Origin of the sequence: Salinicola sp. CPA57 (assembly GCF_003206035.1) — a bacterium.
GTDB classification, from domain to species: Bacteria; Pseudomonadota; Gammaproteobacteria; order Pseudomonadales; family Halomonadaceae; genus Salinicola; species Salinicola socius.
On the sequence record NZ_PZJR01000007.1, the window covers coordinates 6001 to 235210 of the forward strand.

The following is a 229210-nucleotide window of genomic DNA, read 5'->3' on the forward strand; positions in this document are numbered from 1 at the left end:
GGCGGCAGGCTTCACTTTGCTGGGGTGCTTGGCGTGCGCCCCGTATTTTTGCGGCTTCGTCGGTTCGCTCACCGTCTCCAGCTCGCCGCCTTTGCGTCGGCGGAACACGCCGGCCTTTTGGGTTGCCATTCGGCGTCCCTCCTGGTGGGTTAAATGGTTACTGCTCTGTCGCTCGACCGATACCAGGTATTGATCGACCAGAACTCGATCCAGAACGTGTAAGGTCCGACGATCTTGTCGACCTTGCCGCTCTGGTACGCCATGGCGTCGCCCGAGACTTCCGGCTGCCAACCGAACAGCGCATCGCGCAGCGCCTTGCGGTGGGTTCGGTAGTCGTCTCCCAGCTTGGCCACCAGCCACACGCCGTAGACTTGGCCGATCATCTGCCGTCGGCCACCGATAGCTGGCTCGCCAGCGGCGCCGTCTTCGGCGAGATAGACCTGGGCACACGGGACGTCTTCGTTAAAGTCGTCGATGGCCTCTGTCATCATCGCCTCGCTGACGCTAACCAGCCCGGGGCACTGCTCGCGCAGTCGAGCGATGATCGCCGTTGTCAGGTCGACCTCGTCGGGGGATTGGCTCATTTCTGGCTCAGTAGGTAGTCGAGCCGGTCGCTAAATTGACGCGGCAACTCACGACGCACCATTTCCTGCGCGTCGTTCATCAACTGCGGGTGGGCGACCATGCCCGGAATGGATGGGCCGAACTGCATGAACGGTTCGGAGCGGTTGTCTTTGGCACTGGCACGACGCAGCACATGGCCCTTGGCGTACCAGCCGCCAGACTGCCGACCCGCACGCCCCACCAGCTGCCGGCCCGTGTCCTTCCTCACCCGCACCGTCGCGCCCTTGCGTCGCGTCTGGTAGACGCGGCCGCTGACGCTGGTCGCGTTGACGCGAACCACCTTGGGCTTGGGAGCGAATCGCGCGAGCGGCAGACGCCGGCCGGTGTAGATCAACGCCCGGTAGGCGTCCCGCCGGGCTCGCTTGATCTGCAGGGAACGCTTCACGTCGGCGATCTTGATCGTGTAGACCTTGCGAATCTCCCGCGAGAACATCGCCGCCGCCTTGCTCTGCGCGGCATCCAGCGACCACTTCATCGCCTTCTCGACTTTCGCGCCTTGCTCGCCGAGATCCCGCCGCAGCTTCTGCTGACGCTGGATGTCGTACTTGAAGCGCATCGTCATCACATCACCTCAAAGCGGCGAAAATCCCCATCGTCAGAAATCGCGCTGAGGTATTCCCAGCGCCGTTCCGGCGTGATGACGACATCACCCGGCCCGCTTTTGGGCACCTGCGCGACCGGCACTTCGATCGTGTTGGCAAGGCGCCCGATGCCGCTTTCCGGGTCGTCGTAAACGACCGTTTCCAGATCCAGCGTGTACGGCACGCTCTCGATCGTCTTGCCGTTCGCGCGCCGGTACGTGGCCAGGCCGTCGGATAGATGCTGGTTCGCGGCGGCATTGAGCCGCCGCGAAAGGTCTGCAAAGCCCATACCTAGACCGCCTTAGCTAGCGCCGACTTTCAGCTTCATGACTGCCTTGGGCCGGGTGCAGAGATGCGCCGGGTTGGACTGCGCCTCAAGAGAAACACCCTTGTTATGGGGTAGCGGCTCAGAACTGGCGTAGAACGGCAGCCCCAGCGTGTTGACGGTCTCCATGTAGTCGGCCGGCGCGAATCGGGTGATGAAGAGATCCATCACCCCGGTCGGCTCGGTGTAAGCCTCATCATCGGCAATCTTGACCTTGCCGCCCCCACGGTAGCGGTTCCAGTAGATCCCGCCGAAGTAGAACGGCGCACGCGGGTCGGCGCGCAGCTGGGCTCCCTGCTCAAAGCGCTCGTAGGCCTCTCTGACCTTCGGGTGGGTGATAAGAGTGCGCCAGAAGGTCTTGCCGCAAAGCACGTTCAGTCCGTCGAATGAAAGCCCCCCCAGAGCTTCCTCGGTCGCTTCGAGAATATCGAGGCAGACCTTCTGCACGTCGGTGGATTCGGTCGCCAGCTTCATGGCAATGACCTTCTGCTTCACCCCGAACTGCTGATACAGGTCGTGAATGACCGTCGAGCCATCGGAGTCCAGCACCTTGCCCTGGATGGCACCGAGGCGGTGATACTCGTGGGTCATGTCGAGACGCCGCGCCATGTTCGCCAAGCGCTGATTGACGACGGTCTGAACGGCTTCCGTGGTGTCTTCGGTACCAAACGCCCGGATATTCTGAACCTCGTCCGCCAGCACGGTGGCCGTCGTCGGCAGGTGCGCGGTCTGGAACGAAATACCGGTTCGCTTGTTCGCACCCACCACGGTGCCACCGGCGCCGCGCGGCTTGTTCTCGACCAAAGAAAGGCTGTCGCCGTGCTTCTCGATCACGACGTTAGTCGTGGTCACGCCGCTGGCATCGAAGAGCCCCATCGCACCGATCTGATTGGGCAGGTACTCGACCTCGTTGATCGCGGCCGTCAGCGCCGCGAGCGTGAAGATATCGGAGTCAAAAATATTCATCGGTCATCCTTCTGGATATTCGGGGTTGTACCGGCTCGAAGCCGGCGGCCAGGCAATCAGTCGCGAACGATGACGCCGCGCGCTTCCATGGCTTCGAGCGCTGTCGCTTCCTGCGCATCCGTGATGGCATCCGGCCAGGTCAGCGCCTCGCCATGGACCTCGCAGTCGCGAGAGTGGACGACGCACTTGGCGGCACCATCCCGGGAGTCTGTAGCGCCATACAGCACGCCGTAGGCCGTCGCGGCGGCGGTCGGCTCCGGCGGCTCGGCGCCGTCCGTGGCCGTGGGGTCAAACGGCACGAACTCGTCATCGAGCTTGGCCACCACGGTACCGGCCGGCAGGTTATGGCCGGCGGCCAGGAATCCGGTCTCTCTGGATCGGGCGCCGTTGGCTTCCGAAACGACGTGCTCGCCGGTATGCCGGCCTTCGGTGAAGGTCGTCATGGTTGTGTCTCCTATCTGGATCTAACGGGTGAGCGCTAGGCGCTCGAGGATGGGCGAGCCGTCTGGCTCGGTGCTACTAGGCAGGCTTCCGGTATCGTGCGTAAGCCTTGTTGTAATCGATCCCCTTGGCGCGGTGGCCGCCTTCGGGCGAGTGACTGCCGTTGATGTTCTGGCTGGTGCTGCCGGCGGCGGCAACGTCGTAGACGTACTCCGACGCCTGTGTCTCGTCCCAGCCGTTATCCACCAGCTTGTCCACCAACTGCGTCTGCCCCGCTGTGTTGCACAGTTTCATGATCGACGTGACGCGTGCGCGCTCACTGGCGACAGCCGACTGGATGGCTTCGGTACCGGTCGCACTCGCCTCGATCTGTTTCACCAGGTCAGGGTGGGATTCACGCAGTGCGGCCACGGTGAACTCGAAGCCCTCGACCTGGCCGGCGGCCGACTGACGCAGCGCCATGATCTGATCGCCGAGATCCGCCGCCTGCGTTTCCGCTTCTTCCGGGGTGATGTCGAACGCCAACGCCAGCGCGTCGGCCGCCGTCATCGTCTGGTTGCCGCCCAGCTTCGCCTGCAGTTCGCGAATCTTGCCTTCCTGCTGAATCTGTTTTTTGAACAACTGCGGATCAGCGCAGGCCACGGCCTGTAGCTTGGCGTCCTTGTCGGTCGCAAAGCCCCATTCGATGGCCTCATCGGCTCCCATGTAGGTGTCGCCCTGGTCGAGCAGCGCCGCGACCTCTTCCGCCGTCTTGCCCGTCGTCATGGCGTACACGTTGACGATCTCGTTATCGATCGTCTTAACGTTCTTGGCGTGCGCTTCCATCTCTGCGGCGGTGAAATAGCCGATCATCAGCGACGCGGCGCGGTGGGTCATGAGCGTCGAGCCGACGGCCATGACGCGGGTATCGCCAGCCATCATGATGACGGTGGCGATACTCGCCGCCATGCCCGTCACACGGACGTTAACGGTGGCCTTGTGATTGCGCAGATAGTTGAAGATCCGGATACCCGAGGCAACGTCGCCGCCCGGCGAATTGATCTCGAGATCGATGATGTCGAGATCGCCTAGCGCTTCCACCGCTTGGATGAACTCCTTGGCGGGCTGCTCACCCATAAAGTCGTTGATCCAATCCGGCGCCCAATCGGAGCCGATCGGCTGATCGATGACGATATGGGCGCGGTTCGACTCACCCGGCACCGCTTCTGCTTTGAACCATTTCATCAGTCGTCTTCCTCTTCTTCGGTGGCCAGCGCCTCGGCGGCTGCCTGCAATGCGCCGTTTTTGCTGGTGATACGTGGGTCGGAGTCGAGAATCAGGCCATAGCGATCGGCGCTCTTGTTGCCCTTGTCGATCTCGGCGTCCAGCTGCTCGAGCGACCAGCCGCGTTCGCCGGCTTTCTCGGAGCGCGGGGCCAGGCCGCCGCGAACTTCCAACAGATCGGCGGTCACTTCCTTGAGCGGATCGACCCACGACCATTTCGGCGCTATCCAGTCGATCGCCAGCAGGCGGTCGCGGTGCTGCCAGTAGTTGGCGATCCGCAACGCGCCGCTGGTCACGGCAACGTCCAGCCACTTGGCGGCAATGCGCCGGCACCATTGGTGAACGATCAGATGCGCCTGCAGCGCTTCGGCGCGGCGTCGGAACTCCAGCAGGCCGGCGCGAATCGAGGAGTAGTTGACGCCAGACAGATCGCCGGTCAGCTGCTCGTAAGTGATGCCTGCGCCCTTGGCCACCGCCAGCAGCTCGGAACGTAGCCACGCCGTGTACTGGGACTGAATGTCAGGCGGTGTCGAGAACGACACCTCCTCGTCATCGTCGAGGTAATGGATGCCGCCCGGCGTGAATTCCGAGATCGGCTCTCGCTCGTCTTCAGGGTCTCGCTGTTCCTTGCCGAATACCGGATCGCCATCGTCAGGGTCGGCCGTGGTCTTGCGTTTGACGAAGGTGCCGAACATCTGGGCCAGCTTCTGCCGCGCCAGCGTAGCGTCCTGCATCTCGTCGATTTCATAGAGCCGGATGATGACCGATGTCAGCTCCGGCACCCCGCGCAGCTGACCGGGACGCGTTCGGCGGTACATATGCACCACCGAGTCGGCCGGCACCGCTACGCGGGTATTCAGCTCGCCGGTCAGCTTTTCGTGGGGGTGATAGCGCCACAGGTGGAAAGCCGTTCGCTCTCCGATTGGGCTGAATTCGATACCCATCTTGATCAGTCGACGGCCAGGCATGCTCACGCTGTTGTAGCTCGGGTCCAGATGTTCCGACTCAATCAACTGGATCTGCAGCGGCACGCTAAGCCCGTCGCTCTTGCGCCGGTAACGGAACCGCCCCAGCGCCTCGCCGGCCTCGAACTGCGCCCCGGTCGCCAGCGATTGCAGTCCGTAGAAGTCGTCGATGCCATCGGCGTCGCACTCCTTCACCCAGCGGTCCCACAACGCCTGGATTACCGGATCGCCCCACTGGGGCTTGATACCCGTTCCCACCAGGTTGGAGACGTAGGTCTCTTTCGCGCCAGCGGCGTACGGGTTATTGCGAATCGCGTTATGGCTGCGCGACTGCAGCATCGGCAACGAACGTGCGATCGGTAGATTCGGGCCGGTGACCGAGACGCCCTTGCCAGCCATTCGGCGGCTGGTCGAGCCGCCTTCGTAGCCCTGAGCTTTGACCGACAACACTTGGCCATTGCGTACCCGAACGCGCGGCTTTGCGGTATTGGCGTTCATCCGAGCCCCTTCGATGTGGTCGTCATACGCGTTCGGCTGCGACGGCGGCGCTTGGGATCGGCGAAGGCGACATCGGTGGCCATCTCACGCTCTAGCTCCCGTAGTTCATTCAGATCGGCGGCGGAATACTGCACGGTGCGCCCGTTTTTGGTGACGCTGGCAACGCGCTCGCCTCGGGCGAAGTCGACGATGGCCTGCTTCACGCTGGCCAGTTCCTCGGCGGTGTAACGGGCCATGGGCACTCCTGATTACAGTTTGGGTTTAATGACGCGGGCCGGGCGGCGCTTCTTCCGAGCGGGCGCCGGCGCTGGTGTTTCCGCCGGTTGCGTCGCCCCTTCGGGGTGGATGATGAGCATGTTGCGATCCCACTCGTCGGCCCAGGCCAGCGGCGACTCCCAGTCGATCCGTTCCGCTTTCAGCAGGATGAACACCACCAGGTTGTACACGCACAGGTCGAACGCTTCGTTCGCCCGCTTGCCCGGCTTTTCCCACTTGCCAGTAGCCGGGTCGCGAACCTCATAGGTCAGCTCGCCGAACCAGTCCTGCCCCAGCCAGCTGGGCATGTGCATGTAGCCAGCGCCCGGATTGTCGCGGTCCATCATCGCGGCGACGGTGTCTTTCAGCAGGTTGGTACCGAGCAGGTACAGCGGAACGTCGCCTTTGGCGTTGGACTTCCGCGACTTGCGCGAGGTGTTATCCGGCATCGTTCGGCGCACGCGGCTCGCCGTCTTGCCGCTGGCACCCTTGACCAGGAACACCCGGCTTTGCAGTCCATCCTTGGCGAGACGCCGATACCACTCGTACGCCTGGGACGTGACCGACTCGTCACCCTCGCCCTCGCCACCGGTATCGACGGCCATCGCCGCGACCGGCATGCGGCGCTGACTGCCATCGTCTAGCTGGTAGCTACGGCGCATGACGTCACGGGTCAACAGATCCCAGTCTTCCGGCTGGGTCGCCGGATTGATCGAGCGCGGCGGCTGGTCGTTGTTCGGCCCCTTGTCCTCTCGGATGTTGAAGCGGTCCACCACCCACATTTCCCGGTTTGGTCCCCAGCCGTGGATCTGCACCACGAAGCGGCGATTCTTGCCACCCTGGACGTCGACGGCGGCGGTCAGGAAGCGCACGCCGTGCGGCACGCGACGCTTTACCGTCTGCTCGGCACGATCAATCAACGTCTGGCTGCTGCGCTTCTTCGCGGCCACCCGATTGATATAGGGCCGGCCCCAGTCGACGTTGGTACGCGCCTGCAGGTCTTCCTGACTGCCGGTCTGCTCGAATGTCTCTTCGGCGGCTTTCATGTTGCTGACGAGCGACGCCCACGCCTGAAACGCGGCCGCCGGGCCTTCCATCCAGAACGATGCGATGCGGGTCTCGCGACGCGTGCCGCTCAGCTCGCCCTCGAGCGTCAGCGTGCATCCCTCCGGCACCCAACGGTGGTTAGCGTTGAGTTCGCGCTTGGCACGCGGGTCGATCTCTTCGGAGCAGTGCGGGCAAAAAACACGACCGCTGAGCATGTTGAAATGCTCCTTGATCGGCTGGAACCAACTTCTGCATTTCCTGCCGGGGCACTGCCAGTAAAGCCGCCGACGGTCGCCCTGGTTATAGAGATCCAGACTGCCCGTCGTCGGTGGCGCGCGGTGCGGCTCGTCAGCGGGCTGTTGCCAGTCGGGTTCCCTCACCGGGCGGCCTGGCGACGACTCGACCATCGTCATGCCGGTAGAGCCGAATGTCTGCGTTCGCTTGCTGGCCAGTACCCAGCCGGAGCCCTCGCCGCCGATGTTCTCGTCCATGCGGTCGTAGTCGGTCAGCAGCACGAACTGATAATCCGACGACGCGAATACGTTCTTCGACGGCCACTTGATCGCCAGCATGTTGCCGGCGCGGAACGTGATGTCGTGGACGTTGTTGTCGTGGCCCTGCGCGCTCAATCGCTTGAGCATGTCCGGCGAGGCTTTGAACTCGCGCAGCAGTCGCTTCTTGCTGAACTCCCGCGACTTCTCTTCGGATATCTGGACGACTAGGCCATCACCCGGATCGTTGATGACCTTGTAGAAAATGAACCCATCGATCAGCGCAATGGTCTTGCCGGTACGCGCGGGGCCAACGAACACCACCGCATCGTACAGCCGCGAACTGAGACAGTTCATCGGCTCGATCATGTAGGGCGCGGTATCCGGGTCCCACTTGGATTTGGTGCCATTGCCGGAAACGACATTCATCGACTCGGCGGCCGACTCGCTGACCTTGACCCGGCGCGGCGGGCGCAGCAGTGTCGCGATGTCACGGCGAATCGAGGCAGCGTTAGCCGTGCTAACCATCCGCGCCCTCCTCGTCGTCCATATCCGGCGCGTCTGAGACGACTGCCTCGTAAAGCTGTTCGCGCAGCTGGTCGATGACTTTCTGGACCTTATCGATCGCTTCCGGCTCCAGGCCGGCATCGCGCTCGAGCATGTCCGGCAGTTGATCCAGCCCCGCCGCCGTTGCCTTGGCGAACGTGGCCAGTTCCCGCGCGAACTCGTCGGCAGGGATCAGCGTTCGGATGGCCGATTCGAATTTCAGCCGCTCGTTTTCCGACTGGTACCAGGCTTTACGGGCGTCGGGAAAATCATCCAGATTGACACCACCAGCGATGCGGGTCGGCTCTCCGAATAGCGCGGGACCGATCGCCGACAGCGCATAGACCGCGCTACCCCGCCGCTTTCCAGCAGGCGCGACGCCAGCTTCTTGCAGCCGCTTGGAGACCGTCCGGCGGTCCATTCCGAACGCCGTTGCAATCTTGTTGATCGACCAGCTGTAGGCATCCTGACTGTTGATCACCTCACCCATGGATGCCTACCTCATGCTCAACGTTCCACCCCCAACGGGCCGAGATTCACGCCCCTAAAAATCGCCGGGACGATGTACAGGTTGTACAAGTCACCAGCCGCTCAACCGCGCGGGATCATCACCACTTGGGGTGGAGCATCCTGGTAGCCAGAAAATTTTCCAAATTCCGCGATGCTCTGCCCCCGTGGTCTGAGCATCCAACCTGGGGAAGGACCCACGATTTTTTGCACCAATTCGGTGCGCGTCGAGAATCGCGTGACCTGCTCCCAATGGAGGGTTACAGAATGCTTACCTTTCGATCACGATGGAGACTTACCCTCAAAAGAGGAGCTAGCCCATGGCTACGAACCCACCCTCAGGGGATGGCCACCGCAATGGTGCTGTAAAGGATCGCTCTCAGTTCAAAGGCCCGAACGGCAACTGGACTAAGCGCGATGACTCGACTGGTCGCTTCATGGATCAGAAGACAAGCGATGACAAGCCCTTTAAGGGCGTCAGGAAGGTGAAGTGACAACAGGGCGGCTATCGTGCCGCCCTTTTCCAATGCTCAATCAATAGACCTCGTCAGGCTCCATGCGGGGTCTACTCCGTAGGTCAGCACCTTGGGATGATTAAGAATGTAGCTCCATGCCTCTTCATCCGACTCGAAGGCTGAAAACCCGTAGATTCTATCCAGATCTTTGACCATGGATTCCAGGAACAAAGGGGTGGAGTACTTCTGTATCTTATCACTGGACTCGAATCGTTCTCGCTGGATGAGAGTGAGCATCCAAAACAGCGGCCGCCACCAAGAGTACGAGAAGTCGCAACGACGAATTACCTCATCTGAATTGCTTTGCCCGGACAAGAGGGTGAAGAAATTGAGAAGCTCATCCAGCTTGTAACGATATCGCTGCTCTTCTTTTTTAAACTCTTCCAGGCTCTCGCAATAGGAGGCATTCGAAACCTTATTCCAACATCCTTCCGGAAAGGGTAGCTGTTCAGCAACGAAGAACCGGCTGACCACAAACTCACAATATCCTCTGCAAGCCACGGCGGGGATGAGTACGCTCATCGACGAGTCTTTAACCGTCTGGAAGTAGTCACTGCAGTAGACTTGGAAAAGATCTAATACCGACTTCTCATTCGCGTGGGCAGCCATCTTCAGGTTTGCAATAGCCATATCGTGATTTGCTGTGGCGGTCTTCGCGAGTTCTTCGCGAGTATCCTGAAGCTCCTTGAGCTGAAGGTAGATCGTCAAAATCACACCGCCGAATGCACAACCTGCGAAAAGCGCATTCACGCTGTTAAATACATCTGAGAGCGGTTGCTCAGTAATCTCCTTCATAGAAGGCTGAACCCCAAAATACCAAGCACCGAGCCACACACCAAAGATCAAGGCGAAGACAATCATGATCAGATTGAGAATTGTCTTTCTGCCATCACCTGAATTTGAATTCATGGATCATTCCCCTATGTTTTATCCCTAAGGAATGATGCCACGTGGGAGCTGATTCATCTGTAGGCGATCTCGCACAAGCACAATGCTTTAGCGTGTATCGATCTCACTCGCCAGGCGACCCGATCGCGCTTGCTCCTTAGCCACCTGCCCCTGCTGCCAGGTGGCGAGGCCACGCTCTGCCGTCTGGCCTGCGATGTACCCGCCGACGCCGAGCGTCATGAGGTCCCACAACGATTGAGGCAGCGGCAGCGTCAGGCCAACGCCAAACATGGCGCCGAGGTAGGGAGCGAGCAGGTAGTTGTTGCCGACGATAGCCACGATCACCAGCATGAGCAGCGGTCGCCAATTGCGCTGCAGCCAGCTCTCGCCGTTGGCCTCGGCGAGCACGACCTGCATGCGTGCGTCGAGACTCTTAGAGCGTTCGGTGATCAGCTCCCTGGTGATGACGGCCTTGATCCGGGCAGCCTCGTCCTTGTCGGTCACCGCCTTGTCGACGATGTCGAGGATCGGCGAGACAACAGCGCCGAGCGCCTTGTCGATTATGTTCATCGCTTTCGCTCCGTTCTCAGTTGCAGCTGCCCAGTCCAGCCCTCTGCGGTGGTCATGTTCGTGGTCTCCTGGCACGCAGTTAGCCGGGCATCCGCTACGCCGATTCGATATTGCAAATCGCTGAGCTTCTCGCGTGCGATGTTACGTTGAGCCTCGAACCCGCCGGCCTTGTCCTGCTCCTCGACCAGCGCGTACCACAGGCCATATCCCACGGCCTGCTGATAGTCCTGCGCGGCATCCAAGCGCTTGCCCGCGTCGCTCGCCTGCATCTGCGAGAGCACCGCCCAGGCAAAGCACGCCGCGGCGACCAATAGGTGTGAGCGGCTATCCGTGCTCAGCTTCCCGATCCATCGGATCATTTCCGCCTCAGTGCCGACGTGACGTCGGCGATGTTGTCCAGCAGACGATCGACACGCTTCTCGAATCCATGCACGCCGATATAGCCAAGGAACGCGGCAAAGAAGCGGCCGGTCTCGGCTTCGTATCCCCAATGTTGAATGAATGGGAGCGAGGTCCAGGCAAGGAAGCCGACCATCAGCGTCTCGATCCAGCGCTTCGGCTTGCCCAGCCCGCCAGATGTCAGCACTCGCAGGGAGGACATGAAGACAGCGCAGAGGGCCGCAGACTGGGCAGGCTCCTGGGCGAACGTGGAAACGGTCAGCCAGAGCTCGGTGATTTGGTCCGGCATCTCGATCCCCGGTTAGGTCGCTCGGCTACCCTCGTTTGTGCGAAGCCCGGTGAATCAGTATCCAAGCGGGGATCATCGATAGATTGAGCAACAGCCGGATAATGGCCGTCCGGTCGCTCGGTGCGATCTCCACCGTCACGTCAGCGCCAAGGAAAGTCAGCAGCCCCGCAGCGGTCGCGATGACTAGTTGGATGGCAAAGCGGGTCCAGCCGTCATCGACGCGATTGAGCGCAATCAGGCATTGAATGATGAGGCCGGCGGCGATCAGGAAGTTCGCCGCGGCGAGTAGCGTGCCAATCATGCGGCGAGCTCCTCTTGCCAGACATCACGTGAATTCGTCGCCCGCTGGCCCTCGATGAGCATTGCCTGCACTCGCTGGGCGGCTTCGTCCTTCGTGATGTGGCCGTCGGTGTTGGCATCGAGACCGGCGTTCTGCCGATACGCCGTGGTGCCATCGGTGAACAACACCGAGCCACCCGGGCGGCTGACGTAAGACGGCATCAGGATCGCCAGATACATGTCCGGCAACGTGTTGATGCGCAGCTTGTAGGGCTCGAAGTAGCTTTCGACATAATCGAGCTGCTCGACCGCCGTCATCGCCGCCAGCGCCTCGGTCGTCGTGCCCAAGCCGATAGCGGTGCGCGGCATGAACTGGATCAAACCGGTGGCGCCGGAACCCGCCAGATTGAGCTGAGCCGGGCTGAACGTCCGGCCGGTCTCGAATGCAATGCAGGCCAGTAGCCAGTTGACGTGATCCAGCGTCCAGCCGAACCGAGCCGCCAGATCGAACAGCCGATCGACGAAGGCATCGGACACATGAGCCCCCCACGCCAGACGAACGCGCAGCGGGTATCTGCCGCCGCCGATCAGTGCGACGTCGCGAAGAAACTGCATGGGGAACTCCAGGCAAAGAAAAGCCGCCAGCGAGGGCGGCAAGATCGCGCAGTAACCAGGTGGCGCGAAGAAGTTGCCACCCATGCCCGGGGAATGCGTGGGGAGCACGCGGGAGCGGGCACAGGCGGCGAACAGGGTGCGGAAACGACAGCGCCCCGAGCGGGAAGACCGATCAGGGCGCAGAAATCACAAGCTTAGCTGAATAGTACCTTCAACCGGTCACGGTTACAACGCATCATTCTCAAGCCACAATTGACAGCCTATCCGCCTTTATCTTTAGTGCTATCTGAAGCGTCGATTTTCAGAATATTAGCAGGCATAGATGCCGGCATCTTAAAGCCGTCCATTCCTATGCCGTCGGCGACCTGATTAATCAGTGGCACAAGACTATTATATACTTGGACAATAGCCAATGCTGGCTCAGAACCTTCCTTAACTTCATAGGGTTCTATACCTTCCAGAAAAACAAAAACACCTTTCCCAACGACATCCATTATCTTTTCTTTACTGCTTTCGTTATTAAAATTAAACCCCAAGCTAAGATAGACCTCGAACTTACCCTCAGAGTGCAGCTTATCCGAAAAGGTAACCTCAATATCGATTTTAAGGTCGCCAGGATCAGGAGCCTCTTGAAAACCAACAGCTTCAATTTTTTCTAGAAGATATTTATCAAGTATAAAATTTAGAGAATTCATTACATTACAACCTTTATATCATTACCGGAATTCCTCAAATTCATCGGCAAAGTAAAAGACTTTCTATAACTCTCTGATTTATCGGGAACAATGTATTCGTGAAAGTGCTTGTGAATGTATGAAAAGTTATCATCTGAGCCTTCAAGGTATTTTCTGAGAACTTCACCGACTTTCTCATTCATCGAGACACCGCATCTCATAGCTGCCTGAGCCACACCCTTATGAACCTCCGGCTTAACCCTGACATTGAACACACCGTTGAAAGGTTTGTCTGGGGATACACCTTCTTCTGCACAAGTGGACAAGTAATCGTCAACCGCTGCCTCAAATTCTGCTTTCAAGCCCAATATAGTTTCAGACTCGTATGTAACGAGATCATTGATAAACTGTATTTTACCATACAGAGTACCATCATCTATCGAAAACTCGACTGTACCAGCATAACCATTGTACTCTAGCACGCGCTGTGTCATATCTTTCCGTGCGCCTCCAGGGTTTCAAGAACTTCTTTCATCACGTAATCTTTAAGAATGTTCTTTGGATGTGGCTTATGCAGTAAGATTTTATTGTTTGTTTCATCAATAAATTTCCTGCGTGACCCACTACCAGTCTTTTCTCTGTACCCAAGCCAAACAAGCAATGCTTTGAGCTCATCGTACGTATAGTCTTTAGGCCGACCTCTGAGCCTCTCAATTCGGTCGCCTTTCATTCTGCTCTCCAAGACCTATCGGCGCGAGGAGAGCGCAACTGTAATCTAGTTGCACCATTATGTATAGATGCTCTCACTCGCATCATCCACCCCTATTTCTTCATCGTCGCGCCAACACTAGCCGAAAAGGTAACGCTTTGAAACAGGGCGATAGTTGACTCATGAGACGGTAACCAAACCCGATCCGCATGCCGTAGGGCTGGATACACCCCCAACGTATCACGCGACCAACCGCGCCTGCTCACCGACCACCTCCACCAAAACCTTCCTAGCATTTTTCGCCGATCCACGCACGGCCTCTAAAGTCCCAAAGATCGTCTGTCCGGCACCCATCGGATATCCCAATCGCGTCAGAATGATCCGCTGAGCGCCGCACACCTCCGCTAGCGTCAGCCCCCTGCTACCTTGCTTGATCGCCTCAACAAGCGCCCGATCGCCGCCGGCATTCTGTGCCCAGCGTTGCTCGGGGATTGCATAGCCGGTCAGCAGCAGCGCCATCCGCTGCCTCTCGTTGACGTGTCCCAGCAACGCTTTAGCCATGTTCCGCCAGCGGCAGGCGTAGCGGAAACGCTCTGCCGCCTCCATCACGTGGTCTACCCTGCCAGTCACGCCACCACCACCCACACCCGGCGCGATGGTGCTGACGTTGTGATGGCCCAGGTTCAGGTGTCGGTAATCGATCTGCCATTCGATCTCGACCTCGATCAGCTCATCGAGGCACCGGCGTAATGCCCGCTCTCGTAGTGCGCTCTCTGCCGGCTCACGACGAATCACCGCAAGCAGTTGATTGATCCCCATCAGCTCCAGTTGCCGCATCATCCCCTCCAGTTGCTCCCCAGCGTCATCTCGTTGCGTGCGGGCGTGATCGTCACCTCCCACGACGCGTATTCCCTCAGTACCGCTTTCGCTTCCTCCAGCCCCCGGCAAAGCACCGCGCAATAGCCTCGGTGATCGGCTTTCTCCAGCCACTCCCGCTGGCTGGCGGCAGTGGCCGCATGCTTTGGCGGCGTCGCCTTGAACTCGAGGTACAGCCCCAGCCAGCCGCCGCGGCCTTCCATCACCACAAGGTCCGAGACGCCCGACTTCACGCCCTGGCGCTTGAGATCCGCCGCGGTCTTCTTGTTGCGCTGGCCACCGTTGGGCACGTGGTAGATCACTTCATAGAAAGCGCCTACTGCCTGGCCCCGCTGCTGCTCGCCGTAGAGCCATCGAATCAGCGCCATCTGCTCGATGCCCTCGTGATCGATGCGCGGAGCGCGAGGTTTGCGGCTTCGAATTGCAACCGGTTGCATCACTGCCCCCTCGCCTGTCGTCGTTCCCATGCCGAGTAGTCCGCCACGATCCGGCGCAGGATGGACTCGGCATGAATGTCTCGATCGATGTCGGCTCGGCTTTCAACGCCGCAGGCCTGACGGATGAAATCGGCCGCGTCCTGCTCGTCGTGCGTGCCGTCCGGCAATTGCTCGAGCGTGAGGCCATGGCGATGGCGCTTGCGTGCGTCGAGATAGAGCTGGAAGCGGGGATTGGCGCCCAGCATGGCCGCCCGCTGCGCTTGGCTGCTGCCGTGTCGTTTCATCGGCCTGTCTCCCGGCGGCTCTCGCACAGCGTGCAGACGCTCGATCCAGGCTCGTAGGCGAGCGCGTCACGTGCCTGGCCGCAAAGGCCACAATGGCGGCGAGCCGGGCGCCGACGGCGTGGGCGATTGGGTCGTGTCGAGCGCGTCATACGAAGTACCTCCGGCCTCGGTAGTGGCGGCGATTACGGCTCAACTGGCAATCGACGCATGACGGCAGCACCTCGCCCTGGCGTTTCATCTTCCCGGCGGTCTTGAACTCCCGGCAGGCCGGACATCGGATCTTGTGGCGAAGCGGGTTCATGCCGGCACCTCGCGATCTTCCTCGCTCTCGACTGACTCAGGCTCGCTGCCGTCGATGCGGAGGAGGCAGCGCTGATTGTGGAAGCGATCGCTACTGGAAACTTCCCAGTAGGTGCCGGCGTGCGTTGCGCTACCCACTACGCAAACGGCGGTTCCAGTGATTCCGATGTACGACGCGTCTGTCGCATCTACCACCATGACGAGGCATCCAGGCTCGATAGGCTTCACGCCGCTTCCTCCCGCAGCACTTCCGCTACGCTCTCCGGCCACTTCAGCTGCTGCACCGCCACGCCGTCGCCGTGCTTCTTGCCGGTATCCATCATCCGGCCGCCAGCAGCGCGCCCGCGCTCGGTCATGACCCAGTAGCCCTTGCCCTTCGCGTCACGCTCCTGGCGCTGGTAGCCGAGATCACGTAGCGCTCGGTTGACCGCCACCGCACTCATGTCGAACGGAGGCCCAGCTCGGTCGGCGTCATGTAGCGCTCGTTGACCGGGCTGAGGAGATGCGTTGCGCCCAGCTCACCCAGCAGGTTGACGCCGGTACGCTTCTGCACGGCCTGATTGACCGAGAGCAGACGCATGTTGTCGTCGAACCCGAACGCCCGGGCAGCGGCGTCGAGTGCACCAGCAATGGCAGAGGCGCGGGAAATGGCCGTCATGTTGTCCGACTCGACCGGTGCCGGCGCAGTAGGTGCTTCATATCGTCCGTGCTGGCGGATCGCCGGCAGCACCTCGGCAGTCACCCATTTTCGAAACGGCTTGGCGAGCGGCGAACGGCTCTTGAATGTGGCGGAATAGATGCCCGACTCGTTGACGGTCACCATCTTCTGAGGGCCGCCAGGGGTTACCACATTCTGGTAATCCTTCTCGTCGTCATCGAGCAGCCGCGCCATGGATCCGCCGTCCCGATAGCCGAGCGACTTGGCAATATCGGTGGCCACGAACCACGGCTCCCCGTCATCACCTTGCACAACCCGCACTTGGTGTTGATCGAATTCAAATGGAATCAGTTGTGACATCCTCACGCCCTCCCCGTGGCGGCTTTCAACATCGCCAGCCCCTGGCTGGCATTCATCCGATGCGGCAGGCCGGCGGCCTCCGCCTGCTGCTGGGCGGCTTCACGGCTGGCACGCTCCGCCAGCTCGGCCCGGTTCCGGGTCGCGTCTGATTCGATCAGCCCTTGGGCTTGCAGCGGCTGGCCAGACATCACCCGATTCACCAACGCGCCGTATTCCCGCTCGAACCGCTTTTCCAGCCGGGCGCGGACTGACTGAGCCGTGGTGCCGTGGATCTCCCGCCAGCCAACCGTCTGCCCTGCCATCTGCACCGCCTCGTGACTCCAGCGCCATTCGCTCGGGGCGTGGCAGTGGGCGCAGGCCTCACGCCATGCCGCGTCGACTGTCGGCAGGCCGACGTCCTCCGGTCGCGGCTCGCAAAGCCCGGCGAACGCCACCGGCTGCGGCGGCCATGCTTCGTCGCCGGACTTCGCCGCGTCACGCACCTGCTGGCGGAGACGACCTAGACCTAGCTCGATATGCCGCCAGCTCAGGTGGGCAAGCTCACGCAGCCAGGTGCCGTCGTCGTAATCGCCCCACTGCGAGCTGAACTTGCTGCCGAACAGCTGCCCCATCTCGATGTACATCTGATCGATAGCCTCAGTGCTCATTCCGCTGGAGCTGCCCTTCGTAGCACTCGCCGCTGGATTCGCCTCGGCGCTGGCGGTCACGTTCACGCGCTTCTGCTGGAGTGAGACAGCGCGAGGGAGTACGTTGGCGGCCCTTTGCATTTGCGGCACCTCCGGTCGGTTTCGTGTGGGATTGGCTCAAGTCGCGGCGGATCCAGTCGACGAGCTTCTGGGTCCAGGACATCGAGCCATGGCGGCGATTCGGGAAATCAGCGTGATGGGCGGTGAAGTTCGCCAGCTGGGCAGCGGGTGGCTGGGTATCGGATCGAAGGCCGGCCCGCAGACACGCCGCGGCGAACTGTTCGGGATCCGGTTGCCAGTCGAGCGTCATCGGGAACTGGCGAGCACCACCGGTCAGCGGTTGGCCGTCGTCGGCCAGTTGCGAGTAATCGAACAACGCATCCGGGCCCGCGGTGTGTGTGTTGGGGTTATGATCATTGGTACCCTGATTCGTCGGAGATTTTTCCGACCCTGGCTCGGAGATTTTTCCGACCCCGCTCGGAGATTCTTCCGAGGTCGGATATTTTTCCGACCCTTTCGAATCGCCCACATGATCAGGGTTCGGATATTTTTCCGACCCTGCGCCCCGGTTCCAAGTCTTGCCCTTGGCCGTGAGCCGGATATAGGTCCGGTTGTCACAGCTGGTGATCTCAATCACGCCGAAGCCCGCCAGCTGCTTCATCAGCCGATAGGCGGTATCCGCCTTGTCGGTCAGCAACGGGAGCTCAGCGACGATCTTCGTCTTGGCGACGTTGTAGAACGTCTGGCCACCGATCTGGCGAGCGTCCGCCCACGTTGGCACCTGGTGGAGAAACGCGAACAGCATCGCCTGCTGCGCGTTGAGGCCCCACTCCAGCGCCTTGGTCTGATTGATAGCGACGAGATACTGCATCAGTGCACCTGGCCCTTGTCGCCCACCGGCATGACTTTGGTGCTGGGCAAGCGCATAGCGTCAGCGATGGCTTCACCGAGCTCAGCGACGAGATCAGCAGCCATGGCTTCGTGTGATCGCCCCTGCTTCTCCCAGCTCATCTTTCTCATGGCGCCGATCTGCTCCTGCAGCAGGTCCACCGCTTCGCTCGCGGAAGCCACGAGCACGGTTTCACCACACCGGGAACAGCGATCACCATCGCGCTCACCTTCGTCACATGGCCAGCACACCGGGCAGTAGATCAGCGGGCGATAATCGTGATTGCTCATGCCCTCACCGTCCCCATGGCGCCCGCGTCATGTCGTTGGATGAACTCGGTACCGAGCGCGATCGCGTAGTAGCGGTCACGCTCTCGGCGGTTCCAATCCTTGGCTTTCTCAACGCGCGCGGCGGCGGCCTTATCGAACGGTTCGGTCAGCTCCAGCAACGCCAGATAGGCCGCGTGATGACGAGCGCCTGCCGTCGCGATCTTGATACGTCGGGCGTTGACGTCACCGGGCTCACCCGATAATCGCGCTTGAATCGATGCCTGCTTGCGGGTCTCGTCGAGCAGATCGTCCCGCGTCCAGCTCGAGTAATCCGGAATGTGTACTGTCATGTCGTGCGCTCCCCCCCCTACCCCTGTATGAAAAACCACCCCGGTCATGCGGAAGTGGCAGGCTCATCATTCGCGGTACGCTTCTCAGTAGATCGAGGAGCGAAAACGCTCGGCAACAACTCGGCAGCGGTTACCTGCCCACAGGTGGCCTCCTCGATCAGGACGGCATAACGTGGCGGCAACGGCCGCTTACCGGTGCTGACCTGGGAAAGGAACTGGGGGGACATGCCGACCGCTTTGCATAACGCAGAACGAGAGTCGCCAAAATAAGCAATGGCCTTGCTGATCATCTCGATTACCTAAAGCATGGCTTTATGTTAGTAAAGCATAGCTTGCTTTACCTTGCATGCCTACCCCCTCGAAAATTAAAGCAACGCTTAACGAGGGAAACCGAGTGCAGAACGTAGAGGCCTTCAAGGCGAGAATCAGGGAAGCGCTCAAGGCTGCGAAGGCGAAGGGTGTCACTCAGGCGTCTATCGCGGAGAAAGCCGGGGTTTCCGCGCAAGCGGTCGGTCAATGGCCGCGCTCTGGGAAGATCTCCAACCAGAATCTAGCGATGCTGGCCCAGCTGAGCGGGAAAACCATCGATTGGTTTTATGAGGAGCAGGAGGATTCAGTGCCTGCAGATCTCATATCCGAGACGTCACCAGCTGATTACGGAAAATCCGCCAGCGATAACGAGCTGACCTTCACCGAGAACATGGATCCGTGGGATCGCTCCCAACCCCTCGCCGATGACGAGGTAGAGCTCCCGCTGTATCGCGAGGTCGCATTGTCTGGCGGTGGTGGGCGAACCCAGGTAGTCGAGAACAACGGGGCGGCCTTGCGCTTCAAGCGCAGCACGCTTAGGAGTGCAGGAGTGTCGAGAGAGGCAGCAGCGTGTGCCTATGTCGAAGGTGAAAGCATGGAGCCCATCCTGCCGGATGGCGCTTCAGTCGGGGTAGACACCGCCGATAAACAGATCAAGAACGGCAAGATGTACGCCATCGACCATGACGGGCTGCTGAGGGTGAAGTTCCTCTACCGTTTGCCAGGTGGTGGGCTCCGCATTCGCAGCGCCAACCCCGACAAGTTTGAGCATCCTGACGAAGACCTCGACGAGAACTGGCCCGAGAAAGTCAGCATCATCGGCAAGGTGTTCTGGTACTCAGTGCTACTTCACTAAGCCTCTTGCTAGTGAACAATAATCAATCTTTGAGTAAAGGCTCTCGCTCAATGCCCTATCTCGGAAAGGTCGCCGCGGCAGAGATCGTCGGGCCCACTGTCAATGGCAACTGCAAACCACTGCGTATCAAGGATGAAGATGGTCAAATTTATGTCGTTAAAGGCATAGGAAACCCTGGAAAAGCTGCCTTAGTCTCCGAACTCATCAGTGTTCAGATAGCTGAACGCATGGGACTGCGTGTGCCTAGCTACGCTGTGATGGATGTTCCTGAGGATCTCATTCAATACTCTTTGGATCCTTTGGCTGCTAACCTATCGGGTGCACCGGCATTCGCTTCGGCATGGGTTACCGGTGCTGAAGAGCTGACATTCCATGAGGCGCAGAAGCTTCCAGATGACGTGCAGCAGCGGACCTTGCTGCTTGACGTGCTTCTTGGCAACGGCGACCGCGAGCTTGACGCCTTCGGTGGGAATGTCAACTTGCTGTGGACGGCAGAGGCGTCGCCGATTGTGTTTGACCACAACCTAGCCTTCAACATGGATTTGCCAGAGTACTGGATCGAAAATCACGTCTTTGCCGGCCAGGCGCACGCTTTTCGTGACTACGCTGTAAGAGATGAGTGGGGTAAGCTCATTGACAGTGTGCTGTGTGACTGGGATAACATCGCGTCCCTTGTACCTGCCGAATGGATGTATTGGGACGCGGACGGACGAACAAGCGCTACGAACCCTACGATAGAGGAACGTCGTGGCTGGCTGGAACGCTATCGTACCAAGCCGGAGATTTTTTGGAGAGACCTATGAGCGCTATCTGTAACTACGCAATCGTGCGCTTTCAGCCCTATACCGATACTGGGGAGTTCGCCAATATCGGCGTTGTCATGCTCTGCAGTGATGGGCAGTTTCTCTATCGTCTTGAAAACAAGCGCGTCGGTCGTGTCACACAGTTTTTCCAGATTCAGCCCTCGCTCCTTAGCAAGGTGCGCAAGAGCTTCCAGGATGAACTGAGCAGGATCAGCAGTCTGATGGGCGAAAACGTTGGAAAATCAGATGTCCAGCGTAAAGTTTTTACTCATTTGATCCGTCCCAGCGAGACTATCCTGCGATTCAGCCGGCCGGGAACCGTCAAGGCGGAGAAACCTTCGGAGGCTCTCGACAAGATCTTCAAAGCCTACGTTCATCATGACTTCGGCACACAGCAAGACAAAGAAGCCGTACTAGCCCGTCGGGTGAGTGAATGGCTCAAGCATCTCAAGGATCGAAGCTATGTCGAGCGCACCTTGGGTAATGAGCTATCCCACGTTAAGTTTTCTTTTGTGTGGGAGAAAGCAGGAAAGACCCTTCAGGTAGTCAAACCGATCAGCTTCGACCTTGAAGATGCCAGTAAGATCACAGAAAAAGGTGATCGATGGGAAGCTCGAATGCGCCGTCTCAAAGAGAGCGATGATGCACCTCTCGATACCGTATTTATCTGCCGCCCGCCCGAAGCAGAAGAAGGCTCAACGCGATCTCGAGCCTATGAGGAAGTGCAAAAAGAGCTAGTTGGACGTGGCTTGGTACGTCTCGTACCCGAGGCCATGGGATCAAAGCAGATCATGAAAGCAATCACTGATTCTCCTGAGCTTCACTGACTTCTTACGACCGAGTATGCGACCCGCCCACCGAGGCGGGTTTTTCTTGCACTAAAGAAAAATATAAAGCTACGCTTGACTCATAAAGAAAGCGTTGCTTTACTTTAGCCCACGACAACACTACATCGTGGGTAACGACATGAAACAGGTCACGCAGGACCACCCGACAATCGAGGCATTCGGCTACCGTTGCCGAGTCGGCCGCCAGGCTGAAGGCTTCCCGACCATCAAGCAGGCGCACGTGATCGCCGGCATCGCCGCCGGGATGACGCAGAAGGAAATCGCCAAGGCGCTGGGTATCGCTCCCTCAACGGTTAAGAGCACCGCCGAGACGTTGTACTTCTGGCTGCACGCCATCCGCGCTACTGACGCCGTTGCGAAGGCGATGCGCCTGACGTGGATCGCCCCGCTGCTGCTGGCCCTCACCGTCAGCGCCATTTCTCCCGACGTCCACCTGCAGCGCCCTCGCTCCGGCGGCACGCGCTACAGCATCAGCCTGACCAAACTGTCGCGCCGGCAAGAGTCGTCTGACATCGCGGGAATCGCAGCATGATCGGCGCCACGACCTTTTGCTACCCGGCCCACCAAGTCAGTGCCGCCTACGACGAGCACATCTGCACCGATGGTGTGCCGGACATCGAAACCAAGTACCTCGCCCGGCCACGGGAGAACGGCACGCCGAGCACCGGATATCGTCCAGCGTTCTACGTGCCCAGCAAGAACCGACTGATCGTGATCATGGATCGTTGCTACGGCCGCGAGGGCACCGCCACAGCATGGATGGCCGACCAGATCCGCATGACCGCTATCACACGCAAGCGCCAACAGGAGAACGCCCCATGCGCCAACTGATCACCAGCCCGCTGGCGGGCGTCGTCGGGCTGGCCGCGACCGCTGCGGTACTCGTCGCCGCCTCTACCGATCTGCTCGGCCCGAGCGCCTACGAGGTGCAGCTGATGCAGCAAGCGCAGTACTGCGAAAGCGTCGCCACCTGGAACGCGGAAGCGGCCCGCGGCGTGGCACCCAGCCGCCGTTATGGGCATCCGGATTACGACGGCATCGCCGCCGAGGCCTGCGCCCCGGTGCTCTCACCGGTCGACGGCAGCGCCTACGCCAGCAACTGAACGACGCAGCTGCCAGCGGATGGCGGCCTGTATCCGAGAGCGCCTACCGGGCGCTGCCTGATGCAGTAGCTCTTTAACAACTCGGGCCCCACGCAGTGCCAGCGGTGCGTAATCCGCTGGCCTTCGGAGAGGACTCTAGCTCTCCGCGTCTATGCACTCGACGCGGTGCAAGAATTCTGCTCAATGAAACTCAACTGAAACTTTTATCGCTCGCGGTTTGGCACAGCGATAAATAGTTGTTAGCTGCCTCATATGCGTAACCGGTTATATAACTCTCTAGCAGAAAATGCTGTTTCTCGATGGAAAATGCTGATAGATGCCTAAGGATCGAGGCAAACGTATCAATGTGAATAGCAGGATCATGAGGGTGGAATTTAACTATAAATTCCTCAGCATCAACGCCTGCTTTTCTAGGCTTGACAAGCCTGCCATAACGATGGCTGTAGAATAAAGACCTGTCTGCTTCTCTCCAGGTTAGCAACAGATCAATCACATCTCTTTCGTTACTAATACCTCCTTTAGAATCTTTAGCGAAAAACTCTTTTTCACACTGACCTTTTATCATTTCCAAATACGAGGACGCTTGGTAGTAGCTTCCGCCAAAATAGGATACGTTCTCAGGAGTATTGTCTGGAAAAATGAGTTTATACAGCTGGTCCCTTTGGTGGAACTCAACCTTGTAGGAATTTTCAAGCCTATCGAGCAACTTATTAAACTCACTGACGTGTTGGAAATAGTTGGAAATATTGTCTTGACGAAGCTGCCGTGATAATTGCGCCTCTACTTTTAACAACTGATCTCTTGTCAATTTCGCCTGTTCGCTTGCGATATATATTTGGTTGGCCGCTTGCTCCGACCTATGGCTTGCTGCAACCAGCGCTACGAGCGGAAACACTAAAGCTAGCAACCCCAAAGGGATTTTATAAGCCACCAAAAAAAAATTGAACGCCTCATATCCGGCTTCGTAACGAAGATTTGATGTGTAAAAGACATAAATAGCCGCAACCGCAGATATTAGAAGCGGCACTATCAACGCCCACCAGAACCGTTTTAGCTGAAACAACGATTTATTGTTTTCCATCTTTTCTCCAAACAGACCATAACTATCGTTCAAATACTATATCAGCACAACGGCGAGCGCCTCACCAACAAGCGCTGGCCGTTGTGCTGCACGCTATCCGGAGGCAGCCATGCAGGTCTATCTACCCGTTCGACGGCATTGCCGCTGCCGGATCTGCGGTGCCCGCCAGACGAAGCCCAGAGTGGGCGGACTCGAAACCTTGGCGCCGCGATACCTGCCGCTGCGACGGCTACCACTTCCCGCATCGGCGCGGCTCGCTCTGGTGCTACCACAACCCAGCTTAACCGGTAGACGAAGACCGGCGGCTGTTTGCCTGAGGAGGCCGCATGCCCAAATCACCCGAGATTCAATCGATGTCGGTCTGGCTCGACAGCAAGGCTGTGAGGCAGGCGTTCACAACGATCACTGCACCGATCCTTCAAGCCAGTGCCGGCGCAAAGGCCGGCGGCCACGATCCGACGAGGACGATAGATGGCGAGGATCATCCCGTCGCCGGGGAAGTGGTCATCGGACGTATCGGGCACCTAACCGTACGAGTCGTGGTCGAGCCCGAGGGCGGCTACAGCGGCGAGTGCCTGTATCACGACGAACTCAACGCTATCGGCATCGATTCGATGGTTGTCGACGGCGAGAAGATCAACAACGGGAGGGCCATCTGATGTGGTTCAAACACCTTCACCTCTACCGCGTCCACGACGCAGTGTCTCTCGGGCTCGATGATTTGGAGTTCGCCCTTGAGCAGTTTGCTTTCCGCCCCGTATCGCCACGGGAGATGCGCCGCGTCGGCTGGACCACTCCTGCCGGCAAACGCAGCACGGTCCACGCCCACGAAATCCAAGGCCACCGCCTCATTGCCATGCTGCGTCAGGAGCGATTGCTCCCCGCCGACGTGGTCAACGAGGAAGTGGCCGAGCGCGCCGAGGCCCGAGAGATCGCCGAAGGCCAGCCACTCTCCCGCCGGGAGCGCCAGCTACTTAAGGAGCAGGTGCTCGAGGAGCTGCTACCCCAGGCGCTCACCCGTTCACAGTGTGTCGAGCTCTGGTGGGACACCACCCGCAACCTGATCGGCATCAACGCCTCCAGCCGCAAGCGCGCCGAGGAAGTGCTCGACCTGCTCCGCCAGACGCTGGGCTCGCTCAAGGTCACACCGCTGGCCACCAAGACGCCGCCCGGGCGTGGCATGACGGCCTGGCTGTCCGATCCCGGCCAACGCCCCGCCAGCCTGCTGCTGGGTGATCGCGTCGAGCTACGCGCCGCCGAGGATGACGGCGTGATCGGCGCCCGCTCTGTCGACCTCGACAGCGAAGAGATGCAGAGCCTGCTCGAAGGTGGCCGCCAGGTCTCCCGCTTGAGCCTCGGCAGCGAGGGCCAACTCCGCGCCGTGCTGCATGACGATCTCGCGCTCAAGTCCCTGCAGTTTGACGACGCCCTGCTCGACGAAGCCAGCCAGACCGATGACGGCGACGACCCGGTGGTGAGCCTTGAAACGGACTTCGCCCTCATGACCGCCGCCCTCGGCACCTTCACCGACCAGCTGATCGCGTGGCTCAGAGGAGAAGTTGAACCAATGAATGACTCAGTCCCCAATGCCAAGAGCCAATGAGACACCGCCTAAAACAAACTTCCCTAATTTGTATATTTTCCCCGCAGCGTCATAAGTCTTAGAGATTGCATCTATGGCTTTCAGATAATTATCAATTTTCTCTGCGCTCGGCTTACACTCTTGAAGCTCGTTCAAGAGAAATGCCAAGTTATCGTTTAACTCAACGTTACCCACGTCATTAGCCTCAGTCTTCAGCTCTTTTATAGCAGCTAAAATCTGTGTTTGATGATTTTGATCCACTCCAGCCATGGCACCTGACCCGATCGCGATAGATCCTTTTCCAGCTCGGGCACCGTGTCCAATAGCCATAGGATTAGTGAGGATAACATTCCCTCGTTCGTCAGTAGCCCCAATAACTACCGAGCGGTCACCAACTTGGAGGTCTTCGGATACTTTCCCCATAACAACTGAGTCATTACCAACTTTAGGTTTCTTGCCAGACATAAATCCACCTTTGACTAGTTAATAAAAACAACCATACCAAATTGGCCTAGGTCATCGAACAGCCGATACACAAAAATGTCCCAGGAGAAAAGATGCAAATACTCTGGCCCCTAATTGCTGGGCTTACAAGTCGCCGACGCATCGCCGACTGGCTGATCAAGCGCAGCCAGCGAACGCCCTACTTCGACATCGTGAAGGACGGCGAGACCTACATGCGCCGGTGGTGGCTGTTCAATCCTTACGGCTACGAGAGCCGCCAGCCTCGGCATCGCTGGTGCCCGATCTCGATTCGCTTGCATCACATCGTGAAGCCGGACGAAGACCGCCACCTGCACGACCACCCATGGAACGCTCGCACGATCATCCTGCGCGGCAGCTACCTGGAGGAGACGCCGCCGGTGAAGGGATCGCACCCGGCCGGCGGATTCCGCCCTGGGCAGCGCGTCGGTCAATTCCGCCAGCAGGGTGACACGGCTCGCATCGGCTTCGGCCAGTTTCACCGCATCGCCCACGTCAGCGCCGGCGGCGTCTACACGCTGTTCATCTCCGGCCCCAATCGCGGCACCTGGGGATTCCTCGTCGGCGGGCAGAAGGTGCCGTGGCGTGGGAACAGGCCTGCCGCCAGCGCTGGCGAGCCCTCGCTCTGGTCATCAAGGCCAAGCTCGAAGCGGTCGAGTCCGGTATCACCATGTTCGAGGAGGAGTTCCTCGCCCATATCGTCCTGCCCAACGGCGGCACGGTCGGCGGCTGGATGCTCCCGCAAATCAAGAAATCATACGACAGCGGCAGCATGCCGCCGCTGCTGGCGAAGCCAGGAGAGTGATCATGATTCAGCCCGAAGAGATCCAGCGGAACAGTGACGGCATGTGGACCCACTCGGCATGGGATGCATTCTGCGGCGAAAGAGAGTGGGTACCGAACGACGAGGTCGACGAGTGGCTAAAGGAACACGGCCTTGAGTTCGCCGTCATCCAGCTCGAGTCCGAGAGCGAGGACCATCCCGCTTACATCTCCTATTTCGAAAACGAAGACCCCGATCTCGAAGCCTGGGCGCCATCGCCCCCATCCGGTGATGGTTGGTTCCTGCTATCGATTCATGACACCGAAGATGGCCCGATCCAGATATGGGCGAGAGAGAAACCGCCAGCCCCCGAGGACGACGATGGCTAAGTCCAAGCCACTGCACTGGCAAGAGCCGGAGACGATCAACTGTCCTCAGTGCAACGGCTCCGGCGAGTGGCGCGGCATGTTCGGCTCGGGCCCGTGCGCGATGTGTGACGGCACCGGCCTAGTCGGTGAAGACGGCGAGGCGCTGCCACCTCACGAGATCCAACCGATACTGCGCCGACAACGTGACCGGCTCGCGCAAGAACTCGAAGGCGCCCGCCAGCATTACCGCCAGCTACTGCATACACCCGGGGTCCGAGAAGCGCTCGCCGCCGCGAACGAACGACAGCAAGAGCGGCAGCGTGAAGACGACATGGCGTTTCGAAAGCGCCTGAGAGGAGGTTGAGATGGGACAAGCACAGCGCAACGACAACCAGAGCTGGCTCGATCCGAAGTTCGTGCAGGTATCGCGAACGGAGGCTGCGCGAATCATTGGGCGCAGCCCTACCGAGTTCGATCGGCTGCGGAAAGTCGACGCGGATTGCCCGAAGGGATTCAAGGATGGAGTCGATCGAAGCGCACGGGTACGGTTTCGATTATCCGACGTTTACCGCTACAGTGGGATATTGATGGCTCGAGCCGAAGAAGCCGAAAGTCAGGGCCAGTGACGATGGGAACCGGCCGGCGAAGCGAGACAGCAGCGTCGGCCTTGTACACCAGCATGTACACCGAACCGAAAAACGCTCTCTAACCTATTGATATTGCTAAGCGGTTTGCGTCTCCCCATCCGCACCAACAAGGCTGAACCCGCATTACCCGAGCGGATCCTGCCAGTACCCTCCGACCGACCCTCCCAGTGCATCAAGTCTCGTAGTGCGCGTGGTCTCGTAGTGCGCGTGGTCTCTTAGCACCTCTTGCCCCTTAGCACCCTTGGCCCCGCAGCACACCAAGTCGCGAAACGATGCGTTTCTCCGCACGATTTCGATTCTGCCGTTCTGCAGCCCACCCTCGCGGGACATCGGTTGACCACTCGGTATTCGGGCGTTCAACCATCCAGGTGACGAATCCACTGCCGCACTCGCCATCGCTGAAGCCGATTGGCATAGCGCTTGGTATCCAGCGATACCGGCACCAGCGTGTAAGCTTCGTCGTCGTTCATGTGAAGGCGAAAGCGTCGTTCGGCACCGATCGGATGATCTTCACTGCCGTAGATGGCCACTACGCGAATATCGAGGAATTGAAAGACGGTATCGTCTTTGGGGCGATCGTGCTCGAGAGCGACCTCATGGACGTTGCACAGGCGCCGCAGAATGGCCTCGAAACTGCCCACGTGACTGAAGCTACCGGAGAGCATCGGGCCCTGGCTCGATCGCATCCCCTCTCTATCCTGTTCGTGTCGACAGTTCCCGCCCTGATCCTTGCCATGCTCCGAGCTCGAGTCCTCGGAATCGGATCTATCCTGTCGGTGGTCCGCCTCGAAGTCGATCATGTCATTCGTCAACGAGCCTTTGCTGGTGTGCAAGGTCACGATGATATGTTCCAGGAAGATCGGCTCGGAGCTCATGTTGCTGATCAGGCACAGTGACGTCAGATCATTGCCATGGCCGCGATTGATGATGATGCGAGGTCGCCGTGTCCTGGCAAAGTTCCGGTAGAGAATCTGCGCGTAAAAGAACCACACGAAAAGCGTCAATATGCTCGTGATGGCGGTTATCGCCTTGCTGTGTTCTGACAACCATTCCATGGTCGTGACCGACTCCTGCCTACGGGATTACGAAGAAGGCTAATGTAGGCGAGAACGATGACGACCGATATAACTCAGTTTGGTTACGGTGAAAGGATGTGCCGCGATGAACCGGACGACATGAGGTCGGTCTCGGAAACACGAAAGGCGGGCCTCGCGGCCCGCCTTTATAATAAACCGCCTGAACCTGGACCTCCTGTCCCGCCGTGGCGTCATCCTGACGTGGCGTGATTCGCGGTAATGCTTGAGCCTCGTCGTCGTCATCCTGATTCCGACAGGCTGGCAGTCTTCCTTGACTGCGAATCCGACTTACCTTCTATATCCTTGAACCCATCCGTGGATGCGGTAAATCAGCTAACGAAGACAAAGTTATACAAGAGTTGTCGACGAGTCAAGCTTTTCGCAAGACCCGCACGTCTGAGCATCTTAGCTGCAACCGTAATGCCTTCGACAAAGCCAGAAGAGCTGGAAGAGGTATTCATCACCGGCTGCAAGGAGAAAACCGGCGGAAGGACGCCGGTTTCCGGGACACCTACCCGCGCTGCGCCCCGGGCCCCTGCGCCAATGGCGGAAGAGGCCCAGGACACTTCTGCGGTCACGCGCCGATACTTTCCGAGCTCCTGAGTCTTGCGACCCGTTCCCTGGCCCATGCCACTAACCAACGCCTAACGTAAGTCCCTTGGTCACGTCCCTGCAGCAGCCTTCACAGAAAGAATCGGACAAATGTTAGATCAATACATGACAGCCGGTAAAGAGTGGTACAAATTACCCTCGACCTGCTCATCCAGAAACGGGGCTGCAGACCGGAGGCGTCGATAGCGCCAAACAAAAGGGCATATAAATTATTTCTCTTATTACCAAAAGTGGAAATTGCGCTATCCTACGTCTATTGACATCACCAGTTCATTTCCAGGGGGATCCGCTCTCATGTCAAAGCGATTGATTTCAACCTCATCGGTGCGACGCACCACACTGGCAGTGGCGTTGGGCCTTGCTACCTCATTGGGTGCGATGGCGGCACAGGCCGATACGCTCCGAGTCGGCATGTCGGGCGGCTACTACCCCTTCACTTATGTCGAACAGGACCAGCTCAAGGGATTCGAAGTCGATCTGATGAATGCGATCGGCGACATCACCGGTGACGATGTCGAATTCGTGACCGCCAGCTTTTCCGGGCTGGCCGGCATGCTGGATTCCGACCGAATCGATACCATCGCCAACCAGATCACGATCACACCGGAGCGGCAGTCGAAATATCTCTTCAGCCAGCCGTACGTCTACGACGGTGCCCAGGTCGTGACCCGCAAGGGCAACGACGCTATCCACGGCGTCGAGGATCTCAAGGGCAAGACCGTCGCGGTCAATCTTGGCTCCAACTACGAGCAACTGCTGAACGAGTTGCCGTATGCGGATGAGATCAACATCAAGACATACGACTCCAATATCGAGCAGGATGTCGCCCTGGGGCGCGCCGACGCTTTCGTCATGGATCGTGTCAGTGCCACTCAGGTGATCAAGGACAAGCCGCTGCCGCTGCAACTGGCAGGCCAGCCCTTCTCCAAGATCGAGAACGCCTATCCGTTCCGCGACGACGAGGCGGGCAAGGCACTGAGGGACCGGGTCAACAAAGCGCTCGCCGAGTTGCGTGACAGCGGAAAATTGGGCGACATTTCCGAGCAGTGGTTCGGGACCGATATTACCCAGCCGTGATCGACATCATGCATCAACGGCCCATGACGCTGACCGGCGCCATGGGCTTTTCCGTTATCTGAGGTCGCCAAGCGCGGAGCGCCAAGCACTATGCACGCACTCGATTTCGACTACATGCTGGGCCTGGTGCCCATTCTTCTGGGCTACCTGCCGCTGACGCTCGAGATGGCGGCGGCCGGCATGGCCTGTGCGCTGGTACTGGCCTGTCTGCTGGCGGTGATCCGCGTGACCCGGGTGCCCGGTCTCAACGCCTTCGCCCTGCTGTTCATCTCGTTCTTCCGCGGCACGCCGCTGCTCGTCCAGTTATTCCTGTTCTACTACGGGCTACCGCAGGTACTGACTTTTCTGGTGGCGATCAACGGCATCACCGCCACCATTCTCGGCCTGACGCTCCATTTTTCCGCTTACATGGCGGAATCGATCCGCGCCGCCATCGTAGGTATCGACCGCAGTCAGACCGAAGCGGCGCTCTCCATCGGCATGACACGGGCGCAGCTGATGCGGCGTATCGTGCTGCCGCAGGCGACCCGTATAGCGACGCCCACGCTGATGAACTACTTCATCGACATGATCAAATCGACGTCACTGGCCTTCACTCTGGGCGTCACCGAACTGATGGGCGCGACCCAGAAAGAAGCTGCCGGCAGCTTTCTCTACTTCGAGGCCTTTCTGGTGGTCGCGGTAATCTACTGGATCGTGGTCGAGGCACTTTCGTGGGTACAGAAATGGCTGGAACAACGACTCAACCGGGCTTATCAGCGATGATCGAACTCAAGGGCGTCCGCAAGCAATTCGGCGATCACGTCGTCTTCGACGGTATCGATCTCAGTCTCGACCGCGGAGAGATCATCGTGGTCGTCGGTCCTTCGGGAACCGGCAAGTCGACACTGCTGCGCTGCATCAACTTTCTGGAAACACCCGATGCCGGCCACCTGACCGTCGGCGATCTCGGCTTCGACGTCACAGGTGCGACTCGTGAACAGATTCTCGCGCTGAGGCGGCGAACGGCGTTCGTGTTCCAGAACTATGCGTTGTTCGCCAACAAGACCGCGCTTCAGAACGTCGCCGAGGGCATGATCGTGGTCGACGGCATGCCCAAGGCCAAGGCCTACGCCAAGGCGCGCGAGATCCTCGAGCGGATCGGCCTGGCCGACAAGGCCGACGCCTACCCCGCCTCGCTCTCCGGCGGACAGCAGCAGCGCGTGGGTATCGGCCGGGCGATGGCGGCCAACGCCGACGTCATCCTGTTCGATGAGCCGACGTCCGCGCTGGATCCGCAATGGGTGGAGGAAGTACTGGGGCTGATGAAACGGCTCGCGGCCGAGCATCAGACCATGATCGTCGTCACCCACGAGATGCAGTTTGCCCGCGAGGTCGCCGATCGGGTGGTGTTCATGGATCAGGGCCGGATCATCGAGCAGGCTCCGCCGGCGGAGCTGTTCAGCCAGCCCAAGGATGAACGAACGCAGCAGTTTCTGCGCAAGATTCTGGCGGCAAACGTCGTCTGACCGTCGCGCGCCGCCAGTCTACTCAGTCGTTGTGCCGCCGCGGTGCGCTGATGGCAAAGAAGCGCTCCACCACATCGTCCCGCACCGGCGGTGTCAGGCAGGAGACGATCACGAACAGTGGCAGGTTGATCATCAACCCCCAGAACCCGGCGTGAACCCCTAGCGGGTTGGGCCAGATCAGGGTAAACGCCAGGGTCACTCCGAACCCGCTCACGATCCCGACCAGCACGCCCCATCTGGACGCACGGGTCCACAGGAACATGCCGATGAACGCGGGCAACACCTGGGTCGCGAATCCCAGACCCACCAGCAGGATCATCACCAGATTGCTCGGCTCGCTGATCGCCACCGGCGCCACGATCAACGCCATGACCGGAATCAACAGGCGGCGAGCGAGGCGACCGGTAGTAGCGTCGTCGAGACGTAACAGCGGCTGGGCGATGTCCTTGGCATAAGCCATCGATACCGAGTGTAGAAATGGCTCGCAGGAGGACATTGCCGCGGCCAGTGTCCCCGCGCCCAGCAGCCCCACCAGCCAGCTCGGCAGATTCTGCAGCGCAAATTCGAGTGCCACGGTGTCGGCCCGGCCCAGGTTGGGCAACGCGTTGATGCCGATGAATCCCACCACCACCATCGGCAGCACGACGATGTAATAAGTCGGTAGCCAAGTGGCACTGCGCCGGATGGTCGCGGCCGAGCGCGCGCTCATCCACTGGCTCCAGACCGGCGGCATGAACGACAGCATCGACACGACGATAGACGTGGTCCAGAACGCGAAGCTCATCTTGCCATCGGCCCCCGGCAGGGTCAGAAAGTCGGGCCGTTCGTTGGCCAGCCGCTCGAAGACACCCGCGAAGCCCAGTTCGCCGGTGGCATGATGCGCCGCCCACAGCCCCACGGTCCAGGCCACGACCAGCATCAGGATGCCCTGAAAGGCATTGGTCAGCCCGATGGCGCGCTGGCCACTGACGTAGAGATAGATCGCGATGACGCCCAGAATCACGATCACGCCGACCCAGACCGGAATTCGCCCACCGCTCATCACCGACAGAATGTAGGCCGAGCCGATGGTCTGGAGAACCGCATAGGCCAGCGAGCCAATCGACATGACCAGTGCCGCCAGCCCGCCAAGCAGCGGGCTCTGATAGCGATCGGCGATCGCCGCGCCTTGGGTAACGTGACCGAAGCGCTGCCCGAAGGCCCAGACCTTGGGGCCGCAATACCACGCCACCAGCGCCAGATAGGAGAGATAGATCACCACGTAGAAGACGGCGACGCCCTTGCTGTAGGCCCAGCCGGGCGCGCCCATGAAGGTGTAGGCGCTGATGCTGCCGGCGGCGATCAGCAGATAGAGCGTCACCGGCCCCATGCTTCGCCCGGCCACCCCCCACTCCTCCAGACTGTCCATCAGACGCCCACCGCGAGCGCGTAAACCGATGAACAGCGCGATACCGATATAGCCCAGCGTCATCCACAGCGGCAATAGACTAGTCGTCATGCGATGCCACCTTGATACAGCGATTGGCGATCAGCATGACCAGCCAGCACCCCAGCACAATCACATAGGTCCATACGGCGATCGGTGGCAGCCCCAGCCATGGCTGCGCTCGATTGAACAGGCCGATCACCGGCCATATTCCTGCGGCGATCAGCACCACGAACGCCAGGGTCAGTAACCAGCCCTTACCCGACCGTGGACGGACGACGTAATGTTTCATCAATCTTCCTAGCCCTTGAAATCTAGCTGTTGAAACTCTCGGTTTCTGAATTTCGCCGTGAAGAACCAGCCATGAAGAACCAGCCGTGAAGGACAAGCCATAAAGAGCCTGGCGACGAAGAATTTAGCCACCGGACTCGAAAGCGTCGGCACCCGGCCGAGGGTCTTGAACCCCGATGGTAATGGCGTTGACTGCTCACAGCGCCGTGGAATCATACCGCATCAAGACCCGATGGCTCCCCGTCATATCGCAAAGCGTTTTTCTCTTCTAGGCTAGTAGCCGATCAATGACAGGGAACGGCATGAAAACAAAACACGTCAGCCTGCGCGAATGGCTGCAACATACGGCATCGGCGGGCTACGTCGCCAAGGGGATCATCTATCTGACGATCGGCTGGCTGGCGCTGTTGACCACGATCGGTCTCGGCGGCAGTGAAAGTGGTGCGTCGGATGTCATCCGCAAGATTGCGCTGTGGCCGTTCGGCCGCGTGCTGCTGGCGCTGATGGGCGTGGGGCTGACAGCCTACGTCTTGTGGCGTCTGGCCCAGGCAGTCTGGGATACCGAACGCAAAGGCAACGACTGGAAGGGCTGGCTGCAGCGGCTCGGGTTCGCGATCAGCGGGAGCCTCTATGCCACGCTCGCCTGGCAATGTACCACGTTGATATTTCAGAGCCTCTCCCAATCTCAGAGCGGCGGATCATCCCAAGGCACCGAACGGCTGATGGGCGTCCCCGGTGGACGCTGGCTGGTGTTGGTCGTCGGTCTCATCTTCATCGGGGTCGGCATTCATCAATTGATTCGCGCCTGGAAACGCTCCTATCGCAAGAACTGGCATCTGCAGAGCCGGCCGAACCCCCCGCTGCCTTTGCTCGAGGGTATCGCGCGCCTCGGTCTGGCCGCCCGCGGCATTACCTTCCTGCTGATCGGAGGGCTGTTGTCTCTGGCCGCGTGGCGCCTGTCGCCCAGCGATGCCCAGGGTCTTAGCGCCGCGCTGAATCTGCTAGCCCATCAACCTTTCGGTGACTGGCTGCTGGGAGCGGTGGCCGTCGGCCTTATCGCCTATGGGGGGTACTGCTTCATCAACGCTGGATACCGTCGCGTCAGGAATCCAAAGAATGGATCGTGACAACAGCGCGAAAAATGCAACAGGTCCGGATAGAAAAGAGACCGCGAAAGCGGTCTCGAATCATCGACTTGCCCGCCCAGGCAAGGTAACGGGTGTCATCAAGCTGGCGCCCTACTGAGGCGCCCCCGTATTGAGCGGCTCACTGTTGACGGAGTCCTTGCCCGCGGCACCTTCCTGATCGCTGCCACTCATGGGCGCGCTATTATCCATCGTCGGCTGAACGGCTGCTGCGCCGCCGTGCCCGGGCTTGCCTTGGATCATGGCATCGCGATTGGCACTGTCCTTGCTCGCCATGCCCATCTGGTCACTGGTGCTATTGGGCGCACTATCATCCATTGCCGCGTTGTGGGAGGAGTGATGCGCTGGCGACGGCATGCCCTTCACCATCGCATCGCGATTGGTGCTGTCCTTGCTTGCCATGCCCATCTGATCAGTGCTGCTATTGGGCGCGCTGTCGTCGATGGCATTTTGCGCCATGGCCACACCACTCAGTGTTGCCAGTGCCAGACCGGTAGCGATACACAGACGGCGAGTCGTGGAAATTTTCATGATGGAGCTCCTGCAGTTATCCATGATCGAACGTGGCGTCACGTTCCAAGGTCTTCCCTAACAAGACGACCGGGGCCGCCTTTCAGTGTTTACGCCAGCGTATCGATATCGGATGCAGCGCCCCATCATGCGACAGTCTCAGCTCAGCATCAGTGCCCCGCCGGCGGCAGCGATCGCGGCACCGATACCGCGCAGCCAACGGCTGTCCCGCTGCATCAGCCAGCTACCGGTCAAACGGCCCACCAACGTGATACCCACGCTGGCCATGACGAAACCGAGTGCGTAGAGCGCCGCCGACGCACCCGGTGCGAGCTCGCTGCCATGAGCGTGGCCGTGCAGCAGAATGAACGCGAAGACAAGCGATCCTCCCAGCGCACTGGGCAATTTGACCAGACTCGCCAGCAACACCCCCGCCAGCAGAACGCTGGAGGCGATACCGAATTCGACGCCAAGCAGCGGCACCCCGGCCCAGGCGAGCCCGGCACCGGCCACCATGCCCAGCGCGATCAGCAGCGGCATGGTACGGCGCAGCGCCGGAGCCTGACGACAGCTCCACAACCCGATCGCCAGCATCGCCAGCAGGTGATCGAGACCCGATAGCGGATGCATCAAACCGGCAAAGAAGCTGCCGCCGTGGGTATGCGGCAGCGGTCCGGGATGTGCCATGGCCGCCGAAGCGACCAGCAGCGTCAAGGGCGCAGCCAGCCAGGCCAGGCGACGAGCAACAAGAGCGGACGAGGTCATGATGGTTCTCCTTGAATGGGGCGGGTGCCAATCAGTTGGCGGTCAACAGCGCTTGATCCTGGATGGCTCGACACGCGTCGCCGCGTCGCTCCGGCAACATGCCACGGTCGAGAATGAAGCGAACGATGGTTTCGGCACCGACACCATCGTGCAGGTTGGTAAACACGAAGGGGCGTTCACCCCGCATCTTCTTGGCATCACGCTCCATGACCTCGAGCGACGCGTGAACATAGTCGGCAATGTCGATCTTGTTGATGATCAGCAGGTCCGACTTGGTGATGCCCGGCCCGCCTTTTCGAGGGATCTTGTCGCCGGCGGACACGTCGATCACGTAGAGCGTCAAATCCGACAGCTCCGGGCTGAAGGTGGCCGCCAGATTGTCACCGCCGGATTCCACCAGCACCAGTTCCAGATCCGGATGACGGGCATGAAGATCGTCGATCGCCGCCAGGTTCATCGAGGCGTCCTCGCGGATCGCGGTATGCGGGCAGCCGCCGGTCTCCACACCGATGATCCGGTCCGCCGCCAGCGCATCGTGACGCAATAGAAAGTCGGCATCCTCGCGGGTGTAGATATCGTTGGTCACCACCGCGATATCGTAGTGTTCGCGCAGCGCCAGACAGAGCTGCTTGAGTAACGCCGTCTTCCCGGACCCCACCGGGCCACCGACACCGACGCGTAAACAGTGTTTCATGGTACTCACCTCCTCCTTGCCATCCTTCAGCTGCGAAACAGCCGCGAATACTGTGTCTCATGCAGAGCACTTGCCAGCGCCAGCCCCGGCAGCACGGGGCCCAGCTCGGTATCCGACAAAGCGTTGGCCGCAGCCACTGCCCTGACCAATTCGGGACGCAGCCGCTCGATCAGCCGCTGTGCCGCCGTCTGCCCCAGCGGCAGCGCCTTGCAGGCGGCCGCGAGCTGATTCTCGAGCCACGCCCAGGCAAAGCCGAGCTGGGCGTCGGCGACGGCAATACCCCGCTGGCGGGCCAGCCACGCAAACAGCGTGACGTAGGCAGGTCGCTGCGGTAACCAGCCGGAAGCCGGCAACAGCTCGAGATCGCCCAGCAGACGGGCCAGCGCCTGGCCCAGCCGCAGGTCTTCTTCCGCCAGCTCGGCAGTTTCGCGATTGGCCTGGAGCCAGTCGTTCCAGTGCTGTAGCGCGTCCCGATCCTCTCTCACCCAGCCCGCATGAAGCCTGCCCAGGACCGGCAATTCACAAACCGTCAGGCCATCCGCCAGAACGCCGGACAGCCAAGCTTGCAGAGTCTCCTCGTCGGTCACCCACTCCAGTTCGAAGGCGCTCTCCAGTCCCTGAGACCAGGCGAAAGCGCCGATCGGCAATGCCGGGCTGACCAGTTGCATCAACCCCATCAGCGCCAGCGGATCCTGTGTCGGCACGGCTAGCACGTGTCAATGCTCATGCTTGTGGCCATGACGATGGGACAGGTGACGCTGGAAATCGTAAACCTGGGCGTGACTCTCCGCTGGGCCGTGATCGTGACCATGACCATGACCATGGCCGTGACCCAGCCCCTCGGCGTAGGCGCCGGGCTCGGGATCGAACGGTGCCCGGTGGCGTTCGAGCGTCGCGCCCAGCCTCGCCGCCAGCGCTTCGAGCACATGATCCGGCGGAAACCGTACCCAGCCACCCTCGTCGTCGTGACCGATCGCCAGCTGGACGTGACGGTTGCCCAGGTGGTAGCAGAGCCTGGCCAGCGCCAGACCGGACGAGATCGATGCCGTCACGACCGGTTCGTCAGCCGCACGGACCGCGACGATCTCGCCCGTCTCGGCCCGTAAAAGCGCTCCGTCGCGCAGCACTGGGCCTCGGTCCAGAAACAGGCCGATCTCGCGGCCGCCATCGCTCGTCGTCTTCAGTCGCCCACGCATGCGCAGTTCGAACGGCAACGTCACGCTGTCGACGGCATCGGCGTCGGACGTTGCCTCCAGTCTTTCAGTCAGTTCCCACATATCTGTCTGCCTCGTGATGGCCGACACCGGACATTCTGGATGACCCCATAGATAACCGAAAAAGTGCCCGGCCGGCGGATGAATGGTCGAATCAAAAAAGGTGATAACGCTGGGCCAGCGGTAACTCTGTCGCCGGTTCACAGGTCAGTAGTTCCCCGTCGGCATGAACTTCATACGTCTGCGGATCGACGGTCAGATGCGGACAGGCATCGTTGAGCTTCATATCTTTCTTGCGCACACCGCGCACCTGTCTGACGGCGACGAGTTCACTTTCCAGCCCCAGTCGGGCCTTGATGCCGGCATCCAGCGCCGCCTGGCTGACGAAACTGAAGCGCGTGGCACTGGCGGCCTTGCCGAATGCACCGAACATCGGCCGATAATGGACCGGTTGCGGCGTCGGGATCGAGGCATTGGCGTCACCCATCGGCGCGGCCGCAATCATCCCGCCCTTGATGATCAGCGCCGGTTTGACCCCGAAGAAAGCGGGATTCCACAGCACCAGATCCGCCAGTTTGCCCACCTCGACGGAGCCCACCTCATGACCGATGCCGTGGGTCAGCGCCGGATTGATGGTGTACTTGGCAATATAACGTCGAGCGCGGAAGTTGTCCGCGCCCATCGCTTCGTCTTCCGGCAACAGGCCGCGCTGGACTTTCATCTTGTGCGCCGTTTGCCAGGTGCGACAGACCACCTCGCCGACCCGGCCCATCGCCTGGGAGTCGGACGAAATCATCGAGATCACGCCCATGTCGTGGAGGATATCCTCGGCGGCAATGGTCTCGCGCCGAATGCGCGAGTCGGCGAAAGCCACGTCTTCCGGAATGTTCGGATCGAGATGGTGACACACCATCAGCATATCGAGGTGCTCGTCGACGGTATTGACGGTGTAAGGGCGGGTCGGGTTGGTCGACGACGGCAGCACGTAGTCTTTCGAGCAGGCGGTAATGATGTCCGGTGCGTGGCCCCCCCCTGCCCCCTCGGTATGATAAGTGTGAATGCCACGCTCCTTGAATGCCGCCAGCGTATCTTCGACGAAGCCGGATTCGTTGAGCGTATCGGTGTGGATCGCGACCTGGACATCGTATCTTTCTGCCACGCTCAGGCAGTTGTCGATGGATGCCGGGGTCGTGCCCCAGTCCTCGTGCAGTTTGAGTCCGATCGCGCCGGCGACGATCTGCGCTTCCAGCGCTTCAGGCAGACTGGCGTTGCCCTTGCCGAGCAAGCCGATGTTCATCGGCAGCGTGTCGATCGCCTGCAGCATCTTGCCGAGATGCCACTCGCCCGGCGTGCAGGTCGTGGCGTTGGTGCCGGTGGCGGGGCCGGTGCCACCGCCGAGCATCGTCGTCACGCCGCTCATCAACGCCTCTTCGACCTGCTGCGGGCAGATGAAATGGATATGCGCATCGATCCCCCCGGCGGTCAGTATCTTGCCTTCGCCGGCGATGATCTCGGTGCCCGGACCGATGACGATGTCGACGCCGGGCTGCACGTCCGGATTGCCCGCCTTGCCGATCGCCGCGATCCGCCCTTTCTGCAGACCCACGTCCGCCTTGATCACGCCCCACCAGTCGAGAATCAGCGCATTGGTGATCACCGTGTCCATGACACTGTCATCCACGCGCTGACTCTGACCCATGCCGTCACGGATCACCTTGCCACCGCCGAACTTGACCTCGTCGCCGTAGACCGTGGCATCGCGCTCGACCTCGATCCACAGTTCGGTATCGGCGAGGCGCACTCGATCGCCGACGGTCGGGCCGTACATGTCCGCATACGCCTGCCGGGTGATCTTGACCATCAGTTCGTTTCCCCTTCGTCGCCATTATCATCGCGCACTCTTCGCGCGGCTGCGGGCGCGTTAGTTAGTATGCGCGGCTGCGGGCGCGTTAGTATGCGCGGCTGAGGGCGCGTTAGTTTGCGCGGCTGCGGGCGCGGGCGCATTAGAAAGCGACGCACTGGATAGCAGCGGCCCCATGACCTCACCGCGGAAGCCATAGACACGACGCTCGCCGAGGTAGGGCACCAGCGTCACCTCACGGGTCTGGCCCGGTTCGAAGCGAATTGCCGAGCCCGCCGGCACGTCGAGTCGATATCCCCGAGCCGCATCCCGATCGAAGGTCAGCGCCGGGTTGGTCTCGGCGAAGTGATAGTGGGAGCCAACCTGAATCGGCCGGTCACCGGTATTGGCGACATCCAGCGTGATCGTCTCGAGACCGGCATTGAGCTCGATCTCGCCGTCCTGAATCTGCATTTCACCGGGAATCATCAGCAAACCTCAAACGATAGGACCATGCACGGTGACCAGTTTGGTACCGTCGGGAAAGGTGGCCTCGACCTGCACTTCCTGAATCATCTCGGCGACACCGTCCATGACATCTTCACGAGTCAGGATTTCACGCCCGAAGCTCATCAGGTCCGCCACGCTGCGCCCATCGCGGGCACCCTCCAGAATCTCGAAGCTGATCAGCGCCATCGCTTCCGGGTAGTTAAGCTTCAGCCCGCGCGCACGGCGCCGTTCGGCCAGCTGCGCGGCACTGAACAGCAGCAGTTTGTCTTTGTCTCGGGGTGTCAGTTCCATATCGATATCCTGATTGTATCCCCGCTCCCGCTTTGGTGGATCACGCAAAGCGGCTTCGGGGAACGATAAAAAAGACGTGTTGTCCCGCTCCGTCATGACGCGCCCGGTCCCCGTCTCGGTTCACGTTCGCCAGATCCGGGGCTCGCAAGCGTCGCGAGCGATCATCAGCGGCCGGATCGCTTGCCACGCAGCGCGACACAGCGCCCACGCCTCGTTGCGCGAATCGCCCAGATAGCGCAGCAGCAGGACGCCGTGACGCTGGGTGACAGCCCAGTTTCCGGCAGCGGGTATTGCATCGCGCAGGTTGTCCACGGCTTGCCGCAGGTCGTTCAGCCCGGCCGCCCACAGCGTCGCCTGCACCGTCGCGCCCCCCTGCCCCCAACGACCCGTAAAACGCGGATGCATCGGATCCAGCGGTTGCCGCTCGATCCACAGCGGTCGTCCGTCGTGGGTTAACTGAAAGCGCTGTTCGATGCGGCCGCTCTCGAACGGCAGATGGCTGGCCGGGCGTCCCAGCGCCATGATTTCCCACCCCAGGCAGCGGGCGCTTCCGTGCAAATCGATATCGGTGCGTTGCTCGCCTCGCGAACCGTCGAAGGCGATCGTCTCCTGCGGCAGCCACTCCAGCACTCCGCCATCCTCCACCTCCAACCGGTTGGTCTGCGACCAGACCACGCCGCGACTGTCCGCGCGATAGAGCTTGGTTGCCGCCGGCGTGGTCAAGACGGCATGCGCCATCGGCGCGACGGTCGCGTCGATCTTCAAGGCGTCGCCGCTGACCAGCCCGCCCGGCGGGTGGAGCAGGTAGACGTGACAGGGATCGGCCTGGCCGGCCAGGCGCGGCTCCGGATAGAACGGCCGCTGCACCCGCAGCGGTCCGTGATGACGCGCGCGGGTCAGCCGGGTACGCATCCTCGAGTCCGCGTCCGTGGCGCGCGCGGCGAACTCCAGCGACAGCGATGCGTCCCATCGCCGGGTCGCGTCGAATCGATGGCCCGAATCCACCGGAGCGGCTTGCCAATGGCGTGCAGTCTCCGCCGTCATACTGTCAGATGTCGCTTGATCAAATCGTCACTCAGTTCGCCAATGTCGCCTTCGGCCGCCGTCTGCCCGCGATCCATGATCATGAAACCGTCGGCATACTTGCGGGCAAAGGGAAGCTTCTGTTCGACCAGCAACACGGTCAGGCCATCCTCGCGATTGAGACGCCGGATCACTTCGCCGATCTGGGCGACGATATTGGGCTGAATGCCCTCGCCCGGTTCGTCCAGAATCAACAGCCTCGGGTCGAGCACCAGCGCCCGGCCGATGGCCAGCTGCTGCTGCTGACCGCCGGAAAGGTCACCGCCTCGACGATAGCGCATCTCCCTGAGCACCGGAAACAGCTGGTAGATGCGCTCGGGAATCCTGCCACGCCGTTTCTCCGGACCGTGAACGCGCCGCGACGGCAGGCCGATGCGCAGGTTCTCTTCGACCGAGAGCGTGGCAAAAATCTGACGGCCCTGCGGCACGTAGCCGATTCCCAGCCCGGCGCGCGCCTCGGGTCGCCGCTCGAGCAGGTCTTCGCCATCGTAGTGAATGGCGCCATCACGGGCGGCGACCTCACCCATGATGGTCTTGAGCAGCGTCGTCTTGCCGACGCCGTTACGTCCCATGACGCAGGTGCAGCGACCCGCTGGGACCTCGAGCGACAGGTCGCGGAGAATGTGGCTCTCTCCGTAGTACTGATTGAGCTTGTCGACACGCAGCATCAGGCCGCCTCCTCGTCGCCACCACCGAGATAGACCTCGATCACCCGCGGGTCGCTGGCGACCTCGTCCATCGTGCCTTCCGCCAGCACGCTACCCTGATGCAGCACCGTGACCCGCCGGGCGATCGCGCGCACGAAGCCCATGTCGTGTTCGACCACGACCACCGATTGCTGTCCGGCGAGGCGTGTCAGCAGGTCGGCGGTGCGATGCATCTCCGGTTCGGTCATGCCGGCAACGGGCTCGTCGACCAGCAGCAGTCGTGGCCGCTGCATCAGCAACATGCCGATCTCGAGCCACTGTTTCTGACCGTGCGACAACACCCCGGCCAGGCGGTATCGCGCCGCGGTCAGGCCGATCGTCTCGAGCACTTCGTCGATGCGGGCCTGACCTTCCCGATCGAGCCTCGCCAGCAAGGTCTTCCAGACTCGCCGGTCACCGGCCATCGCCAGTTCCAGATTCTCGGTCACGTCGAGCGCTTCGAACACCGTCGGTTTCTGAAACTTGCGGCCGACCCCCAGGTTGGCGATCTGCGGTTCGTCCAGCGTCAGCAGATTGTGGCGGCTGCCGAACCAGACCTGACCGTGATCCGGCCGGGTCTTGCCGGTGATGATGTCCATCATCGTCGTCTTGCCGGCCCCGTTGGGGCCGATGATGCAGCGCAGTTCGCCGTCGTCGATGGTCAGATCGAGCTGATTGATGGCCCGGAAGCCGTCGAAGCTGACGCTGACGTCCTCCAGGTAGAGAATCGGCCCGTGACGAACATCCACCGGTGACTGCGCCGGGGCCATGAAATCGAACACCCGATCCGGTCGCGCGAGTTCCCGCAACCTGTCGACGCGCGTGCTATCGATGAGGCTCATGCACTCACCTCCTGTCGTGCTGGCACTTCGCCACTCCCGCGCCCCTTTCCACCCCCTCTTCGATGCCCCTCTCCCCGCCACTTCGAGATCACCCCGGCGATGCCCTGCGGCAGCAGCATCGTCACCAGCACGAACAGGCCGCCAAGGATGAATAGCCAGGCATCCGGCATCGCCCCGGTCAGCACCGTTTTCAGGTAATTGACCGCCAGCGCGCCCAGCAAGGCGCCGTAGAGCGTGGCCCGCCCGCCGAGCGCCACCCACACCACCACCTCGATCGAGAACAGCGGCGCGAAGGTACTGGGATTGATGATGCCGACCTGCGGCACGTAAAGCGCACCCGCGACGCCGGCGATCATCGCCGACACCACGAACAGTGCCAGTTTGACGTGATCGACCCGATAGCCGATGAAACGGACCCGGGCTTCGGCATCGCGCGTCGCCATGCTGACCCGCCCGAGCCGCGAGACGGTGATCGCCCGGCACAGCCAGAACGCCAGCAGTACGGCGATGCCGGATGCCAGGAATAGCGCCACGGTCATGCCCTCGCTCGCCAGCGAAAAGCCCAGCAGCTCGTAGAAGCGAGTCAGCCCGGTGCTGCCGCCCATGCCCATCTCGTTGCGATTGAACGCCAGCATCAGCGCGAAGGTCAGCGCCTGGGTAATGATCGAGAAATAGACCCCGGTCACCCGCGAGCGAAATGTCAGCCAGCCGAACACCAGCGCCAGCAATCCCGGTGCCAGCAGGACCGCCAGCGCCGCCACCGGAAAATGACTCATGAGCGATTGCCAGCCGGCCAACGGCGACGTCTGGGCATTGAGATAAAGCCCCATGGCGTAGCCGCCCAGGGCAAAGAAGGCACCGTGCCCGAGACTCAGAATGCCGAGATAGCCCCAGATCAGATCCACCGCCAGGGCCAGCAGCATGTAGGTGAAATACTTGCCGAGCAGCGAGACGGTCGCCCCGCTGACGTGCAGCGCGCTCGAAGCCGGCAGCGCGTTCAATATCAGCACCACCAGCATGGCGCCGATCAACGCCGCGCTGGTGAACAGTGTCGAGCGGGAGAGAAACGCCTGACGCGACCGATCGCGCCGCTCCAGGTTGTCGGTCATCGTCATGAGGTCCGCCCCTTGGGTGGGAAGATGCCCTGTGGACGCTTCTGAATGAACAGGATCACGCCGACCAGCACGATGATCTTGGCCAGCACCGCGCCCACCCAAGGCTGCAATACCTGATTGATGACGCCGAGCGACATGCCGGCGACCAGCGTCCCCCATAGATTGCCCACGCCACCGAAGACCACGACCAGGAAGGAGTCGACGATATAGCCTTGTCCCAGATTGGGACCGACGTTGGTGAGCTGGGATAGGGCGACGCCGGCAAGGCCGGCGACCCCCGCCCCCAGACCGAATGTCAGCATATCGACGCGAGTGGCGCGCACGCCCATGGCGCGCGCCATCGCCCGATTCTGGGTCACCGCACGCACTTCCAGTCCAAGCCGGGTATGGCGCATCAGCGCCCAGAGCCCGGCGAAGACCACCAGGCAGAAGAGCAGCACCGCCAGACGGTTGAGCGTCAGCGACAGCGCCTCGTTGATCTGCCATGCCCCTTGCAGCCAGTCCGGCGATGTCACGCGGCGGTTGAGCGGCGAGAACACGCTGCGTACCAGCTGCTGCAGAATGAGACTGAGGCCGAAGGTGGCCAGCAGTGTCTCCAACGGGCGCCCCTTGAGAAAGCGGATCACCGTGCGCTCGATCGCCACCCCGAACGCGCCGGCGACCAGAAAGCCGCCGGGAATCGCCAGCGCCAGCGCTAGACCCGGCTGACCCGGCAAGGCCTGCTGAATCATCCAGGTGGTATAGGCGCCGATCATGATCAGCTCGCCGTGGGCCATGTTGATCACGCCCATGACACCGAACGTGATCGCCAGGCCGATCGCCGCCAGTACCAGAATCGAACCGGCGCTGAGGCCGAAGAACAGCGTCTGCGCGCGGTCGTACCAGGCGCGTTTGCTCTCGATGCCACCGAGGACCGCCTGGGCCTCGGCAGCGAGTGCCGAATCGCCGGCGGCGATCGGCGCCAGCGTATTGCGCACCCGGGTATCGAGATTGCCGCGTAGCGTGTCGAGCGCCTTGGCGTCGCCCTGCTGCACCTCGAAGAGCGCCAGACCGATATCGAGCTGATCGCGAACCGAGGGACTTTTCTCGTCGTCGCGCATCTTGCGCACGCTGGCGGCGTTTTCCGCCGAGATCTCGCCGATCAGCCGCTTGGCCGCTGAAAGCCGGGACGCTTCGTCGCCGGCACTCAGGGAAAGCGAAGCCAGCAGCCCTCGAATCCGGGTCCGCAGGTCATTGTTGATCCTGAAGACATCGACCGTGCGCCGGGTGCCGCTACCGGCATCCTCGAACGTGATGGCGTCGATGATCGGCCACTCGCGGCCACTGTCGTCGGTAATGATGTAGAAGCGCTCACCACGACGCTCCTTGCCCAGGCGCCCATCGAGCAGCGCCTGCAGCCAGCGCGTTTTCTGCTCGGCATCGCTGTCCGCGATGGCCTGAGCAGCGTCACCCTTGGCCCGAAAATTGCCCGTATCGAGCGCTTCGAGCAGCGCCTGCGGTTCGGCCTTCGACAGCGCTTCCGTCTGTGGCTCGCCGAGGGCGGCCGCAGCCGTCTGACTGAGGCACGAGCCCCATGCCATCAACAGGCACAGCAGCAGGGAGTGCGCCAGCAGGCGCGTTGGCGAACGGCCTGCCGAGTGTTCAATCTTGATCATGTTCGTTCCTCGACACCGCCTTCCGATGCGGCGCCAGACCCAGGTTCTGCCCACTGCCGCCGACGCCCGTCCGAATGCCGGCGGCCTGGCGTTATTCGGCCCCCGGGCCGTCTTCGCAGGTCATCGATTCGACGTCGAGCTTGCCGCAGCGTAGCGGGGCTCTCCAGTCGCTGATCAGGTTCCTGGAATCCGGCAGATAGTCCGACCAGGCGTCGCCGGCGACGGTCGTCGGCGTGCGCCAGACCACGCTGAACTGACCGTCGTCCTGGATCTCGCCGATCATCACCGGTTTGGTGATGTGGTGGTTGGGCATCATCGTCGAGGCACCGCCGGACAGATTGGGCACGGTCACACCGATGATCGAATCCTTGACCGCGTCGACGTCGGTGGTCCCGGCTTTCTCGACCGCCTGCACCCACATGTTGAAGCCGATGTAGTGCGCTTCCATCGGATCGTTGGTCACCGCTTCGTCATTGCCGGTATAAGCGACCCAGTCATCGATGAAGTCATAGTTGGCATCGCTGTCGACGCTCATGAAGTAGTTCCACGCCGCCATGTGTCCGACCAGCGGTGCAGTGTCGATACCGGTCAACTCCTGCTCACCCACCGAGAACGCCACGACGGGAATGTCGCCTGCCGAAATGCCCTGATTGGCGAGCTCGTTGTAGAACGGCACGTTGGCATCGCCGTTGATGGTCGATACCACCGCGGTCTTCTTGCCCTGACTGCCGAAATCCTTGACCTGCGAGACGATCGACTGCCAGTCGCTGAAACCGAACGGTGTGTAGTTGATCATGATGTCGTCATCCGCGACGCCATTCGCCTTGAGATAGGCTTCCAGAATCTTGTTGGTCGTGCGTGGGTAGACGTAGTCGGTACCCAGCAGCGCCCAGCGTTCGACACCCTGGCTCATCAGGTAATCGACCGCCGGAATCGCCTGCTGATTGGGCGCGGCACCGGTGTAGAAGATATTCTCGGAGGACTCTTCGCCTTCGTACTGGACCGGATAGAACAGCAGCCCGTCGAGCTCTTCGACGACCGGCAAGACGGCCTTGCGGGATGCGGAAGTCCAGTTGCCGAAGATCACGTCGACATGATCGTCGCCGGTCAACATGTCGCGCGCCTGTTCGGCATAGAGCGACCAGTCCGAGGCCGGATCCATCACCACCGGCTCCAATTGGCGACCCAGCAGGCCTCCCGCCGCGTTCTGCTTGTCGATCAGCATCAGCATTTCGTCCTTGAGCGTCGACTCGCTGATCGCCATGGTGCCCGACAGCGAGTGCAGTATGCCGACCCGGATCGGGCCTTCATCCTGCGCCGCATCCTGGGCAAGGACGGTACTACCGAAACCGGCCAGCCCCAGCGCGATGCTGGAACCGGCAATCAACTTGCGAAGGGATATTGTTGTCATTGGATTCTCCTGGTCCTGGTCATGACCTTTGGTAATCGGCCTGACGATCGTGGACACCCGCGCCTCAGGCGCGGAACTTGATCGGATAAACCCAATGCATTTTCCGTGCCTTGATTGGTGACTGCGGCAATCCTGTATACAAAAACCGGGAAACCGTAAGGAAATATGGGTTAAACGGCCTTTATTGGTGCAAATAGACGTCGGCTGCCGCCCGCCGATTTTCTTTCGTGGTGCAGGCCCTTCACCTATCGCTGACCCGATGCACCGTCATGGACATAAAAAAGCGCCCGCTGTCAGCGGGCGCTCCATAAGAGTGCAGAAACCGTTCCATCGAGCCGATCGTTGTCGATGCCCCCGGAAGTTTCAGAAGTGCGATGCCTCCAGTGCCATCAATCCTGATGGACCGGCAGCGATTTGACGTTCCAACGACTCGGCCTGCGGCAGCTGGCGCGTCAGAAAATGTTGCCCCACGATCAACTTGGTCCGATAGAAATCTTCACCGGCAGCTCCCTGCCGAGCCAGACCGCGCTGCGCTGCGCGAGCCGCTTTCCACCACATCCAGCTGTAAACCGTATAGCCCAGCAACTGCAGGTAATCATGAGCCGCGGCGCCCGCGGCGGCCGGATCCGCCTTGGCAGCCTCGATCAGCGCTTCGCTGACGCGCTCGAATCGTGCCAGCTCGCGCTCGACGGCTTCTCTGAAAGATCGCAAGGCCGAAGCGTCGATCTCGTGCCCGTCATCGCTGTCGTCGAGATCGGCGCATATCTGCTCGGCCAGACGCTCCACGTAGGCGCCCTGGTTGCGTACCAGCTTGCGCCCGACCAGATCCATCGCCTGAATGCCGTTGGTGCCCTCGTAGATCATCGCGATTCGGGCATCACGCACGAACTGTTCGGCGCCCCACTCGACACAGTATCCACTGCCACCATAGATCTGCTGCGATTCCACCGTCGCCGCGAAGCCGCGATCGGTCAGGAAAGCCTTGGCCACCGGCGTCAGCAGCGCCACCATATCCGCCGCCACTTCCCGCATCCCGGCATCGGGATGATGCTTGGCACGATCGAGCTCACGTGCCACGAAAGCCGCGAACAGCCGCCCTCCTTCATTCCAGGCGCGAACATTGAGCGCCATGCGTCGCACATCGGGATGCACCAGAATCGGATCCGCGGCCTGGTCAGGTTCGACGGCACCGCCGGGGGCGCGGCTCTGACGACGCTCGCGGGCGAAAGCCATCGCGCTCTGGTAGGCGACGTCGCCCAATCCCAGGCCCTGTATGCCGATCGAGAGTCGCTCGTAGTTCATCATGGTGAACATGGTGGCCAGCCCTTGATGGGGCTCGCCGATCAAGATCCCCTCGGCGGCTTCGAAATGCATCACGCAGGTGGCGCTGCCCTTGATGCCCATCTTGTGCTCGAGCCCGCCGCAGACCACGCCGTTTGCTCCCCCCAGCGAGCCGTTCTCGAGCACTTGCCGCTTGGGTACCAGAAACAGCGAGATACCCTTGGCGCCCGCCGGTGCATCCGGTAGTTTGGCCAGCACCAGATGGGCGACATTCTCGGTCAGATCATGTTCACCGCCGGTGATCCAGATCTTGCTCCCTGTGATGGCGTACCGACCGTTCTCCTCGGGCACGGCGCGCGTTCTGATCAGTCCCAGGTCGGTGCCGCAATGCGGCTCGGTCAGACACATGGTGCCCAGCCACTCCCCGGCGTAAAGGCGCGGCAAATAGAGCGCCTTGGTCGTTTCGTCGGCGTAGGCATCGAGCAATAGCCCCGCGCCGTTGTTGAGCGACAGGTAGAGGGCGAAGCCGGCGTTGCTGGCATAGAGCATCTCGTCGAAGGCTTGGGTCAGCAATTTCGGCAAGCCTTGCCCCCCATGCTCGGGATTGCCCCCCAGACCACACCATCCGCCACCGGCCAGCTCCTGGAATGCCGCGCGAAACCCGGTCGGTGTCGTCACCTCGCCGCCCTCGAAACGACACCCCTCGGCGTCCCCGCTCTGGTTGAGCGGGAACAGTTCCGCCTCGACGAGACGCCCTGCCTCTTCCAGCACGGCATCGGCGAGTTCTGCGTTCAACTCGGCGGTCGCTGGCATCTCTTGCCACTCCCGCTCGGCGTTGAACACCTCATCGCGAATGAAGCGCATGTCGTTGAGCGGTGCACGATAGTCGGCCATTCGAACTCTCCCGATGCCTTTCAAACATTCGTTTCAATACTGGTTGCGACTATAGGCGAGAACGGCGCTCCACTTCACTCTGACCTTGGTCTAGGCCCTGTCTGAAAACTGCCTGCGCTCGCCCATGCGGCGTTAAAAATCGACTCACTGAACAATGTTCAGAACGTTCGAAGGGCGAGCAGAGCGGGTAACATGCTCATTGACACCGCGTAAACCCCGCTCTTTGATCGGTTTTTGCCTTAGCTAAGCACCCCGGTCTTGCCTTCGCTCGTCGACTTTGCAGACAGCACCTAGCAGATCAGTCGTTACCGTCACCGATTCGAGCGGTAACAGTCGACGTCGACACCACCTTTTGCCAGATAAATCTGCGAAAACCCGGAGTTTCTCCCCCAGACGGTTGGAAGGCCCGACTTGATTCAGGATAATTGGGAAACTTGCGTGTTCCCGCGGATACGCCAGACTAAGTGCTCTCCCTGGCAGGCCGAGCGCTATCTGGCACGACGCTCGAATGACGCAAGGGAGCGCAAGGGAATCGTCGTCGTTCGCTAAGCGAGTGCGGCTCTGAATATAGAGACATATCAAAGAATGGAGACGGCTAGTGGCTCAAGACGCCAATAAAGAGCCGGATGCGCCGCAGGAAGGCATACCGGCACCAGAAGGTCCCGCCAATCTCATCGATACCGATTATGTGATTGGCCAGGACAATATCCAGACCAATAAGTTTGGTCTCAATGTCGATCTGCATGGAAAGGTCTTTTCGGTCTCCTCCCTGCTGATTCTGTTCTTCGTCATCATCACGCTGGCGTTGCCGGATCAGATGGGGCCGATCTTCAATGGGGCGAAAAGCTTCCTGACCGATAACTTGAGCTGGCTGTTCCTGTTTGCCGCCAATATCTTCGTGTTGCTTTCCGTGGTACTGATCTTCACCCCGCTGGGCAAGGTGAGAATCGGTGGCCTGCACGCCAAGCCGGATTTCAGCTATGCCGGGTGGTTTGCCATGTTGTTCGCGGCAGGCATGGGCATCGGCCTGATGTTCTACGGCGTTTCCGAGCCGATCACGCATTTCGGCACGTCCGTCACTGGCGACTCATGGGCCCCGTTGGGCGGTGCCGCGGGTGATCCCGCCGCCTCCCAGTCCCTGGCCATGGCAGCGACGATCTTCCACTGGGGCCTGCACCCTTGGGGTATCTACGCGGTCGTCGCGCTGTCGCTGGCGCTGTTCTCTTTCAACAAGGGGCTCCCGCTGACCATGCGCTCGATCTTCTACCCGATCCTGGGTGAGCGCATCTGGGGCTGGCCGGGCCATATCATCGACATTCTGGCAGTACTGGCCACGCTGTTCGGGCTGGCGACGTCGCTAGGCTTCGGCGCTTCCCAGGCTTCCGCCGGTCTCAACTTCCTGTTCGGCATTCCCAATACCGATGTGACCATGGTGCTGCTGATCATCGGCATCACGCTGGTCGCACTGATGTCGGTGATGCTGGGTGTCGACAAGGGCGTGCAGCGTCTGTCGCAGATCAACATGGGGCTCGCCTTCCTGCTGCTGCTGTTCGTGATCTTTGTCGGTCCCACGCTGCTGATCGCGACCGGTTTCGTCGAGAACATGGGGTCCTACCTGAAGAATCTCCCGGCACTGTCCAATCCGTTCGGACGTGAAGACAGCGACTTCGTGCATGGCTGGACTGCCTTCTACTGGGCCTGGTGGATCTCCTGGTCCCCGTTCGTCGGCATGTTCATCGCCCGCGTCAGCCGTGGCCGTACCGTGCGCGAATTCCTGATCGCGGTACTGCTGGTACCGACCGTCGTTTCCGTACTGTGGATGACCGCCTTCGGCGACACCGCGATCAATCAGCTGGTCAACGACGGTTTCGAGGGCGTAAAGGAAGCGGCGCTTCCGCTGCAACTGTTCACCATGCTGGGTGAACTGCCGCTGACGTCGATCACGTCCTTCGTCGGTATCGTTCTGGTCATGGTGTTCTTCATCACCTCATCCGACTCCGGTTCGCTGGTGATCGACTCGATCACCGCGGGCGGCAAGGTCGATGCGCCGACGCCCCAGCGCGTGTTCTGGGCCCTGATCGAAGGCGCCATCGCCATTGCGCTGCTGCTGGGGGGTGGCCTGGGGGCACTGCAAGCGGCCGTCATCACGACCGGTCTGCCGTTCACCATCGTGCTACTGGCGGCGTGCTACGCGATCGTTCAAGGGCTGCGGTCCGAGCCTCGCGGATAGGCGTCGTTGCAGAGGATGTATCGACAAGGCGGGCGGCTCAATGAGCCGCCCGCTTTTCGTTGGCAGATTCGATTTGCCCTGTCCTACCCCGACGCCGACGTCCTCAACGCCAAAGCGCGCTGACCGGCGTCTGCCAATCGTAGTGATGAAGAATCTGCGCTTGCAGCAGCTCCGCCGTCGCCAGTGAATCGACCAGGGCGTGGTGCCCGGTATAGGCAGGAAGATGGTAACGCTGGCGGCTCTCGTGCAAACGGATCGACGCCATCGGCCTTCCCGCCCAGCGCCGCAACCTCGCCCACAAGGACTGGCGATGGAGTCGCGCTTCCAGCGACATGGTGTCGATCATCGGCATCAGCAGCCCTTCGCCCAGCCGCTCGCGAATGGCCGCATCGAGGAAGGTTCGTTCCAGCTGGCGATAGTGCACGACGACCAGCCGCCCGGCCAGCAGGCCCAGGAGATCGTCGATGATCGTGGCGAAGTCGGGCGCATCCGCCACCTCGGCGTGGGTAATGTGATGGAAGGCGACCGATTCATCGCTTAGCTGGCGCCGCGGTGACAACACCCAGTACCTCCCGTCGGCAGGACGGATCCGCGACAGGGTGAACGGCATCACGCCGACGCTGACGATGTCATGACGGCTGCCGTCCAGCCCGGTGGTCTCGAAGTCCATCGCAACCAGCGGCGCCTCGCCGATGGGCGTCTCGGGATCCAGCGTGCCCTGGGCGAAGAAGCTCGCCAGCCGCGATTCACTCGTCCGCTGAGCGCGGGCGGCGAGATAATCCGGCCAGTTTGGCTCGACCTTCGATTTCATCGCGAATCGCGGAATCATCGACGGCCCCGGGCGTTATCACCGGCAGAGGCAGCGCCCTGCTTGGTTGGCATGATATAGCGGAAGGAGAGGAACTTCTGGGCGTTGCTGATCGCCTCGAAGGCATCCTTGAGATGATGTCGTTCTCGGCTGTCGATATTCTCCGGATCGACGCTGTTGTCGGGTTCGGCGCCCTGCTCGATCGCGTCGGCCTGATGGCGAATGCGCACGATCGACATGAATTCGAAGGCGTAGCGCAGGCGTTCGGTGACGCCGTCCGCCAGCAGTTTGGTCTCGGCGATATCGTCGAGGCGGGCGAAGGAGTTCTGGGCTTTCGAACCGCACGCCAGCGCATGTACGCGGACCAGATCGGTCAGCGGCGCGGTGCCTCGGCGCTTGAGATTGATCGATTTGCGGTGCTCGCCATCCTGATCCATGACGAACTGGCGGAAGAACCCCAGCGGGGGCGTGCGATTCTTGGCATTGCGCGCCAGCGCCGCCAGGAAGACCGGCCGCTGCGGCGCCAAGTCGGCGATCAGATCCTGCAGGACTTCGACCATGGGCGCCTCGCCATGCACCGAGGCCAGATCAAAGAAGATGGAACTGTGCAGCAGGCGCTCGCCGTTGGGTTCGTCCATCCACTCGGTGAAATACGCTTTCCAGACCTGCAACGGCTGTCGCCAGCGCGGATTGGTTGCCATGATGTCGCCCTTGCAATAGGGATAGCCACAGGCGGCGAGCCCGTCGCAGACGAACGTGGCCAAGGCTTCGAAATACTTGCCGTGCCGAGCCGGGTCATAGCTGTCATCGATGACCAGCGCGTTGTCCTGATCGGCATTGATGGTAGGTTCTTCCCGTGCCATCGAACCCAGCACCATGAAGCAGTAGGGTACCGGTGCCGGCCCCAGCTCGTGCTCCGCGAGTTCGATCAGGCGCTGCGTAAAGGCGCGGCCGATCGTCGCCAGCGCCCGGCAGACCATTTCGGAATTGGCACCGTCGGCGACCATCCGCACGAATCCCGTTCGTACCTCGGGCGACAATCGCGCGAGCTGCTCCGGGCTGTTCTGGACGAAGATATTGTTGACCAGAAACAGGCTGCTGTGGGTCTCGTGTCGCACGATATCGGAGAGATGCAGCACGCCCACCGGCTGGCGTCGATGCAGCACCGGCAGATGGTGCACCTGGTTGCGCAGCATGCTCAACATCGCTTCGTAGACCGATTCGTCGGACTGGGTCACGATGACCTTACGCGACATCACCTCGCCCACCGGCGTCTGTGACGACTTGCCTTCCGCCAGCACGCGGGTACAGAAATCACGATCGGTCAGAATGCCGTTGAGCTGCCAGTGCCGGCCATCGGGCCCCGTGAACGTATAAGCCGACTGTGTCTCGGTGACATCGATCACCAGCACGCAGGTCGCGTTGGCATCGCGCATCTGCTGGGCGGCCTGCTGCAACGAGGTAGCGGCCTCCACCATCTGCGGTTGCCGATTGATCAGCTTGCGCACCCGGGTCGTCATCAGACCGCTGTCGTCGCGCTGCTGCTCGACCGTGACCTTGAGACGCTGGCCGCCGGTTTCCACGAATTCGGCAAAGTCGTCGTCCTCTTCGCACACCGCTTCGAAGACATCGCCGGGTATGAAATAGATCAGCGTGTCCTCGATCGCGCTGATCGGATAGCGCACGCGTCGATTGCTGCGCAGTAGATCCGAGTAACCGAAGATGTCCCCTTCGCTGAGGCGGTTGAACAGCCGACCGCTGCGTTGATACATCTCCACCGCACCACTGCGGATGTACCAGAGCGATTCGATCGTTTGATCCTTGACCAGCAGCTCGCTGCCGGCTTGAAAATAGCGAATCTCGACCTCGCCGGCGATGCGATCGAGCAGCGCATCGGGGAGATTATCAAATGGCGCGAACTGCGCCAGGTGACCTCGAATATCCAGTTGCTCAACGTTCATGCGTCCCTCCCCGTGGCGAGCTCTCATTGTCGAAGGGCCAGCAGATGGCGTCAACGACGGCCCGGCTACATTCGCGCGATGGCCTTCGCAGCCGAGGCCGCTTCGAAGATGCCTTGTGTCGAGACATCCGCCACGGTTGGCGGCGTCGAGATCACCCTCGTGAGGGAGGTAGAACCAGCAGGGTTGGAGACGACGCTCAGGCGCTGTCGGCCTGGGAGAGTGGCGTCGGATGCTTGCCTTCGACCCAGCCCAGGCTGCCGCTGGCGCTCGGCTGGAACCACTCCAGGCGGCTTGCCAGCTCGACCACGCTGCCGACGACGATCAGCGTCGGCGGTCTGGGCTGATGATCGGCGAGACTGCCAGGCAACTGCGTCAACGTGCCCAGGTGCACACGCTGATTGGCAGTCGTCCCCTGCTCGATCAGCGCCAGTGGCGTGGCGGCATCCATCCCGTGTTGAACCAGACGCTCACGGATCAGGTCCAGCGCCCCCAGCCCCATGTAGAAGACCAGCGTCTGGCCGCCGCGTGTCAACGCCGGCCAGTCGAGATCGCAGCTGCCGTTCTTGAGATGGCCGGTGACGAATCGCACCGACTGGGCGTGATCGCGATGGGTCAACGGGATGCCCGCATAGGCCGCACAGCCGGCGGCCGCGGTAATGCCCGGCACCACGTCGAAGTCGACGTTGGCCGCGACCAGCGCTTCGAGCTCTTCGCCACCGCGACCGAAGATGAACGGATCACCGCCTTTGAGACGAACCACCCGGTTGCCCGCCCTGGCCCAATCGACCAGCGCCTGATTGATCCCCTCCTGGGGCACACTGTGCCGAGAACGCGCCTTGCCGACGTAGAAACGCTTCGCCTCGGGGTTGGCCAGCGCCAGGATTTCCTGGCTGACCAGCCGGTCGTGAACCACCACGTCCGCGCGTTGCAGCTGCTTGAGCGCCTTCAGTGTCAAAAGCTCCGGGTCGCCCGGGCCGGCGCCGACAAGCGAGACGTGCCCTCGCTGCCAGTGACCGCCAGCGGGTTCCGCAACATCCTGAACGGTCACTCGCGGTGGCAACCGCACGCTGCAAAGCGCCGGATGCGACGGTACGAAAACCGGCACATCGGCCTGTCGCGCAACGCTGGCGAGATGCCGATCACATTCGCCGTCGCCACTGGCGACCAGCCACAGCTGCCCCGCTGCGGGGACCGGATCGGCGTCGCGCGATTGCCACTCCCGGTCCCGGCACAAGGATGCCAGGGCAGGCATCATCGACGTCGCGTGTACGGTCACGCCCGGCATCAACCCGGCGATTCGCTGCGCCAGGGCCAGCGCCTCGCTGCCGCCACCGATCAGATGCACGTCGAGACAAGCCGGGTCGTATTGGAGGGTGAGCGAATCGGTCACGGGGAAGCTGCCAGGTTGAAAAGCGTTTCGAGCCATCGCGTCTGCGCCACTGGGTACTCGCAGCACGTCTCGACAAAGTCTAATGCCGCGGGGCCAACAGGACAAAGTAACGCTTTTTTGTAGGGTTATAACCAAACGCTCCCTCATGCCGATTGGCTATGAGGGAGCGGTCGCCGAGCTGAAGTCGATGACACCCGCCGGCGTCAGTCGACGTTCAGCCGTGTCAGGCCGCCCATGTACGGCGCCAGAGCCGCCGGCACGTCCATGCTGCCATCGGCGTTCTGGTAGTTTTCCAGCACCGCCAGCAGGCAGCGACCTACCGCCAGCCCGGAGCCGTTCAAGGTGTGGACCAGCTGCGGCTTTTTCTGCTCGGCGCTGCGAAAACGCGCCTGCATCCGTCGCGCCTGGAAGTCCTCGCAGTTGGAGACAGAAGAGATTTCCCGGTAGGTTTCCTGGCTCGGCAGCCACACTTCCAGATCGTAGGTCTTGGTGGCACCGGCACCCATGTCACCGGTGCACAGCGTCACCACCCGATACGGCAGCTCCAGCGCCTGCAGAATCGCCTCGGCGTGACCGCGCATCTCCTCGAGCACGTCGTAGCTGGTCGCCGGGTCGACCACCTGCACCATCTCGACCTTGTCGAACTGGTGCTGACGGATCATGCCGCGCGTGTCACGACCGTAGGCACCGGCCTCGCTGCGAAAGCACGGCGTGTGGGCGGTCAGTTTCAGCGGCAGTGCGGCGTGGTCGAGAATCTCGTCGCGCACGAAGTTGGTCAGCGGCACTTCGGCCGTCGGGATCAGGTAGTAGTCGCTGTCGGCGAGCTTGAACAGATCCTCGCCGAACTTTGGCAACTGGCCGGTACCGGTCAGCGTGTCGGCGTTGACCATGTAGGGCACGTAGCACTCTTCGTAACCGTGATCCCGGGTCTGGGTGTCGAGCATGAACTGGGCCAGCGCCCGGTGCAGGCGGGCGATCGGCCCGCGCATCACGGCGAAACGCGAGCCGGTCAGCTTGGTCGCCATCTCGAAGTCGAGATAGCCGAATCGAGCGCCCAGATCGACATGGTCGCGCACCGTGAAATCGAACTCACGCGGCGCTCCCCAGCGATGCAGCTCGACGTTGTCGCTTTCATCCGAACCTTCGGGCACGTCTGCATGCGGCAGATTGGGCAAGCCGGCCACCAGATCGTCCCAGGCCTGCTGCACCTCGGCCAGCTCGCGCTTGGCATTGTCGAGATCGTCGCCGAGCTGACCCACTTCCGCCAGCAGCGGCTGGATGTCTTCCCCTGCCGCCTTGGCCTTGCCGATCGATTTGGAGCGCACGTTACGCTCGTTCTGCAGCTGCTCGGTCCGCGTCTGCAGCTCACGACGCCGGGACTCGAGCGACTCGAGCCTGGCCGTGTCGAGAGTAAAGCCCCGCAGGGCCAGGCGTTGGGCGACGAACTGCGGATCGCTACGCAACAGCTTCGGATCGAGCATGACTGGGTTCCGTTGATTGAAATAGACAGTTTGAAATGGAAAACCGTGGCGACAGGAGGCCGACCACCTACAAAAGCCGGTGGACGTCCTGATGGCCATTCTTTGCAAGGGTAATATTGTAGGGAAAACCCCACCCCGGCACCATGCGCGAGCGGGGATTCGTGCCACACCGCCATCGGGCGCGCTAAACTGTTCGCCCTCGAGCGCCGAAAGCGCTGTGAACCGACAACCTGCCTGGTGAATCACACCCGGCGACGGCCGCCTGACCGGCCCGACGTGATGGCTTGATGCATGACAATGATGACACGCCTTGACCCGGCCAGCGCCGAACTGACGCTATCCGAGTGCTATCGCCGATTCCTCGCCGAGCTGGCCGCCGCCGGCTTTCGTGGCGATATCGCCGATGACGCCGCCAACCGCACCGTGCTGGCCACCGACAACTCGATCTACCAGCGCTTGCCGGCGGCCGTGCTCTATCCGCGCGATGCCGCCGATCTCGCGCTGATCGCCCGACTGATCGAACGAAAGTCCTATCGCCAGATCGTGCTCGCGCCACGTGGCGGCGGCACCGGGACCAACGGCCAGTCGCTGACCGACGGCCTGGTGGTCGATGTCTCCCGCTACATGAACCGGATTGTCCAGATCGATGTCGAGAACCGCCGCGTGCGGGTACAGGCGGGCGTGGTCAAGGATCAGCTCAATGCCGCGCTCAAGCCGCACGGCCTGTTCTTCGCGCCGGAGCTCTCGACCTCCAACCGCGCCACGATCGGCGGCATGATCTCCACCGATGCCAGCGGCCAGGGCAGCTGCGAGTACGGCAAGACGCGTGATCACGTGCTGGCACTCGATGTCGTACTGCCCGGCGGCGAGCGACTCGAGAGCGAACCGCTGGACGATGCGGCACTAACCGCCATGTGCCAGCGCGATGACCGGGTCGGCGAGATCCATCGCACGGTCAGCGATATCGCGACCACCGAGCGCGAGCGGATCGCTGCCGTCTTTCCGCCGCTCAACCGTTGCCTGACCGGTTACGACCTGGCCCACCTGAGCGACGAGCAGGGTCGCTTCGATCTCAACAGCGTCTTGTGCGGCTCCGAGGGTTCGCTGGCGCTGCTCAACGAAGCCACGCTCAACGTGCTGCCGCTGCCCAGGCATTCGACGCTGGTCAACGTGCGCTATGCGGGTTTCATGGAGGCGCTGCGCGATGCCAAGGCGCTGATGGCCGAGGGCAGTCCGACCTCGATCGAGACGATCGATGATCGCGTGCTGACGCTGGCGATGGAGGATTTCGTCTGGGACAGCGTGGCGGAGTTCTTCCCTGCCGCCGTCAATGACAATGGTGATCGAGGCGCGCCGATTCGCGGCATCAATCTGGTCGAGTTCAACGACGACGATCCGCAACGCTTGGCCGAACGCGTCAACGCTTTTACCGATCATCTGGGCTCGGATGCCAGCGTCGAGCGGCTCGGTTATACCCTGGCCGAGGGTCGCCCGCAGATCGCCCGGGTGTATGCCATGCGCAAACGCGCCGTGGGGCTGCTCGGCAACGCCAAGGTCGATGCCAAGGGCGAGAAACGTCCGATCCCGTTCGTCGAGGACACGGCGGTGCCGCCCGAAAGCCTGGCCGACTATATCGCCGAGTTCCGCCAGTTGCTGGACGTCCGCGGCCTCGAATACGGCATGTTCGGCCACGTCGACGCCGGCGTGCTTCACGTGCGCCCCGCCATCGACATGAAGGATCCGGCCCAGGCGTGCCTGATTCGCGAGATATCCGATGAGGTGGCGGCGCTGACCCAGCGCTACGGCGGCCTGCTGTGGGGCGAGCACGGCAAGGGGGTACGCTCCGAATACTCGCCGCGTTTCTTCGGCGAGCTCTACCCGGCCCTGCAGCGGGTGAAAGCCGCATTCGATCCCTACAACCAGTTCAACCCGGGCAAGATCGCGACGCCGCTTTTTATCCCGCCCGATGATGCGGGAAAGACGTCTTTTCCCAGCCCGACCGAAGCCGTGGGCAAGGCGGAAGATACCATCACGCACTCCGCAGCGCCGGGAGAGAGGTCAGGCGAGATCGGTATCGTCGACGGTCATGATCCCGGGCTGCTGGCGATCGACGGCGTGACCACCCGCGGCGAGCTGGACCGTCAGATCGACGAGCGGGTGTGGCAGGAGCACGCCAGCGCGGTCTACTGCAACGGCAACGGCGCCTGCTACAACTACGATCCTTCCGACGCCATGTGCCCCTCCTGGAAAGCGACGCGCGATCGCGTGCACTCTCCCAAGGGGCGTGCCAGCCTGATGCGCGAGTGGCTGCGCCGTCAGGGCAACGCCGGTGTCGACGTGCTCGAGGTAGCGCGGGAGCAGCGACGCGGCGGATTGGCCAGCTGGCTGCGAGCCCAACCGGGCAAACTGCAGCGTGCCGTCGCCCGACGGCGCGGCGAGGCGGACTTCTCGCATGAAGTCTACGACGCCATGGCGGGTTGCCTGGCGTGCAAGTCCTGCGCCGGTCAGTGCCCGATCAAGGTCGACGTGCCGGACTTCCGCTCGCGCTTTCTGGAGAGCTACCACAGCCGCTATGCCCGGCCGCTGCGAGACTATCTGATTGGCGGACTCGAGTTCGTCGTACCGCACCTGCAACCGGTGGCGCCACTCTACAACGCGCTGCTCGACAACCGCCTGGTCGACCGCTTCATGGCGAAACGTCTGGGTATCGTCGACAGTCCCAAACTCTCACGCGCCAGCCTCCGCAAGGTGCTCGACGCCTGGGGCGTTGCCGAAGCCACGCCGCTGACGCTGGGCAGACTGACCGACGCACAGAAGCGCCGCAGCGTGGTGCTGGTGCAGGACGCCTTCACCAGCCACTTCGAATCGCGGCTGGTCCTGGATGTGGTCGAGCTGCTGTCGCGCCTGGATATCCATGTCTTGGTGGCGCCTTTCCAGCCCAACGGCAAGCCGCTCCAGGTGCAGGGTTTTCTCGGTCGTTTCGAACGCGTGGCCGAAAAGCAGGCGCTCGGGCTCAAGGTGCTTTCCCGCTTCGGCGTTCCGCTGGTGGGCATCGATCCGGCGATGACGCTCACCTACCGCCAGGAGTACGTCAAGACGCTGGGGCCGCAGGCGGTGCCGGAGGTACTGTTGCTGCAGGAGTGGCTGCTGTCGCTGGGGCCATCGATCCTGCCACGTGGCTGGACCGCCGAGGCGATCGGGCAGCCCGACTCGGGCTATCGGTTGTTGAGCCACTGCACCGAGAAGACCAACGCTCCGGGCAGCCCCAAGGGCTGGCAGCAGCTGTTCGAGCGCTTCGGCCTGACCCTGGATCTGGTCGCGACCGGCTGCTGCGGCATGTCCGGCACCTACGGTCACGAGGCGCGCCACCGCCAGACCTCGGAGACGATCTACGATCTCTCCTGGCGCGACCCGGTGGAGGACGACGCCAACGCCGGCCGCCTGCTGGCGACGGGCTACTCGTGTCGCAGCCAGGTCAAGCGACTCTCGGCGCAGACCTTGCCTCACCCGCTGCAGGCGCTGCTAAAAAGACTCAAGATCGCCGAGGTATCCCGCCATTGAACTGACGAGGGCAGCCTGGACGATGACCGCGCTGCCCGCCGACATCATTGACGACCCTCGGTTTTCGCCAATCAGGAGCGAACCCCATGTCCGATCCGATGCACCTCGTATGCCCCCACTGCCATGCCGTCAACCGGGTCGCCAGCGCGCGCCTGAGCGAAAACCCCAACTGCGGACGCTGCCATAACGCTCTGTTCAGCGGGGCGCCGCTGGCGCTGGATTCGGCCAATTTCGATCGATTCGTGTCACGCAGCGGTCTGCCGATCCTGGTCGACTTCTGGGCCGACTGGTGTGGCCCCTGCAAGGCAATGGCGCCCGGATTCGCTCAGGCCGCCAAAACGCTGGAGCCGAACATCATCCTGGCCAAACTGGACACCGAAGCCGCCACGGACATCGCCTCGCGCTTCGGCATCCGCAGCATTCCGACGCTGATCCTGTTTCGGGATGGGCGAGAGATAGCGCGCCAGGCCGGCGCCATGGGCCAATCGGATATCGTCGACTGGACCCGGCGACAACTCGTCACACCCTGAAATCCCGGCCGCTTCCCGGATTCGACATTGCATCGCCGCGTTGCCGCGGCTAGTCTGCGCGGCTTTTGCCACGCTCCGGAGAGACCGCCATGGAAAATGCCGCCCTTGCCCTCAGTGGCATCGGCCTGCTGGCGCTGGCCTGCCAATGGCTCGCCTGGCAGCTCCGGGTGCCGGCCATTCTGCCACTGCTGATCGCCGGCATTGCCGCCGGCCCGGTCACCGGCATCCTCGACCCCGATGCCGTGCTCGGTGAACTGCTGTTTCCGCTGGTGTCTCTGGCCGTGGCGGTGATCCTGTTCGAAGGCGCATTGACGCTCGATTTCCGTGAACTCCGCGGCCACGGCCGCACGGTCAGCCGTTTGGTGACCTGGGGCGCGCTGATCACCGCACTGATCGGTATCGCCGCTGCGCATCGGGTGCTGGGGCTCTCCTGGGAGATGGCCAGCGTGCTGGGGGCGCTACTGGTGGTGACCGGCCCCACGGTGGTGCTGCCGCTGCTGCAGACGCTGCGTGCCCGCGAGCACGTCAGCCAGATACTGCGCTGGGAAGGCATCCTGATCGATCCGATCGGCGCCATCGGCGCGGTGCTGGTCTACGAGTTCGTCGCGCTCGGGCTCTCCAACGGTGCGGCAGCGCACACCCTGCTGAGTTTCGCCCAGACCGCGGTGATCGGCTTCGGCCTGGGCACGGCCGGTGGCTATCTATGGGGCAGCGTGCTGCGTCACTACTGGCTACCCCAGCGACTGCACAGCTTCGGCACCCTGATGATCATGCTGACGCTGTTCACCGTTTCGAACCTGCTGTTCCATGAGTCCGGCCTGCTGACCGTCACCGTCATGGGGGTGTGGATGGCCAACATGCGCGGCGTGCCGACACAGCCGATCCTGGAGTTCAAGGAGACGCTGTCGATCCTGCTCATCTCGGGGCTGTTCATTCTGCTGGCCGCCAGGCTGAGCCTCGCCCAGTTGAGTCTGCTGTCCTGGGAGGCGTGGGCGTTTCTGGCCATTCTGGTATGGGTGGCGCGACCGCTGGCGGTTTGGCTGTGTACCTGGGGAAGCTCGCTCAGCTGGCGGGAAAAGGCACTGCTGGCGTGGCTCTCTCCGCGTGGCATCGTCGCCGCGGCGGTGGCCTCGCTGTTCGCGATTCGCCTGGAAGCGCTGGAAGTGCCCGGCGCCGAGCTGCTGGTACCGATCACGTTCCTGGTGATCATCAGCACGGTCGTCGTCCAGAGCCTGTTTTCGCGACCGCTGGCCCGGTTTCTGAAAGTCAATGCGCCGACGGCGTCAGGCTTTCTGATCATCGGCGCCAACCCGGTCGCCCGGGCCTTCGGCGCCGCCCTGCAGGAAGCCGGCTTCGCGGTGAGGCTCTGCGATCACAACTGGGACGCGATTCAGGAAGCGCGCATGGCGAGCCTTCCGACCTACTACGGCAACCCGCTGTCGGAGCACGCCGCTCAGCATCTGGGTCTGGCCGGTATCGGCCATCTGCTGCCGCTGTCGCCCTATCGCGAACTCAACAACCTCGCCGCACTGCATTTCGAGCACATTCTGGGTCACGGCAAGGTCTTCCGGCTGGCGGTAGAGTCTTCCCGCAACGCTCGCCGCCATCATCAGCAGGCGCTGGCGCATCTGCCGCTGCTGTTCGACGGTCATACGACCTTCACTCGGCTCTCCAGTCTGATCGGCCAGGGCGCCGTGGTTCGCCATGCCAACATCAGTGACAATTTCGATATCGATGACTATCGACGCATCCATCACGACCGTCTGTTGACGCTGTTCACGCTCTCGACCAGCGGCCGGATTCGCATCGCCACGGCCGGCAAGCCGCTCAACCCGAAAGCCGGCGACACCTTGATCAGCCTCATCTTTCCGGATTCGCCGGAGTTCTGACCCGGCCTTGCCGTCACCTGCGGGTGCGACGCAGCCCGGCTGTCTGTGCGGATATCCGCTCGTGCAACGACAGACGCCGCGCCTCGAGACGATCTCGGGGCGCGGCGTCTGGCTGAATGCCGTGAACCCGTTCACGGCGACCCTGGCGGGATTATCGAAATCCGGCGCTAGAAGAACATTCGGCGTAGCGCACTGCCGGGCTCTTCCTCGCGCATGAATGCCTCGCCGACCAGGAAGGCGTTGACGTCGAACTCGCGCATGCGCTCGACGTCGTCACGGTTGTGAATCCCGGACTCGGTGACGACCGTCACTCCCCGAGGGATACGCTTGAGCAGCTCGAAGGTCGTGTCCAGCGAGGTCTCGAAGGTTCGCAGATCACGATTGTTGATGCCTACCAGCGGCAGATCCAGCGTCAATGCGCGTTCGAGCTCGAAGATGTCATGCACCTCGACCAGCACGTCCATGCCCAGGGCCGTGGCCTGTTGATGGAGATCCTTGAGCTGCTCGTCGCTGAGTGCTGCCACGATCAGCAGGATACAGTCCGCGCCGATCCCTCTGGCTTCGGCGACCTGATAGCCGTCGATGATGAAATCCTTGCGGATCACCGGCAGCTCGCACGCTTCCCGCACGGCGATCAGGTAGTCCTCGTGGCCTTGAAAATAGTCGGCGTCCGTCAATACCGAGAGACAGCTGGCGCCTGCCGCCGCGTAGTCGACCGCGATCTCGGCGGGCCGAAAGTCCTCGCGAATGACGCCCTTGGAGGGTGACGCCTTCTTGATCTCGGCAATCACCGCGGGATCGCCACCCTCGATACAGGCATTGATTGCCGCGACGAAACCGCGCGGTGCGCTCTGCGCTTTCGCCCGCTCGAGCCAGGCCTGTTCGCTGACGGCCGGGCGCCGTTCGGCGATCTCCTCACGCTTGCGCGTCAGAATCTTGGCCAGAATGGTCGGCAGTGCACTATCGGCGGCATCGGTCATCGTAGAGAATCCTGTTGGGCTTGTTCAGCGAGGAGAACTTATGGGGCAAAGACACGAGTAAAGTCGGAAAGCTCCTTGAGCTTCTCCAGCGGCAGCTTGGAAGCCTGCGCGTCCTGAGCCATCAGCACGCCCTCCTTGAGGGAATCGGCGATACCGGCCGCGAACAGTGCCGCACCGGCGTTGAGCGCGACGATATCTCCCGCGACACCCTTGCCGACCAGGGACTCCTTGACCAGCTTCAGACTGTCTTCGGCAGTCACGACCTTTAGCGGCTCGAGCGACTGTCGCTCGATGCCCAGCGACTCGGGCGTGATGGTGTACTCCCGAATCTCGCCATCGCGAAGCTCGGCAACCCGCGTCGGCGCCGCCACCGAGATTTCGTCCAGACCATCATCGGCATGAACCACCAGCACATGCTCGCTGCCCAGCTTGCGCAGCGACTCCGCCACCAGCGGTACCAGATGCGGTGCGTAGACACCCAGCAGCTGATTGGGGGCGCCGGCCGGATTGGTCAGCGGGCCGAGGATATTGAACACCGTGCGAACCCCCATGTCCCGCCGCGGGCCGATGGCATGGCGCATCGCCTGGTGGTGCCGCGGGGCGAACATGAACCCGACGCCGACCTGTTCGATGCAGCGTGCGATGGTTGCCGCGTCGAGATCGAGATAGATGCCGGCCACGTCGAACAGATCCGCACTGCCGGCAGAGGACGAGACGCCCCGATTGCCGTGCTTGGCGACATGGCCGCCGGCGGCCGCGACGACGAAACTCGACGCCGTGGAGACATTGAAAAGGTTGGCGCCATCGCCGCCGGTGCCGACGATATCGACGATGTTGTCGCAATCGATCGACACCGGATGCATCAGTTCACGCATCACCTGCGCCGCCGCCGTGATCTCGTCCGCGGTCTCCCCTTTCATCGCCAGCCCGATCAAAAAGCCGCCGATCTGGGCCTCGGTCGCCTCACCCGTCATGATCGCCTGCATCACGGCGTGAGTCTCGTCGAAACTGAGATCCTGCCGGCGCATGACCGCACCAATGGCATCCCGCATTTGCATGTTGACTCCTCGCCTGTTCAGTTAGCCGCGCCGCTTCAGGAAGTTCGCCAGCAGCTCGTGCCCCTGGCGGGACAGGATCGATTCGGGGTGAAACTGGACCCCTTCGATATCCAGCGTCTTGTGCTTCAAGCCCATGATCAAGCCCGGCGTCGGGTCGTTGTCGTCGACCCAGGCGGTGACATCGAGACAGTCCGGCAGACTGTCGGCGTCGACCACCAGCGAGTGGTAGCGCGTGACCTCGAGCGGATCCTCGAGGCCTTCGAAAACCCCTTCCCCGCGATGGCGAATGGGCGACGTCTTGCCATGCATCACCTGCGGCGCGCGGATCACCTCGCCGCCATAGACCTGGCCGATGGCCTGGTGCCCGAGACAGACCCCGAGTATCGGGATCCGGCCGGCAAAATGGCGGATCGCGTCCATCGATATGCCCGCTTCGTTGGGCGTACACGGCCCGGGCGAGACCACCAGGTGGGTCGGCTCGTAACGCTCGAGAGCGGCCAGATCCACCTCATCGTTGCGCACGGTGACGACCTCCGCCCCAAGCTCGCCCAGATACTGGACGATATTGAAGGTAAAGCTGTCGTAATTATCGATCATGAGCACTGGCATAGATATCAATCCCTGTCTCTGTTCAATTTTTCTCGTCGAATCCGACTTCGCTGTCCCGGATGTTGCTCAGGTCACGGGATCGTCCAAGTCGGTGTCCCTATCCATGCCGGCCTCACGGAGCGAAACGACCACACAAAAAATGCCGCCCCGAGGGGCGGCATTGTTTTCGAACGTCAGTCCACAGACGTCGGCGTGCCGCCCTTGATCAAAGGCGCCACCACCACTGGTGCTGTGAGTGTGATCGGTTCGTCATCATGGCGATATAGTGCCGCGACGCAACGCGGCGTGTCAACGCGTGCCTTCGGCCGCCCGGCGGGAGTGCGCCCCGTGAATGTCGATCGCCACCAGCGCGTTAACCACCCGCTCAGGCCGATACGCTGTTGATGAGATGAAGATAAAGCGGATCGAAATCGCCCTCTTCCCTCAATCGTCTTTCATCGAGAATGGCCACCTTTCCCCTCGATGCCTCGATCAGCTCGTCGGCACGCAAGGCCTGGAAGACGCGATTCATGTGTACCGGGGTAATGCCTATCGCGTCTGCCAATTCGGCCTGGGTGATTGGCAGGTGAAAAGAGTCATCCTCAGCGAACCCCACGGCTTTCAGGCGTATCAACAGTTCGCATAGCAGATGCGCCACTCGCGGGTAGGCACTGCGCTGGCCGATGTTGAGGATCCAGTCTCGATAGATCGAGGCATCTACCAGCGTTTCGCGCCATAGCGCTGCGGTAAGACGAGGATACTGCTCGCAGGCTTCACGCAGGTCGTCATGCTGGATGAATCCGACCACACTGGGGCCGATCGACGCGATGCTGATATCCATGACCTTGAGGTGCAGACTCTGCAGGTCCGGCATATCGCCGGGCACGTGAACCGCCATGATCTGCCGTTTGCCTTCGGAGGTCAGCTTGTAGACGCAGGTAAAGCCTTCCAGAAGGAGACAGCTGCGAGACGCCCGTTCGCCAATTCGGATGATGTCCTGCTCGGCCCTGAGCGATTCGACCTGCACCGGCAAATCCTGAAGCACACGTTTCTCGCCATCGGTCAGCTTGAAGATGCTTTCCAGCTTGCGAATCATCAATGTATTCGGGGAGTGACGATTGAGAGAACGAACACCCGGCATCATGTTTTCTCGCCTTGCTGTAACAGAAATGAAGATGCTGGCCCCAAGGCCGCTGCGCGTTTGGTTGAACTCTTCTTGCTTATCTCGCGCAAAAATTATGGCTCACGCATCAAGCAATGACTACTCCTCGACGACGTCGCCATCGAGATGCATCAAAAGCTCGTCGATATCTGGAAAGAATGGCTCGATGACGGACTGACCCGATCTCAGTGGTCCGAGACGAACCCACAGGAACTGCCAGAAAACCAGACCATAACGCCCCATATAGTGACCGACTCTCGACTGCCGTGGAACACTTTCGCCATTCGCGAGCTGTCGAGCCAGGAACGGGACAATGAGTTCCTGGAGTCGCTCGAAGACCTCCATATCGCTCGAGGCCTCTACCCTCAACCCCGGCAAAGCCGGCACCAACGCTTCCCAGTGCTTCCGAGACGATCCCGCCGGTCTGATTACCACATCGAAAAAGAACTCTTGCATACGGGTTCGCAACGCCTCCGGGTGGTCAGGACTCACCGCAGATTGATGGCGGCGCCCCATCGCATTTTGCGAGACGCTCGACCTAGCGATTGGAAGAAGATCCATCGATAGACAGGCTAATTCGTTTCCACAACCGCAATGCCTCGACCTGCACATGACCCAGGCGCCAGAATTCCGGCCATTCCAATGATCCGATTTGATCGAATGACGAAAAAGCCGTCAGTGCGCGGATACGAAAAAGCCGCTGGGTGCATTGCGCACCAGCGGCTTTTCGAAAAGTATTCTTGGTGGAGCCTAGCGGGATCGAACCGCTGACCTCAACACTGCCAGTGTTGCGCTCTCCCAGCTGAGCTAAGGCCCCATACCACTGCTGCCCCGAAGGACGCGAGGCACTATAAGGGCCATGCAGGTCGAGGTCAACCCCGGATCGCCGCTTCACCAAACCCGCCGCAATCCCTCGACTCGCGCAGTTGCCACGTGCAAATTTGGCCTTCGAACAGGGAGTATTTGGCCGGGGAACATGGCACACTTCATGATGGGTAGTAGTTGCACTAGCAGACTCGAGAAAGATCATCATTGATATAGATATAAGATGTCGTTATCGATGTAGGCTATTGGTATGGACGCAAGAAAATTGTTGTAGATGTATTGCAGTTGATGTGGATATCGGTGAGTTGAGCCACTGAACAGGCGCGCAGCCCAACCCATGGCGTACGGCCGATACGTAGAGCGGCCGGAGCGTTATATCGCACCCTTTTACCGGTCCATCGGTTGTCGTCGAAGTTTCAAGGGCAGCAGGAATCCAGGAGTTATCTTGATCAGGGTATTAGTAGCCGACGATCACCATCTGGTGCGCACGAGCATTGCTCGCGTATTGGCCAATGAGCCTGATATCGAGGTCGTTGCCGAAGCCGAGAGCGGAGAAATGGCGCTTCAGGGCTGCCGCGATCACGTGCCGGACATCGCGATGATCGATATCCGCATGCCGGGTATCGGGGGCCTCGAGACGATTTTCAAGCTGCTCAAGAACCAACCTGCCGTCCGAATCATCGTGCTTACGGGGCAGGTCGAGGAAGGCACCGCACAACGGCTGATCGATTCCGGCGTGACCGGGTTCATCAGCAAGGGGACCGAGCTGGATCTGATGATAGACGCGGTGCGACAGGTAGCAAGTGGCAAGCGGTTCATCAGCCCGGATATCGCGCAACGCGTCGTTCTGGCACGCAGCGAAGGCCGATGCAGTCCATTCGATCAGCTCTCGCACCGCGAGCTGCAGATCGCGACGATGATCATTCACTGCCACAAGGTGAGTCACATATCGGAACAACTCAACCTCAGCCCCAAGACAGTGAATACCTATCGTTACCGGATATTCGACAAACTGCAGGTGCAGTCCGACGTGGAGCTGACGCACCTCGGTCTGCGGCATGGTCTGCTGGACGGCTTTGAACCTCAGACATAGCCAGGACCGGCGCAAACGAAAGGGAGAATCCCCGCGGTGCCCGGGCGGGATTTTGATATACTGCGGGGATGAGCGAACCCTCGATCGATACCCCACTACGTTTCGACGCCAAGCACTTCCTGAAGTCGGTCTCGGAGTCGCCGGGCGTGTACCGCATGCTCGATGAGCACGCCAACGTTCTCTACGTCGGCAAGGCGAAACGCCTCAAGCCGCGACTGGCCAGCTACTTTCGTGGCGCGCTGAACACCAAGACCCAGGCACTGGTTGCCCGCATTCAGGATATCCAGGTCACGATCACGCGCAGCGAAACCGAGGCCCTGCTTCTCGAGCAGACCTTGATCAAGGAGCTGCGACCGCCTTACAACATCCTGCTGCGCGACGACAAATCCTATCCCTATGTCTTCGTCACCGATCGCCATTCGTATCCGGCGCTCGAGTTCAAGCGCGTTCGACAGAAGCGGCGAGATGGTCGATATCTTGGCCCCTACCCGAGCTCTACCGCGGTTCGCGAAAGCCTCTCGTTGATGCAGAAGATCTTTCGCATCCGCAACTGCGAAGACAGCGTGTTCGCGCATCGCCATCGTCCATGCCTGCAGTACCAGATCAAGCGCTGCAGCGCGCCCTGCGTCGACTACATCAGCGAAGCCGATTACCGGCAGGATATCGAGCACGCCGTGATGTGTCTGGAGGGCCGCAGCGAGCAGGTCACGCAGCAGCTCACGGCCAGCATGGAGCAGGCAAGCGATGCGCTCGACTTCGAGGAAGCCGCCCGACTGCGCGACCAGGTCCAGCAGTTGCGGCGCTTGCAGGAGAGGCAGTACGTCGACAATGCCGATGGCGATGCCGATATCTTCGCACTGGCAGAGCAGCCGGGCGGGCTCTGCATCAGCGTGCTGGCCATTCGCCAGGGTCGCATGCTGGGCGCACGGCACCATCAGCCTGACAACGGCCTGGATCTTGCCGCCGAAGAACTGCTCGGCGAGTTCGTCAGCCAGTTCTACCTCGGCCAGTCCCAGGAGATCCCGCTCGAGATCATCGCCTCGCATTCGCTGACCGACAGAGAATTGCTGCAGGAGGCGTTGAGCGAACATGCCGGCCGCCGGATCCGGGTGGCCTCTCAGGTGCGGGGGCATCGCGCTCAATGGCGCCGTCTGGCCATCACCAATGCCGAGCAGCATCTGGCCACCCAGCTCGCCAATCGCAGTCAGCTGGGCAAGCGTTTCGAATCGCTGCGAGACGCTCTGGACATGTCGGCTCCCCCTGCCCGGCTCGAGTGTTTCGACATCAGCCACAGCCACGGCGAAGCCACGGTGGCCTCCTGTGTCGTGTTCGACCACAATGGCCCGGCCAAATCCGACTATCGGCGTTTCAATATCGAGGGCGTCGCGGCGGGCGATGACTACGCGGCGATGCGCCAAGCCTTGACACGACGTTTCAAGCGACTTCAGAAAGGTGAAGGCAAACTACCTGACATTCTGATCGTCGATGGCGGCAAGGGTCAGTTGAACATGGCCCGGGAAGTCCTCGTCGAACTGGAGGTCGTCGGTGTCGCGCTTATCGGCGTCGCCAAAGGCACTACGCGCAAGGCCGGCCTGGAAACGCTGTTCATCGAGACCGTGGATCGCACCCTCAATCTCGATACCGGTTCGCCGGCGCTGCATCTGATCCAGCACATCCGCGACGAAGCCCACCGCTTCGCGATCACCGGCCACCGTCAACGGCGGGACAAACAACGTCGCACCTCCACGCTCCAGGATATTCCTGGCGTCGGACCGAAACGTCGGCGAGAACTGTTACGCTTCTTCGGTGGTCTTCAGGGCGTGCGCAAGGCAACCAGAGACGATCTATCACGCGTTCCCGGGATCAATGAACAGATGGCAGCTACCATTCATCAGGCGCTCCATGGATGAGCGCACGCGGCAGGCGTAAAATGCCCGACTTTCACTCCCCAGTAAGGACGCTAGCGGCACGATGAACATCCCCAATATGCTCACCATGGCAAGAATCGTGTTCATCCCACTCATGGTGGTGCTGTTCTACCTACCCTATTCCTGGAGCCTGCTGGTGACGGCAGCCCTGTTCGGGCTGGCCGCCATTACCGATTGGCTGGACGGCTACCTGGCCAGGCGCTGGAATCAAAGCACGCCGTTCGGCGCCTTTCTCGATCCGGTCGCGGACAAGGTCATGGTCGCCGTCGCGTTGGCACTACTGATCGAACGCTACGAGGCCTGGTGGCTGACGCTGCCCGCGCTGGTCATCATCGGTCGAGAGATCGTGATTTCCGCGCTACGAGAGTGGATGGCCGAGATCGGCCAACGCAAGCGGGTGGCGGTTTCCTGGATCGGCAAGTCCAAGACCACGCTACAGATGATTTCCCTGCTGCTGCTGCTGGGCTTTCCCCCCGACACTCTCATCGCCAATCTCGGTATCGTTCTTCTCTATGCGGCGGCCGGCTTGACGCTGTGGTCGATGATTCAGTATCTGAAGGCCGCCTGGCCGGAACTGACCCGTTCGTTGTGATCGAAAAGTGGCATAAGCGTTTGACACTTACCAACTTATCCTTATAATGCGACGGCGTGTTCAGCGGGAATAGCTCAGTGGTAGAGCATCGCCTTGCCAAGGCGAGGGTCGGGAGTTCGAATCTCCTTTCCCGCTCCAGACACACAGTGTAATGAATTGGTCACGAGGGTCGTGAGCTGGAACGCCAGCCCGGTCGATCTTCTTTCCTGCTCAGGAACACAAATTTCGATTTTACTGAATTGACGCAGATGGCACTGGCAAAACCAGGTCCAGCGGCAGTTTTGGCCAATCGATGAAAGGCTGGATGGCAGAGTGGTTATGCAGCGGACTGCAACTCCGTGTACGCCGGTTCGATTCCGACTCCAGCCTCCACTTCTTCTTTGCATCGAATCCCCGTGATTCGGTCGCTTCCCTCAGGTCAACCGGCGCCTTGTTGATCAAAAAGGTTACCGGATAGATTGACCGGATACTGTCGGCCCGGATGGCGAAATCGGTAGACGCAAGGGATTTAAAATCCCTCGACCTTTAGGTCGTGTCGGTTCAAGTCCGACTCCGGGCACCATTTCGGTCTTCAGTCGACGCAGTCATGCTTACCTTGCGACACTCCAGTGAATATCCAATCCAGCCCGATGGGCACCGTTGACGAAGGCCTGAATCCGAGATGCAGGCTCTGAAGCATTCGGTTTGAATAGGGTTGAGAATCATCGAGAAAAAGCGACCCGATCGCACACAGTGAAAGCCGCCATGTACAACGGGTCGAAGCCGTCGCGGGGAAGCGACACGAAGCGATAGAGATCCGGCTCATCGATGCCGGATACCGGCCCGGTTACTGTTGCTTGACCCGCACCGCAGACCATCTGGTGATTGCTTTATCGGCACGCTCCCGAGCGACTTGAGTTCGGGAGCGCGCCATGCAGAACCTGCAAAAATATGCGACACTCCCGCGCCCCATAATGCGCCGACGTTACTGACGTCTCCATCGCGATATTCAGCAGTGACTATCCCGATATTCAGAATCCGGCGGCCAAGCTATCCAACATGACCTCGATGCCATGACTGACCTTCTATCCAGCGCTGCCGCGCCAAAGCTTGATCGCACCTTCTCCGTTGCCCCCATGATGGAATGGACGACGAGGGACTATCGCGCGCTGGCGAGATGTCTCACGCGGCGAGCGCTGCTGTATACCGAGATGGTCACGACCGGCGCGATACTGCACGGCGCACCGCGAGAGCGCTTCCTGGGCTACAGCGGGGTCGAGCATCCACTGGCGCTGCAACTGGGCGGTAGCGACCCGGTGGAACTGGCCGAGTGCGCGGCCATCGCCGAAGCGTGGGGCTACGACGAGGTCAACCTGAACGTCGGTTGCCCCAGTGATCGGGTGCAGAACAACATGATCGGCGCCTGTCTGATGGGATATCCCGACAAGGTCGCCGAGGCCGTGACAGCGATGCGCCGCGCGGTCTCGATCCCGGTCACGGTGAAATGCCGTATCGGCATCGATGACCAGGACGAGGACGCCGATCTCGAACGCTTCGTCGAACAGGTGGCGGCGGCCGGCTGCGAGACCTTCATCGTGCATGCGCGCAAGGCCTGGCTGCAGGGGCTCTCCCCCAAGCAGAATCGCGACGTGCCGCCGCTCAACTACGAACGGGTCTACCGGCTCAAGGCCAGCCATCCGACACTGCATATCGGCATCAACGGTGGCGTAAAGACGCTGGAAGCGTGCCAGACGCATCTGGTCAAGGGAGTCGATAGCGTGATGGTCGGCCGCGAAGCCTATCAGAACCCTTGGCTACTGGCCGGTGTCGACAGCGCACTCTATGGCGAGAATTCGCCGGCCCTGACACGGCATGACGTGGCTCGCGCCTATCGACCCTACGTGATCGAACGTCTCGCCGAGGGCGCCAAGCTCAACCATGTGACGCGGCATCTGCTGGGGCTGTTTCAGGGGTGCAAGGGAGGTCGCCGTTTCCGGCGTCATCTGTCGGAGCACGCTCACCGGGACGGCGCCGGGATCAGAATCTACGATGACGCCGTGGGCCTGGTGGAAGAGCGCGAATCGATGGAAGCGATCTAGAAGTCGCATCCCGGATACTGCATTCTGGAAGCCATGTTCTGGAAACCATGTTGTGGAAACCATGTACTGGAAACCATGTGCTAGAAACCAGTAGTCTCGTAGCGGGACTGAAAGCTCTCCACGGCATTCTCGACATCGTCGATCTCCTGATAGCGAGCGACATGAAATAGCGCCTCGCCCTCGTTGACCAGCGGCAGATTGCTCATGCCGATGACGATACCGTCGGCACTCGCGACCACCGGCGCCTCGGCGTTGCCGAACGGATCGGCGACCACGCCCAGCGACTGATGCTTGGCGACCCGCGCGCCCAGTCTGACGCGTGGTCTCAGAATGCCGTCGATCGGTGCCCGCGCCCAGCTGGAACCGTTGGCGATTTCCGCCGGCGGCGGGGACCGTCTTCGGCTGTCGGCCGGCAGCATGCCGATCAGGCGCATCACGCGCCGAATTCCTCTCACCCCCGGCGCGATCGCCCATTCGTCGAACCTCAGCGCCTCGCCTGCCTCGTAGGTCAGCACCGGCACGCCGCGATTCTGGGCGTATTCGCGCAGGCTGCCTTCACGCAACTCGGCATTCAGAATTACCGGCACCCCGAACGCTTCCGCCATGGCCTGGGTTTCGAGATTCTGGCGCAGTTGAGAGCGGATCTGCGGCAGATTGGTACGATGAATCGCCCCCGTGTGCAGATCGATGATGTGCGTGGCCCGATCGACCATCTCCTCGCGCATCAGCGCGGCGATTCGCGAGCCGAGCGACCCGCCCTCGCTGCCCGGAAAGCAGCGGTTGAGATCACGCCGGTCAGGCAGGTAGCGGGACTGCTGCACGAAACCGAAGACATTGACGACAGGAACGGCGATGAGCGTTCCCCGAAGCCGCGAGAGGTTGGGCAACCTCAGCAGTCGACGGACGATCTCGACCCCGTTGAGCTCGTCCCCGTGGATCGCGCCGCAGACCAGCAGCACCGGGCCAGGCTGGCGCCCATGAACCACCTCGACCGGTATGTGCATTGGCGCGTGGGTGTAGAGTTTGGCGACCGGAACATCGACCTGGCGACGAGTGCCGGGCTCGATTCGCTCGCCGACGAGCGTGAAAGCGTCCTGCGCCATGAGTGCCCTTGATAATGAATGGATCGGTAAAGAAGATCCTGGGATCGTAAAGCCATCACGCCATCAAGGCGAGCCATCTTGCTCCAAGGCTTCCAGTTCGAAGATCAGGGTGACGTGATCGCCGACCATGCCGTTGCCGACGCCGTAATCCATTCCCCAGTCGCTGCGGTCGAGTGCCCCACGCACCGACAGACCCAAGGTGGGGCGTCCATGCCCGAACGGATAGACCTCATCCTTGTTCAGCGTGACATCCAGCGTTACCGGCTCGGTGCGCCCCAGCATGGTGAGTTCCCCGTTCAGCCTACCGGTAGTCGAGGAGGACGGTTCGAAGTCGGTTGCCACGAAATGCAGCCGTGGATGATCCTCGGCATCCAGAAAATCGCCACCGCGAACGTGGTGATCACGGGCATCGAGGTTGGTGAAGACGCTAGCGGCCTGAATCGTGACATCGGCCTCGCTCAGCGTCTGCGTCTCGCGGTCGTAAACGAAACTGCCCTCGCCTTTCAGAAACTGCCCCAGCAGATTTTCGTAACCCATATGATCCACCATGAAAGCGATGGTGAAATGGTCGGGATCGATCTCGAAGCGTTTCGGTTCGGCTTGTGCCGTCGATATCGCCCCCGACACGATCAGTGCCAGAGTGGCGGCGAATACAGGCAAGCGTACTGGTCTCATGAAGACCTCCTTGTGTTGGGCGCCAATTCGAGAACGGATCGCGGGTGGCAGAGATGTCAAAGCCGAGAAGGGTCAGAACCCGGTGTCGTCGACCGGGCGACGACGCCAGAGCCAGACGATGTCCCGCCCGAAGGAGAGCAGCAACAGCGCCGCCGCGAGCAACGCAAAACCGGTCGCCCAAGCCGATGAGACGAAGGGCAGCAGGCAGACCATCAACGTCGCGACCTGCCAGACGCACACCGTCTTGCGGAAGTAGCTCTCGGGCAGGGTTCGATTGAGCCAGGGCGAGTACATCCCTGCGATCACGAACGCATAGCGAACCAGCCCGAGAGCCAGTATCCAGGCGCCGACCTTATCCAGGGCGATCAGCGCGGTGCACAGCACGACGATGAAAAACGCATCCAGCTCCATGTCGAAGCGCGCCCCGAAAGCGCTCGCGGAGCCGGTCCGACGTGCCACCCATCCGTCGATTCCGTCCAGCGACAGCGCCAACAGCGATAGCGCAGCGATGCCCTCGGCGTGACGCTGAATGAAATCCGGATAGACCGCCACGCCGGCGACGATCGCAATCAGCGTGGCGCGCAGCAGCGTGATGCGATTGGCCCAGCCCAGGCCCTGGCGCGACGCGGGCCACGCCCAGAGCACGGCCGTGGCGATCGCCACATAGACCCCGCCAGCCGTGAAACGCAGACCCGAAGGTGCGGAAAACGCCCACTGTACCCACTCGGCCAGCAGAGCCACCAGCGCCAGCCCCGCTGCCAGTTCTGCCCAGCCGCGAATGGATCGGGATCGCCGGGAAGGCGCGGCCGGCATACGCACCGATGAATGTCGCATCGTCGAATCCTCCCACCATGGTCGTCGTCCCATTCGCCGTCCGCCTGTCGCTCGGGCTGCGATGGTCAAAGTCCATTACGCATCTCGTACAAGTCTGGATGCACGCTGGCCAGTTTGCGAGAACCGTTCACTCGTCAGCGCTCAACGTTCAGTGCCACCGATGACGACCCCCGTCACGTGGCTGGCGAGCTTCGGTCCTCTGACGTTGGACCTCGGCCAAGACCTTCGGCCTTCCCGAAGTCGTCACCGGTCCGCGGCACGTCTCGAGTTGACTGATTCCTGTTTTTCGATCTTGACCTGTACATGATCTGTACAATGCTAGATCATCATACTCTGCCATACTTCCTCTCACGGCAGCACTTCGATTCGGCGCAACCTCTCCATTCGCCGCAACAGCGAGCCGGCCATCCAGATCTGCAATCGAGGAGCGGATATCTCAATGACGACGCCTTACGCCCACGCTTTCTGGTCTCTCGGCGACGGCACCGGCGAAATTCGCCAGGCCGAGTTGAGTGTCAGCGGCGATCTCATGGTGCGAACCTGCTATTCCGCCATCAGTCGTGGCAGCGAAACTCTGGTCTTCAATGGTCAGGTACCGATCAGCGAATATCAGCGAATGCGCGCGCCGTTTCAGAGCGGCGACTTCCCGGGCCCGGTCAAGTACGGCTACTCCAACGTGGGCGTCGTCGAACAGGGCGCACATGACTGGCACGGCCGATACGTCTACTGCCTTCATCCGCATCAGACCCATTATCGCGTGACCGTCGACGACGTCGTTCCACTTCCGCCGGATGTACCACCGCAGCGCGCCGTTCTCGGGGCCAACATGGAGACGGCGCTCAACGCGCTTTGGGACGCCGCCCCCGGCATCGGCGACCGTATCAGCGTGGTCGGGGCCGGCGTGGTCGGGGCCCTGGTCGCATGGCTCTGTGCCCGGCTACCCGGCGCCCACGTTCAGCTGATCGATATCGACGAGCGCAAGCGCTTCCTCGGCGACGCGCTGGGCGTCGACTTCCATACCCCGCAGACCGCCGCAGACGAGCAGGATCTGGTCATCCACGCCAGCGCCTCGAATGATGGCCTGCAGACCGCCCTCTCGCTGGCGGGATTCGAAGCGACCGTTCTCGAGATGAGCTGGTACGGCAGTCGCGAGGTCAATCTGTCGCTCGGTGAAGCATTTCACGCGCGTCGCCTGACGTTGCGGTCGAGCCAGGTCGGTAGCGTCTCTCCCGGTCATCGCCCCCGCTGGGATCACAAGCGGCGTCTTTCTCTGGCGCTATCGCTGCTCAATCACGACTGCCTGGACGTGCTGATCAGCGGTGAAAGCCATTTCAGAGACTTGCCCGAAACGCTGAAGCGACTGAGTCAGCGCGAAGACGATACCCTGTGCCAACGCATCCACTATGGCTGATACCGCGTAAAGCCATTGAACTCGTCGCCGTAGTGCATCAGCGATTCAGTGGCTGGATCGAACGAATCATGCAACGAGGACGCACTCGTCAAGGAGCGACAACAATGTTCAGTTTGACCGTCCGCGATCACATGATGATCGCCCACAGTTTCAACAGCGAAACCTTCGGCCCGGCGCAGAAACTGCACGGTGCCACCTACGTCGTCGACGTCACTTTCAAGCGTCCCGAGCTGGACCCCGACGATCTGGTGGTCGATATCGGTCTGGCGAGCGAGGTTCTGAAACGCATTCTCGGCGAGTTCACCTTGAACAATCTCGACGAGATCGACGAGTTCAAGGGTCGCAACACCACGACCGAATTCATGGCCAAGGTCGTGTTCGACCGTCTGTCCCATGCCATCCGCGATGGCGAGCTGGGCGATGGCGCTCGCCATCTCACCGCGCTGGCCGTCACGCTGCATGAGTCGCACGTCGCCTGGGCAAGCTATGAAGGGGGCCTATGAGCGATTTCACCCTGATCGTCGCCGGCGATCCTGGTCAGTTGACCGGCGGCTACGTCTACGACGCGCGTATCGTCGAGACGCTGCGCAACGGCGGCTGGAAGATCGATGTCGTCGGAGTCGACGGCCGCTTCCCCGAGCCGGATGCCGTCGCATCGCACGCCCTGGATAGCGCCCTGACCGCGCTGCCGGATGGCAGTCAGGCGGTGATCGACGGGCTCGCGCTGGGCGGACTGCCGGCGATCGTCGAGCGTCACGCCTCGCGACTGTCGATCACGGCGCTGATACATCATCCGCTCGCCGACGAAACCGGCCTGGGTGCGCCCGAGCAGCAGCGCTTTCGGATCAGCGAAACCCGCGCTCTGGCTGCCGCCGGCAACGTCATCGTCACCAGTGTCTACACCGCCCGCCGACTGGCCGATTTCGATGTGCCGGCGGAAAAGATAGCCGTCATCGAACCGGGGGTGGAAACCGGAGAGCTGGCGAGCGGCGACGGCAGCGGAACTCCACGGCTTCTGTGTATCGCTACGGTCACGCCGCGCAAGGGCCAGGATCTGCTGGTCGAAGCGCTGGCCGGCCTGACTGCGCTGTCATGGCAGTGCGATCTGATCGGCGCGCTCGATCGTGCCGAGGCTTATGTCGACAAGGTGCGAGAGGCGATCGACGGGCATCAGTTGGGCGAGCGCATCCATCTGCTCGGCGCCCAAACCCGTGAAAGCCTGGCCGCCCATTATCGACAGGCCGATCTGTTCGTGCTGCCCTCGCATTACGAGGGTTACGGCATGGTGATTACCGAAGCCCTCGCCCACGGTCTCCCTGTCGTGACCACGTCCGGCGGCGCCCTGGCTCACACCTTGCCGGATGCTGCCGGTATCAAGGTGCCCCCGGGGGATGTGACGGCGCTTCGCGACGCCCTGAAGCGGATGCTGGAGGAACCGGAAACCCGCCAACGCTATTGCCAGGGTGCCCGAGAGATTCGCGATAGGCTCGGCAACTGGCAAACCGCCGCCGAGGCGTTCGGCGAGGCAATGAAACGTGCCAGGTCGACGGGAGCGATGCGCTGATGTCGATGCCGCCGTCCGCCGACGCCCTGTTCAGCGATCAATGGCTGACCTTGCGCGAGCCCGCCGACCATCGGGCCAGGGATGCCCAGCTCACCCATGCCGCCGATCGCTGGCTCTCGCGACGTGCCACGCCGGTCCGCGCGCTGGAGATCCAGCGCACGCTGGTGGACCTGGGATGCGGCAGCGGCTCGAATCTGCGCTATCTGGCGCCGCGGCTCCACGGCGCCCAGCATTGGCGCCTGATCGATCACGACGCTGAACTGCTGGCTCACGCGAGGCTGCGCTGCGAGCCGCTCGTCAGCGCCGACGGTCAGCCGATCCACCTCGAGACCCGGGAACTGAGTCTGGTGGATGCCTGGAAACACGGTCTTCAGGGCGCCGATCTGGTCACGGCCTCGGCACTGTTCGATCTGCTGACGACCGCGGACGCCGACGCGTTGGCCGAGACTTGCCATATCAACAATTGCGCGGTGCTGTTCGCGCTCAGCGTCGATGGCCATATTCGCTTTCATGACGCCAGCGGTGCCCCGTTGTTCAGTGATGACGACCAGTTCATGCTGGCCGCGCTGGAAGCGCATCAACGCCGCGACAAGGGCAGTGGCTCGGCCATGGGCACGCAAGCGCCACGCCATCTTCGCGAGAGTCTTCACCGCCGCGGCTATCACGTCCGTGAAGCCACTTCGCCCTGGCGTCTCGGGCCTGAATCCCTGCCGCTGGCTGAAGCCCTGCTGGCCGGCTGGCGCAGCGCGCTGGACGAACAGTTGCCGCAGCAGAGCCGTCGCATCGAGCGCTGGCATACCCAGCGTCTCGAGGGGCTGATGAGCGAACAGCTGACATTGACCGTCGGACACCGCGACCTGTTCGCCACACCGCCGGAAAGCGACGGCGTGGGAGCGCCAGCGTGAACCGCTGGCTCTTGCCCGCCCTGCGCCTGGCGTTCACGCTGGCGCTATTGGGCGTACTCGCCTGGCAGCTGGATACTCGACAGCTGCTGGATCGGCTCGGCGACCTGTCGCCGGGCTGGGTCGTCGTGGCCGTACTGATCGGCGTTCCCCAGGTCGTACTCTCGGCCTGGCGCTGGCGGATGACGGCGCATCAGGTCGGCATCGGGTTGCCGTGGCCCACCGCCATCCGCGAATACTACCTGGCGACATTCCTGAATCAGATCCTGCCGGGTGGCGTCGTGGGCGATGCCGCCCGGGCCTGGCGCCACGGCAACACGCAAACGCCGTCCGAAACCGCGACCTCATCGACGTCCGGCCCGGCGATCCGTGCCGTCATCATCGAACGCGCCTCCGGCCAGATCGCGCTGCTGCTGGTTGCAGCTGTCGCCGTCGTCCTCTCGCCGGCGCTACGCAGGGCCATCATCGACTCGTGGCAGGCGCATGGCACGACCGGGCCATGGATCCTGCTGGCGGCGCTGCTGCTGGGCGGCGGCATCCTGACAGGGCTGAAACGGCGGCCCTGGCCGGCCCTGGCCACGTTCGGCCATGACGTCAAGCGCGCCCTGCTGGCGGTTTCGGTGTGGCCGGCACAGTTGTTCAGCTCGCTGCTGGTCATCGCCACCTATGTCGCGGTCTTTCTCTGCGCCGCCCAGGCGCTGGGACTGCAACGACCGCTCCCGGAGTTGCTGCCACTGATTCCGCCGCTGCTGATGGCGATGGCGGTTCCACTGACGATCGCCGGCTGGGGACTGCGCGAAGGCGCCGCCGCCCTGATCTGGCCGCTGGCCGGCCTTCCCGCGCAAGAGGGCGTGGCGCTGTCCGTGACTTATGGCCTGCTGATCCTTGCCGCCAGCCTTCCGGGATTGGCGGTGCTTCTGCGGGAGACCCGGATCCGTCGAGGAGCGTCCGGGTCAGCGACAATGCCGACCCCGGCTCGAGAAAAAGCCGCCACGGGAGGGCATTGCGGATGAAATCACGCCTCCGTCGTGTCGCGATCGAGCAGATCCAGATCGAACAGCATGTCGTCGCCCAGTCGGAAATAGCGACAGGCCGGTCGCAGCGCGCCATCCAGCGTGTCGATCTCCGGCAGCGTCAGCGACGGCCGACCGGAACCGATCAGCATCGGCGCGACAACGCTGTGCAGGCGGTCGAGACAGCCCGCCTGCAGAAAGCGCGAAATCGTGAGCCCGCCGCCCTCGATCAGAATCCGGCGATGCCCTTGTTCGGCCAGCAGCGAGATGACCTGCACGGGATCGAACCCCTCCGGCCGCGGCCTCAGCGGATGGACGCTGACGTGATCCGCACTGCCGTGACCGGCAACGCCCTCGTTGACGAGATGCCAGGTCGGTGCCGCCGGCTGGCGGAAGACACCACGTTCTGCCGGCACCCGGCCTCGGGGATCGAGCACCACCCGCAGCGGGTTGTCGCCCTCGACATGACGCACGGTCAACTGCGGGTCGTCGGCAACGACCGTGCCGGCGCCCACCACTACCGCATCGACCAGCGCCCGCAGCCGGTGAAGATGAACCAGGCTCTGTGCTCCTGTGACGTAATGGGAAGCACCGCTGGCCGTCGCGATCCGGCCATCCAGACTCTGGCCGATCTGCGCGATGACGCGCGCGCCCTGGGTGACGTCCGCAATGCACCATGGCAGCCAGATCGACAGCAGTTGCGCAGCCTCCTCGTCGACCTCATGGCTGCAGCGCCAGTCACCTCGGGCATCGACATCGAGCCGAAATCCTGCGTCGATGAGGGTGCCGTCAAAAACCCCATGGCGGGTCATGCCGGCGACGCGGCGAATCCAGTTCCAGGCCTGCGGAGTCTTTACGGGAGGCGGACGAGCAGAGGAAGTGCGAGTAGAAGTCATGGTCATTCCTTGGCCAGACGGCAGCCTAGCGTAGCAAAAATCGGCCCTTGGGCGGAGGCAGTTCGACGATCAGCGAAGCCACCGCCGGCGACACCCAATCAAGGTTATGGATGGGCATCTCGGATGAGATCGATCATGGATGACAGGATAAGGAGAAGAGCATGCGACAGGTAGAACGCGCGATTTTCGATCTGCGACGCGGCCTCCCGGTTCTCGTACGCGCTGCCAGCGGCGACGTGATGGTTCACCCGCTGGAGGGTTGCGACGACGAGGCTCTGGCGGCGCTGCACGCTATCAGTGGCAACCCGCCTACCCTTGCGTTGACCCGCCATCGTCTTTCACGGCTCGACATCGAGTTCGAGCCGAGGGTCGGGCTGGTGCCGATCACGCCTGCCGACCGGGCGCAACAGGTCGTCGCCTGGGCCAGCGCCGAGCAGCAGCGCTTGCCGCGGGAAAGCCGGCCGCTCGCCGCCACCAGCGGCAGCGAGGCGGCGCTGGATCTGATGCGCATCGGCCTGCTCATTCCGGCCGCGATCGTCGCCGAGGTCAGCGAGATCCAGCGCGCCAGGGTAGAGGCATTGATCGCCGACGGCACCGTGCTGGCGGTTGCCGCCGGGCAGATCGGTGCCTACTCGGAAACCCGCTCGCGTTTTCTCAAACGCACCAGCGATGCGGAAATCCCGCTGTCTCACGCCGAACGCGCCAAGTTCGTGATGTTCCGGGAGGCGGACGGCATGCGCGAACACATCGCCATCGTCATCGGCGAGCCCGGCGAGTGGAACGATGCCGTCCCGGTGCGCCTGCATTCGGCCTGTCTGACCGGCGACCTCTTCGGCAGTCTGCGCTGCGACTGCGGTGAACAGCTGCGCGAGAGCGTGCGTACCATCGATGAACGCGGCGGTGGCGTACTGCTCTATCTCGCCCAGGAAGGCCGCGGTATCGGCCTGGCCAACAAGCTGCGCGCCTACACCTTGCAGGATGGCGGGCTGGACACGGTGGATGCCGATCAGGTACTCGGCTTCGGCGAGGACGAGCGCACCTACGAAGTGGCGTTGGAGATGCTCGAGCAGCTCAAGGTTACCCGCATCGAACTGCTGACCAACAACCCAGAGAAGATCGCCGCCATGGACCAGGGCGGCGTCGAAGTTGTCAACCGTCGCGGCGTCTACGGCAAGCTGACCAAGCAGAACCGGCGCTATCTGGATGCCAAGGCCAAGCGCGCCGGCCACTGGCTGGAAGAGGTGCTGAATGACGGCGAAAGCGGCCCGGCAGCCTCGCTCAGGAGACCCGTGGCACGCTGACGGACGCTAACCGGTCACCTGCTATCTTGTCGCAACAGACCCCCGGCGTCCGAAGACGCCGGTTCGTCAGATCCCGTCCGGGGTCGGGCCGCGCAACGTGGCCAGATCGAAGCGCCCCGCCTCTTCAATCACCGTCGCCAGCCGCGCGCTGAAATGCTCGACCAAACGACGTCCGATATCGGCGTTGGCCAGCGCGGCATTGCCGGTGACGCCGCTGGGATGCAGGTCCTGTGCCATCCAGGCATAGCCGGCGTCGCCTTCAGGGCCCAGCGTCGCACCCGACTGTTCGCGAAGGCTTCCCTCGGAGACGGCATCGGCCAGCTGTTCGATCCGGACCTTGGCCGGCGCAAGATGCAGCATCATCGAGGTTTCCAGGGCACCGCCGTGCAAGCCGTGCCGCAACTCCTTGGCGGGCAGCGCCTGCGGCGGCGGCGCGAAGCGAAAGTAGTTGGCCTTGACCACCAGCATGGCGTGGGCCGCACGCAGCTTGAGTGCTACCAAATCGATGACCGCCTTGTTGCCCCCGTGACTGTTGAACAGCACCAGACGCCGAATGCCGGCACGATTGACGGCCTCGCCCAGCGCTTCGATCACGCGCATTGCCGTCTCCGGCATCAAGCTCAGCGTACCCGGGAAGTCGGTGTGCTCGAGACTCGAACCCAGCGCCAGCGGCGGCAGCACGATCACGTCCTGCGTCGACCCGAGCTGCGCCATGGCCGCCTCGAGCAGCCCCAGCCCGATATCCAGATCGGTTGACAGTGGCAGATGAGACCCATGCTGCTCGATCGCCGCCAGCGGCAACACCGCCACCGTCGCGCCGCCGGCCAGTCGGGCAATCTCCGTGCTGGTCAGATCCTGCCATTGGTGGACGCTCATACTTCGCTCCCAGACGAATCGGTTCGGTTTAATGCCCTGGAATCCTTCAGCAACCGCGTCGCGATCGCACTGTCTCGAACCACCTGCCGCGCCACGGCGTCGCGCAGCATCCGCTCGTCGCCGCCTTGCGCCAGCGCCAGCGTCAGCCGCAAGCGGGCTCGGGTGATGCCAGTGTAGATCAGCTCCCGCGTGACGATGGGATTGCTCCGCGCCGGCAGCGCGAACAGTACGTGCTCGAACTCCGACCCCTGGGACTTGTGCACGGTCATGGCGAAGGCGGTCACTGCGGCATCCAGTCGCGATGGCAGCACCTGGCGCACGCCATCGCCGTGAGGGAAGCAGACGCGCAGCCGCCCGGCCTCGTCGGCCAGCGTCAGCCCCAGGTCGCCGTTGTAGAGGCCCAGTTGCGGATCGTTGTGCGTCACCATCACCGGGCGCCCGGCGAACCAGCCTTCGGTACGCGCAATCCAGCCTTGGTGCCATAACGCCTGCGCGACCCGCTCGTTCAATCCCTCGACGCCCCAAGGACCCCGACGTAGCGCGCACAGCACCTGAAAACGGCTCTGCAGCGCCAGTATCGATGACGAATCGTCGCCGGCCCGCACCGCTTCGAACAGATCCCGATAGCCCGCCACGACGGCTCGCTCGAAAGCGGCAGCATCGATATCCAGCGTCGCCAGGTCCTTGAAGCCCTCTTTCAGCACCTGGACAAAGCCGCGTCCGTCACCGCCGTTGGCCGCCCTGGCGAGGGCGCCGATACCGCTGTCCTCGTGAAAGCGAAAGCTCTTGCGCAGCATGGCGACATGATCTGCCAGCGGGTTGGTCTCGGCGGCAACGGGCAGATTCTCACCGGCCATCGACTGAAGGTATCGTCGAGTCGGCTCGGAATAGCCCGCACCGTCGGCAACATTGGCCCCGGTGCACAGATCTCCCAGCACCGAGCCCGCCTCGACCGAGGCCAGCTGATCCTTGTCACCGAGCAGAATCAGACGGGCATCCGTCGGCATCGCCTCGAGCAGCGCGGCCATCATCTCCAGATCGACCATCGAGGCTTCGTCCACCACCAGCAGATCGAGACTCAGCGGCGCGTCGGCATGGTGACGGAAATGGCGAGTATCCGGTCGCGCCCCCAGTAACCGGTGGAGCGTCTGCGCCTGCTGCGGAATCGCGTCGCGCACGACCTCCGTGACATCGAGCCGGCCGACGGCGCTGGCGATCGACTCGGAGAGTCGGGCGGCCGCCTTGCCGGTAGGTGCCGCCAACCGGATACGCAGCGCCTCGCCATCACGCGCCAGCGATTGCTGCTGCAATAGCGCCAGCAGTCGCGTCACGGTGGTGGTCTTGCCGGTACCGGGACCACCGGAGATGATCGTCAGCCGCTGGCGAAGCGCCAGCGCGCACGCCACACGCTGCCAGTCGGGCTCGTCGCCCTGGCGCGCGTTGCCAGCGAATAGCGCCTGCAACCGTTCGGCCAGGTCGTCGGCCACGGCCAGCGGTTGGCCCAGACGCCGACGCAGGTGTCCCGCGACCGCGCTCTCGGCCTGCCAGTAGCGGCGCAGGTAGAGACGTTCGCCGTCGAGCACCAGCGGTGTCGCGGACCCCGAGGCCTCCCGCGCCATGGCGACAGTGAAAGAGGCAGTCAGAGCGGCGGTCCAGCCCGCCAGCGTGATGCCGTCGAGCAGCGACTCCGGCAGCACGACCGCTTGTGCCGGCTCGCCGCCACCCTCCAGCGGCGGCAGCGACAGCGCCGAGCGCGGCGTAGCCAGCACGCGTGACAGCGACAGGCAGACATGGCCTCGGCCCAGCTGATGGCTGGCCAGAGCTGCGGCCAGCCACACCAGCGGATCGGCCTGGGGGTCGCGGTCGGCCAAAAAGATCGCGAAATGGCGATCGAGCTGGCGCAACCAGCCGAGTTCCACCCACAACGCCAACGTCTCGAACAGCGTTGCGCGGGTGAGGGCTGTCCTCGCTACGCCCTCCCGCGTCAGCGCGGGTTCGTCGGCATCGAGCGCCAACGAGAACTGATCCGCCTCCCCGGCGCTCGAATCTGGCTTCCGATCGGGCTGGTGCGACGTTGGCCGGCGGCTCATCGATCAATCTCCTTTGGCTGGCGCAACAAGGCTCTCGCCGGCTCGGGGTTACCTTCCAGCCACGCATCCAGCGCCTCGATCAGCGCACGATCCGGGCGACGATGGAACACGCCGTTCGCGGCAAAGACTTCGGGCGCCATGTAAACCCTCGGCGCAGCTTCGGGCGCCGTAAAGAGCGCCAGCTCGGAAAGCCCCCGCAGAAAGACGTAGCAGGCGCCGCCCATATGCCGCTCATAGTCGTAGTCTTCGAGGCGGGACTTGAGCAGACGGTGCAGTGCCAGCACGTAAAGCACGTACTGCAGGTCGTAACGGTGTTCCACCATCGCCGCCGCCAACCGCTCGCCCTGATAATCCGCCGGATCGTCGCCCAGATGATTGGACTTCCAGTCGAGCACGTACCAGCGTCCGTTGGCTTCGAAGACCAGATCGATATAGCCCTTGAGCATGCCATTGAGCTTGCGCGGCGCCAATCGAGGTCGCTGTCCCGGCAACGGCTCGAGCCGGGTGACGAGCCGATCCAGCGGTTCGCTCCAGGCGGCCGTCGCCGGCAGCCAGAACTCGAGCTCCGTGCGCCACGCCTCGAGCCGGTCGAGACGCACGGTGTGACCATCGACGCTCACCAGCGGCAGTCGCAGCCGCTCCAGTAGCCACGCCTGCAGCAGCGGCGCCCAATCCGCGTCGAAACCGCTCATCGCCAGGCGTCGCTCGATGTCGCGGCGCACCGTTGCCGCATAATCGGGATCCCCCAGCCGATCGAAATCGAGCATTTCGAGCAGTCCGTGCAGAAAGGTACCCGGTCGCGGGCCTCGCGGAAAATCCAGCAACGTGCGAATACTGGGGCGCGGTATCGGGTCACGCTCGCGACTGACCTCGATGTCCAGCGTCGCCGGCAGATCCTCACCGGCGGCAGCGGCATCCTCATCGCCCGTGGCGCGGCGGGCATCGGCGATCAGCGAGGTATAGGAGGCAATCCACCAGTCATCGTCGATCTGGCCGTCGAAGATTCGCGCCGGTTTGGTTGGCGGGGCGATCGCCGCCATCCGCAGCCGGTGATCCGGCATTTCGGGCAGCGGCTCGATCGCCAGCCAGCCCGCGCGCTGGCCTTCCCGCAGCCGTTCCAGCAGCGCCGCGCCGTCGTCCGCCTTGTCGCTGCCGAGCAGTCGCCCCAGCGCCGTCTCGTGCAGACAGCCGCTCTTGCCTCGCCCCCGGCCGACCTGGGCGACACCCAGTCGGCAGGCGAATGCGGCGCGAGTCAGCGCGACATAGAGCAGACGCACGTCCTCGTCGAGACGGGCCAGATCGGCTTCGCGTTTCTGGGCATCGTCAGGCGAGGCCACCAGAACACTGCCCTCGCCTTTCGGTGGCCTCAGCGCCAGCAACCCGGTCTGTCGGTCGGGCTCCGCCGGGCGGTGCGAGCAGATGAACGGCAGCAGCACGATGGGATATTCGAGCCCCTTGGACTTGTGCACCGTGATCACCCGAACCAGATCCTCGTCGCTTTCCAGGCGTTGACTGAGCGCCTGACTGTCCAGCGTCTCGACGCCCTCCTGCAGCGCCCGATGCCACCAGCGCAGCAGCGCCTGTTCGCCGTCGAGTCGCTGCTGGGCGTTCTGCGCCAGCTCGCCGAGATGGAGCAGATCGGTCAGGGCCCGCTCGCCATCGACACGCAGGGCAAGACGCTCGGCGATACGAAAGTCCCGCATCACCGTGCGCAGCATGGGCAGCACGCCGCGCCGCTGCCACTGGCGATGGTAGTCGCTGAAGCGCTCGACCTCGCGCTCCCACGCCAGCTCGTCGGCCAGCAGCGGTTCCAGTGCCTGTGGCGACTCGTTGAGCAGCTTGGTTGCCAGCGCGGCCTTGAGCCTGGCGTCCTGACGCGGCTGGGCCACGGCCTCGAACAGCTGCAGCAGCTCGAACGCCTGCGGCGTGTCGAACACGCTCGAACGTTCGCTCAGGTAGACGCTGCGAATCCCGCCCTCGGCGAGGGCGCTGCGAACCTTGAGGGCCTCGCCCCCGTGCCGAACCAGAATGGCGATATCGGCGGGCTGTACCGGCCGCTCGCCGTGCGCGCCTTCGAATCGCCATTGCCCTTCCAGCAACCGCTGCACTTCGGCCCGCGTCGTCGACGCCATCACGTTCTGGTAGTCGTTGCGGGTATGACGCTCGGTATCCGGCCACCACACGCCCAGCGCCTCGACCGGCCGCCCGTCGCGATCGACCAGCTGCGTCGACTTGGGATTCGATTCGACGGCGACGAACGGGATCTCGTCGCTGCCGAAAGGTCGCGGATGGCGTTGAAACAGCGCGTTGGTGGCCTCGACCATGGCCTGGGTCGAGCGGAAGTTGCGCATCAGCGTGAAGCGGCTCGGGGTCGCACGGCGCGCCCGAAGATAGGTATGGATATCGGCACCGCGAAAGGCATAGATCGCCTGCTTGGGATCCCCGATCATCAAAAACGCCGTCGTTGCAGGATCGCTCTCGGGCGCGCGGTAGAGGTTCGAGAAGATCCGATACTGGACCGGATCGGTGTCCTGGAACTCGTCGATCAGCGCAACCGGCAGCTCATGGCGGATGCGCGCCGCCAGCCGCAGCGGCGCACTGTCGTCTCTCTTCGCGGCCTCCCCGCCGCCCGGCGGCTGCACCAATGCCGCCGGCCGTGCCAGCGCCGCATCGAGATCGTTGAGCAGATCCGAGAACTCCCACAGCCCCTGACGCCGCTTGTCGGCGGCGAAGCTCACCGCGATCCGATCACGCGCATGCACCAGTACCTGCCTGGCGATCGCATCGAACGGCCGGCCGTGGGCCTCGAGACGGTCGAGATAGCCAAAGAAGGGATGCGCCGGCGCGGCATGCCCTTTCTGAGTGGCGGTTTTGACCACCGCGCCTTCGAGCTTCTCCTGACTCAGCCAGAAGCGACCGCTGCTGTCGGTAATCTCCTCGGTGGCATCGAACTCGCCCTGGGCCAACCAGTTCTCGAATCCGGCCAGCCGCTCCTCCAGCTCTTCCGCCTTGAACCGACTCTTGTTGAGGACGCCGTTGCGAAACGCCTCGGCCATCAGCGAGGCGACGACGTCGCGATCCCAGGTTTCGATCAGCGCCGCCTCGATGGACTCCCGTTGGTCCAATCCGCTTTCCAGCTCGGCGAACAGCGCGGTCAGCGATGGCGGCGACTCCACCGCCTCACCGGCGACCCAAAGGGGCTGCGGCTCGCCGTCCTTCAACAGCGGTCGAAGCGCGGACGCCAGCGCTTCAGGCCCGCTCCACTGCGCGCGGATCTGGCGCTGCCAGCGCTCGTCGAGCGGATAGAACTCACACCGCCAGTAATCCTCGACCGCTTGGGTCAGCAGGGTCTGGCCGTCCTGCAGCAGCTCGGCGGAGAACCGCGCGCCGGCATCGAAAGCGTGGCGGGTCAACATGCGCTGGCAGAAACCGTGGATGGTGAAAATCGCCGCCTCGTCCATCAGCCGGGCCGCCTGATCCAGGCGGCGGGCACCGCTGCGACAGGCGGTTTCCCCGGCCGTGGCCAGCGGCGCCAGCAGGTCGGCCAGCACCGGATCTTGGCGATCCGCGACGCCTGACAGCAGCCAGTCACGGGCCTGCTTGAGGCGCGCCCGGATGCGCCCGCGCAGCTCGGCGGTGGCGGCTTCGGTGAAGGTCACCACCAGAATCTCCGGCGGCGTCAGCGGACGGGGGAAGTCCACCGCTTCGCGCCCCGGCAGCGGGCCCAGCACCAGTCGGACGTACAGGGCGGCCAGGGTGAATGTCTTGCCGGTGCCGGCACTGGCTTCGATCAGGTGAGGTCCAGTCAGCGGCAGGCCGACGAGTTCGAGCGGAACGGTTTCTTCAGCCGTGTTTCCATCGGTGGCATCGTTCATCCTGCTGATCCCCCCCGAGATCGAGTCGATGTCGATGTCGATGTCGATGTCGATGATGATGGAACTGCCACCGCGCGGGAGTGAATCTGCTGGGACGCGCGCAACAAGGTCTCCAGTATCGGTTGATAGTGCGCCACGCTCTCGCCGACGCCACCCGCCGCCTCGAACGTCTCGAAATCCGGCCACAGCTGGCCGAGGCTACCCTCCCGCTGAACCAGCGATGGCGTCCCGAAGCCGCCCTCGTCGTACTCCTGCGCGAGCCGATCGCGCCAACCGGAGTCGAGCGTTTCACCCGCTGTCAGCCCTGCCAGCGCCGAGCTGTCGGCCAGGCTCCATAGCGTCCTGGCCAGCGCGCCGCTGGCCGGCAGCGGCGCGCACCAGGCCCGCCACCAGGTGCGAAGCCAGTGACCTAGACTCGCCTGCGCTTCCGCCCTCTCCAGCGCCGGAAACTCCAACCAGCGGTCTTCGAAAATCGCCGTCAAGCGGCACGGCGCGTCAGCGCTCGCGTTGGCCAGCAGCCAGCGGGCATAACCGTCAAAAAGCCGGTGCGGTTTACCCAGTTTTTTCCACGGGCCTTCGCCCGAGTTCTGACCTTCCGGCTTGAAGTGGCCGAAATGGCTGGTTTCCAGCGTTACCAGACTCAGGCTGTCGTCCGCCTCCCGGTAGAGGCCGTCGACACGCGCCTCCAGCGCCAACGCCGGGCAGTCGGGCGTTTCCTCTATCGCCAATCGGAGCATCGGCGGCGTCAGCGGTTCAGCGCTATCGATCCGACGATGCCAGCTTTCCAGCTGGGTCTGGAGGCGCTTGAGCGGCGGCTCGATCATCGCCAGACCGAACCCCGCCGCGGGCAAGCGACCGGCCAGCCTTAGCCGATCGGCAACCTGCACCAACGGCTCGTGACGGCGGCCGGCGTCAAGCAGCTCGCGCTTGAGCGTATGGTCTTCCAGCGCGTCGAGGATGAACGGCTCGCTGTCCTCGTCGGGCACCGCCGGTTCCTGAAAGCGGACGCCCAGCCGACCGAGATAGACGCTCCACGGTCGACGCAGCAACCGCTGCAGATCGACAAGGCCGAGCGCTTCTGCCGGCAGCGGCGCGGTCTCCGACGTGGTGCGCGGCAGGACCTCGGCGCCGGTCTTTCCGCCATCGACCGCGGTATCCGCTGGCGATGTCGGCGCTGGCAGATGCAGCGGCTGCCAGCTGGTATCGAAGGTGTAACGCGAATCGTCGGCCTGGAAGTAGCGCCGCGAGAACGGCTGCAAGGGATGGGCCTCGACCAGCCTCGCCACCAGCGCGGCTTCGTCGCCAAGCTCGCCCGACGTCGCGGCGGGCCGCCAGCCCTGCTCGAGCGTGTCGAGCAGCTCACCGACCAGCACCGATGGCGGTCGCGGCGTGTTGTCGCGCTGGTCGAAGCCGACCCAGGAGAGCGTCAACCGTTCGCGGGCGGAAAGCAGCGCCTCGAGCAGCAGATAGCGGTCGTCGTCGCGGCGCGAACGATCTCCGGGGCGCGGACGCTGCGCCATCAGGTCGAAATCCTGAGGCTGGCGCGTTCGCGGGTAGGCACCGTCGTTCATCCCCAGCAGGTAGACCTGCCGAAACGGAATGGCGCGCATCGGCATCAGCGTGGCGAAGTTGACCTTGCCGGCGAGGAAACGCTGGGCCAGACCGCCCTCATCGAGTTCTGCCTTGAGCGCATCGCGCACCACCGCGAGGCCGATCGGCTGGCTGAACGAGGCCAGCTCGCAGCTCTGCTGCCAGCGATTCAGCGACTCATCCACCCGCGCCAGCACGTCGTGCTCGTCCAGCGCAGTGGGCGCGAACAGCGTATCCAGCAGCACCCGCAAGCGGGTCAGCCAAGCCGCCGGCGTGCCGGCGTCGCTCAACGCCTCGCACTGGGCGGCCAGCACCTGCATCAGCTCGGCCAGTCGTCCGGCGAGATCCGCTTCCAGCCCGCCCACCTCGTCATAGGGCACGATATCGTCGAACTGCCAGGCCGCGTCACCGGTCGACGGGGCGGAGGGTCTATCCGATGCCAGCGGGCCTGTAGACCCTCCTCCCGGCGGCAGCGGGCCGGTAGAGTACCCCAGCAACATGCGCTCGAGCCCGAACGCCCAGCTGTTTTCATGCAGCGCCGGAAAGCCGAGAGATTGGCGATGTGCGCCGGAAAGCCCCCAGCGCACGCCGCTTTCCGCCAGCCATTGGCGCAGGCGCGGCAATTCCGACTCCTCGATGGCGAAGCGCGCCCGGAACGCCGGCACATCCAGCGCGTCGAGCAGCTCGCTCACGCCCAGCCGACGCTCGGGAAGTTCCAGCAACGCCAGGATCAGCACCATCATCGGATGCGCCTCACTGGCGACCTGATCGGCGATGGTAAACGGAATATGTCGGGGATCGTTCGGCGGCAGCTGACCGAAGACCGCCTCGATGTAGGGGGCGTAAACGTCGATCTCCGGCACCATGATCAGGATGTCTCGCGGGCGCAGCGGCGTGCCCTGATGGCTGGCCTCCTCGAACGCTGCCAGCAGCCGATCGTGAAGCACCTCCACCTCGCGCAGCGGCGAGTGCACGCTGTAGAGCGACAGCGAGACGTCGTCGGGGTCGATCAGCCGCTTGCCGGCCTCGCGGGTTCGCTCCCCGGGATGTCGCAGATCCAGAATGTCCTGCTGCAACTGGTTGAGCAGCGGCGCACGTTCAGGATCCGCGTCATCGGCTGGCGCCGGATCGCGAAACAGGTCGGTCTCGACGTCGAAGCCGCCGTCCTGGCTCTCGAATTCGTAGAGCCCGACGATGAAGTCCCGGCCCTGGGCACCCCACGCGGCCAGCAGCGGATTGGCCTGAAGATGCAGCGCTTCCTCGTCCAGCGTCTCGAGCCAGGGTGCCTCTGGATGGCGGGACTGCTGGCGTGCCACCGCTTCGGCGGAAAGCCGACCGGCACGCTTGATCGCCTCACGATCGGAGACGATGTCGCCCCAGTAATGCCGACAGGGGTTGGTGATCATCAAAAAGACATCGATGACGCCCGAGAGTGCGTGCAGCGCTTCCAGCGTCTGGGTAGGCAGCGCCGAAATGCCGAACACGAACAGTCGCGGCGGCAACGCCTTGGGGCAGCTCTCCAGTCGTCGGGCAGCACGGAGGAAGCGCCCGTGCAGGTTGGCGCGGTGAAACGACCGTTCGGCCGGGGCGGCATCGGCGATCAGGGCCCGCCATAGCGCCGGCTGCCAACGCTGATCGGCGGGCAGATCGTCCGGGGCGCCCTCCCCCGCTTCCCACGCCGACAGCCAGTCCGGGCGGTAGTTGAGATACTGGTCGAACAGATCCGCCAGACGCACCGCCAGCTGCCAGCGCTTGCGCTCGGCCTGATCGGCGGTACGGCGCCGCGCCACTTCCGGCGATCGCTCGTCCGTTGCGGCCTCGAGCCCGGCGCTCAGATAGTGGGCCAGCGGCGCGAAGGTGACAGGGTCACGGGTGATCTCGTCATCCAGTAGCCGCAGGATACGCCACGCCAACGGCCGTTTGTCGAATGGCGAGTGCAGCGGAATCGACTGCCGCTCGCCTGCCTCCCCAACCTGCTCGAGCACCGCACGATAAGCCCGCCAGACGAAACTCGAGGGCAGCGGGAAGTCCACCGACGCCGCAATCCCATCCGCTTCGGCCAGCGACAGACGCAGCCACTGGGCCATGCCGTTGGACTGCACCAGGAACGTTTCCGGTGTCAGCGGCGGCAATCGATGGCGTTTGATCAACGCCAATGCCAGATCGTGCAGGTCTTCGAGGTGATTGGCATGCAGGACGCTGAACATCCGCTCTCCCGGATTCATGGATCGACGACGATCGACGACACGTCGATCACGATGGTGCCATCCTACCGTGGCACGGTGCGACGATCACTTGCCGCCTGTGGCAAGATGTGACGATGTCATGACAGCCACATCGTTTCCGCCATGACAACATCCGTTGCCACAAGGATTCCCGTTGACCACGCCCGTCTTTCTCGCCGTCCTGGCCGGTGCCCTGATGCATGCCAGTTGGAATGCCCTGGTCAAGGTGGGGCTGGATCGGCTCCTCGGCATCTCGTTGATCCAGGCAGCCTGCGCGCTCATTGCTCTCGCTGGCGTGGCCTTCGTACCGCTGCCGCAACCGGCCGCCTGGCCGTGGCTGGGGGTGTCGGCGCTGCTGCACATCGGCTACAACGTGTTTCTGGCCCGCGCCTACCGGGTCGGCGATCTCGGTCAGATCTACCCGATCGCCCGCGGCTGCGCGCCGTTGCTGGTCACGTTGATCAGCGTGTTCGCGCTCAGCGAGCATCCCTCCTGGATCGGCTATCTGGGCATCGCGGTGCTGGTGCTCGGCATTCTCTGCATGGCCTTTCGCAGCGGCCGGGGGCCGCGCCTGGAGCGCGCCTCCCTGATCAATGCACTGACGACGTCTGCCTTCATCGCCGGCTACACCCTGGCCGATGGCAGCGGGGCCCGCGCCAATGGCGATGCGATCAGCTACGTGATCTGGCTGTTTCTGCTCGATGGTGTCGGAATGCTGCTGGTATTGATCGCCATGCGCGGGGTACGAGCCCTACCCGAACTGACCCGCTACTGGCGGATCGGTCTGATCGGCGGTGCGCTCTCCATCGGCGCTTACGGCATCACGATCTGGGCCATGACCCAGGCACCGATCGCGCTGGTGGCGGCGCTGCGGGAAACCAGCGTGCTGTTCGCCATTGCCATCGGCGTGATCTGGTTGAAGGAGCCGCTGCGTCGCGAACGCGTGCTGGCAGGCGGGCTGATTCTTGGCGGTGTCATCCTGACGCACTGGGGATGACTGTCATCCCGCGCAAGGACTGCTAGGATTAGGACACTGAATCATCGCTCTGCCAACGCCGTTCCATTGTCTTTTGGCCCCTGTCTGTTGGCCTAAGCTCTGTCTGAAAAATCGGCGAGCGATGGCAAGACCGGGGCGCGTAGCTAAGGCAAAAATTGANNTCAGACAGAGCGTAAGTCTGCCGGCATGCATTCGACGCTTATCCAGACCCAAGCCATCAAGGCGACAGCCATTCCGACGTCAGCTATCGGCAAGGAGCCCATTGTGTCACTCATCGCTCCACCGCACGCCACCAACGCCGACGGCCAGCCGCGCCGGGTCGGCGTCGAGCTCGAGTTCGCCGGCATCGGGCCCATTCAGGCTGCGCGTCTGGTCGAGATGACCTTCGGTGGCCACGTCGAAAAACATAGTGCGCATCGACTGCAGGTTACCGGGACCCCTTGGGGCGTCTTTCACATCGAGCTGGACAGCAAGTACGTCCACCCGGACGAGCAGCTGCTCGATCGCGCTCGTACCACTGATGGCCAGCCGCCGGGATTCGGCGAGCACCTGCGCGCCAGCGTGCACAGCCGCACCCGCGAATGGCTGGGCGACATGGTCGCGGGCCTGGTGCCGACGGAGATCGTCTGCCCGCCGCTCCCCTGGGACGAGCTGGCGCGCCTGGACGAACTGTTCACGGCACTGCGCAGCCACGGCGCGGAAGGCACCGATGCCAGCCTGCTCTACGGCTTCGGCCTGCATCTCAACCCGGAGATTCCGTCTGCCGAGGTTGAGAGCGTACTGGCCTATCTGCGGGCGTATCTGATTCTGGCCGACTGGCTACGGGACGAGATCGTGGTCGATGTGACCCGGGACATGCTGCCCCACACGCGCCCGTTTCACAGCGACTACACCTGCCGGGTATTGGCGGCGGACTATCGCCCCACGCTCCAGTCGTTGATCGACGATTATCTGCTCGCCAATCCCACCCGCAACCGGGAGCTGGATCTGCTGCCGCTGTTCGCGTGGGTGATGCCGGACCATCCCAACGCGCTGCTGCGAGAGACGCTGGTCAAGCCCCGGCCGACCTACCATTACCGCCTGCCCAACGCCGCACTGTCCGACCCGGAGTGGGGCGTGAGCGTGGAATGGAATCGCTGGGCCGAGGTAGAGCGTCTCGCCGCCGACCCGGATCGTCTGGCAGAACGCAGCGCCGCCTACCGCAATCATCTCGCCCAGCCGACCCTGAGTCGCTGGCTCGACTCGCTGCGTCACTGGATGCGTCACTGATGAAGGCGTCGAGCACAAGGACAGAGACGAACACGAAAACCGGCCCGAATCCGAACCCGGCGCGCCCGCGGATCGGAATCACCACCTCGGATCACAAGAGTCTGTTGGCCTGGTGGTGCGATTGGCTCTCGGTCTGGCGCGCGGGCGGGCGGCCGGTGCGAATCTCGCCCGCCCGTCCGCTGGAGCAGGCGGTGGAAGGTCTGATCATCGGCGGCGGCGACGATATCGGCGCCCAGCGCTACGGTGGCGAAGTGCAGCTGGACGTTCGCATCGATCCGGCCCGCGACGAACTCGAGCTCGCCTTGCTGGCCGAATACCTGCCGGCGCGCGTACCGATTCTGGGCATCTGCCGTGGCGCCCAGATGATCAACATTCATTGCGGCGGTAGTCTGATCGAAGACATCCAGACGACCTACCGTCACATCAAGAATCGGCGCATGGTCCTGCCGCGCAAGCGAATCGAGATCGCCCCGTTCAGCCAGCTGGCCGACATTCTCAACCGCCGTTACTGCAACGTGAACAGCCTGCACCATCAGGCCGTAGACCGCCCGGGGGATGGGCTCAAGGTGGTCGCGCACGATCGCGACGATTTGGTGCAGGCGATCGAGAGCGAACGCCACCCGTTTCTCATCGGCGTGCAGTGGCACCCGGAATTTCTGCTCTTCAGCCGCTCCCAGCAGCGGCTGATTCGCGCGTTGGTGGATGCCGCCCGGCGACAGCGCCCACCGCAAGATGAAGAGCGAGAGCGTCGCGGCTGAGCCCCGCCAGGACCCAGCCTCAGGAAGGCATCGCCGCCAGCCGCCGACCCGCCGGCGAGCGCAGCAGGAACAACCCGATGGCGACACCCATCACCGACAGCGCGGCGACGTAGATGGCCGGCGACATCGGGTACCAGCGCATCGTCGCGGTGACGATGATCGGCGTGAAGCCACCGAAGAGTGCATAGGCGACGTTGTAGGAGAACGAGAGTCCGCTGAACCGCACGGCTGGCGGAAAAGCCTTGACCGCAATGGCCGGGATCGCGCCGGTGATACCGACGGCAAAGCCTGCCAGCGCGTAGAGCGGCATCAACTGCTCGGGACGCTGCCCGACGACGCTCATCATCAACCAGTAGCTCGCCCCCAGCAGCACGCTCCAGCCGACCAGCGTTGCCCCGCTGCCGAATCGATCGGCACACCAGCCGGCGATCACGCAGCCTACGATCAGACACAGTATCGCCACCACGTTGGCCAGCGATGCGTCGAGCCCGGCGTACTGCGCCGCCAGCAGCGGCGGCGTCATCAGCATCACCACGACGATCGCCGCGGTCAGCATCCAGCTGACCGCCATGGCCAGCAGCACCCCGCCCAGGTGATCGCGCAGCACCGTCTTGACCGGAAGTTCGGCCGCCAGGGTCCGGCGCTCGCGCATCTCGGCGAAGACCGGCGTTTCGCTCAGCCAGCGGCGCAGATAGACCGCCACCAGCCCGAAGATACCGCCAAGCAGGAAAGGGATGCGCCACGCGCCGCCAGCCAGTTCCGCGGCAGAGAAGTGGGACTTCATCACGGCGGCGACCAGCGAACCGATCAGAATCCCGGCTGCCAGTCCGGCCGACAGCGTGCCGCAGGCGAGCCCGACATGGCGCCGCTGGACATGCTCGGTGACGAACACCCAGGCGCCTGGCACCTCGCCTCCGACGGCCGCCCCCTGCAGCATGCGCAGCAGCACCAGCGCCAGCGGCGCCAGGTAGCCGATGGCGTGGTAGGTCGGCAGACAGCCGATCGCCAATGTCGGCAGCGCCATCAGCAGGATCGACAGCGTGAACATGCGCTTGCGTCCCAGCAGATCGCCGAAGTGCGCCATCACGATGCCACCCAGCGGACGCACCAGATAGCCGGCGGCGAAGATGCCGAACGTCTGGATCTGACGCAACCATTCCGGTATGTCAGGTGGAAAGAACAGCTGACCGATGACCGTGGCAAAGTAGACGAAGATGATGAAGTCGTAGAATTCCAGCGCGCCGCCGAGAGCCGATAGCGACAGCGTCCTGACGTCGCCGCGGGAGAGCGGACGCGGCGACTCGGACAAGGTAGGGTCGTGGGACATGTCGATGTTCCAGGCGAACGGCGCCCGCGGGCGCCATCGATCATTCCGGAGCGGAGCGGCCGAGTTCCGAACCGGCCGGTCAGCGGGTTCGGGGCTCGGGACGCGGTTCAGTGCTGCATCAATGCCAGACGCTGGCCGTTCGGCGCGCGCAGCAGAAAGATGCCGATCACGACGCCGAGCCCACCCAGTGCGGCGATATAGTAGGCCGGCGCCGCGGGATGACTGACCATCAGCGTCGAAACGACGACGGGCGTGAAGCCGCCGAAGATGGCATAGGCGACATTGTAGGAGAACGAAAGGCCTGAGAAGCGCACCGCCGCCGGGAACGATTTGACGGCGATGGTGGGCACGACGCCAACGATGCCCACGCCGAATCCGGCCAGGCAGTAGAGCAGCATCAGCTGATCCGGGTGAGATGGCACGGTGTGCATCATGATCCAGTAGGTGATCCCCAGCAGCAGACTCCACAGGATGATCGTGATTCCGCTGCCGATACGGTCACAGCACCATCCCGACACCACGCAGCCGATGATCACGCAGACGATCGCCCACACGTTGGCCAGCGACGCATCGATACCGTACAGCGTCTGAAGCAGGCTCGGCGTCATCAGGACGACCACCACCACCGCCCCGGTAAGAATCCAGGTCACCGCCATCGACAGCACGACGCTGTCCATGTGTCGGCTGAGCACACGCTTGACCGGCAGCCCTTCGGAAAGCGCTTTCTTGGCGCGCATCTCGGCGAATACCGGGGTCTCTTCCAGGTAACGACGCAGATAGACCGCCAGGAATCCGAAGACGCCGCCGATCAGGAACGGTACGCGCCAACCGTAAGCGCTCATCTCTTCAGGGGTGTAGTAGGACTTCAGAAACGCCGAGATGATCGAGCCGATCAGGATGCCGGCGACCAGTCCCGAAGCCAGCGTGCCACAGGCCAGACCGACGTCCTTGCGTGAAACGTGCTCGGTGACGAAGACCCAGGCACCCGGGACTTCGCCGCCGACCGCCGCGCCCTGCAGGATGCGCATCAACACCAGCAGCAGCGGCGCTAGATAACCGATGGTCTCATAGGTCGGCAGACAGCCGATCAGTAGCGTCGGTACCGACATCAGGAAGATCGACAGCGTGAACATGCGCTTGCGGCCCAGCAGATCACCGAAATGCGCCATGATGATGCCGCCCAGCGGACGTGCCAGATACCCTGCCGCAAAAATGCCGTAAGTCTGTACCATCCGCAGCCATTCAGGCATGTCCGGCGGGAAGAACAGATGCCCGATCACCGTGGCGAAATAGACGAAGATGATGAAATCGTAGAACTCGAGCGCACCGCCCAGGGCGGATAGCGACAGGATCTTGATGTCACCGCGTGACAGCGGACGCGACGGAGCCGCATCGTATTGGGGTGCGTTAGCCATGGCCGTGTTCTTTTTCTGAGGCGTTGAAACGTGCGTGTGTCGATAGCCCACGCGCGTCGCGGGTGCCCGACAGAGGATGCCGATCGCCGCACGAGGGGCCATGACATTACCAGACTTTGAAAGTTCCGTCAGTGCAGCGCCGTCAAGAGGCGAGGCCTGCCGGGTCCGGTGTCAAGAAGACGATGCTTTTCGCGATCTGCATAAAAAAACCGGCCGCGTAGGCCGGTTCCATGATCGCCACTGCACGCTCAGCTTTCCAGCTTGGCATCCAGCGAAATCTTGGCGTTGAGCAGCTTGGAGATCGGGCAGCCCTCCTTGGCCTTCTGGGCGGCGCTGTCGAACGTCGCCTGATCGGCACCGGGGATCTTGGCCACGGTCTTGAGCTGCACTTCGGTGATGGTGAAGCCGCTATCGTCCTTTTCCATGATGACGGTAGCGTCGGTCTTGATGCTATCCGGCTCGATACCCTCTTCACCCAGCATCATGGACAGTGCCATCGAGAAGCAGCTGGCGTGAGCGGAAGCAATCAGCTCTTCCGGGTTGGTACCGGGCTCACCCTCGAAGCGGGTATTGAAGCCGTAGGGATTGTCCTTGAGCGCGCCGCTCTCGGTGGATACCACCCCCTTGCCTTTCTTCAGGCTGCCTTTCCATTCGGCGGATCCGGATTTCTTGATCGTCATCATCAACTCCTTCTGATTGGCTGCGGCGTGTCGACATCATCGACCCTCGCAGTGGATGGGACGGAATCAGTGTAGACCACATGGACGACACGTCATCCCGACCCGCACCCTGAATGGCTTACCGCGCTCGATATCCCGCCCGCGCGGGACGCTGTCAGGATTTGAGCGCCTCGATCGCCGCCTCGTAATCCGGCTCGTTCTTGATCTCGCTGACCAGCTCGGCGTGCACGATCCGGTCCTGTTCGTCGATCACGATGACCGCGCGGGCACAGAGCCCGGCCATGACGCCACTCTGCAAGGCGACCCCGTAGCTTTCACGAAATTCCGGATGGCGAAAGCACGACAGCGTGACGACCCGATCCAGCCCTTCGGCGCCGCAGAAGCGACTCTGGGCGAACGGCAGATCCGCGGACACGATCAGGACCGCGGTATTGTCGAGACCGCTGGCGTACTCGTTGAACTTGCGCGTGGACATCGCACAGGTCCTGGTATCGACGCTGGGAATGATGTTGAGCACCTTGCGCCGGCCGCTGAAGTCCGACAGCGACAGCTCCTTGAGCTCGCCATCGGTCAGGGTGAAGGCCGGCGCCGTATCGCCAACCGTGGGGAACTCGCCACCGACTTCGACGGGCACGCCGCCTCGCGTCACGCTCTGCATGATTGTCTCTCCGAAAGGAACGATTGAAGGGCGAAACGATGGAAAAGCGCATCGCGGCGTACCAGAGGACAGGGACGCCACTGATGAGCATAGCCTATCCTTTCGCTTCGCCGGTCGATTGCGCCAATAGTCGCCGCGATGCAGCCAGCGCACGGGAGTCCGGCGCTCGCAACCTCGCCATGTTGCGTTCCGGTATGGCCTCCGGATCCGGGTAGCTCGCCAGCACTCTCTCGAGCTCGGCTTCCCGCAGAATGTGCAGCATCGGATAAGGCGAACGATTGGTCGCATTGGCCGGGTCGGTTCTCTCGACGCCGTCGAACAGATAATCCGGGTGGAAGCTGGCCAGCTGATAGACGCCGACGTATTCCAGATCCTCCAGCAGTCGCTCCGCCAGCTCGAGCCAATCCAGATAATCGCCGAAATCGTCCATGCCCGCCGACACGATCAACAGCGTGGTGGCGATGTCGGGTTCCGCATCCAGGCGACGGCACTCTGCCACCAGTTCGTGGAGCAGTCCTTCCAGATCGCGGGATTCGGCCAGCGCATAACGGATGGCGCCTCGCTGCACTTCACGTCCGGCAAAGGGGCAGATGTCATGCGCCACGACGAAGGACGCGAGCCAGGCTCGAGTGAGAGTGATGGAAGACGGTTCGATGACGGAGCTCCTGAACGGTTTGCCTGACCCGGTGGACGTAGCCAGCGTATTTTCACCCAAATCGAGAAAGGTTTCACACAAAGTGAACGGAAGAGTCACATACGTCGAGCGACGTTACACGGTTGCCAAGAAAGTCATTTGCGAAACCCGCGAGCGACGACCAGCATGACAGTAACGCCTCAACGGACAGGGAGTCTTGCATGCCACGGACCTTACCGCGGATCGTGCTACCCGAGAGCCGGGAAGCACCCTCGATCACTCTCCCCGCCATTGGCCAGGGCACCTGGTACATGGGTGAGAACCTGGTGCCACGCCAGCAGGAAGTTGCAGCGCTTCGGCACGGCCTGGATCTCGGTCTCCGGCTCATCGACACTGCCGAGATGTATGGCGACGGCGGTGCCGAGGAAGTCGTCGGCGAGGCGCTACGCGGACGCCGCGACGACGCCTTCGTCGTCTCCAAGGTCTACCCCTGGAACGCCGGCCGGGACAGCGCCATCGCCGCCTGCGAACGCAGCCTCGAGCGCCTGGGGATCGATTGCCTGGATCTCTACCTGTTGCACTGGCCGGGCAATATTCCCCTCGAGGAGACGCTCGAGGCGTTCGAGCGGTTACGCGATCAGGGCAAGATCCGGCGCTTCGGCGTCTCCAATTTCGATGCCGACAATCTCAGAGCCCTGGACGCCATTCCCGCCGCCGCCGAATGCGCGACCGATCAGGTGCTCTACCATCTCGGCTCCCGCGGTATCGAAGTCGACATCATCCCGTGGATGCAGGATCACCACATCCCGGTGATGGCCTACTGCCCGCTGGCACAGGGCGGCCGGCTGCGATCCAAGCTGCTCTCGTCGAGCGTGGTCAACGAGATCGCCGCCAAGCACGCTGCCAGCGCCGCGCAGATCCTGCTGGCCTGGGTCATTCGCCCCACCGGCGTCAGTCAGGACGGGGCGCGTGGGATCATCGCGATTCCCAAGGCGTCGAGTTCCGCCCATGTCGAGGCCAATGCGAAGGCGCTCGAGATCGAACTCGACAGCGATGATCTCACCAAGCTCGATGACGCGTTTCCGGCGCCCAGGGAGCCGGTATCGCTGGATATCGTCTGAACTATCGGCGACGCCGTCGTCTAAACCCGTGTCAACGCACTTTTTCAACCAGCACTTTCTCAACCAGCACTTTCCCAACCAGCACTTTCCCAATCAGCACATTCCCACTCAGCCCCAGCAGGAGCGATGCATGCAAGCGATGTCAGCGACCCCGGCCTCTCCCTACCGCCATTGGCTACCGGCCTTGAGCCTCGCCCTTGGCACCACGCTGGCTGGCGTATCGGTGAGCGCCGAGGCCCAGGAAGCCGACGCCGCCGAGCCAGATCGCAAGACAACGCCACGCTACGGCGCCGAACTGGAAGGCTTCGACTATCCATACCCGGTAGAGCGCTTTCGCTTCACCTCCCAGCGTCAGGAGATGCAGATGGCATACCTGGACGTCCCTGCCGACGATCCCAACGGCCACACCATCGTGCTGCTCCACGGCAAGAACTTCTGTGCCGCCACCTGGGAGGATTCCATCAAGCGTCTCAACGATGCGGGCTACCGCGTGATCGCGCCGGATCAGATCGGTTTCTGCAAATCGAGCAAGCCTGAAGCGTACCAGTTCAGCTTTCACCAGCTGGCGACCAACACACATGCCCTGCTCGAAAGCCTCGATCTCGACGACGTCACGATCATGGGCCATTCCATGGGCGGCATGCTGGCGAGCCGCTACGCGCTGATGTACCCCGAGCAGACCGAGAAGCTGGTGCTGGTCAACCCGATCGGGCTCGAAGACTGGAAGGCCATGGGCGTGCCCTATCAGCCGATCGACGAGGCCTATGCCAGCGAGCAGAAGAAAGACGCCGAGGGGATACGCCGCTATCAGCAGTCGACCTACTACGTCGGCGAGTGGGAGCCGCGCTACGACCGCTGGGTCGATATGCTGGCCGGCATGTACGCGGGGCCGGGTGGCGATCTCGTCGCCTGGGATCAGACCCTCACCTCCGACATGGTCTTCACCCAGCCGGTCATCCATGAGTTCGACGAGATTCAGGTACCGACGCTGCTGCTGATCGGGGAGAAGGACAATACCGCGATCGGCAAGGGGCCCGCCTCCGACGAGGTCAAGAAAACCCTGGGCCACTACGACGTGCTGGGCGAACGCGCCGCCGAACGTATCCCTGACGCCGAGCTGGTCGAATTTCCCGAGCTGGGTCACTCGCCGCATATCCAGCAGCCCGAGCGATTTCACGAGGCGCTGTTCGACGGCCTGAAGCGCCTCGACCACTCCTGAGCTCGGCGGACGATCCTCCGAACCGAACGCTACAGCGACAGCTGCCCGCTGATCGCCACTTCCCCCCTTCGCGATGCCAGCCGATCCGCCAGCCGGGTCGGCTCCGGCAACTTGGTCTTGCCCAGGCACTGGACGACCCAGGTAACGGCGCTATCGAGGGACATTCGATGCCCCGGTGACACAAACAACGGTTTGACGCTTTCTCTGGAGCGCAGCACGGCGCCAATGGTGACGCGGCCACGTTGGTCGAGTGCGATATCGTCAGGGTCCTCCTCGCGCTTGCGATCGGTCAGCGGCGTCCACTCCCCTTTGAGCGACGGTACTTCGCCGAACTGACCGCATAGCCGGCTCTTGCCCACGCCAATGGTAGGCAGGTCGAGCCACAGCCCCAGATGCGAGGCGATCCCCAGGCGGCGCGGGTGCGCAATACCCTGGCCATCGACCATGATCAGATCCGGGCGCTGCGACAACTGCTCGAACGCCCCCAGCGCCGCCGGAATCTCGCGAAACGACAGTAGACCCGGCACATAGGGCATGCGCGTCGGCTCGCGGTGCACCACCTGCTCGACCAGCGTGAGCGACGGCCATTCGAGCAGCACCAGCGCCGCCCGCGTCGTCTCGCCGCCATTTTCGAAGCCGATATCCATCCCCGCGATCAGGCCAACTTGCCCCAGCGTATCCTCGCGTATGATGGTCGGCGCCAGCCGCTTCTGCAGCGCGATCGCCGCCTCGGGCGTCAGATTCCATTCGTGTAGCGCCATCCTGCGCCTCCCGTGGTCCAGGTTGAGGACTCCAGCCTAGCCGCGGAAAGCACCGACCTCCAATCGCGATTCGCCCCTTCAACGGGCGCGGCGTCGCGTTACACTTGGCGACGCTTTTGCCGATTCACTCTCTTCTGTCTTCACTCTCTTCTGTCGCAACAGGGCGCGCCGTGAAACTACTCCACACCGCCGACTGGCATCTGGGCCAGTCCTTCCATGGTCAGGACCGCCATGTCGAACATCGCGCCTTTCTCGACTGGCTTCTGGCGACGCTGATCGAGCGTCAACCCGATGCCTTGTTGATCGCCGGTGATATCTTCGATGTGGTCAATCCGTCGCTGCGCGCTCAGGAGCTGCTCTACGACTTCATCGTTGCCGCCCATGCCGCCCTTCCGACGCTGGAAATCGTGATGATCGCCGGCAATCACGACAGCGGTTCGCGCATCGAGCTACCCGCGCCACTGATGAAAAGTCTCAAGACCCACGCCCTGGGACGCGTGCACTGGCTCGACGATGGCCGGCTCGACAGCGATCACCTGCTGGTCCCGCTGCACGACGCCGACGGCACGCTCAAGGCGTGGTGCCTGGCGCTCCCCTTCCTGCGCCCGGCCGAGGTCACCGGTGGCGATGTCGACGACTATCGCGAGGGAATTGCCCGGGTTCATGGCGAACTGGTCGAAGCCGCCGAGGCCCGTCGCGGGCCGGGCCAGGCGCTGGTGGCGATGAGTCATGCCCATCTCCAGGGTGCCGCCGTTTCCGAGGCGAGCGAGCGCCCCATCGTCATCGGCGGCGAGGAGTCCGTCCCGGCGACGCTATTTCCCGCATCGATCGCCTATGTCGCGCTCGGCCATCTGCACCGGCCGCAGCAGGTCGGCGAAGCCCGTATTCGCTACAGCGGCTCACCCCTGCCGCTCGATTTCAGCGAAAGTCACTATCCGCATCAGGTGCTCGAATTCACGCTCGATGGCGAAGCGCTCGGCGAGATCGAGACGTTGCCGATTCCGCGTCATGTGGCGTTGAAACGGCTGGGCCCGGGCAGCGTCGAGGAGATCGAGCAAGCACTGAGCGAACTCGAGCCAGACGCCGAGTTCGCCGATGTCGACGCCGATTTTTCCCGGGATCGCTGGCCGTGGCTGGAGATCCGGGTCGATCTCGACGCGCCACGCCCCGATCTGCGCGCCCGCATCGAGGCCGCGATGGCGGGTAAGCCACTGCGTTTGCTGCGCATCCACAGCCGCTACCCCAACGCCAGCTCGCTGGAGGACGCGGGCGCCACCGTCGATCTCGATAGCCTGACACCGCAGGAGATTTTCTCCCGCACCTGGCAAAGCCGTTACGGCGAAGCACCACCGGACGAGGTCATGACGGATTTCGCCAGCCTGCTGCAGCAGGTCCAGGACAGCGAGGTCGAAGCATGAAGATCCTTGCCATTCGACTGGAAAACCTCGCCTCGCTGGCCGGCCGTCACGAAATCGATTTCACCGCCTCACCGCTGGCCGATCAGGGGCTGTTCGCCATCACCGGCCCCACCGGCGCCGGCAAGAGCACGCTGCTCGATGCGCTTTGTCTGGCGCTCTTTGGCAGCACGCCGCGTCTGCGCCAGGCACCCCGGCGGGATTCCCAGATCGCCGACGTCAACGACGACACGCTGACCACCGCAGACGCGCGCACGCTGCTGCGCCGCGGCTGTATCGGCGGATTTGCCGAAGTCGATTTCGTCGGCCGCGATGGCCGTCGCTACCGCGCTCGCTGGTCGGTGCGCCGCGCTCGCAACAGGGTCGACGGCAGCCTGCAGAAAGCCGAACAGTCGTTGACCGACCTGGATGCCAATCAACTGCTCACCGCCCAGACCCGCGAGTTCGACAAGCTGCTGCCCGAGCGTCTGGGGCTGAAGTTCGACCAGTTCACCCGCGCCGTGCTGCTGGCCCAGAGCGAGTTTGCCGCCTTCCTCAAGGCCGATGACAACGAGCGCAGCGAACTGCTCGAGCGCCTGACCGATACTCAGCACTACTCCGCGATTTCCAAAGCCGCCTATCAGCGCGTTCGAGAGGCCAGGACCCTGCTGGAGGCCATCGAAACCCGGCTCGCCGACGCGCTGCCGGTGGATGCCGATATCCGCGCGACCTATGAGCAGCAGGCCGAAGTCGAGGAACAGGCGCTGGCCGAGCTGCAGGCCGAACTGACCCGTCATCACGCTCAAGGCACCGAACTCGAACGTGAGGCTCAACTTCTCCAGGCCTGGCAGCTGGCCGACGCCGGCTGGCGCCAGGCCGACCACCAATGGCAACAAAATCGGGCGCAACGCGAGCAACTCGCGCAGCTCGACGAGCTGGCGCCGTGGCGAGAACGCGCTCAGCGGCGTCAGGCGCTCGAACACACGCTTGCCGCCCAGCGCCAGGCCCTTGCGGAACAACGTCGCCAGTCGGAGGCCTGCGATCGCGAACGCGAAACCCTGGAACCGCAGCTGAGCGCCGCGCAGCAGGCCCAGGAACAAGCCCGACACGACGAACAGGAAGCCCAGCCCCTGCTCGACGAGGCACGGCGGCTGGCGGCCGATCTCGAGCATCAACAGCAGCAGCTCGGCCGGCAGCAGCAGGAACATCGCCAGCTCGCCGAGACCGTCAAGGCCGACGATCAGCGCCGACAGCAACTGACGAGCGCGCGCCAACCCCTCGAGAGACGTCTGCGCGAACAGCGAACGACGCTCGAGCATCTGCTGCAAACCGGTGACGAAACGGATGAACGCCGCAACGCCCACGAGCTGCGCGCGGAATTCAATCACCAACGCGATCTGGCCCAACGCGATCTCCAGGCGCTGCAGAGCCTGCAGCAGGACTGGCGCGAGGGTGAACGCCTGCGCCGGGAGCAGACCGAGACGCGCCAGCAGCTCGAGGCCGAACGGCACCGGCTGCAGGATCTGGAAGCGCAGGGCAAACGAGCCGCACGGCAGCTCAAGGACGCGGAATCCGAAGAGGCGCTGATCCGCCAGCAGATCGAAGGTGCCAGGGCCGCCCGAAGCGACAGCGTTGCACAGCTGCGTCATCACCTCGGCGATAACGAACCCTGCCCGGTTTGCGGAGGGACGGACCACCCCTACCGATATGCGCCGCCGGCCCATCCCGGTGCCGCCATGATAGAAGCGATCGAACAACAGGAACGGCAACAGCTCGAAAGCCAGCGACAGCAGGTCGAAAACGCCCACCTGACTTATCACCAGTGCAGCGCCGACTATCGCGCCTGTCGCCAGGGCCTGCTGGAACGGGAGCGCCAGCTCGAGACGCTGTCACGCCAGCTCGATCACGCCAGGGCGACCCTCGATGCGCATGCGCTGACATCTGATCTGCGTCGCAGCACCGAGGCCGACGTCTGGTTCGACACTCGACGGGAACAATTGACGCAGCAGTGGCGGCAGGCCAGCGATCGCCTCTCCGCGCTCGACGAAGCGGAGCGCATCCTGCAACCGCTGGAAGCCGAATGGCAGCAGCTGTCGCTCGAACTGGGCAAGCTGGAGGAGCGCCAGTCCCTCAACCGGGAGCGCCTGCAAGCGCTCGAGACCGCGCTGCCTTCACTGCAGCGACAGCGGGACGACACCGCCAAGCAACTGGCGGACCGACTCGGCGGCCATCAATCCGTCCCGGCCTGGCAGTCCGCGCTGGCACAGCGTCGCCAAAAGGCGGAAACCACGCACGAGTCGCATCGGGCTCGTTGGCAGACACTGGCCCAGAGTCATGCCCAGTTGACGCAAAGACTCGCGGATCTCGAGCAGCGCCAGCAAGACGCCCAGGCGGAATTCGATCAACTCGACGGCGCCTGGCAAGCGTGGCGTCTCGAACGACCCGACCTCGACGACCAGACGGTCGACGCCCTGCTGGCGATCGACGAGGCGGATCATCGCCGACGGCGAGAGGCGCTGGCCCAGCAGGAGCGCGACCTTGCCGCCGCGACCGTCAAGCGCGACGAACGCCAGCAGGCGCTACGCGAGCAGCGCCGCACGCTGCTCCCGGCCGCGGACGAAGGCGACCTGCTCGACGAGTCGAGTACGCGCGAGCTGTCGGCGCGACTGACTCGCCAGCGCGAGACGCTGCAGGCGCTGGAACGTCAGCGCGACCATCGCCAGGAGAGCCGCGATGCCGCCCAGCATCAGCTACGCGAAGACGACCGCCGCCGCCAGGCACAGCGCGAAGGTGCCCGGGAACGTGAAGCGGCACAGCTCGAGGTCAATCGCTGGGAGCGGCTCAACGGCCTGATCGGCAGCGCCGACGGCAAGCGTTTCCGCAGAATCGCCCAAGCCTATAACCTGGATCATCTGCTGACCCACGCCAATCAACATCTGCGGGCACTGACGCCACGCTACCGACTGACTCGCGGCGGCAGCGAACTCGGCATTCTGGTGATCGATGGCGACATGGCCGACGAACGCCGTTCGGTCCACTCGCTCTCCGGCGGCGAGACGTTTCTGGTTTCATTGGCGCTTGCGCTGGGTCTGGCCTCGATGGCCTCTCATCAACTGGCGATCGAATCGCTGTTCATCGACGAGGGATTCGGCAGTCTCGATCCCGAGTCGCTGGCGCTGGCCATGGACGCCCTCGATGGCCTGCAGGCGCAGGGGCGTCGCGTCGGCGTGATCTCCCACGTCCAGGAGATGCACGAGCGGATTCCGCTACAGATACGCGTCGAACCCAGCGGCAACGGTGCGAGCCAGCTCGTGGTTCAGCGCCGCTGATACCCGGCGTCAGCAACGCCGACGCTCGCCGGGTCACACCTCGATCGCGGCCCTGGCCATGACCTGGGCCGCGGCGCCTCTGGCCGCGGTGAACGTGCTGTCTTCGATGATCTTGATCGGAACGGATTGGGACTGTCGCAGCAGATCGTTCTGATGCGCCTGGAAGTAGGCCAGCGCCGGTTCAATCAGGCCCCCTTTCAACCGCATCAACGACCCGCCCAGAATCAGCATCGACGGATTGAGCGTGTGGTGCAGATTGAGCATCAGCAGCCCCAGCGCTTCGCCAGCGCGTTGGATCAAGGCTTGAACGTTCGCCTCGTCGGCCCTAGCCTGCACCGCCGCACTGAGACTGGCATCCGTCTCGACGTTCAGCGCTTCGCGCAGCGCCCACCCGCTCACCAGGGTTTCCGCGCAGCCGCGATTGCCGCAATGGCAAAGCGCCCCGCCCGGCTGAATCACGGTATGTCCGATCTCCCCGACCAGGCCCTGATGCCCTCGGGGCACGACCGGAAAATGTTCGCCACTGACCACACCACAACCGATACCGCTGCCGGCGCTGATGTAGGCGATCGACTCCGGCGGCACGCCCTCGAAGAAATAGAACTCGCCGAAGGCGGCGGCATTTGCCTCGTTGTCCAGTAGCCACAGCCCGTCCGGCAGATCGGTTTCGGCTCGCAGCAACGCCAGGAAATCGACGTCGACCCACCCCAGGTTTGGCGCCAGGCTGAGGATCGGCGCGCGGGGCGAAACGGGGCCGGGCACCGCGACTCCTAGCCCGAGACAGTGACGCTCGACGATGGCTGGGGCCTGGCGCAACCGGTTCAGCAGCCCCGCCAGCCGGGCCGCTGTGGTTTGGGGATCGATCGGTGGTTCTTCCCGATGGCAGCTTGCCAGAATCTCCCCGACGAGATTGCAGGCAACCAGCCGCAGCCCCTTGACCCCGACTTCGGCGCCCAGCATGTAATGGCGGTCACCATCCAGATAAAGCGCCCGGCCCGGCCGCCCGCCGCCGCGCGCATGCAACTCTCCTTCACGCAGCCAACCCCGCTCGACGAGCGCCTGCACCACACTGCCTACCGTGGCCTTGGTCAGGCCCGTCTCGAGCGCGATATCCGCACGGGATAGGCCCGGACTGCGCCGTACCGTGCTCAGAATCGTGCTGCGATTGAGACTTTTCAGATAGTTGAGATCGCCGGACGTCTGCGGCGTGAAGGCGTTGGGCATAGCGGCGATGGCAACCTCGAGTGGCAGCGGATGTCGCGACTATACCAAAGCCCGACGCCAGCGACCGGAAAGCACCAAGATCGCGCGACCTAAGTCTTAACACCAATGACCAATAGCGGCCTGCTCAACAACCGCGCATGCTTCGCCCATTATTTAGTTAATACATTTTACTAATTATCGGGAGTCGTCATGCCACTAGCCATATACCCCAGTCTAGAGCGCAAGCGTGTCGTCGTTACCGGCGGCGGTTCCGGAATTGGCGAGGGTCTGGTTCGCGCTTTCGCCGAGCAGGGCGCGGAAGTGCATTTTCTCGACATCCTCGATGGCGCCACCGCCCTGGCCGAAGAGCTGGGGGACAGCGTGCACTTTCATCACTGCGATCTCACCGACGCCGAGGCGTTGATCGCGACGCTTGGCGCGGTCGGAGACATCGATGTGCTGGTCAACAACGCCGCGAACGACGACCGCCACCGGCTCGAGGATGTCACCCCGGCGTACTGGGAGAATCGGATGGCCGTCAATCTGCGCCATCTGGTGCTGGCCGCTCGCGAGGCCGCCCCAGCCATGCGCCGTCGAGGCGAGGGCGTGATCATCAACCTCGGGTCGATCAGCTGGCATCTCGGCCAGCCCGGCATGGTCCTGTACGAAACCGCCAAGGCGGGGATCGAGGGGCTGACCCGGGCGCTGGCGAGCGAGCTTGGCAGCGACGGGATCCGCGTCAATTGCGTGATCCCCGGGAACGTCAAGACGCCCCGCCAGTCGCGCTGGTACAGCGCCGAAGACGAGGCGCAGATCGTCGCCGAACAGAAGCTCAAGGTGCGCATTCATCCTCACCATGTGGCGGGCATGGTGCTTTTTCTTGCCTCGGACGCGGCAGCCGCCTGTACCGCTCATAACTACTGGGTCGATGCCGGCTGGCTGTGAGCCGCCCCAGGATCCTCGTCGACACGCCATCGGAGTTCAACAATGCCAATATCAAGTACTTCACAACATCCCTTCGTGGTTCTGCTCATCTGCTGCGTCGCCGCCATCGGCGGCTTTCTATTCGGCTTCGATAGCGGTGTCATCAACGGCACCGTCGACGGCCTTCAGCAGGCCTTTCAGTCGGAAAGCGTCGGCACCGGTTTCAACGTCGCTTCGATGCTGTTGGGCTGCGCGGTAGGCGCCTTCTTCGCCGGCCGGCTGGCGGACAAATTCGGTCGACGCACGCTGTTGCTGGCCGCTGCGGTGTTCTTCATCATCAGCGCCTGGGGCTCCGGCATTGCCGGCAGTTCGCTCGAATTCGTGATCTATCGCGTGCTGGGCGGCCTGGCGGTGGGCGCGGCCAGTGTCATGTCCCCGGCCTATATCAGCGAGATCGCCCCCTCTCATCTGCGCGGTCGACTGGCGACCATCCAGCAGGTAGCGATCATCGGCGGGCTATTCTTCTCGTTCCTCAACAACTACGCTCTGGCCAATGTTGCCGGTGGCTCGACGGCCCCGCTGTGGTTCGGTTTCGAAGCCTGGCGCTGCATGTTCTGGATGGAGCTGATTCCTGCCGGGATCTTTCTCGTCGCACTGATGTTCATTCCGGAAAGCCCGCGCTTTCTGGTCAGTGCCGGCCAAGATGCCAAGGCCGAGCGGGTGCTGCGTCTGGTCTATGACGAAGCCGGAACCCGCAAGCGTCTGGAGGACATTCACGCATCGCTCTCCAACCGCCACAAGCCGCGCCTCTCGGATCTGATCAACCCCGCCACCGGCAAGTTGCTGAAGCTGGTCTGGATCGGGATCGGCCTGGCCGTGTTCCAGCAGCTGGTCGGTATCAACGTGGTGTTCTACTACGGCGCCGTGCTGTGGCAGGCGGTCGGCTTCTCCGAGAACGATGCGCTGATGATCAACGTCATCAGTGGCGCGGTCAGCATCGCCGCCTGCCTGGTGACGATCGGCCTGATCGACCGCATCGGTCGCAAGCCTCTGCTGTGGGCCGGTTCGGTAGGCATGACGATTACCCTGGCGATGCTGGTCTACGCTTTCTCGACCGCTGACATCGTCGATGGCCGTCTGGCGCTTTCCTCCGCCAACGGGGTTCTCGCGCTGATCGCGGCCAACGTCTACGTCTTCTTCTTCAATGTCTCCTGGGGGCCGGTGATGTGGGTCATGCTCGGCGAAATGTTCCCCAATCAGGTCCGCGGTTCGGGGCTCGCCGTCGCCGGCCTGTTCCAGTGGGTCGCCAACTTCGCCATTACCATGACCTTCCCGATCATGCTGGCCTCGATCGGTCTTACCGGCGCCTACGGTTTCTACGCCATCTGTGCGCTGATCTCGGTCTTCTTCGTTGCCCGCTTCGTACGGGAGACCAACGGTCAGGAGCTCGAGGAGATGGTTTACGAGTAAGCGCTCAGCCAACAGGGAGCCGAACGCCACGCAGTACCGTGGTACGCAACGAACGAGGCCNNGGCCTCGTTCGTTGCCCTTACTGATCCTGGCCGATCCTGGCCGATGGGCATTGCGGCAAATCCGTTCGGTGAGATCAGCCAGCCAGTTTCGTCGCCAGTTCGGCCACGTGCCTGCCCTGAAAACGCGCGATCGCCAGTTCGTTTCCGCTTGGCGTGCGGCTACCGTCGGCATTGGCAAGCGTCGTCGCCCCGTAGGGCGTACCGCCGGTGATCTCGTTCATGTTGGAGAGCTCCGGGCAGCTGTACGGCACACCGACGATCACCATGCCGTGATGCAGCAAAGTGGTGTGGATCGAGGTCAGCGTGGTTTCCTGACCGCCGTGCTGGGTCGCCGTCGAGGCAAACGCGCTGCCGATCTTGCCGATCAGCTTGCCCTGCGCCCACGGGCCGCCGGTCATGTCCCAGAAGTTGCGCATCTGGGAGGCCATGTTGCCGAAACGGGTCGGTGTGCCGACGATGATGGCATCGTAGTTCTCCAGCGCCTCCGGCCCCTCGATCAGCGGCGCGACCTGGTCGGTCTTGTAACCGGATTTCACCGCCACCGATTCCGGCACCAGCTCCGGCACTCGGCGGATATCGACCTGCGTACCGTCGACGCCCTCGGCGCCCTCCGCGACCGCCTTGGCCATGGTCTCGATGTGACCGTAGCTCGAGTAATACAACACCAGCACTTTGCTCATGGAAATACTCCTTGGGGGAGACAGGTTTCAACACGAAACGCCTTTCAGGCTAGCCCGCCCGATGTTTCAACGCCATGGACACGACACTGCATTTTTTGAGCCGGAAGACGCGAAAGGATCGAATGCTTCCGTCCAAGCAGGCTGCAACATCCGGACACCAGCCAGGCCGGCAATTTGTTGCCACGAAGGCTTAGCCGCTATTCTGTCGGCTCACTCACCGAACAGGATCCACGCTGATGGATCGGAGCCAGTGATGACGACTTCCCGCGAGCTGCTGACCCGCCTGATCGGCTTCGACACCGTCTCCCGCCATTCCAATCTCGAGCTGATCGATTTCGTCGAGCGTTATCTGGCCTCGCACGGCGTCCCGGCCCAGCGCCTGACCAATGCCGATGGCGACAAGGCCAATCTGCTGGCTCGTATCGGCCCGGCCGTCGAAGGCGGCGTGGTGCTCTCAGGTCATACCGACGTGGTGCCGGTCGACGGCCAGCCATGGAGCAGCGATCCGTTCACCCTGACCGACAAGGGCGACGGCCGTCTGTACGGTCGTGGAAGCTGCGACATGAAGGGGTTTCTCGCCTGCGCCCTGGCGCGGGTTCCCGAGTGGCAGGCACTGGACCTCGAGCGACCGATCTACCTCGCCTTTTCGTTCGATGAGGAGATCGGCTGTCTCGGCGCGCCGTTGATGATCGAGCGGCTGATGGCCGACGAGCCACTACCCGGCGCCGTCTTTATCGGCGAACCCACCTCGATGCAGCCGGTGGTCGCGCAGAAAGGGATCACCACGATGCGCACCAAGGTGACCGGCAAGGAGTCGCACTCCAGCCAGATCCATCAAGGCGTCTCGGCGATTCACGTCGCGGCCAAACTGGTGACGCGAATCGAGGCGATCATGCAGGAGCTGGTCGACGAGGGCGCGTTGGAGCATGTCTTCAACGTGCAGCACTCGAGCCTGCACGTCGGTCTGATCGAAGGCGGTACCGCAATCAATATCATGGCGCGCCACTGCCAGTTCGACTGGGAGATTCGTCACCTGCCCAGTGACGGCTTCGATGCCGTGTTCGCGCGCTTCGAGCGCTACGCCAGGACACTCGAAGCCGAGCTGCAACGGCGGGCACCGGAGATGTGCATCGTCACCGAGCAGCTGATCGATACCGTGCCGGCGCTTGCCGATCGTGACAACGCGCCGGCTCTGGCTCTCTGTCGCGAACTGCTCGACGTCCCCGGTGTCGAGACCGGCGGTGTTGCCTACGCCACCGAGGGCGGCCAGTTCCAGCGCGTCGGCCTGCCGACCATCGTCTGCGGCCCGGGCAGCATCGAGCAGGCGCATCAGCCAGACGAGTACATCGAGATCGGCCAGCTCGAAGCCGGGGACCGCTTTATGCGACGACTGGGGGAGCGACTGGCCAGGTAACCATCGACGTTAACGCTCTCTCCATCAATGCGCTCTCCGTCAACGCCACCTCCGTCAACGCCATCTACGTCACCGGAAATCCTGAATCATGCCCATACCGGCTCTCGCCATTCACCGAACCCCGCTGGTCGCTGTCTACGGAACCTTGAAGCGTGGCCTTCGCAATCATCACTGGCTCGACGGCGCCGAATTCGTCGGCGAAGACATCCTCACCAGCGTCACGCTCTACGATCTTGGTCCCTATCCGGGAGCCCGGGCCGAAACCTCACGCGGTGTGGAAATTGAAGTGTTCCGCGTCGACGCTGACTGCCTGGAAGGTCTGGACCGGCTGGAGGATTACCGCGTGGCGCAGCCGACCGCCGGTGACTACGATCGCGCGATCTACACGACCGCTTATGGCCTTGCCTGGCTCTATCTCTACAACCGGGACGTGGCGGGCTGCCCGGTGATTCGTGAGGGCGGCTGGCCGGCGGGGGCGTGACGGACGCTGGTGCTACGCTCTGTCTGAAAAATGCCTGCGCTCGCCCATCCGGCGTTAAAAATTGACTNNTTCAGACAGAGCTTACTGGTTGCGCTTCCGGCTTCGCCACTGTCGTGGGCTTGCACCATGCCAACGTCGGAACGCTCTCGAAAACGCGCTCGCCTCGGAAAAACCCAGCAGTAGCGCCATCTCCGAAATCGACAGGTGTGGCTGACAAAGGTAGTGATCGGCCATTTCCCGGCGCACGGCGTCCAGCAATCCACTGAAGCTGACGCCCTCGCGGTTGAGACGCCGCTGCAGCGACCAGCTCGACAGGTCGAGACGGTGGGCCGTGCCTTCCAGCGTCGGTTCCCCTATCGAGAGCAACTGGCGAATCTGGTCCCGCACCCGATCGACCAGCCCCTGCGGCGTTCTCTGTCCATCGAGGCGACGAATTGCGTCGACGATCACGCCCAGCAGCAACGGATCGCTATCGGGCATCGACCGAGTCAGGTCGCGCTTGGGGATCAGCATCGAATTGAGCGGTTGATCGAAATAGACCTGGGCATCGAATGACTTGCAGTGGTCGTGCCACTGCTCCGGGCGCGGGTGTTCGAACATGACCGCCCGCGGGGCCCAGTTCGCCCCGGCAGCGTAACGGATCAGATTGAGCGCCATGCCCATGGTCAGTTCGGCATCCTGGCGCCGACACAGGATTCGACCATGGCGCACCTGGTAGTCGAGCCGCCAGCAGTCGTCGACATCCACCAAGCGGATCAAGGTGTCATGCTGATGGTAGGGAAAGGCGCTCACCCAGTTGTGCAGGGCGGATTCGAGCGTCGAGGAGCAGAGCCCGATATAGCCGATCAGTCCCAGCGCCTGCGGCTTGAACTGCTGACCGTAGTAGAGGCCGAAGTTGTCGCACCGGGAGTCCCGCGCGGCGGTCTCCATCACCCGACAGTAGTTGTCGAGGCTCAGGCTGAGCGTCGGCTGGACCAGCAACTCGGGGTCGACGCCACTGATACCGAGAATCCGGTCGGCGTCGCCACCGTGACGAGCGATGAAATCGCAGAGCCCGCTGGCCGCCGCCGACAGCACGCCACGGTTGCCGGCTCCCGCACCCACGATGGCCCCGGGCTCAAGCGAGAATCGCGATAGATCCATGAACCTTTACCTGCTGGAGCGATTGTCGTTGTTGATCAGCAAGTTTCATACCAACTGCCGGGCAGGGCCCGGCGCGCCCTGCCAACGTCGCCTTCAAGGACGGCAACGTGACGGGTTCGCTTCGGAAAGGCCGTGCCCGATCGCTCGCCCATGGGGCAGGCTGCATGCCGGCTGCACCCGTTCGGATCATTCGGCACCGACCGGCAGCTTGCCCTCCAGATAGCGCCTCACCAATCGAACCGAGTGGTCTGCCCAGTCCGGACCGAGATCCGCGGCCTGCCGGGTCTGAGCATGGGACCCCGCCCAAGCGAGCAGCTGGATGCGTCGCTGGGCGATCATCGTCGGCACGATAGCGAGGTCGGCCTGCTCGAGCGGTTCGACCTCGCGATATCCCGCGAGCCACTCCTCGACCCACCGGCCCGCACGCGGATGATGCTCCTCGAAACTCAGCGCCGCCGCGAGATCGTGCAGATACCAGCCGAAACCGCAGTCGTCGAAATCGATGATACGGGTGGCGTTGCCCTCGATGAGCAGGTTGGTCAGGCGCAGATCGGCATGAATCAGTCCATAGCGCCGGGGCGATCGGCCGTAGGCTTCCAGTTCGGCGCCGATACGCTCGATCGCCGCCGCGATCACCGGGTGATCGTCAGCCTTCAGGTTGGGCGCATCCTGCCAGCGTCCCCAGTGGCCGCGCTCGCCGACCATGGTCTGGTGATTCCAGACGATGCGCTGGAATCCCGGCGGCCGCTTCCAGTGGCGGCTGTGGCGATGCAGGTGGGCCGTGATCCCGCCGAGGCGGCGAAACGCCTGGGGATCGACGGCATTGGTGGGCATGTCTCCGGCGATCCAGCCGAACAGCACCGCATGGCGCTGGCCCTCTTCGTCACCGCTCTCCTTCTCCAGGGACAGCGTCAGCACCGTCTCGCCATCGCGGGTCGCGACCGGCTCCGGCACTTGGTAGCCGGCGTCACGCAGCGCGGCCAGCCAGGCCAGCTCGCTGACGATATCCTCGCGCCGATGATAACCGCCCCGGTGCAGGCGCATCGCATAACGCCGCCCCGCCGGCCCCTGCATCACGAAGGTGGCGTTCTCGGAGCGGCACAGCAGCCGCACCTCGCCGCGCACGTCGTCGGGATAGCGCTGGCTGGCCGCCACGGCCAGGCGCATCAGGGTGTCGTCGTCGAGGGAATCGGCCTGGGGCACGGTCGAGAGCGAAACCAAGTCAGCCATGGGAGATCTCCTGTCAGTCATCCGCCTGCGAGCGAGGCGTTGTCGATGCCCACAGCATGAGAGGCTCGGACGGATACGGCTTGACCCTGGATGGCGAACCTTTGACCCAGGAGAACAGTTAGCCACCAGACGGGCCCGGCTTGACCGTAAGACGCGGCCAGCGATGCTCCGCGGTCAAGTCCTGATCGAGCCAGCCGAGGCATCATGCGAGTCATCGAGCCAGTGCGACGCTCAAGACATCACTGCCCAGGAGAGACCGATGCTCAAGACCAACGCCTTCGACGCCAGCGCCGGCGATATCGTCGCCGCGGAGAAACTGGAGATGATCGAGCGCCGCCGGCGCCTGCTTGGCCCGGCCTACCAGCTGTTCTACAAGGACCCGCTGCATCTGGTCCGCGGCGAAGGGGTGTGGGTTTTCGACGCCGACGGTCGGCGCTATCTCGACGTCTACAACAACGTGCCCTCGGTGGGACACTGCCATCCGCACGTGCTGGCGGCACTGACCCACCAGGCGGGGCTGCTCAACACCCACACTCGCTACCTGCACGACAATGTGCTGGATTTCGCCGAGAAGCTGGTCGGTACCATGCCGGACGAACTCAGCCAGGTGATGTTCACCTGTACCGGTAGCGAGGCCAACGATCTGGCCCTGCGTATCGCCGAGGACTATACCGGCGGCACCGGCGTGATCGTCACCGAGTACAGCTATCACGGCATGACCAAGTCGATCGCCGCCCTCTCGGCGTCGATGGGCCCTTACGTCAAGCTCGATCGCGACGCCCGCGCCATCCCGGCACCGATCCACGACCCCGCCCACCCGGCAGCGGTCGGCAAGCGCTTCGCCGCCGATGTCAGGGCGGCGATCGCCGACATGCAGCGCCACGGCATCAAGCCCGCTGCCCTGCTCATCGATACTTTCTTCACCAGCGATGGCGGCTTCTTCGACCCGCCGGGCTTCCTGCAGGAGGCGGTCGAGGCGATCCGCGACGCCGACGGACTCTACATCGCCGACGAGGTACAGCCCGGCTACGGCCGCAGCGGCGAGCACATGTGGGGCTTCCAGCGCCACGGCCTGGTGCCGGATCTGGTGACACTGGGCAAACCGATGGGCAACGGCCACCCGATGGCCGCGACCGTGGTCAAGCCGCATATCCTCGAGCGCTTCGGCGGCGAATCGAGCTACTTCAACACCTTTGGCGGCAACACCGTCTCCGCCGCGGTTGGCCTGGCGGTTCTGGAAGTGATCGAGCAGGAGAACCTGCTGCCGTCGATCCGACAGGCCGGCAAGGCCATCGTCGACGGGATCGCCGCGCTCGCGATGCGCTATCCCGTTCTTGCCAACGTGCGTGGCGTGGGCCTCTACGCGAGCGTCGAGATCGTCGATGCCGAGGGCCAGCCGGATGCCGCGATGGCGCTCTCGATCGTCAACGGCCTGCGTGACGAGGGCGTGCTGATCGGCGCCATCGGGCCGCACTCGAACATCCTGAAGATTCGCCCGCCGCTAGTATTCAAGACAGAACACAGCCGGATGCTGGTGACAGGACTGGAGACGGTACTCTCGCGCCTGTGAAAGGGCCGGCTCCCCATCAAAAGTGCTTTATCAGCCACTCATGACGGAGAACGACATGTCATTGCCGACAACAACAAATATGCTGAAGCCGACACTGGGCCCGATACAACTATGGGGGATCGCCGTCGGGCTGGTGATTTCAGGCGAGTACTTCGGCTGGAGCTATGGCTGGGGCGTCGCCGGCACCCTGGGCTTTTTGGTGACAACGCTCATGATCGCCACCATGTATAGCTGCTTCATCTTCAGCTACACCGAGCTGACCACCGCCATTCCCCACGCCGGCGGCCCCTTTGCGTTCAGCCGCCGCGCCTTCGGGGAGTTCGGCGGCATGATCGCCGGGATGGCCACGCTGATCGAATTCGTGTTCGCCCCGCCGGCCATCGCGCTCGCCATCGGCGCCTATCTCAATGTCCAGTATCCGGCGCTGGACCCGCAACTGGCGGCCATCGGCGCCTACGTCATCTTCATGACGCTCAATATCCTGGGCGTGAAGCTGGCGGCGATGTTCGAGCTGCTGGTCACCTCGCTGGCGGTGATCGAACTGCTCGTGTTCATGGGGGTGGTCGCGCCGGGGTTCAGTCTGGCGAACTTCGTCGCCAATGGCTGGGCGGGAAGCGACGCGTTCAGCGCGACGGCCATCTCCGGCATCTTCGCCGCGATCCCGTTCGCGATCTGGTTCTTCCTCGCCATCGAGGGCGCGGCGATGGCCGCCGAAGAGACCCGTGACCCTCGCCGCACCATTCCCAAGGCCTACGTCAGCGGCATCATCACCCTGGTGATACTCGCCTTCGGCGTGATGGTGATGGCCGGAGGCGTCGGCGACTGGCGCACGCTTTCCGACATCAACGACCCGCTGCCGCAGGCGATGAAGATGGTGGTGGGCGAGGACTCCCGCTGGATGCACATGCTGGTCTGGATCGGCCTGTTCGGCCTCATCGCCAGCTTCCACGGCATCATCCTCGGCTATTCGCGCCAGTTCTTCGCCCTGGCCCGCGCCGGCTACCTGCCGCGCGGCCTGACCAGGCTCTCCCGCTTCCGGACGCCCCACCGGGCGATTCTCGCCGGCGGTGTCATCGGCGTCGCCGCGATTCTCAGCGACGGGCGCTTCGACCTGCAGGGCATGAGTCTGACCGCCGCGATGATCACCATGGCGGTGTTCGGGGCCATCGTGATGTATGTCATGAGCATGCTAAGCCTGTTCCGGCTGCGCCGCATCGAGCCGGAACTCGAGCGCTGGTATCGCGCGCCCGGCTACCCGGTCGTGCCGCTCGTCGCGCTAATCATGGCGCTGGTCTGTCTCGTCGCCATGCTCTGGTTCAACCCGACGATCGCGCTGCTCTTCGTCGGCCTGATGCTGCTGGGCGGGCTCTATTTCGCGCTGACCAGGACACAGCGCCGGGAAGCGGAAGACGCCCTCGATCCGATATCCTGAACGACGCGGGATCCCCATCGCGACGCCGGCGAGGCGCTCCGGGGCGCTCCGGGGCGCCTGGCTGGCATCTGTCGTTCTGCGCTTCACGCGTCGAAGAACACTCTCAGGACGTGATCCATGTGCACTTCCATCGCCTTTCTGGCCGCGTCGGGGTCCCGACTCTCGATAGCCGCCAGGATGCGTTGATGGTCGTTCTGTGACTGGCGCGGCATGTCGGTTTCCATGAACAACTCCTGAAGACGACGAAACATCTTGCCGTACTGGTGGCCGAGCAGATGCTTGATGGTCATGGCATAGGCGGCATTGCCCGACGCCTCGGCAATCCGAATGTGCAGCAGTCGATCGCCGGCCTGATTGCGGCCCCCTTGGCGGTTGTCCTCGACGTTGCGCGCGTAGGCAGCGCGCATCGCGGCGAGATCCTCATCGCTCGCGTTGATTGCGGCCAGCGCCGCCGTCTCGGGTTCCAGGTAGCGCCTTGCCTGGAGCAACGAAAACGGCGGAATCTCCTGGTCCAGGTCGAGTTCGATCTCGCTGGCGAACTCGGGGTCCAGCGCCCATCCTTCCTGACGCCGCGCCGCACTCATGACCGAGCTTCCCACCTCTTCGTCTCGTTCCAGTACCAGCACGCCGTGGCCGACCCGGACCTCGACCTGACCGACCACCTCCAACGCGATCAAGGCTTCTCGCACTGAGGCTCGGCTCACCCCCAACTGCTGCGCCAAATCCCGTTCCGGCGGAAGCAGGCTGCCGGGGGGGAATTCTCCCTGCTGGATGAGCACCAGCAGTTGATCCGCGATCTGGCGATAGAGCCGCTGCGCGCGAATGGTCTGGATCGGCATCCATCGATCTCCGGTTTCAGGTACATGACGTATTAGACATTGGTCGCAAATTCAAACGTTTTCACCGGCCTGGCCGCGGCTATTAGACGTTTGGCGATTTGCGGGCCGTTTCCACAAAGGATAATACTCGGACCAAAGGTCAGGCCTTTAGACATTAGAACCAACCCTGCCTTGAGAAGCAAAAAACCAGAATCACAATCGCCTTCAGGAGCCACCGGTCATGCGACTCGTCAATAAAACTGCCTTGATTACCGCCGCCGGTCAGGGCATTGGCCGCGCCACCGTCGAGCGCTTTCTGGCCGAAGGCGCCCGCGTGATTGCCACCGACATCGACGCGACCAAACTGGAAGGACTGGACGGTGCCGAATGCCATCCGCTCGACGTCACCGATAGGCAAGCCGTGCAAACGCTGATCGAGTCGTTGCCGCCGCTGGACGTGCTGTTCAACTGCGCGGGAACGGTGCCTAGCGGCTCGATTCTCGAATGCGACGATGCCCAGTGGTCGTTCGCCCTGCGACTCAACGTCGACTCGATGTTCTACACCATTCGCGCCGCGCTGCCAGCGATGCTCGAGAACGGCGGCGGCAGCATCATCAACATGTCCTCGCTCGCCTCCAGTGCCAAGGGCGTGGTCAATCGCTTCGCCTACGGCACCACCAAGGCGGCCGTGGTCGGACTGACCAAATCCGTCGCCGCCGACTACATGACTCGCGGCATTCGCTGCAACGCGATCTGCCCGGGCACGGTCGACTCCCCTTCGCTGCGCGAGCGCGTCGCCGAGCAGGCTCGCCAGCAGGGCCGCACGACCGACGAGGTCTTCGCCGAATTCATCGCCCGCCAACCCATGGGCCGCCTGGGCAAGGTCGAAGAGATCGCCGCGCTGGCGACGCATCTGGCCAGCGACGAAGCCTCGTTCATAACCGGCACGGTGCAGATGATCGATGGCGGCTGGTCCAATTGATCGCCCTACCGGGTTCTCGTAGCTCGAAACTGGACTCACTTTGCTAATAGATACAGAAAAGGAAATCGCATGAAATTGCTACGCCACGGCCCCAAGGGCCAGGAAAAGCCCGGCATCGTCGATGCCAATGGGGTCGTTCGTGATCTCTCCGGCCAGATCGATGACATTGCCGGCGAGACGCTATCCGATGCCGGCCTCGCCGCGCTGGCGAAGATCGATATCGCCAGCCTGCCGCAAGTCCCGGCCGATACGCGGCTTGGCCCCTGCGTCGGCCGCGTCGGCAAGTTCATCTGCATCGGGCTCAATTATTCCGATCATGCCGCCGAAACCGGTGCCGAAGTGCCCGCCGAGCCGGTGATCTTCAACAAGTGGACCAGTGCCATCTGTGGCCCCAACGACGATGTGGAGATTCCCCGCGGTTCCAAGAAGACCGACTGGGAGGTGGAACTGGGTGTGATCATCGGCAAGGGCGGCCGCTACATCGACGAAGCCGATGCCATGAGTCACGTCGCCGGCTTCTGCGTGGTCAACGACGTCTCCGAGCGCGAGTACCAGCTCGAGCGCTCCGGCACCTGGGACAAGGGCAAGGGCTGCGACACCTTCGGTCCGCTCGGCCCGTGGCTGGTCACTCGCGACGAAATCGCCGACCCTCAGAACCTGGACATGTGGCTCGAGGTCGATGGCAAGCGCTATCAGGACGGCTCGACCCGGACCATGGTTTTTCAGGTCCCTCACCTGGTCGCTTATCTCAGCCAGTTCATGAGCCTGCGGCCGGGCGACGTGATCTCCACCGGCACACCGCCGGGCGTCGGCATGGGTCAAAACCCGAAAGTCTTCCTCAAGCCGGGCCAGGTCATGCGTCTGGGGATCGACGGTCTTGGGGAACAGCAGCAGCGCTGTATCGAGAGCTGACGGACAGCACACCACCCGCTGCCGACCGTGTCGGACGGGGGTGGTGCGACAGGATTGGCCTGACCATTGGGCCTGTAGATCCACTTTCGATATCGCCATTCACTGGAGCGTATACATGCAAGTCGTCGTCTGTTCGAAACCGAACGAGATGTCCGTCACTGAGCGCCAGGCGCCCGATTGCGCGCCTGGCGAGGCGCTGGTTGCGATTCGTCGCATCGGTATCTGCGGGACCGACATCCACGCCTTCGGTGGCAATCAGCCCTACTTCGTCTATCCCCGCGTGCTCGGCCATGAGCTCAGTGGCGAGGTGGTCGCCGCAGCCGACGATGTCGAAGCCACTCTCGTCGGCCAGGCGGTCTACGTCATTCCCTACCTGCACTGCGGCGAGTGTCGGGCGTGCCGTCAGGGTCGTACCAACTGCTGCCAGAAGCTCGAGGTGATCGGCGTACACCGCGATGGCGGGATGGCGGAGCTGCTCAACGTGCCGGCTTCGCATCTCGTGCCGGTGCCCGATCTCTCGGCGGAAGCGCTGGCGCTGGTCGAGTGTCAGGCCATCGGCGCGCACGCTGTCCGGCGCGGCCAGGTCGAGAGAGACGAGCTGGTCGTCGTGGTCGGTGCCGGGCCGATCGGTATCGGTGTGCTGCAGGTGGCCAGGAGCCGCGGCGCGCGGGTGGCCATGGTCGATACCAATCGCGACCGGCTGGCGCTTTGCCGCGACGAACTCGGCGCAGAAGCTGTCTGGCACGCCATCGACGACGACATCATCGCCGAGATCGAAGCGATCAACGACGGTGCGCTGGCCGATGTGGTGTTCGATGCCACCGGCAACCCCCAGGCGATGAATCGCGGCTTCGACTTCGCCGGGCATGGCGGGCGCTACGTGTTGGTGAGCGTGGTCAAGGCCGACATCACCTTCAGCGATCCGGATTTCCACAAGAAGGAACTGACGCTGATGGGCAGCCGCAACGCCACGCGGGAAGATTTCGAGACCGTCACCCGGCTGATGGCCAGTGGCGACATCCTGACCGAGCCGCTGATTACCCACCGGGGCCGGCTCGAGGAGCTACCGACGTTGATGCCCCAGTGGTGCGCGCCCGGCAGTGGCGTGATCAAGGCGATGGTCACGCTGGATGGCGAATCCGGGGAGGTCGAATCATGAGTGATACACGCCTCGAGACCATCGGTACCGACAGCCCGGCTCGCATCACGCTGCGAATCCATCCGCGCGACAATGTGGCGGTGGCATTGACCGACCTGCCGGCCGGCCGCCGAGTCGCGATCGACGACCGCGATATCGCCCTTGCCGACAATGTTCGCCACAAGCACAAGTTCACGCTCGAGGCGCTGTCGCCCGGCGATATCGTCAACATGTACGGCGTCACCGTGGGCAAGGCGACGCAAGCCATTCCCGCGGGCGGCGTCATTACCGTGGACAATGTCGCCCATGCCACGGAGAGCGATGACGTCCAGCCCGGCAGCAAACCGTGGACGCCGCCGGATGTGACGCGCTTCCGGGGTACGACCTTCGACGGCTTCCATCGTCCGGATGGCAGCGTTGGTACCGCCAATCTCTGGCTGGTGATTCCGCTGGTGTTCTGCGAGAACCGCAATATCGAGGTGCTGCGTCAGTGCGTCGCCGATGCGCTGGGCGACGACCCCTATCGCGACTACAAGCGCATGGCCCGGCAGATGCTGGCCGGCGTCGGGGATACTGACCAGCGCGACGCGAGCGATCCGCTCGCCGCCGCCGCGCCAACACGCTTCCCCAATGTCGACGGCGTGCGCTTTCTGACCCATACCCTGGGCTGCGGCGGCACCGACGACGATGCCGAGGCACTGTGCCAGCTGCTCGCCGGCTACATCTGCCACCCCAACGTGGCCGGCGCGACGGTGCTGAGCCTCGGTTGCCAGAAGGCGCAGATCCAGATGCTCAAGGCGGCGGTGGCCGCGCGCGACCCGCAGCAGCGGCGCACGGTGGACTACTTCGACCAGCAGTCTTCACCCAGCGAGGAGGCCCTGATCCGCAATGCGCTGCAGTCGATCTTCGACGGCCTGGCGGCCGCCGATCGCATTCAGCGCCAGCCGGCGCCGCTGGCCAAGCTCACCCTCGGCGTCGAGTGCGGCGGCTCCGACGGTTTCTCCGGCATCTCCGCCAATCCGCTGGTGGGCGGCGTGGTCGATCGCCTGGTCGCCCTCGGCGGCAGCGGCATTCTCGCCGAGTTCCCGGAGCTGTGCGGGGTCGAGCACGAGCTGGTCGCCCGCTGCACCGACGCGGACGTCGCCGGACGCTTCCGCGATCTGATGCAGGCCTATCAGCGCCACGCCGCCGCGGTGGGGGCCGATTTCTCCATGAACCCTTCGCCGGGCAATATCCGCGACGGCCTGATCACCGACGCGATGAAATCCGCCGGCGCGGCCAAGAAAGGCGGCGATGGCCCGGTGGTCGACGTGCTCGACTACACCGAGCCTCATCGTCGCCCCGGCCTGAGCCTGCTCTGCACCCCGGGCAACGATGTGGAATCGACCACCGCCCTGGCCGGATCCGGCGCCAACCTGATCGTGTTCACCACCGGGCTCGGCACGCCCACCGGCAACCCGGTGACGCCGGTGCTCAAGATCGCCAGCAACAGCGAACTGGCCACGCGCATGCGCGACATCATCGATTTCGATGCCGGTCCCATCGTGCGCGGCGAGCGCAGCATCGACGAGCTGGCCGAGGAACTGCTGGCGCTGTGCATCGAGGTCGCCTCAGGACGTCATCGGTCACACGCCCAGCGCCTCTCCCAGCACGACTTCATTCCGTGGAAGCGCGGGGTGTCGTTATGAGTTTCTCGAAGCCCACGAACGACTTCCGCGATGCCGGGATCGTCCAGTTCGGCACCGGACGTTTTCTGCTCGCCCATGTCGACGCGCTGGTGTCCGAATCGCTGGCAAATGGCGACAGCGACGAGCGCATTCTGGTGGTCCAGAGTTCGACTCGCGAAGAGGGCAAGCGCAAGGCGCGGCTGCTGGCCGAGCAGCGCCGCTACCCCGTGCGGATTTGCGGCCGGCGCGACGGCCAGACGATCGATCGCGAGCAGACCGTCGACAGCATCGCCGGCTGCCTGATCGCCGCCGAACAGTGGGAGGCACTCAAGCGCCACGTGGTCGAGCACGCCCGCATCATCGTTTCCAATACCGCCGACAACGGCTACGAGATTGGCGACGACTCGAGTCTCGCGGCGGTGCCGGCGAGCTTTCCCGGCAAATTGACGCAACTGCTGCGCGCGCGCTTCGAGGCCGGCAACGAGGGTCTGACGATCCTGCCCTGCGAGCTGATCGAGCAGAACGCCCGACAGCTTAAATCGCTGGTGACCACGATGGCCCGTCGCGACGGTGAGGCGATGGCCGATAACGCGGGGTTTCTCGATTGGCTGGCCAACCGCTGCGTCTGGGCCGACACGCTGGTCGACCGCATCGTCTCGGCCCCGATCGAGCCACTCGGTGCCATCGCCGAACCCTATGCGCTGTGGGCGATTGCCCGCCAGCCGGGCATGGCGATCCCCTGCGTCCACCCGGATGTCGAGATCGTCGATGACCTGGGCCCGCAGGCGATGTGCAAATTGCACATTCTCAACCTGGCCCACACCTATCTGGTCGATCGATGGCAGTGCGAGGGCCAGCCGGTCGAGTTCGTGCGTGAGGCGATGGAGACCGCCGCGCTGATCGATCCGCTACGTACGGTACTCGAGGAAGAAGTCCTGCCGACACTGTCCGCCGAGCTGCCGATGGCCCGATTGCAGAACTATCTGGGGGTGACGCTGGAGCGCTTCGCCAACCCTTTTCTCGATCATCGCCTCAGCGATATTGCCCAGAATCACACCGCCAAGCGACAGCGACGCCTGCAACCGGTGGTGGATAAAGCACGCCTCCAGGGGCGCGCCACGCCCAGGCTCGACGAGGCGTTGAGCTGATGGCGACAACACGAAGCATCCAAGACGACAACATCCGGAGCACGCCAATGATCACCCAACGATTCTTCCGCTTGACCGCCTCGCTTACCCTGGCGGGTCTGAGCACCCTTGCGCTGACGGGCATGGCCCAGGCCGCCACCGAGATTCGCGTCGCCTATGGCAACCAGCCGGGGGAGCCGGTCGATGTCGCGGTCAAGGCGTGGGCGAAAAGCGTCGAGAAAGCCAGCGACGGCGAGCTGACGCTCAAGGCATTTCCCGCCAGCCAGCTCGGCGGCGAGACCGAGGTGATGGAGCAGGCCCGTTTCGGCTCGCCGCTGATCACCATCACTGCCTACTCCAACTTCATGAGCTCGGTGCCGGATCTGGCGGTGCTGGATGCACCCTACCTGGCCGACGATTTCGACAGCAAGCTCAAGGTCTTCGATTCCGACTGGTTCGCCGACCAGGAGACAAAGGTAGAGTCCGCCGGCTATCACATCGTGATTCCCAACAGCGTCTACGGCGTCCGCCACCTGCTCTCGCGGGAAGCGGTCTCGACGCCGGAAGATCTGGCCGGGGTCAAGATCCGGGTGCAGAACTCGCCGATGTACGTCGCCGCCATCAAGGCGATGGGTGCGGTGCCGACCCCGATGTCGTTGGGCGACGTCTATCCGGCGCTGGCCCAGGGGCTGGTGGACGGTGTCGAGAACCCGCTGCCGGTGCTGTATGGCGGCAAGTTCTATGAAGTGGTGAAGAATCTGAACCTGACCGCGCACATGCATACCGTCGCGCCGTTCGTCACCGGTGAAGCGTTCTGGCAGCAACTGAGTCCGGAAGATCAGCAGATCCTCACCGAGACCGGCCAGGAGATGGCCAAGAACCTGCGCGGGCTGGTCGAGAAAGAGACCGAGAAGTCACTGCAGCAGTTGAAGGATGCCGGCGTCCAGGTCCACGAGGTCGACACCGCCCCGTTCCGCGAACGTGCCCAGAAGGAGATCCCGGCGGAGTTCCCGCAGTGGAGCGAGGGGCTTTATCAAGAGGTCAGCGACATCATCAACGGCTGATCGAGCCTCCAACCTCGCATGACAGCGCCCCCGCTCCACGCCGAGCGGGGGCGCCATGGAGTTGACCATGCAAACGCTTTTCAAGGCGATCGACCGCGTGATGCGGCTCGATGAGGTCATTGCCAGCCTGGCACTGTTCGGGCTGTTCGTGGTGGCCATCGCCAATGTCTTCATGCGTTATCTGTTCTCGTCGCCGCTGGCCTGGAGCGAGGAGATCCTGCAACTGCTGATGGTGTGGGCGACGTTTCTCGGCGCCAGCGCGCTGGTGAGACGCAACGAGCACGTGCTGATCGGCCTGCTCAACGACAAGCTTCCCCCGTCACTGGTGCGCTGGAACATTCGTATCTTCAATGTCGGCATCGTCATGCTCTGCGCCCTGGCCATGCTGTTCTGGGGGCTGGAACTGCTGCCGTTCTCGAGCTTTCGCAGCACGCCGATGCTGAGAATTCCCTACTACTGGATTCACGTCGCCATCCCGATCAGTGCCGCCATGATGCTCTACCACAGCCTGGTACGCCTGATCACCAATGATCGGCTGGTTACCAGTGACCAAAACATGGCGTCGCCGGCAGCGATTCCCGAGGTCGCCGCCACCAAGGAGTGATATCAATGGCCGTTGGAATCGCGCTCGTCGCGCTCTTCGTTCTGTTCTGCCTGGGTACGCCGGTGGCCTTTGCGCTGTTCGCGTCCAGCCTGGCCTATTTCCTGGTCGGCGCCGACCAGCCCATGGTGACGCTGATCCAGCGCCTCGCCGGCGGGCTCGAATCGATCTCGCTGCTGGCCATCCCGTTCTTCATCATGGCCGGGGTGTTCATGAACCACTCCGGTATCACCGAGCGCCTGCTGACGCTGGCCGAGCTGCTGACCCGTCGCATGCACGGCGGACTGGCTCAGGCCAACGTGCTGTTGAGCACGTTCATGGGCGGGCTGTCCGGTTCCAACATCGCCGATGCGGCCATGAACGCCAAGCTGCTGGTGCCGAGCATGACGGCCGCCGGCTATCCCAAGGCGTTTTCGAGTGCGATCACGGCGTCATCGTCGCTGATCACCTCGACCATTCCGCCGGGCATCGCGCTGATCGTCTACGGCTACGTCAACAATGTCTCCATCGGCCGGCTGTTTCTGGCCGGCGTCGTGCCAGGGGTACTGATGGCGGTCGCCATGATGGTGCTGGTATCGATCCAGTGCCGCCGGCTGGGTTATCAGAAACCGCGGCGGGAGCGGGTGTCCCGGCACGAATGGATCAGCGTCACGCGAGCCGGGATCATCGCCCTGCTGCTGCCGGTGGTGGTGATCGGCGGCATCCGCGTCGGCGTCTTCACCCCGACCGAAGCGGGTGCCATGGCCGTGCTCTATGCCCTGATCGTCGGGCTGTTCGTATATCGCCAGATGGGCCTCGGAAGTGTTGCCCTGGCAACCCGGGAATCGCTGATGGCCTCGGTCAACGTGCTGTTCATCATCGCGGTCGCCTCGGGCTTTGCGCGCGTGTTGACCTGGGAGCAGATCCCCCAGCAGATTGCGCTGATGCTCTCGTCGGAGGTCGGCAGCGCAGTAGGATTTTTGTTGATCGCCAACGCGCTGCTGCTGATTCTCGGCATGTTTCTGGAGGGCAATGCGATCCTGATCGTGCTCTCGCCGCTGCTGGCACCCGTGGCGGCGCAGTTCGGCATCGACCCGGTGCATTTCGGCATCGTGTTCATTCTCAACGCGTCGATCGGCACGATCACGCCCCCGCTGGGAACGGTGATGTTCACCACCTGCAGCATTACCGGTGTTTCGATAGGCGCCTTCATTCGCGCTATCGTGCCCTACTGGCTGCTGCTGGTCGCCCTGCTGCTGGTCGTGACCTTCATTCCGGCGATCTCGTTGACGCTGCCCAGCTGGGTGTTTTGAGCTTGCAACACCGTTTTGGTGTGAACGCTTGCGGATACGACCATGGGCGTATGTCGACCTTTGCCGGTCGCAACCCGTGCGACGGGACAGGTAAGATGAAGTTGAACGAGCCAATGTTGACCATACGGCTCAACCGACTTCGACTGCCGAGAACCGATCTTCGTGAAGGATGCGCCGACAACCCGCTCCCCCCAGCGCCTCAGCGTCGCTGAAGCGCTGGCCAAGGAGATCTTCGCCGGGCATTACCAGCCCGGTGACTTCGTGCCCAAGGAGATCGATCTGTGCGAACAGTTCGCGCTCAACCGCTCGGCGGTGCGCAGCGATCTGCGTCGGCTGGTGGATGCCGGCATCATCGAGCGCATCTCCGGCTACGGTTCCCGTGTTCGGACCTATTCCGAATGGAACATACTCGATCCCCGGGTCACCGAGTGGATGGTGCGTTTCGCGACGCCCAACCCCGGCATTCAGCGCGAGATCCTGACCTTTCGACTCGATGTCGAACCCTATGTGGCGATGACGGCGGCCAAGCGCGCCACGGCGCGGGACCTGGTGGCGATCGAAGAGGCTTTCGAAGGCATGGGCCACGATTTCCACAATCCGGCGTCGGCCAACCGGGGACGCCTGCAAAGCGACCACGACGTCGCGTTTCATGTCGCCATCTTCAAGGCGACGCACAACATCGTCTGGACCCAGCTGTCGCACATTCTGAAACCCTCGATCCATCTACTGGTCGAGACGTCCAACGTCAGTGCCAGCGATCCCGAGCAGAGCCTGGAACGTCATCGGCTGCTGATGGAATGCATTCGGACCCGGCGCCCCCGAGACGCCTTTTTCGCCTCGGTGGCGGTCCTGCAGGGGACGGCCGACGCGCTGGGGATGGAGATGCCGGAAATCCTGCTGGGAGAGGTGCCGGCAGCCCTCGAGACCTGAGCGGCGTTGCCGTTTATCGACACGGAACGATTCGTCAAATCGAGCATCACCTCTGCGATGCCCCCCCGTTTCCACAAGAGGACAAGTGTATGGATTTCGGTATTCGCGGCCGCTGGGCCGTCGTCTGTGCTGCCAGTCAGGGCCTGGGCAAGGGTTGCGCCATCGCCCTGGCCAGGGAAGGCGTCAATCTGGTCATCAACTCTCGCCGGCAGGAAACGCTGGACGCGGTCGCACGGGAGCTACGCGCACTCGATCCGGCGATCGAAGTGCGGTCGGTTGCCGGTGATATCGGCGACCCCGCCATACGGGAAGCCGTGCTCTCCGCCTGCCCCCAGGTCGATATCCTGATCAACAACAACGGCGGGCCGCCGCCGGGCGATTTTCGCGACTGGAACCGGGATGATTGGATGGCGGCACTGGATGCCAACATGCTGGCACCCATCGCACTGATTCAGGCCTGTGTCGATGGCATGGCAGAGCGCAGCTTCGGCCGAATCGTCAATATCACCTCTTCGGCGGTGAAAGCGCCGATCGATGTGCTGGGGCTGTCCAACGGCGCCCGCAGCGGGTTGACCGGGTTCGTCGCCGGGACCGCGCGCCAATCGAGCCTGGCCAGCCGCAATGTGACCCTCAACAATCTGCTGCCCGGCGCCTTCGATACCCAGCGGCTGAGAGGCGGCATCGACAAGGCCGCCACCAACAGCGGTCGCTCCCACGAGGAGATGGCCCAAGCGCGCATGGAGGCCATTCCCGCCGGGCGCTTCGGCACTCCCGAGGAATTCGGCCAGGTCTGCGCCTTTCTCTGCAGCCAGCAGGCCGCCTACCTGACCGGGCAGAACGTACTGCTGGACGGCGGCGCCTATCCCGGTACTTTTTAATCTCCAGCACGCAATACGTTGAATCAAAAACGCCGGGCGACTCGCCCGGCGTCTGGTTTGCAGCTGTCTGATATCAACCGCGTCAGTGATTGTCTCGCGGCAGGTCCCAGGCGATGGCCCGGTACTTGGTCGCCGGTGCCAGCGTCATGCCGCGGTCGAGCGGTTCGACCATCGAGCGCTGGATCTCCTGCCATGGGGTCTGATGATCGCGATAGGGATAACCGCCGCTGGCCTCGAGCCTGGCGCGGCGTGCCGCCAGCTCGTCGACGCTGATCAGCAGATTGGCCTCGCCCCGCTTGAGGTCGATACGAATCCGGTCGCCACTCTCCAGCAATGCCAGACCACCGCCCGTTGCCGCTTCCGGCGAGGCGTTGAGAATCGAGGGTGAACCGGAAGTCCCCGACTGGCGCCCGTCGCCCAGACATGGCAGCGATTCGATGCCCCGCTTGATCAGTGCTTCCGGCGGTTGCATGTTGACCACCTCGGCCCCCCCGGGATGCCCCACCGGACCGGCACCGCGCATCACCAGAATGGTGTGTTCGTCGATCTCGAGTGCCGGGTCGTCGATGCGCGCATGATAATCCTCGGAGCCGTCGAAGACGGCGACCTTGCCCTCGAATGCGTCGAGATCGCCAGGGTTGGAAAGAAACCGGCGGCGAAAATCTTCCGAGATCACGCTCGTCTTCATCAGTGCCGAGTCGAACAGATTGCCTTTCAAGTTGAGAAAGCCCGCCGACTCCACCAGCGGGTGGTCGTAGCGCAGGATGACGTCCTCATCCTGGGTCTCCTGGCCGAAGCAGTTGGCTTGCAACGTCTGGCCGTTGACGGTCAGCGCATCGCCGTGGAGCCGCCCCGCCGTCAGCAACTCATGCACCACGGCCGGAACGCCACCCGCCCGGAAGAACTCCTCGCCCAGATAGGCGCCCGCCGGCATCACGTTGGCCAGCAGCGGGATATCGTGGCCGAGTCGCTGCCAGTCATCGTTGGTCAGCTCGATTCCGGCATGACGGGCGATAGCGTTGATATGGACGGGGGCATTGCTCGAGCCCCCCAGCGCCGAGCAGACGACGATGGCGTTCTCGAACGCCTCACGCGTCAGGATGTCGCTCGGACGCAGATCCTCCCACACCATCTCGACGATGCGCGCGCCGGTGGCGTAGGCGACCATTGGCCGCTCCTTGTAGGGTGCGGGGATCATCGCCGAACCCGGCAGACTCATGCCCAGCGCCTCGGCCATCGAGTTCATGGTCGATGCCGTGCCCATGGTGTTGCAGTGGCCGACCGAGGGCGCGGAATCGGCGATCCGGGCCAGGAATTCGGGGTAGTCGATCTCGCCGGTGGCGAGGCGCTTGCGCAGCTCCCACACGATGGTGCCGGAGCCGACACGATCCTTGCCGCGCCAGCCGTTGAGCATCGGCCCGCCGGACAACACGATCGCCGGAATATCGGCGGTGGCGGCGGCCATCAGACAGGCCGGCGTGGTCTTGTCGCAGCCGGTGGTCAACAGCACGCCATCGAGCGGATAGCCGTGGAGCACTTCGACCAGCCCCAGATAGGCCAGATTGCGATCCAGCGCGGCGGTGGGCCGGCGCACGTTCTCGTGAATCGGATGCAGCGGAAATTCGAACGGCACGCCGCCCGCCGCTCGAATACCGGCCTTGACCCGCTCCACCAGTTGGATGTGATGACGGTTGCACGGCGTCAGGTCGGAACCGGACTGGGCGATACCGATGATCGGCTTGCCGGAAGAGAGCTCTTCCAGGGTGATGCCGTAGTTCATGTAACGCTCGAGACACAGCGCCGTGGTGCCAGCGTGGTCGGGATTGTCGAACCACCAGCGCGACCGCAGCTGGTCGGAGGTTCGGCGGGGACGTTGGGGCATGTTCGGAACTCTCGCAAGCAAATTGAGGGGGCGTGCAGCTGCAGAGTCGCCGCCTGGCCCGCTGTACGTGAATGCAACGGTGGAAGCTGCCAGCCAGGGGCGACGATCGGTTGGGGGTTACAGCGCTTTCGCCGCTGAATAGCCGAAGTCCGCTTCGCCACCCAGGGGGTTGCGCAAGGGCCTGCCCAGCGCCGGCAGATCGATCTCGTAGCGATCACCCGGCTCGACCACGATCTTGTCGGCAAAGCTCAACGTGGCAGTGCCGAAGAAGTGGACGTGAACGTCACCTGGACGACGGAAGTTCCGGTACTTGAAGTGGTGATGTTCGAGGTTGGCCAGGCTGTGGGCCATGTTGCCTTCGCCGGTCAGGAACGGCTTTTCCCATAGTGTGCGGCCGTCGCGCACGATGCGACTGGTGCCTTCCAGATTATCCGGCAGTTCACCGATGAAGAGCTCCGGGCCGAAGCTGCAGGCACGCAACTTGGAATGCGCCAGCCACAGGTAGTTGAAACGCTCGGTGACGTGATCGGAAAACTCGTTGCCGATGGCGTAGCCGACTCGCCAGGGTTGACCATCCTTGCCCACCACGTAGAGACCGGCCAGCTCAGGCTCCTCTCCGGCGTCCTGCGCGAACGCCGGGGACGGGATTTCGGTTTCCGGCGCCACCACGCAGTCGCCGTCTCCCTTGTAGAACCACTCCGGCTGCGGCCCGACCGCGCCCGCCTCGGGCTTGCCGGCTTCCACGCCCATGCGGAACATGCGCATGGAATCGGTGAGTTCACTCTCATCGACCTTGTCGGCCGAATGCATCGCCGAGCGAGTGTCGGCACTGCCGAGATGCGTCAGCCCCGTCCCGGTGACCAGGCAATGCGCGGGATCGGGGTGCGTCAGTGGCGGCAGCAGGCGACGCTCGGCGACGATCTGTGCGTAATCGAGACGTGTCTCGGTCAGCGCCGACTCGACTACCGAGGCCAGCGACCTGCCCTCGTCGATGGCGCGCCTGGCCAGACCGTAGACGCCCTCGTCAGTCTCGATGACCTGGACCTCCCGATCATTGATGACCATCGCCACGGTCAGTCGGTCGTCGTTCAGGCACTGTATCAAGCGCATCGTGTTCTCCTTCCATCGATAATCGGTCATTGCCAGTCACGACGCCTCGACCACCATGGCGGGACGCCTCGAAAACTTATTGCTGCTGCGCCGCTCGTATCACGTTGCTCAAGATCCACCTCATCCGCCGCACCCGAGCGACGCGCTGGCAGAGCGTTGAGCTCGGCGCTCGGTGAAACCAGATAGACTGGCGGCGCAGCGACCACCCTTTGCCACTCCACGCCTATGTTGAACATATAGAAAATAAGTACAACATAGACTTTCGGAGCAAATACGCCCGTCGCGAACCGGCGTAATCTAGGTAGAGCAGTCGTCCGACACTGTCAGGATCGATCGAGATTTCAGCGCAATGATCTTGATAAACCTCAGTAAAATAAAACTCATCCCTGCGCCGTTAAGCACTGTTTTTCGATAGCCGTTCGTGATCCAGGTTCGGCAGTTATACCAATGTCTAGCCAATACGCTTATTGCACTCAATGGTCATAAATCATAGCTTCATTGGGCGAAATGCTTGTCCATAACCACATAAAATGACTCCCGCCGAGGAAACACGCCATGAAGACATCAATAACCCGAAGCCATCTCGCAGGATTGCTGGGATTGTCGTTGTTGTTGCCGCTGCCGGCGCTGGCCGACTATCCCGAAAAGCCGATCACGTTGATCGTGCCCTGGGCTGCCGGCGGGGGCACCGATGCAACCGCCCGAACCATCGCTGCCGCACTGGAAGAAGAGCTCGGTCAGACGGTCAACGTGGTCAATCGAACCGGCGGAAGTGGCGTGGTCGGACACACCGCCATGGCCATGGCCAAACCGGATGGCTACACGCTTGGCCTGATCACCGGCGAGATCAACATGATGCACTGGCAGGGACTGACGCAGCTCACCTACCAGGACTACACCCCCATCGCCCAGATCAACTACGACTACGCCGGCATTCAGGTGGCCGCGGACGGGCCGTTCGACTCGGTTCAATCGCTGGTCGACCAGATCAAGAGCGAGCCCGCGCGAACCTATACCGCGTCCGGTACCGGTCAGGGCGGCGTCTGGCACCTGGCATTCGCCGGGTTCCTGCTGGACCAGGGGATGGAAGCCGATCGCGTATCGTGGATTCCCAGCCAGGGTGCGGCACCGGCCATGACCGAGATGGCCGCGGGCAGTATCGATATCGTTCCCAGCTCGGTCCCCGAAGGGCGCTCGATGGTCGAAGCCGGCAAGGCGCGGAGTCTGGCGATCATGGCGCCGGAGCGGCTGGACAGCTTCCCGGATGTGCCGACCTTGAAAGAAGCGATCGGCAGTGACTACGCCATCGGTGAGTGGCGCGGCATCGCCGGCCCGAAAGGGATGGACCCGGCCATCGTCGACAAGCTCGAGACAGCGATCGAAACGGCCTACCAAAGCGACACCTACCAGAACTTCATGTCGAAGCAGGGGTTTGGCACCGAGTGGCGCGGTGCGGACGATTTCGGCAAGTTCATGGCCGAGCAGGATGAGCGCTTCGGCAAGATCGTCGAACAGGTAGGACTGGCCAAGTGATTCAACGACCCGACCGGGAGATGAATTCATGAGAGATTTCCTGCTCGGACTGGCGTTTCTGATCGGCGGCGGTGTGGTCATCGCCGTCGCCCAGACCTACCCGACCATGCCCTCGCTGCAGTTCGGGCCGTCACTGTTCCCTTCGCTGATCGGCGGGGGAATGGTGATCGGTGGCCTGGTACTGGCGCTGACCCGGGTGGGTCAGCTCAGAAGCGCGCTCGCCGGTCCCCGCTCCCAAGCGGCAAGCTACGACTATCGCGGTCTGCTGATCTCGCTGCTGCCCTGCGCGCTGATCGTGTTCTACATCCTGACCAGCGAGTTTCTGGGCGCATTGCCGTGCATGGCATTGGGCATGCTGATCCTGATGCTGATCCGTGGCGCCAAGCCTTGGCTGGCCGTGATGGTTTCGATCATCGTTGCTGCGGCGATCTATCTGCTGTTTTCACGCTATCTGCTGATCCCGCTGCCGGAAGGCATTCTGCTTCCTCAAAATCTCTTCGCCTGGTGACTGCCCATGGACGCTTTTCTGCAAGGCCTGGCAATGGTGTTCAACGTGCAGACGATGCTGGTCATCGTTGCGGCATCGGTGTTCGGGCTCTTCGTCGGTGCCATACCCGGCCTGACCGCCACCATGGCAGTGGCGCTTCTGGTGCCGATCACGTTCTACATGGACGCAACCCCAGCCATTGCCGCGATCGTGGCCACCTCGGCGATGGCGATCTTCGCCGGTGACATACCCGGTACCTACCTCAACATTCCGGGCACGCCGGCCTCGGCGGCCTATGTCGGGGAATCCTATCGGCTCGCCCAGAAGGGTCGGGCTCGCGAGACCCTTGGCACCAACCTGCTGTGCTCGGTCTTCGGGGGGCTGTTCGGCACGCTGGTGCTGGTATTCGTGTCACCCTCGCTGGCCGAGATGGCGCTCAACTTCAGCTCTTTCGAATACTTCTGGCTCGCCCTGCTGGGCCTGAGCAGCTCGATCTTCATCGCCATCGGGTCCCGGGTGAAAGCCTTCCTGTCATTGACGGTGGGTCTGCTGCTGTCGACCGTCGGGCTGGACATGATGAGCGGCGCGCCACGCTTCACTTTCGGGGTTCCCGATCTGATGGCCGGGGTCAATTTCATCCCGGTGATGATTGGCATGTTCGCGCTCAACGAAATCATGATGTTCTATGGCTCTCGCGCCGAAGCACGTCAGGTCCCGATAGCCTCGACGGACAGCGTGTTCCGCAAGGCGCCGGGGCATCTCAAGACCTACTGGCGCAACATGCTCCGAGGCAGCTCGCTCGGCACCCTGATCGGCGCGCTTCCCGGTGCCGGCGCGGACATCGCCGCCTGGATCGCCTATGCCCTCGGCAAGAGCCGCTCCAAGGAGAAGGAAAAATATGGCACCGGCCATATCGAGGGTATCGTCGACGCCAGCTCTGCCAACAATTCAGGCATCAGCGGCGCCTGGGTCCCGGCCCTGGTATTCGGCATTCCCGGCGACACCATCACCGCCATCGTGATCGGCGTGCTCTACATGAAAGGCATGAATCCGGGACCGACGATATTCATGAACGGTGGCGGTCAGGTCTACGCCCTGTTCACCGTGTTCTTCGTCGCCAACCTGATCATGCTGCCCATCGGCTACCTCGCCATTCGCGCCTCGAAGGTGTTCATTCTGACCCCGCGCAAGATGCTGATGCCGGTGATCCTGAGCTTCTGCATCGTCGGCGCCTTCGCCATCAACAACTCGATTACCGATATCTGGATCATGCTAGTCATCGGGATGGTGGCGTTCGTGCTCGCTCGCAACGACTTCCCGATGGCGCCCGCGATCCTCGGGCTGGTACTCGGCAGCACGCTGGAGAATAGCTTCATGAGCTCGATGCTGAAGTCCAACGGCGATCTGCTGGCCTTCTTCGAACGCCCGATCAGCGCCGGACTGGGCGCACTGGTCATTCTGATCTGGCTGCTGCCTTCACTGATCCGTCTGTTCCGTCGCAGGCGCAGCGCGCCACAACCCAGTCACAAGACGAGGTCCTCATGACCCGATACGATGCCGCCAGTCTGCGTTCGACGCTGACCACGCTGTTTGCAGAAAACGGGGCAAGTCCGGAGGTGGCCGAAACCACCGCCCGCATTCTGGTCGAAGGAGATCTCCTCGGCCATCACACCCACGGGGTGAAACTGGCCAACGGCTATCTCAAGGATCTCAAGGCCGGCCATGCCTGCGGCGACCACGAGCGACTCGAGATCCATCAAAACAGCCCTGTCGCGGCACTGTTCGACGGCCACTACCTGCTAGGCCCTTATCTGGTCCAGCGCGCCCTGGACCACAGTCGCGAGGCGGCAGGCGCGTTCGGCATCGGGATGGTCAGCCTCAAGCGCTCGCATCACATCGCTTGCCTGGCCGCGTATCTGCAGCCGCTGGTCGAGGCCAACCTGATTCCGCTGATTCTGACCTCGGACCCCGCGGTCGCTTCGGTCGCGCCGTTCGGGGGCCTGGATCGTGTCTACACGCCAAATCCCCTGGCGATCGGCATTCCGGGTCGAGAGCAGCCGCTGCTGATCGATGTCAGCATGTCGACCATTACCAACGGCACCGTCGGCAAGACCCGCACCGCTGGCGAAAAGCTGGATCACCCGGCGATTCTTACCGGCCACGGCGAAGTCAGCGATGACCCGGAGGACTATTTTGCCGAACCCCCGGGCAGCATTCTGCCGCTGGGAGAGTTGGCCTTCGGTCACAAGGGCTTCGCCCTGGGGTTGATGGTCGAAGCCCTGACCTCCGCTCTTTCGGGCTTTGGCCGCAAGGATTCCCCCGAGGGCTGGGGCGCTTCGGTCATGGTCATGGTGATCGATCCGGCCCGTTTCGGTGGCACGGAATCCTTCCTCGACGAAACGGACCACGTGGCCAAACGCTGCCTCGCCAGCCGGCCGCGCGACCCCGAAAAGCCGGTTCGGTTGCCCGGCCAATCCGGCTTGGCCCGGCGACGAGACTATCTCGAGAACGGCATCCCACTGCCGAAGGATGTGGTCGATGCCATGCGCGAAGCCGTGGCAGACTCATCCTTGGCAGGAACGACCCCGTTCGGTTGAATACACAGCCTCAAAACCTTCTATTTCCCCGAGGAGTTCGCTTTTCCATGGCCCCAACCTACCAAGATCACTGTCTCCCCGACGATGCCGAGCGCGCACTGTTGGCCGGCAGGGCATGGCTCGCTGACAATGCGGGCCGTGAAGGCCCGGCGCTGGTAGCGCTGCGCGGAGAGGTACTGGTCGATCTGTCGGCCCATGTCTCGACCATGGCCGACCTGCTGGAGCGCGACGATGCCGCCTGGGTCGTTCGCGAAGCGCCAGCCGATGCCATCGGCACGCTGACCGAAGTGCTCGCCAATAGCCATGCGGATACACCGCAGGCGCCCTATCTGCTGGCCCCCTGCGACGTACAGGCGATCAAGGCGTGCGGCGTGACCTTTGCGGTCAGCCTGCTGGAGCGAGTCATCGAGGAGCAGGCCGGCGGGGATCTCAAGCGCGCCGCGGAGCTGCGCCAGGAGATCCAGTCGTTGATTGGCGGCGATCTGTCACGGATCAAGCCGGGTTCGAACGAGGCGATGGCACTCAAGACAGAACTGCAGGCGCGCGGCGGCTGGTCGCAGTACATGGAAGTGGGGATCGGTCCCGACGCCGAGGTGTTCTCCAAGGCGCAGCCGCTGTCGGCCGTCGGTCACGGCGCACGTGTCGGATTGCACCCTGCCTCGGAGTGGAACAATCCGGAACCGGAGATCGTGCTGGCGGTGGATGCCGAGGGGCGTGTGCGGGGCGCAACGCTCGGCAACGACGTCAATCTGCGCGACGTCGAGGGCCGCAGCGCGCTGCTGCTAGGCAAGGCCAAGGACAACAACGCTTCCTGCTCGATCGGTCCGTTCATACGCCTGTTCGACGACCATTTCGGTATCGACGACGTGCGCAGTGCCCAGGTATCGCTACGCATCGAAGGGAACGATGACGACTTCGTGCTGGAAGGACGGAGCGACATGCGCGAGATCAGTCGCGACCCGCTGGATCTGGTGGCGCAGACCTACGGCGCCCATCACCAGTATCCCGACGGTTTCATGCTGTTTCTCGGCACCATGTTCTCGCCGATTCAGGATCGTGACGGCGAAGGCCAAGGCTTCACTCACCATATCGGTGACCGGGTCACCATCTCGACACCCAAGCTGGGTGCGCTGAGCAATGTCGTCGACCGCAGCGACCGGCTGCCGCCGTGGACCTTCGGTATTCGCGCGTTGATGGCCCACCTCAACTCGCGTTGAGATCGGTCCACGACGACGTTCGAACCCACCGGTCATCCGTTGCCGTCGTCAGCCCGTCAAGGGCCGCTGGCGACGGTAGTCGCGCTCAGAGAGCATCGCGCATCAGCAAGGTATCGATGAACTCGGCGACCACGTCGGAAATCTCCTCGCCCTTGCGCGTCAATACGCCGTAATAGCCCAGCGGCTCGCCGATCACCAGCGGCAACGCCGTGAACTGGCCGGCAGACACGGCCGTCTTGAGTATCGACGTCGGCAGCAAGGCGATGGCATCCGATGCGCTGACCAACTGCAGTGTGGTCTGTGTCGATGTCGTCTCCACCACATTGCGCGGCGTCGAGACACCTGCCTCCGCCAATGCCACCTCGAACAGCCCTCGCATCGGGCTGCTCATGGGGTGCAGCACCCAGGGCCAGCGCACGACCTCGCCAAGGCTGGGTGGACGCTCGCAGAGCGGATGGCCCGCTCTCACCACGATCGAGACCGGCTCCGCCTGCAGCGGAAGGAAGTCGAACAGATGGTGCTGAGCATGCTCGGTGACACGACCGATCATCACATCCAGACGCTTGTACTCCAGTTCGGCCAGCAACCGGTCGCTGGAGTTCTCGAACAGAGTGACCGCCAACTGCGGGCGCCGTGACTTGATCGTATTGATCGCCTTGGGCAACAGCAGCGGCGCGGCGCCCGGCACCGAGCCGATGACCAGCTTGCCGTATCCGCCCTCGCGCAGCGATACAAGGTCATCGATCAGTCGGTCGGTGTCATTGAGGATACTGCGGGCATAGCGCACCAGGAGACGGCCGGCATCGGTGATCTCCATCGTCCGGGGCTGTCGGTAGAACAGCGTCATGCCGAAGAACGTCTCGATATCCTTGAGCATCTTGCTCGCCGCCGGCTGACTCATGTTCATGTGACGCGCCGTGGCATGGAGATTGCGACTGTCGTCCAACGTGACAAGTAGCGCAAGGTGCTTGATACGCAACCAGCCCTTGACGTGAATACGACTATCGTCGGACATCGTGGTCATCCGAATAAGCCTTTGGTCTATAACAATAACCCCCGGTTATCGGGGTAACATAAAAAAAGATTAGCCACCGGACTATACCGCCAATTACGCTATCGAAACATCGAAAAAGAGGCGCCGATGACTAACGATAAATCGACGTATCGACGCTAGAAAACCAGAAAGTCATTCATAAATAGGAGGCGTAATTTCATTACCACGGCATCCAACACGCCCTCCTGCTTTTCAACGATTCAATAGCGATTTTTCAAGGAATTATCTCAACATGCCCAAGATCCAGCGGGTCGAGGTTCAAGACATCCGTTTTCCGACTTCTCGCGAGCTGGATGGCTCGGACGCCATGAACGCGGCACCGGACTATTCGGCCACCTACGTCATCCTGCATACCGATGCCGACGATGGCCTCACCGGCCACGGTCTGACTTTCACCATCGGCCGCGGCAACGAGGTCTGCGTGGCCGCTGTCGAATCGCTGGCCTCTCGCCTGGAAGGACGATCGCTTTCGGATATCACGGCCGACATGGGCGCCTACTGGCGCGAGCTGACCAGCGGCGATAGCCAACTGCGCTGGCTGGGGCCGGAAAAAGGCGTCATCCATCTGGCCAGCGCCGCGATGATCAATGCCATCTGGGATCTGTGGGCCAAACGCGAAGGCAAGCCGGTCTGGAAGCTTCTGGCCGACATGACGCCTGAAGCGCTGGTCCGCTGCCTCGATTTCCGCTTCGTCACCGATGCGTTGACGCCGGAAGAGGCAATCGGCCTGCTCAAGCGCCGTGAAGCGGGCAAGGCCGAACGCGAGGCCGCCATGCGCGAGCATGGCTACCCCGCCTACACCACATCCGCCGGCTGGCTGGGTTATTCCGAGGACAAGATGCGCGCGCTCTGTCGCGAGGCCATCGCCGACGGTTGGGAGCACTTCAAGCAGAAGGTCGGTGGCGACATCGAGGAAGATCGGCGACGTGCCCGCATTCTGCGCGAGGAGATCGGCGAGGAACGCCTGCTGATGATGGATGCCAACCAGATGTGGGATGTCGACGAGGCGATCGTCAACATGCGAAGGCTGGCCGAGTTCCGCCCCCACTGGATCGAGGAGCCGACCAGCCCCGACGACGTGCTGGGTCATGCCGAGATTCGTCATCGCCTGGCACCGATCGGTGTCGCGACCGGCGAACACTGCCATAACCGGGTGATGTTCAAGCAGCTGTTTCAGGCCGATGCGATCGACTTCTGCCAGCTCGATGCCGCTCGCCTGGGCGGGCTCAACGAGGTGATCGTGGTACTGCTCCTCGCTGCCAAATACGACATTCCGGTTTGCCCGCACGGCGGGGGCGTGGGTCTGTGCGAATACACCCAGCATATCTCGATGTTCGATTACATCGCGGTGTCCGGCTCGCTGGAAGGCCGACTGCTCGAATACGTCGACCATCTTCACGAGCATTTCGTCGATCCGGTACAGATGCGTCGGGGACATTATCTCGTACCGGAAGCGCCCGGCTACAGCGTCACCATGAAGGCGGACTCGCTGAGCGCACACCAGTTTCCCGGCGGCAGTGCCTGGCAATAGTGGTTCAGGAACCGCTGACACGGGCACCTGAAGATCAACCCATGGCGTCGCTCATGCCGCCACCCCGAGCATTCGGGCACCGCCGACACCCGGCGGCGCCGTTTCGCAGGCCACACAGGCTTTTCACGCCATTCACGCTATTCACTTCACTAACGTTCTGGAGTTGAAAATGACAACAATCACACCTTCCCATCGCACGACTCATCCAAACACGCGCCCCGCCCGCACACGTTCCTCGCTGACAACGCTGATGGCAGCCGCGCTGCTGAGCTTGACCAGCCTGTCGGCGGTGGCTGCCACCGAAATGCCTCCTTTGCCGGACGTCACCGGTGATGTCGTCAAGGGCGATGGCAACGACTACAACCTCAAGTTCAACATCGGGCTGACTCAGTCCAGCGCGCAGTATCGTGGCCTGGAGTATTTCAAGAAGATCGTCGAGCAGCGCAGCGACGATCATATCAAGGTGCAGACGTTCCATAGTGCCCAGCTCGGCGACGATCTCCAGTCGGTCAGCGCCCTCCAGGCCGGCACGCTGGACATGACGGCGCCTTCCACTTCACCCATGGTCAGCATGTTCCCGCAGTTCGCGGTGTTCGACCTTCCTTTCCTGTTTCCGACACCCGAGATCGCCGACAAGGTGCTCGACGGCGATATCGGACAGCAGATGCTCAAGGACGCCTCGACCAAAGGACTGGTGGCTATCGGCTGGTCCGAGAATGGCTATCGTCAGCTGACCAACAGCGAACATGCCGTGACCTCTCCCGCCGATCTCGATGGCCTGAAAGTCCGCACCATGCAGAACCCGATCCATCTGGATATCTGGCGAACGCTCGGCGCCAACCCCACCCCGATGTCGTTCGCCGAGCTGTTCACGGCGCTCGAGCAGGGCGTGGTCGACGGCCAGGAAAACCCGTGGATCACCATCGAGTCCTCCAAGTTCAACGAGGTGCAGCCATACGCCACCGAGACAAACCACGTCTACACGCCGTTCATCACGCTGGTCTCCGAGCGCACCTGGAACCGGCTGCCGGAAAGCTATCAGCAGCTGCTGCGTGATGCCGCCAAGCAGATGGGCGACTACGAACGCCACGTCAGCCGTGTCATGAACGATCAGATCAAACAGGAACTGAAGGACGATGGCATGAAGATCACCGAGCTGACGCCGGAACAGGTCGCCGTCTTCCAGCAAGACCTGGCCCCGGTCTACGACGACTGGCGTGACAAGATCGGCGGCGACTTGATCGACCGCATCCGCGCCGAGTCGAAGGTCGACTCGAAGTAAGTGTCGCTTCGCCGTCGGCGCATGGGCGCGGGCGGCGAACCTTGAAGGATTACGGAGATCATGATGAGTGCCGACACCCCTGCTACCCGGGGTCTCCTGGGCTGGCTGCGTCAAACGCTGGAAATCGCTGCCGGGCTGCTCGTGCTGGGCGTCGTTTTCTGCGTCACGGCCAACGTCTTTGGCCGCTTCGTTCTCAACTATTCCTATACCTGGGCCGAGGAACTGTCCCGGGTATTGTTCATCTGGCTGGTGCTGCTGGGTGCCGGCGTCGGCAGTCTCGGCAACGAGCACGTGGCGGTCACCTTCTTCCGCGACAAGGCCCCTGCCGGGCTGCGCAAGGCTGCGGCGTTGCTGAGCATCGCCATCGTCTACGTCGTCTGCATCTGCATCCTGCTCGGGTTCAACGAAGTCATCTCGGGCTACACCAGCGCCACCCCGATGCTGGGCATTCCGCAGACCTTTCTCTATAGCGCCATGCCGGTAATGGCGATCCTCACCATAATCGCCAACACCATCGCCCTGGTTGGCCTGTTTCGGAGCAAGACGCCATGATCCTGTGGAGCATCCTGATAGGGCTGGCGGTCTGTATCGTCATTGGCATGCCGATCTCGTTCGGTCTGGCGGCCATCAGCCTGTTTATTTTCTTCGAATCCGGCTACTCGCTGTCGCCGATCGTCTCCCAGGCGGTCAACGGGCTGGACTCCTTCCCGCTGTTGGCGATACCGCTGTTCATCCTGGTCGGGGAAGTGATGAGCGCCGGGGGGATCGCGACACGTCTGGTTCGCCTCGCCAGTGCGCTGGTGGGCTTCGTCGCCGGCGGTCTGGGTCAGGTCGCAGTGTTGACCTCGATGTTCTTCGGCGGCATCAGCGGCTCCGCCGTCGCCGATGCCTCCGCCGTGGGCAGCATGATGATCGAACCCATGAAGCAGCATCGCTACAGCGCGCCGCTGGCGACCGCGATCGTGGTGGCGGCATCGGTCGTCGGCATCATCATCCCGCCATCGATACCGATGATTCTGTTCGGCGTTGTCACCAATACCTCGATCTCGCAGCTGTTCATGGCGGGAATCGTGCCCGGCATCCTGATCACGCTGGGGCTGGCGGTCACGACTTACGTACAGTCTCGCAAGAACGGCCGCGGCCAGCCGTTTTCCGTGCCTGAGCTGTTCGCGGCGCTGAAGGAATCGCTGCTGGCCCTGCTGCTGCCAGTCATCATCGTCGGCGGCATCCTGTCGGGCGTGTTCACACCGACCGAAAGCGCGGCGATCGCGCTGGTCTATGCCTTCGCGGTATCGTTTTTCATCTACCGTAGCCTGACGCTGAAACGCTTCTTCGAACTGTGTATCGCCACTGGAAAACTCACCGGCGTCGTGATGTTGCTGCTCGCTTTTGCCAGCGTCCTGGCCTGGCTGCTGACGGCCAACATGATTCCACAGCAACTGGTGGTCACTCTCTCGACCATCACCGAGAACCAGTTCCTGTTGCTGCTGATACTGACGGGCTTCCTGCTGGTGGTCGGCTTTTTCATGGACCTCACGCCGGCGATGGTCATCCTGGCACCGCTGATGACCCCGGTCGTGGTCAAACTGGGCGTCGATCCGGTCTATTTCGGCGTGCTGATGTCGTTCGTTCTGGGGATCGGCTTGATCACCCCGCCAGTGGGAACGGTGCTCTATGTCGGCTGCGGCGTGGGCAAGGTCGGCATGGAGAGTCTGGTCAAGAGCCTGCTGCCGTTCTATTTCACGCTGGTCGCCCTGCTGGCACTGTTCCTGATCTTCCCTCAAATCGTGCTGTGGTATCGCTGACGTGAGGGGTTCCGATGAGATCGAGTGTTTCGACGAAGCGGTTTTTGACGATGTTTCGAGAGGTGACCCATGACCACGCGTGAAGCGCTATTCGACGACCTGTCGGCGCTGCTGGGCAAGCGCGGGCTGCTGACCGATGGCGGCGACATGGAGCGCTATCGTGTCGACTGGCCGGGCTATCGCGGCGCCGCGCCGCTGGCCGTCGCCCGTCCCTCGACGACGCGCCAGGTAGCAGACGTGGTCAGCTACTGCCATCGTCATGATATCCCGCTGGTGCCGCAGGGCGGTCACAGCGGGCTGGTTGGCGGCGCGCTGCCTGATGCGGATTATCCCGAGCTGGTCCTCAGTCTCGAGCGGATGACCGCGATCCGCCATGTCGACCCCATCAATTTCACCATGAGTGTCGACGGCGGCTGCGTGCTGCAGTCGATCAAGGATGCCGCCGCCGCCGCCGACTGTGATTTTCCCCTCTCGTTGGGGGCTCAGGGAAGCTGTCAGATAGGCGGCAACGTCTCGACCAACGCCGGCGGGCTCAACGTGCTGCGCTACGGCATGATGCGTCAGCTGGTTCTGGGGCTGGAGGTAGTGCTGCCGGACGGGCGTATCTACAACGGCATGAAGGCGCTGCACAAGAACAACACCGGCTACGACCTGAAGCAGCTGTTCATCGGCGCGGAAGGCACGCTCGGCATCGTCACCGGCGCAGTGCTCAAGCTTTTCCCCCGCCCCCAGGTCAGCCGGACAGCGCTGCTGGCTTGCCCGGATATCGACGCGGTGCTCAAACTCTATGCGCTAGCACGCCGTAGCTGTTGCGATCTGTTGACCGCTTTCGAACTGGTCCCGCGCACCTGTCTCGAGCTCGCCATGGAGGCGTCACCCGAGTTGCGCGATCCACTGGAGACGCCGTCGCCGGTCTACGTACTGATGGAAGCGGCGGCGAGCGGGCCGGCAGATCTCGACGCGATGATCGAGAACCTGTTCGAGCGCGGTTTCGAAGCCGGCGCGCTCACCGATGGTGTACTCGCCAGCAGCGAAACGCAGGCCCGCAACCTGTGGCACATTCGCGAAGCGATGCTCGAAGGTCAGCGCAATCGCGGCGAGCACCTACGTACGGATATTTCGATACCGATTTCCTCGCTGAGCGCGTTTCATGAACGCGCCTCCCACGAGATTCAGGATCTGTACCCCCAGGCGACGGTCATCGCCTATGGCCACATCGGCGATGGCAATCTTCATTTCAACATTCTGCCGCCGCCCGGCCTCGAAGCCGACGAACGCGCTGCACTGCTGCATGAGCTGGAGGAACGACTGTTCGGTATCGTCGACGACTTCGACGGCAGCATCAGCGCCGAGCACGGTATCGGTCGCTTCAAGCAGAGCGCTTTCCTGGAGACGCTGTCGGAGCCGGAGTACGACATCATGCGAGGCCTCAAGCATCTGCTGGATCCGAGGTGCCTGATGTCGCCAGGTCGCATTCTCCCCCGCCCCATCGATTGATGCGCCCGGGTTCGCCCGGCGCGCTCGATTTTGCTCAGGAAGCCTCGCCATGCACGACCCTAACGCGGTTCAGGACAGCCAGATCGTTGGTTTCATCGGCACCGGCATCATGGGGGCGCCCATGGCCGGTCGCCTGGCCGCGGCCAGGCATCGCGTTCGCGCCTGGAATCGCACGCTCGACAAGCTGACCCCCTTACAGCAAGCCGGTGTCGAAACGGCCAGTTCGCCCGAGGCCGCTGCACGCGGCGCCGATGTGGTCATCGTCATGCTGAGCGCGGGGCCCGTCTGCGACGAGATCCTGCTGGGAGACGACGGCGTCATTGCCACGATGTCACCCGGCAGCATTCTGATCGTGATGAGCTCGATCCCCGTGGAGACGGCTCGCCATCAGGCCGACATCGCCAATCGCCACGACGTCGGCTACCTGGATGCGCCGGTCTCGGGGGGCGAACGCGGCGCCATCGACGGCACACTGGCGATCATGGCCGGTGGCGAGGTAGAGGTCTTCGATCGTTGCCGGGCCTTGCTGGGGGTTCTTGGCCGCCCGACGCATGTCGGGCCCGCGGGAAGCGGTCAGTTGGCCAAGCTCGCCAACCAGATGATCGTGGCGAATACCATCGCCACCGTGGCGGAAGCCTTGCTGCTGGTGGAACGCGGCGGTGCCGATCCCGCGCAGGTGCGGATGGCGTTGATGGGCGGGTTCGCGGACTCGACGATCCTCAAGATGCACGGTCAGCGCATGCTCGAGGAGGACTTCGCCCCGGGCGGCGCGGCCAAGTGGCAGTACAAGGATACCCAGACGGCAATGGCCCAGATGTCGCAGCTGGCGCTGGATCTGCCCATGAGCCGTCAGGCCGATGCGCTGTTTGGCGACATGCTGAGCCATGGCGATGGCGAGCTGGACCACAGCGCGCTGATCCGGGAGTTGCGCCGGCGCAACGGCATGCCGATCGACTGAGCTCACGACACGACGGGCAGCCGGCGATCTGCCCGGTTAGCGCTGGCTCAACCAGCGCAGATATCCCGGCGCCCGTAGTTCGCCGGCGTGCCTGAAATTGGCCAACCGCTCCTGAACCAGTGACTCCGACGTTTGAAGATGCCGATACAGCGCCGCGCTGGCCGACGCCGGACGACGCGCCAGCATGTCTTCGAAGACCTGCCGATGCGCGGCGAAGAATGGATCGCCGGGCGGCAATTCGATCTCCTCACCCAGCAGATGTTTACTGATCAACAGGATCGGTCGCGTCCGTTGGAGCATGATCAGGATCTCGGAATTGCCACCATGCTCCAGCGCTTCATGATGCAGATCGTTTTCCAGCGCATCGAGCTGGCTGGCCTGAACCCGGGGATAACGAGCCTGGGCGCGATCCAGTCTATCCAGATAGCGCTGGATGGCAGCATCGGAGATCCGCTCGCAGGCGCGCGCGATCATGAACGGCTCCAACTGGCGGCGGGCATCATACAGCTGATGCAATCGCTCGTTATCCAGCGGCACCACATTCCAGCTGCTGTACTTGATCTTCTCGACGACACCGAGCGACTGCAGCTGCAACAGGATACGGTAGGTCGTGGCACGACTGACGTCCAGCGACTTGGCCAGTTGCAGCTCATTGAGCTCGAGACGACCCTTCATCGAGCAGAGCACGATGTCGTGCTCGACCTTTTCCGCCAAGGCGCGCCAGGAATCCGTGCGTTTGACCGAAGCCCTGCCGCCCGCCGCGCGAAAATCCGCGGCGGTCAGCGAACGACGTACGACCGCGCGAGGCTCGCGCCCCACCAGAAACCCCCGCCCCTCGAAGCGACTGATGGCGCCTTCCTCGTGCAGCCGACCCAGGGTCTGGCGTACCGGCGAGCGACTCATGCCGAAAATGTCGGCGATGTTTCCCTCGAGCAGTACCAGCCCGGGCTCCAGATGACCGCTGGCCATGCTGCGCAGCAGCGCTTCGTATAACTGATCCTTGAGCGTCTTGGCCATCGACCTCGTTTCCGCCACGTATCGGGAGCAAGTGTATCGGGAGCGCGTGAACCGGCACGTGCCACGATTCAGCGATAACGAGTATTGCATACAAAGATCGTCACTGACTGTCCGACCTAGGGACTAGGCGCTGTCTGAAAAGTCGACGAGCGACGGCAAGACCGGGGCGCGTAGCCAAGGCAAGAATCGATGAAGACGGAGCGGGCTGGCGTACCCGTTTACGCGGTGTCAATGAGCATCTTGACCGGGCTGGCGCACCAGCCGATTTTTAACGCCGCATGGCCGAGCGCAGGCAGTTTTCAGACAGCGCCTAGCACCTGATACGCGGGGTGATCACAAGAAAAGCGCCGCCCACATCAGTGGGCGGCGCTTTGACGATAGCAGGCATCGCTATCGGATATCACTCGTTTGCGTCGGTCCAACTCGGGTCAGACCCGCTCGGTTTCAGGCGCGAGAGCGACGAACCGGGGCATCGCCATCGGTGCGGCGACGCGGCGCGCGTTCGGGCGCACCGTCATCCTCGGAGATTTCCAACGGCCGCCCACCAACACGAGCACGAGCCATCTTGGTCAGAATCGAGGCGGGCAGACCGCTCGGCAGCTCGACCACGGAGAAGGCGTTGCGAATATCGATACGACCGATTCGACCGCCTTCGATACCGCCTTCATTGGCCAGCGCGCCGACCAGTTGGCCCGGCTTGACGCCGTCCTTGTGGCCTACCGAGACGCGATAACGCGTCATGCCTTCACGCGGCGTGCTTTCGCGACGACGCGGTGCGCGCTCGCGGCTGCTGTCACGACCACCACTCTCGCGTCCCGTCTCGCGGCGAGCCGGCGAGTTGGTGATGCGACCGATCGGGGCTTCGCCACCACGTGCCAACGTCGCCAGCGCCGCTGCCAGATCGATCGGGTCATGACCCTCCTCGACCAGCTTCTCGATCAGTCCACGCTGATGATCCGCGCCAGCTTCGAGCATTTCGCGCAGACGCGCACTGAAGCGATCATCCCGGTGCGCGCGAATGGCCGCGTCGTCGGGTAGCGGCATCTCGGTCATGGACTGGCCGGTCGCCTGCTCGACCCAACGCACTTTGCGGGACTCGCGGCCACCGGCGAAGGTAATGGCGATGCCGTCTCGGCCCGCACGGCCGGTACGACCGATACGGTGAATGTAGGCTTCGGAATCCTGCGGCAGGTCATAGTTGACCACGTGCGTGATCCGCGGCACATCGAGGCCACGAGCCGCGACATCGGTTGCCACCAGCACGTCGACCTTGCCACGCTTGAGACGCGTCACGGTACGCTCGCGCAGGCTCTGATCGAGATCGCCCGACAGCCCGGCTGCGTTGACGCCGCGCGCGGTAAGCTGCTCGACCAACGTGGTACAGGCAGCACGAGTACGGACGAACACGATGGCCGCGTCGACCGCTTCGATTTCCAGGATACGGGCCAGCGCCTCCAGCTTGCTGGGGCCTTCGACACGAACTACCCGCTGCTTGATGTTCTCGCCGGTGCTGATCTTGGAATCGATCGCGACCTTGACCGGATCGACCAGATAACGATTGACGATACGCTCGATCTCGCTCGGCAACGTGGCCGAGAAGAAAACCCGCTGGGCGTCTTTCGGCGTGTCTGCCACGACGCGCTTGACGTCATCGATGAAGCCCATGCGCAGCATCTCGTCGGCTTCGTCGAGCACCAGGGCTGACAGACCGTCGAGCTTGAGGCTTTTGCGATCCAGGTGATCGATGATGCGACCGGGCGTGCCGACGACGACCTGAGCGCCACGCTTCAGCGCCGACAGCTGCTCGCGATAATCCTGGCCGCCACAGAGAGTCGCGATTTCCAGGCCTTTCAGATTCTGACCGTACTTCGAGAACGAAACGGCAACCTGCTGCGCCAGTTCCCGAGTCGGCGCCAGCACCAATACTTGCGGTTCACGCCGGCCGAGATCGAGACGGCTCAGCAGCGGCAGCGCGAACGCTGCGGTCTTGCCGGTACCGGTCTGCGCCTGGCCCAGCATGTCACGCCCTTCCAGCAGCGCAGGGATGGTCTGCGTCTGGATCGGCGAAGGAGTTTCATAGCCCAGGGTTTCGAGGGCAGTCAGTACTTCCGGCAATAGAGCCAGATCGCCAAAGCTAGGCGAAGCAGTAACAGTCGAGGTCATTTCACACCTTGGAGTTGCCGGTAGGCACCGGCGAAAATGTCATGGCATTAATGGCGTGATCACCACTGAATGCCGGTCGCACCAGGCATTGCGCTTATCACTCCGTGATTCACGAAAGCGATAGCGTATGTGGCGACCTTGATGCGCCCGGTTGCTTGAAACATCAACCGATCTAGGCGCTCCATCGTTGCATCCGGACGCGAAAACGGCAGAGCCGTGCGTCATGTACGAGATACGTCCGGTGCTGGGCATCGACTCACAGGTCGATGGCGTCGATTACAGACATATCGGCAGGATGGTGGGGTCAACACATGCGAGGAGGCGCTACTATACCATCGATGTAGGCGCTTCACCACCGGAACGTAAAAATCCTACCCGCGGGACGCTGGGCGGCCCGTTCAGAGAGGCACGTCTGAACGAGCTCCAGGCACCCTTCCGCCGGCCTACCCGGCACGGGATGATACTCACCGCCGAACCCCGTAGACTGCGGGTTTTCCTCGCTTCTCCCGTTTTTTGCAAAGCGGTTGCCGGCAATCCGGTTTCTTTTAACCGGATCTCTTCTAACCGCACCCCTTTTGATCCGATTCCTTGCCACCTTACTTCTTTTCTCTGGACGCCGAGCCCCTTCGCCATGCCGATACCCAAACCCACGCTGTGGATCGACGCCGACGCCTGCCCTCGCGTCGCTCGCGACATCATCATCCGCGCCGCCGAGCGCACCCGCACCCAGGCCTGGATGGTCGCCAATCATGCGCTGTCGCTGCCGCCGTCGGCGTGGGTCAAGTCACGCATGGTGGCGCAGGGATTCGACGCCGCGGACAACGCCATCGTCGAGGCGGCTACCGCTGGCGATCTCGTCATCACCAGCGACCTGCCGTTGGCGCAGGAAGTCATCGAACGAGGAGCCGAGGTCATGACCACCCGCGGTGAAAGCCTGACGCTCGACAACATCAAGGCGCGGGTGCAGATGCGTGACTTCATGGAGACCCTGCGCGCCAGCGGTGAACATACCCGGGGGCCCAACGCCTATACCGACGGCGATCGACGAGAGTTCGCCAATGCGCTGGATCGCTGGTTGCAGCGCCATGTTCGCGCCTGACGCAGCTAATCCCGGCACGAGCCATACCCGCGCCGGGAACAGCGTGGACTGTCAGTCGGCGCCGCGAATCCCCTGCCCCGGCAACCGCTCGCGATCATGGGGCGCATCCAGCGCCAGAGAAGGGCCCACCGGAACGATCCGGGTCGGATTGATCGTCGGATGGCTGTAATAGTAATGGCGCTTGATGTGATCGAAGTCGACCGTCTCCGTCATGCCCGGCCACTGATAGAGTTCCCGCAGGTAATTCGAGAGGTTCGGGAAATCCGCAATGGGCTGCCGGTTGCACTTGAAGTGGCCGTAATAGACGGCATCGAAACGCACCAGCGTGGTGAATAGACGGATATCGGCTTCCGTCAGCCATGCACCTGCGAGGTAGCGCTGGCCATCGAGGCGCGCCTCCATACGATCGAGACACGCGAACAACGCCTCGAAATGCTTTTCGTAGACCGCCTGCTCGGTCGCGAAGCCGGTCTTGTAGACTCCATTATTGATGTTGTCGTAGACATCCGCATTGACCGCATCGATGACATCGCGCAGATCGGCAGGATAGAAATCCAGACGATTGCCGGTCAACTCATCGAAGGCCGAATTCAGCATGCGCAGAATCTCTGCCGATTCGTTGTTGACGATACGCCGCTGGTGTCGGTCCCACAGCGCCGGCACCGTCACTCGGCCCGTGTAGCGAGGATCGCTCAGGGTGTAGAGCTGGCGATGATAATCGACGTGATTGAGGTCATCGCCACTCGATCCCTCATCGATCCGATAGGACCATCCCTGATCGAGCATCAGCGGGCTGGTATGAGAAACGCCGATCAATCCTTCCAGGCCCTTGAGCTTGCGCATGATCAGCGTGCGGTGGGCCCAAGGACAAGCCAGCGATACGTATAGATGGTAGCGACCGGGTTCTGCCGCTAACCCAGGCTGGCCATCCGGCCCCGCTGCGCCGGCTGGGGTGATCCAGTCGCGCAGCTTGGCGGATTCGCGTACGAATTCGCCGCCATGGCTCTTGGTGTCGTACCACTGATCTCGCCATTCTCCCTCGACAAGCAATCCCATGACGCTCTCCTGTTCATTCGACGGTTCATGCCGTTCGACGATGGTTGTCGCGCAGCCAAATGCACGCCACTGCAGACGACGCCCGATTCCCGGTCGTCATCGGCGAGCCACCAACAGCGGAAGCTGTATCGAAGACAGCATAGGCATAGTTGCCGAGAGGTCGAGCGCAATGACTCGACTCATTCGTTCGGCTGCCTCGACGGGTCCCGTTCCTGAGGCAGCGCCTCTCGGGGGCAGGTTGTCACTACGCTCGCCATCAGCGTTCGGGCCAGCGCCAGCGTTGCCGGGCCGGCACCATCGACGTCCCGGTAGACGACCTGGAGCGAAACCCGGCGCACGCCACCGGCACGCAGCGGCAGCGCCTTCAACCGCCCCTGATCCAGCGCCGTACGAATGCGAGTTTCCGGCACCCACGCAAAGCCCAGACCCCGTTCCAGCATATCGATCGAGGTCGACAGATGGCCAAGCGTCCAGCGTTGTTCGGCCTTCAGCCAGCCGGCATCGAGCCGATGGCGAATCGCGGAATCGCGCACGACCAGTTGCCGATACCGCTCCAGGTCCCGCAGATCGAGCTCGCGTTGCAATTGATGCAGAGGATGTCGGGGATGCGCAACGGCGATAAAGGGAACGTCCACGATGGGTTGCCCCAAAAATCCCTGCGCGCTGACACCGGAGATGATCAGATCGGCGCGCCCCTCGTACAACATCTCGACAGCACCGTTGAGTACCGTCTCGTGCAATTGGATACGCACGTGCGGAAAGGCGTCGGAAAACTGTGTCAGTGCCTCGGCCAACGCATCGGCGGGAAAGACCTGATCCACCGCCAGCGTCACTTCCGCTTCGAGCCCGCCGGCAAGACGCTCGGCCACATCTTCCAGTGACGCCGCATTTTCGATCAACTGGCGTGCGCGACGCAGCAGCAGAGCTCCCGCCTCGGTCAGCACGACCTGACGTCCTTTAGGTTCGAAGAGCGTCACGCCCAGCTGTTCCTCGATCTTGTGAATCGCATGATTGAGCGTCGACGGACTCCGATGAATCACTTCGGCGGCCTTGGCAAATCCACCGTTATCCGCCACCGCCGCCAACATTTGCCACTGCAGCAATGTCACTTTCGGCACATCTCTCTCCTGTTAGCGCGAAACCGGATCTGCAGAAGAAGGGGTAAAAATCCCGATGTCTTTTCTTTTGACATTCTACCCACAGATCGAGCACTACCGTTCCGATTGTGAATGACTCATTGTCACGGTGCCGACAGAATCGTCCAGAATGACGCAATCTCGATACGCAATAAAAGTTCTACAGAACTTTTACGGGAATGGTTCGAACCCGAAAACAGCCATTTGTTTAGCACCATATCAGTGCAACATCGTGCACTACTGCGTTACATCCTCTTACCCCGGCCCTTCAAACTCAGCCCCTGAAAGCATTCCTCACGACTGCGTCATCGCCCGAATGACGCGGGCACAGATACTGTATTTAAATACAGACTAGGCAATTAACACCCGCTTGGGGTATGGTTCTCCGGCCTTTATTTAAATTTGTCATCCTTTTTATCCGGGCCTTCAACTTCATGTTGCGAATATTTCATTCGCTACCCCGCACGCATAAAGTGTTATTGCTACCGGTTGCCACCATGGTCACCGTGCTGGGTACGCAGAAAATTATCGGCGTTTTCGGGGACACCGAAAGCGCACAAAATCAGATTCCCGTTGCGACGACGACCACCATTTCTCAGTCGATCGTCAATTCGGCCGCGTCAGATGAGCCGGCCTCTACCACATTTTCTTTCGGCGATTTGGCGAAAGATATCCCGCTGGCGCAACTCAAGCCGTTGGAAGTGATGCGCCTCGACCTCATCCCTGAAGCGCAGGCCGATGAAGGCTCTTCGGCATCGATGCCGAATCAGGCCGTCTCTCCCATCGTCAAGCCGGCAATCACGCCCGGCGTCAAACAATTGGCGAGACAGCTGCCTGCAGAAGACATCCAGTCTGCGACCGATGAAGACGATGACAGCATCGGTGGTACGTCTTATGAAGATTGGTCTTTCGACAACTCGCTGGACCCTTCCGGCGATACGGAGTTGGGCGACGAGATCGCTTCTCGCGAAACCTATGTACCGGAGTGGCAAAGTTACACCATTCAGAACGGTGATTCTTTCGCGCTGACCGCCGAGAGAACGTTGGGTCTGGCTTACAGCGATGTGATGCAGATTCTCAACACCGTACCCGACAAGAAAGTGCTGACTCGCTGGCGCGTCGGTCACAGCTTCGACTATAAACTCGATGAGCATGGTCAGCTTCTCGCCCTGCGTTTGATGAAGGATCCCCGCGAGGGCTACCTGATTCAGCGCGACGACGAAACCGCCGATTTTGCCTATTCACCGATCGAGAAGACCGGTGAATCATCTCAGCGCATGTTCAGCGGCACCGTCAATGGCTCGTTCGCGCTGTCAGCTCAGTCGACCGGCCTTTCCAATGCGGAAGTCTCCGAACTGACCAGCGTGCTGTCGAAGAAACTCGATTTTCGCCGCGATGCACGCGCCGGCGATCAGTTTCGAGTCCTGGTGGAGTCCGACATGATCGACGGACACTCCATGGATTCCAAGGTTCTGGCCGCCGAGTACGAGGGCCAGCGCATGAATCTGACGGTACTGCGTAACGACGCCGACGATCACTTCTATACCCCGGACGGCAATAGCCTCGATCCCGCTTTCGACCGCTACCCGTTCCAGGGCCACTACCGCATCAGCTCACCGTTCAACCTGCGCCGCCACCACCCGGTCACCGGACGTATCAGCCCGCACAAAGGTACCGACTTCGCGATGCGCAGCGGCACCCCCATCGATGCCCCGGCGGATGGCGTGGTCGAACGGGTGGTCAATCACCCGATCGCCGGGCGCTACGTCGTCATTCGGCACAACAACGGCTACGTGACGCGCTACCTCCACTTGAGCAAGGCCCTGGTCAAGCCGGGCGAACACGTCAAGATGGGCGAGGAGATCGCACTATCGGGCAGCACCGGACGCGTTACCGGCCCGCACCTGCACTACGAGGTAATGGTCAACAATCATCAGGTCGACGCCATGCGCGTCAAGCTGCCGGAGTCCCAGCGCCTCAGAGGCGATGCCTTGGCCGCGTTCAAGCGCCAATCGGAAAATCTGCTGGCCAAGCTGGATCAGAATGGCGACAACGAACCGGCCATCGCGCAGGTCAACGTCAAGAAGAGCAGCGATACCGACGACAACACCTGAGCCGCCTCGTCCGCCGGTTTTCGAGCCCTGCCATGGCAGGGCTTTTTCATGCCTGCCGGTCTTGTCCTCGCCGGCCAGTCGTAACAAACCGTTGATCAGATGCCCGCGCTTGTTATCAATGTGCAAGAGGGGGTAGCACTTTCGCGCGTATCGGATCATTCTGGTACTGACTTCATCCGTCAGCGAGGTAACGCCGACACAGTCTTTACGTTCCCACGACAGTGGCACTGACGGAGTGAATCGCGCGACATCGAGCTGTCACCGCACTCTGTCAGGGTCGAGAAGCCTTGAACTCACAGGAGTGCTTTTGCCGATGGTACGAATCGACAAGAAAGCTAACAGGCTCTACGTACTGGACACCAATGTCCTGATCCACGACCCAGCAGCCCTCTACCACTTCGAAGAGCATGACGTCGTCATCCCGATGACCGTGCTCGAGGAGCTCGATAAACACAAGAATGGTATGCGCGAGATCGCGCGAACGGCACGCCAGATCAGCCGTACCCTCTCCGACCTCACTGCCCACGTTACCCCGCAAGAAATACAGCAAGGCATTCCCATTCCCCGCGTCACCGGTGACCCGGCCGGGCGGCTGCGCTTTCTCTGTTATCCGGACCTGGCCCCACTGGAGTCTTTGGAAAACTCCCCAGATAATCGCATTCTCGCCGAAACCTGCCGGCTTCGCGATGAACGCCCGGACGCCTCGGTCACGCTGGTAACCAAAGACATCAACCTGCGAGTCAAGGCGGCGGCGCTCAACGTGCCGGTCGAAGACTATCTCAACGACAAGGCGTTCGATGATCTCGACGCCATGATCGAGGGGGCGAAAGTCTACGCCGATGCCGGTCGTGACGGTCGCAGTCTGTGGGAATCGCTGGACGTCGAGGTGATGGTCGAACGGACCGATGGCCACACGTTCTATCATCTGGAGGGACGTATTCCCGAGGACTGGCACGTGGGAATGCTCGTGTCCGATAGCGACAACGGTGCGGAATTCGAAGCGATCGTACGCAGTCATGGGCCCAGCAGAGCCACCCTGCAACTGCTGGTCAACTATCGCCATCATGGCGGGGTCTGGGGCGTACATGCGCATGACAGCCGTCAGAACTTCGCCCTCAACCTGTTGATGGATCCCACCATCGACTTTCTTACCCTCGCCGGCAGCGCCGGTACCGGCAAGACCTTCATGACCCTGGCAGCGGCGCTGCAGCAGACGCTGGACGGCAAGCGGTTCGAACGTATCGTCTTCACCCGGGCGCCGATCCCGATGGGAGAGGATATCGGCTTTCTGCCGGGCACCGAGGAGGAGAAGATGTCGCCGTGGATGGGCGCGTTCCACGACAACATGGATAACCTGCTACGCGACGAGCGTGAAGGCTCGTCGAGCTGGAACGATGGCGCCACCCGACAGCTGATTGGTTCTCGCGTGCAGATCCGCTCACCCACCTTCATGCGCGGACGCACGCTCAACGATACTTTCCTGATCATCGACGAGGCACAGAACTTCACGCCCAAGCAGCTCAAGTCGCTGGTGACGCGGGCCGGGCGTAACACCAAGATCGTCTGTCTGGGAAACGTGGGGCAGATCGACACCCCCTATCTCACGGCCAACACCTGCGGCATGGCAGCGGTCGTGGAACGTTTCCGTGACTGGCCGCATGCCGGTCACATCACGCTGAAAAGCGTCGAGCGTTCAAGACTCGCGCTTGCCGCAGAAGAGCTGCTGTAGCTTTCTCCACGACCTGCCACCGGACGCAAAACGCCCTGGCCAAGCCAGGGCGTTTTCGTCGGGCCACGGGCTCCTGCTATCGATCGTCATCCTCGGACGACTTCTTGTTGTTCATGACGTCTTCGATCAACTGCTCGGATTCGCTGCGAGGCGTCTCGGCCATGATCCGTTCGGCCTCTTCCCACGCGCAGACTTCCGTGTTGCAGGATGTGCAATAGACGTGATCGTCCGGTGATTTGGCCTGAGAGACTTTCATCATGTGATTGCCGCAGTTGGGGCAACCCTTGGGCATACGAAACTCTTCGGAAAAGTCTGACACGGTATCGCTCCTTGTTGACCATTGAACGCGGCCCCTTGAATGCGGACCGTCGAACGTCTGCGTTGAGTGTAGTCGAGTTGTGGATCGCTGCGGCGTCAGTGATGTATCGCTGCGGCGTCAGTCGCGAATCGCCGCGACGCCCTCTCGTGGACGACTCTTGCTCCAGGAGGTGTTCAGCGCCGCCAGACCACGCACAGGTTGTTGGCCGGTAACTCGTGAATCGCCTCGCAGGCGAACCCGTTGTCGTTGGCCAGCGCCAAGACCGCTTCGAGATCGCGTATTCCCCAGCGAGCGTCGCGCGAGCGAAGATCCGCATCGAACGCCTCGTTACTGGGCGCGGTATGCTCGCCATGACGTCGAAAAGGACCATAGACGATCAGCAAGCCGCCAGCGGGTAGCTGCCGCCCCGCCTCGGCCAACAGCGCCTCGCTCGCGCCCCAGGGCGAGATATGCAGCAGATTGATGCAGACGATGGCTGCCAGATCGGGCAATGACGGCCACTGCCCGGTGACATCCAGGCGCACCGGCGCGGCAAGATTTTCGAGCATTTCAGTATCGCGCCAGGCATCGATCGATGCCAACGCGCGCTCGCTCGGGTCCGTCGGCTGCCAGCAGAGCGGAGCCAGGTGCCGAGCGAAATAGACCGCGTGCTCACCACTGCCGCTGGCGATTTCCAGCACCCGCCCCGTCTGCGGCAACACCGATTGCAACACCTCCAGAATCGGCCGCCGGTTACGCTGCGCGGCCGGACTGGAAAGACGACGATCCGAGCGCCCGCCCTCGAGGTTATCCATGCTGTTCATGGCAGGCTCCGTTCAAACGAGCGTCGCGGTCAGCCACGCGGCGATATCCTGCGCCTGTTCCGGACACAGGCTATGCCCCATCTCATAGGTGCGATAATTGACCGGATAGCCAAGCGACTCGACGCGCTCGGCTCCTTCGCGGCCAAGCGTTTCAGGGACCACCGGATCGGCCGAGCCATGATGAACCTCGATGGGCAGACGGCGGTTGGCGTCGGCCAGGTCGATGCTATCCGCGGTCGCGAAATAGGTCGAGAGCGCCAGCAGCCCGGCCAGGGGATGCGCACAGGAGAGCGCCGCTTCATAGGCTACCGCGCCGCCCTGGGAGAAGCCGGCGATCACGATACGACGGCTATCGATGCCGGCAGCGATCTGATCATCGATCAATGAATGGATGCGCTCGGCGGAGGCGCGCAACTGATCGACATCGACCCGACGCCCAAGATTCATCTCCAGAATGTCGTACCATGCCGACATCGTCATGCCACCGTTGACGGTCACCGGTAGCTGCGGCGCATGGGGTAGCACGAAGCGCACGGCCAACGAGTCCGGCAGCCCCAGCGCCGGTACCAGCGGCTCGAAATCGTGGCCGTCGGCGCCCAGTCCGTGAAGCAGAATGACACAGGCATCGGCTGTTCGCCCATCCGTCGGTTCAATGATCAGTTCTTGCACGGATGCCATCTTGGATTGCCCTCTTCACCGGTCAGCCCGGTGTGCGTTCGAAATTTTCGTCGCCCAGTTTAACGTGTCATCCGAAAGCTTGCCTGCTGCGTAGCTAGAACCCATTAGCTGGATCAACGGCTCGACGCTTCTCATGGGACGATCTGGAACCGGTGCTATGCTGACCTCGAATCGCCCGATACGACTCAAGGACGAGCCATGATGTTCTCTCTCAACCAGGCACCTCGCGGGTACCTGGTACTGGCCCTGCTGTCACTCGACATCCTGTTGCTGACGCCGGAGCTGCCGTGGGCCGGGTTCCCGCCAAGACACTGGGTCGCGCTCGAAGCGCCGCTAATCATCGGCTTACTGGCGCTGTTGCCGCCCGCGCCCTGGCGACGCTGGCTATCGGGCCTGGTAGCGCTTTTCGCGCTGACGATCGTCTTTGGCGCGGCCGGAGACGCCTTGATGCAGACCATGCAGGGTCGCTCCCTGAACCTCTATGTCGACATCAAACTGGTTCCGATCCTGATCGAGCTGATCGTTGCCAATCTCGGCCTGCCGCTGGCGATCGGCGGATTATTGATCGTCGGCCTTGCCCTGTTCGCCCTGGGCCTCGTACTGACCGGTCTGCTACAAGGGTTCCATGCTCGCAATACGCCGCGCGGGCTCGCGCTGCTGTTGATCGTGGTGGGCGGTGTCGGCCTCGCTCGCATCGACACCCTGCAGGACGACGACGCCTCGGGATGGATGGCCAAGATCGGCCATCCTGCCGTCAGCTTCATCACGTTCGAGTGGCAGCGCGCCCTGCAGACACGCGAAGCCATGGCGACGTTCGGGCGCCGGCTTTATCAGGATGATCACGCGTATGCGAAACCCGGCGGCCAGTCGCTACCGGGACTGGCGAATACCGATGTGATTCTCGGCTTCATCGAATCCTACGGCGTAGCGGCCATCGAGCGCGCGCCGTTCAAGACCGAGATCCAGCCACGCCTCGAGGTGATACAGAACCAGCTCGCCGCTGCCGGCCTATCGGTTGTCACCGGACGCGTCACCGCTGCCACCTTGGGCGGACAGTCGTGGCTCAACCATGCCACTTTCGCCAGCGGCCTGCCCATTACGTCGCAGCTGCGCTTCGAGCTGATGATCAACAGCCCGCATTCGACCCTGATCGACGACTTCAAGGCCTCCGGTCACGATACGATCGCCATCATGCCGGGCATTACCCGGGACTGGCCGGAAGGCAGTCTCTACGGTTACGACGAAATTCATACTGCCGACAGCATGGGCTACCGGGGCCCTTCGATGGGTTGGGCCAGCATGCCGGACCAGTTCACCTGGCAACGGGTCGAGGACTACGTACGCGCGCGCCATGACGGCCCCACCTTCACCGAGCTGGCCACGCTATCGAGTCACGCCCCGTGGTCGCCGGTCATCGACATGGTCGACGACTGGTCGACGATCGCCGATGGTGAAATCTTCGATCATTGGCAAGGTGCGGGCAAAGATTACGCCTCGCTGTGGCATGACACCGAAGCGATGCGTCGAAACTACGGACCCGCCATCGACTATTCGCTACAGGCCGCCTTCGGCTTCGCCGAACGCTACCTGGGCAACCATGAGCTGGGCAACGAGGGGTTTGGCAAGGAGAGGCTTGGCGACGATGGATCAGGCGAAGACCGAACGACCGAACATACCTTGATGATGATCCTCGGCGATCACCAGGCCGCGCCGGCGATCATCGGCGCCAGCCCGGGCAAGGATGTTCCGCTGCATATCATCAGCGACGACCCGCAACTGCTGACAGGGTTCCTCGATCACGGTTTCCGGCCCGGCATGTTTCCACCCGGACCGGATGCGGCAATTCCCATGCAGGCGATGCGCGGCCTGCTGCATCAGATTTACGCCGACGTCACTCCTGGTGAGAAGGTGACGACTTCAGGTTCCGGCTCTTGATTAGGCTGGCAACGGTGGTGATGACCAGCGTTCCCAGGATGATCGTCATCGACAGCCAGATCGGGATTTCCGGCACCAGATGCAGTGGCTGACCGTCATTGATGAACGGCAGGCTGTTGGTATGCATCGCCTCGATGATCAGTTTGACGCCGATGAAGGCCAGGATGAACGACAGCCCCAGACTGAGGTAGACCAGGCGCGTCAGCAAGCCGCCGAGCAGGAAGTAGAGCTGCAGCAAACCCAGCAACGCGAAGGCGTTGGTGGTGAACACGATGTAGGGCTCTTTGGTCAGCCCATAGATCGCAGGGATCGAGTCCAGCGCGAACAGCACGTCGGTCATACCCAGCGCCACCACCACCATGAACAGCGGTGTCACCAGACGCTTGCCGTTCTGGACCGTCAGCAGGCGATCGCTGTCGAATTCGTCGGTTGCCGGCAGCCGTTTCTGAATCCAGCGCACGATGGCATTGGGCTCGTACTCTTCGTTTTCGTCATGACCGCCCGCCCCCTCACGCACCAGTTGGAACGCGGTATAGAGCAGGAACAACCCGAACAGGTAGAACACCCAACTGAATTGCGCGATGGCCGCCGCACCGACGGCGATGAAGAGTCCGCGCAGGATCAGCGCGATCACGATCCCGATCAGCAGCGCTTTCTGTTGATAAGCGCGCGGCACCGCAAACTTCGACATGATGATCAGGAAGACGAACAGGTTGTCGACCGAGAGGCTCTTCTCGGTGATGAAACCTGCAAAATACTCGGCGCCATGCTGTGCACCCCAAACCCACCACAGCCCGCCACCGAAAATGGCGGCCAGGGCAATGAAGAAGACCGACCACCAGGCCGCTTCCTTGAACGTGGGATCATGGGGTTTACGCACATGGGCGTAGAAATCGAAAATGAACAGCGCGGCAATGCCAGCGACAGTCGCCAGCCACACCCAGACGGGTACGTGCATAGAGAAACCTCCGGTAGACGGTGAACGTCACCGAAAGTCTCTCCCACCGCTCTGATTGCCCATGTCTCAATTCAAGACATGACTGACAGAGCAGCCGATAGTGCCGGGGCATATGGCCCGTGCTGACGACGCTATCGTCGGGGAGGATCGATCGATCCTGCCCGTGGGATACTCCCCTTCCGTGCTGGTCGCATTGTGTCTTGAAGCCCTGATGTAAGCAAGCGCGGAAGCCAGTCTCAAAGAGGGTCTGGCGTGCGTCGGTCAGCCCGCCAGCACCACGGTACGCCTGCCATGCAGGAATACCCGCTTTTCCTGATGGAAGCGAACGGCTCGGGACAGGGTCAGACACTCGATATCGCGCCCCCGCGCCACCAGGTCCTCCGGGTAATGACTGTGATCCACCGACTCGACCCCCTGAGCGATGATCGGCCCTTCGTCGAGATCGTCATTGATGTAGTGCGCGGTCGCACCGACCAGCTTGACACCCTTGTCGTAGGCCTGGTGATAGGGTTTCGCCCCCTTGAAACCGGGCAGCAGCGAATGGTGGATATTGATCGCACGCCCGGCGAAGTGGCGACATAGCTCGGGAGACAACACCTGCATGTAGCGTGCCAGGATCACCAGCTCGGCGCCGCTCTCCTCGATCACCCGGCGCACCTGTGCTTCCTGCTGCGGTTTGGTCTCGGCCGTGATCGGCAGGTGGTGGTAAGGCAGATCATGCCATCGGGCCAAAGGCTCCAGGTCCGGATGATTGGAGACCACCGCGCGCACGTCGATCGAGAGTTGCCCGGTGCGATAGCGATACAGCAGGTCGTTCAGGCAGTGATCCGCCTTCGAGACCATGATCACCACCGGCAGCCGATAATCCGGCGCCATCAGCTCGAACGACATGCCGAACTCGGTCGCACGCGTCTCGAAGCGATCCCGAAAGCTCGCCTCGGAGAACCCGGCGAGTTCCGGGCGAAACGCCGCGCGGATGAAGAACTGCCCGCCCTGATAATCGTCGAAGGAGTGCAACTCGGTGATGTAGCAGCTTTGCTCCTTCAGGAATCGGGTGACGACATCCACCGTCCCCAGCCGGCTGGGACACTTGGCCGCCAGCACCCATACGTCACGGGCGCCGCTCACGACATCGTCTCCGTGTCGACTACCGCGGCCCCGGATATCGTCGCCCCCAGCTCGGCGGGACGATAGTCGATGCCATACTCCTCGCCGGCATCCAGCAACCAGCGCAAACAGTAGTCGGCAAAACTACGTCGTATCACCAGCTCCCAGCGCTGCTCGTCGACACGTCGAATCACCGCCGTCGCCTTGGCGAAGACGCTCGTGACACCTCTGCCTACCGGGAAAGCCCGGGGATCGACGTCGTAGGCGGTGGACTTCATCAGGACATCGACGGCGCAGGCACCATCGAGCTCGAGCAGCGTCTGACCGCCGCTGACATCGACGATGCTGAAATGGGCACTGCCGAGGGCTTCGCGCAGTTCACGCTGCACCCGGAAACCCTCGCCAGCGGCGACGATCAGCAACCACTCATCAGGTGATAGCCACTGCAGGGATCCTGCCTCACCCATGACCAACCGCTGCGGCTCGGTGGGCAACGCCAGGCCGAGCACGGCCTGGACCGACGCGATCAGCACCTCGGACTCGCCGCGCAGGATCAGATGATCGAGAAATGCATTCTCGCGTAGCACGACGGAGGATTCACCGCCCGAGGCCGTGGCTGCGAACTGATGCAACGGCGACTGCGTGGTGACCGCCCGTGCGGGATGCGGGTCGAAATAGGCGAACCTGGGCATTGGCGTTTTCCTCAAATATTCTGACGTTGCCCTTTCGGGTCATAGAAGATCGAGCTGACCACTTCGGCCACGTGGGTCACGCCATCCGGCATCGGCAGATAGACCTTCTCGCCCAATCGCTTGTGCCCGCCCTTGACCACGGCCAGCGCGAAGCCGTGCTCCAGCGTCGGGCTGTAGTAGCTGGAGGTCACGTGGCCCACCATGCGCATCGGTATGGCCTGCCTGGGATCGAGCACGATCTGGGCGCCCTCCTCCAGCACCACGCCGGCATCCAGCGGCTTGAGGCCGACCAGCTGCTTGCGATCTTCCCGCCGAGTGTCGGACCGTGTCAGCGCCCGCTTGCCGATCCATGGGTACGGCTTGTTGTAGCCGACGCACCAGTGCATGCCGAGATCCTCCGGCGTCATCGAACCGTCGGTGTCCTGGCCCACGATGATGAAGCCCTTTTCCGCCCGCAGCACATGCATGGTCTCGGTGCCGTAGGGGGTCAGACCGTACTTCTCACCATGGGCGAACAGCGACTCCCATACCTGCATGGCGTAGTTGGCCTGCACGTTGACCTCGAACGACAACTCGCCGGTGAACGAGATTCGATAGACCCGTGCCGGCACGCCAGCCACCGCGCCCTCTCGCCACTCCATGAACTTGAAGCTGTCGCGGTCGAGGTCGATATCGGTCAGCTCGGCGAGCAAATTGCGGGCCTCCGGGCCGGTCAACGTCATCGTCGCCCAGTGATCGGTCACGGAGGTGAAGTAGACCTCCAGCTCCGGCCATTCGGTCTGATGCCAGATTTCCAGCCATTCGAGAATGGCCGCGGCACCGCCGGTGGTGGTGGTCATCAGAAAATGGTTGTCGGCGAGACAGGTGGTGACCCCGTCGTCCATCACCATGCCGTCGTCCTTGCACATCAGGCCATAGCGCGCCTTGCCGACAGCCAGCTTCTCCCAGCCGTTGGTGTAGATACGCCCCAGGAACTCACGCGCATCCGGTCCCTGAATGTCGATCTTGCCCAGCGTCGAGGCGTCGAGTACGCCGACCTTCTCGCGCACCGCCCGGCACTCGCGGACCACCGCCTCGTGCATCGATTCGAACTCGCCATTGGCGCTGTCGCGGCGTTTTTGTGGATAGTACCAGGGTCGCTTCCACTGGCCGACGTCCTCGAACATCGCCCCATGCTCGACGTGCCAGTGATGCATGGCGGTGTAACGCTCGGGATCGAACAGCGCCTGGCAATGGCGGCCGACGATGGCGCCGAAGTTGACCGGCGTATAGTTGGGCCGGAACACGGTGGTGCCGGTCTGCGGAATCGTCTGGCCCAGACAGCGCGCCGCGATCGCCATGCCGTTGATGTTGCCCAACTTGCCCTGATCGGTGCCGAAGCCCATCGCGGTGTAGCGCTTGACGTGCTCGATCGATTCGAACCCCTCCCGGGTCGCCAGCTCGATGGCCGCCGCCGTGACGTCGTTCTGCAGGTCGACGAACTGCTTGGGCGCGCGCATGGTCGGCCTGTCGTGGGGTATCTGATACAGCGCGACGGCCGCGCCTTCGCGCAGGGTATCGATATCGGGAATCTTTACGCTCTCGGCGTCGATGCCGTCACTCGCCAACGCGCGAGTGACTTGCGCCACGGCGTCCTCGAGCAGCGCGCTAACCGGGTAGAGACCGGCAGCCGCCCCCACCACGCTGAAACCCTCGACCCTCGATGCCGTCTGACCCGGCACGAAGCCCAGAATGTCATCACGCCAGACCGGTCGGACGCCGGTATGCGCGGCAAGGTGCACCACCGGACTGTAGCCGCCGGACGTGGCGACGGTGTCGCAGCTCAGCGTCTCCACTTCGCCGCTGACGCGGAAGCCTTCGATATCGATAGCGCCAATTCGGGCGCCGTTGACCCGATGCCCCTTGCGATCGCCAGTCGCCTCGATCACCGCACTGCCGGCCATGATCCGGATCCCGGCCGCCTTCGCCCGCTCGACGAGCTCGCCATCCGGGTTGGCACGAGCGTCGGCGATCGCGATCACTTCGCCACCCGCCTCGTGCCAGTCCAGTGCGGCCCGATAGGCATGATCGTTGGTCGTGGAGAGCACCAGCCGCCGGCCGGGCCGCACGGCATAACGCCGGATATAGTTCGACAGCGCTCCGGCAACCAGATTGCCCGGCATGTCGTTGCCGGCGTAGACCAGCGGCCGCTCGTGGGCGCCGCTCGCCAACACGACATGCCGCGCCCGCACCCGGTGCAGACGCGAGCGCGGCTGGCGACGTCCGTCGACTCTGGGCGCCGTGTCACCGAGATGTTCGGTGCGTCGCTCGTGCAGCGTCACGAAGTTGTGATCGAAATAACCGTTGGCCGTGGTGCGTGGCAGCAGCGTGACGTTATCCATCGCCGCCAGACGCTCGACGGCGTTCCTGGCCCACTCCGAGGCGGCCATGCCGTCGATCGTCTCGCCGCTATCCAGCAGCGAACCACCAAAGGTCGGCTGTTCGTCGCAGAGAATCACCCTGACGCCACTGCCGGCCGCAACCAGCGCCGACATCAGCCCGGCGGGGCCAGACCCGATCACCAGCACCTCGCAGTGCCGGTTGATGTGATCGTAGATATCCGGGTCGCTCTCGGTCGGTGCCCGGCCCAGTCCGGCCGCCTTGCGGATATATTTCTCGTAGGTCCGCCACATCGACGCCGGCGCCTTGAAGGTCTTGTAGTAGAACCCGACCGGCATGAACGGTCCGCCCAGCTTGCCGACCAGCCCCATCATGTCGCGCTGGGCGTCCGGCCAGCCGTTGGTACTGCGAGCCGTCAGACCGTCGTAGAGCGACTGCTGCGTTGCCCGCACGTTCGGCACCTGAGCGGCTTCGCTCGCGCCCAGTTGGACGATGGCGTTGGGTTCCTCCGCGCCGGCGGCGACGACACCGCGGGGGCGCGAGTACTTGAAGCTGCGATTGACGACATCGACGCCATTGGCGAGCAGCGCCGAGGCCAGGGTGTCACCGGCAAAGCCCTGGTACGTTTGGCCGTTGAACGTGAACTGCAGCGGCTTGTCACGATCGATCTGGCTGCCGACGCCGCTATTCGATGCCAGACGGCAGGGTTGGGAAGCACTCATGACGGCACTCCCTGCATCGTCGCGGTGTCGGAGGTTTTGCCCTCGCTGTCTCGCTCGGCAAGAGTCACGGACTCCGCCGTCACACCGGGCTGCTCGCTCATGCGGTAGGTCTCCAGAATCGCGTAGCTGCGAGTATCGCGGGTGATATTGAAGAATTTGCGGCAGCCCACCGCATGCACCCACAGTTCGTGGTGCACGCCGCGCGGATTGTCGCGAAAGAACAGATAGTCGCCCCAGGCATCATCGGAGCTCGCGGTCGGATCCGCCGGCCTCGCGATGTGCGCCTGCCCCTTGGGATGAAACTCCTCCTCCTCGCGATACTCGGCGCAGTAAGGGCAGTAAATATGAAACATCGCCAATCTCCTTCTTCATCCGGAATCACTAGAGCCGGATCGATATCACCAAGATGTTCTGCGCCAACGAGCCGCGTCAGGGCGAGGCGTCCGCTGATTGAGGAGCCGGAATGTACGAGTTTGTACATGAGGACTCCGAAGAAGCGGACAACGACGCCATTGCGTGGCGCAGTCCGCAGAACTCAGTGTGCTACGCCTGCGGCACCATGTTCGTCGATCAGCGCCCCGGTTCGGAACCGATCGATCGAGAACGGTGCGGCGATCGGATGTGCCTGCCCGTGCGCCAGCGTCCAGGCGAAGACATTGCCGGACCCCGGCGTCGCCTTGAAGCCACCGGTGCCCCAGCCGCAGTTGAAAAAGAGCCCCTGCACCGGCGTCTTGGAAATAATCGGGCAGGCGTCCGGCGTGGTATCGACGATCCCGCCCCACTGACGATTCATGCGCACCCGGGAGAACATCGGGAACATCTCGATGATCGCCTGCAGGGTGTGCTCGACCACCGAGAAGCTGCCACGCTGACCGTAGCCGAGGTAACCGTCGATCCCCGCGCCAATCACCAGATCGCCCTTGTCGGACTGGCTGATGTAGCCGTGAACGTGATTCGACATGGTGACGGTATTGAGCACCGGCTTGAGCGGCTCGGACACCAGCGCCTGCAACGGGTGTGATTCCACCGGCAGCTGGAAACCGGCCATCTTCGCCAGCACGCCCGAATTGCCCGCGGTGACGCAGCCTACCGTTCTGGCGCCAATGTCGCCCCGGTTGGTATGCACGCCCACGACCTTGCCGTCGACGATCTTGAAGCCCGTGACCTCGGTCTGCTGGAGCAGGTCGACGCCGCGCGCATCGGCGCCTCGGGCAAATCCCCAGGCCACCGCATCGTGCCGGGCCACCCCGCCGCGCGGCTGCCAGGAAGCACCGAGAATCGGATAGCGCGCTCGCTTGGAGGTATCGAGCGCCGGCTCGATCTCCTTGATCTGCTCCGGCGTGACCACCTCGCCATCGATGCCGTTGAGGCGATTGGCGTGAACGCGGCGCTGGATATCCCGCATGTCCTGCAGAGTGTGACCAAGATTGAGCACACCCCGCTGCGAGAACATCACGTTGTAGTTGAGATCCTGGGAAAGCCCCTCCCACAACTTCATCGAATGTTCGTAGAGTGCGGCCGATTCATCCCACAGATAGTTCGAGCGCACGATGGTGGTGTTGCGTGCCGTGTTGCCGCCGCCAAGCCAGCCTTTCTCGATCACCGCCACGTTGGTGATTCCGTGCTGCTTGGCCAGGTAATAGGCAGTTGCCAGTCCATGGCCGCCACCGCCGACGATGATCACGTCGTACTCTTTCTTCGGGGTCGGATTGCGCCAATGACGCTGCCAGTTCTCGTGATGACTTAGCGCGTGTTTGACCAGACTGAAACCGGAATAGCGTTGCATGAGCCCCTCTCTACGCCACGGCGGACGGCGGCATCGATCAACGATCGATGATTTTCCGCGATGGTATCGTCCACCCCGGGGGGCATGATGTTCTGCGACGTCACGCTCAAGCGTGTTTGCGACATGACGATGCGATTTGCGACAGAGGCGATCAGTGCAGAGATTCATGGTGACAACGAAAAACGCCGCTCAGGTCGAGCGGCGTCAGTGATTTCTCAACTCGATGATCACCCCATCGCTGCCACCGGCTTGCGGCGATGACACGTTTCGGCGTGGTCGTTGATCATGCCGACGGCTTCCATCCAGGCGTAGACGATGACCGGGCCGACGAACTTGAAGCCGCGCTTCTTGAGTGCCTTGGAAATTTCCAGGGATAGCGGGGTCTGGGTGGGGACCGGCCCATCGCGCTCGACGTCTCGCTGGATCGGCCGGCCGCCGACCATGCCCCACAGGAATTCGGAGAAATCTTCGCCGTTGTCTCGCATGGCGAGGTATGCCTGGGCGTTGCCGATGGTCGCCTCGATCTTGGATCGCGAGCGGATGATGCCGGCATTGCCCATCAAACGCTCGATGTCGTGCTCGTCGTACCGGGCGATCCGCTGGGGATCGAACTCCTCGAAGGCGTCGCGGAAGGCGTCGCGCTTCTTGAGAATGGTGAGCCAGGAAAGCCCTGCCTGAAAGCCATCCAGGATCAGCTTTTCCCACAGCGCGCGGCTATCGTATTCCGGAACGCCCCACTCCTCGTCGTGATACTCGGCATTCAGCGGGTGGGTCTGAGCCCAGGCACAGCGCGGCAGGTCAGATATCGGGTCACTCATCATCGGCTCTCGTGGACTTGTTTTCGCAGGGTCATGGTGGGGCCGATTCTGCCGCCTATCGCTGGCGCAGCCAAACGAAAAAGCGCCGGCGGTGCCCCAGGGCGTCGCCGGCGCTTTTTACAGCGCCCCGAAACTGGCGCTAGTTGTGGCTCGTGGCTACTTGAGCGTCCCGTGCGGGTCGATGACGAATTTCTTGGCCGCGCCGCCGTCGAAGTCGGCGTAACCCTGCGGCGCCTCGTCGAGCGAGATGGTCTGCACGTTCACGGCCTTGCCGATCTGTACCCTGTCGTGAAGGATCGCCTGCATCAACTGGCGCTGATAACGCATGGCCGGCGTCTGGCCGGTGTGGAACGACATCGCCTTGGCCCAGCCGAGACCGAACTTCATCGAGAGATTGCCATGTTTGGCATCTTCGCTATCCGCGCCGGGGTCTTCGGTGACGTAAAGCCCGGGAATGCCGACCCGCCCGCCCGCCTGGGTGATTTCCATGACGGCATTGAGCACGGTAGCCGGCTGCTCATGCGCGTGGTTGTGGCCATGGCAGTTGGCCTCGAAACCCACCGCATCGACCGCGGCATCGACCTCCGGCACGCCCAGCACCGACTCGATCAGCTCCGACATGCTGGCATCCTGCTTGAGATCGAGACCTTCACAGCCAAAGCTGCGAGCCTGGTCGAGGCGCTTGTCGTTCATGTCGCCGACGATCACGCAGGCCGCGCCCAGCAGCTGTGCGGAAACTGCCGCCGCCAGCCCTACCGGACCCGCGCCGGCGATATAGACCGTCGAACCCGGCTGGACACCGGCAGTCACACAGCCGTGGAAGCCGGTGGGGAAGATATCCGAGAGCATGGTGAGGTCGAGAATCTTCTCCATCGCCTGCGCCTTGTCGGGGAAAACGAGCAACTGGAAGTCGGCATAGGGCACCATCACGTATTCGGCCTGACCGCCGACCCAGCCACCCATGTCGACATAGCCGTAGGCACCACCGGCGCGGTCACCGTTGACGTGCAGGCAGATATGGGTATCGCCGCGCTTGCAGTTGCGGCAACGGCCGCAGGCAACGTTGAACGGCACCGAGACGATATCGCCGATCTTGATGAACTCGACATCGCGGCCACATTCGATCACTTCGCCGGTGATCTCGTGGCCGAGCACGAGCCCTTCCGGTGCCGTGGTTCGGCCACGCACCATGTGCTGGTCGCTGCCGCAGATATTGGTGGTCAGAATCTTGAGGATGACGCCGTGATGGCACTGACGGCTGCCGAGCGCCAGTTCGGGAAAGGGAATGCTTTCGACGGCGACCTTGCCGGCACCGCGAAAGACGACGCCTCGGTTGGCGGGTGAAGACATGGCGTGAACTCCTGGGTCTGATCTCGGAATGCCTTGTGTCGTGCCGCTGTGGCGACGACATCGAATGAAGGCGCGAAACCAGACTAGGAGTTACCTCGACGGTGGACCGGTCTCGTCACGCCATCGAATGACGCTGCGACGACAGCCGCCAGGTCCAAAGGTCTAAGATTCGTGGCTCACTTTCCACAGCGCCCCGCAGCCGGCGCTAGGTGCTGTCTGAAAGTGTCGAGCGAAGGCCAGGCAAGGCAAAAATCGGCGAAAACGGACCGGGCTGGCGTCCCAGCCGATTTTTAACACCGCATGGGCGAGCGCAGTACTTTTCAGACAGTGCCTAGAAGTCGATGACGACTTTACCCCGCGGCTTCGAACAGCATGACAGGATGAAACCTTCGGCTTCGTCCTCTTCGGTGATGCCGCCGTTGTGCTCCATCTCGACCTCGCCTTCCAGCTTCATCACCCGGCAGGTGCCGCAGATCCCCATCCCGCAGGCCTTGGGAATATGCAGGCCGAGCTTGGCGGCGGCCGAATGGATGGTGTCGTTCTCGCTGACGCGGATACTCTTGCCGCTCCCGGTGAACTCGACCGGCACCAGATCGGCGGTATCCACTTCCTCGGCGTCGGCCTCGGCCTGTTCGGCCAGCTCCAGCACGTCCTCCTGGATACTCAACGGCGTCGCGCCGAAGGACTCCTGATGGTAGCGGGACATGTCGAAACCGTCTTCCTGCAGCACCTGGCGGATCGCCTTCATGAAAGGTGCCGGGCCACAGCAGAACACTTCCCGCTCGAGATAGTCCGGTGCCATCAGCATCAGCATCTGACGTGTCAGGTAACCGCGAAAACCGGACCAGGCCTGGCTGAGTTCATCGCTGCGCTCGCAGACGATATGCAGCCGGAACTCCGGCAGCCGCGAGAACATGTGCACCAGTTCGCGGTGGTAGATGATGTCGTTGGGCGCCTGGGCGCAATGAATGAACTCGAGATCGACGGCCGCGTTGGTATCGAAGAACCAGCGTGTCATCGACATCAACGGCGTGATACCGACGCCGCCCGAGAGCATCAGCACTTTTTCTGCCGGATGATCGATGACGTTGAAGTCGCCCACCGGCCCATGCACGACCATCGGCTCGCCGACCTTGAGATTGTCGTGGAGCCAGTTGGAGACCTGACCGCCGGGCAGGCGTTTGACGGTGATCGAGAAGCTGTAGGGAATCGAGGGCGAGCTCGAGATCGTATAGGAGCGCATGACCGGCTGTCCGGCGATCTCCAGTTCCAGCGTGACGAACTGCCCTGGCTTGAAGAAGAACATCAGCGGCTGGTCGGCCATGAAGCAGAACGTCCGCACGTTCCAGGTTTCCTGAATGACCTTGACGCACCTTACCTGGTGCCGCCCGTTGGTCCAGGTTTGGGTATTGACCGGATTGAAGAATTGCATCGTCACCGCGCTCTATCGGGGGGAAGATAGCGCTGGCGAGACAACGTCGACCCGCACCGCCGCTTCCGGAGAATGACCTTCATGAGCGGATTCTGGGCACCGCGGCGCCGGCCGACTTGCCCGTCAGCGACACGGGCATGCCAACCACCCCCAGCCGCCGCCAAAACTGCGACGCCGCAACGCAAACTTACCTGACGTGACGCCCGTGCAGCGTCATCGGTCCTTGGGTATCGACCGGTGACTGCCCGGTGAGCATTTGTGCCTGCCGGTCGTCCTGAACTCGACGAATGTCGCGGGTGGACAATTTCATTACCGGCGCCTGGGCGACACTCGCCGAAAGTTGGACCGACAGCACGACATCGCTGCCATCCTGAGCCATTCACTCGGTCGATCCCACGGACGTGTTCGGGAAAGGCCCACACCTGATATTGATGAGGATGCGACCATGCCACCACTTCCACGCGATAGCCTGGAGGACTCACTTGCCTTGACCCGCGTCGCCGTAGCGGAAATGCTGGACCAGCGCGACCCGACCTTCTCGCTGCCACAGCCGTTTTACAACGATTCGCGCCTGTTCGCGCTGGACATGCAGGAAGTGTTCGAAAAGCAGTGGCTGTTCGCCGGCATGAGCTGCGAGATTCCCGCCAAGGGAAATTTCTTCAAGCTGGAGATCGGCAGCAACTCGATCATCGTGGTGCGCGGCGCCGAGAACCGCATCCAGGCTTTCCATAACGTCTGCCGTCACCGCGGTTCGCGGTTGTGTCTCAAGGACAAGGGCAAGGTCGCCAAGCTGGTCTGTCCCTATCACCAGTGGACTTACGAACTGGATGGCCGATTACTGTTCGCCGGCAGCGATATGGGTACCGACTTCGACATGAGTGCCTACGGTCTCAAGCCCGTGGCGGTGAAGAGCGCGGGCGGTTTCGTGTTCATCAACCTGAGCGACGACCCGGAGCCGATCGACGACTTCCTCGTCTCGCTCGAGCACTATCTTTCGCCCTATGAGATGGATAACGTCAAGGTCGCGGTGGAGTCGAACATCGTCGAACGCGCCAACTGGAAGCTGGTCGTCGAGAACAATCGCGAATGCTACCACTGCAATGGTGCTCATCCCGAGCTGCTGAACTCGCTGATCGAATTCGACGATACCGACGATCCCCGTTCCACCGGAGAATATCGCGACCTGGTCGCTCGCAAGCAGGCCGACTGGACCGCCTGCGAAGTGCCGTGGCAACTGGCCCGATTCGGCAAGCGCAACCGACTGACCCGGACACCGCTGATCGACGGCATCGTCTCGATGACCATGGACGGCAAGCCGGGTTGCAACAAGCTGATGGGCCATATTCCGAATCCCGACATGGGCTCGCTGCGCATCCTGCATCTGCCCAACTCCTGGAACCATTTCATGGGCGACCATGCCGTGGTCTTTCGGGTGCTGCCGTTAGGTCCGCAGGAGACGCTGGTCACCACCAAATGGCTGGTGCACAAGGATGCCGTCGAAGGCGTCGACTACGACCCCGAACGGCTGCGCCAGGTCTGGGATGCCACCAACGATCAGGATCGGCGCCTGGCCGAAGAAAACCAGTTGGGCATCAATTCGCGCGCCTACCAGCCCGGCCCCTACTCGAAGACCTACGAGTTCGGCGTCATCGACTTCGTCAACTGGTACAGCGAGACGTTGAGGGCCAACCTCGGCGTTGACGCACCGAGCCACCTGCAGATTGCTTCTCAATAGCCCTATCTCGTCCAGCCCAGGATCCACCGACAGACTCACCAACGAAAAAGGCGCCTTCCTGGGAAGGCGCCTTTTGGTGGCTGGCTGATCACTTGCGCATTAAAACTCGACCGTCGCCGACAGCTTGAAGGTACGCGGCTCGCCCTGGATCAGATAGCCGGCAAAGGCCGTAGAAGCACCGGCCCAGTAATCCTCGTCGGTGACGTTGTCGATACCGGCACGCCATACCCAGTCTGCGCCACCGATCGGCAGGGTGTAGCGCATGCCAAGATCGAGTCGCGTCCACGGGTCCAATTCGAGATTGTTGGCGGTATCGGCATACTGCGAACCGGTATGAATGACGCGACCGGTCGCAGTGAGGCGATCGACATGCGGGATATCCCACTCGCTGCCCAGCACGAAGCGATACTCGGGCACGCCTGTCGCATCATTACCCTCGGTGCCGTCCTGGGTTTTGGTCAGTTCGGCATCGATCCAGGTCGCGCTGCTGAACAGATGCAGACCATCGAGGGGTTCGCCGTAAAGGCTGAGCTCGAGGCCGCGATTGCGCTGCTCGTTATCCAGGCTGCCGACACCATTAACGACGGCTGCCGTCGGCAGCTCGATCTGGAACAGACTGATACCGCCGCCGATGTTGCCATAGTCGAACTTGGTACCTACCTCATACTGTTCGGCGTGGGCGATTCCCAGGTACTGGCCATAGTTCGATGCCGTGGTATCGGTGACAGTGCCACCATCCTGCAGCGCTTCGACATAGTTGGCGTAGAGCGAGATATTGGGATTCGCCTTGAAGACAACGCCCACCGCCGGAGTCACTCGGCGGTCGGCATAACGACTATTACCGCCATCGTTGGGACGCTCGTCGACTTCCAGCTCCTGATAGCGAGCACCCAGGGTCAGCAACAGCCGGTCATTCAGGAAGCCGAGCGTATCACTCAGGGTGACACCCTGAGACCGGGTTCGCGTCACGCTGCCACCCACAAAAGGGTCGCCTTCTGGTCGCGACAGGTCCTGGGGGTCGTAGATGTTGGTGGTGCCCGCCGCCAAAAAGCTCCAGTCTGAATCGAACTTGCGGTAAGCGCTGGAGTAACCAAGCGTCACGTCGTGGCTCACCGGCCCGGTGACGACATAACCGCGGATCCCAGCCTGACTGGCAAAGTTATCGATGTGGTTGTCGGTCTCGAAATCGTTGACGGTCGCGTTACCGTTGTCATCGGTCAGTCTCGGGTTCGCCGAGACGATATTCTCGATCGTCCGGTTACCGCCAACCGCGGCAAAAGCGGTCCATTCGTTGTTCAGGTCGTACTCCCCCCGCACCATACCGAAATTGGTCTCGAGCTCGGAGCCCCCGAAGGAGGGCGTATAGTTCGAGGAGGCGTCCGGCACGGAGGGCACTTCCGTCGCCGCCCCCGTGTAGATACTCGAGCGGCCACCCTCCAGCGTCGATTTCTGATGACCGAAATCGAACAGCACGCGTCCACGCTCGCCACGATAATCGAGACCGACGACGACCGATGTGTCGCGCTGGCTCTCGTCGTCGATGGCGGTATCGCCGCGACCACGGACGGCACTGACGCGCGCGCCCCACTGCTGCTGGTCACCGAAGCGCCGGCTGGTGTCGACACCCACCTCACCGTAGCTGTCGGAACGATAGCCGCTGGAGAGTTTGAGCATCGGCTCGTTACCGGCGTGCTTGGGCTCGATATTGACGGTGCCGCCGATGCCGCCATTGCCACCGATGGGGATACCGGAGGTGAAGGCGCTGGCACCCTTGAACACCTCTATCCGCTCTGCAATGTCGCTGTTGATGAGCTGGCGTGGCAGCACGCCGTAGAGGCCACCGTAGGCCACGTCGTCCCCGGTCAGGTTGAAGCCGCGAATCTTGAAGGCTTCACCGTAGATGCCGTACCCCTGGCCGACGCTAACAGAGGCATCGTTTTGCAGCGTATCGCCCAGGGTCTGAGACTGCTGGTTCTCGATCAATTCGCTGGTGTAGCTGGTCACGCTGAAGGGGATGTCCATCGCATCCTTCTCCCCCAGCAGGCCGACACGCCCACCCGCGGCGATCTGGCCACCGGCAAAAGCCGGCGGGGGCGTATCGCCGTAGGTCGGCGCAGTACTAGTCACCGTTACCGTATTCAACGCCTGCGCGTCGCCATTGCTCTGCGCCCATGCCGACGAAGCCAGCGGCGCGGCACCGATGGCCACGAAGGTCAGCAGACAGCGTGCCTGTCGGCGATTGTCCGAAGAAGAGTTCCCTGATGTCATGTTGTTGAACCTGTTTTTGGCCTGACGACGGAATCGGTGGACCGAAAGTCGGCGGAATACGCTCCGGCCCAATGGAGAGGGGGTATTCCGCGGCATTCTATAGGGACATTGGCAAAATGAAAATGAGAACACTTCTTATATGTATGAAAATCTCGAATCGACGGACTTGCCGTTTTATTGATAACGATTGTCATTCGATCTACCATCACCGCCCATAGTCGCATCCGGTGCCGTTTTTCTGCCCGGATGAGCGTCGAGCCACTCTCTTCCGTCGCCAGGGAACCGTCACTTTGTCGCGTGTTCGCTCTTTTCCAGCTCTCCTCGCACTTGCGGTTGCCGTGCTGCTGGGGATGAGCACCGCGCTTGCGGACGCCCCGGCCGACGCCGACTCGAAGCCATTGCGGATCGCCGCGGCCAACTGGACGGTTGCCGAGACACTGCTTGCACTTGGCATTCAACCCTACGCGGTAGCCGATATTCCCAACTACAGCACCTGGGTCGAGAAGCCGTCGATGCCCGCTTCGACGCTGGATATGGGCCTGCGCAACGAGCCCAACCTTGAGTTGCTGGCCCAGGATCCCCCCGACCTGCTGATGTCCAGCGCGCTGTTCTCCCGCGACAATGCGCGTCTCGAACGCCTGATGCCGGTCAAGATGATCGACAATTTCTACACCGATCGGTCATTTTACGAAGCGACGCTGTCGATGACTCGCGAAATCGCCCGGTTGACCGATCGTGAACTGCAGGCAGAGGCGCTGATCGAACAGACCGAACGAACACTCGAGCGCGCGGCGCGGGCACTGAAAGACGTCGAGACGCCGCTTTATGTCGTCCAGTTCAGCGACGCCCAGCATGTCCGTGTCTTTGGTCACGGCAATATGGTGGGTACGCTCTTTTCCCGCACCGGTCTGAACAATGCCTGGACCGGCCCCACCAACGCCTGGGGTTATGCCAGCATCTCGACCGATCGACTGGCTGAGCAGCCCGACGCGCGCATCGTCGTTATCAAGCCGTATCCCCGGGGCGTCGGCGAAGCGTTGAAGGACAATCAGATCTGGCAGCATCTGCCGGCGGTACGCGAAGGGCGTGTAAGCTATATCGATCCACTCTGGCCTTACGGTGGGCTGATCTCGCTGCAACGACTGGCCCGATCGCTGGTCGATGTCAGCATCCGGCCTCCCACCACTGATTCGGCGACTGCCACGTCCGCCGAGGAGCATACGCCATGACCTCGGCACGTTCGCCCGCCTGGTTTGCCATCGGGCTGACCTTGCTGGCGCTGGGTCTCGGCTATGCCACGCTGGACATTCAGTTCGCCGATCTTTCGGGGCATTGGTGGCAAGCCATTACCACGCCCGATGATGATCAGATCCGCCAGATCGTGATGCACTACACCTTCGTGCCGAGACTGCTGGTGGCGATGCTCGGCGGTGCGGCATTGGCGCTGGCGGGCTGCTTGATGCAACAGGTACTGCGCAATCCGCTCGCCTCTCCGGCGACGCTCGGCGTCACCAGCGGCGCGCAGCTGGCGCTGGTCGTCGCCACGCTGTGGGCACCGAGCTGGATGCTGGCCGGCAAGGAATGGATCGCGCTGGCGGGCGGTATCGTGGCGACACTGCTGGTTTTCGCGCTCTCGTGGAAACGTCGCCTGGCGCCGATGGTAGTGGTGCTATCCGGCATGGTGGTCAGCCTGTACTTCAGCGCCATCAACAGTGCCCTGCTGCTGTTCCATCAGGAGAGTCTGTCGGGGCTGTTCATCTGGGGATCCGGTGCGCTGGCGCAGGACAACTGGCACGACACGCAGTTTCTGCTGCTTCGTCTGGGTATCGTGATGGTGCTGGCACTGCTGCTGTTGCGCCCGCTGTCTCTCCTCGATCTCGAGGAGGACGGCGCCAAGAGTCTGGGCATCTCTCTGCGCAAGCTGCGTTTCGCCGGTCTGGGCCTCGGCGTTTTCATGACCGCCTGCGTGGTCAGCGCCATCGGACTGATCGGTTTCATCGGTCTAGCCGCTCCTGCCATCGCCCGCCTGTCCGGGGCCCGCACCCTGGCCCAGCGGCTCGTCTGGTCGATGATCCTGGGCGCCCTTCTGCTCCTCGTCACCGATCTGGCCGTACAGCAACTCGCGCCGTTCACCGCGTCGCTGCTGCCGACAGGTGCCATGACAGCGGCGCTTGGCGCCCCGCTGCTGCTATGGCTGCTGCCACGACTGAAAATCGGCGGCTCGCGGCCGACGCCCAGCACGGGTCTGACCATGCCACGCCAGTCAGCCCCCAATCGACGCTTGTGGATGCTGGGAGGGCTGACGGTCGTCGCCTGCGCCGTGGCACTCGTCGTCGGTTTCATGCTCGACAGTCATGCCCGGTATCCGAGCCTGGCCGGCATCGACGACCTGGGGCTGATCGTGGACTGGCGGCTGCCACGCGTGGCGACTGCGGCAGCGGCAGGGTTGATGCTGGCCATTGCCGGTACGCTGCTGCAGCGGATGACCGGGAACCCCATGGCCAGCCCGGAAGTGCTGGGAATCAGCGCCGGCGTGGCGATCGGTGTGATCGCCCTGATGCTGTTGCCGCTGGGCATCGCCCCGCTCAGCGGCTCGGTCATGGGATTCAGCGGTGCGGTCGTCGCCCTGCTGGTGCTGATCATCTGCAACCGACGCAGCGGCTTCGCGCCGGAGCGGCTGCTGCTGACCGGCATTGCCATCTCTTCGTTGCTGGATGCCATGCGCGCCATCGTGCTGGCGAGCGAGGATCCTCGCGCACAGCAGTTGCTCTCCTGGCTGGGCGGTTCGACCTACTACGCCAGCTTGACCTCCAGCACCTGGATCGTGGTCATCGCTATCGTGCTGGCGGCGATGGCATTGCCGCTGCAGCGCTGGTTGACCCTGCTGCCGCTGGGAGCGCCCACCGCCAAGGCGCTGGGGGTCGACGTGGATCGCAGCCGTTTGCTGCTGCTCGCGCTGGTCGCCCTGTTGACCGTCGCCGCGACGCTGGTGATCGGGCCGCTCTCGTTCATCGGGCTGATGGCCCCCCACATGGCTCGTCTGATGGGATTTCATGGGGCCCGGCACCAACTGATCGGAGCCGGGCTGCTGGGGATGCTGGTCATGGTGAGCGCCGACTGGCTGGGCAGAAACCTGTTCTTTCCCTACCAGCTACCGGCGGGTTTGATCGCCGCGCTGATCGGCGGCATCTACTTCATGTGGGGATTGCGGCGGCTTTGACGCGACGCGTTGACCTGGGCCGGAGATCGGCGAGGTACACCCGTAGGCACGTCGCTGTCTCTCGCTGACGCCACCCGGCATTTCCCGTCGTTCAGACAGCGCTGAACACGGGCAGCAGATGGCGCTCTATCGCCTCCCGGACCGAGGGCAACATCACATCGGTATGCTGCATCAGCTCACGGATGGCGGACTCCAGGCCTTCGACACCCTTGGCGCGGTGGCAACCGGCCGCCAGTCTGGCGCAGGTTTCGGGACACGCCTCTTCTGGAATACGCACGCCCAGCGAGATCAATCGCTGGCGAAAATCCTCGCCATCGATGAGATCGACGATCATCATGCTCTACCTCCCGTTCGACGTTATTGGCGTTCACCACGCATCACACCGCTAAAATACATCTCGCAACGCCAATCTTTATCTCAACCGGTGGGCCGTCGTCGATACGCGAATCGTCGATCTGTCGGTTTCGAGATATTCAACGTCACTCATGGAGTGCCATGTTTTCGAACTGTCTTTCTCATCGGGTTCAGCGCCAGCTCGTTCGCATCGTCGTGCTGGCGGCGATCGGACTGCATGCCGTGGCATCGCACGCAGCGAGCTTTGTCTACTGGGATGATCCAACGGCGACGGCCATCTCGCTCACGCGCACGCAGTTCGTGGAAGCAGCGCGAGGCTATCGAGGCGAGGCGAGGCTCGCCTTCGTCAACCGCGTGGTCAATAACGCCGCCCGCCAGCAGTTCGAGAAGATCGACACCTGGAAAGGTTTCGACCGGTTGGTTCGGGATCAATATGGCGATTGCGAGGATTTCGCCATTGCCAAATATCAGATTCTGATCGATGCCGGCACATCAGCGAATCGGCTCGATTTCCTCGCCGCCGATGACAAGCTGACACCGACTTATCATGCCGTGCTGCGTTATCGACGGGACGACGGCAGCCATCTGATTCTGGACAACCTGACCCCGATGATGCTGCCGCAATCGCGCCGTACCGATCTGGCGCCGATCGTGACTTTCGACAGCGGGAAAGCCCAAATCTACCGCGACGGCGCGTTTCACCCCGTCGATCCGGCCCGCATCGTGCTCGGCGGGCAGCCGCTGTCGCAACGGCTACCGAAGCTGATGGATTACTGATCGCCCGGAGCGAGCACCTTCTCGGCACGTAGATACGCGATCAGCTTGTCGGCCGCCTCCTCCGACGTGAGATCGGTCAACACCTGCCCATTCGATGCCGACGACTTGGCCGCGGCGGCACGGAAGCGGTCGCGGGCATTGGTCGACTTCACCACCTTGAGACGCTTGGGCCGCGCCCGTGCCGGCTCCCATTGCCAATCGCGCCTGGCGGCATCGACCCGCGCCTCGCTCGCCAATGCGAGATCGGTGACGAGCTCGATCCTGCCGCGCCGCGCCGGGCCGAAGGCGCTCTGCCGCGGGGCATCGGCGACGGAGTCCACGGCGATCAGACACGGCAGACGAATCTCGAGTCGCCGACGCTGGCCCTGCGGTAGCGCCTGCAGCACGGTCACGCTGTGATCATCGCAGTGCTCGATGGCGGCGACGCCGGTGGCGATCGACCAGCCCAGCCGCTCGGCCAGGAGATACCCGACCATGCCCGAACCTTCGCCGCACTCGGCGCGCTGGCCGGTGAGGGCCAACCGCACACCGCTCTGCTCGAGCCAGGCCGCAAGACGTGGCACGGCGTCATCCTCGGCGCTCATGGCCAGCAGCGACAGCCTTCCGCCGCGATCGTCGTCGAGCCCGTGGAACATCCCCAGGTATTCTTTCAGGCACGCTTGCAGCGAGGCATCCTGAGGATCGCCGGCGTGTCCCAGCGCGAGTTCGGCGCCGACCAGCGCCAGCCCCATCTCGACGGCGCGGGCGTCTTCGCGCGCGCGGCCGGCGCGCCCGGAGACCGGGTGACGGCCACTCGAAACCAGCGCCACCGTCTTCGGCGAAACGGTCGATTCACGCGGCGACATGTCGGGACTCCTCAGCGTGCCATTGATCCGCCGGTGCGGACGCGATCCTCGGCTGGCCAAGGCGTTCGCAAACGGCCGCCAGCAGCGCGTCGCCATCGGCGATGATCGCCAGGTCGGCGCGTTTGACCATGTCGCAGCTGGGATCGCTGTTGATCGCGATCACTCGCTGGCATCGAGCAATGCCCTGGAGGTGCTGAACCGCACCGGAGATTCCCACCGCGATATAGCAGCTCGCGGACACGAAGGTGCCGGTGGCACCGACTTGCCGCGCCCGTGGCATGTTGCCGTCGTCGACGGCGACACGAGAAGCGCCTTCGCTGGCCCCCAGCACCCGGGCGGCGTGATGGTAGCCCTCCCAGTCCGAGATACCACGCCCGGCAGAGAGAATGAACGGTGCCTGGGCCAACGGAATCTGCTGCGGGTCCACCGTCACCCGGCCTCGATCGATCACGCCGGATGGCCGGTTTTCGTCGCCCGTTTCCTCGCTCGTTCGAGCTACGGGCTCCAACACGATGGCCCTCGCCTCGTGACGCGTCTCGCTGACCGGCTCGGCGCACTCGGGCAACGCCAGCAGCACGCGTGGCACGTCGCGCAGGATATCCAGACGATCCCCCGCCCGAGAACGCGTCTTGCCATCGGCGAACTGCCACACCCTCGTGGCCGGGGGCGGGTCTTCCGCGCCCCGACTCTCGCCCCGACTCGAGAGACGCGCCGACAGACGCGCCGACAGACGTCGCCCCAGGTCTCCGCCGTCGGGCAGCGAATCGGCGAAGATCCAGTGCCGCGGTGCGAGCATGTCCTCCACTTCAACTAGCGCCGCCAGCCGCGATTCCGGGTCGTAGCGCCCCTCGATGTCCTCGGATAAATCCATGATGCGATCGGCCCCGGCCTCCTCGAATCCGTCGACGTCGCTCCGGAACGTGACCGCCGTCACCGCCAGATCGGTTCCGTCGGCGAGCTGACGGGCGAGGCCGAACAGGTCGCGGTCGTGATCGCCAAGCCGCCCCTCGGGCAGTTCCGGCACGACGAGGATGTAGCCTGCAGGGTCGTCGATCGTGATCCGGCGGCGTACGGGTTCGGCGCTGGTCTGCGGCCCCCCGGCGGCACTTGTCTCTACCGAGGCACCGCTGCGGTCGATTCGCTTGATGCCGTTGGGGCCGATCGCGCCCAGGGCGTGGGGATTGATCCGGGTCACGCCGTCGACGCTGGTCCAGCGCCACGCCGGACGAGCGAATTCGAGATGACGGGCGTGCAGCCGATTGCGTCGGGCGCGTTCGGCGTGGGGGTCGAGTCGTCTGACACTCATGCCGGTTCCTCCTCGCGACTCGGGCTGGAAGTGCTCGTCTCAGGCACGGCCGGAGCCGGTTCCACCAGCGCCTCGGCAACCAGTTCGGCGAGATCCAGAATCCGCGGTCGCGGTTCGACCACGCCTTCGAGCATTGCAGTGCACTGCGGGCAGGCGACGGCAACGGTGGTCGCGCCGGTAGTACGCACGTCCTCCATGCGCATGTCGGGAATTCGCGCGCGGCCGGGTACGTCGGAGAGCGCAGCCCCGCCACCGCCACCGCAACAGCGCGAGCGATAGCCGGAGCGCTCCATCTCGACAACGTCGACGCCGAGTGCGGCGAGCACCTGCCGGGGGGCAGCGAATTCACCGTTGTAACGGCCCAGATAGCAGGGATCGTGATAGGTGACGGTCTCGGCCTGCGCCGGGGCTGCCACGCTGAGGCGGCCGCCGTCGAAGAGCTCGGCGATGAAGGTCGAATGGTGCCTGACGACGTAATCCCCGCCAAAGGCACCGTATTCGCGTCCCAGCACATGGAAGCTGTGCGGGTCGGCAGTGACGATGCGGGCAAAGCGATAGCGTGAGAGTGTGGCGATATTGCGCTCGGCGAGCCGCTGGAACGTCGCTTCATCCCCCAGCCGTCGGGCCACGTCGCCGCTGTCGCGTTCTTCCTCGCCGAGCACGGCGAAATCGACGCCGCCGGCACGCAGGATCTTCACCAGCGAGCGCAGCGTACGCTGGTTGCGCATATCGAAGGCGCCGTCTCCCAGCCACAGCAGCACGTCGACCCCCTCGGGGCGATCCTGAATACGCGGAATCTCCAGATCCGCCGCCCAGTCGAGCCGCGAGGCGTTGTCGAGCCCGCCGGGGTTATCGGTGGCAATCAGGTTGTCGATCGCCGCGGCGCCCTTCTCCGGGGTCTCGCCCCGCTCCAGGGTGATGAAGCGGCGCATGTCGACGATGGCATCGACGTGTTCGATCATCATCGGACACTCCTCGACGCAGGCGCGGCAGGTGGTGCACGCCCACAGGGTCTGCGCCTCCACCAGTTGCGGCACAATGGCATCGGAGGGGCCGCCCCTGTGGTGTCCAAAACCGGGCTTGCCGACATCGATGCCGCCCGCTTGTTGTGGATGCCCGGAGCCGGCGTAGCGGGCATCGCTGCCGCCGGCCATGCCCACGACCATGTCCTGGATCAGCTTCTTGGGGTTGAGCGGCTGGCCGGCGGCATAGGCCGGGCAGACGCTCTGGCAGCGGCCGCACTGGACGCAGGCATCGAATCCCAGCAGCTGCTCCCATTGGAAATCGGCGGGCTTCTCAACGCCCAGCGTCTTCGCCGTGAGGTCCAGCGGGAAGAGCGCGGTGGAGCGGCTGCCGCGATGGACGTCATGTGTCTTTTTCGGGGACGCGTCCGGATGATGATCATCGAACCGCTCGGGGCGCCGGTGGAAGGCCAGATGGAAGGAACCGGCGAAGGCGTGCTTCATCGGCCCGCCCCAGCCCATGCCGACCAACATCTCCAGCAGCCCCCAGACCAGCACGGCGGCGAGCACGATCGCCAGCACGCCGCCGCCGAGGACGTTCGGCGCGACGCCGACCAGATTCTCTGGGGTGAAACCGACGATCGGCAGGCTCACCAGGAACATGCCCACCGAGTAGGCGATCAGGCTCTTGGAAAGTCGCTGCCACGGGCCTCTTGACAGCTTCCTGGGGAAGGGCCGGGTGGGCGAATTCAGGCGCCGGCGATTGACCGCCAGCGCGCCAACGAACATGACCGCGCTCGCCGCCAGCAGCAGCCCGCCGAGAATCGGATTGCGCCAGCCGAAGCCATGCACCACCAGCGCCAGCGCCATGGCGGCGGCGAAGCCCCCGGCGGTCGCCACGTGGGTGTGCGCCATCGCCTTGTCGCGAGCGACGATGTGGTGCAGATCGTTGAGATAGCGTCTGGGCATCAGCAACAGCCGGCGCCATACCATCGGCGTGCGCTGGCCCTGGCGCCACAGCCGAATACGACGTACCGCGCCCGCCGCACCCAGCGCCAGCGCCGCAAAGATCAGAATGGGGAGTAGCGTCTGCAACATGGTGCTTCTCCGAAAAAGCCGCTGGTGCCGGTCATATCGACGCTTGCAGCCAGCTATGTCCTGCCGCCCACCTTCGCCATGGGACGGCTACGAGCGATGCCACGACCGGGGCGCGTAGCCCAGGCGAATTGTGAGCAGCCAGCGGAGTGGACGTATCTGTCCATGAGCATGGCGACGAGCCATTCACCGCCGACTCGTCGAGGGCAGTCCGTTCCCCTCACAAATCCTTGCAGAGGCGGAGCGCATCATAGATCGCCGCGTGCGTATTCCGCTGCGCCACGCAGTCACCGATCCGGAACAGCGCGAAATCGCCGCTCCCGGCCAGTGTCGGCTGCGCCGTCGCCGCGTAGAGCGCCTCGAGATCGATCTGCCCCTTGTTGCGCGAACGCTCCTTGAGCGCATAGTAGAGCGACTCGTCCGGACGCACGCCGTTCTCGATCACCACCTGATCGACCACCCGCTCCTCGTGCTCGCCGGTGTACTCGTTCTCGAACAGCGCCACCAGCTTGTCGCCTTCGCGATAGACCTTGTGCAACCCCAGATCGCCGGTCATCACCACCGACTGCTGATAGAGGCTGCGGTAGTAGGTCGGGAAGGTGGTGCCGCCAATCGCCACGCCGGGCTTGGTGTCGTCGGTGACGATCTCCACCGTCGAGCCCTTGCTGGCACAGTAGTCGGCGGTCGACATGCCGCTGAATTCGCACATGGTGTCGTAGACCAGCACGTTGCTGGCGGGCTCGACCTTGCCCGACAGGATGTCCCAGCTGCTGACCACCAGGCTCTCGTCAGGATTGTCCGAGTAGCCCCACTCCGGCACCTGTTCGAGGAAGGGATGGCCGCCGTTGGCCAGCACGACCACGTCAGGCTGCAGATCGCGGATCATCGAATCGTCGGCGCGGGTCTCGAGCTGGACATCGACGCCAAGGCGCGCCAGCTCCATCTCGTACCAGCGCGTGATCCCGGCAATCTGGTCGCGCTGCGGCGCCTTGGCCGCCAGCGTGATCTGCCCGCCGAGCTGCGGCTCGGCCTCGAACAGGATGACGTCGTGTCCGCGCTCCGCCGCCACGCGCGCTGCCTCCATGCCGCCGGGACCGCCGCCGACCACCACGACCTTGCGCTTGGACCCCGTCGTCTTCTCGATAATGTGCGGCAGGCCCATGTACTCCCGCGAGGTCGCCGCATTCTGGATGCAGAGCACGTCGAGCCCCTGGTACTGGCGATCGATGCAGTAGTTGGCACCGACGCACTGGCGGATCTGGTCGGTCTGCCCCGCCTTGATCTTGGCGATGATGTGCGGGTCGGCGATGTGCGCGCGGGTCATCCCCACCAGGTCGACGTAGCCGCCCTCGAGGATGCGTTCGGCCTGGGTCGGATCCTTGATGTTCTGAGCGTGGATGACCGGCACCGAGACCGCTTCCTTGATCCCGGCCGCCAGATGGAGAAACGGTTCCGGCGGATAGGACATGTTGGGAATGACGTTGGCCAGCGTGTCGTGGGTATCGCAACCGGAACCGACGACGCCGAAGAAGTCGACCATGCCGGTCGCGTCGTAATAGGTCGCGATCTGCTTCATGTCATCCTGAGAGAGCCCGTCGGGGTGAAATTCGTCACCACAGATGCGCATGCCGACGCAGAAGTCGTCACCGACCTCGGCCCGGACCGCCTTGAGCACCTCCATGCCGAAGCGCATGCGATTTTCGAAGCTGCCACCCCACTGGTCGGTACGCTTGTTGACGCGCGGGCTCCAGAACTGGTCGATCAGGTGCTGATGCACGGCGGAGAGTTCGCAGCCGTCGAGCCCACCCTCCTTGACCCGACGTGCGCCCTGGGCGAAGTCGCCGATGATGCGCCAGATCTCCTCCTCTTCAATGGTCTTGCAGGTGGCGCGATGAACCGGCTCACGAATACCCGACGGCGACAGCAGCGTCGACCAGTGGTGACCGTCCCAGCGCGAGCGCCGCCCCATGTGGGTGATCTGGATCATGATCTTGCCACCGTGCCTGTGAACGGCATCGGCGAGATTCTGGAAGTGGGGAATGATGCGGTCGGTCGAGACATTGACCGAACTCCACCACTGCTGAGGGCTGTCGATGGAGACCGGCGAGGAGCCACCGCAGATGCAGAGCCCGCAACCGCCCTTCGACTTCTCTTCGTAGTATTTGACGTAACGCTCCGTGGTCATGCCGCCGTCGGTGGCGTAGACCTCGGCATGCGCCGTGCTGACGACCCGGTTGCGAATGGTCAGCTTGCCGATCTGGATCGGCTTGAACAGGGCTTCGTGAGCCATCGCAATCACCTCTCAGGAGACGGCACGAAAACGGCTTGTCAGCGGCGCTCCGTATCGATCTCGACCATCACGAATTCAGGGTTTGTCATGTGCGAACAGATCGCTTTCAGCGTGGAGAGACCTGGAAATAGCCCACGTCACAGCCGTCTTCAGCACCGCTCTGAGTCTGCTCGGCGCGAGTGCGAACGTCGCTACCGCGCGCTTCGAGAATCTGATCCATCGCGCCGGCAAACCAGCCGGTGAACATGTACTCCTCGCGCTTGCCGGTCTTGCCGAGCTGGTAGACGAAACAGGAGTGCTCAAGGCGTACTCGAGCGGTTCCCGCGTCGAGCTCGATCGCCTCGGTGACGAACTTACCCCAGCCCCGCTGGGACAATCGGTTCATGTAGTGCTCGAACACTTCGACACCCTCGATGCCATGCAGCTCGGCTTCCTTCTCGCACCAGAACCAGGCCGACTTGTAGCCGGCGTCGTAGAGGATCCTCGCGTAAGTCTCGACGCCCAGCGCTTGCTCGACGGCCGTATGGTTGTTGATGAAGAAGTGCCGCGGCACGTAGAGCATCGGCAGTGCATCGGTCGTCCAGACACCAGTATCGCTGTCCACGTCGATCGGCAGTTCCGGGGCTATTTGGGTCATTTCGGTTACCTCAAGAATTGTTCTTTGGCACGAGCCAAACCTTCCAAGACGCTCGAGGAGCCGGCTTATTCGCCCCAGACGTCGCGTAGTGTCCGCACCCAGTTCTCTCCCATGATCTTGCGCACCACCGGCTCGGAGAGTCCGTGGTCCAGCAGCGCCTGAGTCAGGTTGGGGAACTCGCCGATGGTGCGGATGCCCTTGGGATTGATGATCTCGCCGAAGCGGGTCAGGCGGCGCGCGTAGCCCTTGTCGTGGGTCAGCCACTCGAAGAAGGCTTCGTCCTGGCCCTGGGTGAAGTCAGTACCGATGCCGATGGCGTCTTCGCCGACGATATTCATGATGTAGACGATCGCTTCGACGTAATCCTCGATCGTGGCGTTGACGCCGGCACGCAGGAACGGGGTGAACATGGTGACGCCGACGAAACCGCCGTGATCGGCGATGAACTTGAGCTCGTCGTCACGCTTGTTGCGGGGATGTTCCTTGAGTCCGGTAGGCAGGCAGTGGGAGTAGCAGACCGGTTTTTTCGACTCGAGGATGACTTCTTCCGAGGTCTTGGAGCCGACGTGAGAGAGATCGCACATCATCCCGACCCGATTCATCTCGGCGATCACTTCGCGCCCGTAGCCGGAGAGCCCACCGTCGCGCTCGTAGCAGCCGGTGCCGACCAGATTCTGGGTGTTGTAGCAGAGCTGGGTAATCCCGACACCGAGCTTCTTGAATATCTCGATGTAACCCAGTTTATCCTCGAAGGCGTAGGCATTCTGGAAACCCAGGATGATGCCGGTCTTGCCCTCCTCCTTGGCGCGAGTGATATCACGGGTGGTATGCACCGGACGCACCAGCTCGGCGTTGTCACGCATCAACTGATTGACGCCAACGATGTTGTCGACGGTGGATTCGAAGTCCTCCCATACCGAAACGGTGCAGTTGGCGGCCGTCAGCCCTCCCTTGCGCATATCCTCGAACAGGGCACGATCCCATTTGGCGATGATCAGGCCATCGATGATGATGGCGTCGTCGTGGAGCGTTGACGTCGGCATGCGGAACTCCTCCTTGGTTTGTGCGCCTTTCAGGCCGTCGCGGCGTCGGATGGTGCGACCGGAGACCAGAAGACGAGCGTTCCGCGCAGCATATCCCCGCGCTCGCCTCACCCGACGACCGAAAGCGAATCCGAGTGTTCCGATTGCGCCACCTTCAATGTCCTGTACGCGACAGCGCGAGCCGGCGGTGCCGACGATGCGAAGCGAGATTGACGCACGCGGGCGCGTTGGATAGAACGTTCAGATCCGCTGCTCACTACCGTCTCTGCCAGGGAAGACAGACCGAATGTCCGATATCGAACCATCGCGCCAGTCCAGCGGATGGCTGACAGGCGTGCGCGAGGCGATGCCCCTGCTGGGCGGCTACATCCCGGTGGCCGTCTCGTTTGGCCTGATCTCCACCCAGGCCGGCTTCAGTACCGCCGAAACCCTGGCGATCTCGGCCCTGATCTACGCCGGGGCCTCGCAGTTCCTGTTCGTCGGCATGATCGCCAGCGGCTCTCCGCTGTGGCTGACCGTGGCGATGACCCTGCTGATCAACGTGCGCCATGTCGTCTACGCCCCCAACATCGCCCCTTGGCTGCCGCAGAGCCGCTGGTGGCCGTGGCTGATGCACGGTCTGACCGATCAGGTCTTCGCCCTGGCCCACAGCCGTTTGCCCCAGTTGCCGGCATCCCGGCGTGTCGGCTGGTTCTTCGGTGCGGCCATGCTCGCCTGGCTCAGCTGGATCGCAGGCTCCCTGCTGGGCGCGGTCGCCGGGGAATGGCTGACGAGCCGCTGGCCGTTGCTCGGCGAAGTGATGCCCTTCGCGCTGCCGGCGCTGTTTCTGGTATTGATCGTGCCGCGATTCACCTCGCGGCGCTGGGCGGCCGCACTCGTTGTCACCATTGCCATCGCTCTGCTCTGCACGTTGACGGGATTGACCAATATCGGGATTCCGCTGGCAGCCGCCTGCGGCGCGCTCTGCTTCTACATGATCCGCCTGCCGGAGACGGCCGGGCCCACCCGGGGAGGACGCCCATGAGCCTCTCACTCTGGATCGCCATGATCATCGCCGCTTTGGGCACCTATCTGCTCCGGCTGCTGCCACTGCTGTGGATACAGCGGCGACTGACGCGTACCGATGACGACGGCCCTGTCGATGCACTGCCGAAGTGGCTGGTGATTCTGGGCCCGATGATGATCGCCGCGGTGCTGGGCGTGTCGCTGGTGCCACGGACTGCCGATGTCCCCGGTTGGCTGGCGACGGTCATCGGACTCGGTGTGACGCTCGCGGTGTGGCGGCGGACACGCTCGTTGGGTTGGCCGGTGGTGGCTGGCGTATTCACTTTCGGGCTGATGGTCGTTGCGACCAGAATGGTCGTCTAGGTGACGCGGGCGAAACGACATCGGGCGGCTCTGGGGCCGCCCGATCGATAGCGTTCCGATCCACCGCTTTCAGCCCAGCGCGATGCTGGCGTAGGTCGGCTCTCCCCGAGCATGGCTCAAGGCGACGGTGGCGCTGCTGGACTGCATCAGCGGTTCGCTGCCCGCCAGCGGGATTATCGCCGGCTCCAGCCTTCGAATCTTCAGCGTCTCGCCGCGATCCTCACGCGGTGGCGTACCGAAAAACTCCCGGTAGCATTTCGAGAAATGCGGCGTGGAGACGAAACCGCAGGCTGAGGCGATTTCGATGATCGGCAGCGGCGTCTGCTTGAGCAGCTGCCGCGCTCGCGTCAGTCGCAGCTTGAGATAGTAGCGCGACGGCGAACAGTGGAGATGACGCTGGAACAGGCGTTCCAGCTGGCGCCGGGAGACGTCGACGTAGTTCGCCAGTTCGTCGAGCTCGATAGGCTCCTCGATATTGGCTTCCATCAACGCCACGATTTCCAGCAGCTTGGGCTGCGTGGTGCCCAGCACATGCTTGAGCGGCACCCGCTGCTGATCTTCCTCGCCCCGCACCCGTTCGTAGATGAACATCTCGGAGATGGCCGCCGACAGCTCCCGACCGTGATCGCGCCCGATCAGATTGAGCATCATGTCCAGCGGCGCGGTCCCCCCGGAAGCGGTGAAGCGATCGCGATCAATCGAGAACAGCCGCGTGCTCCAGGCCGTGCGCGGATAGGCTTCCTGAATCGCGGCCAGACACTCCCAATGGATGCTGGCATCGTAACCATTCAGCAGGCCGGCCTGAGCCAGCGCCCAGCTACCGGTACACACCGAACCGATTCGCCGTAGCTGGCGTTGACGGCTCTGCAGCCAGGTCAGCAATGCCGGCGTAACGGAGCGCTGCGGCGCGACGCCGCCACATACTACCAGCCAGTCGAGTCTCAACGGCGCGTGAGCGCTGGCGTCCGGCGTCACCTGCATGCCGTCGCTGGCTCTCACCGGCGCCCCGTCCATCGTCATCACGTACCAGCGGTAGAGTTCGCGGCCGGCGAGCTGGTTGGCCATGCGCAACGGCTCGATCGCCGAGGCGAGCGAGATCAGGGTGAAGTCTTCCAGCAGCAGAAAACCGAGTGTCTGGGGCTCAGGCGCAGCGCCTTTTCGGGCGGCGCCTTGAGGGGGATAGATTGCCATTTCACTTCTCCTCCAAGGATATAACGGTGGTTATTGTTATTACGGTTCCCTGGCGTCTGTCGCTCTCGGTCCATGGCGATTCATCAGCGCTGGACAGCTCCTGACAGCGACCGTTATCCGACTGTCCTTGCGTCTTTTCGGTCTGATTCGACTGTAATCCCTGTGACGGTACGACGCATGCGTTTTTATCTCTGCGCGACATCGTCATCGTCATTAGGCACCTCGATGTCGTTTTTAGAACAAACTATCCCCCCACGCTGCAGCGGTGTCGCGATTCGAGCAGAACGTGAAAAATTGTTACCGGCCGGAGGTGATAACGAGTATCATTCACAGCGTTACCGTTACCCTTGTCGCCTCGTCGTTCGCAGCGACCCACCGTGGGATTTCTGCCATGTTGGTACCGTTTCTGATCATGCTGAGAGAGGGGCTGGAAGCCGCTCTCGTCGTCGGCATCATTGCCAGCTATCTACGCCAGACCGGTCGCGCCGCCTGGATGCCTGCGGTGTGGATCGGCATTTTTCTGGCGGTCTCCTTCGCCCTGTTCGTCGGCGCCGGGCTGCAGTTTGCGAGCGCGGAGTTCCCGCAGCGCCAGCAGGAGCTGTTCGAAGCGATAGTGGGCTTCTTCGCCGTCGGCGTTCTGACCTGGATGGTGCTGTGGATGCGCCGCGCCGCTCGCGGTATGCGCGACGAGCTGACACAGGCGCTCGACCAGGCGTTCCGCAGCGGTCGGCGGCACACCTACGCGCTGATCGCGATGGTATTTCTCGCCGTGGCGCGCGAAGGGCTGGAATCGATCTTCTTTCTGCTGGCGGTCTTTCAGCAGAGTCACGGCGCTCATGCACCACTGGGGGCACTCCTCGGTCTGGGCCTGGCCGCGCTCATCGGTCTGGCACTCTACCGCGGCAGCCTGCGGTTACCGCTGGGGCACTTCTTCCGGGCCACCGGTCTGTTCATTCTGCTGGTCGCCGCCGGGCTGCTTTCGGGGTCCGTCCGCGCGCTGCATGAAGCGGGACTCTGGAACCATGCTCAGCAAGTGGTTTTCGACCTGAGCGATAGCCTGCCGCTGGATACGCCGTTGGGTTCGCTGTTCTCCGGCATCTTCGGCTATCAGCCAGCGCCGACCGTCAGCGAGGTCGTGGCATACCTCGGCTATCTGCTCGTTGCGCTGTGGCTGTTACGCACGCCCTCGGCGCGAGCCTACGTAACGGCGCCGGCGTCTTCCCGGCAGGAACGAGGCTGACCCATGACCCGGACCGCTCAACTTGCCCCGCCATCACCGCGCGCCATGCGCCTGGGCCTGGTGCTTTCCCTGTTCCTGATGATCGTCGCGCTGGGCGTTTTTACGCTCTCGCTGAAGGCCGTTCAGCCCGTCGGCGACAGTGATTACATCGTCAACGTCACCGCCACCGGCTGTCAGCCCGATCAACTGGAAGTCGCCGCCGGACGACGCACCTTCACCGTGGTCAACCAGTCCGACCGCGCCATCGAATGGGAGATCATCGACGGCGTGATGGTGCTCGCGGAGCGCGAGAATATCGCGCCCGGATTGCGTCAGCCGCTGACCGCCACGCTGAAAGCCGGCGACTACGTGATGACCTGCGGCCTGCTCAGCAACCCGCAGGGTGCGCTGCATGTCAGGGCCAGCGAGTCGGACGCCGAAGCTTCGCCACTTCCGGCGACCGCCTTCATCGGGCCATTGGCGGAATATCGCGTCTATACCACCCTGCAGCTGCGAAAGCTGCAGGCCAGCGCCGGCGACCTGCGCGATGCCATCGCCACCGATGACCTCGAGGCGGCCCGCCAGGCGTTCCGCCAGGCGCGTCGTATCGATCTGCATCTGGCCATGCCGATCGGTCTTTACAGCGATCTCGATCAGCGTCTCAACGCTCATGCCGACGATTTCGAGAAACGCGGTGAGGACCCTGAATTCGTCGGCTTCCATCGGCTTGCCGAGGGCCTGTTCACCGATGAAAGCACTGCCGGGTTGAACGCGGTTGCCGACCGGCTGGTCACGGATGTGGACACGCTTGCCGCTCGACTCAAGAGTGCATCGATTCCTCCCGCGCAGCTGGCCGACGGCACCGCTCGCGTGCTCGAGACGTGGCTCGACCATCACCGTGACGGCCGCACCATCGGGGAGCGTGATCTCGACGATCTCGTGGCACTGACGGAAGGCGCCAACAAGATCGTCTCGTTGCTCTCGCCGCTGCTGGAGCGTCAGTCTCCCGATACCTTGCAGACGCTCCAGACCCAGCTGAATTCGCTGCAGCAGGAACTCCCGACCGCGTCCGGATCATCGACATCGGGGCAAGGCGACGCCGATGGCCTGCTGCGGGCGACCGATGCCGTGGCCAAGTCGCTCGCCGGCATCAACCAAGCTCTCACTCTGGAAGGTTAATCGACACCGGTCAGGTCACCGCTTATGAGCCAATCAGATCGTTCTTCACGCTGCCCTTTCACCACTCTGCAGACAGCGTGTCAGCAGACGACGTCTCAAAAGACAAAGTCTCAAAAGACAAAGCCTCAAAAGACAAAGCCTCAGCAGGCAGACGACCGGCAGGCAGGTCATCCGCCAACGGATCCCCCGTCGCCCGCCCACGCCGAGCGCCGCCGTTTTCTCAAGGGCGCCAGCTTGACTGGCCTGGGACTGGGTCTAGGGTTCACCGGTCTCGGTGGAGCCTGTCCGGCCCGGGCATTGGCCGCCACCGGACACGGCGAAGATGTCACCAGCGCGCCGCAGCAACAGGATGCCGAGCTGCGCTACCCCTTTCACGGCGAGCATCAGCAGGGCATCGTCACACCCCGCCCCGCGACCGGCATGCTGGTGGCGTTCGACGTACTGGCGCGAGATCGGGACGACCTCGAAAAACTGATGAGGGTTCTGACCGAGCGCATCGCCTTTCTGACCCAGGGCGGCAGGATACCCGAACGCGATCCGCTGTTCCCGCCGCCGGACTCCGGCACTCTGGGTCCCGTGATCGCCCCTGACGGGTTGACCGTGACCGTCGCGGTCGGCGACTCCCTGTTCGACGAACGCTACGGTCTGGCGAGTGCCCGGCCGAAACGCCTGCAGCGCATGGGAGGTTTTCCCAACGACGCCCTGGACGCCGCCCGCTGTCATGGCGACCTCGCGCTGCAGATCTGCGCCAACACGCTGGATACCGGCTATCACGCCCTGCGCGACATCATCAAGAACACGCCGGGACTGCTGATGGTGCGCTGGAAGCAGGAAGGCACCGTACCGCTGCTGCCGCCCGCGCCGGGCGATATCGATGGCAGTGCCCGCAACTTCCTCGGCTTCCGCGACGGCTCCGCCAATCCCGACGGCGACGACGAGGCGCTGATGGATGAGCTGGTGTGGGTCGGTCGGGATCATGACGAGCCGGCCTGGGCACAAGGCGGCAGTTACCTCGCGGCGCGCATCATCCGCAATTTCGTCGAACGCTGGGATCGTACCCCGTTGAATGAGCAGGAGACGATCTTCGGCCGGCGCAAGATGAGCGGCGCGCCGCTTTCCGACGGCGCCGCGGAAGGCAGGGAGCAGGACGTGCCCGATTACACGCTGGATCCGGAGGGCAAGATCACCCCGCTCGACGCGCATATCCGCCTGGCCAATCCTCGCACGCCCGCCACTGAGAAAAATCGCATCCTGCGGCGACCGTTCAATTACTCCAACGGCGTCGAGGCCAACGGACAGCTGGACATGGGCCTTTTGTTCCTCTGTTTCCAGGCCGATCTGGAAGCCGGTTTCATTACTGTCCAGCGTCGCCTGGATGGTGAACCGCTGGAGGAGTACATCAAGCCGGTGGGCGGTGGCTATTTCTTCGTCTTGCCTGGCGCAAGAGACGATAACGATTACCTGGGGCGCAGCCTGCTGGCGGCGACCGCTTGAGCCAATTCGATTTTTGGAAGACGACATCGCTCGCGAAGACGGGCCGTGGATTCACGACCGCCGACTGGCACCCGGATCATTCAATGGAGCCTCACAATGAAAATACCGAAACCCTGCAAGACATCGAAAACCTGGATCGCGGCAGGCACCCTCGGCCTGCTGTCGGTGACCGCCACCGCGCAGGCTGCCGTGGCACCGGAGGCGCTGGTCGGCCCCGTCGCCGACTACAAGCTGTATGTCCTGGACAATCTGGAGCAACTGGTCACGCATACCGAGGATTTCACCGCCGCGATCGAAGCCGGTGACTTGGCGAAGGCCAAGGCGCTCTATGCCCCCACGCGGGTGTACTACGAGCGCATCGAGCCGATCGCCGAGCTGTTCGCCGATCTCGACGTCAGCATCGATGCTCGCGAAGACGACTACGAACAAGGGGTCGAGGATCCCGATTTCACCGGTTTCCATCGTCTGGAGTACGGGCTGTTCCACGACGCCAGCACCGATGGCATGAAGACCTATGCGCAAGGCCTCATGGCCGACGTCGAGGAGTTGGACAGCCGCGTTCAGGCGCTGACTTTTCCGCCGGAAACCGTCGTTGGCGGCGCTGCCGCACTGATGGAAGAGGTCGCAGCGACCAAGATCTCCGGTGAAGAGGATCGTTACAGCCGCACCGATCTATGGGACTTTCAGGGCAACGTCGATGGCGCTCGCGAAATCTTCGAGCTGTTCAGGCCGCTGGCGGCCCAGGAAGACGCCGATTTCGTGGCGCGCGTCGAGGACAATTTCGACGACGTGGAAGAGACGCTGGCCGACTACCGCCTGGATCCCGACGATCCCGAGGCGGGGTTCGAATCCTATGACGAGGTCAGCGATGCCGACCGTCGCGCCTTGACGGGTCCGGTAACGGTCCTCGCCGAGGATCTGTCGACGCTGCGCGGCCTGCTCGGATTGAACTGAGTCATCCCGCGACAGTGTGCCGAAGCCCGCAATGGCTCTTTGACAGCCAGGGTGGGCTTTTTTAACAGGGCCGGCTGACCGCCGGCCCTGTTCGTTCGGCGTCGCCGTTCGAATGCTGTCCGCCATCGCGTCGGAACCGGTTCATGCCGTCCGCGCCGCCTTCACACGTTGACGGTCCTCTTCCAGCGTCAGCCCGATATCGAAGCGCTTGACGAGCCGTTCACGATGTTCGTCGACGAGGCGCTTGACGCGGTTGTCCCCGATCGCCCCCAGCGCACTCAGTGCCTTCTGCAGGCGAATGCCGACCTCTACCGTCGCGGCGCCGTCGCGAGCGATGGGAGTGAAGAAATCCTCGAACAGGTCTTTCGTTTGTAACGCCTCGACATACACATGCCGGACCGGCTGGTCCGACTCGTCGATACCGCCCTCGGCATGCCGTACCCACGGCGTCAGCACCCGAACGCCGCAGCCGATGATGTCGATCGCCGTACCGGGGTCGTTGATTCCCGGCGATAACGCTCTCGACGCCACCTCCGCCAGCACGATGATGCCGAATCGCGGATCCTCCTCGAAACGCCGCGACGGACTGATCGTGAAGGCCTCGGCAATCTTCTCGGCACGCGTCTCGTCCAGCGTGGGCGTCGACGCCAGCACTTTGGTCATGTCGAGGAACGTCCCCGGCAATGCCTGCACGTAGATGGCATGTCCCAGATCCTCGGCCAGCGAATCCAGTAGCGGCATGTCGATGTGCTGAAGATAACCCACCTTGCCGGCACGAACCGGCTCGAGCCCTTCCGGCACCGTGGAAGGCATCGCCTGGCCACCCAGATAGGGTTGATCCATGCGCCCTTCGAGCGCTTTCCTGGCCGCCGTTTCCACTTTGTCGATGGTGTCTCGCACCCGACCCAGCCGAGTCAGATATCCGGCCCACTTGATCAACTGGTAGACCGTCATCACGATGACGACGAGCGTCGCGGCGAACAGCAGTGTCCGGCCATCCTCGTCGTAGATGCCGGCCGCCAGTGCAATGATTCCGACCAGACTGAACAGGAACGCGCCGATGAAGGTTGCCAGCGTGTTCTGTGTCACGCGGTCCTCGATCAGCAGAAGGTTGGCTCGCGGACTGACGTTACTGGTCGCCGAACCGTAGGCCGTCACCATCGCGCCGAGCGAAAACGTGGTCACCGCCAGCATGCTCGAGGCGATGATATTGAGAATGCTGTCCACCGCGCGGGCGCCAATGCTGACCACCGACGGCACGTCCAGCCAGGGCGTCACCAGCCAGGCGACCAGTGCCGTGACCACGCCGCCCAACGAAAAGAGCGTCGCGCGGTACCACAAAGAGCGGCGCAGCTGACGCCACACCCATTGAAAGCGCCCCATTAACATACGGTTCCCATCCCTGGACTGAATCACCCTCAGTCTACGCCAAACGGGCTATCGACGAGCCTTTTGCCGAGGCTGGTCTATTCTGATCGAACCTGTTCATCATGATGACGGACAGCAACGACAATCGGTTTGGGCAAAAGGAGCTTGCCATGACCAAGACGCCCCCACGGGTGGTGACCCGCCATCGTCGCGGCAAGGGCTTCACTTACCGTACACCGGACGGGACCACGCTGAGCGATGACGCCTGGCGCGACTGGATCCGGTCGCTCGCGATTCCACCTGCCTGGCGCGATGTCGAAATCGTGCTCGACAAACGCCACCATATTCATGCCACCGGCCGCGACAGCGCCGGACGCAAGCAGTACATCTACAACGCCGAATGGCGCGAAAAGCGCGAGATTCTCAAGTTCGACCGGATCGTCGAATTCGCCCGCCGCCTGACCCCCATGCGTCGCGTCACCGGCCAGCATCTCACCCTCGAGGGAATGCCTCGAGAGAAGGTGCTCGCCTGCATGGTGAGGCTGATCGACAGCGCCTACTTTCGCCCCGGGAGCGAGCGCTACCGGGAAGAGAACGAATCCTATGGCCTGACCACCATGCGCTCCAAACACCTGACCATCGACGGCGACGAGCTGGTTTTCGATTATCAGGGCAAGAGTGGCCAGCATCAGCATCGCGTGGTCGAGGATGAGCGCCTGGCCAGGATCGTCGGCGAGCTCGATGACATCCCTGGCTACGAAATCTTCAAGTACTTCGACGAAGACGGCCGCAAGGTGAGAGTCGACAGTCACGATCTCAACGATTACATCCACGAGGTCATGGGCGAGCGTTTCAGCGCCAAGGATTTTCGTACCTGGGCCGGCACGTCGATTGCCGCGCTGGCACTGGAGGAGCTCGGCCCCGGCGACAACGACAAGGTCAGCCAGAGCAACGTGCGCCAGGCGATCGAGCGGGTCGCCAAGACGCTGGGCAACACGCCGAGCATCGCCAAGGCGAGCTACATCGATCCGCGCGTGGTGGAAAGCTATCTCGACGGCCGGACACTGGACCATTTTCGCAAGCTGGTCGAGACCGAGCTGGATACCGATGACAAGCTCACCGGGCCGGACGAACGGGCCATTCTCAGGCTGCTGCAGAGCCGTCTGAAAACGTCAGGTTGACGATCCGCAACTTCATTCGTCGATTGATCTATCGACCTATCGGCAATCGACGTCACCAAGTCGCCGGTGCTAGAAAGGAGGTTTATCCTCGATCGCTGGTCGCCCATCGACCGTCAACCGTCAACCGCCCAAGGAAAGCCCCATGAACCCAGCCGAGCCCTCGATCGATACTGTCGTCTACGTTGCCAATGCAGGGGATGGCACCATCGGCAGCTATCGCCTGGATCGCCAGACCGAGCGGTTGCTGCCGCTGGCCACGACCGAAGCGGCCGAGAACGTGATGCCGCTGGCCGTGAGTCCGGACAGGCAGACGCTCTACGCCGCCATTCGCAGCGACCCGCTGCGGGTGCTGAGCTACCGTATCGAGGCGGGCACGGGCGCCTTGACCCCGCTCGGCAGCGGCGCGCTCTACGGCAGCATGGCCTACATCACCACCGACCGCTCCGGACGTTATCTGCTGGCCGCCTCCTATGGCGGCAACTTGGTCAGCGTCAGCCCTATCGACGGCAACGGTGTCGCCGGCGACGCAACCCAGACGCTGGAAACCGGCAGCCGGGCGCATGCGATCATGGCAACGCCGGACAATCACCACGTGTTCGCCACCAACCTGGGCGACGACCGTGTGGCCCAGTTCCATTTTGCCGACGGCGCCCTCGTTCCCAATGAAACGCCCGCCGCAGACACCGCCAGTGGCACCGGCCCGCGCCACTTCGTCTTCTCGCCCAATGGTCGGTTCGTCTACGTGCTGGGGGAGTTCGACGCGACGGTAACGACCTTCGCGCTGGATGCCGACGATGGCACGTTGTCTCGAGTCGCGGTCAGCCAGGGCCTGCCGGATACGCTCGAGCTGGCGCCGGGCATGCCTCGGGAAGAGATCCCCACCGGTGACGATACGCCACGTGTGTGGGCGGCCGATCTTCATATCACCCCGGACGGTCGCCATCTTTACCTTTCCGAGCGCACCAGCAGCACCTTGAGCATATTGCGCGCCGACCCCGACTCAGGCGAGCTGCATCTCGTCGCCAATCAGCCGACCGTGAAGCAGCCGCGCGGCTTCGAGATCGATCCCACCGGCCGCTATCTGATCGCAGCCGGCGAGCTGAGCGATCATCTGGCGCTCTATCGCATCGACTCGGCGAGCGGAGCATTGACGCACCTCAGCGACACACCGGTCGGCAGCAAGACCAACTGGGTGGAAATCGTCTCTCTCGGCTAGCCGGCATGCTTCGCTGCGCGCCGCGCGAATGCGTTGGTCACGCGGCGCTGGTATACTCTGGCCGAGCGCAGGTTGTCGACAACTTGAAAGTACCGCTGCCGCGACCGATTTCCAGACCTCGCTGGTCACCGTTCTCCGATATCGGGAATCGCCAGCGAGGTGTATTGCGCCCTGTGAGCGAGCCGAAGAGAGTGGCGAGCATCAGCCGACGAAAGCCGCCCGGCGTCCCGGCGCCAACGCATCAATCCGCACGAAGTGCGACGCACATTCGAGTGTTCACCCATGCTCGATACGTCGTGCCATTGCCAAAAAGAGGTTAACGAATAGACATGTCCAATACGCCCAAGATCATCTACACCCTGACCGACGAAGCGCCCGCGCTGGCCACCTACTCGCTGCTACCGATCATCGAAGCTTTTACCGGCACCGCCGGCATCACGGTCGAGACTCGCGATATCTCGCTGGCGGCGCGCGTACTGTCCCAGTTCCCGGATCTGCTTGGCGACGACCAGCGCGTCAGCGATGATCTGGCCGAGCTCGGGCAACTGGCGACCACCCCGGAAGCCAACATCATCAAGCTGCCCAACATCAGCGCTTCAGGCCCTCAGCTCAAGGCGACCATCAAGGAGCTGCAGAGCCAGGGCTATCCCCTGCCGGACTATCCGGAAGAACCGAAGAACGACGAAGAGAAGGCGATCAAGGCCAGCTACGACAAGGCCAAGGGCAGCGCGGTCAATCCGGTGCTGCGTGAAGGCAACTCCGATCGTCGGGCGCCGAAGTCGGTCAAGAACTACGCCCGCAAGTACCCGCACCGCATGGGCGAATGGTCGAGCGAATCACAGTCTCACGTCGCTCACATGAGCGAAGGCGACTTCTACGGCAGCGAGCAGTCCGCCGTGATCGCCAAGGCGGGCAAGCTCAAGATCGAACTGCAGCAGAAAGACGGCACTCGCATCACGCTGACGGACGGTCTCGCGGTCAAGGAGAGCGAAGTCGTCGACGCCGCAAGCATGAGCAGCCGTCGTCTGCGTCACTTCATCGACAGCGAAATCAAGGACGCCAAGAAGCGCAACGTGCTGTTCTCGCTGCACTTGAAGGCGACCATGATGAAGGTCTCCGACCCGATCATGTTCGGCATCGTGGTCGAAGAGTTCTACAAGGAGGTGCTCGAGAAGCACGCCGATGCGCTCAAGCTAGCCGGCTTCAACTCCAACAGCGGCATCGGCGATCTATACAGCTCGATCGAATCGCTTCCCAGCGAACAGCAGGACGCGATCAAGAGCGATATCGAAGCGCTCTATAAAGAGCGTCCCTCGCTGGCGATGGTCAACTCCCACAAGGGCATCACCAACCTGCACGTGCCGTCCGACGTGATCATCGACGCTTCCATGCCGGCGATGATCCGCGACTCCGGCAAGATGTGGGGAACCGACGACCAGTTGCATGACGCCAAGGCGGTCATTCCGGACCGCTGCTACGCCACCATCTACCAGACGGTGATCGAAGATTGCTGCAAGAACGGCGCTTTCGATCCGACCACCATGGGCAGCGTGCCCAACGTCGGCCTGATGGCCCAGAAAGCCGAAGAGTACGGCTCTCACGACAAGACGTTCCAGATCCCGGCCGACGGTACCGTGGTCGTCACCGACGACAATGGCCAGACGCTGTTCAGCCATGACGTCGAAGCCGGCGACATCTGGCGCATGTGTCAGACCAAGGACGCGCCGATCAAGGACTGGGTCAAGCTGGCCGTCACCCGCGCCCGTGAAAGCGGCTCGCCGGCGATCTTCTGGCTCGACGCCAACCGGGCCCACGATGCCAAGTTGATCGAGAAGGTCGAAACCTATCTCAAGGATCACGACACCGACGGTCTGGACATCCGCATCCTGGCGCCGGTCGAAGCGATGAAGGTCTCGCTGGAGCGTATCCGTCAGGGCGAGGACACCATCTCCGTCACCGGCAACGTGCTGCGCGATTACCTGACCGACCTGTTCCCGATCATGGAACTCGGCACCAGCGCCAAGATGCTCTCCATCGTTCCGCTGATGAACGGTGGCGGCCTGTTCGAGACCGGTGCCGGCGGCTCCGCGCCCAAGCACGTCCAGCAGTTCCTGGAAGAGAACCACCTGCGCTGGGACTCGCTGGGTGAATTCCTGGCGCTCGCGGCCTCCCTCGAACACCTCGGCAGCACCTTCGACAATGCTCGTGCCCGAATCCTGTCGGCGACGCTGGACAAGGCCAACGGCGAATTCCTCGACAGCGACAAGTCTCCCAAGCGCAAGGTCGGTGAACTCGACAATCGTGGCAGTCATTTCTACCTGGCGCTTTACTGGGCAAAAGAGCTGGCCGCCCAGACCGAGGACAGCGAGCTGAAGTCACTGTTCGAGGAGATCGCCAGGACGCTCGGCGACAACGAGAACACCATCGTCGATGAGCTCAACGCGGTGCAAGGCAAGCCGGTGGATATCAAGGGCTACTTCCACCCCAATGGCGAGCTGGTCAGCGAGGCGATGCGCCCCAGCAGGACCTTGAACGCCGCACTGGGCAAGCTCTACCAGGCTTCCTGATCGGCGACCGGCTCGGGACACCCGAGCCGGTGCCAGCGCTGTCCGCCCTGCTTCGGCAGCGGCGGAGTCAAAAAGAAACGGGCCCGTGCCATTGGCACGGGCCCGTTTGATTGCGCTTGGGAGACTTTACCAAAAACGCGATATCGACAATAAACTCGTTGCCAGCAATCCGGTCGCCTTACCATTCTTGTAGGTCGGCACTTCCGGCTCGTCAACGGCAAAGATGCCGCCGCTCAGGCGGCGCACCCGCTTCATGAACAGGGCGATGCAGATCAGCGTGCCAATGGCGGCAACGACATAGCTGGTCTGCAACGACAGACCGAACCCGATTGGCGCGTAGGCCAGATAGGTGAAGGTCGCCATGGTCATGAAGGTCGCCGGAATCGACGTGATGAGGTGCGGCTTGCGCGCCAGTACCAGATACATGGTGGCGACCCACAGGGCGATGACCGCCGTGGTCTGGTTGGCCCAGGAAAAGTAGCGCCACAGCAGCGTGAAGTCCATGTGCGTCAGCGCGTAGGAAACCACGAACAGCGGTGCGGCGATGAATATGCGCTTGACGATGGGACGCTGGTCGATCTTCAGGTAGTCGGCAATGATCATGCGCGCGCTGCGGAAAGCCGTATCGCCCGAGGTGATCGGTAGCACGATGACACCGAGAATTGCCAGCGTTCCGCCGATGGCGCCGAGCATGGTGGTCGACACTTCACTGACCACCGCGGCAGGGCCGCCGGCCGCGAGCACGTCGGACAGTGACTGGTCGCCATGGAACAGGCTCATCGCAGCCGCCGCCCAGATCATCGCGATGACGCCTTCGGTGATCATCATGCCGTAGAAGATCTTGCGGCCATTGCCCTCGTTCTCTGTCGTCCGCGAAATGATCGGCGTCTGGGTGGCGTGAAAACCGGAGAGCGCACCACAGGAGATGGTCAGGAACAGCAGCGGGAAGATCGGAGCACCCTGTGGATGCATATTCTGGAAAGAGAGCTCGGGGATCGGCGCGCCGGTGAAGATCATGCCGAGCCCGATACCCAACGCACTGAACAGCAACAGCGCGCCGAAATAGGGATAGATGCGCCCGATCACCTTGTCGATCGGCAGCAGCGTTGCCAGCAGATAGTAGGCGAAGATCACCATCGTGATCAGCGTGATCGACAGCGGCGTCATGTTGGCCAGCAGCGCCGCCGGCGAGGTGACGAAAACGGTGCCGACCAACAGCAGCAGCAGGATGGCGAAACCGTTGACGACGTGCTTCATCACCTTGCCCAGGAACTTGCCCGCCAGCTGCGGCAGGTGAGCGCCGTGATTACGGATCGAGATCATGCCGGTGAGATAGTCATGCACCGCGCCCGCAAAGATGCAGCCGATCACGATCCAGATGAACGCCACCGGACCGTAAAGGGCGCCCAGGATCGGGCCGAAGATGGGGCCAACGCCAGCGATATTGAGAAGCTGGATCAACGAGTTACGCGTCGTATTCATTGGCACGTAGTCGATGTTGTCGCGCATGGTAAACGCGGGCGTGCGTCGCTTGCGATCGGTGACGAATACGCGTTCCACGAATTTGCCATACGTGAAGTAGCCCGCTATCAATAGCAGGATCGATCCAATGAATGTAATCATCTAGGGCCCCTGGAGCGATGAGGACGCCTTGTGGGCATCCGGCAGGTACTGTGATCCGGCAGGCGCTTTCATCCTGCAGGTACGTGGACAGGTGCGTGGCGGACCACGCGTTCGCGGTCTGATTATCCGCGCCAATTTACGAACAAGGTCAAATAATTACATTTAGACTTTAGTGGCGGATTCGGCCCCGAGGCGCTTGCCGGGTCTCGCCTTGTCCCGCATGCTGACGCCTTTCCCGTCACATCGGGTAACCGCTTCGATGATCAAGACATATGTTTCCTTACTCTCGGCGCCTCTTGTCGACTCCCTGACTTCGAGAGCCGTAACGGCTGCCATCGTGATATCGATGTCGATCTTTCCCGCGGTCGCGTCGACACCACCGCCCTCTCCCGATCTTCTGGCTCGTGCCAATGTGGTGTATCAACCCACCGCGACATCCCTCGAACAGCTCGCCCCGGACGCCGATCCCGACGTCATCGCCCTGGGTCTTGCCACCATGCAGTGCGCCCAGCGCCACGGCGTGGGCGAAGCTGCGCAGCGCCTGGCGATCATCGATTACAGCCGCTCCTCGCAGACACCACGCCTGTGGGTTTTCGACCTCGCCCGGCACAAGCTGCTATACCGTGAAGTCGTGGCCCACGGGCAAGGTTCCGGGGGCGACGTTCCCGATCGATTTTCCAATCAGGAAGGCTCGCACGCCTCGAGCCTGGGTCTGTTCGTGACGCGTCGGACCTACGAGGGCAAGAACGGCTACTCGTTGCGTATGGATGGGCTCGAGCCCGGCTTCAACGATGCCGCCATGAGCCGCGCGATCGTGATGCACGGCGCCGATTACGTCGATCCTGGCATCGCCGAGCGTCAGGGACGACTCGGACGTAGCTGGGGATGCCCCGCTCTGCGTCCCGGCGTCGCAGAGGATGTCATCGACGTGCTCAAGGAGGGCCAGTTCATCTTCTCCTACTATCCCGAACGGGAATGGCTGATGAATTCGGCGCTGGCGCAGTGCGCTCAGGCCCGCGTCGAGCAACAGGACACCGCCGAGTATTTCCTCGGCACGCGCTGATCAAGCCTCGCCTTTATCGAGTGCAGGCGGGGGCGCGCACGACGTCGATAGCGAGTACCCTGTTCATGGCAGTCACCCCATCGTTGGCGGCCGCCCCACCCACAGCAGCCATCGATCCCGGCAGTGGGGACGACGTGAATCGAGAATGCGTCGTTCCGCGGCGCGTCGGTCGAGGGAGTCAGCATGTCACGCACGGCAATTACACTGCTGCTATTGATCGTCACCCTGCTGGTGTCGCCAGCGAGCTTCGCCGTGCCCTACTGGGGCGAGAAACAGTCAAGCCCTGTCGATACGCCGATCGATCAGCTTCCTCCCGGCGCCTGGATCTGGGGTGGCGATAACAGGCATGCCGGCCCGATGGCCGTCGTCGTCAGCCTCACCGAGCAGCGCGCCTACGTCTATCGCAACGGGATCCTCATCGGCGTGACGAGCATCAGTACCGGTCGCGAGGGTTACGAGACGCCGACCGGCGTCTTTACCGTGCTCCAGAAGGACAAGGACCACTACTCCAATCTCTACGGCAATGCACCGATGCCGTATCAGCAACGCCTGACCTGGGACGGCGTGGCGCTGCATGCCGGCGGGCTGCCCGGTTACCCGGAATCCCACGGCTGCGTCCACTTGCCGACCGAATTCGCTCGTCTGTTGTTCGATGCTTCCAACCTGGGCATGACGGTGGTCGTGGCGGAGGCAGGCCAGGCGCCGATCTCCGTGGTTCACCCGGGACCATTGAGCCCCATCGATGCTCATACTGGCAGTGGTGTCGAGATTCCTCTGCTGGACAGTGGCAGCAGCTGGCGCTGGGCCATGGACCCTCCTTCCGAAGGCCCGGTCTCGATGGTTCTCAGCCGTAGCGATCGCCTGATCGTGGTCTATCGCAATGGCGTCGAGATTGGCCGTTCGCGCGTCGAGATCGGCAGCCCCGATAGGGTGACGGGTACGCGCGCCTATATCGTCGAAGGCCATTTCCATCCACCGCCGGCTCGAGAGAGCGATGAAATGCCCCTGCGTCCTCTTCCCATGCCGACCTGGATTGCGATTGGCGTACCCGGCTACGAAAGCACTGCCGGCCATCCTGTCTCGACCAGCCTCGTCAATCAGGTGGTCGTGCCCGATGGTTTCAAGCGGAAGGTGTTACCTCTGCTGGAACCCGGCACCGTGCTGGTCGCGACCGATGCCCATCTCACCGCGGAAAATAGCGGTGAGCCTATCAGGGTGATCGATAGCGTCGGCCCCCGTAGCTGGCTCGATGATGCCGTGACGCTGCCCCCATCCGCCGCCGACCGCTGACGCCGTCAGGCATCCCCGCTCGTCCTGGGGTGCGTCACACTGTGCGACATTTATCCGCTATGACATTCATCGCGGGTAGCCTATGTTGAGAGTCGAAAGGCGACTCGGCTCGCCGCAGCGACAGGCAATCAGCAACCAGGCGGTACCCGAGCGCTTCCATTCGATGCTTTCACGATTGCGAGGTGTCCATGTTCAAGTCTCTGCTGGTCCCCATCGATGGTTCCGAGGACTCCCATATCGCGCTCAACGTTGCCTGCCAGTTGGCAGCACCGGTTCAGGGCAAGCTGTATCTGCTCAACGTTCGCGACCCTTACCCACAACTGCATAAGGGCGAACTGCTCAGCGTCGAAGCAGCGATCAAGGCGGCTTCGGTGGATACCGCCGATCGCGAGGGTCACGCCATAATCGATGCCGCGCTCGATACGCTACCCTCCTTCCCCGGCTATAACGGGGAGTTCGATACGCTCGTCAAGCAGGGTTCGCCGGCACGCATGATCGTCTCCGAAGCCGAACGGCTGGGCGTCGATGCCATCGTGATGGGCAGCCGTGGCATGGGGCAGTTCAAAGGGCTGATGATCGGCAGCGTGTCGCACAAGGTGACCCATGTTGCCAACTGTCGTGTTATCTGCGTACACGAGACTCCGCATCGGCATGCAACTCAGGCACCCCACGAGTTCGTCGACTTCGACTGATCTTCGGCGACAGCCCGGCATTGCCGTCGTGGCGACCTTGCGGGACTTGCGCATCGCCACCATGCTGAATGGACTCGGAGCGCCTCAAGCGCTCTCGAAGGACGCCCATAAGGAGGCATTCCATGGCTAGCGGTTGGGCAAAGGACGGCGCGGTGCAGGAGCAGATCGACAGCACCGTCGAAGATGGCATTGAGCAGGCGCGCCAGCGGCTGCGAAACCAGGGCCCCAGTCTGACGATCTGTGAAGAGTGCGAGGCTCCGATCCCGGAGGCCCGCCGTCAGGCGGTGCCCGGCGTTCGCCTGTGCATCGACTGTCAGGCGGAAGCGGACCGCCATCAGACCCATCACGCCAACTACAATCGTCGCGGCAGCAAGGATAGCCAGTTGCGTTAGCGACCAGACTCCCATGCCAACACGATCGGCTGGCACGGTATGCCGGGCTTCGGCCAAGGGTGATGATAGAATCATCGGACCGCCGTCACAGCCTGCCGAGCGCTGAAGGAGTCCGACCTCATGCATTTCGATCTCGCGGACCTGCGCATTTTCGTTCATGTGGCGGAAGAGAGCAGCCTGACGGCCGGGGCTCAGCGCGCGCACCTTTCCACCGCCGCGGTCAGCGGTCGGATCAAGTCACTCGAAGCGCAACTGGAAAGCCGGCTGTTCTATCGCAGCAGCCAGGGCGTCGAACTGACACCGGCGGGAGAGCGCCTTTTGCAGCATGCGCGTCTCATCCTGCACCAGGTCGAACGTGTCAAAAGCGAATTCTCCGGCTATGCCAGTGATGTCATTGGCCATCTCCGGATATTTGCCAACACCACTGCGGTGATCGAGTTCATGCCCGAGGTGCTGTCCGATTTTCTCGCTTCGCGTCCCGGCATCACCGTGGATCTTCAGGAACGCCTGACCAGCGATATCATTCGCGGCGTTCTCGATGGCACGGCCGACATGGGAATTCTGGGCATCATGGTCGGCGTCGAGGTACCTTCGCGGTTGAAGACGCTGCCTTTCAGCCGGGACCGGCTGGTATTGGCGACCCCGCTCGATCATCCCCTGACCGAGCGTGACGAGATCACCTACGAAGATGCGCTGGACTACCCACATGTCACTCTGCATGAGGGCAGCACCCTCTTCCACTATCTGGAAAGAAAGGCGCTGGAGTTCGGCAAGCCGCTACCGGTCAGAATTCAGGTGTTCGGGTTCGAATCGGCATGTCGCATGATCGAAGCCGGCGTCGGCGTGGGGATTCTTCCGGAATCCTGTGCGCTACGCTATCAGGATCATATGCGACTGAGCGTCCGGCACTTGAGCGACGCCTGGGCATATCGAGAGCGCAGCGTGCTGATCCGCGAAGATCACGTCCTGCCCGGTTTCGGGCAGGAGCTGCTGGATATCATCACCCAGTATCAGTCCTCCCGATCGCTGGCGTCGACATCGGGATAGTCTGCGTTTCGTTTCGTCGCGAGAACGCGCCCGCCATGAAAAACGCCCCGCAGTGCGAGGCGTCGAATCATGCGTGAGTCGAGCCGATCAGCTCAGCCGCTGCATGTAGTCCACGTAGCCGAAGGTCTTGACCGTGCGTACCTCGCGGCTTGCCTCGTCGATCCGGCAGATCGCCGGCAGACGGATGCCATTGAAGGTGGTGGTCTTGACCATGGTGTAGTGGGCCATGTCGGTAAACACGAGACGATCGCCGATCTCAAGCGGCGCATCGAACGCATAATCGCCGATCACGTCGCCGGCCAGGCAGGTCGTTCCGCCCAGGCGATAGGTGTGCGCCTTCTCGCCAGGCTTGGCACCGCCGATGATCTCCGGACGATAGGGCATTTCCAGCACATCGGGCATGTGCGCCGTGGCCGAAGTGTCCAGGATCGCGATGAGGCCATCGTTTTCGACGATATCCAGCACGCTGCAAACGAGATAGCCGGTGTTGAGCGCAATCGCCTCCCCCGGCTCCAGGTACACCGTCAGGTGTGGATGGCGCGACTTGAACTCACGAATCACCCGCACCAGCCGCTCGACATCGTAGTCGGCCCGCGTGATGTGATGACCGCCGCCGAAATTCACCCATCGCAGATTGGCAAGATACTGGCCGAACTTCCGCTCGAAGGCACCCAGAGTCGCTTCCAGCGCGTCGCTGTTCTGCTCGCAGAGCGCGTGAAAGTGCAGCCCCTCCAGCCCCTCGATGTCTTCCGGCGCCAGATCCGCAGCCCTTGTGCCCAGCCGTGAGCCCGGCGCGCAGGGGTCGTACAGCGCCACGTCGCCGGTGGAATGCTCGGGATTCACTCGCAGCCCGCAGGAAACTTCACGCGGCGACGCTTGCACGGTCTCACGAAAGTGCCGCCACTGCCGCGGGGAATTGAAGCTCAGGTGGTCGGCGTAGCGCAGCACCACATCCATCTCCGGCGCGGTGAACGCCGGCGAATAGACATGCACCTCGCCACCGAAGGTCTCGGCACCCAGACGCGCTTCATCCTGACCGCTGGCGGTGGTCCCGACCAGATACTGGCTGACCAACGGGAAAGTATCCCACATGGCGAAACCCTTCAGCGCCAGCAGAATTCTTGCGCCGCTGTCGGCCTGCACCCGGCCCAGCAGCTCGAGGTTGCGACGCAGCAAGGCGTCGTCGACCACGTAGGCCGGCGACGGGCAGGCGCCCACGTCGAAGGGATAGGCGATGTCGTTCGTTGCCATCAGGCCAGCGGATCCTGGTCGGGATCGAGCTCGACCATCTGCCACGGCAGTCCCATCTCACCGATGCGCTCCATGAACGGGTCGGGATCGAGCTGCTCGACGTTGTAAACGCCCTCACCTTTCCAGATGCCCTGCAGCATCAGCATCGCGCCGGTCACGGCCGGTACGCCGGTGGTGTAAGAGATCGCCTGAGACTGGACTTCCTCGTAGCACTTCTCGTGATCGCAGATGTTGTAGATGTACACCTTGCGACGCTTGCCATCCTTGATGCCGTCGAGGATGACGCCAATGTTGGTCTTGCCCTTGGTGCGCGGGCCGAGTGACGCCGGGTCCGGCAGCACCTGCTTCAGGAACTGCAGCGGTGAAATCTCGACCCCGTTGACATTGATCGGCTCGATGCGGGTCATGCCCACGTTCTCGAGCACGTTGAGGTGGGTGATGTACTTCTCGGAGAAGGTCATCCAGAAACGGATTCGCTCGAGCCCCTTGATGTTCTGGGACAGCGATTCCAGCTCTTCGTGATAGAGCAGATACAGATCCTTCTCGCCGATGCCGTCGAAGTCGAACTTGCGCTTCTCGGCCAGCGGCGGTGTTTCGACCCACTCGCCCTTCTCCCAGTAGCGACCGTTCGCGGTAATTTCGCGAATATTGATCTCCGGGTTGAAGTTGGTGGCGAACGGATAGCCGTGGTCGCCGCCGTTGGCGTCCAGAATGTCGATCCGGTGAATCTCGTCGAACAGATTCTTCTGGCCGTAGGCGCAGTAGATGTTGGTCATGCCCGGGTCGAACCCGCAGCCCAAGGTGGCCATCGCGCCCGCTTTGGCGTAGCGATCCTGGAACGCCCACTGCTCCTTGTATTCGAACTTGGCCTCGTCGGGATGCTCGTAGTTGGCCGTATCCAGATACGGTACGCCGGTCTGAAGGCACGCTTCCATGATGGTCAGATCCTGATACGGCAGGGCCACATGGATGAGGATGTCCGGCTTGAAAGACTCGATCAGCGCAACTAGCGCCTCGACGCTGTCGGCATCGACCTGGGCGGTCTGGATCGCACGCGACAACTGCTCGGCGATCGCCTTGCATTTGGCTTCGTTACGGCTGGCGAGACAGATCTCGCTGAATACCTCGGGATGCTGGGCACACTTGTGAGTAACGACACCACCGACGCCGCCGGCGCCAACAATCAGGACTTTGCTCATGAATTCACTTCCAGATCGGGAAAAGTCAACAGTGATAAGGTCTTATCGATAGTGGTCAAGGGCTTGTCAAATGATTGGGCAACTCTTCAGCGCACCCCGACCCGATGCCACCCCGGTCTTGGTCCCTCTTCATATCCACCGGAATGGATCCACATCCACCGGGATTGGCGAGAGGCCGCAGATAATGACCTCGTCAGAGACTGGCCTCAAGAGTTTTTCGCGTCAAATCTAGACCGAATCCAGGACAGGTTCATGACATCGACATCAAGCCCCTCGCCATATGACGAGCGCGCGCTCCCGTGTGCCGCTCAGCCACGCGGCCCCCAAAGTATGATACCGGCACCGAGCAAGCAAATCGCCGCGCCAATGACGTCCCAGCGATCCGGCAGACGCTGCTCGACGAGCCACAGCCACAATAGCGAGGTGACGATGTAGACACCGCCATAGGCAGCATACGCCCGGCCCGCGTAGTCACTATCGACCAGCGTCAGTAGCCAGGCGAACAGGACCAGGCTGAAGACACCGGGCAGCAACCACAGCGGGGCTTTATCCAGCCGCCACCATGCCCAGAAGGCGAAACATCCGGCGATTTCCGCGAGTGCCGCGGCGAGATAGAGGACAGGTGTCAACACAATACTGGCCTGCGTGGCGTGGGAGAAAACGTCTCGCATCCCGCCCGAGATCGTCGAGGAAGCTCAAACGACGACCCCGGCCGAAAGCCGGGGTCGAAATGCATTCTTGTCGGAACCGTGAGAGATATCCTCAGCGACGGCCGAGAAGAATCCCCAGAAACACGCCGACGCCGCCAGCGATGGCAAGCGCACTGATCGGATTCTTGACCGTGGCTTCACGGACGTCGTCGATTTTCTCGCCGTAGTTGGCCTGCAGCTTACCGGCAGTCTGGCGTGCCTTGCCCTCGCCCCGCATGTCATCGTCTTCGGTGAAGCTGCCAACGGCTTCCTGAGCGCGACCCTTGAGTTCTTCGGTGCGTCCTTTCACTTGATCTTCGTACATCTCGATCTCCTTGATCTCTGTTCTGGCAGCAGACACATTCCGCTGACGCTTAAGCATAGTTGTCTTGAAGGATCTCGCCAAAAATCGGAGCGCTCGAGCCTGGCGCAGCCATGAAAGCGGTGGCCCCGAACGAGAAAGAACGCCAGCGCCGAAAACTGCCGGACAGCGATGCCTCGCCGGTTTACGCTACGCCTCGGTCATACCGCTAGGATTTGCTTGGATGTCGATAATCTCGCTGGGTCGCTTGTTACTGCTTTCCGCCCTCTGGGGTGCCAGCTTTCTGTTCATGCGTATCGCCACGCCGGCACTCGGCGCATTTCCCACGGCATTCTTTCGAGTGTTGCTGGGTGCTCTTGGGCTGGTAGTCATTCTGGCCTTGATGCGAGCGCGTTGGCGGTTCAATGGCAAACTCGGGGCCACACTGGCGATCGGAATGATCAATTCCGGGATCCCGTTCGGCATGTTCTGCATCGCGGCGCAGTACTTGCCCGCCGGTTATTCCGCCATGCTCAACGCCTCGACGCCATTGATGGGCGTGGTGATCGGCGCCCTGTTCTTTCAGGAAAGACTCACGCGGGATCGCCTGATCGGCGTGGCGCTGGGCGTACTGGGCGTCGGCGTTCTGGTCGGGACCGGCCCGGTCGCGATAGGCAATGGCCTGCTGATCGGTGCTGTCGCCTGCCTGGCTGCCGCCGCCTGCTACGGGCTGGGCGGTTTCGTGGTCAAACGCTGGATTGCCGAACGTGGCGGACTCGACTCCCGTCTCATCGCATTGGGTTCACAGTTCGGTGCGACGCTGCTGCTCGCACCCTTCATGCTTGGGCAGGTAGCACTGGCGCCACAGGCGCTGGTCTGGGATGACACCGGCGTCTGGTGGGCAATGCTGGCGCTGGGTATCGGCTGCACTTCGCTGGCCTATCTGCTGTATTTCCGCCTGGTCGAGGATCTCGGACCGATCAAGCCGCTGACGGTCACCATGCTGGTGCCGCTGTTCGGGGTGCTGTGGGGCGCGCTCTTCCTCGGTGAAAAGGTCACCTGGGCGCACGCCGCCGGCGGCTTGCTGATAGGGCTCGCGTTGTGGCTGATCCTGTTCAAGCGTCACCGCACAACCCTGACCCCACCAGGCGAAAATAGCGCCTGATCCGCCGCTCGCTGAATTCGCGTCTATACTCACTTGGCGAACTTTTCTAATGAAGGAAAAGAATATGAAAAAGCAAGGATGGCTGGGTGCCGGGATCATCGGACTGGGATTGATGCTGAGTGCGTGCTCGAGCGCACCGCCCTCGCCCTATCAGAAAGCGGCCGGCGACTATGAAGGCGTGCTTCCCTGCGCCGACTGTTCCGGTATCAACGTCGACCTGCAGATGATGAACATGGACGACACCGGTGGCGCCTATGTCCTGAACAGCCTGTATCAGGGTCGCAGCGACGAGCCGATGGTCACCAAGGGCAATTACATCGTGCTCGAAGACGCTGGCATGCAGCAGCTACCACTCGTCTACCAGTTGAAGGGCGCCCAGGGTAATACGATCTATTATCTGCGTCCGCTGGATAATGGCGATCTCGAGGTCCTGGACCCCAATATGCAACCCGTACAGTCCGGTGCCGACATGACGCTGAAGCGTCAGTGAGGTTCCACCGGAGCCAGAATGAACCGGGCCGAGGCCCGGTTCATTCGTTTCCGCCCCCGGATTTCAGGGAGCGATGCACGTAGAGGTCGTAACGGCTCGTCTTGCTCTCGATGACATGCTGCGGCGGCGGTCCCTCGATGGGAGGTGCCTTGCGCGGACGCTTGACCACCACACGATGTGTGGCAACATCCAGCGCCGCTTCCAGCAACCGAGAAGCATCCTCGTCATCCCCGGCCAGTTCGCGAAACACCCGCATCTCTTTCTTGACCAGCGCCGACTTCTCGCGATGCGGAAACATCGGATCGAGATGGACGACCTGAGGCTGATGCGGCCAGTCGCTGACCGCCGCCTCCAGAGCCGTTGCGCTATCGGCGTGTCTCAGGGAAATGCGCCGAGCGATCTGCGCCACTTCCTCGTCATTCAAAGCCGACGTCAGCGCCGCTTCCAGCAGGGCGTGAATGGCCGCCACCCGCTCGACCATCAACACCTCGGCCCCGAGCGATGCCAGCACGAAAGCGTCTCGCCCAAGACCCGCCGTCGCGTCGACGACCTGCGGCACCACACCAGTGCCGAAACCGCAGGCCCGGGCCACAAGCTGGCCTCGACCGCCCCCGTAACGGCGCCGGTGTGCCGCGGCCCCGGAAACGAAATCGGCGCTGATCGGCAACCCGTAACGCTTGATATCACCGGCGATTTCCAGGCCCCGCTCGGCACGTTGCAAGACCAGGCCGCCGCCAGGTGCCGTCAGCGACCAGGGCAGCCCGTAGCGCTCGGCCAGATCGGTCAGCGTCTCGCCGACCACGACCAGCGAGGCTGCGTCGTTCACGTCGCCCATACGAACAATGCGACGCCGAGCAGCAACCGATAGATCACGAACGGCATCATTCCAATTCTGTCCAGCGCGGCCAGAAACAGCTTGATGCAGAGCCAGGCGGCAACGAACGAGAACGCCACGCCCAGCAGAATTTCATGCCACTGGGTTGCCGTGCCGGACTGCACCAACTCGACACCTTTCAACGAACCGGCCGCCAGGATCAGCGGGATGGATAGCAAAAATGAAAAGCGGGCGGCCGCCTGACGGGTGAAACCGAGCATCAATGCCGCCGTCATGGTAATACCCGAGCGCGACGTGCCCGGGATCAACGCGATGGCTTGCGCCAGTCCGATCAGCAGCGCGGTCTTTAGCGTCATCTGTTCGATCGGCTGAATCCGACTTCCGCGCTTGTCGGCGATCCCCAGCAGCACCCCGAAAATGATCGTCGTCGTCGCAATGACCAGTACCGATCGGCCCGCACTCTCGACCCAATCCTCGATCAACAGGCCGACGATCACGGCAGGGATGGTACCGACGATGATCGCCCATCCCAGACGGCTTTCGGGCGTCTGGCCCCGCTCGCCGAACTGGGTGAACCAGGCGTGAAGAATGCGCCAGACCTCGTGACGGAACGCAAACAACACGGCTCCAAGAGAACCGATGTGGACGGCGACATCGAAGGCCAGCCCCTGATCGGACCAGCCGAACAGTTGGGAGGGTAAAATCAGATGAGCGGAAGAGGAGATAGGCAGAAATTCGGTCAAGCCTTGGATGATGGCGAGTGCGGCCAGCTGAAAAACATCCATTTTCGTTCAATATCCTTGTGCGAAGAGGTCGCCATCGTGGACCTCGATCTTGTCACGCCTTGCGCCACGCCACCTCATCACGCAGATAGACGGGTATTACCTCGTGAGGCGCGTTACCACGCGCGCCACGCTCCCATGAGGCAACGGCCAGACGTGCGATATCCTCCGCCGCCGGCAGTTCGTCGGGGAGGGTTTGAGCCAATGTAGCGTGTACATCGACAGGTATATTAGACAAAAGTTGCCAACCGCTGCCTATCCCCAACCACTCGATGCCGCGGTCGGATGGCGGCAGTCGCAGCTTCGACGGCGGCATGACACGCTCTTCGAGGGCTACGGTCAGCGCCCCCTCGAGACAGTGATAGGCACCCACGTAGATCTCGTCCATGCGGGCGTCGAGCGCGGCGATGACATGGCGGGCATGCCATTTGCGATGCGCCGCCAGCGCCAGCGCCTCCAGCGTCGAGATACCCATCAGCGGCAGATCGGCACCGTAGGCGAGCCCTTGCGCGACACCGGCCGCGATCCGCAGACCGGTGAAAGAGCCCGGCCCTTGTCCATACGCGATCGCATCGAGCTGGCCAAGCGACACGCCGGCTTGCGCCAAAACGTCGTCGATCATCGGCAGTAGTAGACGGGTATGCTCTCGCGGCGCGATCTCGAAACGCTGAACGATGAGTCGATCCTGGATCAGGGCACAGGAGCAGGCAGTAGAAGAGGCGTCCAGCGCCAGCAACGTCGGCATCGGTTTCCCGGGGAATGGCAGCAAAGAGAAGTCAGCGAGTATAGCGTATCGAGGCGTCGAAACGATCGCTCCGCCAAGTGGCGGAGCGAAAGTCGGAGCCGGGTGGGAGTCAGGCTTTCAGCGCCGCCAATACCTGTTCGCGAATCTCGTCGACACTGCCGATGCCCGCGATGCGGTGATAAGCCGGCGCAGCTTCGGCATCCTTGGCCGCCCACGCCTGATAGTACCCGACCAGAGGCTCGGTCTGATCGTGATAGACCGAAAGACGGTGGCGAACCGTTTTCTCGCTGTCGTCTTCGCGCTGGATCAGCGGCTCGCCGGTGACGTCATCCTTGCCCTCTTCCTGGGGCGGCTTGTAGTCAACGTGATAGACACGGCCCGAGTCGGGATGAACGCGACGCCCCGAGAGACGATTGACGATCTCTTCGTCGTCGACCGCGATCTCCACCACATGATCGAGCTTGATACCGGCATCCTTCATCGCATCCGCCTGCGGCAGCGTGCGCGGGAAGCCGTCGAACAGAAAACCGTTGGCACAATCGGGCTGCGCAATGCGCTCCTTGACCAGCGCTATAATCAGATCATCCGACACCAACGCGCCGCTGTTCATGGTCTCCTTGACCTTGAGCCCCAGCTCGCTGCCTTCTTTCACTGCGGCACGCAACATGTCACCGGTAGAGATCTGCGGAATATGGAAGTGCTCGCAGATGAACTGGGCTTGGGTACCCTTGCCAGCGCCGGGGGCGCCCAAGAGGATCAAACGCATTGATACGGCTCCTTGAAGAATGGTGTTGGTTTTTGGAAGGGTCGGTGACGTTGAAGATGTAACGCAGAAGACACCGTCAATGGCTCAAGACGATACCTGCCGTTCGAGGAGCGCACAAGACTCGACTGCCCTCACGCTGCACCTGTCGACAAAAACGCCAACGGCCCCCGAAGGAGCCGCTGGCGTTCGACAGACCCGCTTGCCGTATCAGACCAGCATGCGGCGAATATCGGTCAGCACCTGCGCCAGAAAGGCAGTGAAGCGTGCCGCGTCGGCGCCATTGACCGCACGGTGGTCGTAGGAGAGAGACAGCGGCAGCATCAGGCGCGGCTCGAAGTCGCTACCGTTCCAGACCGGCTTCATCGACGACTTGGAAACACCCAGAATCGCTACCTCCGGCGTGTTGACGATTGGCGTGAAGGCCGTACCACCGATCGAACCGAGGCTCGAGATGGTGAAACTGGCGCCGCTCATTTCCTCGCGGGACAGCTTCTTGTTCTGCGCCTTCTTGGCCAACTCGACCGACTCCTTGGCCAGATCGATCAAGGATTTCCTGTCGGCATCGCGGATCACCGGCACCATCAAACCATCCGGCGTATCGACCGCAACGCCGATATGCACGTAATGCTTGATGACCAGCTTGTCGCCGTCCGGATGCAGGCTCGAGTTGAACTGCGGGAACTTGCGCAGCGCATAGGCACACGCCTTGATCATGAACGGCAGCGGCGTCAGCTTGGCACCCTGAGACTCGGCTTCCGCCTTCATCGACTTGCGGAACGCTTCCAGCTCGGTGATATCGGCTTCGTCGAACTGGGTAACGTGCGGCACGTTGAGCCAACTGCGGTGCAGGTTGTTGGCGCCCGCCCGCATCAGGCGACTCATCGGCTTCTCTTCGACCTCGCCGAACTGGCTGAAATCGATCGCCGGAACCTGCGGAATACCCGCCACGCCAGTCGCCGGAGCTGCCGAGGCACCCCCGCCGCTCTTGCGCTGTTTCATCACCTGCTTGACGAAGCCGTCGACGTCGTCCTTCAGGATCCGACCCTTGGGACCGGAACCCTTGATTTCGCCGAGCTCGACACCCAGCTCGCGGGCCAGTTTACGTACCGCCGGACCGGCATGAACGTGGGCACCTTCGGATTTGTCATCGCCATGCTTGTGGCGCGCTTCCGGGCTGGGCTCACCGCTGACGTCTTTCTGCGCCTGGGCGTCGGATGACTTGTCGGCCTTGGACGTCTTTTCGGCGTCGGACTTGGCCGGTGCCGGTTTGGACTCGTCGCTTTTGTTCGAGGAAGACTTCTTCTTCGCCGGCGTCTTGGCACCCACCATCTGGACGTAACCGATCAGATCGCCTTCCGAAACGCTGTCCCCTTCCTTGACCGCGACCTCGACGATCTTACCCTTGTACGGGCTCGGCACGTCCATCGACGCCTTGTCGGATTCCAGCGTGATCAAGGTGTCTTCTTCGTTGATCTCGTCGCCTTCACTGATCGCGACTTCGATGATCTCGACGCCATCGCTACCGCCGATATCGGGTACGCGAATCTCCTTGCGACCGCCTTCGTCGCCGCCCTGATCATCATCGTCCTGATCTTGGGACGCCTGACCTTCGCCGCCATCGTCCGCTTCGGCGTCGGCGGATTCGTCTTCCGCCGTCGCGTCTTCGCCATCGTCCTCTTCGGCGCCCTCATCGGCGACTTCCATGGTACCGATCAGGTCGCCCTCGGAGACGCTGTCGCCCTCCTTGATCGAAAGCGAAACGATCTTGCCACTGTAGGGGCTGGGTACGTCCATCGAGGCCTTGTCGGACTCGAGCGTGATCAGCGTGTCTTCTTCGCTGATCTCGTCGCCCTCGCTGACGGCCACTTCGATGATCTCGACACCATCACCGCCACCGATGTCCGGCACCTTCACTTCGACGGTGCGCTTGCCACCACCGGAGGATTTCTTCTTCGGCGCGGCCTTCACGGGCTCTGCCGAGTCCTTGTCTGAAGACTTGGCGTCGTCTTTCGGCTCGTTGTCGCGGTCGGATGCGGCGTCGTTCCGCGACGTCTCGCCATCGGCATCCGACGCATCGTCACCCTGATCGTCGCCAGCCCCTTCGGCTTCGAGTTCGAGGATGTCGTCGCCTTCGGAGACGGTGTCGCCCTCCTTGACCAGAATCTTGACGACCTTGCCACCTTTCGGTGCGGGAACGTCCATGCTGGCCTTGTCGGACTCCAGCGTGATCATGGTGTCTTCGGCGGAGATGACATCGCCAACGCTCACCGCGATCTCGATGATTTCGACATCGTCGCTGCCGCCGATGTCGGGAACTTTGATGATTTCGCTACTCAAGGTCGCGCTCCTTTAATCATCTGCCAACCTGCCTCGGGGGCAGGTCGGCTAATTCAGGCAATCTGGCCGCCGCCCTTCATCGGCGACGGCACCCTGACGTGATCCGCCAGTTCAAGACACCAGAGGGCTGGGCTTGGCGGGGTCGATGCCGTACTTCTTCATGGCATCATTGACGACCTTGACGTCGATCTCGCCGCGATTGGCCAGCGCACGCAGTGCCTGAATCGTCACGTAGTAGCGGTCGACCTCGAAGAAGCGACGCAGCTGCTCACGAGTGTCCGAGCGGCCGAAGCCATCCGTGCCGAGCACGTGGAAGTCATTCGGAACCCAGGCGCGAATCTGATCGGCGTAGAGCTTCATGTAGTCGGTCGAGGCGATGACCGGCCCTTCGGTTCCGTCGAGCTGCTGCACCACCCACGGCTTCTCGCGATTTTCATCGTAGTCGAGGAACTGCTGACGGTCGTACTCGAGCGCTTCGCGACGCAGTTCGTTGAAACTGGTCACGCTCCAGACATCGGCAACCACGCCATGATCTTCTGCCAGCAGCTCCGCGGCCGCCTCGACTTCGCGCAGGATCGTGCCGCTGCCCATTAGCTGGACGCGCGGCTGCTTCTTCTTGCCGGAAACCTTGCCCTCCTGCAACCGGTACATACCGCGAACGATACCTTCCTCGCTACCTTCCGCCATTTCGGGGTGCGAGTAGTTTTCGTTCATCACGGTCAGGTAGTAGAAGCAGCTCTCCTTGTCCTGGAACATCCGCTTGAGGCCGTCCTGCAGGATCACCGCCAGCTCGTGCCCGTAGCACGGGTCATAGGCGCGGCAGCTCGGCACGGTGGACATCAGGATATGACTGTGGCCGTCCTGGTGCTGCAGGCCTTCGCCGTTGATGGTGGTTCGCCCGGCGGTCCCGCCGACCATGAAACCACGCGCCTGCAGGTCGCCAGCGGCCCACACCAGATCACCGATGCGCTGGTAGCCGAACATCGAGTAGTAGACGTAGAACGGAATCAGCGGCAGATGATGGTTGGCGTACGACGTCGCCGCCGCGATCCACGCCGACATGGAACCGGCTTCGGTGATGCCTTCCTCGAGGATCTGACCCTTCTTGTCCTCGCGGTAATACATGATCTGACCGGCATCCATCGGCTCGTACTTCTGGCCTTCGGCGGCGTAGATCCCGAGCTGACGGAACATGCCTTCCATCCCGAACGTTCGCGCTTCGTCGGGAATGATCGGCACCACGCGGGAACCCAGCTGCTTGTGCTTGACCAGACCGTTGAGCACGCGCACGAACGACATCGTGGTCGAGACTTCACGATCGCCGGAGCCTTTCAACTGAGCCGCGAACATCTTGTCGTCGAGACCGGGGATTTCCATCGCCTCGAAGTCGGGTTTCCGCGCCGGCAGGAAGCCACCGAGCTTCTCGCGCTGGAGATGCAGGTACTTCATCTCCGGGCTGTCGTCTTCGGGCTTGTAGTACGGGATATCGCCGCTTTCGATCTGCTTGTCGGAAACCGGGATGCCGAACCGATCGCGGAAGGCCTTGAGCGCGTCGACGTCCATCGACTTGATCTGGTGGGCTTCCATATCGGCTTCGCCGTGACCGCCACCCATGCCGTAACCCTTGACGGTATGCGCCAGAATCACGGTGGGACGACCATTGGCCTTGTTGACCGCTTCGTGGTACGCCGCGTAGACCTTCTGCGGATCGTGGCCGCCGCGGTTGAGACGGAAGACCTCCTCGTCGGAGTAGTCCTTGACCATCTCGGCGGTTTCGTCGTACTTGCCGAAGAAGTTGTCGCGCGTGTACTTGCCGCCCTGAGCCTTGTAGTTCTGGTACTCGCCGTCGACCGCCTCGTCCATGCGCTTTTGCAGCATGCCCTTGGTGTCCTTCTCGAACAGCGGGTCCCACAGACCGCCCCAGACCACCTTGATCACGTTCCAGCCGGCACCGCGGAAGACGCCCTCGAGCTCGTCGATGACCCGCGAGTTGCCGCGCACCGGACCGTCGAGACGCTGCAGGTTGCAATTGATGACGAAGATCAGGTTGTCGAGCTTTTCGCGGCTCGCCAGATGCAGCGCACCCAGGGATTCCGGCTCGTCGCATTCGCCGTCACCCAGGAACGCCCAGACCTTGCGGTCCTTCATGTCTTCCATCTCGCGCGAGTGCAGATACTTCATCACGTGAGCCTGGTAGATCGACTGGATAGGCCCCAGACCCATGGAAACGGTCGGGAACTGCCAGTAGTCCGGCATCAGGTACGGGTGTGGATAGGACGGCAGCGAATCGCCATCCACTTCCTGACGGAAGTTGTCCATCTGCTCCTGGGTCAGCCGGCCTTCCAGGAACGAACGTGCATAGATACCGGGGGTGACGTGCCCCTGGATATAAAGCAGATCGCCCTTGTGGTCACCGTTATCGGCGCGGAAGAAGTGATTGAAACCGACTTCGTAGAGCGTGGCGCTGGACTGGTAACTGGCGATATGGCCGCCCAACCCCTTGTGTTTCTTGTTCGCCCGCAGCACCTGCACCATGGCGTTCCAGCGAATCGCCGAGCGGATCTTGCGCTCGATGAACATGTCGCCGGGAATCTTGGCTTCACGATGCTTGGGAATGGTATTGCGGTGCGGCGTGGTACCGGAAAACGGCGGTGAAGAACCGTCGCGACGCAGACGATCCGCCAGCCGGCTCAAGATATACCGAGCGCGCTCTTCGCCCTCATGCTCGACGACCGAGGCCAGGGAATCCAACCATTCCGTGGTTTCGACCGGATCGAGATCTTCTCGTGTCTCCAGACTCATAGACAACTCTCCGAATGGGAAAAGGTTTGCCATTCGCCCGGCCATGGCGGGTAGCCGCAGCGGGGCTTGGGAATATGCGCTCTTCGGTGCCGGCGCAGCTCTTGTAGGGCCGCTTTCCGAGATTTATTGGCTGTAATTGAACTACAGCGGGCGTGCGTGACGCGAGAAATCAGGCGAAGAAGATACCGCAAACGCCCGCATCTGCCAATTCACGGACGCATCGATTGTGCTGGAGAATGCGCCGAAATACCGCAACATCAGTCGCTTAGCGAACAATCACCCAGACAGAAATGAGTCTGCGCTTCATGTCGCCAATTTACCGACGCCACGAATGTCGCAGCGATCCGGATGTATCACGCCACGCACAAGCATAGCTTTCAAACGCTCTCTGTCAGGCAGCGACGCAGGTAGGCCCAATCGAAGGCGGGGCCCGGATCCGTCTTGCGCAGCGGCGCGATGTGCGCATGACCGGTCAACCGCGACGTGGTGATCGCAGGGTAGTGCTGAATCAATGCCCGCAACACATCTGCCAGCGCACGATACTGCGCCTCCCGATAGGGGGTCTCGTCGGCCCCCTCGAGTTCGATGCCGATGGTGAAATCATTGAGACCCTGGCGCCATCGTGCCTTGCCTGCCCGATCGACATCCCGCCAGCGCGACTTGCCGGCGTGCCAGGCACGACGGTCGAACGCCACGAACTGGACACACTCGCCGTCGCGTCGAATCAGCAGATGAGCCGACACTCGCAGCGACGCGATCGTCGCGAACGCCGGATGCCAGGCGGGATCTAGGGTATTGGTGAAAAGCCGTTCGATGGCGTCACCGCCGAACTTGCCTGGCGGCAGACTGATACCGTGCAGAACGACCGCAGAGACCTCCCCCGCCGGCCTATCGTTGGCGTTGGGTGACACCACCCGTCGCGCCGAGCTCAGCCAGTGATCGTCGATTCCGGACGGGGCGTCGATCCCGGACTGGCCGTCGATTCCACGCTGTTGCGACATCACGTTTCGACTCCCCCATGGCCCAGTCGCTCATCCCGCGGACTGATGCCGAAATGATGACGATAGGCCGTGGAAAAATGCGCGCCCGACGAAAAACCGTGAGCCAGCGCGATCTCTCCCACCGCCTGATCGCTCTCTCGCAGCAACCTGCGCGCCTGCTGCAAGCGCAGATTCAAGTAGTAGCGACTGGGCACGGCCTGCAGATGTTTCTTGAACAATCGTTCCAGCTGGCGCCGGGAGATACCCAGGTGCGCCGACAGCTCATGGGTCGTCAGCGGTTCCTCGATATTGGCTTCCATCAAGGCCACCGCATCGATCAGGCTCTGCGGCGCATGCCCCAGCCGTGAGCGCAGCGGGATCTGCTGCGGCTCGTCGGCCATGCGGATCCGCTCGCAGACGAAATGCTCGGAGATCTTCTGGGCCAGTCCGGCACCTTGCTGCTGGCCGATCAGCGTCATCAACATGTCCATCGCCGCGGTGCCGCCCCCACAGGTGAGGCGGTTGCGGTCGATCTCGAACAGCTGATGCGATACGTGAATCGTCGGAAATGTCCGCGCGAACGCATCGGCACTGGCGTAGGGAATCGAGGCCCGGTAGCCGTCCAGCACGCCGGCTCTCGCCAGCCAGTGCGTGCCGCCGGCAATACCGCCCAGCATCACGCCCCGACTCGCCAGACGATGAAGCCAGTGAATCAGCGGTCCGCGCTCCTCCCCTGCGGCAACCGGCCAACCCGGCGTGGGAGCGCAGACGAACAGCATGTCGAGATGGCGCGCATCGCTGCCGGCGACGCTCTCCGGCGAAAGCGCCAGCTCCGCCACGCTTTTCACCGATCGACCATCGATACCGAAGGTGGTCGTGGTGTAGAGCCGCCGCTCCGACAGCGTGTTGGCGATGATCAGCGGCTCGATGGCACAGGCCTGCGCCAGCAGGGAAAAGCCGGGGAGCATGACGAACCCCACCTGGCGCGGGGTGTCCTGTGCGTTCATGGTTGATGTGTCATGCAGCAGAGCGCGGCGCGATCAAACCTGAACGACGTCGAATGTCACCAGCGGATCGACATCGGCGTCGTAATCCACATCATCGCGCTCGAAGCCGAACAGCTTGAGAAATTCATGCTTGTAGCCGGCGTAGTCGGTCAGCGCGAACAGGTTGTCGCTGGTCACCTGCGGCCAAAGATCCTTGCATGCCTGCTGGATATCGTCGCGGAGCTCCCAGTCATCCAGACGCACGCGTCCGGCTTCGTCCAGCTCGGGCTCGCCGTCGGCATACAGACGCTCGCCGAACAGGCGGTTGAGCTGGTCGATGGTGCCTTCGTGGACGCCCTGCTCTTTCATGACCTTGTAGACCATGGAAATGTAGAGCGGCATCACCGGTATCGCGGCACTGGCCTGGGTCACCACGGACTTGAGCACGGCCACGTTGGCGCCGCCACCGGTCGCCTTGAGGCGTTGATCGATTTCGCTCGCCGCGCGGTCGAGATCCTCTTTCGCCTTGCCCAACGCCCCATGCCAGTAGATCGGCCAGGTAATGTCGGTGCCGATGTAGCTGAACGCCACGGACCTGGCACCCGGCGCCAGCACGCCCGCCTTGTCCAGCGCGTCCATCCACAGCTCCCAGTCCTGGCCACCCATCACCTCGATGGTATCGGCCACTTCCTGCTCGGTCGCCGGCTCCACGGAGGCCTGGGTAATCGTATCCTTGTTGGTGTCGATGGCGGTCGCCGTGTAGGTCTCGCCGATCGGCTTGAGGCTGGAGCGCTTGAGCTCGCCGCTGTCCGGCAGCTTGCGCACCGGCGAGGCCAGCGAGTAGATCACCAGATCGATCTGCCCCATGTCTTCCCGGATCAGCTCGATCGCCTTGTCGCGAACCTCATGGGAAAACGCGTCGCCGTTGATCGACTTGCTGTAGAGACCTTCGGCCTTGGCGAACTTGTCGAACGCCGCCGAGTTGTACCAGCCGGCCGTGCCGGGCTTGGTCTCGGTCGCGGGCTTTTCGAAGAACACGCCCAGCGTATCGGCGCCGTAACCGAAAGCCGCCGTGATGCGAGCCGCCAGGCCATATCCGCTGGAAGCGCCGATGACCAGCACGTTGCGCGGGCCGGCCTTTTCACCGCTCAGGTTGGCGCGAGTGGTCTCGATCTGTTCGAGTACGTTGCGCTCGCAGCCGAGCGGATGCGTCGTGGTACAGATGAAACCGCGAACCTTGGGCTTGATGATCACGTCTAACCTCGTCTTCTTGAGCCGAAACGGAAGCCCCGGCGACATTCACCGGGAGCTGGCATGGATCGAATTCTATCAGGTCGAATGCTGTCCGGGCGCATTCTAACAGGGTGGCAAAACCGGGGGCGAACTCGTGACATGCGGCTGTCAGTTGATCGTCGCCGACGCCTCGTCGATCATAGTTCAATAGCGCGCCCCCGACGGTGGCGCGCATCGGGCTTGTCACGTCACCGCGCGTATTCGAAGATGACCGGCCGCAAGCCGAGCCAGCCCAGAGAGCAGAGAAAGCCCCATGCATCACGAGCAAGAGATCGAAGATCTGGTCGTCAAGCGCGGTGCGCTATGGCTGGCACTGTCACCGCTGTGGCTCGAGCGCGACCCCCGCGAGTCCGAATACGCTCGCATGATTCGGGAGGTCGACGCCAGCGAGCTGACGCTGCAACAGCTGGAGTGGGTCTATCGGCTGGAGATGTCGCCGGTCATGGCGCGCTACCAGCTATCGATGGCGGGGGAATGGCGCGCTTTCGACGAAACCGTGCTGCTGACGCGCCTGGTTCGCCACAATCGCAAGCTCGCCGGCTGGCGCAAGGCCACCTGGTCGCTGTTCTCCGGCTTGACGACGATGATGAGCCGCCCGCGCTTCAACGAACTGGCCATGCGGGTCATGGTCGCCCGCGGCGAGCATCCGCCGCGGAGATGACGCCGACTCAGGCCGAGAATGGCGTCTCCAGCGCCGCTTCGATGGCAGGGCGCAGTGCTCGCGGCACGTCTCGCGGGCCGAAGCGACGAATGATCTGGCCGTCACGACCCACCAGAAACTTGGTGAAATTCCACTTGATGGGCGTACTTCCCAGCACCCCGGGCGCCTGGCGTCGCAGATGTCTGAACAGCGGATGTGCGTCGCGGCCGTTGACCTTGACCTTCTCCATCAGCGGAAACGTCACCGCGTAGCGCTGTTCACAGAATGCCCCGAACATGGCCGAGGACTCCGGTGACTGGCGGGCAAACTGATTGCACGGGAATGCCAGCACGGTGAACCCCTGGTCGCGATATTCGCGGTAGAGTTTTTCCAGCCCTTCCATCTGCGGAGTGAAGCCGCAGCGGCTGGCGACGTTGACGACCAGCAGCACCTGACCCCGCAGCGCGCGCAGATTGAAGGCTTCGCCGGTGTGGGTCCGGCAGTCTTGCGTATAGAACGACATCGTTTCACCAGTGATCGAAATCGATGGCTTTCGACAGTGCCATTCGCGTATCCGGCGTCGCCTTTTCCAGCGCCAGCGCCTCGGGTATCGACAGCCAGCGTACGGCAGCCACCTCCTCCGGCTGCAGGCAGAGTGGCCCGCCGTAGTTCACCCAGTAGAGGCTGCCGTAGAGATTCAGCCCGGCTTCCCGGAACACGAATTCTCCCCCACTTATCAGCTCGACGCCACGAACGCCGAGCTCCTCGAACAGCTCCCGCCTTGCCGCCGGCCGAGAGGCCTCCCCTGCCGCCACCACCCCACCGGCGGCCAGATCGAACCAGCCCGGGTGCGTTTCCTTGATCGAGGTTCGCTGCTGCACGCAGATCTCCCCCTTCACGTTGCGCACGACGA

At 62.7% G+C, this 229210-nt stretch carries 209 protein-coding genes and 4 tRNA genes (1 of these 213 cut by a window edge); 91 read left to right on the top strand and 122 right to left on the bottom strand.

Annotated elements, in window-relative coordinates; all coding sequences use genetic code 11:
* Positions 1–149 precede the first annotated feature (149 nt).
* The 28 genes from DOM36_RS08245 to DOM36_RS08385 all read right to left on the bottom strand — a co-directional run bounded on the left by DOM36_RS08245 (position 150) and on the right by DOM36_RS08385 (position 18556).
* Positions 150–584, bottom strand: coding sequence for a hypothetical protein (locus DOM36_RS08245; protein WP_110642565.1), 435 nt, complete (start codon positions 582–584; stop codon positions 150–152).
* Positions 581–1186, bottom strand: coding sequence for a hypothetical protein (locus DOM36_RS08250; RefSeq protein WP_110642567.1), 606 nt, complete (start codon positions 1184–1186; stop codon positions 581–583). The genes DOM36_RS08245 and DOM36_RS08250 overlap by 4 nt, the downstream gene beginning before the upstream one ends.
* A complete protein-coding gene (locus DOM36_RS08255) occupies positions 1186–1494 on the bottom strand; it encodes a hypothetical protein (protein ID WP_110642569.1) in 309 nt (102 codons plus the stop codon). Before DOM36_RS08255 ends, DOM36_RS08250 begins: the two co-directional genes overlap by 1 nt.
* A 12-nt stretch (positions 1495–1506) precedes the next feature.
* Positions 1507–2496, bottom strand: a complete 990-nt coding sequence (locus tag DOM36_RS08260) for a major capsid protein (RefSeq protein ID WP_110642571.1) — start codon at positions 2494–2496, stop codon at positions 1507–1509.
* 56 nt (positions 2497–2552) lie between these two features.
* Entirely contained in the window at positions 2553–2939 is a 387-nt protein-coding gene (locus DOM36_RS08265) for a head decoration protein (RefSeq protein WP_110642573.1), read from the bottom strand.
* Positions 2940–3015: 76 nt separating this feature from the next.
* Entirely contained in the window at positions 3016–4161 is a 1146-nt protein-coding gene (locus DOM36_RS08270) for a head maturation protease, ClpP-related (protein WP_110642574.1), read from the bottom strand.
* Positions 4161–5663, bottom strand: a complete 1503-nt coding sequence (locus tag DOM36_RS08275; protein ID WP_110642576.1) for a phage portal protein — start codon at positions 5661–5663, stop codon at positions 4161–4163. Before DOM36_RS08275 ends, DOM36_RS08270 begins: the two co-directional genes overlap by 1 nt.
* Complete coding sequence (gpW, locus tag DOM36_RS08280; RefSeq protein WP_110642578.1) at positions 5660–5899, bottom strand: gpW family head-tail joining protein; 240 nt, start codon at positions 5897–5899, stop codon at positions 5660–5662. The genes DOM36_RS08275 and gpW overlap by 4 nt, the downstream gene beginning before the upstream one ends.
* Positions 5900–5911: 12 nt before the next feature.
* Positions 5912–7984 (bottom strand): terminase gpA endonuclease subunit, encoded by a 2073-nt coding sequence (locus DOM36_RS08285; RefSeq protein WP_110642580.1) that lies wholly within the window; start codon positions 7982–7984, stop codon positions 5912–5914.
* Complete coding sequence (locus DOM36_RS08290; protein WP_110642582.1) at positions 7977–8492, bottom strand: DUF1441 family protein; 516 nt, start codon at positions 8490–8492, stop codon at positions 7977–7979. Before DOM36_RS08290 ends, DOM36_RS08285 begins: the two co-directional genes overlap by 8 nt.
* Positions 8493–9039: 547 nt before the next feature.
* On the bottom strand, positions 9040–9933 hold the full coding sequence (locus tag DOM36_RS08295; protein WP_110642584.1) for a hypothetical protein: 894 nt from the start codon (positions 9931–9933) through the stop codon (positions 9040–9042).
* Positions 9934–10020: 87 nt separating this feature from the next.
* Positions 10021–10482: a 3TM-type holin gene (locus DOM36_RS08300; RefSeq protein WP_110642586.1), complete on the bottom strand. Its 462-nt coding sequence runs from the start codon at positions 10480–10482 to the stop codon at positions 10021–10023.
* Positions 10479–10841, bottom strand: a complete 363-nt coding sequence (locus DOM36_RS08305; RefSeq protein WP_110642588.1) for a hypothetical protein — start codon at positions 10839–10841, stop codon at positions 10479–10481. Before DOM36_RS08305 ends, DOM36_RS08300 begins: the two co-directional genes overlap by 4 nt.
* A complete protein-coding gene (locus tag DOM36_RS08310) occupies positions 10838–11170 on the bottom strand; it encodes a phage holin family protein (RefSeq protein WP_110642590.1) in 333 nt (110 codons plus the stop codon). Before DOM36_RS08310 ends, DOM36_RS08305 begins: the two co-directional genes overlap by 4 nt.
* Positions 11171–11195: 25 nt before the next feature.
* Positions 11196–11471 (bottom strand): hypothetical protein, encoded by a 276-nt coding sequence (locus tag DOM36_RS08315; protein ID WP_110642592.1) that lies wholly within the window; start codon positions 11469–11471, stop codon positions 11196–11198.
* Positions 11468–12064: a lytic transglycosylase gene (locus tag DOM36_RS08320; RefSeq protein ID WP_110642594.1), complete on the bottom strand. Its 597-nt coding sequence runs from the start codon at positions 12062–12064 to the stop codon at positions 11468–11470. The genes DOM36_RS08315 and DOM36_RS08320 overlap by 4 nt, the downstream gene beginning before the upstream one ends.
* Before the next feature lie 260 nt (positions 12065–12324).
* Positions 12325–12759, bottom strand: coding sequence for a hypothetical protein (locus DOM36_RS08325; protein ID WP_110642596.1), 435 nt, complete (start codon positions 12757–12759; stop codon positions 12325–12327).
* On the bottom strand, positions 12759–13232 hold the full coding sequence (locus tag DOM36_RS08330) for a type II toxin-antitoxin system HicB family antitoxin (protein WP_110642598.1): 474 nt from the start codon (positions 13230–13232) through the stop codon (positions 12759–12761). The genes DOM36_RS08325 and DOM36_RS08330 overlap by 1 nt, the downstream gene beginning before the upstream one ends.
* Positions 13229–13468: a type II toxin-antitoxin system HicA family toxin gene (locus tag DOM36_RS08335; protein WP_110642600.1), complete on the bottom strand. Its 240-nt coding sequence runs from the start codon at positions 13466–13468 to the stop codon at positions 13229–13231. Before DOM36_RS08335 ends, DOM36_RS08330 begins: the two co-directional genes overlap by 4 nt.
* Before the next feature lie 219 nt (positions 13469–13687).
* A complete protein-coding gene (locus tag DOM36_RS08340; protein ID WP_110642602.1) occupies positions 13688–14284 on the bottom strand; it encodes a hypothetical protein in 597 nt (198 codons plus the stop codon).
* The gene (locus DOM36_RS08345) at positions 14284–14760 is read right to left on the bottom strand and encodes a VRR-NUC domain-containing protein (RefSeq protein ID WP_110642604.1); all 477 of its coding nucleotides are present in this window, start codon (positions 14758–14760) and stop codon (positions 14284–14286) included. The genes DOM36_RS08340 and DOM36_RS08345 overlap by 1 nt, the downstream gene beginning before the upstream one ends.
* Positions 14760–15044, bottom strand: a complete 285-nt coding sequence (locus DOM36_RS08350) for a hypothetical protein (protein WP_110642606.1) — start codon at positions 15042–15044, stop codon at positions 14760–14762. Before DOM36_RS08350 ends, DOM36_RS08345 begins: the two co-directional genes overlap by 1 nt.
* A gap of 524 nt (positions 15045–15568) precedes the next feature.
* The gene (locus DOM36_RS08360) at positions 15569–15778 is read right to left on the bottom strand and encodes a hypothetical protein (RefSeq protein ID WP_232823771.1); all 210 of its coding nucleotides are present in this window, start codon (positions 15776–15778) and stop codon (positions 15569–15571) included.
* 5 nt (positions 15779–15783) lie between these two features.
* Positions 15784–16362: a Bro-N domain-containing protein gene (locus DOM36_RS08365; RefSeq protein ID WP_198651244.1), complete on the bottom strand. Its 579-nt coding sequence runs from the start codon at positions 16360–16362 to the stop codon at positions 15784–15786.
* Between the two features lie 2 nt (positions 16363–16364).
* Positions 16365–17009, bottom strand: coding sequence for a replication protein P (locus DOM36_RS08370; protein ID WP_157958602.1), 645 nt, complete (start codon positions 17007–17009; stop codon positions 16365–16367).
* On the bottom strand, positions 16999–17919 hold the full coding sequence (locus tag DOM36_RS08375; protein WP_110642616.1) for a DnaT-like ssDNA-binding domain-containing protein: 921 nt from the start codon (positions 17917–17919) through the stop codon (positions 16999–17001). Before DOM36_RS08375 ends, DOM36_RS08370 begins: the two co-directional genes overlap by 11 nt.
* On the bottom strand, positions 17919–18227 hold the full coding sequence (locus DOM36_RS08380) for a hypothetical protein (RefSeq protein ID WP_110642618.1): 309 nt from the start codon (positions 18225–18227) through the stop codon (positions 17919–17921). Before DOM36_RS08380 ends, DOM36_RS08375 begins: the two co-directional genes overlap by 1 nt.
* Positions 18224–18556: a hypothetical protein gene (locus tag DOM36_RS08385; RefSeq protein WP_110642620.1), complete on the bottom strand. Its 333-nt coding sequence runs from the start codon at positions 18554–18556 to the stop codon at positions 18224–18226. Before DOM36_RS08385 ends, DOM36_RS08380 begins: the two co-directional genes overlap by 4 nt.
* Before the next feature lie 394 nt (positions 18557–18950).
* Between DOM36_RS08385 and DOM36_RS08395 the strand changes: the two genes are divergently transcribed.
* From DOM36_RS08395 to DOM36_RS08420, 6 genes are all read left to right on the top strand, one after another.
* On the top strand, positions 18951–19721 hold the full coding sequence (locus tag DOM36_RS08395; RefSeq protein ID WP_157958603.1) for a S24 family peptidase: 771 nt from the start codon (positions 18951–18953) through the stop codon (positions 19719–19721).
* 50 nt (positions 19722–19771) lie between these two features.
* The gene (locus tag DOM36_RS08400) at positions 19772–20524 is read left to right on the top strand and encodes a HipA family kinase (protein ID WP_110642626.1); all 753 of its coding nucleotides are present in this window, start codon (positions 19772–19774) and stop codon (positions 20522–20524) included.
* A complete protein-coding gene (locus tag DOM36_RS08405) occupies positions 20521–21351 on the top strand; it encodes a DUF3037 domain-containing protein (RefSeq protein ID WP_110642628.1) in 831 nt (276 codons plus the stop codon). Before DOM36_RS08400 ends, DOM36_RS08405 begins: the two co-directional genes overlap by 4 nt.
* A 139-nt stretch (positions 21352–21490) precedes the next feature.
* The gene (locus DOM36_RS08410; RefSeq protein ID WP_110642630.1) at positions 21491–21904 is read left to right on the top strand and encodes a LuxR C-terminal-related transcriptional regulator; all 414 of its coding nucleotides are present in this window, start codon (positions 21491–21493) and stop codon (positions 21902–21904) included.
* Entirely contained in the window at positions 21901–22203 is a 303-nt protein-coding gene (locus DOM36_RS08415) for a hypothetical protein (protein ID WP_110642632.1), read from the top strand. Before DOM36_RS08410 ends, DOM36_RS08415 begins: the two co-directional genes overlap by 4 nt.
* Complete coding sequence (locus DOM36_RS08420; protein WP_110642634.1) at positions 22191–22475, top strand: hypothetical protein; 285 nt, start codon at positions 22191–22193, stop codon at positions 22473–22475. Before DOM36_RS08415 ends, DOM36_RS08420 begins: the two co-directional genes overlap by 13 nt.
* 190 nt (positions 22476–22665) lie before the next feature.
* Here DOM36_RS08420 and DOM36_RS08425 read toward each other — a convergent pair whose 3' ends face one another.
* Entirely contained in the window at positions 22666–23556 is an 891-nt protein-coding gene (locus DOM36_RS08425) for a hypothetical protein (protein WP_110642636.1), read from the bottom strand.
* A gap of 326 nt (positions 23557–23882) precedes the next feature.
* On the opposite strand from DOM36_RS08425, the gene DOM36_RS08430 reads away from it, so the two are divergent.
* Both DOM36_RS08430 and DOM36_RS08435 read left to right on the top strand, forming a co-directional pair.
* Positions 23883–24215, top strand: coding sequence for a hypothetical protein (locus DOM36_RS08430; RefSeq protein WP_110642638.1), 333 nt, complete (start codon positions 23883–23885; stop codon positions 24213–24215).
* The gene (locus DOM36_RS08435) at positions 24215–25159 is read left to right on the top strand and encodes a recombination-associated protein RdgC (protein WP_110642640.1); all 945 of its coding nucleotides are present in this window, start codon (positions 24215–24217) and stop codon (positions 25157–25159) included. Before DOM36_RS08430 ends, DOM36_RS08435 begins: the two co-directional genes overlap by 1 nt.
* On the opposite strand, the gene DOM36_RS20055 is transcribed toward DOM36_RS08435, so the two are convergent.
* Positions 25133–25603 (bottom strand): hypothetical protein, encoded by a 471-nt coding sequence (locus DOM36_RS20055; protein WP_157958604.1) that lies wholly within the window; start codon positions 25601–25603, stop codon positions 25133–25135. The genes DOM36_RS08435 and DOM36_RS20055 overlap by 27 nt on opposite strands.
* Positions 25604–26201: 598 nt before the next feature.
* Here DOM36_RS20055 and DOM36_RS08450 point away from each other — a divergent pair.
* The 3 genes from DOM36_RS08450 to DOM36_RS08460 are packed head-to-tail and all read left to right on the top strand — an operon-like array spanning position 26202 to position 27116.
* The gene (locus DOM36_RS08450; RefSeq protein WP_198651245.1) at positions 26202–26426 is read left to right on the top strand and encodes a hypothetical protein; all 225 of its coding nucleotides are present in this window, start codon (positions 26202–26204) and stop codon (positions 26424–26426) included.
* Between the two features lie 2 nt (positions 26427–26428).
* Positions 26429–26773, top strand: a complete 345-nt coding sequence (locus DOM36_RS08455) for a hypothetical protein (protein ID WP_110642644.1) — start codon at positions 26429–26431, stop codon at positions 26771–26773.
* A complete protein-coding gene (locus DOM36_RS08460; protein WP_110642646.1) occupies positions 26766–27116 on the top strand; it encodes a hypothetical protein in 351 nt (116 codons plus the stop codon). The genes DOM36_RS08455 and DOM36_RS08460 overlap by 8 nt, the downstream gene beginning before the upstream one ends.
* 639 nt (positions 27117–27755) lie before the next feature.
* Here DOM36_RS08460 and DOM36_RS08475 read toward each other — a convergent pair.
* On the bottom strand, positions 27756–28454 hold the full coding sequence (locus tag DOM36_RS08475; RefSeq protein WP_110642653.1) for a hypothetical protein: 699 nt from the start codon (positions 28452–28454) through the stop codon (positions 27756–27758).
* Positions 28455–29465: 1011 nt separating this feature from the next.
* Here DOM36_RS08475 and DOM36_RS08480 point away from each other — a divergent pair.
* The 3 genes from DOM36_RS08480 to DOM36_RS08490 all read left to right on the top strand — a co-directional run bounded on the left by DOM36_RS08480 (position 29466) and on the right by DOM36_RS08490 (position 31672).
* Complete coding sequence (locus DOM36_RS08480) at positions 29466–30164, top strand: amino acid ABC transporter substrate-binding protein (RefSeq protein ID WP_232823784.1); 699 nt, start codon at positions 29466–29468, stop codon at positions 30162–30164.
* A gap of 90 nt (positions 30165–30254) precedes the next feature.
* Complete coding sequence (locus DOM36_RS08485; RefSeq protein ID WP_075570279.1) at positions 30255–30929, top strand: amino acid ABC transporter permease; 675 nt, start codon at positions 30255–30257, stop codon at positions 30927–30929.
* A complete protein-coding gene (locus tag DOM36_RS08490) occupies positions 30926–31672 on the top strand; it encodes an amino acid ABC transporter ATP-binding protein (protein ID WP_110642655.1) in 747 nt (248 codons plus the stop codon). Before DOM36_RS08485 ends, DOM36_RS08490 begins: the two co-directional genes overlap by 4 nt.
* Positions 31673–31694: 22 nt before the next feature.
* On the opposite strand, the gene DOM36_RS08495 is transcribed toward DOM36_RS08490, so the two are convergent.
* Positions 31695–33170 carry a sodium:solute symporter family protein gene (locus DOM36_RS08495; RefSeq protein ID WP_110642657.1) on the bottom strand — a complete coding sequence of 492 codons (1476 nt, stop codon included), beginning with the start codon at positions 33168–33170 and terminating at the stop codon, positions 31695–31697.
* Positions 33160–33390, bottom strand: a complete 231-nt coding sequence (locus DOM36_RS08500) for a hypothetical protein (protein ID WP_075570282.1) — start codon at positions 33388–33390, stop codon at positions 33160–33162. Before DOM36_RS08500 ends, DOM36_RS08495 begins: the two co-directional genes overlap by 11 nt.
* Before the next feature lie 301 nt (positions 33391–33691).
* On the opposite strand from DOM36_RS08500, the gene DOM36_RS08505 reads away from it, so the two are divergent.
* Complete coding sequence (locus DOM36_RS08505) at positions 33692–34516, top strand: DUF1206 domain-containing protein (RefSeq protein WP_075570283.1); 825 nt, start codon at positions 33692–33694, stop codon at positions 34514–34516.
* A 111-nt stretch (positions 34517–34627) separates the two neighbouring features.
* Here the strand turns inward: DOM36_RS08505 and DOM36_RS08510 are convergent, their stop codons facing one another.
* From DOM36_RS08510 to DOM36_RS08580, 15 genes are all read right to left on the bottom strand, one after another.
* Positions 34628–35065 (bottom strand): hypothetical protein, encoded by a 438-nt coding sequence (locus DOM36_RS08510; RefSeq protein WP_110642659.1) that lies wholly within the window; start codon positions 35063–35065, stop codon positions 34628–34630.
* A 138-nt stretch (positions 35066–35203) separates the two neighbouring features.
* Positions 35204–35809 (bottom strand): HupE/UreJ family protein, encoded by a 606-nt coding sequence (locus tag DOM36_RS08515; protein ID WP_075570285.1) that lies wholly within the window; start codon positions 35807–35809, stop codon positions 35204–35206.
* 31 nt (positions 35810–35840) lie between these two features.
* Complete coding sequence (ureG, locus tag DOM36_RS08520; protein WP_075570286.1) at positions 35841–36503, bottom strand: urease accessory protein UreG; 663 nt, start codon at positions 36501–36503, stop codon at positions 35841–35843.
* Positions 36504–36529: 26 nt separating this feature from the next.
* Complete coding sequence (locus DOM36_RS08525) at positions 36530–37180, bottom strand: urease accessory UreF family protein (protein ID WP_110642929.1); 651 nt, start codon at positions 37178–37180, stop codon at positions 36530–36532.
* Between the two features lie 39 nt (positions 37181–37219).
* Positions 37220–37780, bottom strand: coding sequence for an urease accessory protein UreE (gene ureE / locus DOM36_RS08530; RefSeq protein WP_110642661.1), 561 nt, complete (start codon positions 37778–37780; stop codon positions 37220–37222).
* A gap of 91 nt (positions 37781–37871) precedes the next feature.
* On the bottom strand, positions 37872–39578 hold the full coding sequence (gene ureC / locus DOM36_RS08535; RefSeq protein ID WP_110642662.1) for an urease subunit alpha: 1707 nt from the start codon (positions 39576–39578) through the stop codon (positions 37872–37874).
* A 60-nt stretch (positions 39579–39638) separates the two neighbouring features.
* Positions 39639–40046: an urease subunit beta gene (locus DOM36_RS08540; RefSeq protein WP_110642664.1), complete on the bottom strand. Its 408-nt coding sequence runs from the start codon at positions 40044–40046 to the stop codon at positions 39639–39641.
* A 9-nt stretch (positions 40047–40055) separates the two neighbouring features.
* Positions 40056–40358 (bottom strand): urease subunit gamma, encoded by a 303-nt coding sequence (locus DOM36_RS08545; RefSeq protein ID WP_075570291.1) that lies wholly within the window; start codon positions 40356–40358, stop codon positions 40056–40058.
* A 120-nt stretch (positions 40359–40478) separates the two neighbouring features.
* Positions 40479–41402 carry an urease accessory protein UreD gene (locus DOM36_RS08550; protein ID WP_075570292.1) on the bottom strand — a complete coding sequence of 308 codons (924 nt, stop codon included), beginning with the start codon at positions 41400–41402 and terminating at the stop codon, positions 40479–40481.
* Positions 41399–42109 (bottom strand): urea ABC transporter ATP-binding subunit UrtE, encoded by a 711-nt coding sequence (gene urtE / locus DOM36_RS08555; RefSeq protein ID WP_110642666.1) that lies wholly within the window; start codon positions 42107–42109, stop codon positions 41399–41401. The genes DOM36_RS08550 and urtE overlap by 4 nt, the downstream gene beginning before the upstream one ends.
* Complete coding sequence (gene urtD, locus DOM36_RS08560; protein WP_075570294.1) at positions 42109–42969, bottom strand: urea ABC transporter ATP-binding protein UrtD; 861 nt, start codon at positions 42967–42969, stop codon at positions 42109–42111. The genes urtE and urtD overlap by 1 nt, the downstream gene beginning before the upstream one ends.
* Entirely contained in the window at positions 42966–44084 is a 1119-nt protein-coding gene (urtC, locus tag DOM36_RS08565; RefSeq protein WP_110642668.1) for an urea ABC transporter permease subunit UrtC, read from the bottom strand. Before urtC ends, urtD begins: the two co-directional genes overlap by 4 nt.
* The gene (urtB, locus tag DOM36_RS08570; RefSeq protein WP_075570296.1) at positions 44081–45739 is read right to left on the bottom strand and encodes an urea ABC transporter permease subunit UrtB; all 1659 of its coding nucleotides are present in this window, start codon (positions 45737–45739) and stop codon (positions 44081–44083) included. The genes urtC and urtB overlap by 4 nt, the downstream gene beginning before the upstream one ends.
* A 91-nt stretch (positions 45740–45830) precedes the next feature.
* A complete protein-coding gene (gene urtA / locus DOM36_RS08575) occupies positions 45831–47141 on the bottom strand; it encodes an urea ABC transporter substrate-binding protein (protein WP_232823785.1) in 1311 nt (436 codons plus the stop codon).
* Positions 47142–47513: 372 nt separating this feature from the next.
* On the bottom strand, positions 47514–49325 hold the full coding sequence (locus DOM36_RS08580) for an acyl-CoA dehydrogenase C-terminal domain-containing protein (protein ID WP_110642672.1): 1812 nt from the start codon (positions 49323–49325) through the stop codon (positions 47514–47516).
* Between the two features lie 598 nt (positions 49326–49923).
* Between DOM36_RS08580 and DOM36_RS08585 the strand changes: the two genes are divergently transcribed.
* A complete protein-coding gene (locus DOM36_RS08585) occupies positions 49924–51555 on the top strand; it encodes a BCCT family transporter (RefSeq protein ID WP_075570299.1) in 1632 nt (543 codons plus the stop codon).
* 103 nt (positions 51556–51658) lie between these two features.
* On the opposite strand, the gene DOM36_RS08590 is transcribed toward DOM36_RS08585, so the two are convergent.
* The 4 genes from DOM36_RS08590 to serS all read right to left on the bottom strand — a co-directional run bounded on the left by DOM36_RS08590 (position 51659) and on the right by serS (position 57195).
* Positions 51659–52366: a 3'-5' exonuclease gene (locus DOM36_RS08590; RefSeq protein WP_232823773.1), complete on the bottom strand. Its 708-nt coding sequence runs from the start codon at positions 52364–52366 to the stop codon at positions 51659–51661.
* A 14-nt stretch (positions 52367–52380) separates the two neighbouring features.
* The gene (locus DOM36_RS08595) at positions 52381–54324 is read right to left on the bottom strand and encodes a DUF294 nucleotidyltransferase-like domain-containing protein (protein WP_110642676.1); all 1944 of its coding nucleotides are present in this window, start codon (positions 54322–54324) and stop codon (positions 52381–52383) included.
* A gap of 196 nt (positions 54325–54520) precedes the next feature.
* Positions 54521–55714, bottom strand: a complete 1194-nt coding sequence (gene cobA, locus DOM36_RS08600) for a uroporphyrinogen-III C-methyltransferase (protein ID WP_348626393.1) — start codon at positions 55712–55714, stop codon at positions 54521–54523.
* Between the two features lie 203 nt (positions 55715–55917).
* Positions 55918–57195: a serine--tRNA ligase gene (gene serS / locus DOM36_RS08605; protein WP_110642678.1), complete on the bottom strand. Its 1278-nt coding sequence runs from the start codon at positions 57193–57195 to the stop codon at positions 55918–55920.
* 297 nt (positions 57196–57492) lie between these two features.
* On the opposite strand from serS, the gene DOM36_RS08610 reads away from it, so the two are divergent.
* From DOM36_RS08610 to DOM36_RS08620, 3 genes are all read left to right on the top strand, one after another.
* On the top strand, positions 57493–60756 hold the full coding sequence (locus DOM36_RS08610) for an FAD-binding and (Fe-S)-binding domain-containing protein (RefSeq protein ID WP_110642680.1): 3264 nt from the start codon (positions 57493–57495) through the stop codon (positions 60754–60756).
* A gap of 86 nt (positions 60757–60842) precedes the next feature.
* Complete coding sequence (gene trxC / locus DOM36_RS08615) at positions 60843–61286, top strand: thioredoxin TrxC (protein ID WP_110642682.1); 444 nt, start codon at positions 60843–60845, stop codon at positions 61284–61286.
* Between the two features lie 89 nt (positions 61287–61375).
* Complete coding sequence (locus DOM36_RS08620; RefSeq protein ID WP_075570305.1) at positions 61376–63175, top strand: sodium:proton antiporter; 1800 nt, start codon at positions 61376–61378, stop codon at positions 63173–63175.
* Positions 63176–63342: 167 nt separating this feature from the next.
* Here DOM36_RS08620 and trpC read toward each other — a convergent pair whose 3' ends face one another.
* The 5 genes from trpC to DOM36_RS08650 all read right to left on the bottom strand — a co-directional run bounded on the left by trpC (position 63343) and on the right by DOM36_RS08650 (position 67780).
* Entirely contained in the window at positions 63343–64155 is an 813-nt protein-coding gene (gene trpC / locus DOM36_RS08625; RefSeq protein ID WP_110642683.1) for an indole-3-glycerol phosphate synthase TrpC, read from the bottom strand.
* A gap of 38 nt (positions 64156–64193) precedes the next feature.
* Positions 64194–65213, bottom strand: coding sequence for an anthranilate phosphoribosyltransferase (gene trpD, locus DOM36_RS08630; RefSeq protein ID WP_110642685.1), 1020 nt, complete (start codon positions 65211–65213; stop codon positions 64194–64196).
* Positions 65214–65234: 21 nt separating this feature from the next.
* The gene (locus DOM36_RS08635; protein ID WP_110642687.1) at positions 65235–65822 is read right to left on the bottom strand and encodes an aminodeoxychorismate/anthranilate synthase component II; all 588 of its coding nucleotides are present in this window, start codon (positions 65820–65822) and stop codon (positions 65235–65237) included.
* 364 nt (positions 65823–66186) lie between these two features.
* Entirely contained in the window at positions 66187–66945 is a 759-nt protein-coding gene (locus tag DOM36_RS08640; RefSeq protein WP_232823774.1) for a Crp/Fnr family transcriptional regulator, read from the bottom strand.
* A 759-nt stretch (positions 66946–67704) separates the two neighbouring features.
* Positions 67705–67780 (bottom strand) — tRNA-Ala (locus DOM36_RS08650).
* Positions 67781–68125: 345 nt separating this feature from the next.
* Here DOM36_RS08650 and DOM36_RS08655 point away from each other — a divergent pair.
* The 7 genes from DOM36_RS08655 (at position 68126) to dusA (ending at position 73479) form a co-directional block, all read left to right on the top strand.
* Positions 68126–68881 carry a response regulator gene (locus DOM36_RS08655; protein WP_341864697.1) on the top strand — a complete coding sequence of 252 codons (756 nt, stop codon included), beginning with the start codon at positions 68126–68128 and terminating at the stop codon, positions 68879–68881.
* A 68-nt stretch (positions 68882–68949) separates the two neighbouring features.
* Positions 68950–70791, top strand: coding sequence for an excinuclease ABC subunit UvrC (uvrC, locus tag DOM36_RS08660; RefSeq protein WP_110642691.1), 1842 nt, complete (start codon positions 68950–68952; stop codon positions 70789–70791).
* Positions 70792–70852: 61 nt separating this feature from the next.
* Positions 70853–71401 (top strand): CDP-diacylglycerol--glycerol-3-phosphate 3-phosphatidyltransferase, encoded by a 549-nt coding sequence (gene pgsA / locus DOM36_RS08665; RefSeq protein WP_075570312.1) that lies wholly within the window; start codon positions 70853–70855, stop codon positions 71399–71401.
* Positions 71402–71464: 63 nt separating this feature from the next.
* A tRNA-Gly gene (locus DOM36_RS08670) sits at positions 71465–71539 on the top strand.
* A gap of 160 nt (positions 71540–71699) precedes the next feature.
* Positions 71700–71773, top strand: a tRNA-Cys gene (locus DOM36_RS08675).
* 103 nt (positions 71774–71876) lie between these two features.
* A tRNA-Leu gene (locus DOM36_RS08680) sits at positions 71877–71963 on the top strand.
* Positions 71964–72453: 490 nt separating this feature from the next.
* On the top strand, positions 72454–73479 hold the full coding sequence (gene dusA, locus DOM36_RS08685) for a tRNA dihydrouridine(20/20a) synthase DusA (RefSeq protein ID WP_110642693.1): 1026 nt from the start codon (positions 72454–72456) through the stop codon (positions 73477–73479).
* An 80-nt stretch (positions 73480–73559) separates the two neighbouring features.
* Here the strand turns inward: dusA and DOM36_RS08690 are convergent, their stop codons facing one another.
* The 3 genes from DOM36_RS08690 to DOM36_RS08700 all read right to left on the bottom strand — a co-directional run bounded on the left by DOM36_RS08690 (position 73560) and on the right by DOM36_RS08700 (position 76091).
* Entirely contained in the window at positions 73560–74582 is a 1023-nt protein-coding gene (locus tag DOM36_RS08690) for a succinylglutamate desuccinylase/aspartoacylase family protein (protein WP_075570314.1), read from the bottom strand.
* A 63-nt stretch (positions 74583–74645) separates the two neighbouring features.
* Positions 74646–75257 (bottom strand): YceI family protein, encoded by a 612-nt coding sequence (locus tag DOM36_RS08695; protein ID WP_110642695.1) that lies wholly within the window; start codon positions 75255–75257, stop codon positions 74646–74648.
* Between the two features lie 72 nt (positions 75258–75329).
* Positions 75330–76091, bottom strand: coding sequence for a CDP-alcohol phosphatidyltransferase family protein (locus DOM36_RS08700; protein WP_157958605.1), 762 nt, complete (start codon positions 76089–76091; stop codon positions 75330–75332).
* Positions 76092–76530: 439 nt separating this feature from the next.
* On the opposite strand from DOM36_RS08700, the gene DOM36_RS08705 reads away from it, so the two are divergent.
* From DOM36_RS08705 to DOM36_RS08725, 5 genes are all read left to right on the top strand, one after another.
* Positions 76531–77502: a zinc-binding alcohol dehydrogenase gene (locus DOM36_RS08705; RefSeq protein ID WP_110642699.1), complete on the top strand. Its 972-nt coding sequence runs from the start codon at positions 76531–76533 to the stop codon at positions 77500–77502.
* A gap of 104 nt (positions 77503–77606) precedes the next feature.
* Complete coding sequence (locus tag DOM36_RS08710) at positions 77607–78005, top strand: 6-carboxytetrahydropterin synthase (protein WP_110642701.1); 399 nt, start codon at positions 77607–77609, stop codon at positions 78003–78005.
* Complete coding sequence (locus DOM36_RS08715) at positions 78002–79066, top strand: glycosyltransferase family 4 protein (RefSeq protein WP_110642703.1); 1065 nt, start codon at positions 78002–78004, stop codon at positions 79064–79066. The genes DOM36_RS08710 and DOM36_RS08715 overlap by 4 nt, the downstream gene beginning before the upstream one ends.
* On the top strand, positions 79066–79971 hold the full coding sequence (locus tag DOM36_RS08720) for a class I SAM-dependent methyltransferase (RefSeq protein ID WP_110642705.1): 906 nt from the start codon (positions 79066–79068) through the stop codon (positions 79969–79971). The genes DOM36_RS08715 and DOM36_RS08720 overlap by 1 nt, the downstream gene beginning before the upstream one ends.
* Positions 79968–80981 (top strand): lysylphosphatidylglycerol synthase transmembrane domain-containing protein, encoded by a 1014-nt coding sequence (locus DOM36_RS08725; protein WP_157958606.1) that lies wholly within the window; start codon positions 79968–79970, stop codon positions 80979–80981. The genes DOM36_RS08720 and DOM36_RS08725 overlap by 4 nt, the downstream gene beginning before the upstream one ends.
* 2 nt (positions 80982–80983) lie before the next feature.
* On the opposite strand, the gene DOM36_RS08730 is transcribed toward DOM36_RS08725, so the two are convergent.
* Entirely contained in the window at positions 80984–81877 is an 894-nt protein-coding gene (locus tag DOM36_RS08730; RefSeq protein ID WP_232823775.1) for a RibD family protein, read from the bottom strand.
* 161 nt (positions 81878–82038) lie between these two features.
* Here DOM36_RS08730 and ribA point away from each other — a divergent pair, with 161 nt between their 5' ends.
* A complete protein-coding gene (gene ribA / locus DOM36_RS08735) occupies positions 82039–83178 on the top strand; it encodes a GTP cyclohydrolase II RibA (protein ID WP_110642711.1) in 1140 nt (379 codons plus the stop codon).
* A 66-nt stretch (positions 83179–83244) separates the two neighbouring features.
* On the opposite strand, the gene DOM36_RS08740 is transcribed toward ribA, so the two are convergent.
* Genes DOM36_RS08740 through recC form a run of 4 tightly spaced genes read right to left on the bottom strand, consistent with a single transcriptional unit; the run spans position 83245 to position 93816 of the window.
* On the bottom strand, positions 83245–84054 hold the full coding sequence (locus tag DOM36_RS08740) for a creatininase family protein (protein WP_075570322.1): 810 nt from the start codon (positions 84052–84054) through the stop codon (positions 83245–83247).
* Complete coding sequence (gene recD, locus DOM36_RS08745) at positions 84051–86144, bottom strand: exodeoxyribonuclease V subunit alpha (RefSeq protein WP_110642713.1); 2094 nt, start codon at positions 86142–86144, stop codon at positions 84051–84053. The genes DOM36_RS08740 and recD overlap by 4 nt, the downstream gene beginning before the upstream one ends.
* Complete coding sequence (gene recB / locus DOM36_RS08750) at positions 86141–90019, bottom strand: exodeoxyribonuclease V subunit beta (protein ID WP_110642715.1); 3879 nt, start codon at positions 90017–90019, stop codon at positions 86141–86143. Before recB ends, recD begins: the two co-directional genes overlap by 4 nt.
* Positions 90016–93816 carry an exodeoxyribonuclease V subunit gamma gene (gene recC / locus DOM36_RS08755; RefSeq protein WP_157958607.1) on the bottom strand — a complete coding sequence of 1267 codons (3801 nt, stop codon included), beginning with the start codon at positions 93814–93816 and terminating at the stop codon, positions 90016–90018. Before recC ends, recB begins: the two co-directional genes overlap by 4 nt.
* A gap of 172 nt (positions 93817–93988) precedes the next feature.
* On the opposite strand from recC, the gene DOM36_RS08760 reads away from it, so the two are divergent.
* The 3 genes from DOM36_RS08760 to DOM36_RS08770 all read left to right on the top strand — a co-directional run bounded on the left by DOM36_RS08760 (position 93989) and on the right by DOM36_RS08770 (position 96858).
* A complete protein-coding gene (locus DOM36_RS08760; RefSeq protein ID WP_075570325.1) occupies positions 93989–94831 on the top strand; it encodes an EamA family transporter in 843 nt (280 codons plus the stop codon).
* 264 nt (positions 94832–95095) lie between these two features.
* Complete coding sequence (locus tag DOM36_RS08765) at positions 95096–96100, top strand: amidoligase family protein (protein WP_075570478.1); 1005 nt, start codon at positions 95096–95098, stop codon at positions 96098–96100.
* Positions 96100–96858, top strand: a complete 759-nt coding sequence (locus DOM36_RS08770; RefSeq protein WP_075570326.1) for a type 1 glutamine amidotransferase — start codon at positions 96100–96102, stop codon at positions 96856–96858. Before DOM36_RS08765 ends, DOM36_RS08770 begins: the two co-directional genes overlap by 1 nt.
* Positions 96859–96877: 19 nt before the next feature.
* Here the strand turns inward: DOM36_RS08770 and DOM36_RS08775 are convergent, their stop codons facing one another.
* The 5 genes from DOM36_RS08775 to DOM36_RS08795 form a co-directional block, all read right to left on the bottom strand.
* On the bottom strand, positions 96878–98185 hold the full coding sequence (locus DOM36_RS08775; RefSeq protein ID WP_110642719.1) for an MFS transporter: 1308 nt from the start codon (positions 98183–98185) through the stop codon (positions 96878–96880).
* 107 nt (positions 98186–98292) lie between these two features.
* Entirely contained in the window at positions 98293–99600 is a 1308-nt protein-coding gene (locus DOM36_RS08780) for an MFS transporter (RefSeq protein WP_075570328.1), read from the bottom strand.
* 248 nt (positions 99601–99848) lie between these two features.
* The gene (locus DOM36_RS08785) at positions 99849–100280 is read right to left on the bottom strand and encodes an OsmC family protein (protein ID WP_075570329.1); all 432 of its coding nucleotides are present in this window, start codon (positions 100278–100280) and stop codon (positions 99849–99851) included.
* 154 nt (positions 100281–100434) lie between these two features.
* The gene (gene tpx, locus DOM36_RS08790) at positions 100435–100938 is read right to left on the bottom strand and encodes a thiol peroxidase (protein ID WP_110642721.1); all 504 of its coding nucleotides are present in this window, start codon (positions 100936–100938) and stop codon (positions 100435–100437) included.
* A gap of 94 nt (positions 100939–101032) precedes the next feature.
* Entirely contained in the window at positions 101033–101653 is a 621-nt protein-coding gene (locus DOM36_RS08795) for a DUF1415 domain-containing protein (RefSeq protein WP_348626395.1), read from the bottom strand.
* 140 nt (positions 101654–101793) lie between these two features.
* Between DOM36_RS08795 and DOM36_RS08800 the strand changes: the two genes are divergently transcribed.
* Positions 101794–102693 (top strand): aldo/keto reductase, encoded by a 900-nt coding sequence (locus DOM36_RS08800; RefSeq protein ID WP_110642723.1) that lies wholly within the window; start codon positions 101794–101796, stop codon positions 102691–102693.
* Positions 102694–102823: 130 nt separating this feature from the next.
* Positions 102824–103912 carry an alpha/beta hydrolase gene (locus DOM36_RS08805; protein ID WP_232823777.1) on the top strand — a complete coding sequence of 363 codons (1089 nt, stop codon included), beginning with the start codon at positions 102824–102826 and terminating at the stop codon, positions 103910–103912.
* A 29-nt stretch (positions 103913–103941) separates the two neighbouring features.
* Here the strand turns inward: DOM36_RS08805 and nfi are convergent, their stop codons facing one another.
* Positions 103942–104673 (bottom strand): deoxyribonuclease V, encoded by a 732-nt coding sequence (gene nfi, locus DOM36_RS08810; protein ID WP_110642725.1) that lies wholly within the window; start codon positions 104671–104673, stop codon positions 103942–103944.
* Positions 104674–104843: 170 nt separating this feature from the next.
* On the opposite strand from nfi, the gene DOM36_RS08815 reads away from it, so the two are divergent.
* Together DOM36_RS08815 and DOM36_RS08820 are read left to right on the top strand one after the other, a co-directional pair.
* On the top strand, positions 104844–106091 hold the full coding sequence (locus DOM36_RS08815; protein WP_110642727.1) for an exonuclease SbcCD subunit D C-terminal domain-containing protein: 1248 nt from the start codon (positions 104844–104846) through the stop codon (positions 106089–106091).
* A complete protein-coding gene (locus DOM36_RS08820) occupies positions 106088–109396 on the top strand; it encodes an AAA family ATPase (protein WP_110642729.1) in 3309 nt (1102 codons plus the stop codon). The genes DOM36_RS08815 and DOM36_RS08820 overlap by 4 nt, the downstream gene beginning before the upstream one ends.
* A gap of 33 nt (positions 109397–109429) precedes the next feature.
* Here DOM36_RS08820 and DOM36_RS08825 read toward each other — a convergent pair whose 3' ends face one another.
* Positions 109430–110620, bottom strand: coding sequence for an ROK family transcriptional regulator (locus DOM36_RS08825; RefSeq protein WP_110642732.1), 1191 nt, complete (start codon positions 110618–110620; stop codon positions 109430–109432).
* Positions 110621–110809: 189 nt separating this feature from the next.
* On the opposite strand from DOM36_RS08825, the gene DOM36_RS08830 reads away from it, so the two are divergent.
* On the top strand, positions 110810–111544 hold the full coding sequence (locus tag DOM36_RS08830; RefSeq protein ID WP_110642734.1) for an SDR family oxidoreductase: 735 nt from the start codon (positions 110810–110812) through the stop codon (positions 111542–111544).
* Between the two features lie 42 nt (positions 111545–111586).
* Positions 111587–112993, top strand: a complete 1407-nt coding sequence (locus tag DOM36_RS08835; RefSeq protein ID WP_198651246.1) for a sugar porter family MFS transporter — start codon at positions 111587–111589, stop codon at positions 112991–112993.
* A gap of 136 nt (positions 112994–113129) precedes the next feature.
* Here the strand turns inward: DOM36_RS08835 and wrbA are convergent, their stop codons facing one another.
* Positions 113130–113735, bottom strand: a complete 606-nt coding sequence (wrbA, locus tag DOM36_RS08840) for an NAD(P)H:quinone oxidoreductase (protein ID WP_110642736.1) — start codon at positions 113733–113735, stop codon at positions 113130–113132.
* A 253-nt stretch (positions 113736–113988) separates the two neighbouring features.
* On the opposite strand from wrbA, the gene argE reads away from it, so the two are divergent.
* Both argE and DOM36_RS08850 read left to right on the top strand, forming a co-directional pair.
* The gene (argE, locus tag DOM36_RS08845; RefSeq protein WP_075570338.1) at positions 113989–115149 is read left to right on the top strand and encodes an acetylornithine deacetylase; all 1161 of its coding nucleotides are present in this window, start codon (positions 113989–113991) and stop codon (positions 115147–115149) included.
* Between the two features lie 88 nt (positions 115150–115237).
* On the top strand, positions 115238–115630 hold the full coding sequence (locus DOM36_RS08850; RefSeq protein ID WP_110642739.1) for a gamma-glutamylcyclotransferase: 393 nt from the start codon (positions 115238–115240) through the stop codon (positions 115628–115630).
* Between the two features lie 81 nt (positions 115631–115711).
* Here the strand turns inward: DOM36_RS08850 and DOM36_RS08855 are convergent, their stop codons facing one another.
* On the bottom strand, positions 115712–116773 hold the full coding sequence (locus DOM36_RS08855) for an AraC family transcriptional regulator (RefSeq protein ID WP_110642741.1): 1062 nt from the start codon (positions 116771–116773) through the stop codon (positions 115712–115714).
* A 186-nt stretch (positions 116774–116959) separates the two neighbouring features.
* Positions 116960–118003: a phosphotransferase gene (locus DOM36_RS08860; protein ID WP_110642743.1), complete on the bottom strand. Its 1044-nt coding sequence runs from the start codon at positions 118001–118003 to the stop codon at positions 116960–116962.
* 259 nt (positions 118004–118262) lie between these two features.
* Here DOM36_RS08860 and DOM36_RS08865 point away from each other — a divergent pair, with 259 nt between their 5' ends.
* The gene (locus tag DOM36_RS08865; protein ID WP_110642745.1) at positions 118263–119573 is read left to right on the top strand and encodes an aminotransferase class III-fold pyridoxal phosphate-dependent enzyme; all 1311 of its coding nucleotides are present in this window, start codon (positions 118263–118265) and stop codon (positions 119571–119573) included.
* A 55-nt stretch (positions 119574–119628) separates the two neighbouring features.
* The gene (gene eat, locus DOM36_RS08870) at positions 119629–121005 is read left to right on the top strand and encodes an ethanolamine permease (RefSeq protein ID WP_110642747.1); all 1377 of its coding nucleotides are present in this window, start codon (positions 119629–119631) and stop codon (positions 121003–121005) included.
* Between the two features lie 83 nt (positions 121006–121088).
* Here eat and DOM36_RS08875 read toward each other — a convergent pair whose 3' ends face one another.
* Positions 121089–121844 carry a FadR/GntR family transcriptional regulator gene (locus DOM36_RS08875; protein ID WP_075570344.1) on the bottom strand — a complete coding sequence of 252 codons (756 nt, stop codon included), beginning with the start codon at positions 121842–121844 and terminating at the stop codon, positions 121089–121091.
* Between the two features lie 220 nt (positions 121845–122064).
* Here DOM36_RS08875 and DOM36_RS08880 point away from each other — a divergent pair, with 220 nt between their 5' ends.
* The 10 genes from DOM36_RS08880 (at position 122065) to DOM36_RS08925 (ending at position 132414) form a co-directional block, all read left to right on the top strand.
* On the top strand, positions 122065–122805 hold the full coding sequence (locus DOM36_RS08880) for an SDR family oxidoreductase (protein ID WP_075570345.1): 741 nt from the start codon (positions 122065–122067) through the stop codon (positions 122803–122805).
* Between the two features lie 69 nt (positions 122806–122874).
* Positions 122875–123717 (top strand): fumarylacetoacetate hydrolase family protein, encoded by an 843-nt coding sequence (locus DOM36_RS08885; protein WP_110642749.1) that lies wholly within the window; start codon positions 122875–122877, stop codon positions 123715–123717.
* 115 nt (positions 123718–123832) lie between these two features.
* Positions 123833–124876, top strand: coding sequence for a zinc-binding alcohol dehydrogenase family protein (locus DOM36_RS08890; RefSeq protein WP_075570347.1), 1044 nt, complete (start codon positions 123833–123835; stop codon positions 124874–124876).
* A complete protein-coding gene (locus DOM36_RS08895; protein ID WP_110642751.1) occupies positions 124873–126543 on the top strand; it encodes an altronate dehydratase family protein in 1671 nt (556 codons plus the stop codon). The genes DOM36_RS08890 and DOM36_RS08895 overlap by 4 nt, the downstream gene beginning before the upstream one ends.
* On the top strand, positions 126540–127670 hold the full coding sequence (locus tag DOM36_RS08900) for a mannitol dehydrogenase (RefSeq protein WP_110642753.1): 1131 nt from the start codon (positions 126540–126542) through the stop codon (positions 127668–127670). Before DOM36_RS08895 ends, DOM36_RS08900 begins: the two co-directional genes overlap by 4 nt.
* A 47-nt stretch (positions 127671–127717) precedes the next feature.
* Entirely contained in the window at positions 127718–128713 is a 996-nt protein-coding gene (locus tag DOM36_RS08905) for a C4-dicarboxylate TRAP transporter substrate-binding protein (protein ID WP_075570350.1), read from the top strand.
* A 67-nt stretch (positions 128714–128780) separates the two neighbouring features.
* Positions 128781–129317 (top strand): TRAP transporter small permease, encoded by a 537-nt coding sequence (locus tag DOM36_RS08910; protein ID WP_075570351.1) that lies wholly within the window; start codon positions 128781–128783, stop codon positions 129315–129317.
* A gap of 5 nt (positions 129318–129322) precedes the next feature.
* Positions 129323–130606 carry a TRAP transporter large permease gene (locus tag DOM36_RS08915; protein ID WP_075570352.1) on the top strand — a complete coding sequence of 428 codons (1284 nt, stop codon included), beginning with the start codon at positions 129323–129325 and terminating at the stop codon, positions 130604–130606.
* 162 nt (positions 130607–130768) lie between these two features.
* Positions 130769–131536 carry an FCD domain-containing protein gene (locus DOM36_RS08920; RefSeq protein ID WP_110642755.1) on the top strand — a complete coding sequence of 256 codons (768 nt, stop codon included), beginning with the start codon at positions 130769–130771 and terminating at the stop codon, positions 131534–131536.
* An 89-nt stretch (positions 131537–131625) separates the two neighbouring features.
* Entirely contained in the window at positions 131626–132414 is a 789-nt protein-coding gene (locus DOM36_RS08925) for an SDR family oxidoreductase (RefSeq protein WP_110642757.1), read from the top strand.
* Between the two features lie 82 nt (positions 132415–132496).
* On the opposite strand, the gene DOM36_RS08930 is transcribed toward DOM36_RS08925, so the two are convergent.
* Positions 132497–134296 (bottom strand): IlvD/Edd family dehydratase, encoded by a 1800-nt coding sequence (locus DOM36_RS08930; protein WP_110642758.1) that lies wholly within the window; start codon positions 134294–134296, stop codon positions 132497–132499.
* A 117-nt stretch (positions 134297–134413) separates the two neighbouring features.
* Positions 134414–135406, bottom strand: a complete 993-nt coding sequence (araD1, locus tag DOM36_RS08935; protein ID WP_075570356.1) for an AraD1 family protein — start codon at positions 135404–135406, stop codon at positions 134414–134416.
* A gap of 555 nt (positions 135407–135961) precedes the next feature.
* Between araD1 and DOM36_RS08940 the strand changes: the two genes are divergently transcribed.
* The 5 genes from DOM36_RS08940 to DOM36_RS08960 are packed head-to-tail and all read left to right on the top strand — an operon-like array spanning position 135962 to position 141240.
* On the top strand, positions 135962–136939 hold the full coding sequence (locus DOM36_RS08940) for a tripartite tricarboxylate transporter substrate binding protein (RefSeq protein ID WP_075570357.1): 978 nt from the start codon (positions 135962–135964) through the stop codon (positions 136937–136939).
* 28 nt (positions 136940–136967) lie between these two features.
* Complete coding sequence (locus tag DOM36_RS08945; RefSeq protein WP_110642760.1) at positions 136968–137447, top strand: tripartite tricarboxylate transporter TctB family protein; 480 nt, start codon at positions 136968–136970, stop codon at positions 137445–137447.
* 6 nt (positions 137448–137453) lie between these two features.
* Entirely contained in the window at positions 137454–138971 is a 1518-nt protein-coding gene (locus tag DOM36_RS08950; protein WP_110642762.1) for a tripartite tricarboxylate transporter permease, read from the top strand.
* Positions 138968–140023 (top strand): Ldh family oxidoreductase, encoded by a 1056-nt coding sequence (locus DOM36_RS08955; protein ID WP_110642764.1) that lies wholly within the window; start codon positions 138968–138970, stop codon positions 140021–140023. Before DOM36_RS08950 ends, DOM36_RS08955 begins: the two co-directional genes overlap by 4 nt.
* 47 nt (positions 140024–140070) lie before the next feature.
* Positions 140071–141240, top strand: coding sequence for a fumarylacetoacetate hydrolase family protein (locus DOM36_RS08960; RefSeq protein WP_110642766.1), 1170 nt, complete (start codon positions 140071–140073; stop codon positions 141238–141240).
* 85 nt (positions 141241–141325) lie between these two features.
* On the opposite strand, the gene DOM36_RS08965 is transcribed toward DOM36_RS08960, so the two are convergent.
* Positions 141326–142255 carry a LysR substrate-binding domain-containing protein gene (locus DOM36_RS08965; RefSeq protein WP_075570482.1) on the bottom strand — a complete coding sequence of 310 codons (930 nt, stop codon included), beginning with the start codon at positions 142253–142255 and terminating at the stop codon, positions 141326–141328.
* A gap of 271 nt (positions 142256–142526) precedes the next feature.
* Between DOM36_RS08965 and DOM36_RS08970 the strand changes: the two genes are divergently transcribed.
* The 6 genes from DOM36_RS08970 to DOM36_RS08995 all read left to right on the top strand — a co-directional run bounded on the left by DOM36_RS08970 (position 142527) and on the right by DOM36_RS08995 (position 149367).
* The gene (locus tag DOM36_RS08970; protein WP_075570362.1) at positions 142527–143825 is read left to right on the top strand and encodes an L-fuconate dehydratase; all 1299 of its coding nucleotides are present in this window, start codon (positions 142527–142529) and stop codon (positions 143823–143825) included.
* 169 nt (positions 143826–143994) lie between these two features.
* Positions 143995–145107: a TRAP transporter substrate-binding protein gene (locus tag DOM36_RS08975; protein WP_083941800.1), complete on the top strand. Its 1113-nt coding sequence runs from the start codon at positions 143995–143997 to the stop codon at positions 145105–145107.
* A 63-nt stretch (positions 145108–145170) separates the two neighbouring features.
* Positions 145171–145659: a TRAP transporter small permease gene (locus DOM36_RS08980; protein WP_075570483.1), complete on the top strand. Its 489-nt coding sequence runs from the start codon at positions 145171–145173 to the stop codon at positions 145657–145659.
* A complete protein-coding gene (locus DOM36_RS08985) occupies positions 145656–146912 on the top strand; it encodes a TRAP transporter large permease (protein WP_110642771.1) in 1257 nt (418 codons plus the stop codon). Before DOM36_RS08980 ends, DOM36_RS08985 begins: the two co-directional genes overlap by 4 nt.
* 69 nt (positions 146913–146981) lie before the next feature.
* A complete protein-coding gene (locus tag DOM36_RS08990; RefSeq protein WP_110642773.1) occupies positions 146982–148409 on the top strand; it encodes an FAD-binding oxidoreductase in 1428 nt (475 codons plus the stop codon).
* A 49-nt stretch (positions 148410–148458) separates the two neighbouring features.
* A complete protein-coding gene (locus DOM36_RS08995) occupies positions 148459–149367 on the top strand; it encodes an NAD(P)-dependent oxidoreductase (protein ID WP_110642775.1) in 909 nt (302 codons plus the stop codon).
* Between the two features lie 36 nt (positions 149368–149403).
* Here the strand turns inward: DOM36_RS08995 and DOM36_RS09000 are convergent, their stop codons facing one another.
* Both DOM36_RS09000 and DOM36_RS09005 read right to left on the bottom strand, forming a co-directional pair.
* Entirely contained in the window at positions 149404–150384 is a 981-nt protein-coding gene (locus tag DOM36_RS09000) for a GntR family transcriptional regulator (protein WP_110642777.1), read from the bottom strand.
* 444 nt (positions 150385–150828) lie between these two features.
* Positions 150829–152547, bottom strand: coding sequence for a DEAD/DEAH box helicase (locus DOM36_RS09005; RefSeq protein WP_075570367.1), 1719 nt, complete (start codon positions 152545–152547; stop codon positions 150829–150831).
* Positions 152548–153178: 631 nt separating this feature from the next.
* On the opposite strand from DOM36_RS09005, the gene DOM36_RS09010 reads away from it, so the two are divergent.
* The gene (locus DOM36_RS09010) at positions 153179–153646 is read left to right on the top strand and encodes a YaiI/YqxD family protein (RefSeq protein WP_075570368.1); all 468 of its coding nucleotides are present in this window, start codon (positions 153179–153181) and stop codon (positions 153644–153646) included.
* A gap of 51 nt (positions 153647–153697) precedes the next feature.
* Here DOM36_RS09010 and DOM36_RS09015 read toward each other — a convergent pair whose 3' ends face one another.
* Together DOM36_RS09015 and DOM36_RS09020 are read right to left on the bottom strand one after the other, a co-directional pair.
* Positions 153698–154702, bottom strand: coding sequence for a glutathione S-transferase family protein (locus tag DOM36_RS09015; RefSeq protein ID WP_110642779.1), 1005 nt, complete (start codon positions 154700–154702; stop codon positions 153698–153700).
* 179 nt (positions 154703–154881) lie between these two features.
* On the bottom strand, positions 154882–155820 hold the full coding sequence (locus DOM36_RS09020) for a LysR family transcriptional regulator (protein ID WP_075570370.1): 939 nt from the start codon (positions 155818–155820) through the stop codon (positions 154882–154884).
* 677 nt (positions 155821–156497) lie between these two features.
* On the opposite strand from DOM36_RS09020, the gene DOM36_RS09025 reads away from it, so the two are divergent.
* Positions 156498–157952 (top strand): peptidoglycan DD-metalloendopeptidase family protein, encoded by a 1455-nt coding sequence (locus tag DOM36_RS09025; RefSeq protein ID WP_341864699.1) that lies wholly within the window; start codon positions 156498–156500, stop codon positions 157950–157952.
* Between the two features lie 313 nt (positions 157953–158265).
* Positions 158266–159681 (top strand): PhoH family protein, encoded by a 1416-nt coding sequence (locus DOM36_RS09030; RefSeq protein ID WP_110642781.1) that lies wholly within the window; start codon positions 158266–158268, stop codon positions 159679–159681.
* A 76-nt stretch (positions 159682–159757) separates the two neighbouring features.
* Here the strand turns inward: DOM36_RS09030 and DOM36_RS09035 are convergent, their stop codons facing one another.
* The 3 genes from DOM36_RS09035 to DOM36_RS09045 all read right to left on the bottom strand — a co-directional run bounded on the left by DOM36_RS09035 (position 159758) and on the right by DOM36_RS09045 (position 161481).
* A complete protein-coding gene (locus tag DOM36_RS09035) occupies positions 159758–160000 on the bottom strand; it encodes a hypothetical protein (RefSeq protein ID WP_075570373.1) in 243 nt (80 codons plus the stop codon).
* Positions 160001–160173: 173 nt separating this feature from the next.
* Positions 160174–160803 carry a DUF938 domain-containing protein gene (locus tag DOM36_RS09040; RefSeq protein WP_198651247.1) on the bottom strand — a complete coding sequence of 210 codons (630 nt, stop codon included), beginning with the start codon at positions 160801–160803 and terminating at the stop codon, positions 160174–160176.
* A gap of 12 nt (positions 160804–160815) precedes the next feature.
* A complete protein-coding gene (locus tag DOM36_RS09045) occupies positions 160816–161481 on the bottom strand; it encodes an alpha/beta fold hydrolase (RefSeq protein ID WP_110642783.1) in 666 nt (221 codons plus the stop codon).
* A 198-nt stretch (positions 161482–161679) separates the two neighbouring features.
* On the opposite strand from DOM36_RS09045, the gene DOM36_RS09050 reads away from it, so the two are divergent.
* Entirely contained in the window at positions 161680–163416 is a 1737-nt protein-coding gene (locus tag DOM36_RS09050; protein WP_110642785.1) for a hypothetical protein, read from the top strand.
* Here the strand turns inward: DOM36_RS09050 and DOM36_RS09055 are convergent.
* The 10 genes from DOM36_RS09055 to DOM36_RS20570 all read right to left on the bottom strand — a co-directional run bounded on the left by DOM36_RS09055 (position 163373) and on the right by DOM36_RS20570 (position 174970).
* Positions 163373–164374 (bottom strand): TerC family protein, encoded by a 1002-nt coding sequence (locus DOM36_RS09055; protein ID WP_075570377.1) that lies wholly within the window; start codon positions 164372–164374, stop codon positions 163373–163375. The two genes, DOM36_RS09050 and DOM36_RS09055, sit on opposite strands and share 44 nt — an antisense overlap.
* Before the next feature lie 261 nt (positions 164375–164635).
* Positions 164636–165502 (bottom strand): formyltetrahydrofolate deformylase, encoded by an 867-nt coding sequence (purU, locus tag DOM36_RS09060; RefSeq protein ID WP_110642787.1) that lies wholly within the window; start codon positions 165500–165502, stop codon positions 164636–164638.
* Entirely contained in the window at positions 165499–166173 is a 675-nt protein-coding gene (soxG, locus tag DOM36_RS09065) for a sarcosine oxidase subunit gamma family protein (protein WP_110642789.1), read from the bottom strand. Before soxG ends, purU begins: the two co-directional genes overlap by 4 nt.
* Positions 166174–166184: 11 nt before the next feature.
* Positions 166185–169274, bottom strand: coding sequence for a sarcosine oxidase subunit alpha family protein (locus DOM36_RS09070; RefSeq protein ID WP_110642792.1), 3090 nt, complete (start codon positions 169272–169274; stop codon positions 166185–166187).
* Complete coding sequence (locus DOM36_RS09075) at positions 169271–169627, bottom strand: sarcosine oxidase subunit delta (RefSeq protein ID WP_110642794.1); 357 nt, start codon at positions 169625–169627, stop codon at positions 169271–169273. Before DOM36_RS09075 ends, DOM36_RS09070 begins: the two co-directional genes overlap by 4 nt.
* A gap of 182 nt (positions 169628–169809) precedes the next feature.
* A complete protein-coding gene (locus DOM36_RS09080; protein ID WP_110642795.1) occupies positions 169810–171060 on the bottom strand; it encodes a sarcosine oxidase subunit beta family protein in 1251 nt (416 codons plus the stop codon).
* A gap of 227 nt (positions 171061–171287) precedes the next feature.
* Entirely contained in the window at positions 171288–171878 is a 591-nt protein-coding gene (locus DOM36_RS09085; protein ID WP_110642943.1) for a DNA-3-methyladenine glycosylase I, read from the bottom strand.
* A gap of 156 nt (positions 171879–172034) precedes the next feature.
* Complete coding sequence (gene fdhA / locus DOM36_RS09090; protein ID WP_110642797.1) at positions 172035–173228, bottom strand: formaldehyde dehydrogenase, glutathione-independent; 1194 nt, start codon at positions 173226–173228, stop codon at positions 172035–172037.
* Between the two features lie 331 nt (positions 173229–173559).
* Positions 173560–174666: a hybrid-cluster NAD(P)-dependent oxidoreductase gene (locus DOM36_RS09095; protein ID WP_110642800.1), complete on the bottom strand. Its 1107-nt coding sequence runs from the start codon at positions 174664–174666 to the stop codon at positions 173560–173562.
* 181 nt (positions 174667–174847) lie between these two features.
* The gene (locus DOM36_RS20570) at positions 174848–174970 is read right to left on the bottom strand and encodes a hypothetical protein (RefSeq protein ID WP_279626534.1); all 123 of its coding nucleotides are present in this window, start codon (positions 174968–174970) and stop codon (positions 174848–174850) included.
* Between the two features lie 135 nt (positions 174971–175105).
* Here DOM36_RS20570 and DOM36_RS09105 point away from each other — a divergent pair, with 135 nt between their 5' ends.
* A complete protein-coding gene (locus DOM36_RS09105; RefSeq protein WP_110642802.1) occupies positions 175106–176395 on the top strand; it encodes an aromatic ring-hydroxylating dioxygenase subunit alpha in 1290 nt (429 codons plus the stop codon).
* Between the two features lie 99 nt (positions 176396–176494).
* On the opposite strand, the gene DOM36_RS09110 is transcribed toward DOM36_RS09105, so the two are convergent.
* On the bottom strand, positions 176495–178663 hold the full coding sequence (locus DOM36_RS09110) for a TonB-dependent siderophore receptor (protein ID WP_110642804.1): 2169 nt from the start codon (positions 178661–178663) through the stop codon (positions 176495–176497).
* 350 nt (positions 178664–179013) lie between these two features.
* Here DOM36_RS09110 and DOM36_RS09115 point away from each other — a divergent pair, with 350 nt between their 5' ends.
* A complete protein-coding gene (locus tag DOM36_RS09115) occupies positions 179014–179892 on the top strand; it encodes an iron-siderophore ABC transporter substrate-binding protein (RefSeq protein WP_157958608.1) in 879 nt (292 codons plus the stop codon).
* Positions 179889–181883 carry a Fe(3+)-hydroxamate ABC transporter permease FhuB gene (fhuB, locus tag DOM36_RS09120; protein ID WP_110642808.1) on the top strand — a complete coding sequence of 665 codons (1995 nt, stop codon included), beginning with the start codon at positions 179889–179891 and terminating at the stop codon, positions 181881–181883. Before DOM36_RS09115 ends, fhuB begins: the two co-directional genes overlap by 4 nt.
* 91 nt (positions 181884–181974) lie before the next feature.
* Here the strand turns inward: fhuB and DOM36_RS09125 are convergent, their stop codons facing one another.
* A complete protein-coding gene (locus DOM36_RS09125) occupies positions 181975–182220 on the bottom strand; it encodes a hypothetical protein (RefSeq protein WP_110642810.1) in 246 nt (81 codons plus the stop codon).
* A 158-nt stretch (positions 182221–182378) separates the two neighbouring features.
* Between DOM36_RS09125 and DOM36_RS09130 the strand changes: the two genes are divergently transcribed.
* Positions 182379–183014, top strand: a complete 636-nt coding sequence (locus DOM36_RS09130; RefSeq protein WP_110642812.1) for a transglutaminase-like cysteine peptidase — start codon at positions 182379–182381, stop codon at positions 183012–183014.
* Here the strand turns inward: DOM36_RS09130 and DOM36_RS09135 are convergent.
* The 6 genes from DOM36_RS09135 to DOM36_RS09160 all read right to left on the bottom strand — a co-directional run bounded on the left by DOM36_RS09135 (position 183008) and on the right by DOM36_RS09160 (position 191192).
* Entirely contained in the window at positions 183008–183859 is an 852-nt protein-coding gene (locus DOM36_RS09135) for an electron transfer flavoprotein subunit beta (protein WP_110642814.1), read from the bottom strand. The genes DOM36_RS09130 and DOM36_RS09135 overlap by 7 nt on opposite strands.
* A complete protein-coding gene (locus tag DOM36_RS09140; RefSeq protein WP_110642816.1) occupies positions 183846–185165 on the bottom strand; it encodes an electron transfer flavoprotein subunit alpha/FixB family protein in 1320 nt (439 codons plus the stop codon). The genes DOM36_RS09135 and DOM36_RS09140 overlap by 14 nt, the downstream gene beginning before the upstream one ends.
* A complete protein-coding gene (locus DOM36_RS09145; protein ID WP_110642818.1) occupies positions 185162–187225 on the bottom strand; it encodes a (Fe-S)-binding protein in 2064 nt (687 codons plus the stop codon). Before DOM36_RS09145 ends, DOM36_RS09140 begins: the two co-directional genes overlap by 4 nt.
* 217 nt (positions 187226–187442) lie before the next feature.
* Entirely contained in the window at positions 187443–189512 is a 2070-nt protein-coding gene (gene dgcA, locus DOM36_RS09150) for a dimethylglycine demethylation protein DgcA (protein ID WP_110642820.1), read from the bottom strand.
* 106 nt (positions 189513–189618) lie between these two features.
* Complete coding sequence (locus DOM36_RS09155; protein WP_075570395.1) at positions 189619–190149, bottom strand: DUF5943 domain-containing protein; 531 nt, start codon at positions 190147–190149, stop codon at positions 189619–189621.
* Between the two features lie 65 nt (positions 190150–190214).
* Positions 190215–191192, bottom strand: coding sequence for a dipeptidase (locus tag DOM36_RS09160; protein WP_075570396.1), 978 nt, complete (start codon positions 191190–191192; stop codon positions 190215–190217).
* Between the two features lie 286 nt (positions 191193–191478).
* Between DOM36_RS09160 and DOM36_RS09165 the strand changes: the two genes are divergently transcribed.
* Both DOM36_RS09165 and DOM36_RS09170 read left to right on the top strand, forming a co-directional pair.
* Positions 191479–192216: an AzlC family ABC transporter permease gene (locus DOM36_RS09165; protein WP_110642822.1), complete on the top strand. Its 738-nt coding sequence runs from the start codon at positions 191479–191481 to the stop codon at positions 192214–192216.
* Positions 192213–192560 (top strand): AzlD domain-containing protein, encoded by a 348-nt coding sequence (locus DOM36_RS09170; RefSeq protein WP_075570398.1) that lies wholly within the window; start codon positions 192213–192215, stop codon positions 192558–192560. The genes DOM36_RS09165 and DOM36_RS09170 overlap by 4 nt, the downstream gene beginning before the upstream one ends.
* A gap of 69 nt (positions 192561–192629) precedes the next feature.
* Here DOM36_RS09170 and DOM36_RS09175 read toward each other — a convergent pair whose 3' ends face one another.
* On the bottom strand, positions 192630–193751 hold the full coding sequence (locus DOM36_RS09175; protein ID WP_075570399.1) for a GlxA family transcriptional regulator: 1122 nt from the start codon (positions 193749–193751) through the stop codon (positions 192630–192632).
* A gap of 391 nt (positions 193752–194142) precedes the next feature.
* On the opposite strand from DOM36_RS09175, the gene efeU reads away from it, so the two are divergent.
* The 4 genes from efeU to efeO (DOM36_RS09200) all read left to right on the top strand — a co-directional run bounded on the left by efeU (position 194143) and on the right by efeO (DOM36_RS09200) (position 198597).
* The gene (gene efeU, locus DOM36_RS09185) at positions 194143–194991 is read left to right on the top strand and encodes an iron uptake transporter permease EfeU (protein ID WP_110642824.1); all 849 of its coding nucleotides are present in this window, start codon (positions 194143–194145) and stop codon (positions 194989–194991) included.
* 3 nt (positions 194992–194994) lie between these two features.
* Positions 194995–196149 carry an iron uptake system protein EfeO gene (efeO, locus tag DOM36_RS09190; RefSeq protein ID WP_110642826.1) on the top strand — a complete coding sequence of 385 codons (1155 nt, stop codon included), beginning with the start codon at positions 194995–194997 and terminating at the stop codon, positions 196147–196149.
* A gap of 24 nt (positions 196150–196173) precedes the next feature.
* On the top strand, positions 196174–197643 hold the full coding sequence (gene efeB / locus DOM36_RS09195; RefSeq protein ID WP_110642828.1) for an iron uptake transporter deferrochelatase/peroxidase subunit: 1470 nt from the start codon (positions 196174–196176) through the stop codon (positions 197641–197643).
* Positions 197644–197739: 96 nt separating this feature from the next.
* The gene (gene efeO, locus DOM36_RS09200) at positions 197740–198597 is read left to right on the top strand and encodes an iron uptake system protein EfeO (RefSeq protein ID WP_110642830.1); all 858 of its coding nucleotides are present in this window, start codon (positions 197740–197742) and stop codon (positions 198595–198597) included.
* Between the two features lie 141 nt (positions 198598–198738).
* On the opposite strand, the gene DOM36_RS09205 is transcribed toward efeO (DOM36_RS09200), so the two are convergent.
* A complete protein-coding gene (locus DOM36_RS09205) occupies positions 198739–199986 on the bottom strand; it encodes a DUF2254 domain-containing protein (RefSeq protein WP_075570405.1) in 1248 nt (415 codons plus the stop codon).
* A gap of 149 nt (positions 199987–200135) precedes the next feature.
* On the opposite strand from DOM36_RS09205, the gene DOM36_RS09210 reads away from it, so the two are divergent.
* The 3 genes from DOM36_RS09210 (at position 200136) to DOM36_RS09220 (ending at position 204929) form a co-directional block, all read left to right on the top strand.
* Positions 200136–201146: a DNA topoisomerase IB gene (locus DOM36_RS09210; RefSeq protein WP_110642832.1), complete on the top strand. Its 1011-nt coding sequence runs from the start codon at positions 200136–200138 to the stop codon at positions 201144–201146.
* Positions 201147–201288: 142 nt separating this feature from the next.
* Positions 201289–202362: a beta-propeller fold lactonase family protein gene (locus tag DOM36_RS09215; protein WP_110642834.1), complete on the top strand. Its 1074-nt coding sequence runs from the start codon at positions 201289–201291 to the stop codon at positions 202360–202362.
* A gap of 329 nt (positions 202363–202691) precedes the next feature.
* Positions 202692–204929, top strand: a complete 2238-nt coding sequence (locus tag DOM36_RS09220; RefSeq protein WP_110642836.1) for an NADP-dependent isocitrate dehydrogenase — start codon at positions 202692–202694, stop codon at positions 204927–204929.
* Between the two features lie 126 nt (positions 204930–205055).
* Here DOM36_RS09220 and DOM36_RS09225 read toward each other — a convergent pair whose 3' ends face one another.
* Complete coding sequence (locus tag DOM36_RS09225) at positions 205056–206552, bottom strand: carbon starvation protein A (protein WP_232823779.1); 1497 nt, start codon at positions 206550–206552, stop codon at positions 205056–205058.
* 346 nt (positions 206553–206898) lie between these two features.
* On the opposite strand from DOM36_RS09225, the gene DOM36_RS09230 reads away from it, so the two are divergent.
* The 5 genes from DOM36_RS09230 (at position 206899) to DOM36_RS09250 (ending at position 211036) form a co-directional block, all read left to right on the top strand.
* Positions 206899–207615 (top strand): murein L,D-transpeptidase catalytic domain family protein, encoded by a 717-nt coding sequence (locus DOM36_RS09230; protein ID WP_232823780.1) that lies wholly within the window; start codon positions 206899–206901, stop codon positions 207613–207615.
* A 183-nt stretch (positions 207616–207798) separates the two neighbouring features.
* A complete protein-coding gene (locus DOM36_RS09235) occupies positions 207799–208905 on the top strand; it encodes a L,D-transpeptidase (protein WP_110642838.1) in 1107 nt (368 codons plus the stop codon).
* Positions 208906–209093: 188 nt separating this feature from the next.
* Complete coding sequence (locus DOM36_RS09240; RefSeq protein WP_075570410.1) at positions 209094–209597, top strand: universal stress protein; 504 nt, start codon at positions 209094–209096, stop codon at positions 209595–209597.
* 122 nt (positions 209598–209719) lie between these two features.
* On the top strand, positions 209720–209989 hold the full coding sequence (locus DOM36_RS09245) for a DksA/TraR family C4-type zinc finger protein (protein WP_075570411.1): 270 nt from the start codon (positions 209720–209722) through the stop codon (positions 209987–209989).
* 120 nt (positions 209990–210109) lie between these two features.
* Positions 210110–211036: a LysR family transcriptional regulator gene (locus DOM36_RS09250; RefSeq protein ID WP_075570412.1), complete on the top strand. Its 927-nt coding sequence runs from the start codon at positions 210110–210112 to the stop codon at positions 211034–211036.
* An 87-nt stretch (positions 211037–211123) separates the two neighbouring features.
* On the opposite strand, the gene nspC is transcribed toward DOM36_RS09250, so the two are convergent.
* From nspC to DOM36_RS09270, 4 genes are all read right to left on the bottom strand, one after another.
* Positions 211124–212287: a carboxynorspermidine decarboxylase gene (gene nspC, locus DOM36_RS09255; protein WP_110642840.1), complete on the bottom strand. Its 1164-nt coding sequence runs from the start codon at positions 212285–212287 to the stop codon at positions 211124–211126.
* Positions 212287–213486, bottom strand: a complete 1200-nt coding sequence (locus DOM36_RS09260) for a saccharopine dehydrogenase family protein (RefSeq protein ID WP_110642842.1) — start codon at positions 213484–213486, stop codon at positions 212287–212289. The genes nspC and DOM36_RS09260 overlap by 1 nt, the downstream gene beginning before the upstream one ends.
* Before the next feature lie 308 nt (positions 213487–213794).
* Positions 213795–214157, bottom strand: a complete 363-nt coding sequence (locus tag DOM36_RS09265) for a YnfA family protein (RefSeq protein ID WP_075570415.1) — start codon at positions 214155–214157, stop codon at positions 213795–213797.
* A gap of 91 nt (positions 214158–214248) precedes the next feature.
* Positions 214249–214500 carry a CsbD family protein gene (locus tag DOM36_RS09270; protein ID WP_157958609.1) on the bottom strand — a complete coding sequence of 84 codons (252 nt, stop codon included), beginning with the start codon at positions 214498–214500 and terminating at the stop codon, positions 214249–214251.
* 220 nt (positions 214501–214720) lie between these two features.
* Between DOM36_RS09270 and DOM36_RS09275 the strand changes: the two genes are divergently transcribed.
* Together DOM36_RS09275 and DOM36_RS09280 are read left to right on the top strand one after the other, a co-directional pair.
* Entirely contained in the window at positions 214721–215641 is a 921-nt protein-coding gene (locus tag DOM36_RS09275) for a DMT family transporter (RefSeq protein WP_110642845.1), read from the top strand.
* A 64-nt stretch (positions 215642–215705) separates the two neighbouring features.
* Positions 215706–216131, top strand: coding sequence for a copper resistance protein NlpE (locus DOM36_RS09280; protein ID WP_075570418.1), 426 nt, complete (start codon positions 215706–215708; stop codon positions 216129–216131).
* Between the two features lie 40 nt (positions 216132–216171).
* On the opposite strand, the gene DOM36_RS09285 is transcribed toward DOM36_RS09280, so the two are convergent.
* The 9 genes from DOM36_RS09285 to fabV form a co-directional block, all read right to left on the bottom strand.
* Positions 216172–216957: a class I SAM-dependent methyltransferase gene (locus tag DOM36_RS09285; protein WP_232823781.1), complete on the bottom strand. Its 786-nt coding sequence runs from the start codon at positions 216955–216957 to the stop codon at positions 216172–216174.
* Complete coding sequence (locus DOM36_RS09290; RefSeq protein ID WP_075570419.1) at positions 216954–217751, bottom strand: undecaprenyl-diphosphate phosphatase; 798 nt, start codon at positions 217749–217751, stop codon at positions 216954–216956. The genes DOM36_RS09285 and DOM36_RS09290 overlap by 4 nt, the downstream gene beginning before the upstream one ends.
* A 52-nt stretch (positions 217752–217803) precedes the next feature.
* On the bottom strand, positions 217804–218493 hold the full coding sequence (gene tsaB, locus DOM36_RS09295; protein WP_075570420.1) for a tRNA (adenosine(37)-N6)-threonylcarbamoyltransferase complex dimerization subunit type 1 TsaB: 690 nt from the start codon (positions 218491–218493) through the stop codon (positions 217804–217806).
* A 109-nt stretch (positions 218494–218602) separates the two neighbouring features.
* A complete protein-coding gene (adk, locus tag DOM36_RS09300; RefSeq protein WP_110642848.1) occupies positions 218603–219259 on the bottom strand; it encodes an adenylate kinase in 657 nt (218 codons plus the stop codon).
* A gap of 207 nt (positions 219260–219466) precedes the next feature.
* On the bottom strand, positions 219467–221596 hold the full coding sequence (aceF, locus tag DOM36_RS09305; RefSeq protein ID WP_110642850.1) for a dihydrolipoyllysine-residue acetyltransferase: 2130 nt from the start codon (positions 221594–221596) through the stop codon (positions 219467–219469).
* A gap of 111 nt (positions 221597–221707) precedes the next feature.
* Positions 221708–224398: a pyruvate dehydrogenase (acetyl-transferring), homodimeric type gene (aceE, locus tag DOM36_RS09310; RefSeq protein WP_075570423.1), complete on the bottom strand. Its 2691-nt coding sequence runs from the start codon at positions 224396–224398 to the stop codon at positions 221708–221710.
* Positions 224399–224775: 377 nt separating this feature from the next.
* Positions 224776–225399, bottom strand: a complete 624-nt coding sequence (ampD, locus tag DOM36_RS09315; RefSeq protein ID WP_110642852.1) for a 1,6-anhydro-N-acetylmuramyl-L-alanine amidase AmpD — start codon at positions 225397–225399, stop codon at positions 224776–224778.
* Positions 225399–226385, bottom strand: coding sequence for a GlxA family transcriptional regulator (locus DOM36_RS09320; RefSeq protein WP_110642854.1), 987 nt, complete (start codon positions 226383–226385; stop codon positions 225399–225401). The genes ampD and DOM36_RS09320 overlap by 1 nt, the downstream gene beginning before the upstream one ends.
* 33 nt (positions 226386–226418) lie before the next feature.
* Positions 226419–227618 carry an enoyl-ACP reductase FabV gene (gene fabV, locus DOM36_RS09325; protein ID WP_075570426.1) on the bottom strand — a complete coding sequence of 400 codons (1200 nt, stop codon included), beginning with the start codon at positions 227616–227618 and terminating at the stop codon, positions 226419–226421.
* Positions 227619–227910: 292 nt separating this feature from the next.
* Here fabV and DOM36_RS09330 point away from each other — a divergent pair, with 292 nt between their 5' ends.
* On the top strand, positions 227911–228318 hold the full coding sequence (locus tag DOM36_RS09330) for a hypothetical protein (RefSeq protein ID WP_110642856.1): 408 nt from the start codon (positions 227911–227913) through the stop codon (positions 228316–228318).
* 7 nt (positions 228319–228325) lie between these two features.
* On the opposite strand, the gene DOM36_RS09335 is transcribed toward DOM36_RS09330, so the two are convergent.
* Both DOM36_RS09335 and DOM36_RS09340 read right to left on the bottom strand, forming a co-directional pair.
* Positions 228326–228820 (bottom strand): glutathione peroxidase, encoded by a 495-nt coding sequence (locus DOM36_RS09335; protein ID WP_075570428.1) that lies wholly within the window; start codon positions 228818–228820, stop codon positions 228326–228328.
* A 4-nt stretch (positions 228821–228824) separates the two neighbouring features.
* Positions 228825–229210, bottom strand: partial view of an NUDIX domain-containing protein gene (locus DOM36_RS09340; RefSeq protein ID WP_110642858.1) — the 3' portion only. The gene runs 121 nt beyond the window's last position; only the last 386 of its 507 coding nucleotides appear in the window; the start codon falls outside the window, past its right edge; the stop codon is at positions 228825–228827.

Excerpts from the sequence above, each read along its gene's own strand:
- DOM36_RS08245 (WP_110642565.1), bottom strand. The coding sequence starts at position 584 with ATGAGCCAATCCCCCGACGAGGTCGACCTGACAACGGCGATCATCGCT.
- DOM36_RS08250 (WP_110642567.1), bottom strand. The coding sequence starts at position 1,186 with ATGACGATGCGCTTCAAGTACGACATCCAGCGTCAGCAGAAGCTGCGG.
- DOM36_RS08255 (WP_110642569.1), bottom strand. The coding sequence starts at position 1,494 with ATGGGCTTTGCAGACCTTTCGCGGCGGCTCAATGCCGCCGCGAACCAG.
- DOM36_RS08260 (WP_110642571.1), bottom strand. The coding sequence starts at position 2,496 with ATGAATATTTTTGACTCCGATATCTTCACGCTCGCGGCGCTGACGGCC.
- DOM36_RS08265 (WP_110642573.1), bottom strand. The coding sequence starts at position 2,939 with ATGACGACCTTCACCGAAGGCCGGCATACCGGCGAGCACGTCGTTTCG.
- DOM36_RS08270 (WP_110642574.1), bottom strand. The coding sequence starts at position 4,161 with ATGAAATGGTTCAAAGCAGAAGCGGTGCCGGGTGAGTCGAACCGCGCC.
- DOM36_RS08275 (WP_110642576.1), bottom strand. The coding sequence starts at position 5,663 with ATGAACGCCAATACCGCAAAGCCGCGCGTTCGGGTACGCAATGGCCAA.
- gpW (WP_110642578.1), bottom strand. The coding sequence starts at position 5,899 with ATGGCCCGTTACACCGCCGAGGAACTGGCCAGCGTGAAGCAGGCCATC.
- DOM36_RS08285 (WP_110642580.1), bottom strand. The coding sequence starts at position 7,984 with ATGGTTAGCACGGCTAACGCTGCCTCGATTCGCCGTGACATCGCGACA.
- DOM36_RS08290 (WP_110642582.1), bottom strand. The coding sequence starts at position 8,492 with ATGGGTGAGGTGATCAACAGTCAGGATGCCTACAGCTGGTCGATCAAC.
- DOM36_RS08295 (WP_110642584.1), bottom strand. The coding sequence starts at position 9,933 with ATGAATTCAAATTCAGGTGATGGCAGAAAGACAATTCTCAATCTGATC.
- DOM36_RS08300 (WP_110642586.1), bottom strand. The coding sequence starts at position 10,482 with ATGAACATAATCGACAAGGCGCTCGGCGCTGTTGTCTCGCCGATCCTC.
- DOM36_RS08305 (WP_110642588.1), bottom strand. The coding sequence starts at position 10,841 with ATGATCCGATGGATCGGGAAGCTGAGCACGGATAGCCGCTCACACCTA.
- DOM36_RS08310 (WP_110642590.1), bottom strand. The coding sequence starts at position 11,170 with ATGCCGGACCAAATCACCGAGCTCTGGCTGACCGTTTCCACGTTCGCC.
- DOM36_RS08315 (WP_110642592.1), bottom strand. The coding sequence starts at position 11,471 with ATGATTGGCACGCTACTCGCCGCGGCGAACTTCCTGATCGCCGCCGGC.
- DOM36_RS08320 (WP_110642594.1), bottom strand. The coding sequence starts at position 12,064 with ATGCAGTTTCTTCGCGACGTCGCACTGATCGGCGGCGGCAGATACCCG.
- DOM36_RS08325 (WP_110642596.1), bottom strand. The coding sequence starts at position 12,759 with ATGAATTCTCTAAATTTTATACTTGATAAATATCTTCTAGAAAAAATT.
- DOM36_RS08330 (WP_110642598.1), bottom strand. The coding sequence starts at position 13,232 with ATGACACAGCGCGTGCTAGAGTACAATGGTTATGCTGGTACAGTCGAG.
- DOM36_RS08335 (WP_110642600.1), bottom strand. The coding sequence starts at position 13,468 with ATGAAAGGCGACCGAATTGAGAGGCTCAGAGGTCGGCCTAAAGACTAT.
- DOM36_RS08340 (WP_110642602.1), bottom strand. The coding sequence starts at position 14,284 with ATGCGGCAACTGGAGCTGATGGGGATCAATCAACTGCTTGCGGTGATT.
- DOM36_RS08345 (WP_110642604.1), bottom strand. The coding sequence starts at position 14,760 with ATGCAACCGGTTGCAATTCGAAGCCGCAAACCTCGCGCTCCGCGCATC.
- DOM36_RS08350 (WP_110642606.1), bottom strand. The coding sequence starts at position 15,044 with ATGAAACGACACGGCAGCAGCCAAGCGCAGCGGGCGGCCATGCTGGGC.
- DOM36_RS08365 (WP_198651244.1), bottom strand. The coding sequence starts at position 16,362 with ATGTCACAACTGATTCCATTTGAATTCGATCAACACCAAGTGCGGGTT.
- DOM36_RS08370 (WP_157958602.1), bottom strand. The coding sequence starts at position 17,009 with ATGAGCACTGAGGCTATCGATCAGATGTACATCGAGATGGGGCAGCTG.
- DOM36_RS08375 (WP_110642616.1), bottom strand. The coding sequence starts at position 17,919 with ATGCAGTATCTCGTCGCTATCAATCAGACCAAGGCGCTGGAGTGGGGC.
- DOM36_RS08380 (WP_110642618.1), bottom strand. The coding sequence starts at position 18,227 with ATGAGCAATCACGATTATCGCCCGCTGATCTACTGCCCGGTGTGCTGG.
- DOM36_RS08385 (WP_110642620.1), bottom strand. The coding sequence starts at position 18,556 with ATGACAGTACACATTCCGGATTACTCGAGCTGGACGCGGGACGATCTG.
- DOM36_RS08400 (WP_110642626.1), top strand. The coding sequence starts at position 19,772 with ATGCCCTATCTCGGAAAGGTCGCCGCGGCAGAGATCGTCGGGCCCACT.
- DOM36_RS08405 (WP_110642628.1), top strand. The coding sequence starts at position 20,521 with ATGAGCGCTATCTGTAACTACGCAATCGTGCGCTTTCAGCCCTATACC.
- DOM36_RS08410 (WP_110642630.1), top strand. The coding sequence starts at position 21,491 with ATGAAACAGGTCACGCAGGACCACCCGACAATCGAGGCATTCGGCTAC.
- DOM36_RS08415 (WP_110642632.1), top strand. The coding sequence starts at position 21,901 with ATGATCGGCGCCACGACCTTTTGCTACCCGGCCCACCAAGTCAGTGCC.
- DOM36_RS08420 (WP_110642634.1), top strand. The coding sequence starts at position 22,191 with ATGCGCCAACTGATCACCAGCCCGCTGGCGGGCGTCGTCGGGCTGGCC.
- DOM36_RS08425 (WP_110642636.1), bottom strand. The coding sequence starts at position 23,556 with ATGGAAAACAATAAATCGTTGTTTCAGCTAAAACGGTTCTGGTGGGCG.
- DOM36_RS08430 (WP_110642638.1), top strand. The coding sequence starts at position 23,883 with ATGCCCAAATCACCCGAGATTCAATCGATGTCGGTCTGGCTCGACAGC.
- DOM36_RS08435 (WP_110642640.1), top strand. The coding sequence starts at position 24,215 with ATGTGGTTCAAACACCTTCACCTCTACCGCGTCCACGACGCAGTGTCT.
- DOM36_RS20055 (WP_157958604.1), bottom strand. The coding sequence starts at position 25,603 with ATGTCTGGCAAGAAACCTAAAGTTGGTAATGACTCAGTTGTTATGGGG.
- DOM36_RS08455 (WP_110642644.1), top strand. The coding sequence starts at position 26,429 with ATGATTCAGCCCGAAGAGATCCAGCGGAACAGTGACGGCATGTGGACC.
- DOM36_RS08460 (WP_110642646.1), top strand. The coding sequence starts at position 26,766 with ATGGCTAAGTCCAAGCCACTGCACTGGCAAGAGCCGGAGACGATCAAC.
- DOM36_RS08475 (WP_110642653.1), bottom strand. The coding sequence starts at position 28,454 with ATGGAATGGTTGTCAGAACACAGCAAGGCGATAACCGCCATCACGAGC.
- DOM36_RS08480 (WP_232823784.1), top strand. The coding sequence starts at position 29,466 with ATGGCGGCACAGGCCGATACGCTCCGAGTCGGCATGTCGGGCGGCTAC.
- DOM36_RS08485 (WP_075570279.1), top strand. The coding sequence starts at position 30,255 with ATGCACGCACTCGATTTCGACTACATGCTGGGCCTGGTGCCCATTCTT.
- DOM36_RS08490 (WP_110642655.1), top strand. The coding sequence starts at position 30,926 with ATGATCGAACTCAAGGGCGTCCGCAAGCAATTCGGCGATCACGTCGTC.
- DOM36_RS08495 (WP_110642657.1), bottom strand. The coding sequence starts at position 33,170 with ATGACGACTAGTCTATTGCCGCTGTGGATGACGCTGGGCTATATCGGT.
- DOM36_RS08500 (WP_075570282.1), bottom strand. The coding sequence starts at position 33,390 with ATGAAACATTACGTCGTCCGTCCACGGTCGGGTAAGGGCTGGTTACTG.
- DOM36_RS08505 (WP_075570283.1), top strand. The coding sequence starts at position 33,692 with ATGAAAACAAAACACGTCAGCCTGCGCGAATGGCTGCAACATACGGCA.
- DOM36_RS08510 (WP_110642659.1), bottom strand. The coding sequence starts at position 35,065 with ATGAAAATTTCCACGACTCGCCGTCTGTGTATCGCTACCGGTCTGGCA.
- DOM36_RS08515 (WP_075570285.1), bottom strand. The coding sequence starts at position 35,809 with ATGACCTCGTCCGCTCTTGTTGCTCGTCGCCTGGCCTGGCTGGCTGCG.
- ureG (WP_075570286.1), bottom strand. The coding sequence starts at position 36,503 with ATGAAACACTGTTTACGCGTCGGTGTCGGTGGCCCGGTGGGGTCCGGG.
- DOM36_RS08525 (WP_110642929.1), bottom strand. The coding sequence starts at position 37,180 with ATGGGGTTGATGCAACTGGTCAGCCCGGCATTGCCGATCGGCGCTTTC.
- ureE (WP_110642661.1), bottom strand. The coding sequence starts at position 37,780 with ATGTGGGAACTGACTGAAAGACTGGAGGCAACGTCCGACGCCGATGCC.
- ureC (WP_110642662.1), bottom strand. The coding sequence starts at position 39,578 with ATGGTCAAGATCACCCGGCAGGCGTATGCGGACATGTACGGCCCGACC.
- DOM36_RS08540 (WP_110642664.1), bottom strand. The coding sequence starts at position 40,046 with ATGATTCCCGGTGAAATGCAGATTCAGGACGGCGAGATCGAGCTCAAT.
- DOM36_RS08545 (WP_075570291.1), bottom strand. The coding sequence starts at position 40,358 with ATGGAACTGACACCCCGAGACAAAGACAAACTGCTGCTGTTCAGTGCC.
- DOM36_RS08550 (WP_075570292.1), bottom strand. The coding sequence starts at position 41,402 with ATGACGGCGGAGACTGCACGCCATTGGCAAGCCGCTCCGGTGGATTCG.
- urtE (WP_110642666.1), bottom strand. The coding sequence starts at position 42,109 with ATGCTGCGTGTCGACAAGCTCAATCAGTACTACGGAGAGAGCCACATT.
- urtD (WP_075570294.1), bottom strand. The coding sequence starts at position 42,969 with ATGAGCCTCATCGATAGCACGCGCGTCGACAGGTTGCGGGAACTCGCG.
- urtC (WP_110642668.1), bottom strand. The coding sequence starts at position 44,084 with ATGACGATGACCGACAACCTGGAGCGGCGCGATCGGTCGCGTCAGGCG.
- urtB (WP_075570296.1), bottom strand. The coding sequence starts at position 45,739 with ATGATCAAGATTGAACACTCGGCAGGCCGTTCGCCAACGCGCCTGCTG.
- DOM36_RS08580 (WP_110642672.1), bottom strand. The coding sequence starts at position 49,325 with ATGGCCGACTATCGTGCACCGCTCAACGACATGCGCTTCATTCGCGAT.
- DOM36_RS08590 (WP_232823773.1), bottom strand. The coding sequence starts at position 52,366 with ATGAAATCGAAGGTCGAGCCAAACTGGCCGGATTATCTCGCCGCCCGC.
- DOM36_RS08595 (WP_110642676.1), bottom strand. The coding sequence starts at position 54,324 with ATGAACGTTGAGCAACTGGATATTCGAGGTCACCTGGCGCAGTTCGCG.
- serS (WP_110642678.1), bottom strand. The coding sequence starts at position 57,195 with ATGCTCGATCCGAAGCTGTTGCGTAGCGATCCGCAGTTCGTCGCCCAA.
- DOM36_RS08610 (WP_110642680.1), top strand. The coding sequence starts at position 57,493 with ATGATGACACGCCTTGACCCGGCCAGCGCCGAACTGACGCTATCCGAG.
- trxC (WP_110642682.1), top strand. The coding sequence starts at position 60,843 with ATGTCCGATCCGATGCACCTCGTATGCCCCCACTGCCATGCCGTCAAC.
- DOM36_RS08620 (WP_075570305.1), top strand. The coding sequence starts at position 61,376 with ATGGAAAATGCCGCCCTTGCCCTCAGTGGCATCGGCCTGCTGGCGCTG.
- trpC (WP_110642683.1), bottom strand. The coding sequence starts at position 64,155 with ATGACCGATGCCGCCGATAGTGCACTGCCGACCATTCTGGCCAAGATT.
- trpD (WP_110642685.1), bottom strand. The coding sequence starts at position 65,213 with ATGCAAATGCGGGATGCCATTGGTGCGGTCATGCGCCGGCAGGATCTC.
- DOM36_RS08635 (WP_110642687.1), bottom strand. The coding sequence starts at position 65,822 with ATGCCAGTGCTCATGATCGATAATTACGACAGCTTTACCTTCAATATC.
- DOM36_RS08640 (WP_232823774.1), bottom strand. The coding sequence starts at position 66,945 with ATGATGCCGGGTGTTCGTTCTCTCAATCGTCACTCCCCGAATACATTG.
- DOM36_RS08655 (WP_341864697.1), top strand. The coding sequence starts at position 68,126 with ATGGCGTACGGCCGATACGTAGAGCGGCCGGAGCGTTATATCGCACCC.
- uvrC (WP_110642691.1), top strand. The coding sequence starts at position 68,950 with ATGAGCGAACCCTCGATCGATACCCCACTACGTTTCGACGCCAAGCAC.
- pgsA (WP_075570312.1), top strand. The coding sequence starts at position 70,853 with ATGAACATCCCCAATATGCTCACCATGGCAAGAATCGTGTTCATCCCA.
- dusA (WP_110642693.1), top strand. The coding sequence starts at position 72,454 with ATGACTGACCTTCTATCCAGCGCTGCCGCGCCAAAGCTTGATCGCACC.
- DOM36_RS08690 (WP_075570314.1), bottom strand. The coding sequence starts at position 74,582 with ATGGCGCAGGACGCTTTCACGCTCGTCGGCGAGCGAATCGAGCCCGGC.
- DOM36_RS08695 (WP_110642695.1), bottom strand. The coding sequence starts at position 75,257 with ATGAGACCAGTACGCTTGCCTGTATTCGCCGCCACTCTGGCACTGATC.
- DOM36_RS08700 (WP_157958605.1), bottom strand. The coding sequence starts at position 76,091 with ATGCGACATTCATCGGTGCGTATGCCGGCCGCGCCTTCCCGGCGATCC.
- DOM36_RS08705 (WP_110642699.1), top strand. The coding sequence starts at position 76,531 with ATGACGACGCCTTACGCCCACGCTTTCTGGTCTCTCGGCGACGGCACC.
- DOM36_RS08710 (WP_110642701.1), top strand. The coding sequence starts at position 77,607 with ATGTTCAGTTTGACCGTCCGCGATCACATGATGATCGCCCACAGTTTC.
- DOM36_RS08715 (WP_110642703.1), top strand. The coding sequence starts at position 78,002 with ATGAGCGATTTCACCCTGATCGTCGCCGGCGATCCTGGTCAGTTGACC.
- DOM36_RS08720 (WP_110642705.1), top strand. The coding sequence starts at position 79,066 with ATGTCGATGCCGCCGTCCGCCGACGCCCTGTTCAGCGATCAATGGCTG.
- DOM36_RS08730 (WP_232823775.1), bottom strand. The coding sequence starts at position 81,877 with ATGACTTCTACTCGCACTTCCTCTGCTCGTCCGCCTCCCGTAAAGACT.
- ribA (WP_110642711.1), top strand. The coding sequence starts at position 82,039 with ATGCGACAGGTAGAACGCGCGATTTTCGATCTGCGACGCGGCCTCCCG.
- DOM36_RS08740 (WP_075570322.1), bottom strand. The coding sequence starts at position 84,054 with ATGAGCGTCCACCAATGGCAGGATCTGACCAGCACGGAGATTGCCCGA.
- recD (WP_110642713.1), bottom strand. The coding sequence starts at position 86,144 with ATGAGCCGCCGGCCAACGTCGCACCAGCCCGATCGGAAGCCAGATTCG.
- recB (WP_110642715.1), bottom strand. The coding sequence starts at position 90,019 with ATGAACGATGCCACCGATGGAAACACGGCTGAAGAAACCGTTCCGCTC.
- recC (WP_157958607.1), bottom strand. The coding sequence starts at position 93,816 with ATGTTCAGCGTCCTGCATGCCAATCACCTCGAAGACCTGCACGATCTG.
- DOM36_RS08770 (WP_075570326.1), top strand. The coding sequence starts at position 96,100 with ATGAAGGCGTCGAGCACAAGGACAGAGACGAACACGAAAACCGGCCCG.
- DOM36_RS08775 (WP_110642719.1), bottom strand. The coding sequence starts at position 98,185 with ATGTCCCACGACCCTACCTTGTCCGAGTCGCCGCGTCCGCTCTCCCGC.
- DOM36_RS08780 (WP_075570328.1), bottom strand. The coding sequence starts at position 99,600 with ATGGCTAACGCACCCCAATACGATGCGGCTCCGTCGCGTCCGCTGTCA.
- DOM36_RS08785 (WP_075570329.1), bottom strand. The coding sequence starts at position 100,280 with ATGACGATCAAGAAATCCGGATCCGCCGAATGGAAAGGCAGCCTGAAG.
- tpx (WP_110642721.1), bottom strand. The coding sequence starts at position 100,938 with ATGCAGAGCGTGACGCGAGGCGGCGTGCCCGTCGAAGTCGGTGGCGAG.
- DOM36_RS08800 (WP_110642723.1), top strand. The coding sequence starts at position 101,794 with ATGCCACGGACCTTACCGCGGATCGTGCTACCCGAGAGCCGGGAAGCA.
- DOM36_RS08805 (WP_232823777.1), top strand. The coding sequence starts at position 102,824 with ATGCAAGCGATGTCAGCGACCCCGGCCTCTCCCTACCGCCATTGGCTA.
- nfi (WP_110642725.1), bottom strand. The coding sequence starts at position 104,673 with ATGGCGCTACACGAATGGAATCTGACGCCCGAGGCGGCGATCGCGCTG.
- DOM36_RS08820 (WP_110642729.1), top strand. The coding sequence starts at position 106,088 with ATGAAGATCCTTGCCATTCGACTGGAAAACCTCGCCTCGCTGGCCGGC.
- DOM36_RS08825 (WP_110642732.1), bottom strand. The coding sequence starts at position 110,620 with ATGCCCAACGCCTTCACGCCGCAGACGTCCGGCGATCTCAACTATCTG.
- DOM36_RS08830 (WP_110642734.1), top strand. The coding sequence starts at position 110,810 with ATGCCACTAGCCATATACCCCAGTCTAGAGCGCAAGCGTGTCGTCGTT.
- DOM36_RS08835 (WP_198651246.1), top strand. The coding sequence starts at position 111,587 with ATGCCAATATCAAGTACTTCACAACATCCCTTCGTGGTTCTGCTCATC.
- wrbA (WP_110642736.1), bottom strand. The coding sequence starts at position 113,735 with ATGAGCAAAGTGCTGGTGTTGTATTACTCGAGCTACGGTCACATCGAG.
- argE (WP_075570338.1), top strand. The coding sequence starts at position 113,989 with ATGACGACTTCCCGCGAGCTGCTGACCCGCCTGATCGGCTTCGACACC.
- DOM36_RS08850 (WP_110642739.1), top strand. The coding sequence starts at position 115,238 with ATGCCCATACCGGCTCTCGCCATTCACCGAACCCCGCTGGTCGCTGTC.
- DOM36_RS08855 (WP_110642741.1), bottom strand. The coding sequence starts at position 116,773 with ATGGATCTATCGCGATTCTCGCTTGAGCCCGGGGCCATCGTGGGTGCG.
- DOM36_RS08860 (WP_110642743.1), bottom strand. The coding sequence starts at position 118,003 with ATGGCTGACTTGGTTTCGCTCTCGACCGTGCCCCAGGCCGATTCCCTC.
- DOM36_RS08865 (WP_110642745.1), top strand. The coding sequence starts at position 118,263 with ATGCTCAAGACCAACGCCTTCGACGCCAGCGCCGGCGATATCGTCGCC.
- eat (WP_110642747.1), top strand. The coding sequence starts at position 119,629 with ATGTCATTGCCGACAACAACAAATATGCTGAAGCCGACACTGGGCCCG.
- DOM36_RS08875 (WP_075570344.1), bottom strand. The coding sequence starts at position 121,844 with ATGCCGATCCAGACCATTCGCGCGCAGCGGCTCTATCGCCAGATCGCG.
- DOM36_RS08880 (WP_075570345.1), top strand. The coding sequence starts at position 122,065 with ATGCGACTCGTCAATAAAACTGCCTTGATTACCGCCGCCGGTCAGGGC.
- DOM36_RS08885 (WP_110642749.1), top strand. The coding sequence starts at position 122,875 with ATGAAATTGCTACGCCACGGCCCCAAGGGCCAGGAAAAGCCCGGCATC.
- DOM36_RS08890 (WP_075570347.1), top strand. The coding sequence starts at position 123,833 with ATGCAAGTCGTCGTCTGTTCGAAACCGAACGAGATGTCCGTCACTGAG.
- DOM36_RS08895 (WP_110642751.1), top strand. The coding sequence starts at position 124,873 with ATGAGTGATACACGCCTCGAGACCATCGGTACCGACAGCCCGGCTCGC.
- DOM36_RS08900 (WP_110642753.1), top strand. The coding sequence starts at position 126,540 with ATGAGTTTCTCGAAGCCCACGAACGACTTCCGCGATGCCGGGATCGTC.
- DOM36_RS08905 (WP_075570350.1), top strand. The coding sequence starts at position 127,718 with ATGATCACCCAACGATTCTTCCGCTTGACCGCCTCGCTTACCCTGGCG.
- DOM36_RS08910 (WP_075570351.1), top strand. The coding sequence starts at position 128,781 with ATGCAAACGCTTTTCAAGGCGATCGACCGCGTGATGCGGCTCGATGAG.
- DOM36_RS08915 (WP_075570352.1), top strand. The coding sequence starts at position 129,323 with ATGGCCGTTGGAATCGCGCTCGTCGCGCTCTTCGTTCTGTTCTGCCTG.
- DOM36_RS08925 (WP_110642757.1), top strand. The coding sequence starts at position 131,626 with ATGGATTTCGGTATTCGCGGCCGCTGGGCCGTCGTCTGTGCTGCCAGT.
- DOM36_RS08930 (WP_110642758.1), bottom strand. The coding sequence starts at position 134,296 with ATGCCCCAACGTCCCCGCCGAACCTCCGACCAGCTGCGGTCGCGCTGG.
- araD1 (WP_075570356.1), bottom strand. The coding sequence starts at position 135,406 with ATGCGCTTGATACAGTGCCTGAACGACGACCGACTGACCGTGGCGATG.
- DOM36_RS08940 (WP_075570357.1), top strand. The coding sequence starts at position 135,962 with ATGAAGACATCAATAACCCGAAGCCATCTCGCAGGATTGCTGGGATTG.
- DOM36_RS08945 (WP_110642760.1), top strand. The coding sequence starts at position 136,968 with ATGAGAGATTTCCTGCTCGGACTGGCGTTTCTGATCGGCGGCGGTGTG.
- DOM36_RS08950 (WP_110642762.1), top strand. The coding sequence starts at position 137,454 with ATGGACGCTTTTCTGCAAGGCCTGGCAATGGTGTTCAACGTGCAGACG.
- DOM36_RS08955 (WP_110642764.1), top strand. The coding sequence starts at position 138,968 with ATGACCCGATACGATGCCGCCAGTCTGCGTTCGACGCTGACCACGCTG.
- DOM36_RS08960 (WP_110642766.1), top strand. The coding sequence starts at position 140,071 with ATGGCCCCAACCTACCAAGATCACTGTCTCCCCGACGATGCCGAGCGC.
- DOM36_RS08965 (WP_075570482.1), bottom strand. The coding sequence starts at position 142,255 with ATGTCCGACGATAGTCGTATTCACGTCAAGGGCTGGTTGCGTATCAAG.
- DOM36_RS08970 (WP_075570362.1), top strand. The coding sequence starts at position 142,527 with ATGCCCAAGATCCAGCGGGTCGAGGTTCAAGACATCCGTTTTCCGACT.
- DOM36_RS08975 (WP_083941800.1), top strand. The coding sequence starts at position 143,995 with ATGACAACAATCACACCTTCCCATCGCACGACTCATCCAAACACGCGC.
- DOM36_RS08980 (WP_075570483.1), top strand. The coding sequence starts at position 145,171 with ATGAGTGCCGACACCCCTGCTACCCGGGGTCTCCTGGGCTGGCTGCGT.
- DOM36_RS08985 (WP_110642771.1), top strand. The coding sequence starts at position 145,656 with ATGATCCTGTGGAGCATCCTGATAGGGCTGGCGGTCTGTATCGTCATT.
- DOM36_RS08990 (WP_110642773.1), top strand. The coding sequence starts at position 146,982 with ATGACCACGCGTGAAGCGCTATTCGACGACCTGTCGGCGCTGCTGGGC.
- DOM36_RS08995 (WP_110642775.1), top strand. The coding sequence starts at position 148,459 with ATGCACGACCCTAACGCGGTTCAGGACAGCCAGATCGTTGGTTTCATC.
- DOM36_RS09000 (WP_110642777.1), bottom strand. The coding sequence starts at position 150,384 with ATGGCCAAGACGCTCAAGGATCAGTTATACGAAGCGCTGCTGCGCAGC.
- DOM36_RS09005 (WP_075570367.1), bottom strand. The coding sequence starts at position 152,547 with ATGACCTCGACTGTTACTGCTTCGCCTAGCTTTGGCGATCTGGCTCTA.
- DOM36_RS09010 (WP_075570368.1), top strand. The coding sequence starts at position 153,179 with ATGCCGATACCCAAACCCACGCTGTGGATCGACGCCGACGCCTGCCCT.
- DOM36_RS09015 (WP_110642779.1), bottom strand. The coding sequence starts at position 154,702 with ATGGGATTGCTTGTCGAGGGAGAATGGCGAGATCAGTGGTACGACACC.
- DOM36_RS09030 (WP_110642781.1), top strand. The coding sequence starts at position 158,266 with ATGGTACGAATCGACAAGAAAGCTAACAGGCTCTACGTACTGGACACC.
- DOM36_RS09040 (WP_198651247.1), bottom strand. The coding sequence starts at position 160,803 with ATGAACAGCATGGATAACCTCGAGGGCGGGCGCTCGGATCGTCGTCTT.
- DOM36_RS09045 (WP_110642783.1), bottom strand. The coding sequence starts at position 161,481 with ATGGCATCCGTGCAAGAACTGATCATTGAACCGACGGATGGGCGAACA.
- DOM36_RS09050 (WP_110642785.1), top strand. The coding sequence starts at position 161,680 with ATGATGTTCTCTCTCAACCAGGCACCTCGCGGGTACCTGGTACTGGCC.
- DOM36_RS09055 (WP_075570377.1), bottom strand. The coding sequence starts at position 164,374 with ATGCACGTACCCGTCTGGGTGTGGCTGGCGACTGTCGCTGGCATTGCC.
- soxG (WP_110642789.1), bottom strand. The coding sequence starts at position 166,173 with ATGCCCAGGTTCGCCTATTTCGACCCGCATCCCGCACGGGCGGTCACC.
- DOM36_RS09070 (WP_110642792.1), bottom strand. The coding sequence starts at position 169,274 with ATGAGTGCTTCCCAACCCTGCCGTCTGGCATCGAATAGCGGCGTCGGC.
- DOM36_RS09075 (WP_110642794.1), bottom strand. The coding sequence starts at position 169,627 with ATGTTTCATATTTACTGCCCTTACTGCGCCGAGTATCGCGAGGAGGAG.
- DOM36_RS09080 (WP_110642795.1), bottom strand. The coding sequence starts at position 171,060 with ATGCAACGCTATTCCGGTTTCAGTCTGGTCAAACACGCGCTAAGTCAT.
- DOM36_RS09085 (WP_110642943.1), bottom strand. The coding sequence starts at position 171,878 with ATGAGTGACCCGATATCTGACCTGCCGCGCTGTGCCTGGGCTCAGACC.
- fdhA (WP_110642797.1), bottom strand. The coding sequence starts at position 173,228 with ATGTCTTCACCCGCCAACCGAGGCGTCGTCTTTCGCGGTGCCGGCAAG.
- DOM36_RS20570 (WP_279626534.1), bottom strand. The coding sequence starts at position 174,970 with ATGAAATTGTCCACCCGCGACATTCGTCGAGTTCAGGACGACCGGCAG.
- DOM36_RS09105 (WP_110642802.1), top strand. The coding sequence starts at position 175,106 with ATGCCACCACTTCCACGCGATAGCCTGGAGGACTCACTTGCCTTGACC.
- DOM36_RS09110 (WP_110642804.1), bottom strand. The coding sequence starts at position 178,663 with ATGACATCAGGGAACTCTTCTTCGGACAATCGCCGACAGGCACGCTGT.
- DOM36_RS09115 (WP_157958608.1), top strand. The coding sequence starts at position 179,014 with ATGAGCACCGCGCTTGCGGACGCCCCGGCCGACGCCGACTCGAAGCCA.
- fhuB (WP_110642808.1), top strand. The coding sequence starts at position 179,889 with ATGACCTCGGCACGTTCGCCCGCCTGGTTTGCCATCGGGCTGACCTTG.
- DOM36_RS09125 (WP_110642810.1), bottom strand. The coding sequence starts at position 182,220 with ATGATGATCGTCGATCTCATCGATGGCGAGGATTTTCGCCAGCGATTG.
- DOM36_RS09130 (WP_110642812.1), top strand. The coding sequence starts at position 182,379 with ATGTTTTCGAACTGTCTTTCTCATCGGGTTCAGCGCCAGCTCGTTCGC.
- DOM36_RS09135 (WP_110642814.1), bottom strand. The coding sequence starts at position 183,859 with ATGTCGCCGCGTGAATCGACCGTTTCGCCGAAGACGGTGGCGCTGGTT.
- DOM36_RS09140 (WP_110642816.1), bottom strand. The coding sequence starts at position 185,165 with ATGAGTGTCAGACGACTCGACCCCCACGCCGAACGCGCCCGACGCAAT.
- DOM36_RS09145 (WP_110642818.1), bottom strand. The coding sequence starts at position 187,225 with ATGTTGCAGACGCTACTCCCCATTCTGATCTTTGCGGCGCTGGCGCTG.
- dgcA (WP_110642820.1), bottom strand. The coding sequence starts at position 189,512 with ATGGCTCACGAAGCCCTGTTCAAGCCGATCCAGATCGGCAAGCTGACC.
- DOM36_RS09155 (WP_075570395.1), bottom strand. The coding sequence starts at position 190,149 with ATGACCCAAATAGCCCCGGAACTGCCGATCGACGTGGACAGCGATACT.
- DOM36_RS09160 (WP_075570396.1), bottom strand. The coding sequence starts at position 191,192 with ATGCCGACGTCAACGCTCCACGACGACGCCATCATCATCGATGGCCTG.
- DOM36_RS09165 (WP_110642822.1), top strand. The coding sequence starts at position 191,479 with ATGTCCGATATCGAACCATCGCGCCAGTCCAGCGGATGGCTGACAGGC.
- DOM36_RS09170 (WP_075570398.1), top strand. The coding sequence starts at position 192,213 with ATGAGCCTCTCACTCTGGATCGCCATGATCATCGCCGCTTTGGGCACC.
- DOM36_RS09175 (WP_075570399.1), bottom strand. The coding sequence starts at position 193,751 with ATGGCAATCTATCCCCCTCAAGGCGCCGCCCGAAAAGGCGCTGCGCCT.
- efeU (WP_110642824.1), top strand. The coding sequence starts at position 194,143 with ATGTTGGTACCGTTTCTGATCATGCTGAGAGAGGGGCTGGAAGCCGCT.
- efeO (WP_110642826.1), top strand. The coding sequence starts at position 194,995 with ATGACCCGGACCGCTCAACTTGCCCCGCCATCACCGCGCGCCATGCGC.
- efeB (WP_110642828.1), top strand. The coding sequence starts at position 196,174 with ATGAGCCAATCAGATCGTTCTTCACGCTGCCCTTTCACCACTCTGCAG.
- efeO (WP_110642830.1), top strand. The coding sequence starts at position 197,740 with ATGAAAATACCGAAACCCTGCAAGACATCGAAAACCTGGATCGCGGCA.
- DOM36_RS09205 (WP_075570405.1), bottom strand. The coding sequence starts at position 199,986 with ATGTTAATGGGGCGCTTTCAATGGGTGTGGCGTCAGCTGCGCCGCTCT.
- DOM36_RS09210 (WP_110642832.1), top strand. The coding sequence starts at position 200,136 with ATGACCAAGACGCCCCCACGGGTGGTGACCCGCCATCGTCGCGGCAAG.
- DOM36_RS09215 (WP_110642834.1), top strand. The coding sequence starts at position 201,289 with ATGAACCCAGCCGAGCCCTCGATCGATACTGTCGTCTACGTTGCCAAT.
- DOM36_RS09220 (WP_110642836.1), top strand. The coding sequence starts at position 202,692 with ATGTCCAATACGCCCAAGATCATCTACACCCTGACCGACGAAGCGCCC.
- DOM36_RS09225 (WP_232823779.1), bottom strand. The coding sequence starts at position 206,552 with ATGATTACATTCATTGGATCGATCCTGCTATTGATAGCGGGCTACTTC.
- DOM36_RS09230 (WP_232823780.1), top strand. The coding sequence starts at position 206,899 with ATGTCGATCTTTCCCGCGGTCGCGTCGACACCACCGCCCTCTCCCGAT.
- DOM36_RS09235 (WP_110642838.1), top strand. The coding sequence starts at position 207,799 with ATGTCACGCACGGCAATTACACTGCTGCTATTGATCGTCACCCTGCTG.
- DOM36_RS09240 (WP_075570410.1), top strand. The coding sequence starts at position 209,094 with ATGTTCAAGTCTCTGCTGGTCCCCATCGATGGTTCCGAGGACTCCCAT.
- DOM36_RS09245 (WP_075570411.1), top strand. The coding sequence starts at position 209,720 with ATGGCTAGCGGTTGGGCAAAGGACGGCGCGGTGCAGGAGCAGATCGAC.
- DOM36_RS09250 (WP_075570412.1), top strand. The coding sequence starts at position 210,110 with ATGCATTTCGATCTCGCGGACCTGCGCATTTTCGTTCATGTGGCGGAA.
- nspC (WP_110642840.1), bottom strand. The coding sequence starts at position 212,287 with ATGGCAACGAACGACATCGCCTATCCCTTCGACGTGGGCGCCTGCCCG.
- DOM36_RS09260 (WP_110642842.1), bottom strand. The coding sequence starts at position 213,486 with ATGAGCAAAGTCCTGATTGTTGGCGCCGGCGGCGTCGGTGGTGTCGTT.
- DOM36_RS09265 (WP_075570415.1), bottom strand. The coding sequence starts at position 214,157 with ATGCGAGACGTTTTCTCCCACGCCACGCAGGCCAGTATTGTGTTGACA.
- DOM36_RS09270 (WP_157958609.1), bottom strand. The coding sequence starts at position 214,500 with ATGTACGAAGATCAAGTGAAAGGACGCACCGAAGAACTCAAGGGTCGC.
- DOM36_RS09275 (WP_110642845.1), top strand. The coding sequence starts at position 214,721 with ATGTCGATAATCTCGCTGGGTCGCTTGTTACTGCTTTCCGCCCTCTGG.
- DOM36_RS09280 (WP_075570418.1), top strand. The coding sequence starts at position 215,706 with ATGAAAAAGCAAGGATGGCTGGGTGCCGGGATCATCGGACTGGGATTG.
- DOM36_RS09290 (WP_075570419.1), bottom strand. The coding sequence starts at position 217,751 with ATGGATGTTTTTCAGCTGGCCGCACTCGCCATCATCCAAGGCTTGACC.
- tsaB (WP_075570420.1), bottom strand. The coding sequence starts at position 218,493 with ATGCCGACGTTGCTGGCGCTGGACGCCTCTTCTACTGCCTGCTCCTGT.
- adk (WP_110642848.1), bottom strand. The coding sequence starts at position 219,259 with ATGCGTTTGATCCTCTTGGGCGCCCCCGGCGCTGGCAAGGGTACCCAA.
- aceE (WP_075570423.1), bottom strand. The coding sequence starts at position 224,398 with ATGAGTCTGGAGACACGAGAAGATCTCGATCCGGTCGAAACCACGGAA.
- ampD (WP_110642852.1), bottom strand. The coding sequence starts at position 225,399 with ATGTCGCAACAGCGTGGAATCGACGGCCAGTCCGGGATCGACGCCCCG.
- DOM36_RS09320 (WP_110642854.1), bottom strand. The coding sequence starts at position 226,385 with ATGAACGCACAGGACACCCCGCGCCAGGTGGGGTTCGTCATGCTCCCC.
- DOM36_RS09330 (WP_110642856.1), top strand. The coding sequence starts at position 227,911 with ATGCATCACGAGCAAGAGATCGAAGATCTGGTCGTCAAGCGCGGTGCG.
- DOM36_RS09335 (WP_075570428.1), bottom strand. The coding sequence starts at position 228,820 with ATGTCGTTCTATACGCAAGACTGCCGGACCCACACCGGCGAAGCCTTC.